General features: G+C 66.1%; 201 protein-coding genes, 3 tRNA genes, 3 pseudogenes and 2 riboswitches (2 of these 209 running past the window's edge). Of the genes and pseudogenes, 156 read left to right on the top strand and 51 right to left on the bottom strand.

The features are described 5' to 3' along the window. From I8N54_RS06125 to I8N54_RS06175, 11 genes are all read left to right on the top strand, one after another. Positions 1 to 636, top strand: the 3' portion of a protein-coding gene (locus I8N54_RS06125; protein ID WP_140193402.1) for an Mrp/NBP35 family ATP-binding protein. Its footprint begins 435 nt before the window's first position; 636 of the gene's 1,071 nt are visible here — the last part of the coding sequence; its start codon lies off the left edge, out of view; the stop codon is at positions 634 to 636. Between the two features lie 784 nt (positions 637 to 1,420). Beyond that, positions 1,421 to 1,918, top strand: a complete 498-nt coding sequence (locus I8N54_RS06130) for a division/cell wall cluster transcriptional repressor MraZ (protein WP_269434059.1) — start codon at positions 1,421 to 1,423, stop codon at positions 1,916 to 1,918. A 3-nt stretch (positions 1,919 to 1,921) separates the two neighbouring features. After that, positions 1,922 to 2,887 carry a 16S rRNA (cytosine(1402)-N(4))-methyltransferase RsmH gene (gene rsmH / locus I8N54_RS06135; RefSeq protein WP_140193400.1) on the top strand — a complete coding sequence of 322 codons (966 nt, stop codon included), beginning with the start codon at positions 1,922 to 1,924 and terminating at the stop codon, positions 2,885 to 2,887. After that, the gene (gene ftsL, locus I8N54_RS06140; RefSeq protein ID WP_140193399.1) at positions 2,884 to 3,240 is read left to right on the top strand and encodes a cell division protein FtsL; all 357 of its coding nucleotides are present in this window, start codon (positions 2,884 to 2,886) and stop codon (positions 3,238 to 3,240) included. Before rsmH ends, ftsL begins: the two co-directional genes overlap by 4 nt. Then, entirely contained in the window at positions 3,237 to 5,018 is a 1,782-nt protein-coding gene (locus I8N54_RS06145; RefSeq protein WP_140193398.1) for a peptidoglycan D,D-transpeptidase FtsI family protein, read from the top strand. The genes ftsL and I8N54_RS06145 overlap by 4 nt, the downstream gene beginning before the upstream one ends. Positions 5,019 to 5,034: 16 nt before the next feature. After that, a complete protein-coding gene (locus tag I8N54_RS06150; protein ID WP_140193397.1) occupies positions 5,035 to 6,531 on the top strand; it encodes a UDP-N-acetylmuramoyl-L-alanyl-D-glutamate--2,6-diaminopimelate ligase in 1,497 nt (498 codons plus the stop codon). Next, a complete protein-coding gene (locus tag I8N54_RS06155) occupies positions 6,531 to 7,973 on the top strand; it encodes a UDP-N-acetylmuramoyl-tripeptide--D-alanyl-D-alanine ligase (protein ID WP_140193396.1) in 1,443 nt (480 codons plus the stop codon). Before I8N54_RS06150 ends, I8N54_RS06155 begins: the two co-directional genes overlap by 1 nt. A 2-nt stretch (positions 7,974 to 7,975) precedes the next feature. Continuing rightward, complete coding sequence (mraY, locus tag I8N54_RS06160) at positions 7,976 to 9,058, top strand: phospho-N-acetylmuramoyl-pentapeptide-transferase (protein WP_140193395.1); 1,083 nt, start codon at positions 7,976 to 7,978, stop codon at positions 9,056 to 9,058. A 102-nt stretch (positions 9,059 to 9,160) separates the two neighbouring features. Continuing rightward, a complete protein-coding gene (locus I8N54_RS06165; protein WP_140193394.1) occupies positions 9,161 to 10,417 on the top strand; it encodes an Nramp family divalent metal transporter in 1,257 nt (418 codons plus the stop codon). A 64-nt stretch (positions 10,418 to 10,481) separates the two neighbouring features. After that, positions 10,482 to 11,879, top strand: a complete 1,398-nt coding sequence (murD, locus tag I8N54_RS06170; protein ID WP_140193393.1) for a UDP-N-acetylmuramoyl-L-alanine--D-glutamate ligase — start codon at positions 10,482 to 10,484, stop codon at positions 11,877 to 11,879. A gap of 8 nt (positions 11,880 to 11,887) precedes the next feature. After that, positions 11,888 to 12,754 carry an aldose 1-epimerase family protein gene (locus I8N54_RS06175; RefSeq protein WP_140193392.1) on the top strand — a complete coding sequence of 289 codons (867 nt, stop codon included), beginning with the start codon at positions 11,888 to 11,890 and terminating at the stop codon, positions 12,752 to 12,754. A gap of 141 nt (positions 12,755 to 12,895) precedes the next feature. Here I8N54_RS06175 and I8N54_RS06180 read toward each other — a convergent pair whose 3' ends face one another. Both I8N54_RS06180 and I8N54_RS06185 read right to left on the bottom strand, forming a co-directional pair. Further along, positions 12,896 to 14,269: an L-serine ammonia-lyase gene (locus tag I8N54_RS06180; protein WP_140193391.1), complete on the bottom strand. Its 1,374-nt coding sequence runs from the start codon at positions 14,267 to 14,269 to the stop codon at positions 12,896 to 12,898. Positions 14,270 to 14,346: 77 nt separating this feature from the next. Then, the gene (locus I8N54_RS06185) at positions 14,347 to 16,554 is read right to left on the bottom strand and encodes a hypothetical protein (RefSeq protein ID WP_140193390.1); all 2,208 of its coding nucleotides are present in this window, start codon (positions 16,552 to 16,554) and stop codon (positions 14,347 to 14,349) included. A 137-nt stretch (positions 16,555 to 16,691) separates the two neighbouring features. Between I8N54_RS06185 and rpiA the strand changes: the two genes are divergently transcribed. The 6 genes and pseudogenes from rpiA (at position 16,692) to I8N54_RS06215 (ending at position 22,654) form a co-directional block, all read left to right on the top strand. Beyond that, positions 16,692 to 17,480, top strand: a complete 789-nt coding sequence (rpiA, locus tag I8N54_RS06190) for a ribose-5-phosphate isomerase RpiA (RefSeq protein ID WP_140193389.1) — start codon at positions 16,692 to 16,694, stop codon at positions 17,478 to 17,480. 3 nt (positions 17,481 to 17,483) lie between these two features. After that, positions 17,484 to 18,170, top strand: coding sequence for a class I SAM-dependent methyltransferase (locus I8N54_RS06195; protein ID WP_140193388.1), 687 nt, complete (start codon positions 17,484 to 17,486; stop codon positions 18,168 to 18,170). Between the two features lie 349 nt (positions 18,171 to 18,519). Continuing rightward, complete coding sequence (gene gor / locus I8N54_RS06200; protein ID WP_140193387.1) at positions 18,520 to 19,878, top strand: glutathione-disulfide reductase; 1,359 nt, start codon at positions 18,520 to 18,522, stop codon at positions 19,876 to 19,878. A gap of 69 nt (positions 19,879 to 19,947) precedes the next feature. Then, entirely contained in the window at positions 19,948 to 21,129 is a 1,182-nt protein-coding gene (gene hflK, locus I8N54_RS06205) for an FtsH protease activity modulator HflK (RefSeq protein WP_140193386.1), read from the top strand. Next, positions 21,129 to 22,043, top strand: a pseudogene (hflC, locus tag I8N54_RS20135) (protease modulator HflC); the annotation flags it as partial. The gene hflK and the pseudogene hflC, both read left to right, overlap by 1 nt. 416 nt (positions 22,044 to 22,459) lie before the next feature. Continuing rightward, positions 22,460 to 22,654: a DUF2065 domain-containing protein gene (locus I8N54_RS06215; RefSeq protein WP_140193384.1), complete on the top strand. Its 195-nt coding sequence runs from the start codon at positions 22,460 to 22,462 to the stop codon at positions 22,652 to 22,654. Between the two features lie 2 nt (positions 22,655 to 22,656). On the opposite strand, the gene I8N54_RS06220 is transcribed toward I8N54_RS06215, so the two are convergent. Then, on the bottom strand, positions 22,657 to 23,013 hold the full coding sequence (locus I8N54_RS06220) for a GFA family protein (RefSeq protein ID WP_140193383.1): 357 nt from the start codon (positions 23,011 to 23,013) through the stop codon (positions 22,657 to 22,659). Positions 23,014 to 23,096: 83 nt separating this feature from the next. Then, the gene (moaA, locus tag I8N54_RS06225) at positions 23,097 to 24,101 is read right to left on the bottom strand and encodes a GTP 3',8-cyclase MoaA (RefSeq protein WP_140193382.1); all 1,005 of its coding nucleotides are present in this window, start codon (positions 24,099 to 24,101) and stop codon (positions 23,097 to 23,099) included. A gap of 86 nt (positions 24,102 to 24,187) precedes the next feature. On the opposite strand from moaA, the gene I8N54_RS06230 reads away from it, so the two are divergent. Next, positions 24,188 to 24,691 carry a D-galactarate dehydratase gene (locus I8N54_RS06230; protein ID WP_197097486.1) on the top strand — a complete coding sequence of 168 codons (504 nt, stop codon included), beginning with the start codon at positions 24,188 to 24,190 and terminating at the stop codon, positions 24,689 to 24,691. Positions 24,692 to 24,758: 67 nt separating this feature from the next. Here the strand turns inward: I8N54_RS06230 and I8N54_RS06235 are convergent, their stop codons facing one another. The 3 genes from I8N54_RS06235 to glmU are packed head-to-tail and all read right to left on the bottom strand — an operon-like array spanning position 24,759 to position 28,608. After that, positions 24,759 to 25,439, bottom strand: coding sequence for a DNA alkylation repair protein (locus I8N54_RS06235; protein ID WP_140193381.1), 681 nt, complete (start codon positions 25,437 to 25,439; stop codon positions 24,759 to 24,761). Further along, positions 25,436 to 27,253 (bottom strand): glutamine--fructose-6-phosphate transaminase (isomerizing), encoded by a 1,818-nt coding sequence (glmS, locus tag I8N54_RS06240; protein WP_140193380.1) that lies wholly within the window; start codon positions 27,251 to 27,253, stop codon positions 25,436 to 25,438. Before glmS ends, I8N54_RS06235 begins: the two co-directional genes overlap by 4 nt. Before the next feature lie 2 nt (positions 27,254 to 27,255). After that, positions 27,256 to 28,608 carry a bifunctional UDP-N-acetylglucosamine diphosphorylase/glucosamine-1-phosphate N-acetyltransferase GlmU gene (gene glmU / locus I8N54_RS06245; RefSeq protein WP_140193379.1) on the bottom strand — a complete coding sequence of 451 codons (1,353 nt, stop codon included), beginning with the start codon at positions 28,606 to 28,608 and terminating at the stop codon, positions 27,256 to 27,258. A 101-nt stretch (positions 28,609 to 28,709) separates the two neighbouring features. On the opposite strand from glmU, the gene I8N54_RS06250 reads away from it, so the two are divergent. From I8N54_RS06250 to I8N54_RS06420, 34 genes are all read left to right on the top strand, one after another. Continuing rightward, a complete protein-coding gene (locus tag I8N54_RS06250; protein ID WP_140193378.1) occupies positions 28,710 to 29,372 on the top strand; it encodes an HAD-IA family hydrolase in 663 nt (220 codons plus the stop codon). Between the two features lie 39 nt (positions 29,373 to 29,411). Beyond that, complete coding sequence (locus tag I8N54_RS06255) at positions 29,412 to 30,617, top strand: DegT/DnrJ/EryC1/StrS family aminotransferase (RefSeq protein ID WP_140193377.1); 1,206 nt, start codon at positions 29,412 to 29,414, stop codon at positions 30,615 to 30,617. Between the two features lie 88 nt (positions 30,618 to 30,705). Next, complete coding sequence (locus tag I8N54_RS06260; protein ID WP_140193376.1) at positions 30,706 to 31,401, top strand: flavodoxin family protein; 696 nt, start codon at positions 30,706 to 30,708, stop codon at positions 31,399 to 31,401. Positions 31,402 to 31,453: 52 nt separating this feature from the next. Beyond that, complete coding sequence (locus I8N54_RS06265; RefSeq protein ID WP_140193375.1) at positions 31,454 to 31,819, top strand: NADH-quinone oxidoreductase subunit A; 366 nt, start codon at positions 31,454 to 31,456, stop codon at positions 31,817 to 31,819. Between the two features lie 252 nt (positions 31,820 to 32,071). Continuing rightward, positions 32,072 to 32,638, top strand: coding sequence for a NuoB/complex I 20 kDa subunit family protein (locus I8N54_RS06270; protein WP_140195585.1), 567 nt, complete (start codon positions 32,072 to 32,074; stop codon positions 32,636 to 32,638). Positions 32,639 to 32,682: 44 nt separating this feature from the next. Continuing rightward, positions 32,683 to 33,306, top strand: coding sequence for an NADH-quinone oxidoreductase subunit C (locus tag I8N54_RS06275; RefSeq protein WP_408635352.1), 624 nt, complete (start codon positions 32,683 to 32,685; stop codon positions 33,304 to 33,306). Continuing rightward, a complete protein-coding gene (locus tag I8N54_RS06280) occupies positions 33,303 to 34,526 on the top strand; it encodes an NADH-quinone oxidoreductase subunit D (RefSeq protein ID WP_140193374.1) in 1,224 nt (407 codons plus the stop codon). The genes I8N54_RS06275 and I8N54_RS06280 overlap by 4 nt, the downstream gene beginning before the upstream one ends. A gap of 204 nt (positions 34,527 to 34,730) precedes the next feature. After that, positions 34,731 to 35,024 carry a hypothetical protein gene (locus I8N54_RS06285; protein WP_140193373.1) on the top strand — a complete coding sequence of 98 codons (294 nt, stop codon included), beginning with the start codon at positions 34,731 to 34,733 and terminating at the stop codon, positions 35,022 to 35,024. A gap of 108 nt (positions 35,025 to 35,132) precedes the next feature. Further along, positions 35,133 to 36,413, top strand: a complete 1,281-nt coding sequence (locus tag I8N54_RS06290; protein WP_140193372.1) for an NADH-quinone oxidoreductase subunit E — start codon at positions 35,133 to 35,135, stop codon at positions 36,411 to 36,413. 417 nt (positions 36,414 to 36,830) lie between these two features. Beyond that, positions 36,831 to 37,802 carry a hypothetical protein gene (locus tag I8N54_RS06295; RefSeq protein WP_197097485.1) on the top strand — a complete coding sequence of 324 codons (972 nt, stop codon included), beginning with the start codon at positions 36,831 to 36,833 and terminating at the stop codon, positions 37,800 to 37,802. Between the two features lie 22 nt (positions 37,803 to 37,824). Beyond that, entirely contained in the window at positions 37,825 to 38,049 is a 225-nt protein-coding gene (locus tag I8N54_RS06300) for a DUF5337 domain-containing protein (protein ID WP_140193371.1), read from the top strand. A gap of 21 nt (positions 38,050 to 38,070) precedes the next feature. After that, entirely contained in the window at positions 38,071 to 39,357 is a 1,287-nt protein-coding gene (gene nuoF, locus I8N54_RS06305; protein WP_140193370.1) for an NADH-quinone oxidoreductase subunit NuoF, read from the top strand. After that, a complete protein-coding gene (locus I8N54_RS06310; protein ID WP_140193369.1) occupies positions 39,354 to 39,632 on the top strand; it encodes a hypothetical protein in 279 nt (92 codons plus the stop codon). The genes nuoF and I8N54_RS06310 overlap by 4 nt, the downstream gene beginning before the upstream one ends. 129 nt (positions 39,633 to 39,761) lie before the next feature. Beyond that, complete coding sequence (locus I8N54_RS06315; RefSeq protein ID WP_140193368.1) at positions 39,762 to 40,184, top strand: hypothetical protein; 423 nt, start codon at positions 39,762 to 39,764, stop codon at positions 40,182 to 40,184. A 54-nt stretch (positions 40,185 to 40,238) separates the two neighbouring features. After that, entirely contained in the window at positions 40,239 to 42,044 is a 1,806-nt protein-coding gene (locus I8N54_RS06320; protein ID WP_140193367.1) for a glycoside hydrolase family 15 protein, read from the top strand. Between the two features lie 53 nt (positions 42,045 to 42,097). Beyond that, a complete protein-coding gene (locus I8N54_RS06325; protein WP_140193366.1) occupies positions 42,098 to 42,436 on the top strand; it encodes a hypothetical protein in 339 nt (112 codons plus the stop codon). 68 nt (positions 42,437 to 42,504) lie between these two features. Continuing rightward, positions 42,505 to 42,927, top strand: coding sequence for an MAPEG family protein (locus tag I8N54_RS06330; protein ID WP_140193365.1), 423 nt, complete (start codon positions 42,505 to 42,507; stop codon positions 42,925 to 42,927). Between the two features lie 15 nt (positions 42,928 to 42,942). After that, positions 42,943 to 43,419 (top strand): DUF3291 domain-containing protein, encoded by a 477-nt coding sequence (locus I8N54_RS06335; protein WP_140193364.1) that lies wholly within the window; start codon positions 42,943 to 42,945, stop codon positions 43,417 to 43,419. 257 nt (positions 43,420 to 43,676) lie between these two features. Next, a complete protein-coding gene (locus tag I8N54_RS06340; RefSeq protein ID WP_140193363.1) occupies positions 43,677 to 44,087 on the top strand; it encodes a DUF5333 domain-containing protein in 411 nt (136 codons plus the stop codon). Between the two features lie 239 nt (positions 44,088 to 44,326). After that, the gene (gene nuoG, locus I8N54_RS06345) at positions 44,327 to 46,351 is read left to right on the top strand and encodes an NADH-quinone oxidoreductase subunit NuoG (protein WP_140193362.1); all 2,025 of its coding nucleotides are present in this window, start codon (positions 44,327 to 44,329) and stop codon (positions 46,349 to 46,351) included. A gap of 4 nt (positions 46,352 to 46,355) precedes the next feature. After that, positions 46,356 to 46,751, top strand: a complete 396-nt coding sequence (locus I8N54_RS06350; RefSeq protein ID WP_140193361.1) for a hypothetical protein — start codon at positions 46,356 to 46,358, stop codon at positions 46,749 to 46,751. 13 nt (positions 46,752 to 46,764) lie between these two features. After that, the gene (nuoH, locus tag I8N54_RS06355) at positions 46,765 to 47,805 is read left to right on the top strand and encodes an NADH-quinone oxidoreductase subunit NuoH (RefSeq protein WP_140193360.1); all 1,041 of its coding nucleotides are present in this window, start codon (positions 46,765 to 46,767) and stop codon (positions 47,803 to 47,805) included. A gap of 37 nt (positions 47,806 to 47,842) precedes the next feature. Further along, on the top strand, positions 47,843 to 48,337 hold the full coding sequence (gene nuoI, locus I8N54_RS06360; protein ID WP_140193359.1) for an NADH-quinone oxidoreductase subunit NuoI: 495 nt from the start codon (positions 47,843 to 47,845) through the stop codon (positions 48,335 to 48,337). A 70-nt stretch (positions 48,338 to 48,407) separates the two neighbouring features. Then, on the top strand, positions 48,408 to 48,815 hold the full coding sequence (locus I8N54_RS06365) for a carboxymuconolactone decarboxylase family protein (RefSeq protein ID WP_140193358.1): 408 nt from the start codon (positions 48,408 to 48,410) through the stop codon (positions 48,813 to 48,815). Further along, complete coding sequence (locus I8N54_RS06370; protein WP_140193357.1) at positions 48,812 to 49,423, top strand: NADH-quinone oxidoreductase subunit J; 612 nt, start codon at positions 48,812 to 48,814, stop codon at positions 49,421 to 49,423. The genes I8N54_RS06365 and I8N54_RS06370 overlap by 4 nt, the downstream gene beginning before the upstream one ends. Next, positions 49,423 to 49,869, top strand: coding sequence for a hypothetical protein (locus tag I8N54_RS06375; protein ID WP_140193356.1), 447 nt, complete (start codon positions 49,423 to 49,425; stop codon positions 49,867 to 49,869). Before I8N54_RS06370 ends, I8N54_RS06375 begins: the two co-directional genes overlap by 1 nt. Next, positions 49,866 to 50,015, top strand: a complete 150-nt coding sequence (locus tag I8N54_RS06380; protein WP_197097484.1) for a hypothetical protein — start codon at positions 49,866 to 49,868, stop codon at positions 50,013 to 50,015. Before I8N54_RS06375 ends, I8N54_RS06380 begins: the two co-directional genes overlap by 4 nt. 71 nt (positions 50,016 to 50,086) lie before the next feature. Then, entirely contained in the window at positions 50,087 to 50,392 is a 306-nt protein-coding gene (gene nuoK / locus I8N54_RS06385) for an NADH-quinone oxidoreductase subunit NuoK (protein WP_140193355.1), read from the top strand. Between the two features lie 4 nt (positions 50,393 to 50,396). After that, positions 50,397 to 52,865, top strand: a complete 2,469-nt coding sequence (gene nuoL, locus I8N54_RS06390) for an NADH-quinone oxidoreductase subunit L (protein ID WP_231592452.1) — start codon at positions 50,397 to 50,399, stop codon at positions 52,863 to 52,865. Beyond that, positions 52,865 to 54,439 (top strand): NADH-quinone oxidoreductase subunit M, encoded by a 1,575-nt coding sequence (locus I8N54_RS06400; RefSeq protein WP_140193354.1) that lies wholly within the window; start codon positions 52,865 to 52,867, stop codon positions 54,437 to 54,439. Before nuoL ends, I8N54_RS06400 begins: the two co-directional genes overlap by 1 nt. 12 nt (positions 54,440 to 54,451) lie before the next feature. Continuing rightward, positions 54,452 to 55,888, top strand: coding sequence for an NADH-quinone oxidoreductase subunit NuoN (gene nuoN / locus I8N54_RS06405; protein ID WP_140193353.1), 1,437 nt, complete (start codon positions 54,452 to 54,454; stop codon positions 55,886 to 55,888). Continuing rightward, positions 55,878 to 56,633, top strand: a complete 756-nt coding sequence (locus I8N54_RS06410) for a biotin--[acetyl-CoA-carboxylase] ligase (RefSeq protein WP_140193352.1) — start codon at positions 55,878 to 55,880, stop codon at positions 56,631 to 56,633. The genes nuoN and I8N54_RS06410 overlap by 11 nt, the downstream gene beginning before the upstream one ends. 15 nt (positions 56,634 to 56,648) lie before the next feature. Further along, a complete protein-coding gene (locus I8N54_RS06415) occupies positions 56,649 to 57,422 on the top strand; it encodes a type III pantothenate kinase (protein ID WP_140193351.1) in 774 nt (257 codons plus the stop codon). Further along, positions 57,419 to 59,092 carry a ribonuclease J gene (locus I8N54_RS06420; RefSeq protein WP_140193350.1) on the top strand — a complete coding sequence of 558 codons (1,674 nt, stop codon included), beginning with the start codon at positions 57,419 to 57,421 and terminating at the stop codon, positions 59,090 to 59,092. The genes I8N54_RS06415 and I8N54_RS06420 overlap by 4 nt, the downstream gene beginning before the upstream one ends. Positions 59,093 to 59,180: 88 nt before the next feature. Here I8N54_RS06420 and I8N54_RS06425 read toward each other — a convergent pair whose 3' ends face one another. Genes I8N54_RS06425 through I8N54_RS06445 form a run of 5 tightly spaced genes read right to left on the bottom strand, consistent with a single transcriptional unit; the run spans position 59,181 to position 64,426 of the window. After that, a complete protein-coding gene (locus I8N54_RS06425) occupies positions 59,181 to 61,031 on the bottom strand; it encodes an adenine deaminase (protein WP_197097483.1) in 1,851 nt (616 codons plus the stop codon). After that, positions 61,031 to 61,777, bottom strand: a complete 747-nt coding sequence (locus tag I8N54_RS06430; RefSeq protein WP_140193348.1) for a glutamine amidotransferase — start codon at positions 61,775 to 61,777, stop codon at positions 61,031 to 61,033. The genes I8N54_RS06425 and I8N54_RS06430 overlap by 1 nt, the downstream gene beginning before the upstream one ends. Positions 61,778 to 61,782: 5 nt before the next feature. Beyond that, positions 61,783 to 62,778 carry a LacI family DNA-binding transcriptional regulator gene (locus tag I8N54_RS06435; protein ID WP_140193347.1) on the bottom strand — a complete coding sequence of 332 codons (996 nt, stop codon included), beginning with the start codon at positions 62,776 to 62,778 and terminating at the stop codon, positions 61,783 to 61,785. After that, the gene (locus I8N54_RS06440) at positions 62,766 to 63,515 is read right to left on the bottom strand and encodes a creatininase family protein (RefSeq protein WP_140193346.1); all 750 of its coding nucleotides are present in this window, start codon (positions 63,513 to 63,515) and stop codon (positions 62,766 to 62,768) included. Before I8N54_RS06440 ends, I8N54_RS06435 begins: the two co-directional genes overlap by 13 nt. Then, complete coding sequence (locus I8N54_RS06445) at positions 63,512 to 64,426, bottom strand: cytidine deaminase (protein ID WP_140193345.1); 915 nt, start codon at positions 64,424 to 64,426, stop codon at positions 63,512 to 63,514. The genes I8N54_RS06440 and I8N54_RS06445 overlap by 4 nt, the downstream gene beginning before the upstream one ends. 166 nt (positions 64,427 to 64,592) lie before the next feature. On the opposite strand from I8N54_RS06445, the gene I8N54_RS06450 reads away from it, so the two are divergent. Genes I8N54_RS06450 through I8N54_RS06480 form a run of 7 tightly spaced genes read left to right on the top strand, consistent with a single transcriptional unit; the run spans position 64,593 to position 72,353 of the window. After that, positions 64,593 to 65,936 (top strand): amidohydrolase family protein, encoded by a 1,344-nt coding sequence (locus I8N54_RS06450; protein ID WP_140193344.1) that lies wholly within the window; start codon positions 64,593 to 64,595, stop codon positions 65,934 to 65,936. Continuing rightward, entirely contained in the window at positions 65,933 to 66,916 is a 984-nt protein-coding gene (locus I8N54_RS06455; RefSeq protein ID WP_140193343.1) for a nucleoside hydrolase, read from the top strand. The genes I8N54_RS06450 and I8N54_RS06455 overlap by 4 nt, the downstream gene beginning before the upstream one ends. A gap of 2 nt (positions 66,917 to 66,918) precedes the next feature. Continuing rightward, a complete protein-coding gene (locus I8N54_RS06460; RefSeq protein WP_140193342.1) occupies positions 66,919 to 67,959 on the top strand; it encodes a BMP family lipoprotein in 1,041 nt (346 codons plus the stop codon). Between the two features lie 59 nt (positions 67,960 to 68,018). After that, positions 68,019 to 69,563 carry an ABC transporter ATP-binding protein gene (locus I8N54_RS06465; protein ID WP_140193341.1) on the top strand — a complete coding sequence of 515 codons (1,545 nt, stop codon included), beginning with the start codon at positions 68,019 to 68,021 and terminating at the stop codon, positions 69,561 to 69,563. Next, positions 69,560 to 70,660, top strand: coding sequence for an ABC transporter permease (locus tag I8N54_RS06470; protein WP_140193340.1), 1,101 nt, complete (start codon positions 69,560 to 69,562; stop codon positions 70,658 to 70,660). The genes I8N54_RS06465 and I8N54_RS06470 overlap by 4 nt, the downstream gene beginning before the upstream one ends. Then, positions 70,657 to 71,592 (top strand): ABC transporter permease, encoded by a 936-nt coding sequence (locus tag I8N54_RS06475; protein ID WP_140193339.1) that lies wholly within the window; start codon positions 70,657 to 70,659, stop codon positions 71,590 to 71,592. The genes I8N54_RS06470 and I8N54_RS06475 overlap by 4 nt, the downstream gene beginning before the upstream one ends. A 41-nt stretch (positions 71,593 to 71,633) precedes the next feature. After that, the gene (locus I8N54_RS06480) at positions 71,634 to 72,353 is read left to right on the top strand and encodes a GntR family transcriptional regulator (protein WP_140193338.1); all 720 of its coding nucleotides are present in this window, start codon (positions 71,634 to 71,636) and stop codon (positions 72,351 to 72,353) included. Here I8N54_RS06480 and hutU read toward each other — a convergent pair. Genes hutU through hutI form a run of 4 tightly spaced genes read right to left on the bottom strand, consistent with a single transcriptional unit; the run spans position 72,350 to position 77,575 of the window. Further along, on the bottom strand, positions 72,350 to 74,044 hold the full coding sequence (gene hutU / locus I8N54_RS06485; protein WP_140193337.1) for a urocanate hydratase: 1,695 nt from the start codon (positions 74,042 to 74,044) through the stop codon (positions 72,350 to 72,352). The two genes, I8N54_RS06480 and hutU, sit on opposite strands and share 4 nt — an antisense overlap. 9 nt (positions 74,045 to 74,053) lie before the next feature. After that, entirely contained in the window at positions 74,054 to 74,860 is an 807-nt protein-coding gene (hutG, locus tag I8N54_RS06490; RefSeq protein WP_140193336.1) for an N-formylglutamate deformylase, read from the bottom strand. Continuing rightward, on the bottom strand, positions 74,860 to 76,389 hold the full coding sequence (hutH, locus tag I8N54_RS06495) for a histidine ammonia-lyase (protein ID WP_140193335.1): 1,530 nt from the start codon (positions 76,387 to 76,389) through the stop codon (positions 74,860 to 74,862). Before hutH ends, hutG begins: the two co-directional genes overlap by 1 nt. Beyond that, the gene (hutI, locus tag I8N54_RS06500; RefSeq protein ID WP_140193334.1) at positions 76,382 to 77,575 is read right to left on the bottom strand and encodes an imidazolonepropionase; all 1,194 of its coding nucleotides are present in this window, start codon (positions 77,573 to 77,575) and stop codon (positions 76,382 to 76,384) included. The genes hutH and hutI overlap by 8 nt, the downstream gene beginning before the upstream one ends. A 103-nt stretch (positions 77,576 to 77,678) precedes the next feature. On the opposite strand from hutI, the gene I8N54_RS06505 reads away from it, so the two are divergent. The 18 genes from I8N54_RS06505 to mmsB all read left to right on the top strand — a co-directional run bounded on the left by I8N54_RS06505 (position 77,679) and on the right by mmsB (position 100,608). Further along, positions 77,679 to 79,010 (top strand): formimidoylglutamate deiminase, encoded by a 1,332-nt coding sequence (locus I8N54_RS06505; protein WP_140193333.1) that lies wholly within the window; start codon positions 77,679 to 77,681, stop codon positions 79,008 to 79,010. A 105-nt stretch (positions 79,011 to 79,115) separates the two neighbouring features. Next, a complete protein-coding gene (locus I8N54_RS06510) occupies positions 79,116 to 80,156 on the top strand; it encodes a homocysteine S-methyltransferase family protein (RefSeq protein ID WP_140193332.1) in 1,041 nt (346 codons plus the stop codon). Further along, positions 80,153 to 82,885, top strand: coding sequence for a methionine synthase (gene metH, locus I8N54_RS06515; protein WP_140193331.1), 2,733 nt, complete (start codon positions 80,153 to 80,155; stop codon positions 82,883 to 82,885). The genes I8N54_RS06510 and metH overlap by 4 nt, the downstream gene beginning before the upstream one ends. 244 nt (positions 82,886 to 83,129) lie before the next feature. Beyond that, positions 83,130 to 83,933 (top strand): ABC transporter ATP-binding protein, encoded by an 804-nt coding sequence (locus I8N54_RS06520; RefSeq protein ID WP_231592450.1) that lies wholly within the window; start codon positions 83,130 to 83,132, stop codon positions 83,931 to 83,933. Next, the gene (locus I8N54_RS06525; RefSeq protein WP_140193329.1) at positions 83,930 to 84,940 is read left to right on the top strand and encodes a FecCD family ABC transporter permease; all 1,011 of its coding nucleotides are present in this window, start codon (positions 83,930 to 83,932) and stop codon (positions 84,938 to 84,940) included. Before I8N54_RS06520 ends, I8N54_RS06525 begins: the two co-directional genes overlap by 4 nt. Further along, positions 84,937 to 85,986 (top strand): FecCD family ABC transporter permease, encoded by a 1,050-nt coding sequence (locus I8N54_RS06530; RefSeq protein ID WP_140193328.1) that lies wholly within the window; start codon positions 84,937 to 84,939, stop codon positions 85,984 to 85,986. The genes I8N54_RS06525 and I8N54_RS06530 overlap by 4 nt, the downstream gene beginning before the upstream one ends. Continuing rightward, a complete protein-coding gene (locus tag I8N54_RS06535; RefSeq protein ID WP_140193327.1) occupies positions 85,983 to 86,846 on the top strand; it encodes a (2Fe-2S)-binding protein in 864 nt (287 codons plus the stop codon). The genes I8N54_RS06530 and I8N54_RS06535 overlap by 4 nt, the downstream gene beginning before the upstream one ends. Further along, entirely contained in the window at positions 86,846 to 87,799 is a 954-nt protein-coding gene (locus I8N54_RS06540) for an iron-siderophore ABC transporter substrate-binding protein (RefSeq protein ID WP_140193326.1), read from the top strand. The genes I8N54_RS06535 and I8N54_RS06540 overlap by 1 nt, the downstream gene beginning before the upstream one ends. A 35-nt stretch (positions 87,800 to 87,834) precedes the next feature. Next, positions 87,835 to 88,791 (top strand): iron-siderophore ABC transporter substrate-binding protein, encoded by a 957-nt coding sequence (locus tag I8N54_RS06545; RefSeq protein ID WP_140193325.1) that lies wholly within the window; start codon positions 87,835 to 87,837, stop codon positions 88,789 to 88,791. A 389-nt stretch (positions 88,792 to 89,180) separates the two neighbouring features. Next, a complete protein-coding gene (locus tag I8N54_RS06550) occupies positions 89,181 to 90,785 on the top strand; it encodes a peptide ABC transporter substrate-binding protein (RefSeq protein WP_197097482.1) in 1,605 nt (534 codons plus the stop codon). Positions 90,786 to 90,847: 62 nt separating this feature from the next. Further along, positions 90,848 to 92,602 (top strand): ABC transporter ATP-binding protein, encoded by a 1,755-nt coding sequence (locus I8N54_RS06555; RefSeq protein WP_140193323.1) that lies wholly within the window; start codon positions 90,848 to 90,850, stop codon positions 92,600 to 92,602. An 11-nt stretch (positions 92,603 to 92,613) separates the two neighbouring features. Continuing rightward, positions 92,614 to 93,543: an ABC transporter permease gene (locus tag I8N54_RS06560; RefSeq protein WP_140193322.1), complete on the top strand. Its 930-nt coding sequence runs from the start codon at positions 92,614 to 92,616 to the stop codon at positions 93,541 to 93,543. After that, positions 93,540 to 94,442, top strand: coding sequence for an ABC transporter permease (locus I8N54_RS06565; RefSeq protein WP_140193321.1), 903 nt, complete (start codon positions 93,540 to 93,542; stop codon positions 94,440 to 94,442). The genes I8N54_RS06560 and I8N54_RS06565 overlap by 4 nt, the downstream gene beginning before the upstream one ends. Positions 94,443 to 94,445: 3 nt before the next feature. Beyond that, positions 94,446 to 95,645 (top strand): aminotransferase class V-fold PLP-dependent enzyme, encoded by a 1,200-nt coding sequence (locus I8N54_RS06570; protein ID WP_140193320.1) that lies wholly within the window; start codon positions 94,446 to 94,448, stop codon positions 95,643 to 95,645. 55 nt (positions 95,646 to 95,700) lie between these two features. Further along, on the top strand, positions 95,701 to 96,426 hold the full coding sequence (locus I8N54_RS06575; protein WP_140193319.1) for a FadR/GntR family transcriptional regulator: 726 nt from the start codon (positions 95,701 to 95,703) through the stop codon (positions 96,424 to 96,426). Positions 96,427 to 96,696: 270 nt separating this feature from the next. Beyond that, entirely contained in the window at positions 96,697 to 97,746 is a 1,050-nt protein-coding gene (chvE, locus tag I8N54_RS06580; RefSeq protein ID WP_140193318.1) for a multiple monosaccharide ABC transporter substrate-binding protein, read from the top strand. Positions 97,747 to 97,828: 82 nt separating this feature from the next. Next, positions 97,829 to 99,349, top strand: a complete 1,521-nt coding sequence (mmsA, locus tag I8N54_RS06585) for a multiple monosaccharide ABC transporter ATP-binding protein (RefSeq protein WP_140193317.1) — start codon at positions 97,829 to 97,831, stop codon at positions 99,347 to 99,349. An 11-nt stretch (positions 99,350 to 99,360) separates the two neighbouring features. After that, on the top strand, positions 99,361 to 100,608 hold the full coding sequence (gene mmsB / locus I8N54_RS06590) for a multiple monosaccharide ABC transporter permease (RefSeq protein ID WP_140193316.1): 1,248 nt from the start codon (positions 99,361 to 99,363) through the stop codon (positions 100,606 to 100,608). Positions 100,609 to 101,029: 421 nt separating this feature from the next. Here the strand turns inward: mmsB and I8N54_RS06595 are convergent. Continuing rightward, positions 101,030 to 101,104 (bottom strand) — tRNA-Asn (locus I8N54_RS06595). A gap of 69 nt (positions 101,105 to 101,173) precedes the next feature. Further along, complete coding sequence (locus I8N54_RS06600; protein WP_140193315.1) at positions 101,174 to 102,070, bottom strand: MBL fold metallo-hydrolase; 897 nt, start codon at positions 102,068 to 102,070, stop codon at positions 101,174 to 101,176. A 42-nt stretch (positions 102,071 to 102,112) separates the two neighbouring features. Between I8N54_RS06600 and I8N54_RS06605 the strand changes: the two genes are divergently transcribed. Further along, positions 102,113 to 103,435 (top strand): ATP-binding protein, encoded by a 1,323-nt coding sequence (locus I8N54_RS06605; RefSeq protein ID WP_140193314.1) that lies wholly within the window; start codon positions 102,113 to 102,115, stop codon positions 103,433 to 103,435. A 9-nt stretch (positions 103,436 to 103,444) separates the two neighbouring features. On the opposite strand, the gene I8N54_RS06610 is transcribed toward I8N54_RS06605, so the two are convergent. From I8N54_RS06610 to I8N54_RS06640, 7 genes are all read right to left on the bottom strand, one after another. After that, a complete protein-coding gene (locus tag I8N54_RS06610) occupies positions 103,445 to 105,226 on the bottom strand; it encodes an SLC13 family permease (RefSeq protein ID WP_140193313.1) in 1,782 nt (593 codons plus the stop codon). A gap of 346 nt (positions 105,227 to 105,572) precedes the next feature. Continuing rightward, entirely contained in the window at positions 105,573 to 106,721 is a 1,149-nt protein-coding gene (locus I8N54_RS06615) for a sensor histidine kinase (RefSeq protein ID WP_140193312.1), read from the bottom strand. 228 nt (positions 106,722 to 106,949) lie between these two features. Beyond that, positions 106,950 to 107,894 (bottom strand): NAD(P)-dependent oxidoreductase, encoded by a 945-nt coding sequence (locus I8N54_RS06620; protein WP_197097481.1) that lies wholly within the window; start codon positions 107,892 to 107,894, stop codon positions 106,950 to 106,952. Continuing rightward, the gene (locus I8N54_RS06625) at positions 107,888 to 109,183 is read right to left on the bottom strand and encodes an alpha-L-fucosidase (protein ID WP_140193310.1); all 1,296 of its coding nucleotides are present in this window, start codon (positions 109,181 to 109,183) and stop codon (positions 107,888 to 107,890) included. The genes I8N54_RS06620 and I8N54_RS06625 overlap by 7 nt, the downstream gene beginning before the upstream one ends. Continuing rightward, positions 109,180 to 110,049, bottom strand: a complete 870-nt coding sequence (locus I8N54_RS06630; protein ID WP_140193309.1) for an ABC transporter permease — start codon at positions 110,047 to 110,049, stop codon at positions 109,180 to 109,182. Before I8N54_RS06630 ends, I8N54_RS06625 begins: the two co-directional genes overlap by 4 nt. Continuing rightward, complete coding sequence (locus I8N54_RS06635) at positions 110,049 to 110,969, bottom strand: ABC transporter permease (RefSeq protein ID WP_140193308.1); 921 nt, start codon at positions 110,967 to 110,969, stop codon at positions 110,049 to 110,051. Before I8N54_RS06635 ends, I8N54_RS06630 begins: the two co-directional genes overlap by 1 nt. Positions 110,970 to 111,071: 102 nt before the next feature. Continuing rightward, a complete protein-coding gene (locus I8N54_RS06640; RefSeq protein ID WP_140193307.1) occupies positions 111,072 to 112,604 on the bottom strand; it encodes an ABC transporter substrate-binding protein in 1,533 nt (510 codons plus the stop codon). Positions 112,605 to 112,728: 124 nt separating this feature from the next. Here I8N54_RS06640 and I8N54_RS06645 point away from each other — a divergent pair, with 124 nt between their 5' ends. The 8 genes from I8N54_RS06645 to I8N54_RS06680 all read left to right on the top strand — a co-directional run bounded on the left by I8N54_RS06645 (position 112,729) and on the right by I8N54_RS06680 (position 121,388). Next, on the top strand, positions 112,729 to 113,898 hold the full coding sequence (locus tag I8N54_RS06645; protein WP_197097480.1) for an ROK family transcriptional regulator: 1,170 nt from the start codon (positions 112,729 to 112,731) through the stop codon (positions 113,896 to 113,898). Between the two features lie 11 nt (positions 113,899 to 113,909). Next, a complete protein-coding gene (locus tag I8N54_RS06650) occupies positions 113,910 to 114,845 on the top strand; it encodes a Gfo/Idh/MocA family protein (protein WP_198571756.1) in 936 nt (311 codons plus the stop codon). After that, a complete protein-coding gene (locus I8N54_RS06655) occupies positions 114,842 to 115,852 on the top strand; it encodes an ABC transporter ATP-binding protein (RefSeq protein WP_140193304.1) in 1,011 nt (336 codons plus the stop codon). The genes I8N54_RS06650 and I8N54_RS06655 overlap by 4 nt, the downstream gene beginning before the upstream one ends. Beyond that, entirely contained in the window at positions 115,849 to 116,832 is a 984-nt protein-coding gene (locus I8N54_RS06660; protein ID WP_140193303.1) for an ABC transporter ATP-binding protein, read from the top strand. The genes I8N54_RS06655 and I8N54_RS06660 overlap by 4 nt, the downstream gene beginning before the upstream one ends. A 170-nt stretch (positions 116,833 to 117,002) precedes the next feature. Continuing rightward, positions 117,003 to 118,115: a zinc-binding dehydrogenase gene (locus I8N54_RS06665; protein WP_140193302.1), complete on the top strand. Its 1,113-nt coding sequence runs from the start codon at positions 117,003 to 117,005 to the stop codon at positions 118,113 to 118,115. A 219-nt stretch (positions 118,116 to 118,334) separates the two neighbouring features. Continuing rightward, on the top strand, positions 118,335 to 119,540 hold the full coding sequence (locus I8N54_RS06670) for a metallochaperone AztD (RefSeq protein ID WP_140193301.1): 1,206 nt from the start codon (positions 118,335 to 118,337) through the stop codon (positions 119,538 to 119,540). 304 nt (positions 119,541 to 119,844) lie between these two features. Next, a complete protein-coding gene (locus I8N54_RS06675; protein ID WP_140193300.1) occupies positions 119,845 to 120,501 on the top strand; it encodes a DUF1007 family protein in 657 nt (218 codons plus the stop codon). After that, a complete protein-coding gene (locus I8N54_RS06680) occupies positions 120,492 to 121,388 on the top strand; it encodes a nickel/cobalt transporter (RefSeq protein ID WP_140193299.1) in 897 nt (298 codons plus the stop codon). Before I8N54_RS06675 ends, I8N54_RS06680 begins: the two co-directional genes overlap by 10 nt. 89 nt (positions 121,389 to 121,477) lie before the next feature. Here the strand turns inward: I8N54_RS06680 and I8N54_RS06685 are convergent, their stop codons facing one another. The 3 genes from I8N54_RS06685 to I8N54_RS06695 form a co-directional block, all read right to left on the bottom strand. Then, on the bottom strand, positions 121,478 to 122,065 hold the full coding sequence (locus tag I8N54_RS06685) for an SCO family protein (protein ID WP_140193298.1): 588 nt from the start codon (positions 122,063 to 122,065) through the stop codon (positions 121,478 to 121,480). A 1-nt stretch (position 122,066) separates the two neighbouring features. Continuing rightward, complete coding sequence (locus tag I8N54_RS06690) at positions 122,067 to 123,080, bottom strand: DUF1775 domain-containing protein (protein ID WP_140193297.1); 1,014 nt, start codon at positions 123,078 to 123,080, stop codon at positions 122,067 to 122,069. A 102-nt stretch (positions 123,081 to 123,182) separates the two neighbouring features. Next, positions 123,183 to 123,605, bottom strand: a complete 423-nt coding sequence (locus I8N54_RS06695) for a DUF2946 family protein (RefSeq protein ID WP_140193296.1) — start codon at positions 123,603 to 123,605, stop codon at positions 123,183 to 123,185. Between the two features lie 192 nt (positions 123,606 to 123,797). Beyond that, a riboswitch (TPP riboswitch) is annotated at positions 123,798 to 123,904 on the top strand. Between I8N54_RS06695 and I8N54_RS06700 the strand changes: the two genes are divergently transcribed. The 5 genes from I8N54_RS06700 to I8N54_RS06720 all read left to right on the top strand — a co-directional run bounded on the left by I8N54_RS06700 (position 123,895) and on the right by I8N54_RS06720 (position 128,242). Beyond that, positions 123,895 to 124,506 carry a YkoF family thiamine/hydroxymethylpyrimidine-binding protein gene (locus I8N54_RS06700; protein WP_140193295.1) on the top strand — a complete coding sequence of 204 codons (612 nt, stop codon included), beginning with the start codon at positions 123,895 to 123,897 and terminating at the stop codon, positions 124,504 to 124,506. It overlaps the preceding riboswitch by 10 nt. 26 nt (positions 124,507 to 124,532) lie before the next feature. Beyond that, the gene (locus I8N54_RS06705) at positions 124,533 to 125,300 is read left to right on the top strand and encodes an ABC transporter permease (RefSeq protein ID WP_140193294.1); all 768 of its coding nucleotides are present in this window, start codon (positions 124,533 to 124,535) and stop codon (positions 125,298 to 125,300) included. Continuing rightward, on the top strand, positions 125,287 to 126,027 hold the full coding sequence (locus tag I8N54_RS06710; RefSeq protein ID WP_140193293.1) for an ABC transporter ATP-binding protein: 741 nt from the start codon (positions 125,287 to 125,289) through the stop codon (positions 126,025 to 126,027). The genes I8N54_RS06705 and I8N54_RS06710 overlap by 14 nt, the downstream gene beginning before the upstream one ends. After that, a complete protein-coding gene (locus tag I8N54_RS06715; RefSeq protein ID WP_140193292.1) occupies positions 126,024 to 127,010 on the top strand; it encodes an ABC transporter substrate-binding protein in 987 nt (328 codons plus the stop codon). Before I8N54_RS06710 ends, I8N54_RS06715 begins: the two co-directional genes overlap by 4 nt. Next, positions 127,007 to 128,242 carry an NtaA/DmoA family FMN-dependent monooxygenase gene (locus I8N54_RS06720; RefSeq protein WP_197097478.1) on the top strand — a complete coding sequence of 412 codons (1,236 nt, stop codon included), beginning with the start codon at positions 127,007 to 127,009 and terminating at the stop codon, positions 128,240 to 128,242. The genes I8N54_RS06715 and I8N54_RS06720 overlap by 4 nt, the downstream gene beginning before the upstream one ends. Positions 128,243 to 128,377: 135 nt before the next feature. Here I8N54_RS06720 and I8N54_RS06725 read toward each other — a convergent pair. Continuing rightward, positions 128,378 to 128,453, bottom strand: a tRNA-Ile gene (locus I8N54_RS06725). Between the two features lie 34 nt (positions 128,454 to 128,487). Beyond that, positions 128,488 to 128,763, bottom strand: coding sequence for a hypothetical protein (locus I8N54_RS06730; protein ID WP_140193290.1), 276 nt, complete (start codon positions 128,761 to 128,763; stop codon positions 128,488 to 128,490). Positions 128,764 to 128,933: 170 nt separating this feature from the next. On the opposite strand from I8N54_RS06730, the gene purM reads away from it, so the two are divergent. The 3 genes from purM to rnd all read left to right on the top strand — a co-directional run bounded on the left by purM (position 128,934) and on the right by rnd (position 131,794). Beyond that, complete coding sequence (purM, locus tag I8N54_RS06735; RefSeq protein ID WP_140193289.1) at positions 128,934 to 129,977, top strand: phosphoribosylformylglycinamidine cyclo-ligase; 1,044 nt, start codon at positions 128,934 to 128,936, stop codon at positions 129,975 to 129,977. Then, entirely contained in the window at positions 129,974 to 130,564 is a 591-nt protein-coding gene (gene purN, locus I8N54_RS06740; protein ID WP_140193288.1) for a phosphoribosylglycinamide formyltransferase, read from the top strand. The genes purM and purN overlap by 4 nt, the downstream gene beginning before the upstream one ends. Positions 130,565 to 130,633: 69 nt before the next feature. Continuing rightward, positions 130,634 to 131,794, top strand: coding sequence for a ribonuclease D (rnd, locus tag I8N54_RS06745; RefSeq protein WP_140193287.1), 1,161 nt, complete (start codon positions 130,634 to 130,636; stop codon positions 131,792 to 131,794). A 3-nt stretch (positions 131,795 to 131,797) separates the two neighbouring features. On the opposite strand, the gene I8N54_RS06750 is transcribed toward rnd, so the two are convergent. Further along, entirely contained in the window at positions 131,798 to 132,280 is a 483-nt protein-coding gene (locus tag I8N54_RS06750) for a lipoprotein (protein WP_140193286.1), read from the bottom strand. A 126-nt stretch (positions 132,281 to 132,406) separates the two neighbouring features. Here I8N54_RS06750 and I8N54_RS06755 point away from each other — a divergent pair, with 126 nt between their 5' ends. After that, positions 132,407 to 132,838, top strand: a complete 432-nt coding sequence (locus I8N54_RS06755) for a SufE family protein (RefSeq protein ID WP_140193285.1) — start codon at positions 132,407 to 132,409, stop codon at positions 132,836 to 132,838. Here the strand turns inward: I8N54_RS06755 and I8N54_RS06760 are convergent. Together I8N54_RS06760 and I8N54_RS06765 are read right to left on the bottom strand one after the other, a co-directional pair. Continuing rightward, a complete protein-coding gene (locus I8N54_RS06760; protein WP_140193284.1) occupies positions 132,835 to 133,467 on the bottom strand; it encodes a DUF1638 domain-containing protein in 633 nt (210 codons plus the stop codon). The two genes, I8N54_RS06755 and I8N54_RS06760, sit on opposite strands and share 4 nt — an antisense overlap. Positions 133,468 to 133,473: 6 nt before the next feature. Beyond that, positions 133,474 to 134,181, bottom strand: coding sequence for a corrinoid protein (locus tag I8N54_RS06765; RefSeq protein WP_140193283.1), 708 nt, complete (start codon positions 134,179 to 134,181; stop codon positions 133,474 to 133,476). Between the two features lie 169 nt (positions 134,182 to 134,350). Here I8N54_RS06765 and I8N54_RS06770 point away from each other — a divergent pair, with 169 nt between their 5' ends. Further along, a complete protein-coding gene (locus I8N54_RS06770; RefSeq protein WP_140193282.1) occupies positions 134,351 to 135,433 on the top strand; it encodes a PA0069 family radical SAM protein in 1,083 nt (360 codons plus the stop codon). Between the two features lie 378 nt (positions 135,434 to 135,811). Here I8N54_RS06770 and bmt read toward each other — a convergent pair whose 3' ends face one another. Next, positions 135,812 to 136,834, bottom strand: a complete 1,023-nt coding sequence (bmt, locus tag I8N54_RS06775; RefSeq protein WP_140193281.1) for a betaine--homocysteine S-methyltransferase — start codon at positions 136,832 to 136,834, stop codon at positions 135,812 to 135,814. Next, positions 136,831 to 138,720 carry a phosphatidylglycerol lysyltransferase domain-containing protein gene (locus I8N54_RS06780; RefSeq protein ID WP_140193280.1) on the bottom strand — a complete coding sequence of 630 codons (1,890 nt, stop codon included), beginning with the start codon at positions 138,718 to 138,720 and terminating at the stop codon, positions 136,831 to 136,833. Before I8N54_RS06780 ends, bmt begins: the two co-directional genes overlap by 4 nt. A 163-nt stretch (positions 138,721 to 138,883) precedes the next feature. Here I8N54_RS06780 and I8N54_RS06785 point away from each other — a divergent pair, with 163 nt between their 5' ends. The 4 genes from I8N54_RS06785 to I8N54_RS06800 are packed head-to-tail and all read left to right on the top strand — an operon-like array spanning position 138,884 to position 142,994. Beyond that, on the top strand, positions 138,884 to 139,663 hold the full coding sequence (locus tag I8N54_RS06785; protein ID WP_140193279.1) for a DeoR/GlpR family DNA-binding transcription regulator: 780 nt from the start codon (positions 138,884 to 138,886) through the stop codon (positions 139,661 to 139,663). Next, on the top strand, positions 139,660 to 140,595 hold the full coding sequence (locus tag I8N54_RS06790; protein WP_197097477.1) for an N-acetylglucosamine kinase: 936 nt from the start codon (positions 139,660 to 139,662) through the stop codon (positions 140,593 to 140,595). Before I8N54_RS06785 ends, I8N54_RS06790 begins: the two co-directional genes overlap by 4 nt. 55 nt (positions 140,596 to 140,650) lie before the next feature. Continuing rightward, the gene (locus I8N54_RS06795) at positions 140,651 to 141,940 is read left to right on the top strand and encodes a D-tagatose-bisphosphate aldolase, class II, non-catalytic subunit (protein ID WP_140193277.1); all 1,290 of its coding nucleotides are present in this window, start codon (positions 140,651 to 140,653) and stop codon (positions 141,938 to 141,940) included. Between the two features lies 1 nt (position 141,941). Beyond that, positions 141,942 to 142,994, top strand: a complete 1,053-nt coding sequence (locus I8N54_RS06800) for an ABC transporter ATP-binding protein (protein ID WP_140193276.1) — start codon at positions 141,942 to 141,944, stop codon at positions 142,992 to 142,994. Between the two features lie 23 nt (positions 142,995 to 143,017). Here the strand turns inward: I8N54_RS06800 and I8N54_RS06805 are convergent, their stop codons facing one another. Both I8N54_RS06805 and I8N54_RS06810 read right to left on the bottom strand, forming a co-directional pair. Beyond that, on the bottom strand, positions 143,018 to 144,058 hold the full coding sequence (locus I8N54_RS06805) for a FliG C-terminal domain-containing protein (protein ID WP_231592441.1): 1,041 nt from the start codon (positions 144,056 to 144,058) through the stop codon (positions 143,018 to 143,020). Positions 144,059 to 144,127: 69 nt separating this feature from the next. Next, positions 144,128 to 144,628, bottom strand: coding sequence for an autoinducer binding domain-containing protein (locus I8N54_RS06810; RefSeq protein WP_198571757.1), 501 nt, complete (start codon positions 144,626 to 144,628; stop codon positions 144,128 to 144,130). A 145-nt stretch (positions 144,629 to 144,773) separates the two neighbouring features. On the opposite strand from I8N54_RS06810, the gene I8N54_RS06815 reads away from it, so the two are divergent. After that, positions 144,774 to 145,385 (top strand): LuxR family transcriptional regulator, encoded by a 612-nt coding sequence (locus tag I8N54_RS06815; protein WP_231592438.1) that lies wholly within the window; start codon positions 144,774 to 144,776, stop codon positions 145,383 to 145,385. A gap of 167 nt (positions 145,386 to 145,552) precedes the next feature. Beyond that, a complete protein-coding gene (locus tag I8N54_RS06820) occupies positions 145,553 to 146,221 on the top strand; it encodes an acyl-homoserine-lactone synthase (RefSeq protein ID WP_140193274.1) in 669 nt (222 codons plus the stop codon). Positions 146,222 to 146,224: 3 nt separating this feature from the next. Here I8N54_RS06820 and purB read toward each other — a convergent pair whose 3' ends face one another. Next, positions 146,225 to 147,532 (bottom strand): adenylosuccinate lyase, encoded by a 1,308-nt coding sequence (purB, locus tag I8N54_RS06825; protein ID WP_140193273.1) that lies wholly within the window; start codon positions 147,530 to 147,532, stop codon positions 146,225 to 146,227. A gap of 124 nt (positions 147,533 to 147,656) precedes the next feature. Between purB and I8N54_RS06830 the strand changes: the two genes are divergently transcribed. The 5 genes from I8N54_RS06830 to I8N54_RS06850 all read left to right on the top strand — a co-directional run bounded on the left by I8N54_RS06830 (position 147,657) and on the right by I8N54_RS06850 (position 151,479). Then, positions 147,657 to 148,685, top strand: a complete 1,029-nt coding sequence (locus tag I8N54_RS06830; protein WP_140193272.1) for a sodium:calcium antiporter — start codon at positions 147,657 to 147,659, stop codon at positions 148,683 to 148,685. Positions 148,686 to 148,695: 10 nt separating this feature from the next. Continuing rightward, positions 148,696 to 149,106 (top strand): DUF6314 family protein, encoded by a 411-nt coding sequence (locus I8N54_RS06835; RefSeq protein ID WP_140193271.1) that lies wholly within the window; start codon positions 148,696 to 148,698, stop codon positions 149,104 to 149,106. Between the two features lie 73 nt (positions 149,107 to 149,179). Continuing rightward, entirely contained in the window at positions 149,180 to 149,779 is a 600-nt protein-coding gene (locus I8N54_RS06840; RefSeq protein WP_231592436.1) for a biotin transporter BioY, read from the top strand. A gap of 75 nt (positions 149,780 to 149,854) precedes the next feature. Beyond that, positions 149,855 to 150,760 carry an endonuclease/exonuclease/phosphatase family protein gene (locus I8N54_RS06845; protein ID WP_140193270.1) on the top strand — a complete coding sequence of 302 codons (906 nt, stop codon included), beginning with the start codon at positions 149,855 to 149,857 and terminating at the stop codon, positions 150,758 to 150,760. Then, positions 150,757 to 151,479 (top strand): heme-dependent oxidative N-demethylase family protein, encoded by a 723-nt coding sequence (locus tag I8N54_RS06850; RefSeq protein WP_140193269.1) that lies wholly within the window; start codon positions 150,757 to 150,759, stop codon positions 151,477 to 151,479. The genes I8N54_RS06845 and I8N54_RS06850 overlap by 4 nt, the downstream gene beginning before the upstream one ends. On the opposite strand, the gene I8N54_RS06855 is transcribed toward I8N54_RS06850, so the two are convergent. The 3 genes from I8N54_RS06855 to I8N54_RS06865 form a co-directional block, all read right to left on the bottom strand. Next, positions 151,476 to 151,781, bottom strand: a complete 306-nt coding sequence (locus I8N54_RS06855; protein WP_140193268.1) for a hypothetical protein — start codon at positions 151,779 to 151,781, stop codon at positions 151,476 to 151,478. The genes I8N54_RS06850 and I8N54_RS06855 overlap by 4 nt on opposite strands. Before the next feature lie 102 nt (positions 151,782 to 151,883). Beyond that, a complete protein-coding gene (gene glnA / locus I8N54_RS06860) occupies positions 151,884 to 153,290 on the bottom strand; it encodes a type I glutamate--ammonia ligase (protein WP_140193267.1) in 1,407 nt (468 codons plus the stop codon). Positions 153,291 to 153,332: 42 nt separating this feature from the next. After that, entirely contained in the window at positions 153,333 to 153,671 is a 339-nt protein-coding gene (locus I8N54_RS06865; RefSeq protein WP_140193266.1) for a P-II family nitrogen regulator, read from the bottom strand. 200 nt (positions 153,672 to 153,871) lie between these two features. Here I8N54_RS06865 and I8N54_RS06870 point away from each other — a divergent pair, with 200 nt between their 5' ends. Next, positions 153,872 to 155,410, top strand: a complete 1,539-nt coding sequence (locus tag I8N54_RS06870; protein ID WP_408635356.1) for an NAD(P)H-hydrate dehydratase — start codon at positions 153,872 to 153,874, stop codon at positions 155,408 to 155,410. Between the two features lie 124 nt (positions 155,411 to 155,534). Here the strand turns inward: I8N54_RS06870 and I8N54_RS06875 are convergent, their stop codons facing one another. Then, complete coding sequence (locus I8N54_RS06875) at positions 155,535 to 156,011, bottom strand: Hint domain-containing protein (RefSeq protein ID WP_140193264.1); 477 nt, start codon at positions 156,009 to 156,011, stop codon at positions 155,535 to 155,537. A gap of 167 nt (positions 156,012 to 156,178) precedes the next feature. On the opposite strand from I8N54_RS06875, the gene I8N54_RS06880 reads away from it, so the two are divergent. From I8N54_RS06880 to I8N54_RS06905, 5 genes are all read left to right on the top strand, one after another. Next, positions 156,179 to 156,262, top strand: a tRNA-Leu gene (locus I8N54_RS06880). A gap of 477 nt (positions 156,263 to 156,739) precedes the next feature. Continuing rightward, entirely contained in the window at positions 156,740 to 158,989 is a 2,250-nt protein-coding gene (locus I8N54_RS06890; RefSeq protein WP_140193262.1) for an acyl-CoA dehydrogenase, read from the top strand. Beyond that, a complete protein-coding gene (locus tag I8N54_RS06895) occupies positions 158,986 to 160,281 on the top strand; it encodes an acetyl-CoA C-acetyltransferase (protein WP_140193261.1) in 1,296 nt (431 codons plus the stop codon). The genes I8N54_RS06890 and I8N54_RS06895 overlap by 4 nt, the downstream gene beginning before the upstream one ends. Then, entirely contained in the window at positions 160,281 to 162,356 is a 2,076-nt protein-coding gene (locus I8N54_RS06900; RefSeq protein ID WP_140193260.1) for a 3-hydroxyacyl-CoA dehydrogenase NAD-binding domain-containing protein, read from the top strand. The genes I8N54_RS06895 and I8N54_RS06900 overlap by 1 nt, the downstream gene beginning before the upstream one ends. Beyond that, positions 162,349 to 164,178, top strand: a complete 1,830-nt coding sequence (locus I8N54_RS06905) for an acetyl-CoA hydrolase/transferase C-terminal domain-containing protein (protein WP_231592434.1) — start codon at positions 162,349 to 162,351, stop codon at positions 164,176 to 164,178. The genes I8N54_RS06900 and I8N54_RS06905 overlap by 8 nt, the downstream gene beginning before the upstream one ends. A 266-nt stretch (positions 164,179 to 164,444) precedes the next feature. On the opposite strand, the gene I8N54_RS06910 is transcribed toward I8N54_RS06905, so the two are convergent. Then, positions 164,445 to 165,308, bottom strand: a complete 864-nt coding sequence (locus tag I8N54_RS06910; protein ID WP_231592432.1) for an AraC family transcriptional regulator — start codon at positions 165,306 to 165,308, stop codon at positions 164,445 to 164,447. 157 nt (positions 165,309 to 165,465) lie between these two features. Here I8N54_RS06910 and I8N54_RS06915 point away from each other — a divergent pair, with 157 nt between their 5' ends. Next, positions 165,466 to 166,125, top strand: coding sequence for a glutathione S-transferase family protein (locus I8N54_RS06915; protein WP_197097476.1), 660 nt, complete (start codon positions 165,466 to 165,468; stop codon positions 166,123 to 166,125). Between the two features lie 127 nt (positions 166,126 to 166,252). On the opposite strand, the pseudogene I8N54_RS06920 reads toward I8N54_RS06915, so the two are convergent. Both I8N54_RS06920 and I8N54_RS06925 read right to left on the bottom strand, forming a co-directional pair. Further along, positions 166,253 to 166,405, bottom strand: a pseudogene (locus I8N54_RS06920) (integrase core domain-containing protein); the annotation flags it as partial. A 383-nt stretch (positions 166,406 to 166,788) separates the two neighbouring features. Continuing rightward, positions 166,789 to 167,955: a pyridoxal-phosphate-dependent aminotransferase family protein gene (locus tag I8N54_RS06925; RefSeq protein WP_140193257.1), complete on the bottom strand. Its 1,167-nt coding sequence runs from the start codon at positions 167,953 to 167,955 to the stop codon at positions 166,789 to 166,791. A 124-nt stretch (positions 167,956 to 168,079) separates the two neighbouring features. Between I8N54_RS06925 and I8N54_RS06930 the strand changes: the two genes are divergently transcribed. The 13 genes from I8N54_RS06930 to I8N54_RS06990 all read left to right on the top strand — a co-directional run bounded on the left by I8N54_RS06930 (position 168,080) and on the right by I8N54_RS06990 (position 184,223). After that, a complete protein-coding gene (locus I8N54_RS06930; RefSeq protein WP_140193256.1) occupies positions 168,080 to 168,808 on the top strand; it encodes a GntR family transcriptional regulator in 729 nt (242 codons plus the stop codon). 209 nt (positions 168,809 to 169,017) lie between these two features. Further along, positions 169,018 to 170,166, top strand: a complete 1,149-nt coding sequence (locus I8N54_RS06935; protein ID WP_197097475.1) for an NAD(P)/FAD-dependent oxidoreductase — start codon at positions 169,018 to 169,020, stop codon at positions 170,164 to 170,166. After that, positions 170,163 to 171,152, top strand: a complete 990-nt coding sequence (locus I8N54_RS06940; protein WP_140193254.1) for an ABC transporter ATP-binding protein — start codon at positions 170,163 to 170,165, stop codon at positions 171,150 to 171,152. The genes I8N54_RS06935 and I8N54_RS06940 overlap by 4 nt, the downstream gene beginning before the upstream one ends. Continuing rightward, positions 171,149 to 172,237: an ABC transporter ATP-binding protein gene (locus tag I8N54_RS06945; RefSeq protein WP_140193253.1), complete on the top strand. Its 1,089-nt coding sequence runs from the start codon at positions 171,149 to 171,151 to the stop codon at positions 172,235 to 172,237. The genes I8N54_RS06940 and I8N54_RS06945 overlap by 4 nt, the downstream gene beginning before the upstream one ends. 51 nt (positions 172,238 to 172,288) lie before the next feature. Continuing rightward, entirely contained in the window at positions 172,289 to 173,800 is a 1,512-nt protein-coding gene (locus I8N54_RS06950; protein ID WP_140193252.1) for an ABC transporter substrate-binding protein, read from the top strand. A gap of 18 nt (positions 173,801 to 173,818) precedes the next feature. Further along, entirely contained in the window at positions 173,819 to 174,808 is a 990-nt protein-coding gene (locus I8N54_RS06955) for an ABC transporter permease (RefSeq protein WP_232790443.1), read from the top strand. Next, the gene (locus I8N54_RS06960) at positions 174,805 to 175,695 is read left to right on the top strand and encodes an ABC transporter permease (RefSeq protein ID WP_140193250.1); all 891 of its coding nucleotides are present in this window, start codon (positions 174,805 to 174,807) and stop codon (positions 175,693 to 175,695) included. The genes I8N54_RS06955 and I8N54_RS06960 overlap by 4 nt, the downstream gene beginning before the upstream one ends. Positions 175,696 to 175,729: 34 nt before the next feature. Next, positions 175,730 to 177,118, top strand: a complete 1,389-nt coding sequence (locus tag I8N54_RS06965) for a M20/M25/M40 family metallo-hydrolase (RefSeq protein WP_140193249.1) — start codon at positions 175,730 to 175,732, stop codon at positions 177,116 to 177,118. A gap of 13 nt (positions 177,119 to 177,131) precedes the next feature. Further along, positions 177,132 to 178,250: an NAD(P)/FAD-dependent oxidoreductase gene (locus tag I8N54_RS06970; RefSeq protein ID WP_140193248.1), complete on the top strand. Its 1,119-nt coding sequence runs from the start codon at positions 177,132 to 177,134 to the stop codon at positions 178,248 to 178,250. Beyond that, positions 178,251 to 179,291 carry an NAD/NADP octopine/nopaline dehydrogenase family protein gene (locus I8N54_RS06975; RefSeq protein WP_140193247.1) on the top strand — a complete coding sequence of 347 codons (1,041 nt, stop codon included), beginning with the start codon at positions 178,251 to 178,253 and terminating at the stop codon, positions 179,289 to 179,291. A gap of 241 nt (positions 179,292 to 179,532) precedes the next feature. Beyond that, positions 179,533 to 180,786, top strand: coding sequence for a cation:proton antiporter (locus tag I8N54_RS06980; protein WP_140193246.1), 1,254 nt, complete (start codon positions 179,533 to 179,535; stop codon positions 180,784 to 180,786). Positions 180,787 to 181,010: 224 nt separating this feature from the next. Next, positions 181,011 to 181,910, top strand: coding sequence for a GIY-YIG nuclease family protein (locus I8N54_RS06985; protein ID WP_140193245.1), 900 nt, complete (start codon positions 181,011 to 181,013; stop codon positions 181,908 to 181,910). Positions 181,911 to 182,249: 339 nt separating this feature from the next. Next, positions 182,250 to 184,223, top strand: coding sequence for a P-loop NTPase fold protein (locus tag I8N54_RS06990; protein WP_197097474.1), 1,974 nt, complete (start codon positions 182,250 to 182,252; stop codon positions 184,221 to 184,223). A gap of 306 nt (positions 184,224 to 184,529) precedes the next feature. On the opposite strand, the gene I8N54_RS06995 is transcribed toward I8N54_RS06990, so the two are convergent. Continuing rightward, on the bottom strand, positions 184,530 to 185,456 hold the full coding sequence (locus I8N54_RS06995; RefSeq protein ID WP_140193243.1) for an isoaspartyl peptidase/L-asparaginase family protein: 927 nt from the start codon (positions 185,454 to 185,456) through the stop codon (positions 184,530 to 184,532). Positions 185,457 to 185,483: 27 nt separating this feature from the next. Here I8N54_RS06995 and I8N54_RS07000 point away from each other — a divergent pair, with 27 nt between their 5' ends. The 6 genes and pseudogenes from I8N54_RS07000 to I8N54_RS07025 all read left to right on the top strand — a co-directional run bounded on the left by I8N54_RS07000 (position 185,484) and on the right by I8N54_RS07025 (position 196,073). Then, positions 185,484 to 186,530 carry a cyanophycinase gene (locus I8N54_RS07000; protein ID WP_232790444.1) on the top strand — a complete coding sequence of 349 codons (1,047 nt, stop codon included), beginning with the start codon at positions 185,484 to 185,486 and terminating at the stop codon, positions 186,528 to 186,530. Next, positions 186,517 to 187,098 (top strand): cyanophycin synthetase family protein, encoded by a 582-nt coding sequence (locus I8N54_RS07005; protein WP_197097473.1) that lies wholly within the window; start codon positions 186,517 to 186,519, stop codon positions 187,096 to 187,098. The genes I8N54_RS07000 and I8N54_RS07005 overlap by 14 nt, the downstream gene beginning before the upstream one ends. Positions 187,099 to 187,110: 12 nt before the next feature. After that, positions 187,111 to 189,165: pseudogene (gene cphA / locus I8N54_RS07010) on the top strand (cyanophycin synthetase); the annotation flags it as partial. Positions 189,166 to 189,283: 118 nt separating this feature from the next. Beyond that, positions 189,284 to 190,582: an ATP-grasp domain-containing protein gene (locus I8N54_RS07015; protein ID WP_140193242.1), complete on the top strand. Its 1,299-nt coding sequence runs from the start codon at positions 189,284 to 189,286 to the stop codon at positions 190,580 to 190,582. A gap of 71 nt (positions 190,583 to 190,653) precedes the next feature. Further along, entirely contained in the window at positions 190,654 to 192,666 is a 2,013-nt protein-coding gene (locus tag I8N54_RS07020) for a CocE/NonD family hydrolase (RefSeq protein WP_140193241.1), read from the top strand. Between the two features lie 902 nt (positions 192,667 to 193,568). Continuing rightward, positions 193,569 to 196,073, top strand: coding sequence for a cation:proton antiporter (locus I8N54_RS07025; protein ID WP_140193240.1), 2,505 nt, complete (start codon positions 193,569 to 193,571; stop codon positions 196,071 to 196,073). Between the two features lie 305 nt (positions 196,074 to 196,378). Here the strand turns inward: I8N54_RS07025 and I8N54_RS07030 are convergent, their stop codons facing one another. Continuing rightward, a complete protein-coding gene (locus I8N54_RS07030) occupies positions 196,379 to 197,431 on the bottom strand; it encodes a LacI family DNA-binding transcriptional regulator (RefSeq protein ID WP_408635371.1) in 1,053 nt (350 codons plus the stop codon). Between the two features lie 241 nt (positions 197,432 to 197,672). On the opposite strand from I8N54_RS07030, the gene I8N54_RS07035 reads away from it, so the two are divergent. The 8 genes from I8N54_RS07035 to I8N54_RS07070 all read left to right on the top strand — a co-directional run bounded on the left by I8N54_RS07035 (position 197,673) and on the right by I8N54_RS07070 (position 209,163). Continuing rightward, positions 197,673 to 199,235: an ABC transporter substrate-binding protein gene (locus I8N54_RS07035; protein ID WP_232790445.1), complete on the top strand. Its 1,563-nt coding sequence runs from the start codon at positions 197,673 to 197,675 to the stop codon at positions 199,233 to 199,235. Between the two features lie 91 nt (positions 199,236 to 199,326). Continuing rightward, complete coding sequence (locus I8N54_RS07040) at positions 199,327 to 201,891, top strand: hypothetical protein (RefSeq protein WP_140193238.1); 2,565 nt, start codon at positions 199,327 to 199,329, stop codon at positions 201,889 to 201,891. Between the two features lie 37 nt (positions 201,892 to 201,928). Next, positions 201,929 to 202,864: an ABC transporter permease gene (locus tag I8N54_RS07045; protein WP_140193237.1), complete on the top strand. Its 936-nt coding sequence runs from the start codon at positions 201,929 to 201,931 to the stop codon at positions 202,862 to 202,864. Further along, positions 202,861 to 203,787, top strand: coding sequence for an ABC transporter permease (locus I8N54_RS07050; protein ID WP_231592429.1), 927 nt, complete (start codon positions 202,861 to 202,863; stop codon positions 203,785 to 203,787). Before I8N54_RS07045 ends, I8N54_RS07050 begins: the two co-directional genes overlap by 4 nt. Further along, the gene (locus tag I8N54_RS07055) at positions 203,784 to 204,791 is read left to right on the top strand and encodes an ABC transporter ATP-binding protein (RefSeq protein WP_140193236.1); all 1,008 of its coding nucleotides are present in this window, start codon (positions 203,784 to 203,786) and stop codon (positions 204,789 to 204,791) included. Before I8N54_RS07050 ends, I8N54_RS07055 begins: the two co-directional genes overlap by 4 nt. Continuing rightward, the gene (locus I8N54_RS07060) at positions 204,788 to 205,804 is read left to right on the top strand and encodes an ABC transporter ATP-binding protein (RefSeq protein WP_140193235.1); all 1,017 of its coding nucleotides are present in this window, start codon (positions 204,788 to 204,790) and stop codon (positions 205,802 to 205,804) included. Before I8N54_RS07055 ends, I8N54_RS07060 begins: the two co-directional genes overlap by 4 nt. 49 nt (positions 205,805 to 205,853) lie before the next feature. Then, on the top strand, positions 205,854 to 208,040 hold the full coding sequence (locus I8N54_RS07065) for a beta-galactosidase trimerization domain-containing protein (RefSeq protein WP_140193234.1): 2,187 nt from the start codon (positions 205,854 to 205,856) through the stop codon (positions 208,038 to 208,040). Positions 208,041 to 208,398: 358 nt separating this feature from the next. Continuing rightward, the gene (locus I8N54_RS07070) at positions 208,399 to 209,163 is read left to right on the top strand and encodes a hypothetical protein (RefSeq protein WP_140193233.1); all 765 of its coding nucleotides are present in this window, start codon (positions 208,399 to 208,401) and stop codon (positions 209,161 to 209,163) included. 247 nt (positions 209,164 to 209,410) lie between these two features. On the opposite strand, the gene I8N54_RS07075 is transcribed toward I8N54_RS07070, so the two are convergent. Next, on the bottom strand, positions 209,411 to 209,920 hold the full coding sequence (locus tag I8N54_RS07075) for a DUF6653 family protein (protein ID WP_140193232.1): 510 nt from the start codon (positions 209,918 to 209,920) through the stop codon (positions 209,411 to 209,413). 428 nt (positions 209,921 to 210,348) lie between these two features. Further along, positions 210,349 to 210,566: riboswitch (cobalamin riboswitch) on the top strand. A gap of 91 nt (positions 210,567 to 210,657) precedes the next feature. On the opposite strand from I8N54_RS07075, the gene I8N54_RS07080 reads away from it, so the two are divergent. Genes I8N54_RS07080 through I8N54_RS07095 form a run of 4 tightly spaced genes read left to right on the top strand, consistent with a single transcriptional unit; the run spans position 210,658 to position 214,073 of the window. Further along, on the top strand, positions 210,658 to 211,365 hold the full coding sequence (locus tag I8N54_RS07080) for a (2Fe-2S) ferredoxin domain-containing protein (protein WP_140193231.1): 708 nt from the start codon (positions 210,658 to 210,660) through the stop codon (positions 211,363 to 211,365). Continuing rightward, complete coding sequence (locus I8N54_RS07085; protein ID WP_140193230.1) at positions 211,362 to 212,294, top strand: ABC transporter substrate-binding protein; 933 nt, start codon at positions 211,362 to 211,364, stop codon at positions 212,292 to 212,294. The genes I8N54_RS07080 and I8N54_RS07085 overlap by 4 nt, the downstream gene beginning before the upstream one ends. Before the next feature lie 29 nt (positions 212,295 to 212,323). Then, positions 212,324 to 213,301, top strand: a complete 978-nt coding sequence (locus tag I8N54_RS07090) for a FecCD family ABC transporter permease (RefSeq protein ID WP_140193229.1) — start codon at positions 212,324 to 212,326, stop codon at positions 213,299 to 213,301. Then, positions 213,291 to 214,073, top strand: coding sequence for an ABC transporter ATP-binding protein (locus I8N54_RS07095; RefSeq protein WP_140193228.1), 783 nt, complete (start codon positions 213,291 to 213,293; stop codon positions 214,071 to 214,073). Before I8N54_RS07090 ends, I8N54_RS07095 begins: the two co-directional genes overlap by 11 nt. Before the next feature lie 124 nt (positions 214,074 to 214,197). Here the strand turns inward: I8N54_RS07095 and I8N54_RS07100 are convergent, their stop codons facing one another. Then, the gene (locus I8N54_RS07100; RefSeq protein ID WP_140193227.1) at positions 214,198 to 215,100 is read right to left on the bottom strand and encodes a GntR family transcriptional regulator; all 903 of its coding nucleotides are present in this window, start codon (positions 215,098 to 215,100) and stop codon (positions 214,198 to 214,200) included. A gap of 113 nt (positions 215,101 to 215,213) precedes the next feature. Here I8N54_RS07100 and I8N54_RS07105 point away from each other — a divergent pair, with 113 nt between their 5' ends. From I8N54_RS07105 to I8N54_RS07140, 8 genes are all read left to right on the top strand, one after another. Then, entirely contained in the window at positions 215,214 to 216,221 is a 1,008-nt protein-coding gene (locus I8N54_RS07105) for a zinc-binding alcohol dehydrogenase family protein (protein ID WP_140193226.1), read from the top strand. Positions 216,222 to 216,434: 213 nt separating this feature from the next. Then, positions 216,435 to 217,724, top strand: a complete 1,290-nt coding sequence (locus tag I8N54_RS07110; protein ID WP_140193225.1) for an ABC transporter substrate-binding protein — start codon at positions 216,435 to 216,437, stop codon at positions 217,722 to 217,724. Beyond that, positions 217,724 to 218,686, top strand: coding sequence for a carbohydrate ABC transporter permease (locus tag I8N54_RS07115; protein WP_197097470.1), 963 nt, complete (start codon positions 217,724 to 217,726; stop codon positions 218,684 to 218,686). The genes I8N54_RS07110 and I8N54_RS07115 overlap by 1 nt, the downstream gene beginning before the upstream one ends. After that, positions 218,686 to 219,507, top strand: coding sequence for a carbohydrate ABC transporter permease (locus I8N54_RS07120; protein ID WP_140193223.1), 822 nt, complete (start codon positions 218,686 to 218,688; stop codon positions 219,505 to 219,507). Before I8N54_RS07115 ends, I8N54_RS07120 begins: the two co-directional genes overlap by 1 nt. Positions 219,508 to 219,511: 4 nt before the next feature. Then, entirely contained in the window at positions 219,512 to 221,545 is a 2,034-nt protein-coding gene (locus tag I8N54_RS07125) for an alpha-amylase family protein (RefSeq protein WP_140193222.1), read from the top strand. A 39-nt stretch (positions 221,546 to 221,584) separates the two neighbouring features. Further along, positions 221,585 to 222,610, top strand: coding sequence for a LacI family DNA-binding transcriptional regulator (locus I8N54_RS07130; RefSeq protein ID WP_140193221.1), 1,026 nt, complete (start codon positions 221,585 to 221,587; stop codon positions 222,608 to 222,610). 25 nt (positions 222,611 to 222,635) lie between these two features. Further along, positions 222,636 to 223,709 carry an ABC transporter ATP-binding protein gene (locus I8N54_RS07135; RefSeq protein WP_140193220.1) on the top strand — a complete coding sequence of 358 codons (1,074 nt, stop codon included), beginning with the start codon at positions 222,636 to 222,638 and terminating at the stop codon, positions 223,707 to 223,709. A 23-nt stretch (positions 223,710 to 223,732) separates the two neighbouring features. Next, entirely contained in the window at positions 223,733 to 225,955 is a 2,223-nt protein-coding gene (locus tag I8N54_RS07140; RefSeq protein ID WP_140193219.1) for a glycoside hydrolase family 95 protein, read from the top strand. Positions 225,956 to 225,982: 27 nt separating this feature from the next. Here I8N54_RS07140 and I8N54_RS07145 read toward each other — a convergent pair whose 3' ends face one another. Next, on the bottom strand, positions 225,983 to 226,120 hold the full coding sequence (locus I8N54_RS07145; protein WP_197097469.1) for a hypothetical protein: 138 nt from the start codon (positions 226,118 to 226,120) through the stop codon (positions 225,983 to 225,985). After that, positions 226,113 to 227,075, bottom strand: a complete 963-nt coding sequence (locus I8N54_RS07150; protein ID WP_140195565.1) for a YihY/virulence factor BrkB family protein — start codon at positions 227,073 to 227,075, stop codon at positions 226,113 to 226,115. The genes I8N54_RS07145 and I8N54_RS07150 overlap by 8 nt, the downstream gene beginning before the upstream one ends. A gap of 255 nt (positions 227,076 to 227,330) precedes the next feature. On the opposite strand from I8N54_RS07150, the gene I8N54_RS07155 reads away from it, so the two are divergent. The 3 genes in view from I8N54_RS07155 to I8N54_RS07165 are tightly spaced (each overlapping or abutting the next) and all read left to right on the top strand, a layout consistent with a single transcriptional unit that may run on beyond the window. Then, on the top strand, positions 227,331 to 227,834 hold the full coding sequence (locus tag I8N54_RS07155) for a (2Fe-2S)-binding protein (protein WP_140193218.1): 504 nt from the start codon (positions 227,331 to 227,333) through the stop codon (positions 227,832 to 227,834). Continuing rightward, complete coding sequence (locus tag I8N54_RS07160; protein ID WP_140193217.1) at positions 227,831 to 228,835, top strand: FAD binding domain-containing protein; 1,005 nt, start codon at positions 227,831 to 227,833, stop codon at positions 228,833 to 228,835. The genes I8N54_RS07155 and I8N54_RS07160 overlap by 4 nt, the downstream gene beginning before the upstream one ends. Beyond that, positions 228,832 to 230,686, top strand: the 5' portion of a protein-coding gene (locus I8N54_RS07165; RefSeq protein ID WP_140193216.1) for a xanthine dehydrogenase family protein molybdopterin-binding subunit. The gene runs 329 nt beyond the window's last position; 1,855 of the gene's 2,184 nt are visible here — the first part of the coding sequence; it begins with the start codon at positions 228,832 to 228,834; its stop codon lies off the right edge, out of view. Before I8N54_RS07160 ends, I8N54_RS07165 begins: the two co-directional genes overlap by 4 nt.

The following is a 230,686-nucleotide window of genomic DNA, read 5'->3' on the forward strand; positions in this document are numbered from 1 at the left end:
CTCGACGCAGATATATACGGACCCTCCGTTCCCCGGATGATGGGGCTCGAGACCCGGCCGGCCTCTCCGGACGGCGAACATATCGAGCCTTTGCGGGCGCACGGTGTCACGTTCATGTCCATCGGGCTGATGCTCGAGGAGGGCAAACCGGTGATCTGGCGCGGTCCGATGCTGATGGGCGCGCTGCAACAGCTGCTCGGCCAGACGAACTGGGGCGAGCTCGACACGCTGATCGTCGACCTGCCTCCGGGGACGGGGGACGTGCAGCTGTCGCTCTGCCAGAAGTTCACCATCTCGGGCGCGGTGGTCGTCTCGACGCCGCAGGACGTCGCACTGTTGGATGCGCGCAAGGCGCTGGCGATGTTCGAAACGCTCAAGACGCCGGTCCTCGGCCTGATCGAGAACATGAGCACATATATATGTCCCAACTGCGGGCACGAGGCGCACCTCTTCGGTCATGGCGGCGTTGCGACGGAGGCGGAGAAGCTGTCGCTGCCGTTCCTGGCGTCGCTGCCGATCGACCTCGACACGCGACTCGGCGGTGACGGCGGCGTGCCGGTCGCGGCGGGCGACGGCCCGATGGCGGAGAACTACCGGCGGCTGGCGCGGCGTTTCATCGACGGCGGCATGGGGTAGGGCGCCCCGACAGTCGGACATCCGGATGCCGGTCCCTCTGCGGGGCCGGCATTTTTTGTCTCTACCTTCCCGAACCGAGCAAATCGGCGGTCGCTGGCCGGTCACATCGCGCGATCACGGCCTGAAATCATCACTTGGGGAGGTCCATGGAACTTCATGGTCCGCGTTGGGTCGGGGCAGTCCGGCAGCCCCGTGAGAGGGCCGTTTCGGGGGTTTGATGGTCCCGAGAGGGGATCAGTGGGGAACCTGCGGGATTTCATGGAACCGCCCGGACGAGCCCAAAAAGTTGTGGATAATGGTGTTCGCGCGCATCTGTTGCCTTGATCGTGATCCTGAAGACACAGCCGCGTTACTCCACAGCTGGTAGAATCGGGGCTGTGAATACCAGATTTAGTATCGTGCGGCCGTCAGGGTGATAAATACACCCTTCCCGAGCTGATCCGACTTTTCTGTGTCGGACCATGAGATTCAGTTAATTCCCGTCTCGATCCATGAATTCCCAGATTCCGATTGCCCGGGCCGGTTGGTCATGGCAAACCTGTTTCCAGAAAGAGGGACTACAAAAAAACGAACCAACGCAGGTTTCATACAGGCAACCCCGCTTTCTTAAAAACAGAATCCGACGCGGAGCGCAGAGCAGCATCCCCCCAGGTGTGCGCAGCGTGATCGGACTTTCCCGCGAGGGACCGGCGGCGGATCGAGCAGTAGGCAGCAGTTCGATCCGCCGTTCGTGTTTTCAGCGGCAACGATAACTCCGGGGGATGCGGGACGGGTCAGCGGCACTGTGACTCAAGTCAAAGGCTTCACAGGCACTCACACCCTAAAGGTGGATACGAAGGGACGGGTTTCTGTCCCTGCCGCCTTCCGTCGCATCCTTGCTGAAGCTGACTCCACCTACACCGACGGCGGCTCTGCCAAGTTCTTCCTGGCCTATGGTGCACACCTTAAGGACCGGCTCGAGATCTATACTGTCGAGGAATTCGCCCGCCGGATCGAGCAGATCAACGGCATGGCGGCTGGCAGGAACAAGACATTCATGCAGGAAGTCCTGCTCTCTTCCAGCGACGAGATGGAAGTCGACAAGGACGGCCGCACGATTCTTCCCAAGGCCCACCGCGAGAAGCTGGGCCTCGACAGCGGTGAGCTGCTGTTCAAGGGGATGGGCGACCACATCGTCGTCTGGGCCAAGGACACCTACGAGGCCACGCGCGGCGCGAAGGTCGCGCAGATGGCGGCCGAGCTCGGCGACGATTTCGACATCATGCAGCTTGTCGGCGGGTAGGCCATGAGTACGGCCGCAGCCCCCCACGTTCCCGTCCTGATCCGGCCGCTCATCGAAGCGGTCGCGCCTGTCTCCGGGACCTGGCTTGACGGGACGTTCGGGGCAGGGGGCTACACGCGTGCGCTACTGGACGCGGGTGCTGAAAACGTTATCGGGATCGACCGCGATCCGCTGGCCGCCGAGATGGCCGGCTGGGTCGCGGATGATCCGCGTATCGCCCTGATTCAAGACACTTTTTCCAACCTTGACGATCATGCGTCCGAGCTCGACGGAATCGTTCTCGACCTCGGTGTCAGCTCGATGCAACTCGACCAGGCGGAGCGTGGATTCTCCTTCAATACGGACGGGCCGCTCGACATGCGGATGAGCCAGGACGGGCCCTCTGCCGCCGATCTGGTCAATGATCTGGACGAGGGTCCGATTGCGGACATCCTTTTTCACTACGGGGAAGAGCGCGCCTCGCGTCGGATCGCCAAGGCCATCGTGCGGGAGCGCCCGCTATCCACAACCGGACAGCTGACCGCCATCGTCGAGAAATGCCTGCCGCGCCCGAAGCCGGGGCAAAGCCACCCCGCGACGCGGACGTTCCAGGCGCTGCGGATCGCGGTGAACAATGAATACGGAGAGCTCGCCGAGGGTCTGATGGCGGCGGAACGTGCGCTGAAGCCGGGGGGCATGCTGGCCGTCGTGACGTTCCATTCCATCGAGGACCGCATGGTGAAGCGATTCTTCCAGCTTCGGTCGGGTCGGACGGGCGGCGGCAGCCGTCACGCGCCCGCCGTGCAGGAGATCACGCCCGCGTTCGAGCTGGTGACGCGCAAGGCCGTCGGACCGGACGACCGCGAACTGGCGGAGAACCCGCGGTCGCGGTCGGCGAAGCTGCGGGTCGGGCGTCGCACCGACGCGCCCGCCGAAGAGATCGACAGAAAGCTTCTCGGGATGCCCGTCGTGAAGGGATTCGTTCAATGAGGATGATGCTTTACCTCGTCACCGCGCTTGGCGTGATCGCGCTGGCCTTCTGGGCCTACGACCAGAACTACCGCACGCAGGCGGCGATCCGCGACGTGCGCGAGCTGCACCGCGAGATCGGCACCGCGCATGAACGGCTGAACGTGCTGAAGGCGGAGTGGGCCTATCTCAACCGCCCCGACCGGCTGCGCGACCTGACCGAGCTGAACTACTCCCGACTGGAGTTGCTGCCGCTGATGCCCGACGGGTTCGGCCGCATCGACGAGGTCAACTTCCCGATTCCGCCGCTGAGCCCGATCCTCGACCCGGTCGAGATCGCCTCGCAGAACGCAGACGGGGAGGAATTCCCATGACCCGCAGACCGCTTCGCCCGCTCGCCCGGATCCTCAAGGCCCGTGCCGAGGGCGGCAACCCGGACGCGATCGAGGCCGAGAACCTGCGCCTGCGCCACGAGGAGATGCGCGACAAGGCCCGCGCGCGGGCCGAGGGGCGGCTCGTCGTGCTCGGCGCGATGTTCTTCCTCGCCTTCGCGACGGTCGGCGGCCGGATGGGCGTGCTCGCCGCGTCCGAAAGCTCCGAACCGCAGGTGAGCGCGGGCGGCAACCCGATCATCGGCACGCGCGCCGACATCGTCGACCGCAACGGCCGGATACTCGCCACCAACCTCGAGACCCATTCGCTCTATGCCCACCCGCAGGACATCCAGAACGCCGAGGCCGCGGCGCGCGGCCTTGTCGAGATCTTCCCGGAGCTGAAGTACGAGGACCTCTACGAGCTGTTCACCGGCGACCGCCGCTTCGACTGGATTCGTCGCGAGATCAGCCCCGAGCAGATGCAGGCGGTGCACGAGATCGGCGATCCCGGCCTGCTGTTCGGCCCGCGCGAGATGCGGCTCTACCCGAACGGGTCGGTGGCCGCGCATATCCTCGGCGGCGCCTCCTACGGCACCGAGGGCGTGAGCTCCGCCGAGGTGATCGGCGTCGCGGGTGTCGAGAAGTACTTCGACAACTACCTGCGCGACCCGGCGAACGAGGGTGCGCCGCTGGAATTGTCGGTTGACCTCACGGTGCAGGCGGCGGTCGAACGGGTGCTTCAGGGCGGCATGACGCTTATGAACGCCAAGGGTGCGGCGGCGACGGTGATGAACGTCCACACCGGCGAAGTCATTGCGCTGGCGAGCCTCCCGGACTTCGATCCCAACAAGCGACCGGTGCCGCCGCCCGGCGACCGCGACGACAGCCCGCTCTTCAACCGCGCGATGCAGGGCGTCTACGAGCTGGGTTCGGTCTTCAAGATCTTCACGGCCGCGCAGGCGATCGAGGCCGGGCTCGTCTCGCCCAGCACGATGATCGACACGAAGGGGCCGTTCTACTGGGGCCGCTTCCCGATCCGCGACAGCCACCGGATGCCCGACGAGATGTCTGTGTTCGAAGTTGTGACGGAAAGCTCGAACGTCGGCACGGCGCGGATCGCGCAGATGATCGGCGTGACGCGCCAGCAGGAATTCCTGCGCACGCTCGGCCTGCTTGATCCGACGACGGTCGAGATGGTCGAGGCGCCGACCGCGCGCCCGCTGCTGCCGCCGAACTGGTCGGAGCTCTCGACAATCACGATCTCCTACGGGCACGGCCTGTCCGTGTCGCAGCTCCATATCGCGCAGGCCTACGCGTCGCTGCTGAACGGCGGCACGCGGGTCACGCCGACGCTGGTGCGCCGGACGGGCGCGCCGGTGGTCGGTGAGCGGGTGGTGTCCGAGCAGACCTCGCGCGTCGCGCGCGAGATGCTGCGCGGTGTCGTCACCGGCGGGACCGCATCGCTGGCCGACGTGCCGGGTTACGAGGTGGGCGGCAAGACCGGCACCGCCGACAAGCCGACCCCGCGCGGCGGCTACTATGACGACCGGGTGATCGCGAGCTTCGCCTCGATCTTCCCGGCGAGCGATCCGGAGTACGTCCTCGTCGTGACGCTCGACGAGCCGATGATCTCGATTCTCGACGAGCCACGCCGCACGGCGGGCTTCACCGCCGCACCGCTTGGGGCGGAACTGATCCGTCGCGTCGCGCCGCTGCTTGGCATGCGGCCGGACGTTGAAACCTCCGTCCCGCTGGGTGTATCACTCACCGCGCAATAAACGCGGGGGGCGCGCCATGAGCAGTGCACGGCCGGAAGAGCAGACGAAGACGCTGTCGGCCCTTGGTCTGACCGCACAGGGCGGGCGAGAGGCGGAGATCACCGGGATCACGGTGGACAGCCGCGAGGTGATGCCGGGCTACCTGTTCGCGGCCCTGCCGGGCGGCAGCGTCCACGGCGCGGATTTCATCGCGACGGCGCTGGAACTTCAGGCGGGCGCGATCCTCACCGATGCCGAGGGTGCGCGGCGGGCCGCCGACGAGATCGCCGAGTCGGACGTCGCGCTGATCGTTGCCGAGGATCCCCGCCAGACGCTCGCGCAGACCGCCGCGCTCTGGTTCGGGCGTCATCCCTCGACGGTCGTCGCGGTGACGGGGACGAACGGCAAGACCTCGGTGTCGACCTTCTGCCGCCAGATCTGGATCGAGATGGGCGAGGAGGCCGTGAACCTCGGCACGACCGGGGTGGAGGGCGCCTGGACGCACGGGCTGCGCCACACGACGCCGGACCCGATCACGCTGCACCGCGTTCTGGCCGAGGCCGCGCGCCAGGGCATCACCCATGTCGCGATGGAAGCGTCGAGCCACGGGCTCGACCAGCGGCGGCTCGACGGGATGATCCTCGCCGCGGCCGGGTTCACCAACTTCACGCAGGACCACCTCGACTATCACAAGACGTTCGACGCCTACTTCGATGCGAAGATGGGGCTGTTCACTCGCGTGCTGGCCGACGACGGGGTCGCCGTGGTCAACCTCGACGATCCGAAGGGGCCGCTCGTGGCCCAGATCGCGGAGGAACGCGGGCAGGAAGTGATCGGCGTAGGCCGTCACCCCGAGGCGCGGTTGCGCATCCTCGGGCAGCGGTTCGACGCGACGGGGCAGGAGCTGCGGTTCGAGTGGCAGGGGCGCAGCAAGCTGAGCCGGCTCGACCTGATCGGCGGCTTCCAGGCGGAGAACGTCCTGATGGCCGCCGCGTTGACGATCGGAGCGGGCGCGGCGCCCGACGAGGTGTTCGACGTGCTTCGGCATCTGCAGACAGTGCGGGGGCGGATGCAGCTCGCAGCGACGCGCGACAACGGCGCGACGGTGTTCGTCGACTACAGCCACACGCCCGACTCGGTCGGGGTGGCGATCCGCGCGCTGCGGCCGCACGTCATCGGGCGGATCATCGCTGTCGTCGGTGCCGGCGGCGACCGGGACAGGGGCAAGCGGCCGCTGATGGGCGCCGCCGCGGCGGAGAACGCCGACAAGGTCATCGTGACCGACGACAACCCGCGTTCGGAGGATCCTGCCGACATCCGCGCCGCTGTACTGGACGGCGCGCCGGGCGCGATCGAGATCGGCGACCGGGCCGAGGCGATCCTGCGCGGTGCCGACATGCTGGAGCCGGGCGACGCGCTGCTGATCTGCGGCAAGGGCCACGAGACGGGCCAGATCGTCGGCGACGCGATCCTGCCGTTCGACGATGTCGAGCAGGCGAGCGTTGCGGTCGCCGCGCTCGACGGGCGGATCTGATGGCTCTCTGGACTGCCGCCGAGGCCGCTCGCGCGACGGGTGGCGAGGCGACGACCGACTGGCAGGCCGACGGCGTGTCGATCGACACGCGCACGTTGCAGCCGGGGGACCTGTTCGTCGCATTGAAGGCGGCGCGGGACGGGCACGAGTTCGTCGCGCAGGCGCTTGAGAAGGGTGCCGCCGCGGCGCTGGTCACGCACCGCCCCGAGGGAGTTGCCGAGGATGCGCCGCTGCTGATCGTGCCGGACGTTCTGGAGGGGCTCGAAGCGCTCGGCCGGGCGGGTCGGGCGCGGACAGGTGCGCGGGTGGCGGCGATCACCGGGTCGGTCGGCAAGACCTCGACCAAGGAGATGCTGCGCGCCGCGCTGGAAAAGCAGGGCCGCACCCACGCCGCAGAGGCCTCCTACAACAACCACTGGGGCGTGCCGCTGACGCTGGCGCGGATGCCGGTCGATACCGACTATGCCGTGATCGAGATCGGGATGAACCATCCCGGAGAGATCGCGCCGCTGGCGAAGATGGCCCGGCCGCACGTTGCGATGATCACCACCATCGCGCCCGCCCACCTCGAGGCGTTCGGCGCGATCGAGGGGATCGCGCGGGAGAAGGCCTCCATCTTCGAGGGGCTGGAGCCGGGCGGCGTCGCCGTGGTGAACGGGGACCTGCCGACCTCGCCGATCCTGATCGAGACGGCAGAGGCCGCCGGCGCGCGCGTGGTCACCTTCGGCACCGCGCGGACCAACCACCACCGGCTTCTGTCGGCGCAGGTCTGCGAGGGTGCGACGGTCGGCACGGCACGGCTCTGGCGGACGCATGTCGACCTCAAGGTTGCGACCGAGGGACGGCACTTCGCGGTCAACGCGCTTGGCTGCCTGGCGGTGGCGAAGGCGCTCGGCGCGGACCGGACGCGGGCGCTGATGGGGCTTGGCCTCTGGGCGCCGCCGGCGGGCCGGGGGATGCGGGAGGAGCTGTTGCTGGATGACGGCGTCGCGTCCGGGACGATCGATCTGATCGACGACGCCTTCAACGCCAACCCGACCTCGCTGATCGCCGCGCTGGACGTGCTCGCCGCCGCCAAACCGCGCGACAACGTCGGCCACATCGGCCGGGGGCGGAGGATCGCGGTGCTCGGCGACATGCTGGAGCTCGGGGCGGACGAGGCGGCGATGCATGCCGATATCGCCCGAGAGCCCGCCATGCAGTCGGTCCATGTCGTCCATTGCGTCGGCAAGCTGATGCGCAATCTTTACGACGCGCTGCCCGAGGACCGTCGCGGTCGCTGGGTGGCCTCCGCCGACGAGCTGGCCCGCCACGCGGCGCGGCTGGTCGACGGTGGCGACGTCGTGCTGGTCAAGGGGTCGAAGGGCAGCCGGGTGTCGCTTGTCGTTGACGCCATCCGAAAACTGGGACATCGCAACGAGATGTCCGAACAAGAGGCCTGAGCATGCTCTACTGGTTGACCGCCATTTCGGACGGCGGCGATTTCTTCAACCTTTTCCGATACATCACCTTTCGGGCGGGCGGTGCCTTCCTGACGGCGCTGCTGTTCGGGTTCATCTTCGGCATCCCGCTGATCAACGTGCTGCGCAAGCGGCAGGGGCGGGGCCAGCCGATCCGCACCGACGGACCGGAGGGGCACCTCGTCAAGGCCGGGACGCCGACGATGGGGGGCCTGCTGATCGTCGGTGCGCTGACGACGTCGACCCTGCTCTGGGCGCGGCTCGACAACCCGTTCGTGCTGATGGTGCTGTTCGTCACACTGGCCTTCGCGGCCATCGGCTTCGCCGACGACTACGCCAAGGTGACCAAGCAATCGAGCGCCGGCCTGTCGAGCCGCGCGCGGCTGCTGCTCGGCTTCGTGATCGCGGGGATGGCGGGCTTCTGGTTCGCGCAGTTCCATCCCGACGAGCTGACCAACCAGCTGGCCTTCCCGGTGTTCAAGAACACGCTGCTGAACCTCGGTATCCTGTTCGTGCCCTTCTCGATGATCGTCATCGTCGGCGCGGCGAACGCGGTGAACCTGACGGACGGGCTCGACGGGCTGGCGATCATGCCGGTCATGATCGCCGCCGGGACCTTCGGGGTGATCGCCTACGCGGTCGGTCGCACCGACTTCACCGAGTATCTCGACGTTCACTACGTCCCCGACACCGGTGAGATCCTGATCTTCTGCATGGGCCTGATCGGCGGCGGCCTCGGCTTCCTGTGGTACAACGCACCGCCCGCCGCCGTCTTCATGGGCGATACGGGGAGCCTCGCGCTCGGCGGGGCGCTCGGCGCGATCGCGGTGGCGACCAAGCACGAGATCGTTCTCGCCATCGTCGGCGGCCTCTTCGTGGTCGAGGCGCTGTCGGTCATCATCCAGGTGCTCTACTTCAAGCGGACGGGCAAACGGGTCTTCCTGATGGCCCCGATCCACCACCATTACGAGAAGAAGGGCTGGGCCGAGCCGCAGATCGTGATCCGCTTCTGGATCATCTCGCTGATCCTCGCGATGATCGGCCTCGCAACCCTGAAGGTGCGCTGAGAAGAGCGTCGCCGGAGGGCCTGGCATGGCCCTCCGCATCCGCTGGAACCGATAAGGTGAACTCGTCGTTCAGCTTTTAACAGGTCCCAGTGAGGTCATGCCATGTCCGATCAAGGTTCTCCCGGCAAACTCCGGACATGGTCCATCGTCGGCCCGGGCATCGTGGCGGCGGCCACCGGCGTCGGCGCGGGTGACCTCGTCGCCACCCTGATCGCCGGCTCGCGCTACGGCTACGCCCTGCTCTGGGCGGCAGTGATCGGTTGTATCGTGAAGATCGCGCTCGCCGAGGGGACGGCGCGCTACCACCTCTCCACCGGCTCGACGATCCTCGACGGCTGGCAGAGCCTCGGGCGCTGGACCAGCTGGTACTTCGGCATCTACATCGTGATCTGGGGCTTCGTCTACGGCGCCACGGCGATGAGCGCGACGGCCCTGCCGCTGTCGGCGCTGATGCCCGGACTGCTGCCGAACTGGGTCTGGGGCGCGGGCGTCGGGATCCTCGGCGCCGCCTTCGTCGCGCTGAACCGCTACGACACGTTCGAGACGGTGATGAAGTGGCTGATCGGACTGATGTTCCTGATCGTCGTCTCCATCGCCATTCTGGTCCTGCCCGATGTGCCCTCCATGATCGCAGGCCTCGTGCCGCGCGTGCCGGATGGGTCGACCTTCTACACGCTCGGACTGATCGGCGGGGTCGGGGGCACCATCACCATGGCCGCCTACGGCTACTGGGTGAACGCCAAGGGCTGGCACGGGCCCGAGAAGATGGGCGTGATGCGGCTCGACAACCGGGTCGGTTACATCGTCACCGGCATCTTCGTGATCGCCATGCTGATCGTCGGGGCGGAGCTGCTCTATGCCGCCGACATCGCGCTGGCTGAGGGCAACGACGGCCTGATCCAGCTGAAGGACGTGCTGGCCGAGCGGTTCGGCAATTTCATCGCGGTGCTGTTCCTGGTCGGCTTCGCGGCGACGTCGCTGACCTCGCTCCTCGGCGTGTGGCACGGGGTGTCCACGCTGTTCGCGGACTTCGTGCAGAACATGCGCGGGCAGGACACGGCGGACCGGGGCGACCTGCACCGCTCGATGCCGTTCCGGGCCTACCTGTTCTGGCTGACGTTCCCGCCGATGATCCTGTTCGCCTTCGACCGGCCGTTCCTGCTTGTCATCATCTACGGCGCGTTCGGGGCGTTCTTCATGCCGTTCCTCGCGATCACGCTGATCTGGCTCCTGAACTCGTCCCGTGTACCGGCGGAGTGGCGGTCCGGCTGGCTGTCGAACGGTCTGCTCGGCATCGCGGCGGCGCTCTTCACGCTGCTCTGCCTGAACGAGGTCTGGGGGCTGGTCGCGGGCGACTGACCGGCCGGCTTGCGCCGCTCCGTCCGCGGCGGTAGCGAAGAAGCCGGACCAGTGGGGAAGTGCCATGATACCTGTCAGCGGAGTCGACGGCGAGCGGATCGCCGTGCTCGGATTGGGCCGTTCCGGTCGGACGACAGCCGCCGCCCTGCGCGCCGGCGGTGCAACGGTCGTCGCATGGGACGACGGGCCGGCTGGCCGCGCCGCGGCAGAGGCCGAGGGCATCGAGCTGCGCGACCTCGCCCGCGACGGCGCGATGTCGGATGTCGCCGCGCTGATCGTCTCGCCCGGCATTCCGCACCTCTACCCCGCGCCGCACCCCGCCATCGCGGCGGCGTGGGAGGCGGGCGTCCCCGTCGACAACGACATCGGCCTGTTCTTCCGCTCCTTCGGCACGGAGGAGTGGATGCGCTTCGACCAGCCGCCGAAGGTGATCGCCGTCACCGGATCGAACGGCAAGTCCACCACGGCGGCGCTGATCCAGCATGTCCTGACCGAGGCGGGCCGCGAGAGCCAGCTGGCCGGCAACATCGGGCGCGGCGTGCTCGACATCGACCCGCCCGGCGACGGCGGTGTCGTGGTGCTGGAGCTGTCCTCCTACCAGACCGACCTCGCGCGGTCGCTGACGCCCGACGTGGCGGTCTTCACAAACCTCAGCCCCGATCACCTCGACCGGCACGGCGGGATGGGGGGCTATTTCGCGGCCAAGCGCCGGCTGTTCGCGGAAGGCGGCCCCGACCGCTGCATCATCGGCGTGGACGAGGCGGAGGGGCAGTACCTTGCCAACCAGCTTTCCGAAAGCCGCGCCGATGACCGGGTGATCCGGGTGTCCGTCACCCGTAAGCTGCCCGAGGGCTGGACCGTGACGGCGCGCAAGGGCTACCTCGCCGAGAACCGCAAGGGCCGACAGGTCGGCGCGATCGACCTGCGCTCCATTCCGGGGCTGCCCGGCGCGCACAACCACCAGAATGCCTGCGCGGCCTACGCGGTCGCCCGGACCCTCGGCCTCGCCCCGCGGGTGATCGAGGGCGCCTTCGCCAGCTACCCGGGCCTGCCGCACCGCTCGCAACTGATCGCCGAACGGCGCGGCGTGCGCTTCGTCAACGACAGCAAGGCGACCAACGTCGACAGCGCGGTGAAGGCGCTGATGGCCTTCGACCGGGTGCGCTGGATCTGCGGCGGTCTGGAGAAGGCGGGCGGCCTCGCCGCGCTGCTGCCCGCGACGGGCTCCGTCGTGAAGGCCTACGTGATCGGCCGCGAGGCCGAGAGCTTCGCCACGCAGCTGAAAGGCGTGGATGCGGAAGTCTGCACGACCATGGCTCAGGCCGTCGCCCGCGCCGCCGAGGAGGCGGAGGAGGGCGAAGTCGTCCTGCTCGCCCCCGCGGCGGCGAGCTTCGACCAGTACGACAGTTTCGAGAAACGCGGCGACGATTTCGCCGCGCAGGTCGCCGCGCTCGGCGTGTGAGAGGGACGATGGGACAGCATACCACCATCGCGAGCGATGCGCTGACGGTCGAGGTCGCCGACCTCGGCGCCGAGATGCAGAAGATCACCCGTGCCGACGGGGCGGAGCTTCTGTGGCATGGCGATGCCGCCTTCTGGACCGGCCGCGCGCCGCTGCTGTTTCCGATCGTCGGGCCACCGGTCGACGGCCACGTGTCGATCAAGGGCACCCGCTACGAGATGGCGCAGCACGGCTTCGCGCGGCGGTCGATCTTCGCCCTGCAGGACACCGGCCCCGACTGGTGCCGCCACCGCCTCGCCGACAGCGAGGATACCCGCGCGGCCTATCCCTTCGCCTTCACGCTCGACGTGACCCACCGGCTCGACGGGGCGACCCTGTCGGTGACGGTCGAGGTCACGAACCGCGATACGATGCCAATGCCCTTCGGCTTCGGCTTTCACCCGGCGTTCGCCTGGCCACTGCCCGGCGCAACCGGCCAGCACGAGATCCGCCTCGCCAACGGCGCGACGCCGCCGGTCCACCGGCTCCACGACAACCGCGTCACCAAGACACCCGACCCGTCGCCGATGACCGACGGCGTGCTGCCGCTCGACCACGCATTGTTTGAAGAAAGCGCCCTGATCTTCCGCGAGGGCACCGGCGACCGGCTCAGCTACAGTGCCGCGACCGGACCGACGCTGGACTTCCACTTCGAGAACCTGCCGTATCTCGGCATCTGGACGAAGCCCGGCGCGCCCTTTCTCTGCATCGAGCCGTGGCACGGCATCGCCCCGGACGAAGGCGCAAGCGACGCGCTCACCGACCGTCCCGGCACCATCACGCTCGCCCCGGGGGCGACCGAACGGTTCTCATGGTCGCTGACGGTGCGCGGCTAGGTCCCACCCGGCTCTCTCATCTGGCCGAAAATACCTCTCGGGGGTGAATTGGGCCGCAGGCCCAAGAGGGGGCAGACAGCCCCCTGATCCGCCCGACCGGCAGGGAGGGCTCACAAGGCGCACCGCAGGTGCTCCGCCGGATCAGCAGTTCGGCACGTTGACCGCGAGCCCGCCGAGCGCCGTTTCCTTGTACTTCTCGCTCATGTCCTCGCCGGTCTGGCGCATGGTCTCGATCGCCGAGTCGAGCGGGACGAGGTGGACGCCGTCGCCGCGCAGCGCCAGCGACGCGGCGGAGACCGCCTTGATCGCGCCGAGGCCGTTGCGCTCGATACAGGGCACCTGAACGAGGCCGCGGATGGGGTCGCAGGTCATCCCCAGATGATGCTCGAGCGCGATCTCGGCCGCGTTCTCGATCTGCTCGACCGTGCCACCGAGCACCGCGCAGAGCCCCGCCGCCGCCATCGCGGAGGCCGAGCCGACCTCGGCCTGGCAGCCGCACTCCGCGCCCGAGATCGAGGCGTTGTACTTGATGAGCCCGCCGATCGCCGCGGCGGTCAGAAGGAACTCCGGCACGCGCGAGGTGGTCGCGCCCGGCACGTGGTCGAGCCAGTAGCGGATGGTTGCGGGCACAACGCCCGCCGCGCCGTTCGTCGGTGCGGTGACGACTTGCCCGCCGGCGGCGTTCTCCTCGTTCACGGCCATCGCGTAGGCCGACATCCAGTCGTTGATCGTGTGCGGCGGGGCGAGGTTCATGCCGCGCTCGGCGACGAGGCTGTCGCGGATCGCCATCGCGCGGCGGCGCACGTTCAGCCCGCCGGGCAGAATGCCGGAGGTCGACAGGCCGCGGTCGATGCAGGCCGCCATGACGTCCCAGATGCGCGTCAGCCCCCGGTCGAGGTCGGCGTGGCTGCGCCGCGCAAGCTCGTTCCTGCGCTTCATCGCGGCGATGTTCAGCCCGCTCTCCTGCGCCATCCGCACCATCTCGGCGGCGGTGGAGAAGGGGTAGGGGACCGCCGGGCCGGTGTCGGTGTCCTTGCCGGCGGCGAGTTCCGCCTCGGTCAGGACGAAGCCGCCGCCGACGGAATAGTAGGTGACCTGCACCAGCTCGTCGCCCTGTGCGTCCGTCGCGCGCAGGATCATCCCGTTGGCATGGCCGGGCAGGCCCGGGCCGTAGTCGAAGTGGAGGTCCGCCTCGGGGTCGAAGCGCAACGGGCCGAGCCCCTCGGGGGTCACCGTCTTCTCGGCCCGGATGCGGGCGAGTTCCGCTTCGGCCTTCTCCGCGTCGTAGCTTTCGGGAACGAACCCGGCGAGGCCGAGGATCGTGGCGCGGTCGGTGGCATGGCCGACCCCGGTGAAGGCGAGCGAGCCATGCAGCGTAGCCCGCAGCCCCGCAACCTGGAAGGGCGAGGCGCGCAGGTGGTCGAGGAAGCGCGCGGCAGCCACCATCGGTCCCATCGTGTGGGACGAGGAGGGGCCGACGCCGACCTTGAACATGTCGAAGACCGAAAGGAACATGGCCGGAGCCTAGCCGCACCGTCCCCGATCAAATCGCTGCCGAAAGACCTGTGCGCGCGCAATTGCGACAGCGGCGGTCACAGGCGCATGAAACCCGCCCGGAAGGTGGCGGTCACGGTCACGGCGGTCGGCTGGTCGACGGTTTCGGTGTCGGACTTCACGCAGGGCGGCGCGGCGGTGCAATCGTTGCTCCAGTGGGCGGTGCGGGTCCATGTGCCATAAGTGCCGGGGCCGCTCAGCTCCAGCCGTCCGGTGACGAAGCCGCCCTCCACCTCCTCGATCGTCACCTCGCCGGACAGCGCCTGACTCTCCAGTCCGATCCCCTCGATCGTGCCCCGGAAGCCGAGCTCGTCGCCGGCATCCTCGCCGCGCACGATCCGGCGGTAGGGCGACCAGTCCGACCCGGTGGCCGACTGCGCGGGGTAGGTGCCGGGTTTCAGATCGCTCGGGTCGAGGAAGATCGTCACGGACATCAGCGCGTCGCTGTCTGGCATCCAGCCGCCGACGCCGCCATGCCTCAGGATTTGAGAGGTGTTCGAGATATGCCCCATCCCGTCGAGGATCAGCGTCACCCGGTCCGCGGGCCAGCCACCGTGCGCCGCGATCATCTCGGCGGCGCGGGCGTCGCGCAGCGACTGCCGCTGCGGCTCGCTCATGTCGTTCCAGCGCGCGCTGCCGTACTCGGTCGAGAGGGCGGTCTCGATCGCGTTCAGCATCGGCGTGCCGGTCCAGATCACCGGCTGGCGCGTCGCGCCGACGAGGACCGAACAGACGGTGCCCTGATCGGTCGTCGTCCCCGAGATCTGCATCGAGGCCGGCCCCTCGGCCAGCATGTAGGGGCCGCCGGAGAAGTAGGTGTCGCCGTAGGTCACCAGCGGGTCCTGCTGCGCGAACGGCAGGTCGCCGTTCATGCGGACGTTCTGGGCCTGCGGATCGCAGGCATCGTCGCGCTGGAGCCGGAAGGTCACGGGGACGGAGGCCTGCGTTTCGGCATCGTAGCGGTCGGGCTCGCCGGCCGACAGCAGGACGATGAACCGCTTCTCCGCGCCGGGCGGGATCAGCCAGTCCTGCTCGTCCTCCAGCGCTTCGCCGGCGGTGACGATGTGGTGGACGTGGCGAGGGTCGTCGGCTTCATCCCATTCGACGTGGAAGCGGCGGTTGATGTCCTGCGCGGCAACGGTTATGTCGAGGCAGCGTGCCTGCAGGTTGCGGGTCGGCTTGGCGTCCTCGTGGGTCCAGTCGGCCCCGCCGTCGAGCGTCGCGGTCAGCGTCTTGCAGTCGAAAAAGGACGGCAGGGCGTCGTGAATCGCCGGGTCGGCGCTGGCGCGGGCGAGGAAGTCGAGCCAGACCTCGGTCAGCCCCTTGTCGGTCTCGCGCCGGAAGAACGTGTCGGCGGGCGTGCCACCGTCAGTGCCGAGCAGGGTTTCGTAGTCGAACAACCGCCCAAGATCGCCGCTATGTCCCTCGAAATGGTCGAGGTAGACATGTGTCCAGAACGCCTCCGTCCCGTAAGCGGGCAGGGTCGAGTCCTGGAACGTCAGCGGATGGCGCGAGAACCGGCCCTCGGCATAGTCGCTTTTCCAGAGCTGGCCGGCGATCTCGGCCCGGTCATAGTCGCCGAGCGACGCGCCGACCGCCATCACCGCCTGCTTGCCGATGGCGTCGGGGATACCCTCGTCGATCCAGCCGGGCAGGGGCGGGTCCTCGGTGTAGAGCGAGGCGCTCGACGCACGGCGCTCCCGGACCATGGCATGGACCATCTCGTGCGCGAGGGTGTGCAGCTTGAGGGTCGGCGTGACCAGCTCGCGCGGGCCAAGGCCATCATGGTCGCCGATGTCGACGGTGCGCTCGCGGTCCGCCGCGATCTCCGCGCGGCGTGCGTCGAGGTCCATGTAGACCGTGATCTCGCGTGGCACCGCGGCATAATCGGCGAGCGCGTCGCCCCCGTTGGAGGGGTCGAGGTAGACCGGCCACGGCAGGCCCTCGTCCGCCGCGATCGAAGGTTCGTCCCAGCCTTCGCCATCATACCAGCCCGAGAAGGCCTTGAGCCCGCGTTCGACCTGCTCGAGGAAGCCGGGTCGGATCGCGACGGGGATCGGCGCGTCCTCTGCGTCGGAGTTGAACCAGCAGTCCGTGCCGCCGGTCCAGCCGTGCCCGTCCTCCCGTGCCTGTGCAGTGTAGACCACCGGGCAACTTGCCTCCCAGTCCCGCTCGGACCAGGCGGAGGCCGGGCCGGGGAGAAGCGATGCGGCGGCCCAGAGGGCGGGGACGGCGATGAAGCGCATGGGCGGCTCCGGTTGACCAAGGGGCAACCGGCAGCTTAGGCGGGGCGGGGCCACCGGGCAAGCCGGGGCCGGTTTTGTCCTCGCTTGCGGGGCCTTGTGCGCGTATAACGCCGCCGGAATCTGACCGGAGCTGCCCCATGTCCGCCGACCTCTCGCCGATCGACAAAGCCAAGTTCGCCGCCGCGAAACGCGCCACCGATTTCGTCGAGGACGGGATGCGCGTCGGGCTCGGCACGGGCTCGACCGCCGCGTGGCTGGTGAAGTGCCTGGGCGAGCTGGTGCGCGAGGAAGGGCTGAAGATCACCGGCGTTCCGACCTCGTCGCGCACTGCCGCGCTGGCGCGCGACGTCGGCATCCCGGTGATCTCGCTCGACGAGGCGAAGTGGCTCGACCTGACCATCGACGGCGCGGACGAGTACGACGGCAACCTCAACCTCATCAAGGGTGGTGGCGGCGCGCTGCTGCAGGAGAAGATCGTCGCGACGGCGTCGGACCAGATGGTCGTCATCGCCGACGTGGGCAAACAGGTCGACACGCTCGGCGCGTTCCCACTGCCGGTCGAGGTGATCCCCTTCGGCTGGCAGACCACCAAGGTGCTGGTCGAGGAGACGCTGATCGGGCTCGACGTGCTGGGGCGCACCGCCTCGATCCGCATGAACGGCGATCACCCCTACGTGACGGACGAGGGCAACTACATCCTCGACCTGCACCTGCGTCGCATCGGTAATCCGCGTCAGCTGAGTCTCGTGCTGAACCAGATTCCCGGCGTGGTGGAGAACGGCCTCTTCATCGACATCTGTGACGCCGTGGTGATCGGCTACGGCGACGGGCGTGTCGAGTTGCGCAACATCAACGACGGCACGATCGAGGAAAGCCAGATCGACTTCCTCGAAGGCGAGAACCTGTTTTCCGACCTGTCTGACTGACCGATGACCGGGGTGGATGTCTCTCATTGGGCGTGCGAAGCGGAGAACTGGACCGCCTGGGCCCGCACGCCCGGTCATGATGCCTTCTGGGGTTACCGCCCGTCGCTGGCGTCCTTTATCGGCGAGGGGCAGGGGCCTGCGGTCGAGATCGGCTGCGGCGAGGGGCGGGTGTCCCGCCTGCTGACCGAACTCGGCTACGAGGTGACCGCGGTCGAACCGGTCCGCGCGCTGCTCGACGCCGCGCGGGAGGCCGGCTCCGCCTCGGCCTATGTCGAGGCGCCCGCCGCTGACTTGCCGTTCGAGGACGGGGCCTTCGGCCTTGTTCTGCTCTACAATGTGCTGATGGATGTCGAGGACCTCGAGGCCGCCGCGACCGAGGCCGCACGCGTGCTGGCGCCGGGCGGCCGGATGGTGGTCGGCATCGTCCACCCGCTCGCCGACATGCCCTTCGCGGGCGAGGACGAGGATTGCCTGTCCGCACGCCGCTTCGACGAGACGGAAGAGCGCGGCGGGCTCGCCATGCGCTTCGGCGGCTGGGCGCGGCCGATGTCGCACTACGTCACTGCGCTGTGCGGGGCGGGGCTGGTGGTGACGGCCATGGACGAGCCCCGGCCCGAGCCGAGTTCGGAGGTGGCGCGGCGCTGGTCGAAGCGGCCGCTGTTCCTCTGGATGAGTTTGACGAAGGGCTAGGCGCGGACTCAAGGCCACGGGCCGCCGCGCATCCGCTGCCCGACAGTCGTGTGCCAAGCAAACGACGAGAGGGGGCGGGCCACTCGAACTTTCGCTCTGGGTATCTGCGCGGAATCGAGGCCGGAGGCCGCCGCGCATCGTCGGGCCGCCCCCACGGCCCGGCGAATTGCAGGACGACGTCCACGGCTTCGAGTGTCGTCCGGGCTTGCCGGGATCAATCAAGGGATTCCCCGGTCAGGATCGCCGAACCGCGGCCCCACGACGCGCGGCTCGACACCGCCGGGGGTCTGGTCCTCGCGCGTGCCATGTGGAATACCCCAAAGCCGATGAACCGCAGGCGGAGGCAGCGATGAGCGACTACGACTACGATCTCTTCGTGATCGGCGGCGGCTCCGGGGGCGTCCGCGCCGCGCGGCAGTCGGCAGCGGCCGGGGCCCGGGTGGGCCTCGCCGAATCGAGCCGCATGGGCGGCACCTGCGTGATCCGGGGCTGCGTGCCCAAGAAGATCATGGTCTTCGCCAGCACCTATCGCGAAAGCCTCGCCGAAGCGCAGCAATATGGCTGGAGCGTCGATGCCGGCGATTTCGACTGGTCGGTCTTCGCGCCGAAGATGCGGGCCGAACTCGACCGCCTCGAAGCGGTCTACCGCAAGCTGCTGCTGAACTCCGACATCACGATCCACGACGCCCGCGCGGTGCTGAAGGATGCCAACACCGTCGAGCTTTCGACCGGCAAGACGGTGACGGCGAAAACCATCCTAATCGCGACCGGCGGCCATCCCGTCCGGCCGCCGCTGCCGAATGCGGAACTCGGCATGGTGAGCGACGACATCTTCCTGATGGAGGAGCTGCCGAAGTCGATTCTGATTATTGGCGGCGGCTATATCGCCTGCGAATTCGCCTTCATCCTCAAGGGGATGGGCGTCGAAGTGACGCAATATTACCGTGGCGAGCAGATCCTGCGCGGCTTCGACGGAGAGGCCCGCGGCCTCATCGCGGAATCGATGCACGAGGCCGGGATCGAGCTGCATGTCGGCACCGACATCGCCGCGATGGAGAAGGACGGTGCGGGCATCCGCGTCTCAGCCACCACCGGCAGCGAGCGGACGTTCGACAAGGTGCTCTTCGCCACGGGGCGCAAGCCCAACACCGACGGGCTCGGCCTGGAGGCGGCGGGCGTGAAGGCCGGCGTCAAGGGCGAGGTGATCGTCGACGAATACAGCGCCACCTCGGCGCCGTCGATCTACGCGATCGGCGATGTGACGGACCGGGTGCAGCTCACTCCGGTCGCGATCCGCGAGGGCATGGCCTTCGCGCAGACCGTCTTCCGCGACAACCCGACGCCGGTGGATCACGAGCTGATCCCTTCGGCGGTCTTCACGCAGCCCGAGCTGGGCACCGTAGGGTTGAGCGAGGAAGACGCCCGGGCGCAGGAGCCGATCGAGGTCTACGCGACCTCCTTCCGGCCGATGCGCACGCAGTTCATCGGAAAGACCGACAAGGTGCTGATGAAGCTCATCGTATCGAAGGCCACGCGCAAGGTCCTGGGCTGTCATATCGTCGCGCCCGAGGCGGGCGAGATGATCCAGCTCGCCGGGATCGCCGTAAAGATGGGCGCAACGAAAGAGGACTTCGACCGCACCGTCGCGGTCCATCCCACGATGTCCGAAGAAATCGTGACCATGCGCGAGCCGACAAGGACTGGTTGAATTGTCGCCCGACGGGCACAATGTGAAACATAGCCCGTTACGGGGACGAGAAGGGAAAGCGTAAGCCATATGGCAGGAAACAACGGAGGCCCCTGGGGGGGTGGCGGAGGAAACCGCGGTTCGGGTGGCAATGACGGTGGAGACGACCGTCGGCCCGCACCAGGACGCCGTCCGGGAGACGGCGGCAACAACATGCCCGACATCGACCAGCTGATGAACAAGGGACGCGACCAGCTTCGTGTCCTCATGGGCGGTCGCGGCGGCAACAACAACGGCAGCGGTGGTGGCGGCGGCGGGGCAGGCCCGGCCTTCACCCGTGGCACGGTCGGTATCGCGGCGCTCGTCGCGGTCGGCCTGTGGCTTGTCGCGTCGTTCTACACGGTTCGTCCGGAAGAACGCTCGGTCGAGCTGTTCCTCGGCGACTTCTACTCGGTCGGCGATCCCGGCCTGAACTTCGCGCCCTGGCCAGTGGTGACGGCGGAAGTCATTCCGGTCACCCGCGAACAGACGATCGACATCGGCACGTCGAGCTCCGGCGAAGATGCCGGCCTGATGCTGACCGGCGACGAGAACATCGTCGACATCGACTTCCAGATTGTCTGGAACATCACCGATCCGGCGCAGTACCTCTTCAACCTCGCCGACCCGCCGATGACGATCGAGGCGGTGGCCGAATCCGCCATGCGTGAGATCATCGCGCAGTCGGACCTGGCGCCGATCCTCAACCGGGACCGTGCACCGATCGCCGAACGTCTTCAGGACCTCGTCCAGAGTACGCTCGACAGCTACGATTCCGGCGTGAACATCGTCCGCGTCAACTTCGACAAGGCCGACCCGCCGGCGGACGTCATCGCCTCCTTCCGCGCCGTTCAGGACGCCGAGCAGGAGCGTGAGCGCCTGCAGAACGTCGCTGACGCCTACGCCAACCGTGTCCTCGCCGAGGCCCGCGGTGAAGCGGCTCAGGTTCTGGAAGAGGCTGAAGGTTACCGCGCCCGCGTGGTCAACGAAGCCCAGGGTGAGGCGAGCCGCTTCGCCGCCGTCCTGACCGAGTACGCCAACGCCCCCGAGGTGACGCGCAAGCGTATCTACCTCGAGACGATGGAACAGGTGCTCGGTGGCACGGACATCATCCTGCTGGACGAGAACGCGTCCGGTGACGGGGGCGTCGTGCCCTACCTGCCGCTCGATGAGGTCCGCCGGTCCTCGGGAGCCGCTGCAACACAGTCACAGGCCGAAGGAGGGTCGAACTGATGCGCAAGACGACCATTCTTCTGCCGATCCTCGTGATCGTGATCCTCGGGCTCATGTCCTCGATCTTCATCGTGGACGAACGCCAGCGGGCGCTTGTGCTGCAATTCGGGCGTGTCGTGTCGGTCAAGCAGGACCCCGGCCTCGCCTTCAAGATCCCGATCATCCAGGAAGTCGTGCGCTACGACGACCGCATCCTGTCGCGTGACATCGACCCGCTCGAGGTCACGCCGCTCGATGACCGTCGCCTCGTGGTCGACGCCTTCGCGCGCTACCGCATCACCGACGTCCGCCGCTTCCGGCAGGCTGTCGGCGTCGGTGGCGAAGCCGCCGCGGCGGGCCGTCTCGACGGTATCCTCCGGGACGAGCTCCGGGCTGTTCTCGGCCAGGTGTCCAGTCAGGACATCCTGTCGGTCGACCGGGCCGAGCTTATGCGCCGCATCCGTGACGGGGCCCGCCCCGATGCGGAGGAGCTGGGTCTGACGCTGCTCGACGTGCGCCTCAAGCGCACCGACCTGCCGCCGTCGAACCTCAACGCCACGTTCGAGCGTATGATCGCCGAACGGGACCGGGAAGCGGCGGACGAGGTCGCCCGTGGTAACGAGGCCGCGCAGCGGACCCGCGCCACGGCGGACCGGACGGTGGTGGAGCTCGTCTCCGACGCCAACCGGCAGGCCGAGATCACGCGTGGTGAAGCCGACGCCCGCCGGAACCGCATCTACGCCGAAGCCTTCGGCGCGGACCCGGAGTTCTTCGAGTTCTATCGCTCGATGGCGGCCTACCAGACCGCGCTCCGTCAGGGGAACACGCGGATGGTCATGTCGCCCGACAGCGAGTTCTTCTCCTACCTGCGCACGGACAATCCGGGCGAAGTGCAGGGGTCGACGCTGTCGCCGGAAGAGGCAACGCGTGTCCAGCAGGACACCGAGGCCAACGCCGGTCCGGACGGCGAGCCGGGCGTCAACATCGAGGAGGCTCTCGAAGGTCTTCCCGAAGAATCCTCGCTACGTCAGGAAGCACCCGAGGCCATCGTCTCCGGTGAATCCGACGAGTCGCCGGAAGATGACGGCGAGGCCGCGCTCGACGCTTCGGAAGGCAGCTCGATCGGTGAGCTTCTGGGCGAAACCGAAGGGGACGAGGCCACGGCCGAGGACGCCGCCACGGAAGAGGCCGACACGGCCACTGACGATGCGGCCACCGACGATGCGGCCACTGATGACGCAGCGGCTGCCGTCGAAGACGACGCCGCTGCGGACGACGCCGACGCTGCCACCGACGCGACTGACGGGGCCGACGCCGACGAGGCGCCCGCCGAGGACGAGTCGGAGGGCTGATGGCGAGCGCACTGCTCGCCATCGGGCTCGTGCTGTTCGTTGAGGGGCTGATCTACGCGCTCGCCCCCGCCGCCGTCGAGGAGATGCTGCGCATGCTCCGCGATCTGACGACAGACCAGCGCCGGGCCTTCGGGCTCGGCGCTGTTGCTGTCGGGGTGGCCCTCGTCTGGCTGGCCAAGGCGCTCGGCGCCTGAACTCAGCTGCTGGCGCCGTCCACGTGGTGCGGCGTCAGGGCACGGGGATCGACCCCCTCGAGGCAATTCACGTTCACCGCCGCCATCTTCGCGCCGTCCGGCATTTCCCCGTAGGCGAAAGGCTCAATCCCGCACACCGGGCAGAACCGGTGCGAGATCCTCCGCTCATTGAACAGGTATTCCGTCGTGTCCGCCTCGGGCGTCAGGAGCGTGAACTTGTCCCGCGACGTGAAGGCCAGCACGGAGCCGAGCCTCTGGCAGCGGGAACAGTTGCAGGTCACGGACTGGTTGATGTCGACATCGACCTCGTAACGGATACCGCCGCACTGGCAGCTTCCGGTGTATGGCGCTTCGGTCATGGATCGCTCTCCGGCTGGGTGACTGACACATGTTCCGTGCGGAACCGTGGGTCGTGTCAACGCAGACGGGTGGGCGAGGGCGGTCAGCCGCCGGTATGGCTCATGTGGCGCGACACGCGACCATCCACCGTCTGCCGGGAATAGTCGAAATCGTGGCCCTTGGGCTTCAGCGCGATCGCGGCGCGGATCGCGTCCTCGAGCGTCGCGTCGGCCTCGGACGACCGGAGCGGTGCGCGCAGGTCGGAATGGCCTTCCTGCCCGAGACACGTGTAGATCTCGCCCGTGCAGGTGACCCGCACGCGGTTGCAGCTCTCGCAGAAATTGTGGCTGAGCGGCGTGATGAAGCCGATCCGCTGGCCGGTCTCTTCCAGTCGGACATAACGCGCCGGGCCGCCAGTATCGTCGGGCAGGTCGGTCAGCGTGTAGTGCCGGGCCAGCTGGCTACGAACATCGTTCAGCGACCAGTATTGACCGAGCCGGTCCTCGTTGCCGATGTCGCCCATCGGCATGACCTCGATCCAGGTCAGGTCCATGCCACGCTCGGCACAGAAGTGCGTCAGCGTCAGCAGCTCGTCGTCGTTGAAATCCTTCAGCGCGACGGCGTTCAGCTTCACCTTCAACCCGGCCTTCTGGGCGGCATCGAGCCCGCGCATCACCTGCGGCAGGCGGCCCCACCGGGTCACGCGGGCGAACTTCTCCCCGTCCAGCGTGTCGAGCGAGACGTTGATCCGCCGCACGCCCGCGGCATAAAGGTCATCGGCGAACCGCTCCAGCTGCGAGCCGTTGGTGGTGATCGTGATTTCCCGCAGGGCGCCGCTTTCGATGTGCCGGGACATCGACCGGAAGAAAGTCATGATATCGCGCCGCACCAGCGGCTCGCCGCCCGTGATCCGAAGCTTCTCGACGCCGAGCCGCACGAAGGCGGAGCAAAGCCGGTCGAGCTCTTCCAGCGTCAGGAGTTCCTTCTTCGGAAGGAAGGTCATTTTCTCCGACATGCAGTAAACACAGCGGAAATCGCAGCGGTCGGTGACCGAGACGCGCAGGTATCTGATGGCTCGCTGGAACGGATCGACAAGTTGGCTTTCCATGACCGGAAGGTATGGAGTGGCGGGCCCATGCGCAAGGCGGCAGGAACCGGTGGACAGGGCCGGACGGGGCTTCTAGCGTCACGATCATGAAAGCCGGACTTCTTATTCCCCCGTTCCTCGCCCTTGCCGCCTGCACCGGAGCCGACATGCCCGGCTCGCTCGGCTCCCTCGCGCCGTCAGGCGCGCAGCCTGCCTCGGCCACCACCGATGCGCCGATAAGCGCGGTCCAGACGCTCGACCCGACGCCACCGCCGCCACCGCCGGCGGAGGCGCGCACCGCCGACCAGTTCGACACCACGACGGACGAGGACCGGGCGGAGGCGACGGCTGAGCCGTCCTCGGCCAGTACCGAGCTGGGTACGACGCTCGCCACGCTCGGCTCGCCCGCCGATCCGGGAATCTGGCTCAAGACACCGTTCGTCAGCGAAGTGACGGCGGGCCGCGTGGAATACGAGGGCAGCTCGATCAACATCGAATTGCGCCCGTCCGGCGGCGCGGCGGGCTCTGGCAGCCAGATCAGCCTGCCTGCGATGCGCCTGCTCGAAGCGCCGCTGACCGACATCGTCGAACTCACCGTCTTCTCTGGGTAGGCTGCTGCACTCTCGAAACAGATCTCATCAAGCGTAGGATGCGCACCGAGGGGCGCGCATCCCCCGCTCATGCCAAATGCCGCGCCGCTTCCTTCCGGGCGAACGGCTTCATCCGCCCGCCATGCGCGTCCAGGAACGCCCGCGTCCGCGCCGGATCGTGCCGTGCCAGGTCGCGCAGCCACCACGCGATGGCCTTCTGGATGAACCAATCCCGGTCGTCGACATAGCCCGCCGCCCAGCCGAGTATCCGGTCGCGCGCGACAAGCTCCTCCGGCTTCGGGTTGTTCTGCTTGGTCCAGGGCAGGGTGTAGGTCAGCGCCGCGCGGCGCACCCACATGTTTTCCGACCGGGTCCAGTCCTCGACCTCGTCGAGCCGGGAGGGATCGGCGACCAGTCGCTTCTGCCCGGCGATGGCGGCGTGATCGGCGATCGCCCAGGCGTCGAACTCGTGACGCCAACCCGAGACGAGCGCCCAGGCCGCCGAATCGTCGGGCCGGATCCGCGCCTGCGTCAGCAGCTTCGCCGCGGCGATCCGCGCTTCGTGGACATCCGTCCGCCAGAGCCCGTCCGCCAGCGCCAGCCGCTCGTCGAGGCTCAGCTCCTGCCGCCAGCTCTTCGTGCTGGCGTCGATCGCGGGGTTGGCGACGCCGAGGTAGGTGCGCTCGACCTTGTGGTAGGCGGCCATCTGCTCCGCCTTGTGCCAGTCGGCCGCGCCTTTCAGCGCCTCGAGCGCCGCCTCCGGTGTCACTCGACCGTCACCGACTTGGCGAGGTTCCTCGGCTGATCGACGTCCGTCCCCTTGTGGACAGCCGTATGATAGGCGAGCAGCTGCGCGGGAAGCGCGTAGAGGATCGGCGTCAGCAGCGGGTCCACCGTCGGCATCGGCAAGGCGCTCCAGACGCCCGATCCCGCCTGCTCGATCCCCGCCTGGTCCGAGATCAGCAAGATGCGTCCGCCGCGCGCCATGACCTCCTGCATGTTGGAAATCGTCTTGTCGAACAGGTTGTCGCGCGGCGCCATGACGATCACCGGCACATGTTCGTCGATCAGCGCGATCGGGCCGTGCTTCAGTTCGCCCGATGCATAAGCTTCGGCGTGGATATAGCTGATTTCCTTGAGTTTCAGCGCACCTTCCAGCGCCAGCGGGTACATGATGCCCCGCCCCAGGAACAGGATGTCGCGCGCCTCGCTCAGCCGGCGGGAGATGTCGGAGGCCGGCTCCTCGATGGCAAGCGCCTGGTTCAGGATGCCGGGGAGCGAGCGCACCAGGCCGAGCTTCTCGGCCATGTCGCTGTCGGACAGATGTCCGCGATCCTGCGCCGCCTTGAGCGCCAGCAACAGCAGCACGGTCAGCTGGCAGGTAAAGGCCTTGGTCGAGGCGACCCCGATCTCCGCCCCGGCGTGGATCGGCAGGACGATGTCGCTCTCCCGCGCGATCGTGCTTTCGGCCACGTTCACCACGGCGCCGATCATCTCTGCCTTGCCCTGTGCGTAGCGCAGAGCGGCCAGCGTGTCCGCCGTCTCGCCCGACTGGCTGACGAAGATGGCGGCGGTGCGTGCCGGGATCGGCGGCTCGCGGTAGCGGAACTCGGACGCGACGTCGATGTCGACGGGCAGGGCGGCGAGCTGTTCGAACCAGTATTTTGCCGTCAGGCAGGCGTAGTGCGCCGTTCCGCAGGCCACCAGCGTCAGCCGGTCCAGGCTTGCGAAGTCGATCCCCGGCTCGGGCAGCCGGATCCGGTCACCGTCGAGATAGGCCTGCAGGGTCTGGGTGATGACAGCGGGCTGCTCTGCGATTTCCTTGGCCATGAAGTGCTTGTAGCCGGCCTTGTCCACCTGGGCGGAATCGAGCTGGATCAGCTTCACGGGGCGGTTCGCGATGCGCCCGTTCGCGTCGCGGATCTCGATCGAGGTACGGCTGATGACGGCCCGGTCCCCCTCGTCGAGATAGGTGATCCGGTCTGTCAGGTTGGCGAGCGCGATCGCGTCGGAGCCGACGTACATCTCTCCGTCGCCGTGGCCGATGGCCAGCGGCGGCCCCTTGCGGGCGGCGATCAGCAGGTCTTCCTCGCCCTCGAACAGGAAGCAGAGCGCATAGGCCCCGTCGAGCCTCGCGATCGTCTGCTCCGCCGCGTCGCGCGGCGACAGGCCCTGCGCGAGGAAATGTTCGGTGAGGAGGGCGACCGTCTCGGTGTCCGTTTCGGTCTCGTGGTGGATGCCGTGGCCGGCGAGAAACTCGCGCAGCTCGCGGAAGTTCTCGATGATGCCGTTATGTACGACTGCGACCCGGCCAGAGCGGTGCGGGTGCGCGTTGCCTACCGTCGGCGCACCGTGGGTGGCCCAGCGGGTATGGCCGATCCCGGCCTTGCCGCGCAGCGGTTCATGCACCAGCAGATCGGAGAGGTTGACCAGCTTGCCGACCGCGCGACGCCGGTCAAGCCGGCCTCCGTCGAGCGTGGCGATCCCGGCGCTGTCATAGCCCCGGTATTCGAGCCGCTTGAGGGCGTCGACGATCAGAGGCGCCGCTTCGTGGTCTCCGAGGACCCCTACGATTCCGCACATTTCTAACCCCTTTTCGGCCCGCTGGCCTTCATGGACTTTAACTTTTCGAACATGCGGGTGGCAAAGCCCGCCTTGTTCTCCTGCCGTCCCCGCCCGATCCCCATCGCGCCGTCCGGCACGTCGCGGGTGATGACCGACCCGCTCGCCGTCATCGCGCCGGCGCCGACGGTGACCGGGGCGACCAGCATCGTGTTGGATCCGATAAAGGCGTCGGCGCCGATTTCGGTGTGGTGCTTGAAGACGCCGTCGTAATTGCAGGTGATGGTGCCCGCGCCGATATTGCTGCGCGCGCCGACATTGGCATCGCCGATGTAGGTGAGGTGATTCACCTTCGCGCCCTCGGCGAGGGTGGCGTTCTTCACTTCGACGAAGTTTCCGACCTTGGCGCGCTCGGACAGCTCGGCGCCGGGCCGGAGGCGGGCGTAGGGCCCGACCTCGGCCCCCTGGCTGACGTGGCAGCCCTCGAGGTGGCTGAACGCGCGGATCCGCGCGCCGGATTCCACCGTCACCCCGGGGCCGAAGACGACGTTCGGCTCGACGATCGTTTCGCGCCCGATCACGGTGTCGTGGGCGAGGAACACGGTTTCCGGCGCCGTCATGGTCACGCCGTCCTCCATCAGTTCGGCCCGGGCGCGGACCTGGAAGGCGGCCTCGGCGGCGGCAAGCTGGGCGCGGGTGTTCACGCCAAGCGTCTCGGCCTCATCGCAGCGCACCACTGTGGCGGTCAGCCCCCGGTCGCGGGCGATCTCGACGATGTCGGTGAGGTAATATTCGCCCGCCGCATTGTCGTTGCCGACGGCCCCGACGAGGTCCATCAGCACCTCGGCATCCGCACAGATCACGCCGGAATTGCAGAGGGTTATGGCGCGTTCCTCGTCAGTCGCTTCCTTGAACTCGACGATGCGCAGCAGGTCGTCCCCCTCGGTCACCAGTCGCCCGTAACGTCCCGGATCGGCCGCTTCGAACCCCAGCACGACAACGGCATGGGACTGGCGAGCCTCGATCATCGCCTCGAGCGTCTCGGGCCGGATGAAGGGTGTGTCGCCGTAGAGCACGATCGCATCGCCCGTATGGCCTGCCAGCGCCTCTTTCGCCTGCAGCACCGCGTGCCCGGTGCCGAGCTGTTCGGTCTGGAGCGCAACGCGCACGTCCTCGTCCCAATCTTTTGCCGCGGCCTCCACCGCGTCGGCGCCGTGACCGGCGACGACGATGGTGCGCTCGGGCGTCAGGGCGGCGGCGCTCTTCATCGCGTGGATCAGCAGCGGCGCGCCGGCGACCTGATGCAGGACCTTCGGCATGTCGGAGTTCATCCGTGTGCCCAGTCCTGCCGCCAACAGGATCAATGCCGTGCCCATGACTGCCTCGCTCTTTGTTGTGCGCCACCTTCTAACGGGTGTGCGGCCTGCTTCAACCCGCCGCGCTTTCACAACAGGTGACCACTGGTTACACCCTTATCATGAAAAGCGTCATCTTCGATCTCGACGGCACACTCGCCGACACATCCGCCGATCTGATCGCGGCGGCCAACCGTTGTTTCCGGGACCTCGGGCACGGCGACCTTCTGAACCCGGAAGAGGACGCGGAAACCGCGTTCCACGGCGGCAAGGCGATGCTCACGCTCGGGTTTTCCCGGATCGGCGAGCACGACAAGGCCCTCGTCGAGGCCGAGCATCCGAAGTTGCTGGCGCATTACGACGCCGACATCTGCCGCCAGACGAAGCTCTATCCCGGCGCGCGGGAGGCCGTCGCCGAGCTGACCGCGCGCGGCTACAAGGTCGGCATCTGCACCAACAAGCCCTCGGGCCTCGCCGAGAAGCTGATGGGCGAGCTCGATTTCCGCGACGCCTTCGGCTCGCTCGTCGGCGCGGACACGCTGCCGGTGCGGAAGCCCGATCCGGCGCCGCTGGTCGAGGCCGTCACGCGGCTCGGTGCCGATCCGGCGCGGACCTGCCTGATCGGCGACACCGAGACGGACCGGCTGACCGCGCAGGCCGCGGAGGTGCCCTGCGTTCTCGTCACCTTCGGCCCGGCGGGGGAGGACGTGCGCCACCTCGGCCCCGACGCGACGATCGCCAGCTTCGCCGAGCTGCCGGACGTCGTCGACGGCCTCGATCTCTGACCATTGACCGGCGGCAGGGGCGGGCGCATCACTTTGACCATGAAAGAACGCTTCACCGGCAGTTTCACCCAGCAGGAACCGATCCCGGACGAGGGGATCGAGGCCGCGCTCTCCGTCCTGCGCCACGGGCGCATCCACCGCTACAACACGGTGCCGGGCGAAGCGGGCGAGGTCGCTCTGCTGGAGGAGGAGTTCGCCGCCTTCACCGGCGCGCGCTACGCGCTGGCGCTGGCTTCGGGCGGTGCGGCGATGACCACGGCGCTGCGGGCGATCGGGGTGGTGCCGGGTGACAGGGTCCTGACCAACGCCTTCACGCTGGCCCCGGTGCCCGGCGCGATCGCGGCTGTCGGGGCGGAGCCGGTCTATGTCGAGACGAACGAGGCCCTCGTGATCGATCTGGACGACCTGGCGTCCAAAGTCGGACAGGCGTCCGTTCTGCTGCTGTCGCACATGCGCGGACATCTGTGCGACATGGAGCGGCTGTCCGATATCTGTCGCGAGGCCGGTATCACTGTGATCGAGGATTGCGCCCACACGATGGGCGCGGCGTGGAACGGCGTGCCCTCGGGCCGGTTCGGGCTGGTCGGCTGCTATTCGACGCAGACCTACAAGCACATGAACTCCGGCGAGGGCGGCTTTCTCATCACCGACGACGACGAGGTTGCCGCGCGGGCGATCATCGGCTCGGGGAGCTACATGCTCTATGGGCGGCACCGGTCGCGTCCCCCGGAAGAGGTGTTCGAGCGGGTGAAATACGACGTGCCCAACGTTTCCTCCCGGATGGACAATCTGCGGGCGGCGATCCTGCGGCCGCAGCTTCGCGCGCTGGAGCGGCAGGTCGACCGCTGGAACGAGCGATACCGCGCCGTCGAGGCTGGCCTGCGGAACACGCCGGGCCTGACCGTCATCGACCGGCCCGCGGAGGAGCGGTTTGTCGGCTCCTCCATTCAGGTGCTGCTGTCGGGCTGGGATGCGGCGTCGGTGCGGGACGTGGTCGCCCGCTGCGCAGCACGGGGGGTGGAGCTGAAGTGGTTCGGCGCGGCGGAGCCGGTCGCCTTCACCTCGCGCTACGACAGCTGGCGCTACGCGCCAGTGCCGGACCTGCCGATGACGGACCGGGTGCTTGCCGGGCTGCTGGACATGCGGTTGCCGCTGACCTTCTCGGTCGAAGATTGCGAGCTGATCGCGCGGATCATCCGGGCGGAGGTCTCGGCCGTCTACCAGGGGCAGGCGGCGGCGGAGTAGCTGGCCGCGACACCGGGGTATGCTAGGTCTCGGACAGATGTCCGGTTGTGTACTTGTGCCGTCCGGACGCGTGTCCGGGAGTAGAGCAATGTCCGACAGCACCCTGAAAGCCCTGTTCTTCAACACCAGCCTCGAGAAGACAGCGTCGGAGAGCCACACCAGGCTGTTGCTGAACGCTTCCGCCAACATCATGGCGCGCGCGGGTGTCGCGACAGAGATCGTGCACATGCTCGACTACCAGGTGCCGCCGGGCGTCTATCCCGACATGACCGAGAAGGGCTGGGACCGGGACGACTGGCCCACGCTTTGGGAGAAGGTCGTGGCGGCGGACATCCTCGTCATCGGCACGCCGCTCTGGCTCGGGGAGGAAAGCTCGGTCTGCCGGGTGCTGATCGAACGGCTCTACGCCATGTCGGGACAGCTGAACGACAAAGGGCAATCGTCCTTCTATGGCAAGGTGGCAGGCTGCGTCGTCACCGGCAACGAGGATGGCATCAAACACGCCGCGATGACGCTGACCTTCGCGCTCAACCACCTCGGCTACACGATTCCGCCGCAGGCCGACTGCGGCTGGATCGGCGAGGCGGGGCCGGGGCCCTCCTACGGCGACGAGACCGAGGGCGGACGGGCCGGGTTCGACAACGCCTTCACGGCGCGCAACACCACGATCATGAGCTGGAACCTCGTCCATCTCGCGCGGATGCTGAAGGGCGGTATCCCGTCAGAGGGAAACGACCGACGGACACTCAAGGACGTGACGCTGGACCACACCCCGCCCGGTTGACCATGCCGGGGCAGGGGGGTAATCGGGATCAGAACTTCTTGCGGAGAGCATCATGGAAGAGTTTCTCAGGGAATACCTGGCCATCGTGGTCTTCCTCGGCCTCGGCATCGCGCTCGGGCTTGTCTTCCTTGGCGCCGCGGCGCTGATCGCCGTCCGCAATCCCGACCCGGAGAAGGTGAGCGCCTACGAGTGCGGCTTCAACGCCTTCGACGACGCGCGGATGAAGTTCGATGTGCGATTCTACCTCGTCTCGATCCTGTTCATCATCTTCGACCTCGAGGTCGCCTTCCTGTTCCCCTGGGCCGTCGCGTTCCAGCACGTCAGCATGGTCGGCTTCTGGTCCATGATGGTCTTCCTCGGGATCCTCACGATCGGCTTCGCCTACGAATGGAAGAAGGGCGCGCTGGAGTGGGAGTGACCGCTTCGGCAGCGCCGCAAGGACTGACGGCCCCGCACCGGACACCGGGCGGGGCCTTTTGCTGTCGGCGACGTAAATAAGCCGTGTCGCGGGGACGCAGGGACGCCGCGCCTTGTTGACCCTCCCGCCGCAGGCGCATAAATCGAAACCGACACGGCAGGTTGCGGCGTGCTGCCGCGACCATTGGCACTAAGGAGGCCGGCAATGGCATCGACCGACGAGAAACTCGTCACCGAGGTCCAGGGCGACGGCATGCAGGATGACCGGGTGAAAACCGGCCCCTCGAGCCTGACGCCCTACGGCGCGAACACCGCCGGCGGCGACAATGAGGCGGCGACGCTCGCGCTCAACCGGCAGCTTCAGGACAAGGGCTTTCTGCTCACCTCGACCGAGGATGTCATCAACTGGGCGCGCACCGGCTCGCTGCACTGGATGACCTTCGGCCTCGCCTGCTGCGCGATCGAGATGATGCACGTCTCCATGCCGCGCTACGACCTCGAACGGTTCGGCACCGCGCCGCGCGCCAGCCCGCGCCAGTCCGACCTGATGATCGTGGCCGGCACGCTGACCAACAAGATGGCCCCCGCGCTGCGCAAGGTCTACGACCAGATGCCCGAGCCGCGCTACGTGATCTCGATGGGATCCTGCGCCAACGGCGGCGGTTACTATCACTACAGCTACAGCGTCGTGCGGGGCTGCGACCGCGTGGTGCCCGTGGACGTCTACGTGCCCGGCTGTCCGCCGACGGCCGAGGCGCTGCTCTACGGTATCCTCCAGCTGCAACGCAAAATCCGGCGCACCGGGACGATCGCCCGCTGACGGACGCCTGTCCGGCACAGACGGGTTGAGGGAAAGGAAGACAGATGCTCGATGACGCACAGCTGACCGACACGCTGAAGGAGCTCGGCGGCTACCTCGACGCCAAGCGCAACGATTGCGTGGCGAGCTGGTCCGTCGATTTCGGCGAGCTGACCGTGAAGGTCGCGCTGCCGAACCTGCCGGGCTTCGTGGAGTTCATCCGCACCGACCCGACCTGCCGCTTCTCGACCCTCACCGACATCACTGCCGTCGACCATCCCGGCCGCGCCAAGCGGTTCGAGATCGTCTACCACCTGCTGTCGATGTACCAGAACCAGCGGATCCGCCTGAAGGTCGACGTCCGGGAAGAGGACATGGTCCCCTCCATCGTCTCCTCGCACCCCTGCGCCAACTGGTACGAGCGCGAGATCTTCGACATGTTCGGCATCCTGTTCTCGGGTCACCCGGACCTGCGGCGGCTGCTGACCGACTACGGCTTCCGGGGCCACCCGCTGCGCAAGGACTTCCCGACGACCGGCTATGTCGAGGTCCGCTACGACGAAGAGAAGAAGCGCGTGGTCTACGAGCCGGTGAACCTCGTTCAGGAATACCGGCAGTTCGATTTCATGTCCCCGTGGGAGGGGGCGAACTACATCCTTCCCGGTGACGAGAAGGGGGAGGCGAAATGATGGACGGCTCCAAAGGTTTCGACGACGCCCAGACGGGCGAGCAGAAGATCCGCAACTTCAACATCAACTTCGGCCCGCAGCACCCTGCGGCGCACGGGGTTCTCCGGCTGGTGCTGGAGCTCGACGGCGAGATCGTCGAGCGCTGCGACCCGCATATCGGGCTGCTTCACCGTGGCACCGAGAAGCTGATGGAAAGCCGGACCTACCTGCAGAACCTGCCGTATTTCGACCGGCTCGACTACGTCGGCACGATGAACCAGGAACATGCCTGGGTTCTGGCGATCGAGAAGCTGACCGGCACCGAGGTGCCGCGCCGCGCCAGCCTGATCCGCGTCCTCTATTGCGAGATCGGCCGCATCCTGAACCACCTGCTGAACGTGACCACGCAGGCCATGGACGTTGGCGCGCTGACGCCGCCGCTCTGGGGCTTCGAGGAACGCGAGAAGCTGATGATCTTCTACGAGCGGGCCAGTGGCGCGCGGCTTCACGCCGCTTACTTCCGCCCCGGCGGTGTCCACCAGGACCTCACGCCGCAGTTGATCGACGACATCGACGCCTGGGCCGAGGTCTTTCCGCAAGTGCTCGACGATATCGACGGGCTGCTGACCGAGAACCGGATCTTCAAGCAGCGTAACGTCGACATCGGCATCGTGTCCGAGCAGGAAATCCTCGACTGGAGCTATTCCGGCGTGATGGTGCGCGGCTCCGGCCTCGCCTGGGACCTGCGGCGCTCGCAGCCGTATGAGTGCTACGACGAGTTCGACTTCCAGGTGCCCGTGGGCAAGAACGGCGACTGTTTCGACCGCTACCTCGTCCGGATGGCCGAGATGCGCGAGTCGACCAAGATCATCCGCCAGGCCTGCGAGAAGCTGAAGATGCCCGAGAACCAGGGCGACGTCCTGACCCGCGGCAAGCTGACCCCGCCGCGCCGGAGCGACATGAAGACCTCGATGGAAGCGCTGATCCATCACTTCAAGCTCTACACCGAGGGCTTCCACGTTCCGGAAGGCGAATGCTACGTCGCCGTCGAGGCGCCCAAGGGCGAGTTCGGGGTCTATCTTGTCGCCGACGGGACCAACAAACCCTACCGCGCCAAGCTGCGGGCGCCGGGCTTCCCGCACCTGCAGTCGATGGATCATATCTGCAAGGGCCACCAGCTGGCGGACGTGTCCGCCATCCTCGGCTCGCTCGACATCGTGTTCGGCGAAGTCGACCGGTAAACAAGTTCGTGCCTTGGTCGTGCGGTTCGTGCCACTGGCGCGGCTGCTGACCGAGGCACCGTTCCGGTCCCGGGCTTAATCGCCACCTCCGTTCCCTGAACCTGTCTGCGAAGAGTTCCGCCGAATCCCCGGCGGGGTATTTCGTGATGGGGGCGGAGCGCGTAGGGTGATCCGAAATCCACGCTCTGGACCGGAGAACCGACCATGAGAGCTGCGCTTGCCGCGATCCCCTTTGTCCTGACACTGGCCGCTTGCGCGACGGAAGTTCCGTTGCCTGCGGGCGTGACGGAAGACGAGGTCGGCATCTTCCGCGCGGCGGTGGTCGAGGCGGGCTGCGACGTCACCAACGACACGCAGGCCGCCGTCGTGGAAGAGCGTACGGGCTTCGACTCGGGCAAGTTGCGACAGATCACCGAATATACCGCGCGGCGGGGCGAACTGTCGGATACCGGGCAGGGCGGCTTCCGCCTGAATGTCGGGACCTGCGCCGCAGCGTGACCTGCGGCCTATCGCTCGGTTGCACCCCGTGATGCAGGCGCTATAGGAGGTGAGCGAGGTTCGCGGGCGACGGCGCCCGTGAACGATGTCGACGAACGAGGATCCGCCATGCTCCGCCGCCTCCACCACGATCAGCCTGAGAGCTTTGCCTTCACGCCCGACAACAAGGCCTGGGCAGAGGCGCAGATCACCAAGTACCCGGAAGGACGGCAGGCTTCGGCGATCATTCCGCTGCTCTGGCGCGCGCAGGAACAGGAAGGCTGGCTGTCCCGCCCGGCAATCGAACATGTCGCGGAGATGCTGGGCCTCGCCTACATCCGCGCGCTCGAGGTCGCGACGTTTTACTTCATGTTCCAGCTGCAGCCGGTCGGCTCCGTCGCGCATGTTCAGGTCTGCGGCACGCTGTCCTGCATGATCTGCGGCGCGGAGGACCTGATGGGCCTCTGCAAGGAGAAGATCTCCAAGAACCCGCACGAGCTGTCGGCCGACGGCAAATTCTCGTGGGAAGAGGTCGAGTGCCTCGGCGCCTGCGCGAACGCGCCGATGGCGCAGATCGGCAAGGATTATTACGAGGACCTCACGGTCGAGAAGCTGGGCGAGATCCTCGACGAGATGGCTGCCGGTCGTGTGCCGACGCCGGGCCCGCAGAACGGCCGCTACGCGTCCGAGCCTCTCGATGGGCTGACCTCGCTGAAGGATCACGAGGAAGGCCGCCCGGACTACAACGCCTCCGTCGCGCTGGCCACGGACATCGGCGACACGATCAAGCGCATCGACGGCACCGAAGTCGCGCTCAGCGCGCCGTGGGGCGATGCCGGCGGACGTCCGGCGAACGGCGACGTGAGCGAGGCTGTCCGCGACGAGCTGATGCCGCCTGCCGGTCCGCAGGGCGCGCAGGGTGGCCGCACGCCAGCGGAAGAGGAAGCGCCCCGCGACGTGGGCGAGGCGAGCGACAAGGTCTCCGAAGCGCCGGGTGAAGCGCCCGAGGCCGAAGCGACCGGCCGTCCGGACGAGGATGTCGGCGGCAACGAGCCGTCCGAGGAAGCCACGGAAGAGGCCCGCAAGGTCGCGCCGTCCGGCGATGCCGGGGGCAGGGATGCGTCCGGGTCCGATACCGGCTCCTCCGACACGCCCTCCGAGAGCGCCGAGGAATCCGAGCCCGAACTGCTGAGCGCTCCGCGCGAGGGCGGGGCGGATGACCTGAAGAAGATCAAGGGCGTGGGGCCGCAGCTCGAAGGACTGCTGAACGAGATGGGCTTCTACCACTTCTCGCAGATTGCCTCGTGGGGGCCGTCGGAGATCGCGTGGGTCGACAACCGGCTGAAGTTCAAGGGCCGGATCGAGCGCGACGACTGGGTGAGCCAGGCGAAAGAGCTCGACGGTAAGTGATCCCGTGCCGCCCGGTCGATTCGGGCGTCTTGTGGTTCACCGGGTCAATTTGATCAATTCGTAAGCAATTGCGAGTGCCGGCCTTCGGGCCGGCCTCTCTTTTTGTGGTCGGGCGTCTGGCGTGGCTTGGCGCGTTCTGCCGACCGGAAATCTTGCTTTGTTGCATGATACCAGAGGCTTGCGTTCTGCTATTGTCGGTTCTCTCAAATGGCGATCGAGCCCTGCCGCACAATGCAGCACGCCACCTGTCCAAGCCCCGATTGCACGATACAAAAACACAACGTTGCCGTGACCATACCCCCAAGCAGAGGTTTTCCTTTGGCGGGCCATGCTGCTTTGACGCTAGGCTTTCGATGAAAAAGGAGGAGCCGGCCCTCCGGCCTCCGCCTGCTGTCAAAAGGAATTGGGGGAACTCTCATGGCTTTGACTTCAGAACAAAGAGAATGCCAGCAGCGCTGCTGGCTGATCGGCGCTGTGGCCGGTGTCGTCGTCGCGCTGGTCTGCTGGATCGCCGGGTGGCTCGGGTTCTTTCCCGGCCTGATCGTCGGGATCTTCGTCGGCGTGCTGGCCGGGCTCCTGATGATGACGCTGGTTTGCGGTTCCTATCCGTGGAGCGCGTCCAGCACCGACACGGATGCTGGTCCTGAGCCGACGACCCTGCCGAGCGACAGCGCCGCGGTCGGGTCCGGCGCGCCGACCAACGATACGTCCGCCGTGCCCGGCACGCCCGCGATGCCGGTCGCCGCGCCCGCCGGGGAAGAGAAAGTGGCCGTCGCGGAGAGCGAGGCCGACAAGGCCGAGCCGGACGATGGCGACACCGCGACGGGCATCGAGGAAGAGCCGCCGACCGTTGCGGACAGCGTCGAGCCGTCAACGGGGACCGACACGGTGGAGCCGCCGCCTGCGGTCGAGGAAGACAGTGCCGTCGGCATGTCGGGCGCGGGAAGCGAGGCGGGGGACGTCGAACCCTCCCCGGACGAGGAGGAGACGCCGGCACCTGCCTCCAAGACGACCGCCGACTCGATCGGTGCGACGGACGGCGGCGGTGCTCCGATCGAGGATACCCCCGTTGCTGCGTCCGAGCCCACCGCACCGGCGGAGGAAGACCGCCCGGAGGCGCTGACCGAGGCGCGCGACGGATCGCCCGACAATCTGAAAGAGATCAAGGGTGTCGGGCCCAAGCTGGAGGCCATGCTGAACGGCCTCGGCATCTATCACTTCGACCAGATCGCGGGCTGGACCGACAAGGAACTCGCCTGGATCGACGACAACATCACCGGCTTCCGGGGCCGCGCCAGCCGCGACAACTGGATCGAACAGGCCAAGACCCTTGCCAGTGGCGGGTCGACCGACTTCTCCGGACGTGTGAAGAAGGGCGACGTCTACTGAAGACGCGCCACCGGGGAAGAGAATGACTGACGACAAGGACAGGGCGGTCGCCCGCCAGGCACGGCAGGCGGGGATCGCGATCGCGGCGGGCGGGGTGCTCGCCATCCTCGCGCCGGTGATCGTGAGCGGCCTCGGGCTTCCGGTTCGCTACGAATTCCTGTTCTATCTGATCGCGATAGCTGCGTTCATTTGGGCACTGGTTGTCACGGCCCGTATCTGGCAGAAGTCCCGCGACAAGCGCGACTAGGCCGGCGCCAAGGAGACAGAGATGCTGAAAGATCAGGACCGTATCTTTACCAACCTCTACGGCATGGACGACCGGACCCTGAAAGGGGCCCAGGATCGTGGCCACTGGGACGGCACCGGCGACATCATCAAGAAGGGCCGGGACTGGATCATCGACGAGATGAAGGCCTCCGGCCTGCGCGGCCGTGGCGGCGCCGGCTTCCCGACGGGTCTGAAGTGGTCCTTCATGCCCAAGGAAAGCGACGGCCGGCCGGCCTACCTCGTCGTCAACGCCGACGAATCCGAGCCCGGTACCTGCAAGGACCGCGAGATCATGCGCCACGACCCGCACACGCTGGTCGAGGGCTGCCTGATCGCCTCCTTCGCGATGAACGCGCACGCCTGTTACATCTACATCCGCGGCGAATACATCCGCGAGAAAGAGGCGCTGCAGCGCGCCATCGACGAGGCCTACGAGGCCGGCCTGATCGGCAAGAACGCCTCCGGCTCCGGCTGGGACTTCGACCTCTACCTGCACCATGGGGCAGGGGCCTATATCTGCGGCGAGGAGACCGCGCTGCTCGAGAGCCTCGAGGGCAAGAAGGGCATGCCGCGCATGAAGCCGCCGTTCCCGGCCGGCGCGGGCCTTTACGGGTGCCCGACCACCGTGAACAACGTGGAATCGATCGCAGTTGTCCCGACCATCCTGCGTCGCGGCGCCGAGTGGTTCTCCTCCTTCGGGCGGCAGAACAACGCGGGCACGAAGGTCTTCGCGATCTCCGGCCACGTGAACCGGCCCTGCGTCGTCGAAGAGGCGATGTCGATCTCCTTCGAGGAACTGATCGAGAAACATTGTGGCGGCATCCGCGGCGGCTGGGACAACCTCAAGGCGGTGATCCCCGGCGGCTCGTCCGTTCCGTGCGTGCGCGGCGAGAACATGAAGGACGCCATCATGGACTTCGACTACCTGCGGGGTGAGCTCGGGTCCGGGCTCGGCACCGCGGCGGTCATCGTGATGGATCAGTCGGTCGACATCATCAAGGCGATCTGGCGGCTGTCGAAGTTCTACAAGCACGAGAGCTGCGGCCAGTGTACGCCGTGCCGCGAGGGCACGGGCTGGATGATGCGGGTCATGGACCGGCTGGTCCGGGGCGAGGCGTCGGTCGAAGAGATCGACATGCTGTTCGACGTGACCAAGCAGGTCGAGGGCCACACGATCTGCGCGCTCGGCGACGCGGCGGCCTGGCCGATCCAGGGCCTGATCCGCAACTTCCGTGACGAGATCGAGGACCGCATCAAGCACAAGCGCATCCCGGTCGCCGCCGAATGAGGATCGCGGCGCTTCTCCCGGTCGTGATGCTCGCTGCCTGCACGGGTGAGACGAGCATGCCATCGGGGGAGCCGCTTGCGGCCGCCGACGTTCAGACGGTCGACGGCGTGCTCGTCGCGCGGGGTGACAGCGTCTCCGACGCGGCGCTCGAGGTGATGAGCTATTGCGGCATCACGCCGGAGACGACTCTTCTCGACATCCTCATCGACATCGCGATGCCGGTCGAGGGCGAGGCGGGCGCCTGGCGCTTCACGCCGCCGCCGGGCTGCGCCTGATATCCCGGAGCGCCGGGACTCTCGAAGGACTATCGGATAGCTCGCAAGACTTTTTCCCGCGTGACGGGAAAAGTTTGGGAAAGACACAGACTTCGGGCTATGACCGGGCGGCATCAAGGAGACCGGGACATGACCAGAGCCGCCATCATCTTCGCCAGCCTCTCGCTCGCGCTCGCCGCCTGTGACCAGATCGAACTTCCGGGCGTGGAGCCGGCCGCGCCGCCGCCGCCGCCCGAACCGCTGCTCGTCTTCGTCGAGGGCGTGACTTACAGCGTGCTCGCGGTGCCCGGTGCGGGCGACACCTACTCGGTCAGCGTCGGCGCGGCGGAGCGCGAGACGGCGATCAAGGCCTACCTCAACTACTGCCAGAACAAGCGCCCTTACATCGAATCGGAATGGGCGGGACGCGAGCTCGACCGCCAGTCGAGCGGCGCGTGGGTGATCGAGGGACCATGCAGCCGTCCCGACCCGGCAACCCCCGCGCTCGTGACCGCGCCCGCCGACTCGGATGATCCCGCGCTTGCCGCCCCGTCGGACGGCGAGACACCCTGACGCTTTTCCTTCGTCGGTGCGGCGCTAACTGGTGCGGGCACCGACGGAGGACAGATGACCGAGAAAGCCCACTTCAACCCCGATATCGAAGACCACGGCCTGATCGGCGATTGCGGCACCGCCGCGCTCGTCGCGCGGGACGGCTGCGTCGATTTCATGTGCTGGCCGAAATTCGACAGCCCGAGCCTGTTCGCATCGGTCCTTGGCGAAGCGGGCGGGTCGTTCGAACTGCGCCCCGAGCACGACGGTCCGGGCCGGCAGATCTACCTTACCGAAACGGCGATCCTGTTCACCCGGTTCCTGTCGCCGCACGCGGTGGCCGAAGTCTCCGACTTCATGCCGATGAGCGACGACGACACGCCCCGGCTGATCCGCCGGGCCAAGGGGATCCGGGGCGAGACGCGGTTCGTGATGAGCTGCCGTCCGGGCTTCGACTACGGGCGCGCGGGGACGGTCATCGAAGAGACCGAGGACGGCGTGATCCTGTCGTCCGACGGCGCCGATGGCACGCGGGTGCGGCTGCGCTCCAACGTACCACTGTCGGTGGAGGGCGACCGCGTGGTGGCGCGGTTCACGCTGGAGCCGGACCAGACGGCTTGGTTCTCGCTCGAGTCGCCGGACGTGGAGGTCGACAATCGCGACCACTGGGTGTCGGAGCAATTCAAGGCAACGGCGGATTTCTGGCGCGGCTGGACGAAGCGGTCGACCTACCGGGGCCGCTGGCGCGACCTCGTGCAACGCTCCGCGATCACGCTGAAGCTGCTGACCTGCCGGCGCACCGGCGCGATGATCGCCGCGCCGACCTTTGGCCTTCCCGAGACGCCGGGGGGCGAGCGGAACTGGGATTACCGCTATGTCTGGCTCCGGGATGCGGCGTTCTCCTGCTATGCCTTTCTGCGGCTTGGCTACACGGAGGAGGCGGACAGCTTCCTGCGGTGGCTTGGCGACCGGGCGCTCGATTCGGACGAGGGGCGGCTCAACGTCATGTTCCGCCTGAGCGGTGAGGACGCGCCGAAGGAAGTGACCCTCGATCACCTGTCGGGCTACGACGACTCGGTCCCGGTCCGGATCGGCAACGACGCGCGGGGGCAGCGGCAGCTCGATGTCTACGGCGGGCTGATGGATGCGATCTACCTTGCCGACAAGCATGGCGACACGCTGTCCCGTGACGCGTGGGTCGGCGTGCGGCGCACGGTGGACTGGGTGTCCGACAACTGGAACGAGCCGGACGAGGGGATCTGGGAGATCCGGGGCGAACCCCGCCACCATCTTCATTCGCGGCTGATGTGCTGGGTCGCGATCGACCGGGCACTGCGGCTGGCGCGCAAGCGCAGCCTCCCCGCGCCGGAGGGGCGCTGGCAGGCCGCGCGCGACGCGATCCACGAGGACATCCACGAGAACTTCTGGAACGAGGAGATGGGTGCCTTCACCCAGTCCCGCCACGGAGACGCGATGGATGCCGCCTGCCTGATGATGCCGCTGGTGCGCTTCATCGGGCCGACCGATCCGCGCTGGCTGTCGACGCTGACCAAGCTGTCGGAGCGGCTGACTTCCGACGTGCTGGTCTATCGCTACTCCGCCGACCGCGCGCCGGACGGGCTCGACGGGATCGAAGGCACGTTCAACATGTGTTCGTTCTGGTTCGTGGAAGCCGTGGGCCGGTCCGGGGACCTCGAGCAGGCGCGATTCCTGTTCGACAAGCTGACGGCCTTCGCCAACCCTCTCGGCCTGTTCGCCGAGGAGACGGGGCCATCGGGCGAGCAGCTCGGGAACTTCCCGCAGGCGCTGACGCACATGTCGCTGATCTCCGCGGCGTTCTGGCTGAACCGGGCGCTGGACCGGCAGGAGTCGCGCGATTGACCGGCGCGGCGGGGGCGGGCACCATCTAGGGAGTTTCTCGAAAGGAATTTCCCATGAAGATCATTCTGCCCGCCCTTGTCGCGGCGATCGTTCCCGTGCTTGCCGGTGCCGAAGGCCTGCCGATGCGCATGTACCGTTCCGACGGGGCGCCCGAGATGATGGAAGAACGCATCTACGGCGTCGACGGCACCCACATCACCGCGCAGCGCATGGCGATTCCCGTCACGGTCGAGTTGCGCCGACCCGGCGGTCCGGTCCCGACGCTCGACGAGTATTACGCGGTCGCCGATCAGGTCGCGACTTGCGATGAGGGCTATGTCGAGGGCGAGTCGCCGCGCATCGAGGGGGACCGCCTCGTCGTGACCTTCACCTGCATGTTGCCGCCCGGCTGACGTAAGGTCTTGCCCAAATCGTCCGACCGGCGCAGCATCCGGCGCGAGGGATCGACGGAGGGGCCGGCATGGTCGAAGAATATTTCGCCGCCTACGGGCTGTCGCTGGTCGGCATCGCGCTCTACGCGCTGATCGGTCAGGTGCTCGGGCCGATGTCGGCCGTCCGCAAGGGCAAGGCCGGGCTCGCGCCCGGTGCGACGCCGGATCCCGATTATGCCAGTGCGGACTACCGGCTCGACCGGAGCTACCTCAGCACGGTCGAGATGCTGGCCTACTTCGCGCCGATCGTCTTCGCCGCGATCCTCGCCGGCGTGTCGCCCGTCATGGTCGGGCTTCTGGTCTGGATCAGCCTCGCCCTGCGGATCGCGGCGGTCTTCGTCTACATCCGGGGGATGGGGCAGGGCTATTCGGGCCTGCGCACCAACCTCATCGTCGGTCACAGTCTCTGCACCTTCCTCCTGCTGATCCTGACCGTCTTCGCTGCACTATAGTAAGGACACCTTTCCATGCATCTCGCCGAACTGAACGTGGGGCGCCTCGTCGCTCCGACCGATGACCCGCGCGTCGCGGATTTCATGAACGCGCTCGACAAGGTCAACACGATCGGCAAGCGGATGCCCGGGTTCGTCTGGATGATGGAAGGGTCGGGCGAGCCCGGCACCGGCAATACCGATGCCAAGATCGGCGGCGATCCGCAGTACGTCTCCAACCTCACCGTATGGGAATCGGTCGAGACCCTGGAGGAGTTCGTCTGGAACACGGTTCACCGCCGCTTCTACGAGCGCCGGACGGAGTGGTTCGAAGTGCTTGGCGAACAGCATTTCGTGATGTGGTGGGTCGAGGAAGGACACCGCCCGACGCTCGACGAGGCGCTGGAGCGGCTGGAGCATCGGCGGCGTCACGGCGACAGCGACGAGGCGTTCGGCTGGTCGTGGCTGGAGCAGGCGAAGCTCTACCAGCAACGGATGTGCGCGGCGGAGTGATCCGCGCCGTTCCCGCCGTGCCGTGCCTTTGGGCGGGGTAAAGCTCACCTTGGGGCAGGTTTGAAACCGACTGAAACGGTCGGCGGGCCAAGCCACTGATTTATCACGGATATGCCATCGGCAAAAAGGCGGTGCGCGTTACCGGCGTGGTGGCGGCCTCTCGCCATTGTCATTGCTCTGCACGGGCCGGCTATTGAATAGCCGCGCCTGTCTGTCCGATGTGTGGGCCAACACGAATGCCCAACGAGGTGACAATAATGACCCGCCGAGCACTCTTCATCCTGACCGTCCCCATGGTGCTTGCAGGCGCACTGGCCGGACAAGGTCGCGCCGACCATCCGATCGGCCAGATCCCCGCGATCCGCGAGGGGCTGATCGCCACCGGCATGGCGCTCGAGATCAGCGACAATTGCGACTCGCTCTCGCCGCGCATGATCCGGGGGCTCGCCTATCTCGAACAATTGCGCGGCACCGCACGCCAGGCCGGCTATTCCAACGACGAGATCGACGCCTTCATCGACGACCGTGGCGAGAAGGCCCGGCTGGAATCCGAAGCGCGCCAGCGACTGTCCTCCCGGGGGGCCGTATCTGGGCAGGCGGACACATACTGCGCCGTCGGGCAGCAGGAAATGCAGAGCGGAAGCGCCGTCGGCCAGCTTCTGCGCTGAGCGGAACGGGAACAGTTCAACGGGGCCGGACACTTGTCCGGCCCTTTTCATGTGGGGCGGGCAAGGGATATACCTTACAGAAATAGTAGGGCATAACCTCTGGATCCGCGTCGATTTTTCCACGTGTCGGGGCGTCCTGTGGTCTGGCATCGTTCGGCAAGCCGGGATAGGTAGCTGGAAAAAGCGGCTGCCCGGGTGGTCCCGGTGAGCCGCGACAGCAAGCACCGAAGGGTGAGCCCATGTCCGACCTGCGCAAAGTCGTCATCGACGGAAACGAGATCGAGGTCCCGGGAGCCATGACCCTGATCCAGGCCTGCGAGCAGGCCGGTATCGAGGTTCCGCGCTTCTGCTATCACGAACGCCTCTCCATCGCCGGCAACTGCCGCATGTGTCTCGTCGAGGTCGTCGGCGGACCGCCGAAGCCCGCTGCCTCCTGCGCGATGCAGGTCAAGGACCTCCGCCCCGGCAAGGACGGTGAGCCGCCGGTCGTGAAGACCAACAGCCCGATGGTGAAGAAGGCCCGCGAGGGGGTGATGGAGTTCCTGCTCATCAACCACCCGCTCGATTGCCCGATCTGCGACCAGGGCGGCGAATGCGATCTGCAGGATCAGGCGATGGCCTACGGCGTCGACTTCTCCCGCTACCGCGAGCCGAAGCGCGCGACCGAGGACCTCAACCTCGGCCCGCTCGTCGAGACGCACATGACGCGCTGCATCTCCTGCACGCGCTGCGTCCGCTTCACGACCGAGGTCGCCGGCATCCACAAGATGGGCCAGACCGGTCGTGGCGAAGACGCCGAGATCACCAGCTACCTCAACGAGACGCTGGATTCGAACATGCAGGGCAACATCATCGACCTCTGCCCGGTCGGTGCGCTTGTCTCCAAGCCCTATGCCTTCACCGCCCGCCCTTGGGAGCTGACCAAGACCGAGACGATCGACGTCATGGACGCGCTCGGCTCCAACATCCGGGTCGACACCAAGGGCCGCGAAGTGATGCGCATCCTGCCGCGCAACCATGACGGCGTGAACGAGGAGTGGATCTCCGACAAGACGCGCTTCGTCTGGGACGGCCTGCGCCGCCAGCGGCTCGACAAGCCCTACATCCGCGAGAACGGCAAGCTACGCCCGGCCACCTGGCCCGAGGCGCTGGCCAAGGCCGCGGACGCCATGAAGGGCGCGAAGAAAGTGGCCGGCCTGGTCGGTGACCTCGCGTCCGTGGAATCCGCCTACGCTCTGAAGGGCCTCGTCACTTCGCTCGGCGGCACGGTCGAATGCCGCACCGACGGCTCCAAGCTGCCCGCGGGCAACCGCTCCGCCTATGTCGGCAACGCGGCGATCGAGGACCTCGACACCGCTGAGATGGTCATGCTGATCGGCACCAACCCGCGTGACGAGGCGCCTGTCCTGAACGCCCGCATCCGCAAGGCGTGGCTGCGTGGGGCGAAGGTCGCCGCGATCGGCCCCGATGCCGACCTGACTTACGACGTCAGCCGCATCGGTGGCGGGCGCAAGGCGCTGGTCGACCTCGCCGGTATGGATCACTCCGACAAGCACGGCACCGCCGGTGTCATGGTGATCGGGCAGGGCGCCCTGATCGGCGCTGACGGCGAAGCGGTGCTGAGCCAGGCGATGAAGGCCGCTGGCGCGGCCGAGTCGAAGTTCCTCGTGCTGCACAGCGCCGCGAGCCGGGTCGGTGCGATGGACATCGGTGCCGTGACAGAGGGTGGCATCGACGCCGCGCTCGACGGGGCCGACGTGGTCTACTCTCTCGGCGCCGACGAGATCGAGATCGGCGAGGGGCCCTTCGTGATCTACCAGGGCAGCCACGGCGACCGGGGCGCGCATCGTGCCGACGTCATCCTGCCGTCCGCCGCCTACACCGAGGAATCGGGCCTGTTCGTGAACACCGAGGGCCGTCCGCAGCTCGCGCTGCGCGCCGGCTTTGCACCGGGCGAGGCGAAAGAGAACTGGGCCGTTCTGCGCGCGCTCTCCGCAGAGGCGGGCCAGCAGCTGCCCTACGACTCGCTGGCGCAGCTCCGGCAGGCGCTGATCGAGGAGGTGCCGCATCTCGGCGCGCTCGACGACGTGGCCGACAACGGCTGGACGCCGCTCGACGTGACCGACCCCGACGGGGACGGCGATTTCGAGATCGCGGTGCGCGACTTCTACCTGTCCAACCCCATCGCCCGTGCCTCCTCGCTGATGGCAGAGCTCTCGGCCAACGCGAAGGCGCGGACCGAGGCGCCGCTGGCGGCGGAGTGAGCGATTGCGACGGCCTTTTTCGGCGCTTCCCGTGCTAGCCCTGACCGCCTGCGCTCCCGCTTCGGACGAGCTCGTCGCGCGCGACGAGTTCGTGCCGAGCTATGACGGGGTCGAGACGTTGCTGCTCGACAACGACCTCGTCAACTTCCGCGTCCGGATGGATCGCGCGGAGGGGGCCGAGGACGTGACCCGCTACGCCGAATGCGCCGCTGCGCAATACACGCTGATCCGGGGTTACGGCTTCGCGCGACATGTCCGCACGAACGTCGCCGAAGAGGGTGGAATCTGGCGCGCGGATGCTGTTTACACCATCTCGCCGGCCCTGCCCGAGGGCCTGCGGACGATTGATGCCGAGGTGACCGTGGCCGATTGCGCCAACACCGGCGTTCCCACGGTCTGAGGAAAGGGACGAGATGATCGAGTTCTTCACGCAAACGAACCTCGGGATCATCCTGCTGACCCTTGGTCAGTGTCTTCTGGTGATCGTGCCCGTCTTCGTGACGCTGGCCTTCCTGATGTATGCCGACCGAAAGGTCTGGGCCGCCGTGCAGATCCGCCGCGGGCCGAACGTCGTCGGTCCCTGGGGCCTGCTGCAGAGCTTCGCCGACCTTTTGAAGTACGTCGTGAAGGAGATCGTCGTTCCCGCCGGGGCCGACAAGGTGGTGTTCTTCCTTGCCCCGATGATCGCCTTCGTACTGCCGGTCATCGCCTGGGCCGTGATCCCGTTCTCCGACGGCTGGGTCCTCGCCGACCTGAACGTCGCGATCCTCTATATCTTCGCGATCTCCTCTCTCGAGGTCTACGGCGTGATCATGGGGGGCTGGGCCTCAAACTCGAAATACCCGTTCCTCGGCTCGCTGCGCTCCGCCGCACAGATGATTTCCTACGAAGTCTCGATCGGCCTCATCATCATCGGCGTGATCATTTCGACCGGGTCGCTGAACCTGTCGGAGATCGTGCGCGCGCAGGACGGCTCCTTCGGGTTGCTGAACTGGTACTGGCTACCGCACCTGCCGATGCTGTTCCTGTTCTTCATCTCGGCTCTGGCCGAGACCAACCGCCCGCCCTTCGACCTGCCCGAGGCCGAGTCCGAACTCGTCGCCGGCTACCAGGTCGAATACAGCTCCACGCCGTTCCTGCTCTTCATGATCGGCGAACTGATGACCGTCTTCCTGATGTGCGGCCTCGTCTCCGTCCTGTTCTTCGGCGGCTGGCTGTCGCCGATCCCGGGCCTGCCCGACGGGTTCCTCTGGATGGCGATCAAGATGCTGCTGGTCTTCTTCATGTTCGCCATGGTGAAGGCCATCACGCCCCGCTACCGCTACGACCAGCTCATGCGTCTCGGCTGGAAGGTCTTCCTGCCGATGTCGCTGGCCTGGGTCGTGCTCGTGTCCTTCCTCGCCAAGTTCGAGATCCTCGGCGGCTTCTGGGCCCGCTACGCGGTGGGAGGGTGATCCGAATGCCTTGCATGTCCCTCACCGGAGGCACCCGATGACACAGATCGATTACACCCGCGCCGCGAAGTACTTCCTGCTCGCGGACTTCCTCAAAGGCTTCAAGCTGGGCTTCAAGTACTTCTTCGCGCCCAAGCCGACCGTGAACTACCCGCACGAGCGCGGGCCGCTGTCGCCCCGCTTCCGGGGGGAGCACGCGCTGCGCCGCTACCCGTCGGGCGAGGAACGCTGCATCGCCTGCAAGCTGTGCGAGGCGATCTGCCCGGCGCAGGCCATCACGATCGACGCCGAGCCGCGCGACGACGGCAGCCGCCGCACGACGCGCTACGACATCGACATGACGAAGTGCATCTATTGCGGCTTCTGCCAGGAAGCCTGCCCGGTGGACGCGATCGTCGAGGGGCCGAATTTCGAGTTCTCGACCGAGTCCCGCGAAGAGCTGATGTACGACAAGGAAAAACTGCTGGCGAACGGCGACCGCTGGGAAGCCGAGATCGCCCGCAACCTCGAGATGGACGCGCCCTACCGATGAACGACACGGTGCAAAGGTCTTCCACGACTTTTGCCGGGACTTCTCGGAAAGTCTCGGCGGGAGGGGCCCGATGACGCAGGGCAGCAACCCGTTCGAGGCGATGATGAAAGCCGGGCAGGACTGGGCGAAGGCGCTCAACCCGGCGATGGAGAACTTCACCCCCCAGGGGTTCGAGAAGATGTGGCCGACGATGCCCAAGGACCTTCTCGAGACCTTCATGGGGCGGACCTACAACCCCGAGGGGCTGGACGCGAAGACGCGGCTGCTCCTCACGCTGACCGGCCTGACCATCACCGGGGCCCAGGCCGACTCGCAGATCAGGCTCACCGTCCGCCACGCGCGGGAAGCGGGGGCCACGAAACAGGAAATCGCCGAGACGATCGCCACGGCGGCGGTCTTCGGCGGCGTTCCGGCCATGACCCGGGCGATGGAACTCGCCACGTCGGTCATGGAGGAAGCAGAGGACGACGAGACATGACGCCAGCCGCATTCGCCTTCTACGTCTTTGCCGTGACGACGATCACCGGCGGTCTCTTCACCGTGGTGAGCCGCAACCCGGTCCACTCGGTGCTCTGGCTGATCCTGGCGTTCCTGTCGTCGGCGGGGCTGTTCGTCCTGCTCGGTGCGGAATTCGTCGCGATGCTGCTCATCATCGTCTATGTCGGCGCGGTCGCGGTGCTGTTCCTCTTCGTGGTGATGATGCTCGACATCGACTTCGCCGCGCTGAAGGCGGAAATGGCGCGCTACATGCCGCTCGCGCTGCTGATCGGCCTCGTCATCCTGATGCAGCTCGCCATGGCGTTCGGCGTCTGGGAGTTCGGCGAAGGTGCCGAGACCCGTCTCGCCGCCCCGGTCGAGGGCGGCATCCAGAACACCACCGGCCTCGGCCTGCTGCTCTACGATCGCTACTTCCTGCTGTTCCAGCTTGCCGGCCTGATCCTGCTGGTCGCGATGATCGGGGCGATCGTCCTGACGCTGCGGCACCGCAAGGACGTCAAGCGGCAGGACATCCTCGCCCAGATCTACCGCGATCCGGCGAAGTCGATGGAGCTGAAGGACGTCAAGTCGGGGCAGGGGCTCTCCTGATGCGTCTGGCCCTCGCCCTCATCCTCGCACCCGGACTCGCGCTCGCCCAGGGGGAGCAATGTCTCCTCACCGAAGGCGAGCAGGCGTTGACGCTCGCGCCGGTCGATCTCGGAGACGGGATGGTTGCGCAGGAATTCCTGCCCGGCGCCATCGACGGGATCCCGGACGGGGTCGTGGACTTCGCCCATTGCGAGAGCGGCGGGCACATCGTCGTCGCCATGCCGGAGAACGACCAGGGCAATCGCCCGTCGGCCGAAATGGTCATCGGCATCATGGAAGATGCGATGGCGAACGAGGAACTGGTGCCCGCGCAGGTGCTGGCGGACGGATACACCCGCGCCGGCGCGCCCGCGCAGGTCCGGCAATCCACGACCGAGACCTGCGGTTGTTCGGTCTTCTATCCCGACGCGGTCGGAGAGAAGACCCCGTGGGAGGAGCTCGGATGATCGCCGACCACGCGATGGCCGTGCTCGGTCACGTGGGGTTGGCGGGATTTGCGGCGCTCTGGGCCGTGAAGGTCGCGGCCGGCTGGGCCGTGCTGAGAATGTGGCGCCTCCGGCGAGCCCGGGCGCTGGCAAAGAAGGTAGTCTGACGCGGCCGGAAAAGCGGTGGCGCACGGACAGCGAAACGGATAATCGGCGGGCAAAAGACCCGGGGGACAGCATGATCGGAATAGAACATTACCTGACGGTCGCCGCGGCGCTTTTCGTGATCGGCATCTTCGGTCTGTTCCTCAACCGGAAGAACATCATCATCCTGCTGATGAGCATCGAGCTCATGCTGCTGGCGGTGAACATCAACCTCGTCGCATTCTCCAGTTTCCTCGGCGATCTCGTGGGACAGGTCTTCACCCTGTTCGTGCTGACGGTCGCCGCGGCGGAGGCCGCCATCGGCCTCGCCATCCTCGTCTGTTTCTTCCGCAATCGCGGCACGATCGACGTCGAAGACGTCAACATGATGAAAGGCTGACGTCATGGAGCAGATCGTCCTTTTCTCGCCGCTGATCGGCAGTCTCATCGCCGGCTTCGGGTGGCGCGTCACCTCGGAGCGCGGTGCCCAGTGGATCACCACTGGCCTGCTGTTCATGTCCTGCTTCTTCAGCTGGATCATCTTCTTCGGCCACGACGGCACGACCCAGCAGATCGAGATCATGCGCTGGATCCAGTCCGGCAGCCTCGACACGAGCTGGTCGATCCGGCTCGACCGGCTGACGGCGATCATGCTGATCGTCATCACGACGGTGTCGGCGCTCGTGCACCTCTACTCGTTCGGCTACATGGCCCATGACGAGAACTTCAAGGAAGGCGAGCACTACAAGGCCCGCTTCTTTGCCTACCTGTCGTTCTTCACCTTCGCGATGCTGATGCTCGTGACGGCGGACAACCTGATCCAGATGTTCTTCGGCTGGGAAGGCGTGGGCCTGGCGTCGTATCTGCTGATCGGCTTCTACTACAAGAAACCGTCGGCGAACGCTGCCGCCATGAAGGCCTTCGTGGTCAACCGGGTCGGCGACTTCGGCTTCGCGCTCGGCATCTTCGGGCTCTTCTTCCTCGTGGATTCGGTGCGCTTCGACGATATCTTCGCCGCCGCGCCCGAGCTTGCGACGACGAACATCACCTTCCTCTGGGAAAGCGTGAACGCGATCGAGCTGATCTGTGTGCTGCTGTTCATTGGCGCGATGGGCAAGTCGGCGCAGCTGTTCCTGCACACGTGGCTGCCGGACGCCATGGAAGGCCCGACTCCGGTGTCGGCGCTGATCCACGCCGCGACCATGGTCACGGCGGGCGTCTTCCTCGTCTGCCGCATGTCGCCGCTGATGGAATTCGCCCCGCACGCCAAGAGCTTCATCGTCTTCATCGGCGCCTCGACCGCCTTCTTCGCGGCGACGGTCGGACTTGTGCAGAACGACATCAAGCGCGTGATCGCCTACTCCACCTGTTCGCAGCTCGGCTACATGTTCGTCGCTGCCGGGGCAGGGGTCTATTCGGTCGCGATGTTCCACCTGTTCACGCACGCCTTCTTCAAGGCGATGCTGTTCCTTGGCGCTGGCTCGGTCATCCACGGGATGCACCACGAGCAGGACATGCGGAACTACGGTGGGCTTCGCAAGAAGCTGCCGATGACCTTCTGGGCGATGCTGATCGGCACGCTGGCCATCACCGGCGTCGGCATTCCGCTGACCCACATCGGTTTCGCCGGCTTCCTGTCGAAGGACGCCGTGATCGAGAGCGCCTGGGCCGGCGGCACGTCCTTCGCCTTCTGGTCGCTGGTGATCGCTGCCGCGTTTACCTCCTTCTACTCGTGGCGGCTGATGTTCCTCACCTTCTGGGGCAAGCCGCGCGGCGACAAGCACACCCACGACCACGCGCATGAAAGCCCGACGGTCATGTTGATCCCGCTCGGCGTGCTGGCCTTCGGGGCCGTCTTCGCCGGCATGATCTGGTACGGCCCGTTCTTCGGCGACCATGATCGCGTGAACCGCTTCTTCGGTATCCCGGCCCACGCCGAGGCTTCCCACGACGAAGAAGGTGGCGAAGACCACGCCGCCGCCGAAGGGGAAGAGACAGAAGAGGCGTCCGCCGAGGGCGAAGCGACCGAGGAAGCTTCCGCCGAGGGCGAAGCGGCTGAGGACACCGCCGGTGAAGGCGACGCCACCGAGGAAGCCGCCGCCGAAGGTGAACCTGCCGCCGAGGGCGACGCGACCGAAGAGGCCGCCGCCGAAGGCGACGCCACCGAGGAGGCTGCGACCGAGGTCGATGAGTCCGAACTGGCGGCTGTCGAGGTCGACGAATCCGAGCTCGCGGCTGTCGAGGTCGAGCCCGGCGAGGCCGCGACCGAGGGCGACGGTGCCGAGGCTGCTGCCGAGGGCGAAGCGACCGCAGAAGCCGCTGCCGAAGGCGAGGGTGCCGAAGAGGGGGCCGAGGCCGCCGCGTCGGAGAGCGCTGAGGAGCATGGCTCCGAAGAGATCCACCTGACGGGCGTCATGCCGGGCGAGGGGGCGATCTACATCGGCGAAGAGAACCACGTCATGGACGAGGCGCACCACGCGCCGGTCTGGGTCAAGGTCTCTCCCTTCGTCGCGATGCTGATCGGCTTCCTGCTGGCCTTCCAGATGTACATCCGTCGCCCCGAGCTTCCGGCGAAACTGGCCGAGCAGCAGCAGCCGCTCTACCAGTTCCTGCTGAACAAGTGGTACTTCGACGAGATCTACAACTTCATCTTCATCCGCCCCGCCATGTGGGTCGGACGGACATTGTGGAAGCGCGGTGACGGGACCGTCATCGACGGCGGCATCAACGGCGTCGCCATGGGGATCGTGCCCTTCTTCACCCGGATCGCCGGGCGGGCACAGTCGGGCTACGTCTTCACCTACGCCTTCTTCATGGTTATCGGCATCGCCATCCTTCTCACCTGGATGACGCTCGGCGGAGGAGCGGAATAATGGGCAACCTCCTTTCCCTCATCACGTTCTTTCCGCTGCTCGGCGCGCTGATCCTCGCGGTCTTCCTGCGCGGCGACGACAAGGCGGCACAGGGCAACGCCAAGTGGGTGGCGCTCGCCACCACGGTCGCGACCTTCGTCATCTCGCTGTTCGTGCTGATCGGGTTCGACCCGTCCAACACCGACTTCCAGTTCGTCGAGGACCGGGAGTGGCTGCTGGGCATGAACTACCGGATGGGCGTCGACGGCATCTCCGTGCTGTTCGTCATGCTCACAACGTTCCTCATGCCGCTCGTCATCGCGGCCTGCTGGGAGGTGACGCACCGGGTCAAGGAATACATGATCGCGTTCCTCGTGCTCGAGACGCTGATGCTCGGCGTGTTCTGCGCGCTCGACCTGATCCTGTTCTACCTGTTCTTCGAAGGCGGCCTGATCCCGATGTTCCTCATCATCGGCATCTGGGGTGGCAAGAACCGCATTTACGCGTCCTTCAAGTTCTTCCTCTACACGTTCCTCGGGTCCGTGCTGATGCTGGTCGCGATGGTCGCGATGTACACCCAGGCCGGCACCACCTGTATCGGGGCTTGCGGCGGCGAGATCGTCGGTCTGCTCGACTATCAGTTCTCGTCGGAGACGGTGTCGCTGTTCGGCTTCCAGATCATCGGCGGCCTGCAGACGCTGATGTGGCTCGCCTTCTTCGCCTCGTTCGCGGTTAAGATGCCGATGTGGCCGGTTCACACCTGGCTGCCGGACGCGCACGTGCAGGCACCGACCGCCGGTTCGGTCGTCCTTGCGGCGATCCTCCTGAAGATGGGGGGTTATGGCTTCCTGCGCTTCAGCCTGCCGATGTTCCCGATCGGGACCGAGGTGATGGCTCCGCTCGTGTTGTGGCTGTCGGCGATCGCGATCGTCTACACCTCGCTCGTCGCGCTGGTGCAGGAGGACATGAAGAAGCTGATCGCCTACTCGTCGGTCGCCCACATGGGCTACGTCACGATGGGCATCTTCGCGGTGAACCAGCAGGGCATCGACGGGGCGATCTTCCAGATGCTGAGCCACGGCTTCGTTTCCGGCGCGCTGTTCCTCTGCGTCGGCGTGATCTACGACCGGATGCACACCCGCGAGATCGACGCCTACGGCGGCCTCGTGAACCGGATGCCGGCCTACGCGCTGATCTTCCTGCTGTTCACCATGGCCAACGTCGGTCTGCCCGGCACTTCCGGCTTCATCGGCGAATTCCTCACCCTGATGGGCGTCTTCCAGGTCAACACCTGGGTCGCACTGATCGCGACCACGGGCGTGATCCTGTCGGCGGGCTACGCGCTGTTCCTCTACCGCCGGGTCGTCATGGGCGACCTGATCAAGGAGAGCCTGAAGTCCATGACCGACATGACCGGCCGCGAGCGTGCGATCTTCGCGCCGCTGGTGGTCATGACCATCCTGCTCGGCGTCTACCCGAGCCTCGTCACCGACATCATCGGGCCGAGCGTCGAGACCCTCGTGTCACAGGTGGAGACCGCACAGGCGGACTTTTCCTCCGAGACACAGGTCGCTGACGCGGCCGAGAGCCACTAGGAGAGAGCGGACATGATCTCTGCCGATCTACAGGTCATCCTCCCCGAGATCCTGCTGTCGATCTACGCGATGATCGGTCTGGTCCTCGCGGTCTACACCAGCAAGGACGAGCTTGCCGGCCCGCTTACCTGGGCAACGGCCGCGGTCTTCGTCGCAATCGCGCTCTGGATCGGCTACGGTCCGGATGAAACGCGCACCGCGTTCCATGACTCCTTCAACGATGACAGTTTCGCGCGCTTCTCGAAGGTCGTGATCCTGCTGTCCGCCGCGTCGGTGCTGGTGATGAGCCAGCATTACATGGCGCGTCGCGGCCTGCTGCGGTTCGAGTATCCGATGCTCGTGACACTGGCGTCGGTGGGCATGATGGTCATGGTCTCCGCCGGCGACCTGATCGTGCTCTACATGGGCCTCGAGCTTCAGTCGCTCGCGCTCTACGTCGTGGCCTCGCTGCGCCGCGACTCGGTGAAGTCGACCGAAGCGGGCCTGAAGTACTTCGTGCTGGGCGCGCTGTCGTCCGGCCTGCTGCTCTACGGGGCATCGCTGACCTACGGCTTCGCCGGGACCACGCTGTTCAGCGGCATCGTCGAATCCGCCGAAGGTGGCGCCTCGCTCGGGCTGCTGTTCGGCCTCGTGTTCCTTGCCTCTGGCTTCGCCTTCAAGGTCTCTGCCGCACCGTTCCATATGTGGACGCCGGACGTCTACGAGGGCTCCCCTACGCCGGTCACCGCCTTCTTTGCCACGGCGCCCAAGATGGCCGCCATGGCGCTGTTCGCCCGGGTCGTCCATGACGCCTTCGGCGGCATCGTCGGCGACTGGCAGCAGATCATCGCTTTCCTGTCGGTCGTGTCGATGTTCGTCGGCGCCGTCGCGGCGATCGGTCAGAAGAACATCAAGCGCCTGATGGCCTATTCCTCGATCACCCACATGGGCTTCGCGCTGATGGGCCTCGCCGCGGGCACGGCCTTCGGTGTGCAGGCGATGCTGGTCTACATGGTGATCTACGTGGCGATGAACGTCGGCACCTTCGCCTTCATCCTTTCCATGGAGAAGGACGGCACGCCGGTCACCGACATCGATGCGCTGCAGATGTATTCGGCCAAGGAACCGCTGAAATCCATCGCGCTGCTGATCCTGATGTTCAGCCTCGCCGGTGTGCCGCCGCTCGTCGGCTTCTTCGGCAAGTTCTACGTGCTGCGCGCTGCCTACGACGGCGGGCTCGCCTGGCTTGCCGTGGCTGGCGTGATCGCCTCGGTCATCGCGGCGTTCTACTACCTGCGGATCGTTTATTACATGTACTTCGGCGAAGAGCGCGAGGCGCTCGACGGTGCGATGAACCCGGTGCTCTGGGTGTTCCTCGTGGCCTCCGCCTTCGTCATGACCTTCGGTGTCATCAACCTCTTCGGGATCGAGCCGCTGGCGGCTGCGGCGGCTGAAACGCTTGTCAACTGACGAGGGCTCCGTCTGGCCCGAGGGCTACGCGCTCGTCACGCTGGACGAGACCGACAGCACCATGGCCGAAGCGCGGCGTCGCGCCACCGGCCTCGAAGGTCCGACCTGGATCCTCGCGCATCGCCAGACCGCCGGCCACGGCCGGCGGGGGCGTGCGTGGAGCGGAGGAGAGGGCAACCTATTCGCGACGCTGCTCTACAATCCCGCCTGCTCCCCGGCCGAGGCCGCGCGACGGTCCTTCATGGCCGCCAATGCCCTGTTCGAAACGCTGGCGATCTACACCAACCGGGATGCGCTGGCGCTCAAGTGGCCGAACGACGTGCTGCTGAACGAGGGCAAGGTCGCCGGGATCCTGCTTGAGTCCTCGGGCGCCGGTCCTTTCGTCGACTGGCTGACTGTCGGCATCGGCGTGAACCTCGCCGAAGCGCCGCCTACCGATCAGGAGATGTCGGCCAAGCCCGTCAGCCTCGTCGGGCAGGGTGGTCAGTCGGTCACGCCGGAAGAGTTCCTGACCGTGCTTGCCACCAACTTCGCCACGCAGGAGAGCATCCTCGAGCGGCTCGGCTTTGCCCGCGTCCGCGAGGAATGGCTTCAGCGGGCGACCCGTGTCGGCGAAGTCATCACCGCCCGCACCGGCACGGCCGAGTATCGGGGCGTGTTCGAGACGGTCGACGAGGAGGGTAACCTCGTGCTCGCCACGACCGAAGGACCGAGGGTCATCCCGGCAGCTGACGTCTATTTCTAGGGAGGTGGCCTGCCCATGCTGCTCTGCATAGATTGTGGCAACACCAACACCGTGTTCTCCGTCTGGGACGGCGAGTCCTTCGTTGTCACGCTGAGAACCTCGACCGAACATCAGCGCACGGCGGACCAGTATTTCGTCTGGTTCTCCACCTTGCTGCGGCACAACGGGCTGGAGACCGACATTACCGATGTCATCATCTCCTCCACCGTGCCTCGCGTCGTCTTCAACCTGCGCGTCTTCGCCGACCGCTATTTCGGAACCCGGCCCATAGTGGTCGGGCGGCCTGATTGCCTGCTGCCGACCCAGCCAAGGGTCGACGGCGGCACGCAGGTCGGGCCCGACCGTCTGGTCAATTCCGCCGGTGCCTACGACCGGCACGGCGGCGATCTGATCGTTGTGGACTTCGGCACCGCCACCACCTTCGACGTGGTGGCCGAGGACGGGGCCTATGTCGGCGGGGTCATCGCGCCCGGCGTGAACACCTCGCTCGAGGCGCTGCACCAGAACGCCGCGGCGCTGCCGCATGTCGACGTGACCCGCCCGCAGGCGGTGATCGGCACCAACACCGTCGCCTGCATGCAATCGGGGATCTTCTGGGGCTACATCGGCCTCGTCCGGGGGATCTGCGAGCGCATCAAGGGCGAATACGACAAATCCATGCGCATCATCGGCACCGGGGGCCTTGCGCCGCTGTTCTCATCCGGCGATGTGCTGTTCGACACGATCGAGGATGACCTGACCATGCACGGTCTGCTCGTCATCCACCGCTACAATAAGGAAAATACATGAGCGGAGACAGACTGATCTACCTCCCCCTCGGAGGCGCGGGGGAGATCGGCATGAACGCCTACGTCTACGGCTACGGGCCGCAGGACAAGGAGCGTCTCATCGTCGTCGACCTCGGCGTGACCTTCCCCGACATGGACGGCACGCCCGGCGTCGATCTCATCATGCCCGACATCACCTGGCTCGAAGAGCGCAAGGACCGGATCGAGGGCATCTTCATCACCCACGCGCACGAGGATCACATCGGAGCGGTCGGCCACCTGCAAAGTCGGCTCGGCGGCATTCCCGTTCACGCGCGGGCCTTCACTGCCAACCTCGCGCGGCGCAAGCTCGAGGAATACGGCGTGGTCGAGCCGCAGGCGGTCACGACCGCCTCTGCCTGGCCCGAGATGATCGAGGCGGGGCCGTTCAAGGTCGGCTTCGCGCCGATCTCGCACTCGATCCCCGAAAGCGCGGGTCTGGTGATCGACACGCCCGCCGGGCGCGTCGTCCATTCCGGCGACTTCAAGACCGACCCGACGCCGGTGATCGGCGAGCCCTTCGACCCCGTCATGTGGGGCGAGATCGCCAAGGGGGGGGTGAAGGCGCTGGTCTGCGACAGCACCAACGTCTTCTCGCCGCACGAGGGCCGGTCGGAGCTGTCCATCGGCCCCGAGATCGAGCAGCTGATGTCGAGCGCGAGCGGCATGGTCGTCGCGACGACCTTCGCCTCCAACGTCGCCCGGCTGAAGACGCTGGCCGAGGCCGCGCAGCGCGCGGGCCGGTCGATCTGCCTGCTCGGCCGCGCCATGCGGCGTATGGTCGAGGCGGCGGTCGAGACGGGGATCCTCACCGACTTCCCCTCGACCATCGCGCCCGAGGATGCGGTGCAGATCCCGCGCGAGAACGTCATGCTGCTGGTCACCGGCAGCCAGGGCGAGCGGCGCGCGGCCTCCGCGCAGCTGGCGCAGGGCAAGTACAACGGAATCGAGCTGAAGGAGGGGGACACGTTCCTGTTCTCCTCCAAGACCATTCCCGGCAATGAGCGGGGCGTGATCCGGATCATGAACCAGCTCTCCGAGAAGGGGGTGGAGGTCATCGACGACAGCTCGGGCCGCTACCACGTCTCGGGCCACGCCAACCGGCCGGACTTGCAGAAGATGCACCAGATCATCCGGCCGCAAATCCTCGTGCCCATGCATGGTGAGCACCGCCACCTGCGCGAACATACCAAGCTTGGCGAAGAGGGCGGATTGCAGAGCATCCTCGCGGTGAACGGCACGATGGTCGACCTCACCGGCAACGCCCCCCGGGTGGCCGAGTTCATCGAGACTGGGCGCACCTACCTCGACGGGTCGGTGCAGGTCGGTGCGCTCGATGGGATCGTCCGCGACCGGATCCGCATGGCGCTGAACGGCCACGTGACCGTGACGCTCATCATCGACGAGGAAGGCGAGCCGCTTGGCGAGCCGTGGTGCGAGATCATGGGGCTGGCCGAGACCGGCGTATCCCGCGCCTCGCTCGTCGAGGTTCTGGAAGAGGACCTGAACCAGTACCTGATGCGGGCCGGCAAGAAGACGCTGGCGGACGACGATGCGCTGGAGAAGGAGCTGCGGACCATCACCCGCCGCACCGCGCAGGGCGAGATCGGCAAGAAGCCGGAAGTCACGGTCGTCATCAGCCGGCTCGCCTGAGCCGGTTCGCCGCGCTGGCGCGCGTCGACCGGGCGGGGGCTCTGCCCCCGCGCCCCCGGAGGTATTTCCGGCCAGATGACCGGGAGCGTCACCAGACGATCGGGTGGGTTTTCCCGTTGGTGACGTTGACGAAGCCTTCCGGAGCCCGGGGGCTCGGCGCGACCAGCACCCACCGCCACGGCGCGCAGGTCAGCGTCGCGAAGGCGAGCCGTTCGGGCATGCCCTTCGGCCAACGCGGCGTCGCGGTCGGCTCCCACATCCAGTCGACCTGTTCGGCGGCCTTGTAGAGCGCCTGCATCTCGGCATCGAGCTCTTCCGCCGAACGGCAGGTCATCAGGCCACCGACCTCGTAGCGCACAGTCGCGGCGAGTTCTCCCTTCACGACGAGCGCCCAGCCGCCCTGCATCTCGCGCAGCGCGTTGACGGCCTGCGCCATCGCAGCGTCCGACGATCCGACACACCAGATGTTATGGCTGTCGTGGCCGACCGAACAGGCGAGCGCCGTGTCGTCGGTCGCCGGGCCCGTCCCCTTCCAGAACATCTTCGCCACGCCACCGGTGCCGGAATAGCGGTCGACGATGGCGAATTTGGTGATGTTCTGGTCCCTGTCGCGCTGCACCGCGCCGTCGATCACCGGCAGCGTGGCCTCGAGGAAATCGTCCCACCAGTGGAAGGGCCGCAGGACGGCGGCCTGCATCTGGATGCGATCTTCGGGCGCGAGGATGGCGAAGTCCGCGGGGCTCAACGGCAAGGGCAGGTTCACCGTCCGGGTCGCCCAGTCGGGGTAGTTGATCTTCGCGACTTCGCCGATGTATCGCGGCCCCTCTGACACCTGAAGCCCGTCCGCCCAGACCTCCGCGATGTCGAGTGTCTCGAGGTCCGACAGCAGCACCACGTCGGCGAAGCGTCCGGGCGCCAGCGAGCCGACCCACGGCGTCAGGCGCATGTGACGGGCGGGGTTGATCGTGACCATCTGGATCGCGACCTCCGGCGGAATGCCGCATTTCATCGCGAGGCGGACATTGTAGTCGGTTGCGCCCATCCGGATCGTGTCCGATGCCGATCGGTCGTCGGTGATCAGCGCGAACTGGCTCCAGTCCTGCTGGCCCTCGGCGATAAGGCCTGCGAAGATCTCTTCCATCGACTGCGGGCGGATCTCGCAGAACAGGCCCCGGCGCAGCTTTTCGCGGACTTCCCGCGCGCCGCGCCCCTCGTGGTCCGAGGCGAGGCCGGCGGCGGCGAAGGCGTTGATCTCCGGCAGTTCGGTCAGGCCGGCGGCGTGACCCTCGACCACGCCACGGCCCGCGAAGGTCGCCCCGATCATTCCCCAGAGCCGCTCGTAGGCCGGGTTCTCCGGGTTCCAGACGGCGGGCCAGTCCATCACCTCGTCGAGGCCGGCGACCATCGGGTGAGCCATGAATGCCGTCTGCTCGGGGCCGCCGAACCAGCCGCCGCTCGATTCGTAGCCCGTCGGGGGAACGGCCGAGCCGGGGAGGGGGAAGATCTTGTTCGGCATTCCCGCGCGACGCGCCATCAGCCAGAAGTCGAGGTTGTGGGGGCCATCGACGTTGCTGAATTCGTGGCTCGCCTCGCAGGTCCAGGTGCAGCCGCGCGGGATCACCATCGCGGCGTCCCATTCGGGCGTCAGGTGAGTGGATTCGATATGCTTGTGCGCTTCACCGAAGCCCGGCACCGCCATCAGGTCGGGGCGGTCGTGCCGCTCCGCCGCCGCGCCGGGCCAAGTGCCGGCGGGGCCGACCCACGCGATGCGTTTGCCGGCAATCACGATCTCCTGGTCGTCGAGCCATTCGCGCCCGTGCACGTCCAGCAGCCGACCCACCCGCAGCACTCGGTCCGCCGGTGCCTTGCCGAGCGCAACGAGCGTCAGCCTCTGGCGGATCGCCACTTCTTCCTTGGGGTCGAGAAACAGGTCGTCCATCAGAGCCTCCCCGCCGCCCAACCAGCCATCCGCGAGAACAGCGGCGCGTAGCCGTCCCATTCCACGAAAGGCATCGGGGCCCAGTGCGGGCCGCAGTCCGAGGCGAAAGCGACCGAGCGCCCCTCGCCGAACTGGCCGAGGGCGAGCAGCGGGTCGTCGCCAACCGTCGCGATGACCTCCGCCTCGGGTTTGGCGGTCAGCCGGTTGTAGCCAAGCAGCGCCGGCCAGTCGCCGAGTCCCTCGGTGATCGCGTGGGCGCGGGCGTCAGGCGTGACGCTGCCGGGCGCCTCGACACGGTCGTCGTGCCGGGACAGGGTGACGGGCAGGATCTGCTCTATCGCCGTTCCGGCATACTGGCCCTTAGCATCGATGCCCTGGAAGGTGAGGTAGCCGCCGATCATGATGAAGCCGCCGCCGCCCGCCACGTAGTCCCGGATCGCGGTGAGCCGGTCGCCGGTGGCCTGACCGCGCACGAATGTATCGGGGTGAAGCAGCAGGGTGTTCGCACCGATGTCGGACAGGATCACGACGTCGAAGGCGGCAAGCCCGTCTGCGGTGAAGGGAAAGTCCCGTGCCGCGACATGGGCCGGCTGATAGGTGACCTCCCACCCGGCACCTTCCAGCGCGGCGATCAGCCAGCCGCCGCCCTCTTGGTAGTCGGTGGTGGTGAAGCTGTCGAAGCCCTTCTGGTGGATCGAATGCGTGGTCCAGCTTTCGCCGGCAAGCAGCGCACGGGGAGGAGGCATGGCAGTCAGCTCCTTGGTTTTGCTGTTGAATTGCGCACCGTCAGCGACACCGGAAGCCGGACGAGCGGTTCGACCTGCTTGCCGTCCATCACAGCGCGCAAATGTGAGAAGGCGAGGCGGCCGAGCTCGGCGACCGGCTGGTGTACCGTCGTCAGCGCCGGTGCGACGAGGGCGGAGTAGCGCATGTCGTCGAACCCGGTGATCGAGATGTCGCCGGGCACGTCGATGCCGGCCTCTCGGAACGTTTCGATCAGGCCGATGGCGATATCGTCGGCGGCCGCCACGATCGCGGTCGGAAGCGGGCCTTCGGCAAGGAGCTGGCGCGCCGCCTCCCGACCGGACGCGCGGCTGTAGTCTCCGGCGATGACGCGACCGCGCGGCAGGCCCGCCGCGTCCAGCGCGTCCGCCCAGCCCTGTTCGCGCTCGACGACGCTCATCACGCCGGCGGGGCCGGTGACCGTGGCGATGTCGCGATGACCGAGCGCGACAAGATGTTCGGTCGCGATCCGCCCCCCGGCGCGGTTCTCGACGAAGATGCGTGACTGCGCGGCGCCGGGAATGTCCTCGTCGATGATGACCAGGTTGCCGAGCCCGTCGAGCGCCCTCGCCAGGGTGCCGTCGTCGGCCCGGTTCGTCATCATGATGAGCCCGTCGACATGCCGGTCGCGCAACCGCTTGGTGGCGGTTACCTCGCGACTGGCATCACCGCGAGTGGAGGAAATATAGACATCATATCCGTGGCTTGCGGCCTCATCTTCGACCACTGCGGCAAGTTCGGCGAAGAACGGGTTGGAGATCTCGGGTGTCACGAGGCCGATCGCCTCGGTCCGGCCGGTCGAGAGGCGCTTGGCCATCAGGTTCGGCCGGTAGTCGAGCGCCTTGATCGCGGCGTCGATCCGCGCCTGGGTCGCCGCGGGCAGCTTGATCCGTCCGTTCAGGTGCCGGGAGACCGCCGCGGGCGAGACATTCGCCATCCGCGCGACATCGCTCAGCGTGGCCATGCCGGGGCTCCGATGCGGTTTTCCTCGCAGAAGGCCGCGATGAGGGGAAGGCAATTCTCCACGATCTCGGCGATCATCGCGGCGCCCTTTTCGGCCGTAGCGGGGCGCGGGTCGCCGAAGGCGCCGCTCTCGTTGAACTCTCTCAGCTGCATCGGGCGGGTGCCGAAATCTTCCGGAAACTCGGGATATTCCGGCGCGGCCTTGTCGAGCCGCACCACGTCGGGCGCGAGCGCGAACATCATCGACGTCTCGACCTCGTCGGCATGGAAGAAGTGGTTTCCGGCCGGGATGCTGTCGCAATGCCTTGCCGCGATGTCCTCAAGCCCCGGATAGTCGAGCGCCAGCACCGGCAAGCCGACATCGGCCAAGCGCACCGCTGCCTCTGCCGCTGGGCCCCGGTTTCCGAAATGACCGTTCAGCGTGATCAGCGCGGGATGACCGATCCGCTCGACGCCTCGTCCGACATCGGTGATGACGGCGGCAAGTGTCTCTGGCGACAGGGAAATCGTGCCGGGGAACGCCTCGTTGTTCCATGCGTCGCCATAGGTGATCGGGGGCAGACATACTGCGCCGATCCGGTCGGCAAGCGCACGGGCGACGCCGGTGGCGAGCACCGTATCGACTGTCAGTGGCAGGTGGGGGCCGTGCTGCTCCGTCGCGCCGAGCGGCAGGATGGCGAGCCGGTCGCTCGCTCCGCCGGCCTCGCCCCATGTCATCTGAGCGTAGTCCAGCTTCATGCCGGCCAGTCCAGAAGGTGGAGTGCCGCGCCGGGCGCGACCTTGCCCAGCAGGTCCGCCGTCGGCGCGGCATAGTCGACGGATCCGCCGCGCTGAAGCAGCCATGCCTGTCTGACATCGGATGGACGTCCGCCATTCGCGATCAGTTGTACGAATGCGGACATGACTGGCTGGATCGTCGGATTGAAGGCGACGCTTTCGATCACGAACCCGCAAACAGACAGTTGCCCGGTATCGAGCACGAGTGCGGAAACGGACCCGGAGTAGGGCGCATGCGCGCGGCCGGCCTCCGCGGTCAGCAGGTCTCTGACCGGTTCCGGACAATGGCCTGTAATCGTTACCGGCAACGTTTTCTCCGGCAGCGCACCCGGCTGCCCGAGGGCTGTCGGGGAGAACGGCCAGGGGTAGAGGTCGGACAGCGAAAGCCGGTGCCCGTGCGGGTCGACGATCATCAGCGTCTCACCGGATGCGTGTTCGGCAAGGCACTGGCGGCAATGGGCGCAGGGGTGCGCCTCGGTGATGGCGAGCGTGGCGAGCCTGAGGCCGAGGTGATGCGCGCGGATCGCGACGAAGCCCTCGCCATGCAACGTAAAGCCGAGGTTGGTCCCCGGCCATTCGAGGTTTCCGCCGAGAATGACGGTCCCGTCGGTCGCCACTCCGACCGCGCCGACATGGAAATCGGAGATCGGTGGCGCCGCGATCTCACGCGCCAGCGGAAGCAGGTGGAGGCCGAGCTCCTCCCGGCTCTCCAGGCCGAATCGCGTGACCAGATCTTCGGTCTTCGCGGGTTCAAGAATCAGTCCCCGACTCATGGCGGACCGGGCGGCGGAGAGCAGTCCGGTCACATCGCGGGAGGCGAGGCGATCCGGGATCCCGGCGTCCCTTGGGAAGGGGGAGTCCTGAAGCGCCATCAGGATTCTCCGTTGCGCCCGCGCAGGCGCTCCGGGCAGTTTGCCGGTTTTTTGGGCGACCGGGGGCGGCGCCTGACCGACGCCGGCATGTGATCGAATTGCATTTGACACCGCCTGCACATTCGCGATTATCCTACTAGTAAATCGCTTTACCGAGCCCCGTCAAATGAGTTCTGCTCTCCTTCACAACGCCATGGTCCTGACGGTCGATGCACAAAATACGTGCTACGATTCCGGCTGGGTAACGGTCGTGGATGGACGAATTTCCGGCTGCGGGAAGGCCGCGGATCGCCCGGACGAAAGCGGCTTCGACGAGGTGCATGACCTTGCCGGTCACTTGCTGATGCCGGGGTTGGTGAACGCCCACACCCATGCTGCCATGGTCCTGTTCCGGGGCCGGTCGGAGGGGCATTCGCTCCTCACGATGGAGGGCTGGTACGACACGATTCGGCTTCCCGAACTCGCGATGGAATCGGGCGACGTCGGGCCGGCGGTCGCGCTGTCCTGCGCGGAGATGGCTCTGTCGGGCACGACGACGTTCTGCGAGCAGTACTTCTTTGCCGAAGAGATCGCCGAAGCGGTCGAACGCGCCGGGCTTCGGGCCGTCATCGCCTACGGAATCGTGGAGTTGGGCGACCGGGAGCGGGGCATCTCCGAACTTGCCGCCGCGTCGGACTTCGTGCGTCGCCAGCGGCGGGCCGAGGGGCGGATCGTGCCGTGGTTCGGCCCCCACGCACCTTACGTCGACAATTCCGAGGCGCTCCTGCAGGACGAGGTGGCCATGGCGGCCGAGCTTGGCTGCGGGTTGCATCTGCACATGGCGGCGGGGCCCGAGGACAACGAGATCACGCTGGCCCGCTATGACAAGAGTGCCAGCCAGGCTCTTGAAGAGGCGGGATTTTTCAAGGGGCGGGTACATGCTGCGCATTGCCTCGACCTTTCGGCTGAGGACATCGCGGTTTTCGCGCGGGCGGAGGCGGCGTCGGTCGTTCAATGTGCGTCTGCCGGGTTCCGGTCGGGGCGGGGGATGATCTGCCCGGTCGTCGACTTGCGCGCGGCCGGCGTGACCGTGGCGCTCGGCACCGACAACGTCGCGGCGAACAACGCCTACGACATGGTGCTGGAGATGCGGATGGCGGGGCACGCGGCGTCGCACCGCCAGGGCAAGGCGCAACCGATCCCGGCGAGAGAGCTCGTGCGGATGGCGACGATCGAGGGGGCGAAGGCGCTCGGCCTCGATCACGAGATCGGCTCCATCGAAGCCGGCAAGTCCGCCGACCTCGCCTGTTTCGACATGCGCGGCGCGGGTTGGTCCGAAGTGCCGGAGGTCGAGGCGGCGCTGGTCTACTCCGGCTCGGGGCGGGACCTGCGGCACAGCTGGATCGCGGGGGAGCAGATCGTGCGCGACCGGGAACTGGTCAGACGTCCGTTTGAGGACATCCGGGCCGAATATTCGAAAACTTATGCGGACTACTGGACACGTGTCTCGCAGATGGCGGAGGTCGCATGAGCCGCAATCCCCTGATCCTCGACACCGATGGCGGGATCGACGACGCGCAGGCGCTGGTTATGCTGCTGGCCCACGGCGTGCGGCCCGTCGCCGTTACGACTGTCTTCGGCAACGTGCCGCTGGAGCTCGCGACGCGCAACATGCAGGCGGTTCTCGCGCTTTGCGAAGCGGCGGAGATCCCGGTCATCTCCGGCCAGTCTGCACCGCTGTCGCAGCCGATGGTGAACGCGACGCATGTCCACGGAGAGGACGGCCTCGGCGGGGCGGATATCCCGGCGGATCTGCCGCCGATCGCGGGAACCGACGCGGTCGGATTCCTGCGCGAGATGATATCGGGCCAGATGGAGCAGGGTGGCAAGACCGACCTGCTGATGATCGGGCCCCTGACCAACCTCGCGGTCGCGCTGACGCTTGATCCCGGACTTGCGTCCGGTATCGGACAACTGACCATTATGGGCGGAACCGTTTACGGACGCGGCAACACCACGCCGGCGGCGGAGTTCAACATCTACGCCGACCCGGAAGCCGCCGACATCGTGCTCCGCGCCGACATCCCGACCCTGATCGTGCCTTGGGAACCCTGCGTGAGCCACTTCGTGGACGGTGCGGCGATGGATCTGCTGTTCGACGGTCATGCCGACACGCCGCTTGGCAAGTTCAACAAGGCGATCGCCGACCGATCGCGCCATGTCGCGGTGAGCTACGGTGGCGACGACGTGTTCCGCTTCGTCGATCCGTTCGCGGCCGCGGTGGTGATTGACCCGGACCTGATCCGCACGACGACCGACGCGAGCAGCGCCGTTGCGCTGGCGCCGGGGCTGACGCGGGGGATGACGCTGGTCGATCCGTCACGACGCCTCGGCACGCCGCCCGTCACCTTCATCGAAACCGGCGACGTCGCGCGCCTGACCGAGATCTACGCCGCCTCCGTCCGGTGGCATCCGTCACGACAAAAAGAAGCTCAGCCAGCAGGAGAGTAAGAATGCCCATGAAGTTCACCCGCCGCCGCGCGGCGCAATTGATGCTCTGCACGGCGCTGTCCGGCGCCGCCATGCCCGCGCTTGCGCAGGAATTCACCGCCGACGATCCGATGGAGGTCGCGCTCGTGCTGCACGGCACGCTCGGCGACAAGAGCTTCTTCGATTCCGCCGCCGCCGGGATGGAGCGGGCCGAAGCGGAGTTGCCGGTCGACGTGACGATCATCGAGGCCGGGCTGGACCGTGGCCGCTGGGAGCCGGCACTCGCCGACGCGGCCGACCAAGGGTTCGACGTCATCATCGCCGGCACCTGGGAGATGAACGGCTTCATGCAGGACCTCGCGCCGGACTATCCGGACCAGAAGTTCATCCTGTTCGATGACACGCCCGATTTCTCCACCGGAGAGTTCGGCAACATCATCGCGATCACCTACAAGACCTCGACCGCCGCTTACCTCGCGGGCTACGCCGCCGCGATGATCTCGGAGACCGGCAAGCTGGGTGAGATCCTCGGCGTCGAGGGCTCGACCGTGGTCGAGTTCGCCGTCGGCTTCGAGCAAGGCGCGATGGCTGCCAACCCGGATGTCGAAGTGACGCGCGCCGTCGCCGGCAGCTTCACCGACCCGGCGAAGGGCAAGGAACTGGCGCTCGCCCAGTTCAGCCAGGGTGTCGACGTGGTGTTCCCGATCGCCGGGGGCACAGGCATCGGCGCGCTGCAGGCCGCGCGGGATGAGGGCATGTGGGCCGTTGGTGTCGACAGCGACCAGGCCGAGATTTTCGAGCCCTCCGATCCGGAGCAGGCCGCCGTGATCTTCACCTCCGTCGAGAAGAAGATCGGCGACAGCCTGTTCGACGTTCTGGAGCAGACGCTGGACGGCACGGCCGCCTACGGCACGACGCTGCTGCTTGGCCTTGCCGACGGGGCCGTCGGGATCTCCAAGAACGATTACTACATGGAGAGCGTGCCCGAAGAGGTCCGGACCCAGGTCGACGAGATCGAACAGCAGATCATCAACGGTGAGATCACGGTCGACTCCGTGATGTGATCCTTCCCCGGTGCCGCGCCTGTCGGGCGCGGCACCACTCCGCCGGGCAGGAGGCGAGTTTGAACCGCATCATCGAGGCGCGCGGGATCACCCGCATCTATCCCGGTGGCACCGTCGCGAACGACGGCGTGTCGCTGACCGTGAACGAAGGCGAGGTTCATGCCGTGGTCGGCGAGAACGGCGCCGGCAAGTCCACCCTGATGAAGATCCTGTTCGGCATCGAGAAGCCCGACGAGGGCACGCTCGTCGTCGATGGACAGGAGGCCCGCTTCGACGGGCCGAAGGACGCCATCGACCGGGGCGTCGGCATGGTATTCCAGCATTTCTCGCTCGTCCCGTCCTTCTCGGTGTACGAAAATGTCGTGCTGGGGTCGGAGCCTGCGGCGGGCGTCCGGTTCGACCGGGCCGCCGCGATCAAGCGGGTGCGGGAGCTGTCCGAACAGTTCCGCCTGCGCGTGGATCCCGAGGCGCAGACCCGCGCGCTGCCGGTGGGGCAGCAGCAGCGGGTCGAGATCCTCAAGGCGCTCTATCGCGAGGCGAAGATCCTGATCCTCGATGAGCCGACGGCCGTGCTGGCCCCGCAGGAAGTGGAGGAGCTGTTCACGGCGATCCGCTCGCTGGTGAAGCAGGGGCGCACGGTGATCTTCATTGCCCACAAGCTGCCGGAGGTTCTTGCGATCTCCGACCGGATCACGGTGATGCGGGCCGGCAAGACGGTGGGCGAAGTCGCCTCGTCCGAGGTGACCGAGCCCGAGCTTGCATCGATGATGGTGGGTCGGGAAGTGGCGCTGCGAGTCGACCGCTCCACCCATGACGGGCCACGCGCCATCACGGTCGAAGGACTGACGCTGAAGGCCGACACGGGTGTGACGCTGGCGGAGGACCTGAGCCTCAACGTCCACGAGGGCGAGATCGTCGGCCTCGTCGGGGTCGAAGGCAACGGGCAGGCGGAATTGCTCGAAGCGGTCGCCGGTCTGCGCTCCGCCGCGAAGGGCGATATCCGGCTGAAGGATCGGTCGCTGCTCGGGCTGTCGGTGCTGGAGCGGCGGGGGATGGGCGTCTCCTCCATCCCCGAGGACCGGCTGGCCGAAGGGCTGGCGGTGAACAGTTCGACCGCCGAGAACCTTGTCGCGACGCGGCTGTCCGATCCGCGCTTCGTGAGGAAAGGGCTGCTCGACCGGGCCGCGATCCGTGAGAACGCGCGGACGCTGATCGAGCGGTTCTCGATCCGGGTCGGGGGACCGGAGTTCAAGATCAACACGCTTTCGGGCGGCAACATGCAGAAGGTGGTCGTCGCGCGCGAGCTGGCGGAACAGCCAGAGCTGCTGCTCGTCAACCAGCCGACGCGGGGCGTCGACCTCGGCGCGACGCAGTTCATCTGGAAGAGCATCACGGATGCGCGCGACGGTGGTGCGGCGGTGCTGCTGTCTTCCGCCGATCTGAGCGAGCTGCTCGCGCTCTCCGACCGGCTGGTTGTGTTCTACAAGGGACGGATCGTGGCGGCCTTCCACAACAGCGAGGACCTGACGGCGGAGACGCTCGGCTCCTTCATGCTGGGGGCGGAAACGCAGGACGAGGCAGTGATGAAGGCAGCGTTGCGATGAGTGCGGACCGCAAACCCAACAAGCTGAACAGTTTCCTCAGGGAAGGCGCGCGGGCGCTGTCGGCGCTGCTGATCGCGCTGGTGGTGGCTTTCGTGATCGTGCTGCTGACCTCGGAAGAGCCGATGGAGGCGTTCCACACGTTCCTCACGGCGCCGGTGGGAAGCGCGCGGACGCGGGGCCTCTGGATCGACGATGTGGCCAAGCTGACGCTGACGGGGCTCTGCTTCAGCCTCGTCTTTCAGGCGCGGCAGTTCTCGCTCGGCGCGCAGGGGCAGGTCTACGTGGGCGGCCTGTTCGCCGCGCTGGTGGCGTTGTCGCCGATCGGGACGACATGGCTCGCCATTCCGCTCGGCATGCTGGCGGCGATGCTGGCCGGCGCGGCCTACGGGTTCCTGCCGGGCTATGCGAAGGCAAGGTTCGGCGCGTCCGAGATCGTCTCCTCGCTGATGCTGAACTACATCGCGATCCGCGTCGTGAACTGGATCGTGCGGGCCCACCTCGCGCCGGAGGGGTCGGGGCAGCTGATGAGCCCGGAATTCCCCGACGCGGCCATCTACCCGGCGCTGATCCCGGGAACGCGCTTCGACCTCGGCATCCTGTTCGCGCTGATCGCGGTCGGTGTCGTCTGGTTCCTGATCTTCCGGACCGCCTGGGGGCTGAAGCTGCGCCTCGTAGGCGACAACGCCCGCTTCGCCGAATATGCCGGCATTCCGTCGAAGGCGATCATGGTCTCGGCGATGACCGTGTCCGGCGCGATCGGCGGGCTGCTCGGCTCGGTCTACGTGCAGGGGCGGGCCTTCGGGCGGATCGCCATCGACTTCGACGCCAACCTCGCGTTCGAGGGGATCCTCGTCGCCATCGTCGCGCGCAACAAGCCGCTGGCGGTGCCCGTCGTGGCCATCGCCTACGGCTACCTGCGTCAGGGGGCGCAGTTCATGGGGCTGCGCTCCGACGTGCCGACCGAGATGCTGGCCGTCGTACAGGCGCTGATCATCCTTCTGGTCGCGTCGCAATTCACCTTCCCCGGCCAGAAGCTCTTCGCCCGCCTGATGCGGCGTGACGGGCAGGCGGCCAAGACGGAGGCTCCGGGCACATGACCGAGCTGATTGCGGCGGTCTTTTCCGTCACCTTCTTCGTCACCGTCATCCGCGCGACGACACCTTTGCTGTTCGCAACGATCGGGGGGCTGATCTCCGACCTGTCGGGCGCGCTGAACGTCGCGCTCGAGGGGATGATGCTGATCGCGGCGCTGACGTCCGTGATCGTATCGGTCTACGCGCCCTGGTGGATCGCGGTGCTGGCAGGCTGCGGAGCGGGGGCGCTGCTCGGCGCGCTCATGGGGTTCTTCCATTTGCGGCTGAAGGCGGACGTGATCCTGGTCGGCTTCGGGGTCAACATCCTCGCCACCGGCGGCACCGTCTTCATCCTCGCGCTCGCCACGGGCGGCGACAAGGGCACCTCGATCAACCTGCCGTCGAAATCGATCCCGCGGGTGGAGCTGCCGTTCCTCGAGAACATCCCCGTCCTGAACCTGCTGTCGGGCCACTCGCTGCTGAGCTGGCTGGCGGGCTTCACCGTCTTCGCGGTCTGGTACTTTCTCTACCGCACGCCGCGCGGTCTCTGGCTGCGGGGCGTGGGGGAATATCCGGCTGCGCCCGAGGCGGCGGGGATCAACGTCACCGGTGTGCGGATGTGGTCGCTGGTCGCGTCGGGCGCCTTCGCGGGGCTCGGCGGCGCACAGCTCGCCATGTTCAACTACATCGGCTTCACGCGGGACATGACGGCGGGGCGGGGTTTCATCGCGCTCGGCGCCGTCCTGCTCGGCGCGCGGCACCCGGTGGGCGCGCTGCTCGCCGCGCTGCTCTTCGGGGTGTTCGAGGCGCTGTCGATCGTGATGCCGAACCTGTTCAACTGGATCCCCGGAGAGCTGATCCAGACGATCCCGTTCCTCGTCACCGTGATCGCGCTGATCCTGTTCTCGATCCGCGCGCAACGGGCGTTGAAGGCGCGGGGCGTCGCCACCCACTAGGGACGCTTGGCCGGGCGGGTCGACATGTCTAGACTAATGGCATGTCGACCGAACCGCTTCACGCCCGCATCTTCGAGGACCTGCGCCGCAGGATCGTCGACGGAGAACTGACCCCCGGCACCCGCCTGCCGAAGGAGACGGAGCTCGCCGAGGCGCACGGCGTGGCGCGGATGACGATGAACCGCGTCCTCTCCGACCTCGCGCGGGATGGCTTCATCGTCCGGCGCAAGCGCAGCGGCACCTTCGTAGCGCAGCCCCGCGGCCAGTCTGCGGTGATGGAGATCACCGACATCGCGCAGGAAGTCGCCGCGCTTGGCCTGCGCCACGAGTGGCGGCTGGAAAGCGCGGAGCGCAAGCGACTGAGCGCGGCCGAACGGACACTGCTGAGCCTGACGCCCGAGGACGCGGCAGACGAGGTGTTATTGCTCCGCGGTCTGCACCTGGCGAGGGGCGAGCCCTTCTGCCTCGAGACGCGGGCCATCGACCTGCGCGTGGCAGCCGGTGCGCTGGACGAGGATTTCGCGCAGACGGTGCCCGGTCAGTGGCTGCTGCGGACGATGCCGTGGAGTGCCGCCCGTCACCGTGTGCGCGCGGTCAACGTCGCGGGGCGGGACGCCAGGACGCTCGCGCTCTCAGCCGGGACCGCCTGCCTCGAGGTGCTACGCGAGACGACGATCGGCGAGGACTGGGTGACCCATGTCCGGCTGCTCTATCCCGGCGAGGCGCACCAGCTCGTCGCGGAGTTCGCGCCGCAGGGTTAACCGAGGATGCGCGGCAGCTTCAGCCCATGCTCGCGTGCGCAGTCGATCGCCTCCTCGTAGCCCGCGTCCGCGTGCCGCCAGACACCCGAGGCCGGGTCGTTCCAGAGCACCCGTTCGAGCTTGCGTGCCGCTTCGGGCGTGCCGTCGGCGCAGATCACGACGCCTGCGTGTTGCGAGAAGCCCATGCCGACGCCGCCGCCGTGGTGCAGCGACACCCAAGTCGCGCCCGACGCCGTGTTCACCAGCGCATTGAGCAGCGGCCAGTCCGACACCGCGTCGGAGCCATCCATCATCGCTTCCGTCTCGCGGTTGGGGGAGGCGACCGAGCCGCTGTCGAGGTGGTCACGGCCGATCACCACCGGAGCCGAGAGTTCGCCCGAGGCGACCATCTCGTTGAACTTCAACCCCGCCCGGTGCCGGTCGCCAAGCCCGATCCAGCAGATCCGTGCCGGCAGGCCCTGGAAGGCGATGCGCTGGGAGGCCATGTCGAGCCAGCGGTGCAGGTGCTCGTTCTCGGGGAAAAGCTCCTTCATGGCGCGGTCGGTCTTGTGGATGTCCTCCGGATCGCCGGACAGCGCGGCCCAGCGGAACGGGCCGATCCCCTTGCAGAACAAGGGCCGGATGTAGGCGGGCACGAAGCCGGGGAAGGCGAAGGCGTTCTCGAACCCTTCCTCCTTGGCGACCTGGCGGATGTTGTTGCCGTAATCCACGGTCGGCGTGCCGGCGTTCCAGAAACCGACCATCGCCTCGACATGCGCTTTCATCGAGGCGCGTGCGGCGGACTCCACCGCTTTCGGGTCGCTCTCCTGTCGTTCGCGCCAGTCCGCCACGGACCAGCCGAGCGGGAGGTAGCCGTGCAGCGGATCGTGCGCGGAGGTCTGGTCGGTGACGATGTCGGGCCCGCCGTTCGGCAACGCCTCGCCCGCCAGCTTGCGGCGGAGCAGTTCGGGAAAGACCTCCGCGGCGTTGCCGATCAGGGCGACGGACTTCGCCTCTCCGGCCTCGGTCCAGCGGGCGATCATGGCGAGCGCCTCGTCGAGGTCGCGGGTCTTGGCGTCGCAGTAGCGGGTGCGGATGCGGAAATCGGCGCGGGTCTCGTCGCACTCGACCGCCAGGCAGCAGGCCCCCGCCATCACCGCGGCGAGCGGCTGCGCCCCGCCCATGCCGCCGAGGCCGGCGGTCAGGATCCATCGGCCCGTCAGGTCGCCGCCATAGTGCTGGCGCCCCGCCTCGGCGAAGGTCTCGTACGTGCCCTGAACGATCCCCTGCGTGCCGATGTAGATCCAGGACCCGGCGGTCATCTGGCCGTACATGGCGAGGCCCTTCTTATCGAGCTCGTTGAAATGCTCCCACGTTGCCCAGTGTGGCACGAGGTTGGAGTTTGCGATCAGCACGCGCGGCGCCTCGGCATGGGTGCGGATCACCGCGATCGGCTTGCCTGACTGCACGATGAGCGTCTCGTCCGCCTCGAGCCCGCGCAGGCTGTCGCAGATCGCGTCGAAGTCGTCCCACGTCCGCGCGGCGCGTCCGATGCCGCCGTACACGACCAGCTCGTGCGGGTTCTCGGCGACGTCGGGGTGCAGGTTGTTCATCAGCATCCTGAGTGGCGCCTCCGTCTGCCAGCTTTTCGCTGTCAGCTCGGGGCCGGTCGGCGGGTAGACGTCGCGGAGGTTGTGGCGCGGGTTGGTCATGTCAGGCTCTCAGCGCTGGGCGGCGAGGCGCAGCGCCTCGTCCGAGATGGCGGTCAGGATGGTGTCGAGGGTGCGTCCGAGATCAGCGGCCTTCGCCTCGTCGTAGGCGAAGGGCGGGGCCTCGGTGGCGAGGTAGCTGGACTGGGCCAGTTCCATCTGGATGGCGTGGATGCCATCGCCGGGACGACCGTAATGGCGCGTTGTCCAGCCGCCCCGGAAGCGGCCGTTCAGGACGCTGGTGCGCCCCGAGGCGGCGCAGATTTCCGCGGTGACGCGCTCGATCTCTGCCGCGCAGGTCGTGCCGTTGTCAGTGCCGATGTTGAAGTCGGGCAGGGTGCCCTCGAACAGCCAGGGGATCACCGACCGGATCGAGTGGCAGTCGAACAGCACCGCAATCCCGTGCCGCGCCTTGACGCGGTCGAGTTCCGCCCGGAGCGCGGCGTGGTAGGGCGCGTGAAACGCCGCGAGGCGCGCGGCGGTAGCGCGCTCGTCGGGTTCGCGCCCGTCTTTCCAGATCGGCAGATTGTCGAAGGTCGTGCGCGGGATCAGTCCGGTCGTGGTCTGGCCCGGATAAAGGCTCTGCCCCGAGGGATCGCGGTTGGCGTCGATCACGTAACGGTGGAAGGTCGCCGCGACCGTGGTGTGGAGGCCCGGAGCGCTCTCGCTATACAAGCGATCGACGTGCCAGTCGGTGTCGCGCAGGCGAAGGCCCTCTTCGTTCAGATCGGCGGCGATTTCCTCCGGCACGTAGGTCCCGGTATGGGGCAGGCCGAGCACGACGGGGCTGTCCCCCTTGGCGACGATCACCGGATCCATCACCACGATCCCGGCAGGTCTTGCCCGGCGGCAGCGGCGAGTGCGCCGCTTTCGACCAGTCGCGCGGCGGCTTCGAGGTCGGGCGCCATGTAGCGGTCCTCCTTCAGTTCGGCGACGTCCTTGCGTAGGCGCGCGATGGCCGACGCAAGCGACGGAGAGGTCGTCAGGGGGCCGCGCAGCGCGACGCCCTGTGCCGCGGTGATCGCTTCTATGCCTATGATCCGGAACAGGTTCTCCGTCATCAGCAACAGCCGCCGCGCGCCGTGGCAGGCCATGCTGACGTGATCCTCCTGATTGGCGGAGGTCGGCGTGCTGTCGACCGAGGCCGGATGCGCCAGCTGCTTGTTCTCGCTCATGAGCGCGGCGGAGGTGACCTCGGCGATCATCAGCCCCGAATTGAGCCCCGGCTTCGGCGTCAGGAAGCCGGGCAAGCCGAAGGACAGTGCCGGGTCGACGAGCAGGGCGATCCGCCGCTGCGCGATGGCCCCGATCTCCGCCACGGCGAGCGCGATCTGGTCGGCGGCAAAGGCGACGGGCTCGGCATGGAAGTTGCCGCCGGAGACGACGCTGCCATCGCTCAGCACAAGCGGGTTGTCGGTCGCGGCATTCGCTTCGATCTCGAGGGTTTGCGCCACTTGCCGCAGCAGGTCGAGGCAGGCACCCGCGACTTGCGGCTGACAACGCAGGCAATAGGGATCCTGCACCCGTTCGTCGTTGTCGACGTGGCTCGACCGGATGTCGGACCCGTCGAGCAGCGCGGTCAGGGCAGCGGCGATGTCGATCTGCCCCCGGTGTCCCCGCAGCGCGTGGATCTCCGGCACGAAGGGTGCGGTGGAGCCCATCGCCGCATCGGTCGACATCGCGCCCGTGACGACGGAGGCCTGCAGCGCCCGCGTCGCGCGGAACAGACCGGCAAGGGCCAGCGCGGTCGAGACTTGCGTGCCGTTGATGAGGGCGAGCCCTTCCTTGGCGGAGAGTTCGACGGGGGACAGCCCGGTCTTTGACAGCGCTCGGGATGCCGGCATCCGCTCACCGTCGAGAATGGCCTCGCCTTCGCCCAGCATCACGGCGGTCATGTGGGCCAGCGGCGCAAGGTCGCCCGACGCGCCGACCGACCCCTGGCCAGGGATGACCGGGAGCAGGTTCGCCGCGATCATCGCTTCGAGCAGCTCCACCACTTCCAGCCGGATGCCCGACGCGCCCCGTCCGAGCGAGATCAGCTTCAGCACCATGATGAGTCGCACGATCCCGGGGCCAAGCGGATCGCCGACGCCGCAGCAGTGCGACAGGATCAGGTTGCGCTGAAGCCGCGCGACGTCGCCCGGTTCGATCCGGATCGAGGCGAGTTTGCCGAAGCCCGTGTTGACCCCGTAGACCGCGTCCGATCCGGCGGCGACCTCCGCGATGCGGGCGGCCGAGGCGGCCATCGCGGGCCGCGCCTCGTCCGACAGGCGCACCGGGCCGGTGCCGGCGAAGATGCGGGAGAGGTCGGCGAGCGTGACCGCACCGGGTGTGAGCGTTTCAGACACCTTGGATCTCTCCCTTGTAGACGCGGATGTGCAACGGGTTCAGGCCGGCCCGCCCGACAAGCTGAGCGACGGTCCCTGCGTTCCAGATGGCGAAATCGGCGGACATGCCGGGAGCGATCTGGCCGGCGTCCGTCAACCCGAGCGCGCGGGCGGCGTTCACCGTCACGCCGGCCAGGCATTCGGCGACGGTCATCCGGAACAGCACCGCGCCCATGTTCATCGTCAGCAGCAGCGAGGAGACGGGCGAAGTGCCCGGATTGCAGTCCGTGGCCAGCGCCATCGGAACCCCGGCGTCGCGCAGCGCCGCGACAGGGGGCAGCCGGGTTTCGCGCAGGAAGTAGAAAGCACCGGGCAGCAGCACGGCAACTGTGCCCGAGGCGGCGATGGCGGCGACCTCGTCCTCTGCCGCATATTCGAAATGGTCGACCGACAGGGCCTTGTGCTTGGCGGCGAGCGCCGTGCCGCCTGAGCGGCTCAGTTGCTCGGTATGCAGCTTCACCGGCAGACCAAGCGCATCGGCCGTGTCAAAGAGCGGCGCGATCTCCTCGGCACTGAAGGCGATGCCTTCGCAGAAGGCGTCGACCGCGTCGACAAGGCCCTCGGCATGGGCAAGCTCGAGGCCGCGGATCGCGACCTCTGCGATGTAGTCGGCCTTGGAGCCGTCGAACTCCGGCGGCATGGCGTGCGCGGCGAGCCACGTCGTGCGGATGCGGACGGGCCGCACCTCCGCCAGACGTCGGGCGGCGCGGAGCATCTTGAGTTCGTCCTCGATCGACAGGCCGTAGCCCGACTTGATTTCGACGGTGGAGACGCCTTCGGACAGCAGCGCGTCGAGGCGGGGGAGGGCTTCGCGCACAAGCGTCTCCACGTCCCGTTGTCTCGTGTTGCGCATCGACGAGGCGATACCACCGCCGGCGCGCGCGATGTCCTCGTAGGAACTGCCTTCGAGGCGCATCTCGAACTCGGTCGTCCTGTCGCCGCCGAAGACGAGGTGGGTGTGGCAGTCGATGAAGGCGGGCGTCAGCAGGCGGCCCTCGCAATTGACGACCTCGGCGCCGCTGCGATCCAGGTCCGGTCCGACCTCGGTGATCCGGCCATCCTCGACTGCGATTTCGAGGGTCTCGGCGTCGGTTCCACTGGCGCCGGTGACGACGCGGGCGTTGGTCCAGATGCATTTCGGTCCCACGGTGCGCTCTCCTGTCGGCCTGTGGTCTCTCTAATAAGTATAGACATAATGAGCGGCGCCGTGGAAGATGAAAAGTGGACCGACGATCCGAAGGAGATGTGCAATGATCTTCGCAAGGCAGGCCCTGTTGCCGGAGGGATGGACAAGGGACGTCCGCGTCTGCGTCACGGACGGTGCCATATCCGACGTGACGCCGGGCGCTGTCGCATCCGCCGGGGACGTGCGGGTCGACGCGCTGGTTCCGGGCATGGCGAACCTGCACAGTCACACGTTCCAGCGTGGCTTCTCCGGCATGACGGAACGGCGCGGGCAGGGGCGGGAGAGTTTCTGGACCTGGCGCGACCTGATGTATCGCTTCGCCCTGTCGCTGGACCCGGACGGGGTCGAGGCGCTGGCGCTGCTGTGCCATGTCGAGATGCTGGAAGCAGGCTTCACCCGCGTGGGAGAGTTTCACTATCTCCACCATGCGCCGGACGGGCGGCCCTACGACGACCCGGCGGAGCTGTCGGCGCGCATCTTCGCGGCGGCCGAGCATAGCGGCATCGCTTTGACGCATCTGCCGGTGTTCTACGCGCACGCGGGGTTTGGCGGGCAGGACCCCGAGGCCGGCCAGCGGCGGTTCCTGCATGATCCTGAGCCATTTCTCGCGCTGGTCGAGGCCTGCGATGCGTTCGCCACACGGTCGGGCGACCGGGTCGGCTGGGCGCCGCATTCGCTGCGCGCCGTGACGGCGGAGGAGCTGTCGCACCTCTGCGGCGCGCTCCAAGGGCGCATCACGCACATCCACGTCGCCGAGCAAGTGAAGGAAGTCGAGGATTGCCTCGCCTTCAGCGGAGCGCGCCCCGTGGACTGGCTGTTCGACCATGTCGACGTCGGAGCGGACTGGTGCCTGATCCACGCAACCCACCTGTCGGACGAGGAGCGCATGAGGCTCGCCCGGTCGGGCGCCGTGGCGGGGCTTTGTCCGGTGACGGAGGCGAACCTCGGCGACGGGCTCTTCCCGGCGGAACGGTTCCTCGCCGAGGGCGGGCGGATCGGGATCGGAACGGATTCCAACGTCCGGATCGACGTGGCGGAGGAACTCCGGACGCTCGAATACGGGCAGCGCCTGTTTCACCGGGCGCGAAACGTGCTGGCGGCCGAAGGCAGTTCCACCGGGCGTCGCCTGTTCGATGCCGCGTGCGCCGGCGGGGCGCAGGCGCTCGACGCGCCGCCGGCCGTCCTTGCGCCCGGCGCTCCGGCGGATGTCGTCGGGTTGTCCGACCCGATGGACAGCACCGGCGACGCGCTGCTCGACCGCTGGGTCTTCGGGCGCGATGTCGCGGTCACCGATGTGTGGGTCGCGGGGCGGCACCTCGTCCGGGAAGGGCGGCACCCGCTGCGGGGGGCTGCGGTAGCGGGCGCCCGGGATGCGATGAAGCGCGTTCTGAGCTGAGTGCCGAGTATGAGCGAACCTCATAATGACAGGTAGGAATTCGCATTTCTGTTCATCTCGGCGATGAGGTAGAAGAAGGGTCTCACAACAGAAGAGATCTCCTTCATGCAGGCGTTCAAACTGCCCGACCACCCGAGCCTCGCGCGGCTGCGCGCCGCGGCAGAGGAGCGGATCCTGATCCTCGACGGTGCGATGGGGACGATGATCCAGACCCTCGGCCTGTCGGAGGAGGACTTCACCGGGAGCTCCGGCGGGCACAGCTGTCACCTGCATTCCGATCATGCGCAGAAGGGCAACAACGACCTTCTCGCCTTGACGCAGCCGGATGCGATCGAGGATTTGCACCTGCAGTTCCTGCGGGCAGGCGCGGACATCATCGAAACGAACACCTTCTCGGGCACCACCATCGCTCAGGCCGATTACGGTCTCGAGGAGAAGGTGCATGACCTGAACGTCGCCGGGGCGCGCTGCGCCCGTGCCGCTGCCGACCGGGCAGAGGCCGAGGATGGCCGCCCCCGCTTCGTTGCCGGGGCCGTCGGTCCGACGAACCGGACCGCTTCGATCAGTCCCGACGTGAACGACCCGGGGTTTCGCGCGGTCACCTTCGACGATCTGCGCGTCGCCTACGGCCAGCAGATCCGGGCCTTGATCGAGGGCGGCTCGGACCTGATCCTGATCGAAACCATCTTCGATACGCTGAACGCCAAGGCCGCGATTTTCGCCGCGTTCGAGGCCTTCGCAGAGGCTGGACAGCGGCTGCCGCTGATGATCTCGGGCACGATCACCGATGCCTCGGGGCGCACGCTGTCGGGTCAGACGCCGACGGCGTTCTGGCACTCTGTCGCGCACGCGCGGCCCTTCACCGTCGGGCTGAACTGCGCGCTGGGCGCGGAGGCGATGCGCCCGCACCTGACGGAGCTGTCCGGCGTTGCGACGAGCCGCATCTGCGCTTATCCCAACGCCGGCCTGCCGAATGCCTTCGGGGAATATGACGAGGGCCCGGACGAGACGGCGGCACAGGTCGCCCGGTTCGCGGCCGAGGGCCTCATCAACGTCACCGGCGGCTGCTGCGGCACGACGCCCGAGCATATCCGCGCCATCGCCGATGTTGTGAAGGACAGTGCCCCGCGGGAGGTCCGCGCATGAGCCGCTACCTGAGACTGTCCGGCCTCGAGCCCTTCACGCTGACGCCCGACATTCCCTTCGTGAATATCGGTGAGCGCACGAATGTCACCGGTTCCGCCAAGTTCAAGAAGCTGATCGTGAACCGCGACTATGCCACCGCGCTCGATGTCGCGCGCGACCAGGTAGAAAACGGCGCGCAGGTCATCGACGTCAACATGGACGAGGGGCTCATCGACTCCGCGCAGGCGATGGTCGAGTTCCTGAACCTCGTCGCGTCCGAGCCCGACATCGCGCGGGTTCCGATCATGATCGACAGCTCCAAGTGGGAGGTGATCGAGGCCGGCCTGCAGTGTGTGCAGGGCAAGTCGGTGGTCAACTCGATCTCGCTGAAGGAGGGTGAGGACGCCTTCCGCCACCATGCCGAACTGTGCCTCGCCTACGGTGCCGCCGTCGTCGTGATGGCCTTCGACGAGCAGGGGCAGGCAGACACCTACGAGCGCAAGACCGAGATATGCGCGCGCGCCTACAAGATCCTCGTCGAAGAGATCGGCTTTCCGCCCGAGGACATAATCTTCGATCCGAATGTCTTCGCCGTCGCGACGGGGATCGAGGAGCACGACAATTACGGCGTCGACTTCATCGAGGCGACCCGATGGATCCGGCAGAACCTGCCGCATGCCCACGTGTCGGGCGGGGTATCGAACCTCTCCTTCAGCTTCCGCGGCAACGACACCGTGCGCGAGGCGATGCACGCCGTGTTCCTCTACCACGCCATCGCGGTTGGCATGGACATGGGCATCGTCAACGCGGGCCAGCTTGCCGTCTACGACCAGATCGACCCCGAGTTGCGCGAGGCCTGCGAGGACGTGGTGCTGAACCGCACGCCCAAGGCCGGTGGTACGGCGACGGAGAACCTCCTCGACCTTGCCGAGCGCTTCAAGGGCGACAAGCGGGAAGAGAAGGTCCGCGACCTCGCCTGGCGCGAATGGCCGGTCGAGAAGCGGCTTGAACATGCGCTGGTCAACGGCATCACCGAGTTCATCGAGGAAGATACCGAGTCCGCACGCGTGGCCGCCGACAAGCCGCTCGAGGTGATCGAGGGGCCGCTGATGGCGGGCATGAACGTGGTCGGGGACCTGTTCGGCGCGGGCAAGATGTTCCTGCCGCAGGTCGTGAAGTCGGCCCGCGTGATGAAACAGGCCGTCGCGGTCCTGCTCCCCTACATGGAAGAGGAAAAGCGCAAATCCGGCGCCACGGGCAGAAGCTCCGCCGGCAAGGTGCTGATGGCGACGGTGAAGGGCGACGTCCATGACATCGGCAAGAACATCGTCGGCGTCGTGCTGGCCTGCAACAATTACGAGATCGTCGACCTTGGCGTGATGGTGCCGCCGCAGAAGATCCTCGAGGTCGCGAAGGAGGAGGACGTCGACATCATCGGCCTGTCCGGCCTCATCACGCCCTCGCTCGACGAGATGGTCCACCTCGCCACCGAGCTCGAGCAGGAAGGCTACGACATCCCGCTTCTGATTGGCGGGGCGACGACGTCGAAGGTGCACACCGCGGTGAAGATCTCGCCCCGCTACACGAAGGGGCAGGCGATCTACGTCACCGATGCCAGCCGGGCGGTCGGCGTGGTCGGCGCGCTGCTCAGCCCCACGCAGAAGGCGGGCTATGTCGACGGCATCCGGACCGAATACGCCGAAGTCGCTGAGCGGCACGAACGCTCCGAACGGGCGAAGCAGCGGCTGCCGCTGGCGGCGGCCCGCTCCAACGCGGCGAAAGTCGACTGGCAGGCCTGGGAGCCGACGGCGCCGTCCTTCACTGGTGCGAAGGTGCTGGAGGACTGGGATCTCGCCGAGATCGCGCGCTACATCGACTGGACGCCGTTCTTCCAGACCTGGGAGATGAAAGGCGTCTATCCGAAGATCCTCGAGGACGAGAAACAGGGCGAAGCCGCGCGGTCTCTGTTCGAAGACGCCAAGGAGATGTTGCAGCAGATCATCGCAGAACGCTGGTTCACGCCGCGCGCAGTCGTCGGCTTCTGGCCCGCCAACGCCAGTGGCGACGACATCCGGCTGTTTACCGATGAGAGCCGCGGCGACGAGCTCGCCACGCTGCACACCTTGCGCCAGCAGCATTCCAAGCGGGCGGGTCGCCCGAACGTGGCGCTCGCCGACTTCGTTGCGCCGGAGGGGCAGGGCGCCGATCACGTCGGGGGCTTCGTCGTCACCGCCGGACCGGAGGAGGCCACGATCGCCGAGAAGTTCGATCGCGCCAACGACAATTACGCGGCGATCATGGTGAAAGCCCTTGCCGACCGGATCGCAGAGGCGATGGCCGAGATGCTCCACGAGCGCGTCCGCAAGGAGTATTGGGGCTATGCGGCGGATGAGAGCTACACGCCGGAAGAGCTCATCAGGGAGCCTTACAACGGTATCCGACCCGCGCCGGGCTATCCCGCGCAACCCGACCACACGGAGAAGGTCACGCTGTTCGAGTTGCTCGACGCGGAGGCCGCGACCGGTGTGAAGCTGACCGAGAGCATGGCCATGTGGCCGGGATCGTCGGTGTCCGGCTTCTACCTGTCGCACCCTGACGCCTACTACTTCGGTGTCGCGAAGGTGGAGCGTGACCAGGTCGAGGATTACGCCCGCCGCAAGGGCATGTCGGTGGAAGAGACCGAGCGCTGGCTCGCGCCGATCCTGAACTACGTGCCCGCACCGCCGGGTGCCCAGAAGGACGCTGCCTGATCCGGTCGCGCGCCTTCGGCTGCGATTGATGCAGCTTCAACCATAGGCCCAATGACCAATGGCCGGTCCCGTCTGCCGTCGCGGCAGACCGGGCCGGCCTTCTCATTTTTCGGCATCTCGCACTTGCAGCACCAGGCGGCTTCTGCAAGTGTGCCGTAACCTGAGTGTTTTTGTAGGAATCAAAGTGCCGCTCTCCACCCCTGTTTCTGCTGGCCGTGATGCTCCCCAAGGTGCGCCTCGTCTCGTGATCGAGAATGTCACGACGGGATATGGCGGCAAGACGGTGGTGGAGGGGCTCAGCCTCGAGATTCCGGATGCGTCGCTGACGATCCTTGTTGGGCCGAACGGCTGCGGGAAGTCGACATTGCTCAAGGCGATGGCCCGGGTGCTGCCCCTCGGCGGCGGCCGGATCACCCTCGACGGGAAGGCCGTGCACGCGACACCCACGCGCGACGTCGCCCGCAAGCTGGCGCTGCTGCCGCAAGGGCCGGTCGCACCCGAAGGGCTGACAGTGCGCGAACTCGTCGCGCAGGGGCGGTTCCCGCACCAGTCGCTGCTGCGGCAATGGTCGCGCGAGGATGCCCGTGCTCTCGACTCGGCGATGGCCGCGGCCGATGTCGCCGACTTCGCGGATCGCCCGGTGTCCGACCTTTCGGGCGGGCAGCGGCAGCGCTGCTGGATCGCGATGGTTCTGGCGCAGGAGACGGACATCATCCTGCTCGACGAGCCGACGACCTTCCTCGACCTCAAGGTGCAGGTGGACTTGCTGTCGCTGCTTCGCCGGATCGCGCACGAAGAGGGTCGAACGCTCGTCGTCGTACTGCACGAGCTGAACGTGGCCGCCGCCTTCGCCGATCTCCTCGTCATGATGAAGGACGGGCGTCTGGTCGCCGGTGGCAGCGTGGGCGAGACCTTCACCTCCGACCGGCTGGAGGAAGTGTTTGGCCTCGACGCCAGCGTGCTCACCGACCCGTCGAGCGGTCGCCCGGTCTGTGTGCCCAATGTCGCGCCGCGTGGCTGGAGCGGGCAGGGGCTCGCCGCGCAATGACCGGGGCGGCGCTTGCGCGGCCGGGAGCCCCCTCGTGGCTGGCGCCGGTTCTCGGCGTCGGTGCGCTGGTGCTGGCCTTCGCATGGCACATCTCGGTCGGCGCGAAGACGGTCCCGCTCGCCACCGTGTTCGAGGCCCTTCTGGCCTACGATGGTGAAAATTTCGATCATGTCGTCGTCGTCGACCTGCGCCTGCCGCGCGCGATCTGCGCCGTGCTGGTCGGCGCGTCGCTGTCGGTCGCGGGCGCACTGATGCAGGGCGTCACGCGCAACCCGCTGGCGGAGCCGGGCATCCTCGGCCTGTTGATCGGGGCGTCCTTCTCCGTCGTGGTGCTCGTCGGGTTCCTCGACCTCGTGCCGCCGGTGTTCATTCCGCTTGCCGCCGCGCTCGGCGCGCTGGGCGCCGCCGTCGCCGTCTGGGGGATCGCGACGCTTGCGCCGGGTGGGGCGACGCCGCTGACGCTGGTTCTGGCGGGGGCGGCGATCACCGCGTTCCTCGGCGCGCTGGTGAGTATCGTTAACCTCCTCGACGAGCAGACCTTTCAGGAAATGCGGGTCTGGCTGACCGGGTCTCTCGCCGGACGACAGACCGAGACGCTGCCCTGGGCCCTGCCGTGGCTGGCGCTCGGGCTCGGCATCGCCATGGCGGTGGCGCGGCAGGTGACGGCGCTGGCGCTGGGCGACGAGGCGGCGGTCGGGCTCGGCATGAAGGTCGGGCGGCTGAAGGCCCTGATCCTGGTCGCGGTGATCGCGCTGACGGCGGGCGCAGTGGCGCTGGCCGGACCGATGGCGTTCGTCGGTCTCGTCGTGCCACACGGGGTTCGCCTGTTCGTCGGTCAGGACTACCGGCGCGTCGTGCCGTGGTCGGCGGTCGGCGGCGCGGCCTACCTGCTGGTCGTCGACATCGCCGCGCGGCTCGCGCTGGCGCCGATCGAGATCTCGACCGGCCTCGTCACCGCATTGCTGGGTGCGCCGATCTTCGTCTGGCTGGTGAGGGCGCGGCTGTGACGACCGGCACCTTCAAGCGGCTCGAAGGGCCGGTCACGTTCCAGCTTCCGAGGCGGGCGCTTGGCGTGCTGGGGCTGCTGGTCTGCGCGATCGTTCTTCTGGTCGTGGTCAGCCTGATGGCGGGAAGCTACCCGCTCGATGTGCCGGGCGTGCTGTCGACGCTGCTCGGCAATCCGCCGACGGAGATCGCGACCACCGTGGTCTGGGAGTTCCGCTTCCCCCGAACGCTCGCCGCGCTCCTCGCGGGCGCGTTGCTGGCCCTGTCGGGCGCGACCCTGCAGAACGTCACGCGAAACCCCCTGGCGGACCCGAGCCTCGTCGGCGTGAGCCAGGGCGCGGGCCTCGCGGTCGTGGCCGCAATGATCCTGTTCCCCGGTCTCGCCCAGATGTGGCGGCCGATCCTCGCCTTCGGCGGCGCGCTCGCCGTTGCCGCGCTGATCCAGTGGATCGCGATGCAACGCTCGGGCGGGGCGACGATGCGGTTCATCCTGACCGGCATCGGCGTGGCGGCCTTCATCTCGGCGGCGACGTCTGCACTGCTGACCTACGGCCAGATCGAGCGGGCGATGTCGGCGCTGAGCTGGCTGGCGGGCTCGGTCCATGCGGCGGGGTGGAGCGATGTGTCCATTCTGTCGCTGACGCTGCTGGTCCTCGCGCCGCTTCTGGTTGCCGCGTCGCGCCCGATGGCGGCGATGCGGATGGGGCCGGACGTGGCGATCGGCCTCGGCGTCCGGGTCGGGCCGACTAGGATCGCGCTGATCACGCTGTCCGTCGCGCTCGCCGCCGCAGCGGTCGCGATGGTTGGGCCGCTCGGCTTCGTCGGACTGGTCGCGCCGCATCTCGCCAGCCGTATGGCGCGATCGGGCGTCGGTGTGCATCTGATCCTGTCGGCCGCCTGCGGGGCGCTGCTGGTCGGGGCGGCGGACCTCGCCGGGCGGACGCTGTTCGCGCCGGTGCAGATCGCGGCAGGCCTCGTCACGTCGGTGATCGGCGTGCCCGTCTTCGTCTGGCTGATCCTGCGCGCCCGGGGCAGCGCCCGGCTATGAACATCGCGACAGGACGCCACTGGCCGACGCCGGACCAGCCCAACCTTCAGGACTGGCGGGCGCTTGCCGACGCGCTGAAGCGCTTGCCGGCCGATCCGACCGGGTTCAGCAGCAGGGTCAGCTTTGAAGCGCCGGAGACCGATAGCCTGTGGCTCGCCCGGCCCGACGAGAGCCGCCTCGAGGCGTGGCTCGACCGGCAGAAACAGGATGCGGCCGGCGCGGATGACAAGCTCGCGGCCGCCTACCTGATGGGACGGATCGGCTGGGCGATTTCGACCGTGTTCTGTCCGCTCGGCCTGTCGGACGAATTGCCGCCACTGGCCGCCGAAGCGGTCACGCTGGTGCCGCGCGAAGAGGCGTGGAGCTACGAGGGCGAGAGCGGCAGCGCCGTGATCTACGACCTGTCGCTCAGGCGCACGCCGCTGCGCTGTCCAACCTCGGGGCCGGCCGCCAGCATCGCGCAACTGCACGTATCGCTGCTGTCGCCGATCGTCGCGGCCATCTCGGCGCGCACGCGCCTCGCGCCGGCCGCGCTGTGGCGCATCGTGGGTGACGGCATGGCGGCGGCGCTGCTGGAGGCAGGCATGCGACACGGGGTGCGGGAGGCGGCGATGCAGATCGCCCTCGATATCCTGCGCGACCGGAGCGGGCCGCTGTACTCCCGCCAGACCGGGTTCGAGGAAGTGACCCTCCCCGACAGACCGGATTGCGCGGAATGGGTGCGCCTCAGGGGCGGCTGTTGCCGCTTCTACACCTCCGACGGGGGCGAATATTGCACCACCTGCGTGCTGCGCGACGACGACAGCCGCCGGATGCGCCTGATCGCAGATCTGAGATCAAGACAGAAAGGAAACGTCTGATGAGAGCTCTCGTGACCGCGCTGATCGCGCTCGCTGCCGGGCCGGCGCTGGCCCAGGATTTTCCGCTGACCATCGAGCACAAGTTCGGCCAGTCCGTCATCGAGGCAGCGCCGGAGCGGGTCGCGACGGTCGATTACAATGGCGCGGACAACCTGCTGGCGCTCGGCCTGCAGCCGGTCGTCGTGCGCGACTGGTTCGGCGATCAGCCCCGCGCGGTCTGGCCGTGGGCGGATGCGCTGCTCGATGAAACACCCGAGATCCTGAGTGGCGAGCTGAACTTCGAACAGATCGCCGCCGCCGAGCCGGACCTGATCACCGCCGTCTGGTCGGGCATCACACCCGAGGATTACGAGCGGCTGTCGCAGATCGCCCCGGTCGTCGCCGTGCCCGAAGGCACTGCCGATTACGCGCTCGGCTGGAAGGATCAGGCGCTGATCGTCGGACGCGCAGTCGGTCGCGCGGACGAGGCGGAGGCGCAGGTCGTCGCCATCGAGGACCGGATCGCTGCGATGCGGGACGCCCACCCAGAGTGGGCGGGCAAGACCACGACGCTCGCGACCTACTGGGACGGGCAGCCCGGCATCTACCTGCGCGACGACTCCCGCGTTCTGCTGCTGTCGGAGCTCGGCTTCGCCAACAACCCGGTCGTGGAGGAGCTGTCGGACGACATGAACTTCTATGCCGACGTGTCGGAAGAGCGGATCGAGGCGTTCGACTCCGACCTGCTGCTCTGGTTCGCGGACGCTTACCTGGACGAAATGCAGGACATCGCGTTCCGGCCCGCGCTGGACGCGGTGCAGGAGGGGCGGGAGTTGTTCCTCGGCCGGCAGATGACGAGCGCCTTCAGCCACACCTCTCTGCTGTCGCTGCCTTATCTCTTCGACACGCTCGAACCCCGGCTCGAGGCGGCCTTCGACGGCGGCATCCCAGAAGCCGACCGGATCACCGAGTGAGCGCCTGCCGTTTCCATCCAGAAGGACCTTTCGCCATGAAACCGATCATTGCCGCCGTTGTCGCGCTCATCGCCTTGCCTGCCTGGGCGCAGGACTTTCCCGTGGAGATCGAGACGAAATTCGGCACCGTCCCCATCGAGACGCAGCCTGAACGCGTGGCGACGGTCGACTACGCGGGCGCCGACAACGTGCTCGCGCTCGGCTTCCAGCCGCTGACCGTACGCGAGTGGTTCGGACCTTATGAGAACGGCCTCTGGCACTGGGCGCAGGAGGTTGCGAGTGACGACCCCGTGCTGCTGTCCGGGCAGCTCGACTTCGAAGCGATCGCCGCCACGGATCCTGACGTGATCCTCGGCCTGCGGTCCGGGATCACGGCGGACGAGTTCGGACAATTGTCCGCCATCGCACCCACGGTCGCTGTGCCGCCCGGTGCCGGGGACTACGACCTCGACTGGCAGGCGCAGGCGCGGCTGGCCGGTCGCGCTCTTGGCCGCGAGGACGAGGCGGAGCGGCAGATCGCCGACATCGAGGAGCTGTTCGCGGAGACCGCCGCCGCCCACCCGGAGTGGGAGGGCAAGACCATGACCGTGCTCACCTATTACGACGGGTCGGTCGGGCTCTATACCGCGACTGACAGTTCGGTGCGGACCTTCGAGGCCTTTGGGCTCGTGCCGCATCCGAAAGTCATCGAGCTGTCGCAGCCGGGGCAGTTCTACGTCGAGATCAGCCAGGAAATCCTGCCCGAGCTCGATGCCGACGTGATCCTGTGGTTCTCCCCGCAGGACGACGAGAACGTGCAGGGTCTGGTCGCCCGCGACTCGATGCGCGCGGTGGAGGAGGGGCGGGAGATCTTCCTGTCGCTCGAAAGCCCGGCGAATGGCGCGCTGTCGCACGGCTCCCTCCTGTCGCTGCCCTACGCGGTGGAGCGGCTGACGCCACTGCTGGACGCCGCGCTCGACGGTGATCCGGAGACGCCGGTCGCGCACGAGTAGGGGCGGGGGCATGGGTAAGGTGTCGCGCTCGCCTTCAGCTGCGGACACCGGGGAATCGGTCCTCGCCAAAGATCGGTCTCAGGGCTTTTGCAGCTCTGAGTCGGCGGGCTTGTTCAGCGCCTTAGATGGAGCGGACCGCGTGGACGCTCAGTAGATAGCCACAGGATCGCGGTCAAAACCCGTGAAATTGCGCGTGATACGCAGGCAATTGATTATTCCATGTGCGGAAACGGCACGAATTTTGCCGATCGGGACATTTTCATTTGTCAGACATTTGTCATCCGGCAAATGCTGGAGGTGCCGGACGCAAAGCCTGTCTGCCTCTCCGGGACGAGAGGGTGCCGGGGCGCACGGCCAGAAAAGCAATGACGACAACGGGGAACGTCCTAATGCTCAAGCGACTACCGAAACTGGCCGGTGCGCTGGCCGTCACCACCGCGATGGCGGCGCCCGCGCTCGCGCAGACGACCATCCTGGCGCCGGGTCAGAACACCGTCGGCACTTACATGGACTACATGAAGACGGTCTACGACCGGGCCACCTTCGCCGAACTGCTGCAGATTCCGATCGCGACCTTCGACAAGAACTTCGAGCTGACGCCGATGGCGGCCGAAAGCTGGGAGCAGTCCGAGGACGGGCTGACCTGGACCTTCAATCTCCGCCAGGACCTCGTCTGGTCCGACGGGGAGCCGCTGACGGCCGAGGATTACGTCTACGCGCTCGAACGCGCGGCGACCGGCGGTTACGACTTCGCGTGGTACTGGGACTTCGCCGGTGGCATCGCGGGCTGGGCCGAGGTCACGGCGGGCGAAGCCGATGTCGACACGCTCGGCCTCGAAGCGGTCGACGACTACACGATCGAAGTCACGACCAATGCGCCCAAGCCCTACCTGCCTTCGGTGATGAGCCTCTGGTATCCGGTGCCCAAGCACGTGGTGGAAGAGCTCGGTGACGACTGGGCGCTGAGCGTCGACACGATCATCAGCTCCGGCCCGTTCGAAATCGAAAGCTGGGAGAAGTCGAACAACTCCGTCGTCTTCACCGCCTCCGACAGCTACGCCGGCCCGTGGCCCGCGCAGATCGACCGTCTTGAAGTCGACCCGACGCTCGGCGCGCCCGAAGTCGGCCTGCCGGCCTTCCTCGCCGGCGACGCGGATTACTCGTTCCTCAACACCGGTCAGCTTCCGGTGGCCGAGGCCCGCTATCCCGACGGGATTCGCCGCAACGCGGTCTTCGCGACGTCTTATCTGTCGTTCGACATGAGCTCGGAGCCGTTCGACGACGTCAACGTCCGCCGCGCCTTCTACTACGCGATCGATCGGGACGAGCTGACCTCCACCGTGCTGCGCGACATCGCGATCCCGGCCGGCTCGATCCTTCCGCCGGGCTATCCCGGGTACAATCCGTCGGTCGTCGAGCAGGCGGTCTTCGATCCCGAGATGGCGCAGCAATACCTGGCCGATGCGGGCTACCCGGATGGCGAAGGCTTCCCGGAGCTCGAGATCTGGATCCGTGAAGAGGGCGGCTACAACAGTGCCATCGTTCCGGCGATGGCCCAGTACCTGCAGGCGGAGTTCGAGGAGAACCTCGGCGTGTCGCTGACGATCCGCTCGCAGCCGTCGGCGGAATGGATGGACGGCCTGCTGAACAAGCGCGGCAAGCTCTTCATCTCGCCTTATGAGTACGACTACCTCGACCCGTCCAACTTCTACGGCATCTTCTACAACGGCGGCCGTCACGACTACCATGTCGACGCCTACGACGAAGTCGTCGCGGAAGCGGACTCCGAGAGCGACTGGGACACCCGGTACGAGCTCTATGCCGAGGCCGAGGGCATCATGATCGAGGAAGGCATGATCGTTCCGCTGGTGCACCCGATCACCACGGCGGTCATTTCCGAAGAACTCGGCGGTGAGGCCTCCACGCCGAACGAGCTCGGCTTCACGCCGCTCGACCGGCTCGGCCACTACTTCTTCACCCACCTGACGAAGTAAGCCCAACCCCTTTGCCCTCCGCCCCGCGCGGGCGGGGGGCATGACAGCGATCGGGACATCTCATGCCACTCGTGGAAATCGAAGACCTCCGGGTCAGCTTCCGGCAATACGGCGGCGCCGTGGATGCGGTGCGCGGCGTGAGCTTCACGCTCGAGGACGGCGAAAGCCTCGGCATCGTCGGCGAGAGCGGCTCGGGCAAGTCGGTAAGTTGCAGCGCGCTGCTGCGCCTGCTGCCGGGCACCGCCGAAGTGACGGCAGCCAAGCTGAAGCTCGACGGGATCGACGTCGCCAAGGCCCGCCGGGACGACCTGACCCGGCTGCGCGGCAAGTCGGCGGCGATGATCTTTCAGGATCCGATGTCGGCTTTCGACCCGGTCTTCACCATCGGCCACCAGATCTGCGAGACGATCATGGCGCACCGCAACGTGTCGCGCCGCGCCGCGCTGAACGAGGCCGAGGAGCTTCTGCTGCGGGTCGAGATCAAGAACGCGCGGGACGTCCTCAACTACTATCCGCACCAATTGTCGGGCGGCATGCTGCAGCGGGCGATGATCGCCATGGCGCTGTCCTGCCGGCCCAAGGTGCTGATCGCGGATGAGCCCACAACGGCGCTCGATGTCACGATCCAGGCGCAGATCCTCCAGCTCATCAAGAAGGTGCAGGCCGAATTCGGCATGGCATTGATCATGATCACCCACGACCTCGGCGTCATCGCCGAGACGGTCGACCGCGTGCTCGTCATGTATCGCGGCGAGGTGATGGAGCAGGGCGAGGTCCAGCAGATCTTCGACGCGCCCAGGCATGAGTACACGAAGCAGCTGCTCGCCAGCCTGCATGCCAGTTTCGAACCCTCGCGTGAGGCGGCGGACGACACGCCCGCGCTCGAGCTGCGGGAACTTGCCAAGACCTACATCGTGCGCCGGCGGAGCGGCCTCCGTGTGAGGCACGTCGATTTCCAGGCGGTGGACGGGGTGAGCCTCGCGCTGCCGAAGAACCGAATCCTGGCCGTCGTCGGCGAAAGCGGGTCGGGCAAGACCACGACCGGCATGATGGCCATGCGCCTGACCGACGTCACACGGGGACAGATCCTGGTCGACGGCACGGATATCTCGACACTCTCGCGCGAGGCGCTGAAGCCATGGCGCAAGAGGATGCAGATCGTCTTCCAGGACAGCTACTCCGCGCTCGACCCGATGATGACGCTGACCCAGATCATCGCGGAGCCGCTGCATATCCACGGCATGGGCACCGCGCGCGAGCAGCAGGAGAAGGCGCTGGAGTGGCTTGAGCGAGTCGGCCTCGACCGGTCCTTCGCCAGCCGCTACCCGCACGAGCTGTCGGGCGGCCAGCGGCAGCGTGTCGCCATCGCCCGCGCGCTGATCCTCGGGCCCGACGTGCTGGTCGCGGACGAGCCGACCTCTGCGCTCGATGTCACGGTCAAGGCGCAGATCATCGGTCTGCTGAAGCGGCTTCAGGCGGAGATGGGCCTGTCGATGCTGTTCATCAGCCACGATCTGTCGACGGTGAAGTCGCTGACCGACTCCGTCGTCGTGATGTATCGCGGCCGCGTGGTGGAGGAGGCGCCGACGGAACGGATCTTCGCCGATCCGCGCCATCCCTACACCCGTGCGCTGCTCGCCGCCGTCCCCGCCACCAACCCGCGCGACAAGCGGGAGCGGACCTTCCTGTCCGCGGACGAGATCCTCGCCGGCATCCCGCGCATGGGGGCTGCCGAGGCCGGAACCGCCGCCAACGACGCCCCGCAACTCGTCACCGTCGCACCCGGCCACCGGGTCGAAACCTACGTGACCGCCTGAGAGGAGACGCAATGCTCGGATATGTCCTGCGGCGGCTGATCTCGGTCGCTTTCACCTTCATAGCTGTGTCGATCATCATCTTCCTGATGATGCACTCCGTCCCCGGCGGGCCGTTCGACGGCAACGATATGCCGGTGTCTGAGGCCGTGCGGGCGCGCATGATGGAGCGGCTGGGCCTCGATCAGCCACTCCACGTCCAGTACTTGAAGTACATGTGGGGGGTGCTCCACTTCGACTTCGGCGTCCCGTTCCAGAGCCCCGGTGAAACCGTTCTCGAGCTGCTGTCGCGGGCCTGGGTGCCGAGCCTGATCCTCGGCGGGCTGGGCGTGGCCATCGGCGCACCGCTCGGCATCCTGCTCGGCATGGCGGCGGCGCTGAACCGGAACAGCTGGATCGACTACCTCGCCTCGGCCTTCGCGACGCTCGGCCTTACTGTGCCGGTGTTCGTCATCTCGATGCTGCTGATCCTCGTCTTCGCGGTGTGGCTGAACTGGTTCCCGGCGAGCGGCTGGCCCTCGCCGGACCGCTGGGTGTTGCCGATCGCGGCCTACGCGGCGATCCCGCTGGCGACCTACGCCCGCTACACGCGCTCGGCGATGCTCGACACGATGAGCCGGCCATTCGTGACGGTGCTGCGCGCCAAGGGGCTGAGCGAGCGGCGGATCGTCTTCCAGCACGTGATGCGAAACTCCGCCATCCCGCTCGTCACCGTGTTTCTGCCGATGTTCATCGGCACAGCGACGGGGTCCATCTTCGTCGAGGCGATGTTCCGGGTGCCGGGGCTTGGCGCCTACTTCGTGTCCTCGATCGAGAACCGGGACTATCCGCTCGAGATGGCGCTGATGCTGATGATCACCTTCATGTACTGCATCGCCTACCTGCTGTCCGACATCGTCTACGCGCTCATCAATCCCCGCATCCGGGTCGGAGGACAGGCATGACCGACGTCACCACTCAGGTCGAAACCCCGGTCGTCGCACCGCACCAGCGGCAGCGCAGCCCGCTGTGGTTCGCGTGGCAGCGCTTCCTGTCGAACAAGGCCGCGGTCGCGGGCGGGGCGGTGCTGTCCGTGCTGATCCTGATGGCGATCTTCGCGCCGCTCATCACGCCGGTCCCGCCGACAGCGCAGAGCTTTCTGACGGAGTCGCTGGCCTTCCCGTCGTCCGAGCACTGGTTCGGCGTCGACAACCTCGGCCGGGATTTCTACACGCGCATCGTCTACGGCGCACGGGTGTCGCTTTCGATCGGGTTCATCGCCGCGGCCTTCTCGGTGCTCATCGGTATCCCGCTCGGCGCGCTCGCCGGGTTCTTCGGCGGCACCGTGGACTGGGTCATCATGCGCATCATCGAGCTGTTCTCGGTCGTGCCGCCGCTGCTGGCGGCGATGCTGCTCGGCGCGCTGTCGGGCGGAGGCTATCCCACCATCGTCGCCATCGCCGCGCTGTTCGGCTGGGTGCAGGTCTGCCTGCTGGTCCGCGCCCAGGTGAAGGCGCTGCGCGAGAAGGAATTCGTGCGCGCGGCGCAGGCGCTCGGCGCGTCGCCCGGCTACATCATCCGCCGCCACCTCATCATGAACTCGGTGAGCCCGATCATCGTCGGCTTCGTGCTGGCCATTCCGCTCGCCATGATGCTGGAGGCGTCGCTCAGCTTTCTCGGCATCGGTGTTCCCCCGCCGACCCCGACATGGGGCCAGATGATCAGCGAGGGCATCGACTACATGTTCTTCTACTGGCATCTCGCCGTCTTCCCAACGGCCGCGCTGGCCATAACGGTGCTCGCCACGTCGCTCTTCGGAGACGGTCTGCGCGATGCTCTCGACCCCACCCTGAAAGGCCGCTGACCCTTGTCCGACAATCTTGCCCGACACTTCAATCTTCGTGAGGATGTCACCTTTCTGAACCACGGCTCCTTCGGAGCCTGCCCGCGCCCGGTGTTCGAGGCCTACCAGGCCTGGCAGCTGGAGCTCGAGCGCGAGCCGGTCGACTTCCTCGCCCGGCACCTGACCGAGAACATGCGCGTGCCCCGCGAGGTTCTGGCGGCCGAACTCGGCTGCGGGTCGGAGGACATCGTCGGCGTGGTGAACGCCACGACGGGGCTGAACATCGCGATCCAGTCGCTCGACCTGAAACCGGGCGACCAGATCCTGACGACCGACCACGAATACGGCGCGCTCGAGAAAACCTGGGCCTTCGTCTGCCGCCGCACCGGGGCGGAGGTCGTGACCGTGAACGTGCCCCTGCCGCTGACGTCGGCGGAGGGCTTCGCGGACGCGATCCGTGCCGGTATCACCGACCGGACGCGGGTTCTGTTCCTGAGCCACATCACTTCACCCACGGCGCTCTTGTTCCCGGTGGAAACCCTGATCGCCGAAGCGCGGGAGCGCGGCATCTGGTCGGTCATCGACGGCGCCCACACACCGGGACACATCCCGCTCGACCTCACCGCGATCGGTGCCGACATCTATTCCGGCAACTGCCACAAGTGGATGATGTCGCCGAAGGGCTCCGCCTTTCTTTACGTGCGGCCCGACGTTCAGGGGATGATCGACCCGCTGGTGGTGAGCCACGGCTGGACCGCAACCTCGAAGGAGCCCGGCGCGAAGGGGGCTTTCGGCAACTCGCCCTATATCGACGAGATCGAAATGCAGGGGACCCGTGATCCGTCCGCTTGGCTGACGGTGCCGAAGGCGCTCGAGTTCCGGGCCGAGCACGACTGGTGGGCCGTCGCCGCGCAATGCCGCGACCTCGCGCAGGAAACCCGCGCCCGCATGGAAGAGCTGACGGGCCTTCCGCCGCTCTGCTCGCCGGAGTTCTGCGCGCCGCAGATGGTCGCCATGCCGATACCCGAGTGCGACCCGCAGGACATCCACGACACGCTTTATGCGCGCTACAAGATCGACATTCCCGTCTTCCGGTGGCAGGACCGCTGCATCGCGAGGCTGTCGGTTCAGGGATACAACTCCCGCCCACAGATGGATGCGCTGCTCGACGCGCTCGGTGAACTGCTGGATCTTGGCGTGACACCGGGGCTCAGACTGGCCTGAGGCGGCCTTCGTATCGGACAGCCGCCGCTCGGTCGCTGCAACAGGAGACCGGACGGTGAAACGACAGGCGCTGGACTTCCTCGAACCGCTGGAACAGCGGTCCCGCAACGTCGAGGTGCTCGACGCGCTCGCCACCATGGTGGAACGCTCGGGCCTCAGGATCGGTGACCGCCTGCCGCCCGAGGTCTCGCTCGCCGCGACGCTCGGCGTCGGGCGCTCGACCATCCGCGAGGCACTGAACCGGTGGGAAGGGCTCGGCATCATCCGACGCCGCCGCGGCGACGGCACTTACCTCGTCGCGCGGGTCCAGACCTCGCGCGGGCTGGTCCCGACCATGATCCGCCTCGAGGGCGAGGCGCTTCTGCGCCTGCTGGAAATCCGCCGCACGCTCGAGAATGACGTTGTCCGAAAGGCGACTGTGCGGGCCACGCCGGCCGAGCGCGAAGAGATCTCGCGCCTCTGCGATCTGCTGCTGGTCGAGGTCGACGCCGGCCGCGCCTGGCGCAAGGCCGACCACGCGTTTCACCAGGCGATCTACGACGCGTCCGGCAACCCGATGTACGGCCAGATCCTCGAGAACCTCGATCATGCCCTCGAACGTGGCGCCGGCTCTCCGTTCGAGACCGATGGCTTCGGCCTGGATTCCTTTCCGATCCACCGCGACCTCGCCGATGCCATCGCCGCAGAGGACGTCGCGGGCGCGGTCGAGTCGGTCAACCTGCTGATCGACAGCGTCGAAGGCGCTGTCCGCGTGATCATCGCGGGGAAGAAGGCGGAGTAGGGGCCCGGTCTCCGCGATTGCCTCGGGGCAGCACCTCGCGTCGGCCTTCCCCGGCCGCCTGCCGCAACGTCGCGCAGTCCTGCAAAGTACGTTTTTCTGCGAATTCCGGACGATCTTCGGACCATTTCCGTCATCCAGTCCGATGTGAAATGGAATTTACAGGCACGATTCCGCCGACTAGGTTGCGCGGCGGTCCCAGCAAGGGTCCGAGCAACACCGACGGCACGCCGCCCGACAGGGCAGAACGGTGCCGTTCATGGGAGGATAAACATGAAGACCAAACTTCTGTTCGCTTCGGCGGCAGCCACCCTGATCGCGGGCAGTGCCATCGCCCAGACCGTCGGCATCGCCATGCCGACGCAATCCTCGTCGCGCTGGATCTCCGACGGCGAGTCCATGGTCGCCCAGTTCGAGGAAGCTGGCTACGACACGATCCTGCAGTACGCCGAGGACGACATCCCCAACCAGCTCGCCCAGGTCGAGAACATGATTACCAACGGCGTCGACGCCCTGGTGATCGCCGCCATCGACGGCACGACCCTGTCGAACGCGCTGGAGAACGCCTATTACGCCGACATCCCGGTCATCGCCTATGACCGTCTGATCCGTGACAGCGAGCATGTCAGCTATTACGCCACCTTCGACAACTTCAAGGTCGGCGTGCAACAGGCCGAGAGCCTGGTGTCCGGCCTCGAGGAGCGCTTCCCCGATGCCGAGACCTGGAATGTCGAGCTGTTTGGCGGGTCGCCGGACGACAACAACGCCTACTTCTTCTACGACGGCGCGATGTCGGTCCTGCAGCCGCTGATCGACGACGGCTCGATCGAGATCGTCTCCGGCCAGATGGGCATGGACACGGTCGGCACCCTGCGCTGGGACGGCGCCGTCGCCCAGGCGCGCATGGATAACTTGCTCTCCACCCACTACACCGACGCCCAGCTGCACGGTGTGCTGTCGCCCTATGACGGGCTGTCGATCGGCATCATCTCCTCGCTGAAAGGGATTGGCTACGGTTCGGAAGATCAGCCTATGCCGATTGTGACCGGCCAGGACGCCGAGATCCGCTCGATCAAGTCCATGCTCCAGGGCGAGCAGTACTCCACCGTGTTCAAGGACACCCGGGAACTGGCCCGCGTGACCGTGGGCATGGTCAACGCCCTGCTGGAAGGCGGCGAGCCCGAGATCAACGACACCGAGACCTACGACAACGGCGTCAAGGTCATTCCGTCCTACCTGCTCGAGCCCGTCTCCGTCGACCTGTCCAACTGGGAAGAGGTCATCATCGGCTCCGGCTACTACACCATGGACGAGCTCGAGTAACGAGCCCGCGTTCCGGGCCCGCCCTGCCGGGCGGGCCCATCTCCATGCCGACCACCACTCACTAGATACGGAGCCAAGGGCCATGACGGCGCTGCTGGAAATGCGCGAGATCACCAAGACCTTTCCGGGGGTCAAGGCGCTCGACTCTGTGAACCTGTCCGTCAAGTCGGGCGAGATCCACGCTCTGGTCGGTGAGAACGGCGCCGGCAAGTCGACCCTGATGAAGGTGCTGAGCGGGGTCTATCCGGCCGGCAGCTACGAGGGCGAGATCCACTATGACGGCAAGCTCGCCGAGTTCACCGACATCGCCGACAGCGAGTCCCGCGGTGTCATTATCATCCACCAGGAACTTGCACTGGTACCCACACTGTCGATCGCCGAGAACCTGTTCCTCGGCAACGAAAGGGCCCGGGGCGGCATCATCAACTGGCGCGAGACCAACCAGCGCACCGAGGCGCTGCTCAGGAAGGTCGGCCTGACCGATCCGCCCTCGACGATGGTCGACAAGCTTGGCGTGGGCAAGCAGCAGCTGGTGGAGATCGCCAAGGCGCTGTCCAAGGAAGTGCGCCTGCTGATCCTCGACGAGCCCACCGCCGCCCTATCCGAAAGCGACAGCCAGGCGCTGCTCGAGCTCATGCTGGAGCTCAAGGCCCAGGGCGTCACCCAGATCATCATCTCCCACAAGCTGAATGAGGTCCGCCGCGTGGCGGACTCCGTCACAGTAATCCGCGACGGCAGCACGGTCAGCACCATGGATGCCCGGGCGAACCCGATCACCGAGGATGCGATCGTGCGCGACATGGTCGGCCGCGACATGGCCGACCGCTATCCCGAGCGCACCCGGCGGGCCGGCGACATGCTGATGCAGGTGAAGAACTGGAACGTCTTCCACCCCCTGCATGCCGACCGGCAGGTGATCCACGATGTGAACCTCTCCGTGAAGGCGGGCGAGGTGGTGGGCATCGCCGGTCTCATGGGATCCGGCCGGACCGAGCTTGCCATGTCCGTCTTTGGCCGGTCCTGGGGGCAGAAGATCTCGGGCAGCGTCGAGATGAACGGGCGCCCGGTCGACGTCTCCAGCGTCGATCGCGCCATCGCCTCGGGCCTCGCCTACGTGACGGAAGACCGCAAGTCGCTCGGCCTCGTGCTCGACGAGACGATCCAGACCAATATCACCCTGGCGAACCTGCCGGGCGTGTCGAAATCCGGTATCCTCAACGAGAAATCCGAAACACGGGTTGCCGAGGACTATCGCAAGACGCTGAACATCCGCACGCCGAGCGTGTTCCAGCAAGTCGTCAACCTCTCGGGTGGGAACCAGCAGAAGGTGGTCCTGTCCAAGTGGCTCTTCGCGGGGCCGGAGGTGCTGATCCTCGACGAGCCCACCCGCGGGATCGACGTGGGCGCGAAATTCGAGATCTACGGGATCATCAACGAGCTCAGTGCCGCGGGCAAGGGCGTCGTCATGATCTCCTCGGAGATGCCCGAACTCTTGGGCATGTGCGACCGGATCTACGTGATGAACGAGGGTGAGTTCGTAGGCGAACTCACCGCAGAAGAGGCCAGCCAGGAGCGCATCATGTCGCTCATCGTGACCGAATAGGAGACCGGCAGATGTCCGTTGCCGACCAGAGCACTGACCAGGGGGCCGAGGCCCCCAAAAAGATCGGGATCGGGGAATACCTCGTCCGCCACCTGCGCGAATACGGGCTGCTCTTTGCCCTGATCCTCGTCATGGTGTTCTTCCAGATCGTCACCGAGGGCACGCTGCTCAGGCCGGTGAACGTGACGAACCTGCTGCTGCAGAACTCCTACATCGTCATCATGGCGCTTGGGATGCTGATCGTCATCGTCAGCGGCAATATCGACCTCTCCGTGGGGTCGGTCATGGGCTTCATCGGGGCCCTCGCAGCGGTGATGATCGTTGAGTGGGACCAGTCCACAGCGGTGACGATGATCACCTGCCTCATCGCCGGCGGCCTGATCGGCGCCGCGCAGGGCTACTGGATCGCCTACTGGAAGATCCCGTCCTTCATCGTCACCCTGGCGGGCATGCTGGTGTTCCGGGGCGCCTCGCTCTGGCTGCTCGAGGGCCAGTCCCTCGGCCCGTTCCCACGTGAATTCCAGCTGATCGCCAACGGTTTTGTGCCCGATCTCTTCCCGGCCGGACTCGGCGAGTCCCTTGCCGGCCTGTTCGGGGCGCGCAACGTGAACGTGCTGGCGCTCGCCACCGGCATCATTGCCGCCGCGCTCGTTCTCTGGATCGAGATGAAGGCCCGAGCGCAGAACCGCGCCTACGGCATGGAGCTCGAACCGACGCCCTTCTTCGCGGCGCGGATCGGCATCACCTCGATCGCGCTGATCTTCATCCTGTTCAAGCTGTCGACCTTCCGCGGCCTTCCGAACGTGCTGATCACCATGGGCGTGCTGACGATCATCTACGCCTTCTTCACCGCGCGGACGACGACGGGGCGGCGGATCTACGCGCTCGGCGGCAATGAGAAGGCGGCAAAGCTGTCGGGGATCAAGACCGAGCGGCTGACCTTCCTCGCCTTCGTGAACATGGGCGTGCTGGCTGCGGCCGCCGGCATGGTCTTTGCCGCGCGACTGAACTCCGCCACGCCCAAGGCCGGCTTCGCGCTCGAACTCGACGTGATCGCGGCCGTCTTCATCGGCGGGGCCTCGATGTCGGGTGGCGTGGGCAAGATCGTCGGCGCGGTGGTCGGCGCCTTCCTGATGGGCGTGCTGAACAACGGCATGTCTATCATGGGCATCGGCATCGACTACCAGCAGATGATCAAGGGCCTCGTGCTGCTCGCCGCCGTCATCTTCGACGTCTACAACAAGTCGAAGCAGGCCTGACAAGACTCGGCGGGCGGGGGGGGGGGGCGGGGCAAGTCCTCCCCTCCCGGCCCGCCCGTCCGCCGCTGGCCAACAGGGGCCGTGGGGGGCGATCCGGCTCATCTTGTCCAAAAGATCTCTGGAGAGACGCCGCAGGCGACAGGTCGGAATTCGCCATTACCACAGACCTTGTCGATTACCCCGGTGAGGTAATTGTGCAGTCCGTTGATGTCGCGGGGGTAATACCCAAGTCAGGCCCGCTGGTCTGGCTACGCTCGGTGCCCCCGGCGAGATTCCCATAGGATTCTCAAACGCCCGAATTGCCGAACATGAAATGGATTGCGCCAGCTTGAGCCGTGCTCACGGCGGCGTCTCAGATCAAAAGGCGAAGGGCCGCCCGAAGCGACCTGTTGCCTGTAGCTCTAACTCTATCGAGAGATTTTGGCTCCGGCGGTAGGGATCGAACCTACGACCAATTGATTAACAGTCAACTGCTCTACCGCTGAGCTACGCCGGAACACCGGGGCGCATATAGCAACGGTGTTCGGGGGCGTCCAGCAGGAAATTTGATTGATTTGCGAAGTCTTCACGCCTTCCGTCGCGCAAAGCGGGCGGTCACGGCGAGAGCCGGCTCTGCGGTGACGAGGTCGCGGGTATGGAGATCGACGAGATGCGCCAGAACGACACGTTCGGCAGCAGGCAGGACCTGTGGAAGCTGATCGGAATAGAGACTGGCGGCGAGCTCGGGAACAGTCAGCGGGGACGCGGCGAGCGCGTCGAGAATCTGTGCGCTGCGGCCGGCGCGGTGGTCGAGGAGCCAGCGAATCCGGGCGTCGGGCTCGTCGACAGGATCGCCGTGACCGGGCAGCAGCAGGGCAGGGGCGTTGGCCAGCAGGCGGCGGCATGAGTCGTTGAACTGTGTCAGGTCACCGTCAGGGGGTGAAATCAGGGTGCTCGACCAGCTCATGACCAGATCGCCCGAAAAGCAGAGACCGTCGCCGAGCAGGCAGAGGTGATTGCCCATGTGCCCCGGCGTGTGAAGGGCAGTCAGCGGCAGATCCCCGGCGGGAACGGACTCGCCATCCGCCAACAGGCGGTGCGGGCGGAAGTTGCGATCCACGCCTTCGCCACCGCCGAGGTCGCCGGAGGCCGCGAGCGCCTGCATCACCGCGCTGCGTCCCGCCTCGGGGCCACCGAAGGCGAAGATCGGCGCGTCGACCCCCGCAGTCAGCCGTGGGGCGAGGGCGGAGTGGTCGGCGTGCGCATGGGTGACGACGATGGCCTCGACCGGGCGCCCGGCGATCACCGCGAGCAGGGCGTCGAGATGGGCATCGTCATCCGGGCCGGGGTCGATGACCAGGAGCCGGGCGTCTCCGACCACGTAGCTGTTCGTGCCGCGGTACGTGAACGGCCCCGGGTTCGGGGCCAGCACGCGCACCACGCCCGGTGCCGGACTTTCGGCGGGATCGGGCAGGGCGGTCATCGGGCGCTTCCCTCTCTCGAGGCCGGGGAGTAGCGTGCGGCCATGACCTTCGCATGGCTCAAACGCTTTACGCCGCAGGGACTTCTGGGACGGGCCGCGCTGATCCTGGTGCTGCCGTTCGTGCTGTTGCAGGTCATCGTGCTCGCCTCCTTCATCACGCGCTACTTCGACGATGTCACCGAACAGATGGTCGGGTCGATGGCCTATGACATCGGGCTCGTCACCGGGCTGGCAAGGGCGGCCCCGGAGCTCGAGACCGCGCAGGAGGCGATCGGCGGCGTCGGAGATGCGCTTGGCTTCGGCGTTACCCTGCCGGCGGATGACCGCCCGGCGGAGAACCTGCGCCGCCCGCTCGACTTCTCGGGCCTGTCGGTGATCGCGTGGATGAACGAATTTCTGGACGGGATCGGGGCCATCGCGCTGCCCGACATCCGCGAGGCGATCGTATGGATGGAGACGCCGCACGGGGATCTGAAGCTGTCCTTCGACCGACGGCGCGTGTCGGCGTCGAATCCGCACCAGCTCGTGGTCATCATGCTGTTCTTCGGAATCATCCTGACCGCCATCGCCTATGTCTACATGCGCAACCAGTTGCGGCCGATCACGCGGCTCGCCGATGCCGCGCAGGATTTCGGCAAGGGGCGGATCGTGCGCTACCATCCCTCGGGCGCGACCGAGGTCCGGGCGGCTGGTCGGGCGTTCCTCGAGATGCGCGCGCGGATCGAACGGCAGACGCAGACGCGGACGATGATGCTGTCGGGCGTCAGTCATGACCTGCGCACTCCGCTCACCCGACTCAAGCTCGGCCTGTCGATGCTGGAGGAAGAGGACGCCGCGCCGCTGCGGCAGGACCTCGACGAGATGCAGCATCTGCTCGACGCATTTCTCGACTTCGCACGCTCCGACTCTGAGGACGTCATCGAGGAGATCGACCCGGCCGACGTCGTTCAGCGCATGGTGGAGGCGCGCCGGGCCGCCGGCCAGGCCGTCGAGATCGGGCGGATCGAGGGACCGGAGGGAGAGCTGACGCTGCTCCGTCCGCTGGCGCTCAGGCGGTCGGTGGACAACCTCGTCGGCAACGCGCTGCGGTACGCAGAGCGTGTCAGGGTCTCGGTCATCACGACACCGCGCAGCCTGCGCATCCTTGTCGAGGACGACGGCCCCGGCATTCCACCCGACCGGCGCGAGGAAGCAACGCGCCCCTTCACGCGGCTCGACCCGGCCCGCAACCAGGACAGGGGCAGCGGAGTCGGCCTCGGGCTCGCCATCGTCGCGGACGTGGCCCGCACGCACGGCGGAGAGCTCCGGCTCGGTGACAGCGCGGCGCTTGGCGGATTGCAGGCGGAAGTGTCCTTCGCCCGGTAGATGGCTGCGTCAGCCGTAGATCCAGAGGATGCCGCAGCAGGCGGCGAGCGCGGCGACGATGTTCATGATGAGGCCGACCTTCACGAAGTCCATGAACTGGTAGTTCCCGGCGCCATAGACCAGTGTGTTGGTCTGGTAGCCGATCGGCGTCGCGAAGCTCGCCGAAGCCCCGAACATGACCGCGACCGTCAACGCCCTCGGGTCGAGGCCGGTGCTCTCCGCCAGCCCGATGGCGATCGGGGTGAAGACCACCGCAACCGCGTTGTTGGTCACCGTCTCCGTCAGCGCCGAGGCGAGCAGATAGACCGCCAGGAGTGCGAAGAAGGGCGGCAGGCTGGAGATCGGAGGTGACAGCCACTGCACGATAAGGTCGACCGCCCCGGTGTTCTGAAGGCCCAGCCCGACGATCAGCATCGTGAAGATGAGCACGAGGATCGAGCCGTCGACGGCGGCCCAGGCCTCGTCGGCATCGATACAACGCAGGATCAGGATTCCGGCGACCGCCAGCATCGACAGCGTGGCGATGTCGAACCAGCCGAACCCGGCGAGCAGCACAACGGCCGCCAGCGCCGTCAGCACGAGAGGGGCGCGCCCGCGCCGGAAGGCACGGCCCGTGGGGCGGCTGACGGACACGAGCTGCGCCTCGTCTTCGAGCTTCTGGAAGGCGTTCGCCGGCCCCTCCAGCAGCAGCTTGTCGGCGGGTCGCAGGCGCACTGCGCCCAGGTTCGGTCCCGCGTTGTGCCCGTGCCGGTGCGCGCCGAGCACCCGAACCCCGAAGCGCCGGCCAAGCGACATGTTCAGCAACGTCCGTCCCTGGCTCGACTTGAGGGGGGAGACGACGACCTCGACCCGGATCAGTTCGTCCGTCACCGGCTCGCCCCGGCGAAGACCGACCTTCAGCCCCGGATCGTCGTGCAGCGTCAGCAGTTCCGATGTCGGCCCGCGAAAGATCACGGTGTCGCCCTGTTCCAGCACTTGCTCGGTCAGCGGCGCGGGCAGCGACTTCCCCTTGCGCAGGACGGAGACGACCTTGATCCCGCCCCGGCTGAACGCCGGCGTTTCGGACAGGGGTTTGCCGGCGTAGGTCTCGTCGGCCAGCACCGCTTCGGACAGGAACACCGTCTCGCCGAGCATCTGGTCGGGATCGCTCGCGTCGCGGTCCGGCAGGAGCAGCGGGCCGAGCAGCGCCAGCGTCGCACCGCCGGCGGCGGCGACCATCAGTCCGATCGGCGTGATCTCGAAGATGGTGAAACGCTCGAGGCCCTGGCCCTGCGCGACGCCATCGACCAGCAGGTTGGTCGAGGTGCCGATCAGCGTGCAGGTCCCGCCGAGGATCGCGACGTAGGACAGCGGAATCAGCAGCCGCGTCGGCGCCATCTTCAGCTCCGCCGCGAGCCGGATGACCACCGGAATCAGCACCAGAACGACCGGCGTGTTGTTCACGAACCCCGACGCCAGAAGCGTCACGCCGAGGATCACCCCGAGCGCGAGGGTCGGGTTCGCACGCGCCTGCGCGATCACGAGGTTGGAGATCGCCTCCAGCACACCGGTCCGCACCAGGGCGCCCGACAGCACGAACATCGCGGCGATGGTCAGCGGGGCGGGGTTGGAGAAGACCGACAGCAGCTCGTCCGGGCCGACATAGCCGAGCACGACGAACAGTGCGGCGATTCCCGCTGCCGGTACTTCGGGCGGGTAGAGTTCGAGGATGAACAGCACGAACAACGCGAAGATCGCGGCGAGGGCGATCATCGCGTCGTAGTCACTCGCCAGTTGGATGATCGCGTCCATGCTCGTCAGACAATCGTTTCGGGGCAGCGGGCCAGTCGTCGATTGGCACAGGCACCGGTACCGGATCCATCGCCCGTCGGACTGGGGATCGCGAAACGATGAGGCGCCTGTATCGAGCTCATGGCAAGCCCGGATGAACCTTCCCTGTCGCGCGAACAATGCTGAAACGCAACGAGATAATCGCGGCGTCTGGCCGGTGCCCCTGTGCGGCCGCCGGGACGTCGCCAGGCGGCCAGACCACCGAACGCTGAATCAAAGTCATCGGACCACCGCAAACACCGAAATGTCCGCAGCGGTCCGATTGGTCGACTGATCCGATTGCCCCGGTAGGCTTGGGTGTGGTCCCTCAGGCCGCGAGCGGCATTTCGGTCGTCAGCACTTCGGGAATTGCCGTCTTGAGCGTGACGCCATCGGCCCTCGACTGCTGCATTGTGAAGCGCGCGCCGATCACGCGGCTCAGCGTGTCGATCAGGGACAGGCGCAGGGTGACGGGCGTGGCCGTCTCCGCATTGGCCGATCGCGCGCCAGTTCCACTCTCCAGCTGGTCGAAGTGATGGGCAAGCCGTGGCGGCACGTCCTCCAGCGACAGCACACCTTCGGAGCTGGTTGCGGATATGCTGATTCCGTCCGCGTCGCGGGTGAGCCTGAAGGCGACATGCCCACCCTGCGGTGTGACGGAGATCGCGGCATGAAGCGTTGTCGCCAGGAGCGTCTTGGCGGCGGAGCGGACAGTATGCGCGGTCAGGGCCTCGGGGCCGTGCAGCGTGACCGTCACGCCGGTCTTCTCAGCATGGAGGTGTTCGAGGTTCACGGCATCGCTGGCGAGCGCGACGAGGTCGAGGTCCTCGCTGTCTTCGGCGATCTGCGCGGCGCTTTGCGTGTCCGACAGGTCGATCAGCGAGTTGAGGGTCTGCAGGAGCTGCTCCCCCGAAGTGCCGATCTTGCTGACGAAGGTTTGGTACTTCTGGTTGCCGAGCGGCCCGATGGACTCGCTCTTCATCAGCGACGCAAAGCCGAGGATATGGGTCAGGGGCGTGCGGAAGTCATGCTTCATCCCCGACACCATCCGGAATTTCTCGGCATGGTCCTGCTCGAGCTGCTGGATCTGGTACTCGGTGCTCGCCAGCGAACTGTCGAGCCGGGTGATGCATTCCTGAACGCTCGCCATCAGCACACCTGCTTCGTCGGTGTAGTTCGTCGGCAAGCGTGGCGTCTCGCGGCGCTTGAGGTAGGCGTCCGCCGCGCGGGAGGCGGCGCGGACCGGGGCGAGAAGGGTGTGCATCACGAACATGGTCGCCGCCGTGCCGATGAGCGTCGCGACCAGCATCGCTCCCAGAACGTCGAGTTGCTCCATCAGCGGCGTCGTATCCGCAAGGAGCACGTAACTCACCGCACCGAACATCGGCACGTGCACCCCAAGGAAACTCACCAGAAGAATCTTGCCGTTGTAGCTGCGCGGCCAGCTTTTGCCGGCCATGTATTCGTAGAGTTTCATAGCACCCGCTCAGATCGTTTTCTCTTCAGTTGAGTTGTCAACCTGCCAAGTCATTGGGACTGAAGTGGGGCGGAAACTAGGTTACAGGTTAATGGGTTAGGCTTTGTGAGGGTGAGAAGAAGGCGCGGCAACCGCCGGTTGCCGGGCGACCCGTGGCCAGTCGCGTCAAACGATAGGAGTCCAACTTCGATAACCCGATGCGCCGCGCAAGGTCACGCCCGCGCAGCTTCAGTACCCCGAGCGATGATCGACGGCGCCCGACAGATCGTCCCCGGCGAGGTAGCGGTCGATATTGCCTGCAAGCCGGCTGGCGAGGCGGCGGTCCGCGTCGGGTGTGACGCCACAGACATGCGGCGTCAGCGTGACCTTCGGATGGGTGTAGTAGGGATGACCGTCCGGCGGTGGCTCGGGCCATGTCGCGTCCAGCGTCGCACCGCCGACCGTCCCGGTGTCGAGTGCCTCGAGCAGCGCCGCATCGTCTATCAGCGCCCCGCGCGCGACGTTGATGACGTGCAGGCCCGGTCGCGCGCCGGACAGAACGTCTGCGTTGAGGATGCCCCGCGTCGCAGTGGTGAGCGGCAGCGACAGGACGAGGTGGTCGCACTCCCCGGCAAGAGTCGCGAGGCTGGCTGCCATCTCGATCCCCTCCGGCATGGGGCGCGGTCGCCGAACGAGCGCCTTGACCCGCATCCCGACAGCAAGGCCGAGCCGCGCCGTTGCCAGTCCGATGTCGCCAAGCCCGGCGATCCCCAGAACCTTGCCGGACACGTCCCCAAGCTTGCGCGGTTGCCAGTCCTCGCGCTTGGTGACCGGCGGGGCGAGGAAGGATTTCTCCCGCGCGAAGACCGCGGCGATGACGTATTCCGCGATGGCCTTGTCCTGTATGCCGCAGCCTCGCGTGACCAGCGGCACCTCGAAGACCCAGTCCGGCAGGATCTCGACCCCCGCCGACGTCGTGTGAAGCCACTTCAGATCGAAGGGCCAACCCGGTGGACGGGTCGCATCGCCCCATTGCGACTGATGCGTGAAGAGCGCTTCGACCCCTGGGCCGACCTCCCACGGAGCCTCGGAGACATCGCGCGCGACGATGACATCCGCGTGGCCCGCGATGGCGTCGGTCGGGCCGGCGGGCAGGGAGCTCGCGGCGACGAGGGGTGCGGTCCGGGTCAGCACAGCGCCAGCTCGATTACGGGGACCACGGCGTCCGGTTTCTTCACGGGAAGTTCGAGGACGAGGTCGCCGGGCCGCGATCTGATCTGCATGTTCTCATGCGGATCGTCGGGGGCAGGGGCGACGATACCGACTTCGCCGCCGTCCGTCATCAGCCGGGCCTGACTGACCTTCCCCTGAAGCCCCGGCAAATGCAGGTGCCGGAACGGCCAGGCGAAGACATGAACGTACAGGCGGTCGCCCTTGCGGGTCAGGCGGCAATCCTGTGCCGGCGGCAGGTCGGCGGCGGTGCAGCCCCGGATTGCCGGCGCGTGATGGTGCATCCACGTGGCGTAGGTCTCGAGCGCCTCGGTCGCCTGCGGATCGAATTCGCCGCGGGCGGTCGGCCCGACGTTCATCAGCAGGTTGCCCCCCTTGGACACGGTATCGGCGAGCAGACGGATCAGCTGTCCCGGGCTCTTGGCGGACCCCATGTCGCGGGCGTAGCCCCAGGGGCCCGACAGGGTATGGCAGGCCTCCCACGTCACCCGCGCGCCGTCACGCTCTGGCCATTCGGGGGGCGAGAGCTGTTCAGGCGTCACGACGTCGGGGGCCTCCTCGGGCAGCCCGAGGCGGTTGTTGACAATGATCCCGGGCGCCAGTCGCCGGACGAGGGCGAGCAGCGCCTCGCTGTTCCAGTCGTCCCGGCCCTTTCCAGTCAGGCCGTTCTCCGCCCGGTCGGGATAGGAGAAGTCGAACCAGATGATGTCGAGCGGACCGTATCCGGTGAGCAGTTCCTCGACCTGCGCGAACATGTAGCTGCGGTAGCGCTCCATGTCGCGCTCGGCGTTCAGCGCGATGGCGTCGGGATGGTTTCGCAGCGGGTGCACCGGGTCGATGGTGAAGTCGGGATGGTGCCAGTCGATTAGCGAGTAGTAGATGCCGACCCGCAGCCCCTCGGCCCGGAAGGCGTCGAGGATGTCGCGCAGGGCATCGCGCCCGAACGGAGTATTGGTTGCCTTGAAATCGGTGAAGGCGCTGTCCCAGAGGCAGAAGCCTTCGTGGTGCTTTGCGGTCACGACGACGTAGCGCATCCCCGCTGCCTTCGCCTTGCGGGCCCAGTCCGCCGGATCGAAGAGGTCGGGATCGAACTGGTCGAGGTAGGCGGCATAGTCCTCCGGCGGCGTCTGCTCGCGGGTCTGGACCCATTCGTGCCGGGCCGGGATCGCGTACAGCCCCCAATGAATGAAGAGGCCGAACCGTGCATCGGTGAACCACGCGGTGCGGGCCATCGCAGGTTGATCCGCGCTCATGGCCGCGGATCCAACAGGTCGCGGAGGCCGTCCCCGAGCAGGTTGAAGCCGAGCACCATGACCATCACGGCGAGGCCGGGAAAGAGGGATAGATACACGTTCACTCCTATGAAGTTGCGTCCCTCGCTCATCATCGCGCCCCATTCGGGCAGCGGTGGCTGCGCGCCAAGGCCGAGGAACGACAGGCTGGCCGCCGACAGCAGGACGGTGCCCGCCGTGAGCGTCGCCTGGACGATGATCGGCGCCAGCGCGTTGCGCAGCATCTGGTCGAACATGATGCGGAGGCGACCGGCGCCGAGCGCGCGGGCGGCCTCGACATATTCCATCTCTCGCAGGCCGAGCGCGATGTTGCGCGTCAGGCGGGCGTAGACGGGGATCGAGAAGACGGCGTTTGCGATCAGCAGGTTGATGAGGCTCGGGCCCAGGATCGACACGATCAGGATCGCGAGGACAACGGCGGGAAAGGCGAAGATCACGTCCATCGTCCACATGATGGCCGCGTCGACACGCCGGCCGGCGGTGCCGGAGATCAGCCCCAGCGGCACACCGATCAGGACGGCGAGCCCGGCGCAGACCACCGCCTCGAGCAGCGAGATACGCGCGCCGTAGATGACGCGGGTGAAGATGTCGCGCCCGAACTGGTCGGTGCCGAAGGGATGCGCCAGCGACGGGGGCTGAAGGCTCTGCATCAAGTCCTGCTGATAGGGCTCACCCGTGGTGATGAACGGCGCGAAGATCGCGGCGAAGACGATCAGTCCGATCAGCAGGGCGCCGATCAGCAGGTTCGGGCGACGCACCCACCAGCGCAACGTCAGGGCGGGGCGCGCAGGACGGGGACGGCTGGGCCGGGAAGAGGTCACGGTCATCAGCTGACCCTCACACGCGGGTTGATGAGCATGATGAGCAGGTCGGCGGCGAGGTTCACGATCACCACGCTTGCCACGGTCAGCAGCGTCACGCCCTGGATGACCGGGTAGTCCCGGTAGCGGACCGCGTCGACCAGCAGGCGCCCGATGCCGGGCCAGCTGAAGACCGTCTCCGCGACGACCGCGCCGGAGACCACGGCGCCGAAGTTCAGCCCGACGATCGTGACGATCGGGATCAGCGCGTTGCGCAGCGCGTGCTTCCTGTAGACCTTGCCCTCGTCGATGCCCTTGGCGCGGGCGGTGCGGATGTAGTCCTGCCCCAGAACCTCGATCATCGACGATCGCGTCATTCGCGCGATGATCGCTGCCGGCAGAAGGGCAAGCGTGACCGACGGCAGGATGTAATGCTGCCATGTCCCCATGCCCATCAGCGGCAGCCAGCCCAGCTTTACCGCGAACAGGTTCATCCCCATCAGTGCCAGCCAGAAGTTGGCGAGCGATGCCGCGAGGATGGCGAAAATCATCACGAGCTGGTCTGGCCATCGCCCTCGCGCGGCGGCCGACAGGATGCCCGCCGGGATCCCGACGAGAACGGCGATCATGTAGCTGACGAACGCCAGCTTGAGCGTGTTCGGGAAGCGGTCCGCGATCTCCTGCGTCACCGGCACCTTGGATCGCAGCGACATACCAAGGTCGCCCTGCAGGGCATTCACCAGGAAATAACCGTACTGGACGATCACCGGCTGGTTCAGGCCGAGACGCTCCCGGACCAGCACGAGCGCCGCCTCGGGTGCATCGGGGCCCGCCATGAGCCGCGCCGGATCACCGGGCAGGGCGCGCACCGCCATGAAGACGATGAACGACACGCCGAGCAGGATGAGCGGCAGCGCGAGGATCTTGCGGAAGAAATAGGCCTTCAACGGACATGCTCCAGTGTCCGGCCCGGCCGCGTCGCCTCAAGCGTGCGGCCGGGTGGAGTTGGGGAGGAGAGGATGCCGGCGCGGGCCGGCATCCGCTTTGGCTCACTCGGCGACGGACACGCCCTTGGCGACCAGAAGGCCGCCGGGACGGACCCAGACACCCTCGATGCCCGAACGCGTCGCGTAGAGGTCGACGGGCTTGTAGAGCAGCACGTGCGGGGCCTCTTCGTTGATGATGTTCTGCGCCTCGAGGTACAGTTCCATCCGCCGGTCGGTGTCGCTGATGCTCGCCGCCTCGTCGAGAACCTCGTCGAGCCGCTCGCTGTGATAGAAGCCGATATTGGCGTCGGTCGGCGTGAAGCTGTCGCTGTGGTAGAGCGCGCGCAGCTGCGTGTCCGCGTCCAGCGTCGCCGACGAGAAGGAGGCGATCACCATGTCGACGTCCTGCTCGGCCTTCTCTTCGGGCCCGGCGAACATCACGTCCGACATCACCCCGCTTTCAAGCCGCGTGATGTTGAGCTGGATACCCGCCGGTTCCCACATGCCCTGAAGGGCCTGCGCGATCTGGGTCTCCTGCTCCTGCACGAAGAGGTTCACCTCGACACCGTCGGGGTAGCCGGCCTCTTCCAGGAGCTGCCGGGCCATGTCGATGTCGTAAGTGTAGGGCTCGAGCGTGTCGTCGTAGCCGAACACCGCCTCGCCGAGCGGCGAGTTCGCGGGCGAGCCGTAGCCGAAGAGCAGCGCCTGAACGAGGGCTTCCCGGTCGGTGGCGTAGTTCACGGCCTGCCGGACTTCCATCGAATCGAACGGCTCGATCTGGGTGTTGAGCGCGGCCCAGAAGACCCGGCTCGACGCGTCGGAGTTCAGCTCGAACCCGTCGGCGGCCTCGATCTGCTGCGCGAAGGTCGGGGCAGGGGCGTTCACCACGTCCACTTCACCGGCCATCAGCGCCATGCTGGCGACCGAGGCTTCCGGCGTCCAGACCCAGCGAAGCTCGTCGACCTCGGGCGCGTCGCCCCAATAGCCGTCATAGGCCTGTTGAAGCACGAATTCGCCGCTTGACCATTCGACGAGTTCGAACGGACCGGTGCCACCGCCGCCGGTCTCGAGCGTGCCGGCTTCACCGGCTTCCGGGCTCACGATGGCGGCGTGCATCATTGCCATGAGCGCGGGGAACGCCGGGTACACGGTCTTCAGCGAGAATTCGGCTGTCATCGGATCGACAGCCGTGACGGAGTCGATGATCGGGCGGAAACGGCCACCGCTGGGCAGGCCGAGCGACTCGTCCAGAAGCCTCTCGAACGTGTAGACCACCGCGTCGGCGTCGAAGGGTGTGCCGTCGTGGAACGTGACACCCTCGCGCAGCGTGAAGGTCCAGGTCATGCCGTCTTCGCTGACGCTCCACTCGGTGGCGAGACCGGGCTGCTGCGTCAGGTCCTCGTCGAGCGCGACGAGGTTTTCGTACATCGCGTCGAGCACGCTCATGTTGTAGGTGCCGCCCATCGTTCCGGGCTCCATGCTCTGGGGCGCTTCCCCCTGCATGATTGTCACGGTCTGCGCCGCAGCCGGCACCGCCAAAGCGGTAGATGCCAGAAGCGCCGTAATCATTGCGACCGAGTTTCGGGTCTTGGTCATGGTGTGTCTCCCTGTCCGGAGTTGCTGTCGTAACGGCAAACTTATTACATTGTTTGTCTTAAGTACCCTTGTTTTACTTCAGAACCAAAAATATAAGTCAAGCCATTATGCTGTTGGACGGCCAATGTTGACCCTAACTGATCCACATCGTGCACTTCTCGGGGCAGTTCGTGCCTCCGGACCGCTCAGCCGGACCGAACTTGCGATCGCGACCGGCTACAGTCGGGCGGCCGTCACGACGATGACTCGCGAGATGCTGGAGAACGGCATCCTGAGAGAGGGTGAGACGGTCTATGGGCAGGGGCGCCCCTCCGTCCGGCTGGACCTCGATGCCGATGGCGCCTGCTTCGTGGGGCTTGCCCTGTTCGAGGATCCCATCCCGGCCGTGCTGATCGACCTTCAGGGCGCCGTGCGGGCCCGGGCCTCGATCCCGTGGACCAACGATACCGAACAGTTGGCCGACTCGATCGCCGGAATGTTGCCGCAGCTGGTCGCGGATGCCGGCGTTCCCGAGGACCGGGTGATCGGGATCGGCGCCGCCGTGCCGGGCTTCGTCGACGAATGCCAGGAGGTCTGCCTGCAGTCGAGCTTCATGGGCTGGCGCGACATCAACGTCGCCCGCCCCATCGCGGAGCGCACCGGCCTCGCCACTTTCATCGAGAACGACGCCAACGCCGTCGCCATCGGCGAGCGCCTGTTCGGCGCCGCGCGGGAACAGGACGATTTCGCGCTGGTCTCGCTCGGTGCGGGGATCGGTTGCGCGCTCGTCGTCGGCGGTCACCTGAGGCGCGGGCACTCGGGCGGAGCGGGCGAGATTTCGCACGCCACTTACGTGCTGGACGGGCCGCCCTGCCGGTGTGGCAAGCGCGGGTGCCTGACCACCATTTCCTCGGGACGCGCGGTGCTGAACGCGGCGCGCGAGCGGGGCCTCGACTGCTCCACCGCCGAAGAGGTGGAGGCGCTGGCCGAACGCGGCGACCATGCCGCGGTCGAGATCATCCACCGGGCGGGCAGCATCCTCGGCCTCGCCATTTCCAATCTGATCCAGACGACCGATCCCGCCGTCGTCATCGTCATCCTGCATTTCAGCGCGCTCGACGGGTTGATGCACCGGGTGACGCAGCACGCGGTCGAAACGAACCTCATGCCGCGCGTCGCCCCGCACGCGAAGCTGATCTTCGAAAAGGTCTCGCCCGAAATCTGGTGTCGCGGTGCGGCATCGGTGGCGACGGGGCGCGTCATGTTCCCCCGGGACCAGCGGTCCGGACAGCCTCGGGCAACCGTGGACGCATGAGCGGGCCGAGCTTGACCTGGGGTCTGATCGGAGCGTCGCGGATCGCCGCGCGGGCGATCGTCCCCGCCCTTCGCGCGGAGGGGCAGGTCATTACGTCCGTCGCCGCCGGCGACGCCACGCGGGCCACCGCCTTCGCTGAAGAGCACGCCATCGCCGGGACACATTCGGACTACGCGTCGCTCCTGGCCGGTCCGGGCATCGACGCCGTCTACATATCGCTCACCAACGAGCTGCATGCCGACTGGACCATCCGCGCCCTCCGGTCGGGCAAGCACGTCCTGTGCGAAAAGCCACTGGCCCTCGCCGAGCGCGACGCCGCCGCGATCGTCTCGGCCGAGTCCGCCTGTGGCCGGCGCGTGATGGAGGCGTTCTGCCATCTCTACCACCCGGCCGTCGTTGATCTTGCCGCCGCGATGGAGAGCGGTGCGCTGGGCGAGGTGCTCACGCTTCAGGGCGACCTGTCTTTCCCTCTCGAGGACGACGAAGACTTCCGCTGGTCGGCGGCGCGGGGTGGTGGCGCGGCGGCCGATCTCGGCTGCTACTTGCTCTGCCTGGCCAGCCTGCTGACCGGACATCCCGCGACGGAGATCAGCGTTGTGCGCCGGCCCCGGGGCGAGGTCGACGGTAGCGTGACGGCCCTGTTCCGGTCCGGTGACATCCATTGCACCATCACCGCAGGGCTGCTGTCGGGACCGCATCAGGGCCTGCGGGTTACCGGCACCGGCGCCATCGCCGAGCTGAACCAGCCGGTGACCACGCGCGGTCGGTCGGTCGAACTGAAGATCGGCGACGATGTGCGAACCTACCCCCCGCACGAGCCCTATCGGCACATGGTGCGCCACTTCGTCGACGCGATCACGCACGGCGCGCCGATCCTCTTCGACAGCGCGGCATCCCTTGCGCAGGCAAACGCCCTCGAACAGCTTCGCGGAAAGGCCATGACATGACCTCCGACCCGGTTCTCGCGGTCCGCAACCTGACAACCCGCTTCGATACGGAGCGCGGAGCGTTCCGGGCGGTCAGCGACGTCAGCCTCGAGATTCACCGGGGCGAGACACTGGCCGTGGTCGGCGAGTCCGGCTCCGGCAAGAGCGTGACCAGCCTCTCGGTGATGGGCCTGCTGCCGACGCCGCCGGCCACCATCGAAAGCGGCGCGATTACCTTCACCGGAGGCGACGGGCGGACACGCGACCTGCTGACCATCCCGAAGGAAGAGCTTCGCGCCCTGCGCGGCAACGATATCGCGATGATCTTCCAGGAGCCGATGACCTCCCTCAACCCGGTGTTCCGGGTGGGCGACCAGATCGCCGAGGCGATCATGCTGCATCAGAAGAAGTCGCGCCGCGACGCGATGCGCGCCGCCGTCGAGATGCTGCGCATCGTCGGCATCTCCGGTCCCGAGTCCCGCGTGAAGAACTTCCCGCACCAGATGTCGGGCGGCATGCGGCAGCGCGTAATGATCGCGCTGGCCCTCTCCTGCCGGCCGTCGCTGCTGATCGCGGACGAGCCGACGACCGCGCTCGACGTGACGATCCAGTCCCAGATCCTGCGGCTGATCGCGGACCTCAGGACCGAGATGGACACGGCGGTGATGTTCATTACCCACGACCTCGCCGTCGTGGCCGAGATCGCCGACCGGGTCTGCATCATGTATTGCGGTCGCGTGGTGGAGGAGGGCCCGGTGCGCGAGGTCTTCACGACGCCCCGCCATCCCTACACCAGGGCGCTCCTGGCAAGCCGGCCCGGCGCCATCGCCCGCAAGCGCGGCGAGCCGAAGCAACGGCTCTACGCGATCCCCGGCAAGGTGCCGAGCCCGCTGGACCCGCCGCCCGGCTGCGCCTTCGCGCCGCGCTGCCCGCATGCGACGGCAGCTTGCGACAGCGCGATGCCGCCGCTCGAGGCTGCCGGCACGGGGCGCGCCGTCCGCTGCATCCGCTGGAAGGAGGTCTCATGATCAATCCCCCGCTTCTCGACGTCAGGGACCTGACCGTCCGCTTTCCCGTTCATGGCGGCGTGCTCGGCCGCCAGACCGGGGCCGTGCACGCGGTCGAAAAGGTCAGCTTCAGTATCGGAGAGGGCGAGATCTTCGGCCTCGTCGGCGAGTCCGGCTCGGGCAAGACCACGGTTGCCCGGTCGATCCTGCGGCTGAACGAGCCGACCGACGGCCGGGTCGAGTTCCGTGGGCAGAACCTTCTCGACCTGCCGGACCAGGAGTTCCTGCGGTACCGTCGGCGCATCCAGATGATCTTCCAGGACCCGTTCGCCAGCCTGAACCCGCGCAAGACCGTCTCGGGCATCATCGGCGAGGCACTATCGATCCACAAGCTGGCCAAGGGCGAGGCGAAGCGGCAGCGGATTGCGGAGCTGCTCGACCTCGTCGGCCTGCCGTCGGACGCCGCATCGCGCTATCCGCACGAGTTCTCCGGCGGGCAGCGGCAGCGGATCGGCATCGCGCGGGCGCTGGCGGTCGATCCGACGCTGCTGGTGGCGGACGAGCCGATCTCCGCACTCGACGTGTCGATCCAGGCCCAGATCCTGAACCTGTTGCAGGACCTGCAGGAAAAGCTCGGCCTGACGATCCTGATCGTGGCGCATGACCTCTCGGTGGTTGAGCATTTCTGCGACCGCGTCGGCGTGATGTACCTCGGACGGATGATGGAAGTCGGTCGCGCCGACGACGTGTTCGAAGCGCCCGCCCATCCCTACACCCGCCAGCTGTCCGCCGCCGCGCCCCGCATCGATTTCACCCGCGACCGTGAGCAGGTCGTCGTCGAAGGCGAGATCCCGAGCGCGCTCTCTCCGCCGTCGGGCTGCGTGTTCAGGACGCGCTGCCAGCATGCCGTCGCGTCCTGCGCATCCCAGGTGCCGGAAATGTCGGCGGTCGACGCCGACGCAGGGCACGCCGCGGCCTGCCTGCGCCTGTCGGAGCTGTAGCGTCCCTTTCGGGTCCGGGAGGAATCGCGAGACTATTCGCACGCAATCTCCGTTCGTCTTGCGCCGCAGCGGTCCTACCTGAGACCGCGAGAGTGACCGGGATCGACGATTCGCCATCACGCGGCGGGTCGGGTCCCGGCATCACCAAGCAGACAAATGGAGAATTCGCAGTGGCAACCACCGGCAAGCAACTGTTCACGACGCTGGACGCAGACGGAACCCTGACCGTGGCGATCGAAGACGTCACCGTGCCCGATCCGTCCGGCAGTCAGGTGCTCGTGAAAATGGAGGCGGCGCCGATCAACCCCTCCGATCTCGCCATTCTGGCCGGCGCGGCCGATCTGGAAAATGCCAGCTATTCCCCGGGCAAATTCGTCGCGACGGTGCCGGAGCCCTACAACTCCGGCTCCAAAGCGCGTCACGGGCTGAAACTGCCTGCCGGCAACGAGGGCGCCGGCACTGTCGTCGCCACCGGTGACGATGATGCGGCGAAGGCTCTGATGGGCCAGCGGGTCGCCTGTGTCCCGGGCTATGCCTACAGCCAGTATTGCATCGTCGATGCCTCGACCTGCCTGCCGCTCGGCGATCACTCGGCCGAAGAGGGCGCCAGCGCCTTCGTCAACCCGATGACGGCGCTCGGGTTTGTCGAAAGTGCCCGGCGCGACGGTCAGGATGCGATCGTGCACACCGTCGGCGCGTCGAACCTCGGCCAGATGCTGACCCGCATCTGCAAGGAGGACGGCATCGCGCTCGTCAATATCGTCCGCAAGGACAGCCAGGCGGACCTGCTGGCCGAACTCGGCTCCACCCACGTCGTCAACTCTTCGGACGATGACTTCATGGACCAGCTTCGCACCGCGATCGATGAAACCGGCGCGTTCTACGGCTTCGATCCGATCGGCGGTGGCAGGATGGTCGATCAGGTGTTCCAGGCGATGGAGCAGGTCGCGGCAAGCCGGATGTCGGAATATTCCCGCTACGGCTCGAACGAGATGAAGCGGATGTTCATCTACGGGCGCCTCGACACCGGCATGACGATGCTTTCGCCGAGCTATGGCTTCGGCTGGTCCCTGTCGGGCTGGCTGCTGTTCCCGTTCCTCCAGTCGGCGGATCGCGAGACGGTCGAGCGGATGCGCAAGCGCGTGCTCGACAATCTCACGACGACCTTCGCCAGCCACTACAAGACGCGCGTCACTCTCGACGAGATGCTGACCAAGGATGCCATCACCGACTACCGCACGATGAAGACGGGCGAGAAATACCTCGTAACTCCGTGGTCCTGACGGGCTGAACGCGGGGCAGGGGGCGGGTTCGGGGCAGGTGTCCCGACCTTGCCCACTCCGCGAGCTTTCGCGCGCGATCCCTTGGACGGCAGCTGCTTCGCGCTCAAGCGAAAAATCGGGCAGCGCCCCGTTGTAATGTTATAACATAACAATTACTGATCTCCCGGTCGGTAGCGATGACGCGCGTCGCGCCGAGGAATTCGACTGAGGAGACAGAGAATGACACGCGAAATCAGCGCCTTGTTCGCGGGGGCCATGGTGTTGGCCGGACCGGCGCAGGCACAGGACGAGGCAGAGCTCTGGCGGCTGTTCGTGGCGGATCACGACAGCGGAAAGATCACTGCCCTGGACCTGACCGCGCCCGACAACCGGTGGGAGTTCGAGGTGGAAGGCGCCGCGCGTCTCTATCCGACGGCGACCGGGCGGGGCGTCGTCGCCGTTCAGTCGGACGACGATGCCGTCTCCTTCCTCGCCAGCGGGTTCAGCCTCGAGGCGCATGGCGATCACGCCGACATCGACGTCGGCGCGCCGTCTTTGATCGAGGGTGAGCTCACCGGACCGCGACCGTTCCACGTCGTCACGCACGGCGACAATACGGCGATCAACTTCGACCGGGGCGGCTATGCGACCTTCCATGAAGAGCACGACCTTCTCGAAGGGTCGCTCGAGGGCGAGACCTTCGAGCAGGCAACGGCGCATCACGGGTTCTCGGTTCCCTGGCAGGGGCGAGTGGTCAGCTCCGTGGCGTCCACCGACCCGGTAGAGGGGGACAACCTGCCCCCGCGCGTGGGGCTCCAGGTGTTCAGCGCCGATGGCGAACCGGTCGGTGAGATGCAGTCCTGCACGGATCTCCACGGCGAAGCCTTCTCGGGCGCCGTCATGCTGGCCGGCTGTGCCGAGGGGGTCGCGATGGTCTCGGCCGAGGGTGACGAGCTCGTCACCGGCATGTTGCCCTATCCCGGTGATCTGCCTGACGGCAGCACCGGCACGCTGCTCGGCTCGCGCTCGATGCAGGTCTTCCTTGGCAACTACGGCGACAGCGGCGTCGTGGTCATCGATCCAACGGCGGAGCCCTACTTCTCCTATGTCGAACTGCCGTACCGGCGTGTCGACTTCATCCTCGACCCGGCCCGGCCGCAGCACGGCTACATCCTGACCGAGGACGGGACCCTGCACCGGCTGAACATGCTCGACGCCACGATCGAGGACAGTGCGACCGTGAGCGCGCCCTACTCGATGGACGGCCACTGGCGTGATCCGCGCCCGCGGCTCGCGATGGCCGGCGACCGGATCGTGCTGACCGACCCGAACGAGGGGCTCGTCCGTGTGCTCGACGTCGAAACGCTCGAAGAGACGGCGACGATCCCCGTGGAGGGCGTGCCCTACAACGTGATCTCGGTCGGCGGCAGCGGCCTCGTCCACTGATCCGACCGAGCTGATCTCCTCCCGCGCCGCCACTCGGCGCGGGAGGTCCCGGATACATGTGCACGAGGTTCGGAGATGAGAGCGACCGACTGGGCTGCTCGAGGACATGATCGGACCCTGCGACCGGTGTCCGGCCAGTTCCCCCGGCGCATTGTCCCCGCCCGAGGGGCCGGCACCCACCGACGGCGCGATGATGCGCCATAACGCGCGGACGCTCGAAGAAGCTCTGGCCGACTGAGGCCTGTCGCGATACCGAGCAACGGGTTCCGGCACACCGCCGGGGGCCCGAAGCACGGGGGCGACGATGCGGACAACATTCCTGGCGTTCATCTCGATGACACTGGCCGGCAACATCTGGGCCCCGTCGCCCGCCGCTGCGCACCCCCATGTCTTCGTCGACGGCGGCATCGACCTGCAATTTGACGGCGAGGGGCGGTTGGCTGCGCTCGAGGTGACATGGCTCTACGACGAGTTCGAAACGCTCTACATGCTGTCCTCCTACGCGCTCGACCTGAATGACGCCGGCGAACTGGACGAGGCGGACCGCCTCGCGCTGGTGCGCGAACTCAGCATCTGGCCCGACGATTTCGACGGCTCCGCGCACCTGACGGTTGATGGCGAGGCGGTGCCGCTCGACTGGCCGGAGGGCGTCGATGCGACGCTCGAAGATGGCCGGTTGCAGAAGACCTTCACGCGCCAGCTGACCGAACCGCTGGACCTTCAGGGCGGATTGGCGGAAGTGGCCTTCTACGAATCCACCTATTTCTTCGCCTTCTCCATCACCATGCCGCCGCGCATGCTGGGCAATGCGCCGGATTGCAGGGCCGAGGTCGCCGCCTTCGATCCCGACGCGCACTCCGACCTGCAGGATACCCTGAGCACCCTCGGGCGGGAGGAGACGCCGACCATCCCCAACGTCGGCAAACTGTTCGCCGACCGGGTGCTGCTGACATGCGGGTGAGGCTGCTTCTGCTCATCGTGGTGGCCATCGTGCTGGCGGTGGCCCTGCGCGGCACGTTGCAGGATGTCGCGGAGTGGGCCGTGCTGATGCAGCGCGGCTTCCAGAACGAGATCGCGGGCGCCATCCGCGAATTGCGCGCCGGAGAGGCCGGCGCCTGGCTGGCGTTGCTCGCCGGGGCAGGGGCCTACGGGTTCGTCCACGCGGTCGGTCCGGGACACGGCAAGTATCTTGTGGGCGGTGTCGGGCTTGGCTCGGACGTCGGCGCGGCACGGCTGCTGGCGATCGCGCTGGTCTCCTCGCTGGCGCAGGCGCTATGGGCGATCCTGCTGGTCTACGGGGGCTTCGCGCTCCTGCAGGTGTCGGCGCAGCGGCTCACGTCACTGACCGAGGACTATCTCGCGCCGGCGAGCTACCTCGCCATTGCCGCGATCGGCCTGGTGCTCGTCGGTCGTGGCCTGCTGGCGCTTCGCTCCGGCGCTGTGGCGACCAGGCACGGTCACCACCATCACGACCACGACCACGACGCCCACTGCGGCCATTCCCACGGCCCGAGCCCGGAGGACGTGGCCGGGCTGCGTTCCCTCCGGGACATGCTGATCCTCGTTGTCAGCATCGCGATCCGGCCCTGCACGGGTGCGATCTTCCTTCTCGTCATCGCATGGCAGATGGACATCCGCCTCGCCGGTGCCATCGCCGTGCTGGTCATGGGGTTGGGCACCAGCCTGTTGACCAGCCTCGTCGCGGTCTCCAGCGTGGTGGCCCGGGGCCTGGCTTTCGCGAGCCAGGGCGCGGAACGTCTCGGGGCGCTCTCCTCGTCCCTGCAGGTATTCGGCGGCATCCTGATCGTCTGGCTGAGCGCAACCATGCTGTTCTATTCGCTCGCCTGACCGGCTGCCTCGCCAAGCGTGGGCGCGTCTGGCCCGGCATTCCGAACATCGGTGACCCGGGCGAGGTCGTCGCCCGGGCCGAGGCGCGATCACATCACGCTGCGAATGGTCTCGACGGCAGAGTCGGTCGGTTCCTGGTAGGCGATGGGCTCAACCAGCCGACCGTTCTCATCGAACAGCAGGACCATCGCCGAATGATCCATCGTGTAGCCGCCGTCATCGAGCGGGATCTTCGCGGCGTAGATCCGGAAGGCGCGGATGGCTTCCGCGATCTGCTCTTCGCTGCCGGTCACGCCGGAGACACCGGGCACCCAGGACACGTAGTTGCCGAGAACCTCGGCCGTGTCCCGCTCCGGGTCGACGGTGACGAAGAAGACCCGGATCTGGTCGCCGGTCTCCGCCAGTTCCTGCTGCCAGAGGTCGATGTCGGACAGAGTTGTCGGGCAGACTTCCGGACAGTGGGTGAAGCCGAAGAAGATCGCGGTCGGCTCACCAAGCAGAGACTCTTCGGTGAAAGGTTGACCATCCGTCGTCACCAGCTCGTAGTCCCCATGGCCGAGAGTATCGCTGACGCTCTCGTCGAGCCGGGGCAGCACGAAGGCGAACATCCCGACCCCGACGAGCGCGATGACCACGAGCCCCCACAGGACCATCTGTATCGATGTAAGGCGCGGCATCTCAGTTCTCGCCGCCCGAGTGGTCCATCGCGCCGTGGTCCATCGCGCCGTGATCCATGCCCTCCGCATTGCGGGCGGCGACCGGGAAGGTGAGCGTGACCTCTCCGGCGTTCTCGAATTCCAGCGTGACCTCGTGGTTCTCGCCTTCGACGAGCGGTGCGCCGAGTTCCATGAACATCACGTGGTAGCCACCCGGCTCCAGAACGACGGTCTCACCGGCAGGGATCGGAAGACCGTCGGCAAGCTCGCGCATCCGCATCACGTCACCCTCCATCGCCATCTCGTGGATCTCGACGCGACCAGCGAAGGGAGCGGAGCCGGCAATCAGCGTATCGTCCGTGTCGCCAGGGTTGGTGATCGTGACATAACCGCCGCCGACCGGCTGGTTCGGCAGGGACGCACGCGTGAAGGCGCCCGACAGCGTCAGCTCGCCGATGGTAACGTCGGCGGATGCGACATCCCCGTGCGCACCGTGGTTGTGGCTGTGGCCGTGGTCGTCTCCGCCGCCCGCGGCCACCACCGTCAGCGACGGTGCCGGGTTGGGCACGCCGCTTTCACCTGAGGTATCGGTCCAGTCGGCAGTGCCGTCGGCGCAGATTTGCGTGGTCGGGAAGTAGAGTACCGTGCCGGGCTCGATGTCCGCACCGATCGAGCCGCGAAAGACGAACTCGTCGTACCAGCCATCCTCGAGATTGCCGTCTGACCACGTGATGGTCCGGACCCCCTCCGTCATCTCGGTGCCGTGGTTCATGTAGGGCGTCTCATAAGTGCCGGTCTCGGTCTCGAGCATCCAGTCAGCCTTCGGCATGGGCTTGGCGTTGTAGAAGCCTTCGGGGAGATCGACGCTGACAGTATGCGTGGCTTGGCCGTCGCAGCCATGAGGCACACGCAGGACGGCGCGGTACGTCGATCCCGCCGGGGCTTCGCCGACTTCGAGCGTCGAATGGGCCGAGGCCGGGGCGGCCATGGTGAACGCGGCCGCTGCCATGCAGGCCGAAAGTGTAAGGTTTTTCATAAGATTATCCTGATAGTTCGCAGCGACTCGCACACACCTTCCGTGCGTCCTGTGAGGCTGCCGACAAGAGAGTGTCCCGCGCCGGTTCCGGCACAGGTCGGATCAGGAAAAGTCTGGAGGGCCCCGGGCCTGGGGGCCAAGGACGTCGGCAAGCAACACCGCCGCAGCGGGAAGCTGCAGGGGGTCGAGGCGACCGTCGATGGCGACGAAAGTCAGCGAAGCATTCTCACCCGCGATCGCCAGCGGCCCGCTGTGAACCGCCCAGTCGCACGGTCCGGAGCTGCCGCTGTCGTGGCCGGGCTCCACCTCATCGACGGGTTGGATCTCACCGTCGGCCTTGCGGACGGCGAGGATCGGACCGTCACCGGTACAGATCGTGATGTAGACCGAACCGTCCGCGGCGACCGCGGGCATCGTGCCCGGCGGCAGAAGCGCGATGAGCAGCAACGGCAGACAGACGAGCAGACGCAGCAGACCCCGGGCAAAACCGGGCCGCTTCCGCGCTGATGTCTCGTGTTTGTGCACGTGTCCGAACTCCTCGCGTCAAGCTGTAGCCGCGTGAATCGGGAAGACCAAGCGCCGCGTGATGCGGCGCATCGCCTCGTGCCGAGTTCCGGAGTTACCTCAACCAAGCCACGGAATTCATTCGGAATCCTCGGACAATTCCCGGCAATCCCGATCGGCCATTGACACTGGGCGCAATCGCTTCATGCTCTGCGGTGCAACCAGGGGTGCTCCGATCGGGGCTGAGATGCGCGGGACCGCGCGAACCCTCCATAGCTGATCCGGGTAATACCGGCGGAGCGAGGTCATCATGTTCATCGGCGCGCAGGTGTCGCTATATCCCATGACGTCCGGATTCGTGGATGTCATCACGTCGAGCCTCGGGGCGCTCGATCCCTACAGGTCGGATCTCAGGATCGAGACGGATGACGTCTCGACCCTGATGGTCGGTGCGCCGGCACCACTGATCGACGGCATGCGCGATCTCTTTGCCGCGGCCGCGCGGCAGCCGGAGCACGTGACGATGCACGTCACGCTGTCGCGCGGCTGTCCGGGCGAGCCCGATGATCCCTCCTGCCGCTGCGACGTCCTGACGGAGGCCCAGAGCCTCCCGCTGGACGAGCGGATCGCCCGCGCAAGGCAGGCCGTCGCCGACGCGCCGGTCCTCGGCGTCGGGATCGACCTGCAGTTTTCGCTCTACGTGCTCGGGCAGGATCGGCACATGGACGAGATCTACGGCTGTATCGAGTTCCTGAAGGACTCCGGCACGTTCTTCCGATCGAAGAACTTCTGCACACGACTTCGCGGCGACGCCGGCGCGACGTTCGAGGCGGTGCGGCAGGCGTTCCTCCGCTTCGGCCCCGCCGAAGGGCACGTGACGATCGACCTGACCGCGTCGGCCAACAGCCCGAGCCTGTCCTGAGGCGCTCCCCGAGCTGCCCCGAGCCAATGCGCATCCTGAGCTATTCATACCCCACGGCGCTCCTCGCGCTTGCCCTGCTCCTTGGATGGGAGGGGTACTGCCGCCTTGCCGGGGTCGAGCCGATGATCCTGCCATCGCCTAGCGGTATCGCCCACGTGCTCTGGCTGGAGCGCGCGGCGATCGCGCCCCACGTTCTTGCGACGCTCGGTGTCGCGACCCTCGGCTTCACCCTCTCGGTCGGGTTCGCCTTTGCGACGTCGGTCGTGCTGCACTTCGTCCCGTGGGTGCGGAGAGGGCTCATGCCCCTCTTCGTTGCCAGCCAGACGATTCCGATCGTCGCCCTCGCGCCGCTGATGATCCTCTGGTTCGGCTTCGGCCTGCTGCCCAAGGTGCTGCTGGTGATACTCGTCACGTTCTTCCCGATGCTGGTCAGCCTGCTGTCGGGCTACGCCGCGGTGCCGCAGGCCTATCTCGACCTGCTCCGGTCGATGGATGCAGGCCGCGTCGCGATCTTCCGCCGGGCCACGCTGCCCGCCGCACGGGGCGCGTTCCTCGCTGGGCTCCGGATTTCGGCGACCTATGCCATCGTGGCGACGATCTTCGCCGAATACGCCGGCGCGCGACGTGGGCTGGGGATCTACATCCTCGCCGCGAAGAACAACTTCCGCGCCGACCTCGTGCTGGCCGCCGTGGTCGTATCGGCCGCGCTGACCCTTCTCCTGCTCGGCCTGCTGCAACTGGCCGACCGGGTGACGGGGCGACGATTCAGGGGACCCGCCGATGCTGCGGGTTGACGGTCTGACCATACGGTCCGGCGACCAGTCGGTCGTCAGCGACGTCTCCTTCGAGGTGGCGGAGGAGCGGCTCACCTGCCTGATCGGACCGTCGGGATGCGGCAAGACATCGGTCGTCAAATGGTTGGCGGGGGTTCTGGCGCCCACGCTCGCCGCCGAGGGGCAGGCGACGCTCGACGGCGCGCCGGTGAGGCCGCCCGACCGGGCCATCGCCTACCAGCCGCAGCAGGATGCGTTGCTGCCCTGGCTCACCATCGCCGAGAACGCCGCGCTGGGCCTTTCGGTCAGGGGCATGCCCCGCACCGAGGCACGCAGGACGATCATGCCGCTGCTCGCGTCATTCGGGCTCGACGGGACCGAGGACGCCTTTCCGGCTGCCCTGTCCGGCGGGATGCGGCAGCGCGCGGCCTTCCTGCGCACCATCGTTCAGGAAAGCCGCTTCGTCCTGCTCGACGAGCCGTTCTCTGCGCTCGATGCCGTCACGCGCCTGACCATGCAGGACTGGCTCGCCGCCCGTCTCGTCGAGCGGCCGAGGGGGATCCTCATGGTGACCCACGACCTGCACGAGGCGACGCAGATGGCCGACCGGATCCTCGTCATGGGCGCAAGGCCCGGCCGGATCACCGCCGACATCCCGATCGACACCCCTCGCGGGAAACGGACCGAAGCCGCGCTGGCCGAGATCCGGACCTCGCTCAGAACCAGACTGCTGGAGGAGACCACATGAGATACGCGACCCTTTTCGCCACCTGCCTGACCCTGCCGACGGCGATCGCCGCGCAGGACCTTCATGACGTGTCCATCGCGCTCGACTGGACGCTGAACTCGAACCACGTCGGCCTGATCGTCGCCGAAGAGCGCGGCCTCTACGACGACGCGGGCCTCGACGTGGAAATCCTGCCCTATTCCGACACCGCGTCGAGCGCGCTGCTCGCCTCGGGCGCGGCGGACTTCGCCTACATGACCTCACTCGGCTTCATGACCGCCCGTGCCACCGGGGCCGACATCACCGCGCTCTGGGTGACGATGCAGCACGAGACCGGGCGGCTCGTCTACCAGAGCGACAACGCGGAGATCGCACGCCCCGCCGACCTCGAAGGAAAGACCTACGCAGGGTTCGGCAGCGCGTGGGAGGATGCGCTGATCTCCACGATGATCGAGACCGACGGCGGCACGCCCGACTATGACACCGTCACGCTCGGCACCGGCGCCTACGAGGCGCTCGCCACGGGGCGCGTCGACTTCACGCTCGAAGTGGCCACGTGGGAGGGCGTGAACAGCGAACTGCTCGGGCGCGAGCAATCGTCCTTCGCCTACGCCGACTACGGCATCCCGGACCAGCAGAACGGCTACATCGGCTCGCGCACCGATTACCTCGCCGAAAACCCGGACGTCGTGGCGCGGTTCCTGTCCGCGACGCAGGACGGTTACGAATGGGCGGCAGATCATCCCGAAGAGGCCGCGGATATCCTGATCGGCGCGGGTGACTTCCCGAACGCGGAGCTCGTCCGCGGCTCGATGCAGGCGATCGTCGAGGGCGGCTACCTCGATGCCGCAGACCAACCGGTCGGAGGGATCGATGGCGACCGCCTCGCGGCGATGGCGCGGTTCCTGTTCGACAGCGGCGTGCTGACGGGACCGGGCGGCGAGACGCTCGAATGGCCCGGCGATGTGTCGGACTGGTACGACCAGGGCTGGATGGACGAATGATCCTGAATGCCGTCGTCTTCGGTTTCGGCAGCCACGAGGCGGCATGGCGCCTTCCGGGCATGAGCCCGACGGCGCCACTCGAGCTGTCGCACTGGATCGATTGTGCACGGCAGGCCGAGGACGCCGGCTTCGACGGCCTGTTCCTCGGTGACATCCTCTGCCTGCAGGACCGGCCCCAGGACCACCCATCGGAGGCGCTCGATCCGTTCATGGTGTTGGCGGCGGTGTCGGGTGTGACCCGCCGGCTGAAGTTGATCGGCACGGCGTCGACCAGCTTCAACCACCCCTGGCACCTCGCGCGGCGCATCCTGTCGTTGCAGCACCTGACGGAAGGCCGGGCGGGCTGGAATATCGTGACGTCCTCCTATCCGCAGGAGGCCGCGAACTTCGGCTGGCCGGACATGCCGGGCACGGAAGACCGCTACGCTCTAGCCGAAGAGGTCGTGCAGGCGGTGCGCGCGCTGTGGTCCGGATGGGACGGTGTCGCGCGGATCGCGAACCAGACAAGTGGACATTGGCTGGATACACCGCCGCCGCTCGTCGAGGCCGAAGGGCGGTTCGGCACCATTCGGGGCAACGTCAACCTGTCGCCCGAGCCTTGGGGCCTGCCGCTGCTTGCCCAGGCCGGATCCTCGGCCCGGGGGCTCGAATTCGCCGCGCGCCATGCCGACCAGATCTTCACCGTGCAATCCGACATGGATGAAGCTGTCGCCTTCCGGACCCGTGCGAGATCGCTGGTGGCGCAGGCCGGGCGCGATCCCGACAGCGTCGCAATCCTGCCGGGCGTCGTCCCGTTCGTCGCCGACACCGAGGAGGAGGCCGAGGCCGCACTCGCATCGCTCACGCGCCACGTAAGCCTCGCCCACGCCATCCCGAAGCTCGAACGGTTTCTCGGGTTGTCGCTGTCGGATCTCGACCTCGACGCGGCAGTGCCATTTACCCCTGCAGATCTGTCGGACAACCGCTTCAGCAACTCGCGCGCTGGCATCCTGCTCATGGAGGCGAACCGCAACGACCTCACACTCCGCCAGATGCTGGCGCGGTTCGCCGCCGGGCGCGGTCATCTGTTGCTGGTCGGCACCGGGGATCACATCGCCCGCACCATGCGGCAGTGGATCGCCGCCGGTGCGGCGGACGGGTTCAACGTAATGCCACCCGTTTTGCCGTCCGGCATAGGGGCTGTGGGGGAAGTTCTTGAACTGGTCCGGGCACCTGACCGCACTCGACGGTGAACGCCCGGAGAAAGCGTCCGGGCGGGGCGGCTGGTGGCGGATGTCAGTGTTTTGGAGGTCCGAATTGGTCCCGATGACCGCGTGCGCCTTTGCGTAGAGCAGGGGCTCGACCAATGAGATCAGACGCCGGAATTTTGGTAGGCCCGGAGGGACTCGAACCCCCAACCTAAGCGTTATGAGCGCTCTGCTCTAACCATTGAGCTACAGGCCCGACCACGTATTCCGTAGCAGAGCCGCGATCACGGTCAAGGCTGCGGCGTCTCGATGGGGGAGGTCATCATCACCTGTTCGAGAAAGGCCAGCATCTCGGCCTCTTCGTCGGTGAGCGTGTCGGGATTGCCATCCATCTCGACCAGCGCGCGGATATCGACCGGTTCGTTCGGGTCGTAGTCCGTCGGCGGATCGACCCAGAGGCCGTCCATCGCAACCGGCGCTGCTCCGACCGGCGTCAGCACTTCATCCGCCGCGAGGGCAGGGGCAGCGATGGCGGTCAGGAAGAGAATCGATGCGATGCGTTTCATGGTGTCCCCACTTTCGCACACCCAACACCATGAATTCGGCAGAAGTTCCTCAGGGCTCGTCAATTCCGCGTGCTGTCATGTCCGTGTCACACCTCCCGGGGTGGTCGGGGCGCGTTGCCAGCGGCGCGGTGATCGGGTATCGCGCGCGCAGCGATTGCGGGGAGTGCGCCATGACCGAACGGAACGGCCTGAGCTATGCCGAGGCTGGCGTCGACATCGATGCCGGGAACGCGCTTGTCGAGCGGATCAAGCCGGCGGCGAAAGCCACCGAACGGCCTGGAACGATGGCCGGGCTCGGCGGTTTCGGCGCGCTGTTCGACCTCAAGGCGGCAGGCTATTCCGACCCGATCCTCGTCGCGGCAACCGACGGAGTGGGCACCAAGCTCCGGATCGCCATCGACACCGGGATCACCGGTGGCGTGGGCATCGACCTCGTCGCGATGTGCGTCAACGATCTCGTCTGTCAGGGCGCTGAGCCTCTGTTCTTCCTTGATTATTTCGCCACTGGCAAACTCTCGGTCGACGATGCGGCCAAGGTCGTCGAGGGAATCGCCGCCGGTTGCCGCACGGCCGGTGCCGCGCTGATCGGGGGAGAGACCGCGGAGATGCCGGGCATGTATCCGGCCGGCGACTTCGACCTGGCCGGCTTCGCGGTCGGCGCGATGGAGCGTGGCTCCGACCTTCCCGCCGGCGTGGCGGAGGGCGACGTCCTGCTCGGCCTCGCCTCGGACGGCGTGCATTCCAACGGCTATTCACTGGTGCGGCGCGTGGCGGAGATGGCCGGCCTCGGCTGGACCGACGCGGCGCCCTTTGCGGATGATACGCTGGGCGAGGCGCTGCTTGCGCCGACGCGCATCTATGTCCGCCCCGTGCTCGATGCCGTGCGCGCGGGCGGAGTTCATGCGCTCGCCCACATCACGGGCGGCGGCCTGACGGAGAACCTGCCGCGCGTGCTGCCCGAGGGGCTCGGCGCGTCTATCGACCTGAACAGCTGGAGCCTGCCGCCGGTCTTCCGCTGGCTGGCCGAAACGGGCGGCCTGGCCGAGAGCGAACTGCTCAAGACCTTCAACGCCGGGATCGGCATGGTCGCCGTGGTCTCCGCCGACCGGGCAGAGGACATCGCCGCGCAGCTCACCGCGTCGGGCGAGACGGTCTTCACCATCGGCCGCATCGCCGCCGGCGAGGGCGTCACCTACGAGGGCAGCCTGCTGTGAAGAGGCGCGTCGCGATCCTCGTCTCGGGCGGGGGGTCGAACATGGAGGCGCTGCTCGCCTCGATGGAGGGGGACCACCCGGGCGAGGCGGCGCTGGTTCTGTCGAACAACCCGGACGCTGGCGGCCTGCGTCGCGCGGCGGCGCGCGGTGTCCCGACAATAGCAATCGACCACCGGCCTTTCGGCAAGGATCGCAAGGCGTTCGAGGATGTTCTTCACGCAACGCTCGAAGATCATCGCATCGACATCGTCTGTCTCGCCGGCTTCATGCGAGTGCTCGGCAGCTCCTTCGTGGAGCGCTGGCGCGACCGGATGCTGAACATCCACCCCTCGTTGCTGCCGAAATACACCGGCCTCCATACGCACGAGCGGGCGATCGCGGCAGGGGACGAGGTACACGGTTGTTCGGTACATGTCGTCATTCCGGAACTGGACGCGGGCCCGGTCCTCGGACAGGCGTCGCTTTCCATACAGTCGACCGATACGCCGGACAGTCTCGCCGCGCGGGTGCTGGTCCTGGAACACAAGCTCTATCCGCTCGTGTTGCGCCGCTTCCTCGATGGCAAGACGGACCGCGTCGACCTGTAACCGGGGCGGCCCTTTCAATCCGCCCGAGCCTGTCATAAGAGCAAAGTCTGACATTCGCCGCAGGTGAACATGAAGACGATCACGACGACCGACGACCTCGCCGCCTTCTGCACGGAGGCTGCCAAGCACCCTTACGTGACCGTCGACACGGAATTCCTGCGTGAGCGGACCTATTATCCCCACCTCTGCCTGATCCAGCTCGCCTATCCGGGCGAGGGGGATGAGAACGCGGTGCTCGTCGATCCGATCGCGGGCGACAGCATGGACCTGGCGCCGCTCTACGCGCTCTTTGCCGATCATGGCGTGGTCAAGGTCTTCCACGCCGCGCGGCAGGACCTCGAAATCTTCTTCAACGACGGTAAGATGATCCCGGACCCGCTGTTCGACACGCAAGTCGCGGCGATGGTCTGCGGCTTCGGCGAGCAGGTCGGTTACGAGACACTCGTCCGAAAGATCGCGCGTGAGTCGCTCGATAAATCGTCGCGCTTCACCGACTGGTCGCGCCGCCCGTTGTCGGACGCGCAGAAACGCTATGCGCTGGCCGACGTGACGCACCTGCGGGTGATCTACGAGCACCTGAAGGCACAACTCGACAAGTCCGGCCGCAACAAGTGGCTGACCGAGGAGATGGCCGTCCTGAAGGACCCGGCCACCTACCACGTCGTGCCGGAGGAAGCGTGGCAGCGGGTGAAGACCCGCACCCAGTCCGCCCGGTTCCTGTCGATCGTCAAGGAACTCGCCCGCTTCCGCGAGGCGCACGCCCAGTCCCGCAACATCCCCCGCAGCAGGGTGTTCAAGGACGACGCGCTGGTCGAGCTCGCCTCGACCAAGCCGCAGTCGATCGCCGACCTCGGCCGTTCACGCCTGCTGCTGCGCGAAGCCCGCAAGGGCGAGATCGCCGACGGGATCCTCGCCGCCATCAAGGCTGGTCAGGAGGCCGACCCCGAGGACATGCCGCGCCCCGACAAGTCGCGCGACCGGCTCGTGGTGAACCCCGCGCTCGCCGACCTGCTGCGCGTCCTGCTCAAGGCCAAGGCCGAGCAGGAGGGCGTCGCCCAGAAGCTGATCGCGACGTCGTCCGAACTGGACGAGATCGCGGGCGGGATGCGCGACGTGCAAGCGCTGCGCGGGTGGCGCAAGCAGGTGTTCGGCGATGATGCGCTGCGGCTCTGCGAGGGGACGATCGGCCTCGCCGCCCGCAAGAACGACGTGGTGATCGTCGAACTCTGACCTTTAGCGGCTGGTGACGCGGGCATTTCCGGCAGCGACGACGCGGATCGCGCTGACCCCGGCGAGGTCCCGCGCGCTGAGATCCCGCGCGACCGTCACCCGTCGCGTCTGCGGCGTACCCGGCTGTTGCGGGGCAGGGGCCGGGGACGCCCGGAACGCGTAAACCAGCGTGCCACCCTCGTAGCCTTCCTCGGTCAGCTGGACGTTGTAGTAGCCGTCCGCCCGGGTCATCCCCGTCGCCCGGACAAGCGCGCCATAGGCCGTCCGCTCGACCTCAAGCTCCGTCACTTCCAGCACCAGAGGGCGGGGATCGGCGTAGGCCACCGGAGCCTGCGCGATCAGCGGCTGGCGCTGCCGCACGATCGGGTCGCTTCGCACCACCGTCGAGCTACCGAACCAGTTCATCGGGTTCAGGTTGCTCTGCGCGATGCGGGCACATCCGGTCACGGTCAGGGCGAGGCAGATCAACAGAAAGATACGGCGCATTGGGGCTTTGCCTGGTCGTTTCACGTGGGACCATCGGTAGCCGAGAACCGTCCTCGGGGGAAGCATCCACTGGACGACGCCGCCTGCCTTGCATAAGTGGCGCAACACCGGCAGCGGGAGCATCACATGGCACAGGCGGCATTCGAAGAGATTGCGGAGACGTTCGAGTTCCTCGACGACTGGGAAGAGCGCTATCGCCATGTGATCGAGCTCGGCAAGGACATGGACCCGCTCGAAGACGCGCTGAAGGTCCCGGCCACCAAGGTCGAGGGCTGCGCAAGCCAGGTCTGGCTCGTCCCGATGATCGACGGCACCGGGCCCGACGCGACCTTCCACTTCCGCGGCGAGAGCGACGCGATGATCGTGCGCGGCCTGATCGCCGTGCTGCACGCGCTCTATGACGGACTGTCGGTATCCGAGGTTGGCGAGGTCGACGCCCGCGCCGAATTCGAACGGCTGGGGCTTAACGATCACCTGTCCGCGCAGCGCTCCAACGGATTGCGCGCGATGGTGGAGCGGATCGGCAAGCTCGCCCACGCCGCGAAGTCCGCCGGCTAGACCGCCACGCGCTCCAGCGCCTCGGCCAGCTCTCCGTAGCCCGTGCGGCGCCGCTCGAAGGCGAGGCCCAGCCTTTGCGCCGCTTCTTCCGCCTTCGCCGTCAGCGCAGCATCGTCGGACTGGGCGAGGTAGACCAGCCGGTCGTAATTGCCGAAATACATGTCCCGCAGCTCAGGATGCCGGTCGAGGCCGAGCGGCCGCCAGACGAAGGCGTCGAACTGCCGGGCGAGGAAGTCGGTGAGGTAGAAGGCCGTGATCTCGTCCCGCGCCACGAACGCGTCGGTTCCTTCGAAGAAGGCATAGCAATGGGGGGAGGCGATCATCTCCGCCCCGGTCCGGTCGCAGACGGCCTGCAACGCGCCGCCCGTCCCGCAATCTCCATAGGCCACGAGGATGCGGTCATAGCTGCCGTCGGCCTTCGTGATTTCGGCCTCCACCGCCGGCGCGATCCGGTCGGGTGAATTGTGCAGGATCGCAGGCAGGCATTGCAGGACGAGGTGATCCCAGCCGTTCAGCCGCTTCAGCTCCAGAATCTCGCGGGCCAGCGCCCCGCAGGCGAGCACAAGGACACGGCCCGCGCCCTCTGCGGGCAGGCCGTGTCGTGTCAGCGTGTCATCGCTCGGCAGCATGGCCACTCAGGCCCGCGCCACACCCTGGTTGTGCTTGCGCGCGACGAAATCCTTCGCCGTCTGCACCGCCACGGCCGCGTCACGACAATAGGCGTCGGCGCCGATGGCCTTGCCGAATTCCTCGTTCAGGGGGGCGCCGCCGACCAGCACGATATAGTCGTCGCGGATGCCCTGTTCCTTCATCGTGTCGATCACGACCTTCATGTAGGGCATCGTGGTCGTCAGCAGGGCCGACATGCCGAGGATATCGGGCTGCTCGGTCTCCAGCGCTTCGAGGTATTTCTCGACCGCGTTGTTGATGCCGAGGTCGACGACTTCGAACCCGGCGCCTTCCATCATCATCGAGACGAGGTTCTTGCCGATGTCGTGGATGTCGCCCTTCACGGTGCCGATCACCATCTTGCCGACGCGGGGCGCGCCCGTTTCCGCCAGCAGCGGCTTCAGGATGAACATGCCCCCCTTCATCGCGTTCGCGGCGAGCAGGACCTCGGGCACGAAGAGGATACCGTCCCGGAAGTCGTTTCCGACGATCGTCATGCCGCCGACCAGCGCTTCGGTCAGGACCCGATAGGGCGCCCATCCGCGCTCGAGCAGGATGTTCACGCCTTCCTCGATCTCTTCCCTGAGACCGTCGTAGAGATCGTCGAACATCTGCGCGACAAGCTCTTCGTCATCAAGTTCAGAGAGAATGATCTCGTCGTCTTCATCGGCCATGTCTGGACCTCCCGAGGGGCTTTATCCCGGCTTCGCATGACGTCGGGAAAGTCACTATGCGGTTTCCGACATGCGCTGCGTTGGTAGCGACCTGTCGATCATCTGTCCGGTTCGGGCGTGCGGCAATCGCCAATTGACTTGTTCATGTTTCGTTCTCATCTTCTGTCTTATGTCCGCCAACGATCCCATCCCCGAGTCGCGCCGCCGCGGCCGTGCGTCCGTCAGCAACGCCACCAACCGGTTCGAGCGGTTCGTGGCCGAAGCGGTCGATGACGGCTGGGGCCGGGACGAAGAATTGCCGCCGCTGCGCACCGAGGTGTCGGTCGAGCGGCCACGGCGTGCGATCACGCGGAACACCTCACCCGATGTCCACTTCGACCGCTCACTCAACCCCTACCGGGGGTGCGAGCATGGCTGCATCTATTGCTTCGCCCGGCCGAGCCATGCGTACCTCGGCCTGTCGCCGGGCCTCGACTTCGAAACGCGCCTCGTCGCGCGCCCGGGCATCGCGGAGGTGCTGGCCCGAGAGCTGTCGAAGCCCGGCTACACGCCCGCGCCGCTCGCCATCGGGACCAACACCGACGCCTACCAGCCGGTCGAGAAGCAGCGCGGCGTGATGCGCAAGGTGCTCGAGGTACTGCTGGAGTTCCGCCACCCGGTGACGATCGTCACCAAGGGCACGCTTATCGAGCGGGACATCGACCTGCTGCGTGAAATGGCGGCGGAGGGGCTCGCCAGCGTCGGCATTTCGGTGACGACCCTCGACCCGGCGATCGCCCGCGCGATGGAGCCACGAGTCCCGTCGCCAGCCCGTCGGTTGGCGTCGATCGAGCGGCTCTCTACGGCGGGTGTTCCGGTGCGCGTGATGGCCTCTCCAGTGGTGCCGGCGCTCACCGACCACGAGTTGGAGAAGATCATCGAAGCCGGGGCCGCGGCCGGCGCCGTCGCGGCCTCCGCCATCGTCCTGCGCCTGCCGCGCGAGGTCGCCGGCCTGTTCCGCGAGTGGGTGGAAGAGGCGTTTCCCGACCGCGCGACCCGGATCATGGGCCGGGTGAGAGAGCTGCATGGCGGTCGCGACTACGATCCCGAGTTCGGCAAGCGGATGCGGGGGCAGGGGCCATGGGCGGACCTTCTGCGCGCGCGGTTCCTGACCGCAATCCGCCGCCACGGATTGTCCGAGACCCTGCCGAACCTGCGTAACGACCTGTTTCGGGTGCCACCCCGTCCGGGGGATCAGTTGTCGCTGTTCTGACCCTCAGGGCCGGCCCGGCGTGTTGAGGTAGGGGCTGCGCCTCAGGCGATGACACCTGAGGCATGGATCAGGATCAGTTGATTGCGCAAGATCTGCTGCGGCGGTCGCGGCCAAGGCGCCGTTCACGGCATGGGGATCGCGTCAGAAGTCCGGCATTTGGTTCGGGCGCTGACGGGAAAGACTTGGCGCGTCGGCGTCGCCCAGCACCAGACATGCTTCGGCTCACACGGGGTCGCGGGCGACTCGCAGGGAACGCCGGCATTTTCCTTAGTCACTGACCTTTGCGAGCATCGTCCCGCACACTGACCTTTACCGGAATCTTACCCGCGTCGCTGACATAGCCTGATGACGACATAGCCTGACGACGCGGGTTCGTCTTCAGGAGGCGCGTCCGCGGCGGCGGCCCCGCCGCTCGGGCGCGACCGGCGCGTTGCCGTCCATACCGTCCGAGGCCGAAGAGAACTCCCCGAGTGCTCCCGTGATTTCGTCCAGAGTCGGGGCGGCGTTCTTCTCGGACGCTTCGAGTGCCGCGCGCATCGAAACAAGGTGCTCGGGCGTCGTGCCGCAACATCCACCGATGATCGTCGCACCTGCGTTCCGCGCCATCACCGCGTACTGGCCCATGAGTTCGGGGGTGCCGTTGTAGTGGATGTGACCGTCCACGTACTTCGGGATGCCGGCATTGCCCTTGGCGATCAGCGGCTGATCTGCACCTGCCGCGGCGAGGCCGAGCACCGTGCGCAGCAGGTCGGACGCCCCGACACCGCAGTTCGCCCCGAAGGCGAGCGGCGGGTTCGCCAGCTTGCCGACCATCTTGGCGAAGGCCCCGGACGTCAGGCCCATCATGGTGCGCCCGGCCGTGTCGAAGCTCATCGTTCCGACCCAGGGCATGTCCGCCAATGCAAAGGCTTCGGCGGCGGCCTTGTATTCCTCGGGCGCCGAGATCGTCTCGAGCCAGAGGACATCGACGCCGCCCTCCTTCAGCGCCTCGGCCTGTTCGTGGAACATCTCGACCGCGAGCTCATGGGTTAGGCTGCCCATCGGCATCATGATCTCACCCGTCGGCCCGACTGAGCCCGCGACGACGACCTTGCGACCCGATGCGTCGGCGATTTCGCGGCCCAGCTCCGCACCCGCACGGTTCAGTTCGCCGACGCGGCCCTGCGCCTCGTGCAGCTTGAGGCGCGACGCGTTGCCGCCGAACGTGTTGGTCAGGAACAGGTCGGAGCCGGCATCGACCGGACCCTTGTAGAGCGTGCGGATGCGGTCCGGATGCTCGACGTTCCACAGCTCGGGCGCGTCGCCGGACATCAGTCCCATGTTGAAGAGGTTCGTTCCGGTCGCACCGTCGGCAAGCAGCCAGTCGCGGTCGGCAAGGAGTTCGGAGAGAGCGTTCGTCATCTGGAAGGACTCCACGGAGAGATCGCCGTCTGCTGCCACGCCGCGCCGGGCAGATCAAACTCTAAATCGCGCGTCTCCGCCCCGGCCGCGTCGGCCAGGCTGTCCCTGCCGCTGCCGACATGCACCTGCCACGCGACTGAGCAGAGTGCGAAGGGCAAGTCCCACGGGCGTCTCACGGCGATGTAGCGTGCAGTCCACGACGGGGCGAAGGTCGCCTTGAAGCGGGTCAGGCCGGCGGCCTTCAGGACTTTCCAGCCGCGGAGGTTTTCCGGCAGGTCCGGAACCGCGGCGAGCGACAGCCGGGTGCATCCTGCCGCTTTCGCCGCGAGGATCGCCGTGTGGACGAGTGCGGTCATGGTGCCCGGCGGAATGTCGGCGCGGTGCCGCATGAGATCGAGCGTCCAGCCACAGGGCGCCGCGTGGAAGGTCACGAACCCGAGCAGTTGTCCGGTTTCGTCGCGGGCGATCACGACCTCCTGTCTCGCGACGTATCCGGGTTCAAAGCGCCCCATTGAAAAGCCGCGCTCTCCGCCGTGTTGCGCGGCCCACTCCGCCGCGACATCGGCCATCTCGGCCAGCGGCAGCGTGACAGGTGTCCTGCAGACGACACCCGCCGCGTCGGCCTGCCGCAGCTTGCGACGCAGTTGCCGGCAGGCGCTGCCGACGGTCGAGTGTCGCGACGGATCGAGCCTTCCTTCCTTCGCGAGGCGCATAACGGTCCAGCCGGCACGGCGGGCATCGGCGGCAGTTCGTGCGTCGCATTTGTAGAGGACCGGTCGCCGGCCGTCCTGCAGCGCGAGGTCGGCCAGGGCCCGCAGTGGCATCTTGCCGAGCGACCGTCCGATAACCGCGAGGATGCCCGGCGCGGTCTGCGTACAGATCGCGCTGCCGGGGTGGAGTTCGTACAGGAGAGCCCCCTGGCGGGCGAGCCCCCACTCGGCGCAGGGCGCGGCCGAGATCAACTGCTCGGTTCGCAGCGCCCCGGCGGAGCGCACGGCAGGTCGGCCGCCGCGCATGACGGCGCGCATTGCGAACATGGCAGGCAGGGCATGGTAAAGGGCGCGGAAGAGCAGGATCCCGGCCAAAAGGTCCGCCTGCGGAATATCGGGCAGGAGCGCCAGAAGCGCCAATTCGAAGGCGCCGAGTCCGCCCGGCATGTTCGTCAGCAGCCCCGCGCCGAGCGCGACGAGATACGCGGCGAAGACCGGGCCGAGAGGGATGCCGTCGGCGGTGATAACGAACCACAACGCCAGAGCCGCCGCGCCGACGTCGAGCGCCGTCCAGAGTTGCAGCCGCGCGAACCGTGGCCCGTCGAGTCGTCCGAGAAACTTGCGGGCCCGTGGGTGATCGCGCAACTTGCGCAGTCCCGCAGGCACAGCGGCGAGGATCGACAGTGCAGCCGTCAGCAGGGCAAGGGGCGGGGCAATGCCGGGCAGCCAGAGCAGGCAGGCGATCAGCGCGAGCGGCAAGAGCGCGACCATGAAGCTGAGGCTGACGAGGGTCGAGACATGCAGAGTCCGCGCCGGACTCGTGTCCGGTAACAGACGCCAGCGCACCATCGCGCCGACCAATGTTCCGAAACCGGTCACCTGTCCGATCGCGACCGCGCGCCAGCCTGCGCGCCGCGCGCGGCCGCGTCCGACGTCGCTGCCGAGCGTCGCGTGGATTTCGACATCATAGGCCCCGAGTGCAACGAGGCTGACGGCTGTCGCGAGCAGGGCGCCGCACAATTGTCCGATACCGGTCTGCTGTAGCGCCGCCAGCAGGTCTGCCAGGTCGACGCCCTGCAACTGTCGCAACAGAACAGCGCCGAGCGCCAGGCCGATCAAGGGCCCGGCCAGCTGTCGTGCGCCCGGTCGAAGACCGGCGCTTCGGTTTATCGTCATTCACCCATCCAACGTCACCCGCCCCGAGCGGAGCGGGCTCTTGCTAGACCAGGCGCGATGAACCGGCGGTTAAGGCACCCCGGGTTTCGAGGGCCAAGGTAAATGCGCTCTTGATTTCGATCATATTCGATCGCAGGATTGATCGAAACGCGAGCGAGTCTTCATGTCGAATGATCGTATCAAGGCCATCCGGGACTATCTGTTCCGTAACGGGACGGCGCGGGTTCAGGACCTCGCCGCGGCCTTCAACGTCTCGATGCCGACCATTCGCCGGGACCTGACAGAGATGGAGGCCGCCGGCACCATCGCGCGCGAACATGGCTTCGCCCGGATCGCACAGACCGCCCTTCAGGAAGTCGCCTTCGGTCAGCGCGAAGGGTCGCAGATCGACGCGAAGCGGGCGATCGCGGCCGAGTGCCTGCGGGACCTCACGCCGGGGTCTTCGGTGTTCCTTGATGCCGGGACGACAGTTCTGCAACTGGCCCGTGCGCTGCGGCTCAGCCCGCGGCCGCTGATCGTGTTCACCAACGGGATCGTCGTCGCATCGGAGCTGTCGCAGGTCGCCGGGGTGGAGCTTAACCTTCTTGGCGGGCGCGTCCGGGCAGAGAACATGTCGATGGTCGGCGCGCTGGCAGAATCGATGATCGCCGGGCTGTGGTTCGATCACGTCGTGCTTGGCGCGAGCGCCGTGTCGGACGACGGTTGGATCACCAGCTACGATGCGGACGAGGCTCAGCTGAACGCCCGGATGGCGGAGCGATCAGGGCAGGTGACGGTTCTCGCGGATTCCAGCAAGTTCGGCTGTCGGCAGACCTATTCGGTCATGAAACTCAATGGAAAACAGCGGCTTCTGACCGACGACGGGCTGTCGGCGTCGCAGCGGGAGCGGCTCTCGGCGCAGGGCTGCCGGGTCACGGCGGTGCCGCTGGGAGTTCAGGTGTGAGCTGGTGCGGTGTGCTCGACGGCGGGGGGACCAAGACGCAAGTGGCGCTTGCCGCGCGCGATGGCAAAGTGCGGATCGGACCCGTGCGGGCGGGATGCAACGCGCAGGACAACCCGGCATGGGAAGGGACGTTGCGGGCGGCCCTGGCTGATCTCGCCGGCGCAGAGTCGGCGGTTCTCGGCCTGCCGGGTTACGGGGAAGTCGCCACGCTCGATACCGCCGCAGATACGGTCGTGGCTCAGTGCCGGCCAGGCGACCTCGTGGTGAACGACGTGGCCCTCGCGCTGCGCGCAGCCTATCCCGTAGGCGGCGGCGTGCTGTTGCTGGCCGGGACCGGCTCCATGGCGATGGCCGAGGGCAACGCGGGCATCGTGCGGACCGGCGGCTGGGGCAACACGTTCGGCGATGAGGGCAGCGCCTTCGACATCGGCCGCCGCGCCCTGTCGCTGGCAAGCCGCGAGATCGACGGATGGGCCAGCTCGACCGGGTTCGCGGGTCGGCTGTCGGAGGCGATCGGCGTTGGTGAGGGGCACTTCGCACTGCTCGCCTGGACCGTCGAGGCGGCGCATCCGCGCTCTGCCGTGGCGGGTGTCGCACGGGTGGTGGACGGGCTGGCGCAGGCGGGTGAACACGTCGCGATCGGATTGCTGCGCGACGCCGCGGAAGACCTGGCCACGCTGGCCGAAACAGCGGCGCGGCGCGCGGGGCTCAGCGACTGGGGCTGGACCGCCGGCGGCTCGGTCTTCGCCAGCGAGACGGTGCTGGGCGCGGTGACGGAGCGGATCGGACCGCCCGAGGCACGGCGCACCTCGCCACTGGCAGGCGGGCTCGCCTGGGCGGCGGAGCGCGCGGGCTGGGACATCGACGACGCCTGGCGTGCGACGGTCGCGCGGGATCTGGACGAACGACTCAAGGAAACCGGGCCGGCATGAGCGGTGCCTCGCACGATGCGACGGCGCCTGCGAGCGGGCCAGAAGGGAACGGAATATGAGCGCACTAGAAACCCTTGCCGCACTGGTGCCGGCGCAGGATGCGGGGCAGGCTGCCGGGCTGACGTCCGTCTGTTCGGCCCATCCGGAGGTCATTGCCGCCACGCTCGAGCTGGGGCTCGAGACCGGTGAGGTCGTCTGTATCGAAGCGACCTGCAACCAGGTGAACCAGGACGGCGGCTATACCGGAATGACGCCTGCGGATTTCCGGAACTTTGTGCTCGGCATCGCGGGGCAGGTCGGTTTCGCGGAGTCGAACATCCTGTTCGGGGGCGATCACCTCGGCCCGAACCCGTGGAAATCAAGGCCCGCGGCGGAAGCGATGGACAAGGCCGAGGTGCTGGCAGCCGCCTACGCGGCCGCGGGGTTCGGCAAGATCCACCTCGACGCGTCAATGGCCTGCGCCGACGATCCGGTTCCATTGCCCGACGAGGTTATGGCAGAGCGCGCTGCAAGGCTCGCCCGCGCGGCTGAAGCCGGCGCGGCGGAGGGCGGGCATCCGCCGCCCCTTTACATCGTCGGGACCGAGGTGCCGGTGCCCGGTGGCGCGCTGGAAGAGATCGACACGCTCGAAGTAACCAGCCCTGACGATGCCGCAAGGACGCTGGAGCTGCACGAGGCGGCGTTCCGGGCGGCGGGGCTCGACGATGCGGTCGGGCGGATCGTGGCGATCGTGGTCCAGCCGGGGGTCGAATTTGGCCATGCCAACGTGGTGCCCTTCGTGCCTGCCGAGGCCCGGGCGCTGGTCGACTGGCGGCGCGGGCAGGGCGGGGTCCTATTCGAGGCCCATTCGACCGACTACCAGACTCCCGAAGCGCTGGCCGCGCTGGTCGACGGAGGCTTCGCGATCCTGAAGGTGGGGCCGGGCCTGACCTTCGCGCTGCGCGAGGCGCTCTACGGGCTCGACGCGATTGCCGGGCACCTGTCCGAGGACTACCGCCCCGGGACGCTGCCCGACGCGATGGAAACGCTGATGCTGAGCGTGCCGGATCACTGGCTGGCCTACTATCACGGCGGGCTGACGGAGCTGCGGCTGCAGCGCCATTTCAGCTATTCCGACCGTATCCGCTACTACTGGACCCGGCCCGAGGCGACTGCGGCGGTCGAGGCTCTGATGGCAGCGCTGGAGGGGGTCGAAATTCCCGAAACGCTGATCAGCCAGTACCTGCCGCGGCTCTATGACGACGTGGCGGCCGACCGGCTTGACGCGCGGGCGCGGCCCCTGCTTCGGGCGTCGGTCAAGGTGGCGCTGGCGGGGTATGCCGCCGCCTGCGAACGGGAGAGCTGACATGGGAACGCTGGTTCTGGACAACGTGCAGAAGCGCTTCGGCGAGATCGAGGTGCTGCACGGTGTCTCGCTCGACGTGAAGGACGGGGAGTTCATCGCGCTGGTCGGGCCGTCGGGCTGCGGGAAGTCGACGCTGCTGCGGCTGATCGCGGGGCTCGATTCCGTGTCCGGCGGACGGATCGAGGTCGACGGCAAGGTGATGAACGAAGTCGCGCCGAAGGATCGGGACGTGGCGATGGTGTTCCAGAGCTATGCGCTCTACCCGCATATGACGGTGCGCGACAACATGGCCTTCTCACTCCAGATGGCGCGTGCTCCGAAGGCGGAGATCGAGAAATCGGTCCGGCTGGCGGCGGATATCCTGGGACTGGAGCCCTATCTCGACCGCAAGCCGCGCGAGCTGTCGGGCGGTCAGATGCAGCGGGTCGCGATGGGGCGGGCGATCGTGCGGAACCCGGAGATCTTCCTGTTCGACGAGCCCTTGTCGAACCTGGACGCCAAGCTGCGCGGCAAGGTGCGCAAGGAAATCCAGGCGCTGCACCGGCGGCTGGGCACGACGACGATCTACGTCACGCACGACCAGGTGGAGGCGATGACGCTGGCCAACCGGCTGGTGGTGATGAACGGCGGTCACGTGGAGCAGATCGGTACGCCGCTGGAGCTGTTCGACAAGCCCGCGACGGAGTTTGTCGCGGGTTTCATCGGTGCGCCACCCATGAACCTGATCCGTGGAACCGGGCGGGGCGGGCGGTTCGTCTCGGAGGACGGGACCGACCTTGCGGTCGAGGGGCCGGTCCCGGAGGGGGCGATCACGCTCGGCGTGCGGCCCGGTCATCTGCGCCGGGCCGACGACGGGTGGCCGGCGACGGTCGAGGTCTGCGAGACGATGGGGCACGAAACCCACGTCAGCTGCGACATCTGCGGCTGCAACTCAATCTTCCTGATGGAGGACCGCGATTTCCCGAGGCCGGGTGAGACGGTGAAGGTCAGGCCCGCGGCCTCCTCCCTGCATTGGTTCCGCGACGGTCAGCGGCTCGAGCCGGTTCCGGCGTGACCTTTTGGGCGCGATACGCGCCCCTAGTCCTCGTCGTCGCTGACGAGGATCACCTCGCCATTGTCCGCCGCGTCGCGAATGACCGAGACGACGCGACCCTGCGCGGCTTCGGCCTCCGACTTCTTGACGCGGCCACGATCGTTCACCTCTTCCCGGACTTGGTCGGCCATCCTCTGCGAGATGTTGGTCAGCAGGTAGTCTGCGGCAAGCGCGGCCTCTCCGCCGTCGGCTTTCGCGGCGGCGACGGCGGTGACGAGGTCGAGCGAGTCGATCAGGCGGATGACCTTCGCGACGTCCTCTTTCCTCAGGCGGCGGGGCAGGTCGTTGAAGGTGAAGATCGCCTTCCTCACTTCCTCGGCGAAGTCGGGGTCCTGTTCGCGCAGGGATTGCATCACCTCGTCCCGCGTGGCGGGCTGGCTGGAATTCAGGATCGCGCCGAGGCGGCGGCCGGCCTTCTCCGCGAAGGCGGGCGCCGGGGCGCGGCCGTAGGTTTCGGCCAGTGCTTCGCCGATGCGGACGACGGCGGCAGGGCTGACGCCGTGCGTGCGAGACACGGCATAGGTGATGCGGCGCGCCCGTTCGCCGGGCAACATCCCGAGGAGTTCGGCGGCCTTGGAGACCGGCAATTTGGAGAGCACGACCGCGCATACCTCCACGCTTTCGGATTCCATGATCGGCTTGAGCTCGTCACAGGGGAGGACAAGCACGCGCGGCCACGGGTCGGCGCCGGTCTGGCGGGCGTTCTCCTCTCTCAGCAGGTCGATCGCTTCGGCGCTGATCTTGCCATCGAGAAGTTGCAGCGCCTCGTCCAGAGAGCGGGGCGCGCTCAGCGCGGTGCCCTGAAGCTGCGTGGTGAATTCATCCGCCACCCCTTCGAACGTCGCCCGGTCGACGAGGCGAAGGTGCGACAGCTCCCTCGCCAACGCGATCTGAAGGCGCTGAGGCAGCCGGTCGAGCGGAAGCTGCTGCCCCTCGCTCAACGCGAATTGCACGATCATCGCCGCCTTGCGGCGCCGGTCGGACGCAGGTCCGTCCGCTGTGATGTCCGACAGGTCCGTCTGCATCCCGCCCTTCGCATTCAACCCACGCCATCATGGCGCGCGGGAATGAACATTCCGTTAGCCGGAGCGGGGTCAGTCGGGCGGCGGGATCAGGTCGGGATGGGTGAACTTCAGCGACATGGAGCGAAGCTCCGCGTGGGCCTCGGGCGAGAGCGCGCCGCCCGTCAGGGTGATGCGGTGCAGCTCCTCCAGCAGTTCCATCAGGCGCTCCACCTCGTCGACCGAGAACTCCCGGTCGCTGCGCGAGAAACCTGCGATCGACCGGCTGCCGTCGATCTCGACCCCGGCGGCGACACCGAAGTTCAACTCGAAGGCGCGGCCCTGGTCGAGCACCCCGCCGGGCGGATCCTGCAGTTCCGACCAGCGGGTCCAGCCATTGTTGGCAAAACCCCAGGAGACGATCGGGTCACTCATCACGAGGCCGCCCGTCGAATAGATTTTCTGCCAGTCGCGGGGATAGGTCTGGAAGAGAAACTCCGGCCGGGAGAAGCGAATGTGGAAGGCGATCGCGAAGCCGGAGGGGCTCAGCTCTTCCAATTCGGCGATGCATTGCCGAATCTGTCTCTCCAGCATCTGGTTGCCCTCGATTTCAGACACCAAGCGGTTGCAAATCTGACGTCCCCGTCAATACATTGTATAGAGGAGCCACCTTCATAACATATTCATTCTACAACTTCAGGGTTAGTAGGTAAACTAACGCCGGACGGAGGCAAGGGCATTGAAACTCAATCCCATCACGGCTGAGGATATCACGGTGCTTGCACCCGTAGGTAGTTACCTCGCCCTGCGGGTTGGGTTCGCGTTCCCGATGACGGAGGTGAACAACCTGCCGCCGGACTGGGTCGATCACTACACGCGGCAGCGCTACATGCTGCAGGACCCGGTGATGCGATGGATCTATGCCAACACCGGCGCGATCCGCTGGTCGGCGATCGACCTCGACGATCCCTATCGCATCCTTGCGCAGGCGCGGACCTTCGGGCTCGCCTACGGGCTGGCGGTCAGCGTTTTCGATGGAAATTCAGAGGGTCAGCGCTCTTTCGGAACATTCGTCCGCTCCGACCGAGAGTTCGACGACGGCGAGATCTCAATGCTGTCCTCCTATGTTTCGCGGCGGCATGACCAGAAGGCACCGCCGACCAACCTCACCGCGGCGGAGCTCGAGGCGCTTCGCATGGTGAAGGAAGGGATGCGCGCAAAACAGATCGCTTTCCGCCTCGGCGTGACGGAAGGCGCAGTGAAGCAGCGCCTGACGAACGCCAAGAAGAAGCTCGGCGCGTCGACCGGCACGCAGGCCGCCACGATGGCCACGGAATTCGGCCTTATCTGACAGACACCTGTAGGGTTATCCCAAGGTTTCATTTGAAACCGGGGGGCTGACTTAACGCATCATTAAGTATTGACGTTAAGGTTGCGTAAACAATCTTAAGAACAACCTCTGATTGTACGCCACCTATAACATCAAGAAAAAACGGCTTTGGCCTAAGGAGGACACTCATGCGTAAGCTCACCCTCGATTTCCGCGACCTGCATCGCTCCGGCCCCGCATTCTTCGACTATCTGAAGCTGAGAAAGCGCTTCTTCGTCGACGCGCTCGGCTGGGACATTCCCCACGACCACGAGGTCGAGATGGACCAGTACGACAACCCGACCGCGCGCTATGCGCTCGTGCTCGGCGACGGTGGCACGGTCCTCGCCGGCGCGCGGGCGCTGCCGCTCGACGCGCGATGGGGCAGCACGACCAGCATGTTGCGCGATGCGAGGTCCGGCCAGATGAAGGGCATCCCGGCCGCACTCATGTCGGAAGAGGAGATGACCGCGAGGAGCTGGGAATGCACGCGGCTGGTGATTTCCCCCGACGTGCGGGGCGCGGCGGCGCGGCGCGAGTGCCTCGGGCTGATCTGCGAGGGCCTCGTCGACATGGCGCTGGCGCAGGGGGCGGAGCGGCTGGTGTCGTTGTCGAACCTCTGGCTGCTGCGCTCGCTGAAGCAGCTCGGCTACGATGCGGAGCTCGTCTCCGCCCCGTACGTCAACGCCGAGGACGGACATCGCTACGCGGTGATGGGCATGACGGCGATGCGGCTGGCGCCGCGCGACCTGCCGCGGATCATCCCGGGTGTCGGTGCGCCGGCTCCGACGATCACGCGGGAGCCGGTTCTTCACTGACGGTCAGTCGGTCCCGAAGACGCGGGCGAAGATCGTGTCGACATGCTTGGTATGGTAGCCGAGGTCGAACTTCTCGTTGATCTCGTCCTCCGAGAGGGCGGCCCGCACTTCTTCGTCGGCGAGTAGCTCCTCGCGGAAATCCTTGCCTTCTTCCCAGACCTTCATCGCGTTGCGCTGGACGAGCCGGTAGGCGTCCTCGCGGCTGGTGCCGGCTTGGGTGAGGGCGAGGAGGACCCGCTGGCTCATCACGAGGCCGCGGAACTTGTGAAGGTTGGCCAGCATCGTCTCTGGATAGATCACGAGCTTGTCGACCACGCCGGTCAGGCGGGCGAGCGCGAAGTCGAGGTGGATGGTCGCGTCCGGAGCGATGCCGCGCTCGACGGAGGAGTGAGAGATGTCCCGCTCGTGCCAGAGCGCGACGTTCTCGAGCGCGGGCGTCACGGAGGAGCGCACGAGGCGGGCGAGGCCCGTCAGGTTCTCGGTCAGCACCGGGTTGCGCTTGTGGGGCATCGCGGAGGAGCCCTTCTGCCCGGCGGAGAAGAATTCCTCCGCTTCCAGCACTTCGGTGCGCTGCATGTGGCGGATTTCGGTGGCGATGTTCTCGATACTGGAGGCGATGACCCCGAGCGTGGCGAAGAACATGGCGTGCCGGTCACGCGGGATCACCTGGGTCGAGATCGGTTCGGGCCGGAGGCCGAGTTTCTCGCAGACATGCTCTTCGACACGGGGGTCGATGTTGGCGAAGGTGCCGACCGCGCCGGAGATCGCGCCGGTGGCGATCTCGTAGCGCGCCGTCTCGAGCCGGTTCCGGTTGCGGTCCATCTCGGCGTAGAAGCGCGCGAAGGTCAGGCCCATCGTCGTCGGCTCGGCATGGATGCCGTGGCTGCGGCCGATGCGGACGGTGTCCTTGTGCTCCATCGCGCGGCGCTTCAGCGCGGCGAGCAGGCCGTCGAGGTCGGCGAGCAGGATGTCGGCGGCGCGGACGAGCTGGATGTTGAGCGTCGTGTCGAGTACGTCCGAGCTGGTCATGCCCTGGTGGACGAAGCGGGCGTCCTCGGAGCCGATATGTTCGGCGAGATGCGTCAGGAACGCGATCACGTCATGCTTCGTCACCGCCTCGATCTCGTCGATGCGGGCGACGTCGAACTCGACATCCTTGGCCTTCCAGACGGCGTCCGCGTTGGCGCGGGGAATGACGCCGAGGTCCGCCATCGCGTCGCAGGCGTGCGCCTCGATCTCGTACCAGATGCGGAACTTGGTCGCGGGCTCCCAGATGGCAACCATGTCTGGGCGGGCATAGCGGGGGATCATCGGCGCACCTTTCCTGTCTCGGGCAGCTGCGTCCTAGCGCCGCGATGCGGGCTTCACAAGCGGGTGGGCGGACCTTACGGCAGCCCGGCGGCGTTGGCTGAAGACTGAAGAGGAGACGGATCTTTTGCTGGAAGGCCTACCACTCGTGGCCGTTTTCGGGCTTTTTGCCCTGAGCGGCGTCATCATCCTTTTGCTCGGTGTGCGGATGACGGGCATCGCCGATCGCATCGCAGACCTGACCGGATGGGGGGAGGCCGTCGTCGGTGGCGTCCTCCTTGGCGCGGCCACGTCCCTGTCTGGCACCGTCGTTTCTATCAGTGCGGCGCTCGACGGGCGGGCGTCTCTCGCCTTTTCCAACGGGGTCGGCGGCATCGCCGCGCAGACCGCGTTCCTCGCCATCGCGGACATGACGCACCGCCGTGCCAATCTCGAACATACAGCGGCGGAGATCACCAACCTCTTCCAGGCCGCGCTGCTTATGGTGCTGCTGGCGATCCCGATGTTGGCGTGGTCGGCGCCGGAGTTCACGGTCTTCGCCATTCACCCGGCCTCCGTCCTGCTCATCATCGTTTACGCGGTCGGGGTCCACGCGACGAGCCGGGCGCGGCACGCACCGATGTGGAAGCCGGTCAAGACGCGCGAGACGCGCGAGGACGACCCCGACGAGGAGCCGCACCGCGAGAACGCCACGCGCATCGTGCTGGTCTTCCTCGGCCTGATGGTAATCATGGGGCTGGCCGGCTACGTCATCGCGCAGTCCGCGGTCGAGATCGTCACCCGGCTCGGCGCGTCGGAGACGATCGTCGGGGCGTTGATGACGGCGGTCGTGACCTCGCTGCCGGAACTCGTCACCACGCTGGCCGCTGTGCGGCGCGGCGCCATGCAGCTGGCGCTCGGCGGGATCATCGGTGGCAACACCTTCGACACGCTGTTCCTGTCGCTGTCCGACTTCGCCTACCGGGACGGGTCGCTCTACCACGCCATCGGGCGGCCGGATTTCCTGTGGCTCACCGTGGGCATGTTGATGACCGGCGTGCTGCTGATGGGGCTGATCCTGCGGGAGAAGGATGGACCGTTCCGCATCGGTACGGAGAGCGTCCTGATGCTGCTGATCTACGCCGGGGCGATTGCGGTGCAGATCAGCGTCGGGTAGCCGTTCGCCGATGGATCTGTCGGCATTCCAAGGTGACTGGAGCCTCGACCGCGAGGTCGAGGATTACCGGAGCGGGGAGACGTCCGCCTTTGGCGGAACGGCCCGGTTCCGGGCCGTCGCCGATGGTCTGGACCTGATCGAGGAAGGGCGCTGGACGCGCGCCTCCTGGGGGGCTCTGGCGGCATCGCGCCGGTATATCTGGCGACGGGACGGCGAAGGTATCGAGGTGCTCTACGCCGATGGCCGGCCGTTTCATCGCTTCATCCCGGCCGGGCATGCGCCGGTCGAGGCGCTGCATCACTGCGAGCCGGACATTTACGAGGTGACTTACCGGTTCGACCTCCCCGACAGCTGGTCGGCGGAGTGGCGCGTGCGCGGGCCGGCCAAGGATTACCTGTCCCGCACGATCTATCGGCGCTGAGCCTCGACGCACCTTGCGGGCGGCAGTCGCATCGGGCAAAACGTCAATGACTTCATTCAGGAAAGGGTGGCACATGGCTCTTGCAATGACGGACAAGGTTCTCGCCGACGCGGTGTGGCCTTCTGAGGCCGAGGGACGCTCCAAGCTCCTGCGGCAGGCGGCCCTTGTGGCGGGCGGCATCCTCTTCATGATCCTCGCCTCGAAGATCCGTGTCCCGATGTGGCCGGTGCCGGTGACGATGCAGACCTTCGGGGCACTGACCGTCGGTGCCGTGCTCGGCGCGCGGCTCGGCCTCGTGTCGATGTTCGGCTACCTCGCGCTCGGCGCGCTCGGCATGCAGGTCTTCACCGGTGAGACGGCGGGCCTTGGCTACATGGTCGGGCCGACCGGTGGTTACCTCGTCGGCTTCGCCTTCGCCGCGTGGGCCATGGGCGCGCTGTCGCGCCGTGGCTGGGACCGCTCCGTCGGCGGCATGGTCGGCGCGCTGCTTATCGGCAACGCCATCATCTACGCCGTCGGCGTTCCGTGGATGGCCTACCTGTTCGCCGCAGAGCGCGGCATGGGCTGGGTGATCGAGTGGGGCTTCACCAAGTTCCTCATCGGCGACGCGCTGAAGCTGGCGCTGGCCGCGATGATTTTGCCGGCAGCCTGGCGCTTCGCGGCACGTCGCTGACATCTTCGGCGTGACGGTTTTTTCGGAAAGGCGCGGAGCATCGGCTCCGCGCCTTTTCTCTTTCGGGGACAGCTGATGATCCGGGCGATCCGCAGCCTCGTGCTGCTTGCGACCTGCCTTTGTGCGCTGGCGATCGGCGCATCCTACCTAGGGCGGTGGCACGGGGCAGGAGACTCGGTTGCCGTCTTCCGGTTCGAGCTGTCGCTTCTGCTGCTCGTGGGCTCCGCAGTGCTGGCTGGTCTCGGGCCGCGCGGGGGCGCGGTGACCGGCCTGGTGCTGGCGCTCGTCGCGGGTGGTCCGATCGCGCTTGGCATGGCGCGGACTGGTGTAGCGCCTGATGGGCCAGCCGTGACGCTCTACCAGAAGAACCTGCTCTATCTCGGGCTCGAGCAGCAGGCGATCATCGGCGACATCCTCGCCGCCGCACCGGATGTCGTGACGCTGGAGGAAGTCTCTCCGGCCAACCGGCCCGTGGTCGAGGCGCTGCGCGGGGAGTATCCATCCGTGACGCTCTGCCCGTTTTCCGGCGCCGGCGCCGGCGACGTCGCCGTGCTGAGCCGCTATCCCATGGTCGACGGATCGTCCGTTTGCGCGCCGGGTCTTGCGGCGATGACGGTGCGGCGTGACGACGGCACGGAACTGACCGTTGCCGGACTTCACCTGTTCTGGCCGTGGCCCTACGAGCAGAGGGCGCAGGTTGCAGAAATCCTCGGTACTCTTCGCGATCTCGATGCACCGGTACTGTTGGCAGGGGACTTCAACATGGTGCCGTGGTCATGGTCGCTGCGCAGCATCGGTCGGGCGTCGGGTTCGCACCGCGTGGGGCCGGTGGAGAAAACCATCGACCGGGGCAGTCGCCTTCTGCGGCTGAGGATCGACCACGTGCTTGCGCCCGATGGCTGGACCGGCACGGTGGAGCGGCGGCCGCGGTTCGGCTCGGACCACTACGGGCTGCTGGCCACGGTGGGAGACGAGGAATGATCCTGCAGGACCACATGCCTGAGGAGCTGCGCCTCGCGGCGGCGAACCGGTTGCCCAAGATGGCGCCGGTCCGCGGGGCGTGGGTTCAGGTCGACGGCACCTATGCGGCCCAGATCGCCGAGCGGCAGCGGCTTGCCGCGTTGCACGGCGAGGCGGTCCAGAGGATCGAGCCGGGGGCGGAAGACGCCGTCGCGGAGCTGTTCGATCTCGTGCTCGACACGCTTGCCGATGACGCCCGGTTCGGCCGCGCAGGAACAGCGATCGTCACGCCCGACGGCAGACAGGTCGAGCCCGACCGAGGCAAGCCGTTCGAGACGTTGAACGCGCTTCTGAGTGAAGACCTCTGCCTGCTCGACAAGCGGGGCGAGGAGCATGTGCTCATCGCCGCCTCGCTCTGTTTTCCGGCGGGCTGGACGCTGGCGCAGAAGATCGGCCGGCCCCTGATGCGGATTCACCAGCCCGTGCCGCCTTATGACGATGACATCGGCCGTCGGGTGCAGCGGTTCTTCGACGGCGTCCGGCCGGGGCAGCCGCTCTGGCGGGCGAACCTGCACGGCTATTCCAGACCGGACCTCTACTTGCCGCTTCGCGAGGATGAGCCGAAGGCGAAGATCTCCGCCACCCCGGCCTATTGGCGCAGCGAGCGGCAAACCGTACTGCGCCTGCCGCGAACTGGCGCGGTGCTGTTTGCGATCCACACGGTCGTGGTCGCGGCTTAGGCGAGCTGCAAGGCCACGTAGACCACGGTCACCACGATCACGAGACGCCAGAGAAAACGGAGGACGCGGATCGCCCGCTCGCGACTGCTGCGCCGCGCCGTCGTCGGGGCAGGCTGGGGGATCGGAGCGGGCCGGGGTCCGGTTTCGGGCCGGCCCCACGGGCTCTGTTTCGGAGACACGGCGGCGGTTTCTCTGGACCGAGAGCCCGGCAGCGCGCGCGGGTTGCCAATTCTGATCCGCTGGTCGCCGCCGGGGCGGGCCTTCGGGCGGTAGCGGACGTCGAGGGGATGGTATTCGCGCATGGCCCGCAGCCTAGCGTCAGGCCGGCCTCGCGCAAGGCGTCCCGGCACAAGAAAAAGGGGCGCCCGCAGGGGCGCCCCTTCTCGTGCAACTGCTGCTCGGGATTAGCAGGAGTAGTAGAGCTTGAACTCGATCGGGTGCGGCGTGTGCTCGTAGGCGTAGACTTCTTCCCACTTGAGATCGCAGTAACCGTCGATCTGGTCCTTGGTGAAGACGTTGCCCTTCAGCAGGAACTCGTGGTCGGCCTGCAGCTCGTCGAGCGCCTCGCGCAGGGATGCGCAGACGGTCGGGATTTCCGCCAGTTCTTCCGGCGGCAGGTCGTAGAGGTCCTTGTCCGAGGACGGGCCCGGATCGATCTTGTTCTCGATGCCGTCAAGGCCGGCCATCAGCAGGGCCGCGAAGCACAGGTAGGGGTTCGCCGACGGGTCGGGGAAACGGGCTTCGACGCGCTTGGCCTTCGGGGATTCCGCCCACGGAATACGCACGCAGCCGGAGCGGTTGCGGGCGGAGTAAGCGCGCAGAACCGGGGCTTCGAAGCCGGGGATCAGGCGCTTGTAGGAGTTGGTGGACGGGTTCGTGAAGGCGTTGAGCGCCTTGGCGTGCTTCAGGATGCCGCCGATGAACCACAGGGCCTCGTCGGAGAGGTCGGCGTACTTGTCACCCGCGAAGAGCGGCTTGCCGTCCTTCCAGATGGACATGTTCACGTGCATGCCGGTGCCGTTGTCGCCAGCGACCGGCTTGGGCATGAAAGTCGCCGACTTGCCGTAGGCCTGCGCGACGTTGTGGATGACGTACTTGTACTTCTGAAGTTCGTCGGCCTGCTTGGTCAGCGAGTCGAAGACGAGGCCGAGTTCGTGCTGACAGGACGCCACCTCGTGGTGGTGCTTGTCGGTCTTCATGCCGATCTTCTTCATCGTCGACAGCATCTCGGAACGGATGTCCTGGCCGTCGTCGATCGGGTTCACCGGGAAGTAGCCGCCCTTGACGCCGGGACGGTGGCCGGTGTTGCCCATCTCGTATTCGGTGTCGGTGTTCCAGGCAGCGTCGAGCGCGTCGACCTGGTAGCTGACCTTGTTCATCGAGACGGAGTAGCGAACATCGTCGAACAGGAAGAACTCGGCTTCCGGGCCCATGAACGCGGTGTCGCCGATGCCGGAGGACTTGAGGTAAGCCTCGGCCAGCAGGGCGGTGCCGCGCGGGTCACGGTTGTAGGGTTCCATCGTGTCGGGCTCGACGACCGTGCAGTGCAGGCAGATCGTCTTCTCGGCGTAGAACGGGTCGATGTAGACGCTCTCGGTGTCGGGCATGAGTTTCATGTCCGATTGGTCGATCGACTTCCAGCCAGCGATCGAGGAGCCGTCGAACATGAAGCCCTCTTCGAGGAAATCCTCGTCGACTTCATGCGACATGACCGTCACGTGCTGCAGTTTGCCGCGCGGATCGGTGAAGCGGATGTCGACATACTCGACTTCCTCGTCCTTGATCAGCTTGAGAACGTCTTTGATACTCATCTGAGCCTTTCCCCTTATTGGATTGTCTTACCGGTCGTCGGATCAGAGGGCGTCTTCGCCCATCTCTCCGGTCCGGATGCGAATCGCCTGGGCGATGTCGGATACGAAGATCTTGCCGTCGCCGATCTTGTCGGTCTTGGCGGCGTCGATGATGGCCGTGACGGCAGCGTCCACGAGCGTGTCCGAGAGCACGACTTCGATCTTCACCTTCGGCAGAAAGTCGACCACGTATTCGGCTCCGCGATAGAGCTCGGTGTGGCCCTTCTGACGACCGAAACCCTTTACCTCGACGACTGAAAGGCCTTGAACCCCAACTTCCTGCAGGGCTTCCTTAACTTCGTCGAGTTTGAACGGCTTGATGATCGCCTCGATCTTCTTCATCGACCGACTCTCCCTTGTCTCCGGCGTTAGGCGCGTGAGACCATCATTCACAAGGTGCCACAATTGACCAGCCCCACCGGTCTTGGCCGCCGAGGGGGTTTCCGGGCGGTGAGCCGTGGAAACGGGCATGTTGCACACCAAATAAGCAGTTTTGAATCGGAGTCTTCGGACACATGCCCGAGTTACTGACAGCCGCGCAAATGCGTGCACGCGAAGAAACCGCAATGAAAAACGGTGCCGTCACGGGCGCCGCCCTGATGGAACGTGCGGGGCGGGGCGCGGTCGAGGCGACGGTCCGGACATGGCCCGATCTGGCGGGCGGCGGGCACCATGCCGTGGTCCTCTGCGGGCCCGGCAACAACGGCGGCGACGGCTACGTCGTGGCGCGCCGGCTGGCCGACCTCGGCTGGACTGTCGAGGTCTTCGGCATGGGCGACCCGCAGAAGGCATCGCCCGATGCGCGGCTCATGCGTCAGCTTTGGGAGGCGTGCGGCCCTGTCGGACAGCTGTCTGACGCCGGGCACGGCACGCGGCCCGATCTGCTGGTCGATGCGTTGTTCGGCACGGGGCTCGGCCGGGCGATCCCGGCGGAAACTGTGACCGCCGTCGCGGCGGTGAAGGCGCGGTCGGGCGCGCGCGCCTGTCGGGTCGTCGCGCTCGATTGCGTCTCCGGCCTCGATTGCGACAGCGGCCGGATGCTGTTGCCGGACGGTGCCGCGCCCGACGCGATGGCCGCCGACCTTACGGTGACCTTCCACGCGGCCAAGCGCGGACATTACCTCGGGCAGCCGCAGTCCCGGTCGCTCGAGGTGGTGGATATCGGCCTCGACCATGCGGAGGACGATCCCCGGCAGCGCCCGGCGCCGGGGCTGCTGCGGCGTATCGAACCGGGGAGGCTGGCGCCCGCGGCGTGGCTCGGATCGGTGCTGCCGGTGGCGCCGGGTGCGCATAAGTATGACCGGGGCCATGTGCTTGTGCTCGGCGGGGGCTGCGGCAAGGGCGGGGCCGGGCGGCTGGCCGCACGGGCGGCGCTGCGGATCGGCGCGGGGCTGGTGACGCTCGCCGTACCGCCGTCTGCTTTGCAGGAGAATGCGGCGCGGCTCGACGCAATCATGCTGACCTCGATGAAGGGCCCGGAGGGGCTTGCGGACATCCTGTCGGACAGTCGTCTGAGTTGTGTCGCGCTCGGCCCCGGCCTCGGCGTCGGAGAGGCGACGCGCGAGATGGTCCGGCAGGTGGCGGGGGCAGACCGCGCGACCGTGCTCGACGCCGACGCGCTGTCGAGCTTTTCCGACGATCCGGACGCCTTGTTCGGCCTGCTCCATGCGCGGTGCGTGCTGACCCCCCACGAAGGCGAATTCGCGCGCCTATTCCCCGATCTGGCCGAAAAGGATCGGTCCGTCTCGAAAGTCGACGCGGCCGCGGAGGCCGCCCGTCGGAGCGGGGCGACCGTGCTGCTCAAGGGGCCGGACACGGTGATCGCCAGTCCGGACGGCGCAGTCTCGGTCAATGCCGCGTTCTACGGGCGCGAGGCGCCGTGGCTCGGCACGGCCGGCGCAGGAGACGTGCTGACTGGCATGATCGCGGGGCTGATGGGCAATGGGCGGGCTGATCCCCACCTCGCGGCGAGTGCGGGGGCCTGGCTGCATGTGGAGGCCGCGCGCTACGTAGGTCCGGGGCTGATCTCGGAGGATCTTCCGGACGCGCTGCCGGGGCTGTTCCGGTCGCTGGGTCTATAGAGCGGCGGACGCCGCTCGCCTTTGGCGTCGCCCCGCCCGCCGTCCCGCGAACTCGGTCGGGTGTCCGGAAACGAGAAACGCCGCCCGATAAGGGCGGCGCTGTCTGCTGTGGAGAGGCGGGGGCTCAGCCGGCCGAGGCGACCTCGAGACCGTTGGCGTAGAGAATATGTTGCTGGTCGAAGACGAGGTCGTAGACGCGGACCATCTTCTTCTCGCCCTCGGCGATGAATTCACCGTCGATCAGGCGACGGACCGGCACGAGGGCCGACTTGGAGCCGAACATCGCTTCGGCGCGCCAGTCGCGGATATGGACCATTGCGCCAGGGGGAAGGATCATGTCCTCGTCCGGGCGGGAGTGGCCGAGCGAGCCGGCCTTCACGCGGACCGCCATCACCTCGACCTCGGTCACGCGGACGTCGCGGAGAACGGCCACGCCGGTATCGCGGGTGATGATCCGGTCGCCGACCGTGAGGTGGTCGACAGGCATCTCGCCGTCCATGGTCATCACGGTCGTTCCGGCGAACAGGCCGGAAATATCCGCACTGGAGAATTGGTCGATGAGACCGGCGCCGAGGGCGCGCGACTGCGTATCCAGGTCCATGGCGAGTTTCCCGCTCTTGGTATGTGTCTGCCTCTTATTGACGCCACAATATGTCAAAAAAGAGTTCACGTCATGCCATTTGCGGGGCCTGTTCGGGGCTCGATTCGTCAGAACTTCGCCACATTTGACTTGAACGATGCCGCAACACGCGCGAGAGGGTGCGTGATGCGGGTGTGGCGGAACTGGTAGACGCACCAGATTTAGGTTCTGGCGCCTTTGGCGTGGAGGTTCGAGTCCTCTCACCCGCACCACTTTGAAATGATTTGAGAATTTTCGGATTTCGGGATTTTTCCGCGAACGGCCTAGTGCGGGTTTCCCAATTCGATTCCCAGGTTCATGCTCCGCTCCCGTTCTGTTCTCGACGATTCTGCCCGGCTCGGCTGAGGCGCTTCTGGTTCGCAGCGGCTCTATTTTTCTGCACCATCGCGAGCGTCTTCTGTCCCGTGACCGCCTGGACCTCGCTGTCCCTGCATCCCGCCTCGGCGGGCGCGACGGCGGCGTTGTAGCGCCAACCATGGATCACGTAGTCGGTCGCCCAAGGTCGCGTCATGTCAGCCACGTTTATTTTCCACATCGTTCAACGGCAAACGTGAACCTGCGCTGTCTCGTGGATGCCGCCCCCGAACTTCCTCGCTGAGAATGGGGCTAAAAAACCGCCCCGAGGCGGCTGTTGAACGACGCGGAACTCCGCAATCGTGGAAGCGTTTGTTCCCAAAGGGGAGACCGACGTGACTGACTTCCACACCCGCTTGCTCACCAAGCCAATCTGGAATTGGGCCAAGCAATCGCTCCCGACATTGTCCGAAACGGAACGCGAGGCGCTCAACGCGGGTGAGGTCTGGTGGGAAGCAGAATTGTTCTCGGGAAATCCCGACTGGTCCAAACTGCACGACGTGGTGGACCCGAAGATGTCGGACGAAGAACAGGCGTTCTTCGATGGACCCGTCACCGATCTCTGCCAGATGATCGACGATTGGAAGATCAATCACGAGGACGGCGACCTGCCTCCGGAAGTCTGGGATTTCCTTCGCGAGAACAAGTTCTTCGGAATGATTATCGCCAAGGACCACGGCGGCCTCGGGTTCTCGGCCTTCGCCCATTCCGAGATCGTACGCTTCATCTCCACACGCTCCGTCGCCGCCGCGGTGACAGTCATGGTCCCCAATTCGCTTGGCCCCGGCGAATTGCTACACCAGTTCGGCACCGAGGATCAGAAGCATCACTGGCTCCCCCGCCTCGCTGACGGGCGCGAGTTGCCGGCCTTCGGACTGACCAGCGACGAGGCGGGCTCTGATGCCGGTGCTATGGTCGATGACGGGGTGGTCTGCCGGGGTGACTGGCATGGCGAAGAGGTGCTGGGCATCCGCCTCAACTGGGCCAAGCGCTATATCACCCTTTCGCCGGTCTGCACCGTCCTCGGGATTGCCTTCAAACTGAGGGATCCGGACGGGCTGATCGGCGACACGCCCGATATTGGCATAACCTGCGCCCTTGTCCCCACGGACTTGCCCGGAGTTGAAACCGGGCGGCGGCATATCCCGTCATCCACCATGTTCATGAACGGGCCGACGACCGGCACAGATGTCTTCATTCCCCTCGATCACATCATCGGCGGGCAGGACTATGCCGGCAAGGGCTGGATGATGTTGATGAGTGCGCTGGCCGCCGGGCGTGGCATCTCGCTGCCCTCGATGGGCTGTGCGGCCATCGCCCTGTCCGCCCACACGACCGGCGCCTATGCCCGCATTCGTGAGCAGTTCGGCCTGCCCATCGGCAAGTTCGGCGGCGTGCAGGAACGGCTTGGCCGGCTCGCGGCGGATGCCTACTCGATGGATGCCGCGCGACGGTTGACCTGCGCGGGGCTGGACGAGGGCAGGGCGCTTTCGGTCGTTTCGGCCATCATGAAGGCGCACGCTACCTTCCGGATGCGGGAGGCCATCGACGACGCGATGGATGTCCATTCGGGCAAGGCGGTGATCGACGGGCCCAAGAACTACTTGTTGCCACTCTACCGCGCGGTGCCCATCGGGATCACCGTCGAGGGGGCCAACATCGTCACCCGCAGCCTTATCATCTTTGGCCAGGGCGGAATCCGGGCGCATCCCTACATGCTGGACCACATGCTGGCCCTGCAGGAAGGGGACCCCCACAAATCGCTGGCGATGTTCGACAAGTCTTTCTGGGCCCATGTCGGGCACAGCACGCGGACGCTGTTCCGCAGCTGGGGCCGCGGCCTGACTGGCGGGAGGTTCGCTCCGGCGCCCGACGCGGGCGCGGCAACGCCGATCTACCGCAAGCTGTCGCGCTGGTCCGCGGCCTACGCGCTCACGGCCGATTTGCTGTTCCTGAGCCTCGGCGGCGCGCTTAAGCGCAAGGAGATGATCTCCGGACGGATGGGCGACATCCTGTCCGAGATGTACATCCTTTCGGCGGCACTCAAGCGGTGGGAAGACGAGGGTAGGCAGGAGGCGGACCTGCCTGTGCTCCGGTACGTCGCCGCCGATGCGTTTCACAATATCCAGACCGCGCTCGACGAGGTCGTGACAAATATGCCCGCACGTTGGGCGGCCTGGATCCTGCGGCTGTTCGCCATGCCCGGACGGACCGAGCGCAAGCCGGACGACCGCACTGTCGAGGGCTGCAGCGACATCCTCTACGATGCCGGCGAAGCCCGGACCCGCGTGACCGGGCGCATTGCCGGCGGCTGCAACCGTGACGGGGTCGAACTTCTGGACGCCTGCTTCGCCAAGGTGACCGAGATGGCCCCCGTCATGAAACGCCTGCGCGAGGCGGACAAGGCCCCGGAGGAGGCGCTGGAACTTGGTCTGCTCTCCGAGGCGGAGATGGACGGGATCGAGGTGATGCAGCGCCTGCGCGACGCGGTCATCGCGGTCGACGACTACTCGCCCGAGGCCTTTGCAGCGCTCTTTCGCTCCAAAACGATGCCCGCCCATTCTGGTCAGGAGGCCGCCGAATGACGCACCCAAACGGTCAGCGCGTGTTCCTCGTCGACGGCGCGCGTACCCCCTTCCTCAAGGCGAAGTCCGGCCCCGGTCCGTTCACGCCGGTCGACCTGGCCGTTCAGTGCGGGCGGCCATTGCTGGCGCGGCAACCATTCGACAAGGCGGCGATCGACCTTGTCATTCTTGGCTGCGTCAACGTCATCGCGGAGGAGATGAACCCCGCCCGGGTCGCCGGACTGCGGCTCGGCCTGCCGGAGTCGACGGTGGGGTTCTCTGTCCAGATCAACTGCGGTTCGGGCATGCAGAGCATCGACACGGCTTATCGCTATATCCGTGACGGCAGTCACCAGATGATCCTCGCCGGCGGGGCGGAGGCGTTGAGCCATGCGCCCCTGACCTTGCGCCAGTCGGCCGTCGAATGGTTCGGCCGGATGAGCGCGGCGAAGGGACCGATGGAACAGGCCAGACTGATGGCCGGGATCAAGCCGGATTTCTTCAAGCCCGTCGTCGGACTCGAGCGCGGCCTGACCGACCCGATCACCACGCTCAGCATGGGCCAGACCGCCGAAGTGCTGGCCCACCGCTTTGGCATCGACCGCAAGTCAGCGGATGCCTACGCCATGGAGAGCCATCACCGCTTGGCCGCTGCCCAGTCCGAGGGGCGCTTGGCCGATGAGCTCATGCCCGCCTTCGACTTGGACGGCACCGTCTACGACCACGATGACGGCCTGAGGCCCGACAGCGACATGGCGGGGCTAGCCAAGCCCAAACCAGTGTTCGAGCGCCCCTATGGCAAGGTCACCGCCGGCAACTCCAGCCAGATCACCGACGGCGCCAGCTGGTGCATCCTCGCTTCCGAGCGCGCGATCGAGGCGCATGGGCTGCAGCCGATCGCCGAGATCACCGACAGCGAGTGGGCGGGCCTCGACCCGTCGATCATGGGTCTGGGGCCAGTGCTGGCCTCCACCCCCATCGCACAGCGGCACGGGCTCTCGGTCGAGGACATCGACCTGTGGGAGCTGAACGAGGCCTTCGCCGCACAGGTCCTGTCCTGTCTTGCCGCTTGGAACGATGAGGATTTCTGCCGCGAGGTCCTTGGCATGGACGGTGCCTTCGGCCGTATCGACCGGGACCGACTGAACGTCGATGGCGGGGCGATCTCGCTTGGCCATCCTGTCGGCACCAGTGGCAATCGGATCGTTCTGCATCTCGCCAACGCGATGAAGTCCCGCGGTGCCAAGCGAGGCATCGCGACAGAATGCATCGGCGGTGGGCTTGGCGGCGCGATGCTGCTGGAGGCTGTGTGATGACCGGACATGTTCTTGAATTCCTGGGTGAAACCAAGCTCGAGCTGGGGCCCGTCGGCGACGTGCAAGGGAACTGGCGCACGGGCAGGGACGACGCGAATATCCTCTGGCTGGTCCTCGACAAGGCGGACAGCAGCGTCAACACGATTTCCGAAGAGGTGATCCGCGAACTTCGCGACCACGTCGCCGCAGCGGAGGCGGACAAGCCCGCCGCCGTCGTCATCCGTTCGGCCAAGAAGGCTGGCTTCGCCGCCGGGGCCGACATCACCTCGTTCGACAGGATGTCCGACGATGGCGCTGCGGACCTGCTGCGGCAGGGGCACGATGTGCTCGACCGGATCGAGGCGCTGACCTGTCCGACCATCTGCGTCGTGCACGGCTCGGCGCTCGGCGCGGGGTTCGAACTCGCGCTGGCCTGCGACTACCGGATTGCCGTTTCGGGTGCGTCTTTCGGATTTCCGGAGGTTCAGCTTGGCCTGCACCCGGGCCTAGGAGGCACCTTCCGACTGCCGGCGCTTATCGGTCCGACCGACGCGATGACGATGATGCTGACCGGCAAGACCGCGCATACCAAGCGGGCGAAGTCCCAAGGCATCGTCGATGCAGTCGTCGAAGAGCGGCACGTGGGTGCGGCAGTGGCCGCCGCGGCAAAGGGCGAGATCGAGCGCCAGTCTCCCGGCCTGTCGTCCCGTGCCTTCGGACTTGGACAGGCGCGCAGCCTCGCCGCACGTCAGATGCGCAGCAGGACCGAGGAAAAGGCCCCGAAGGACCATTATCCCGCGCCCTACGCCCTGATTGACCTTTGGGAAGACCATGGCGACGACCGGGCTGCGATGCAGTCGGGCGAGATCGACAGCTTCGCCGCCCTTCTGAAGACCGAGACTTCGAAGAACCTCCGGCGCGTGTTCTTCCTGCGCCAGGCGCTCAAGGACGCGGGGCGGGGCGATGACGGCATCGACCATGTCCACGTCATCGGCGCTGGCGAGATGGGAGCCGAGATCGCTGCGATGGCCGCGATCAAAGGCAAATGGGTGACACTGGGCGACGTCGAGACATCGCCGCTCGGCAAGGCGATGAAGACCGCCGCCGGGATTTGCAGAGACAAGCACCTGACCGGGCCCGAGACGCGCGATGCCCTCGACCGGCTGATGCCGGACCCGAACGGCTATGGCCTTGCCCGCGCCGATCTGGTGATCGAGGCCGCGAGCGAAGCGCAGGAGGTGAAGGAAAAGATCTTCACCGGCCTCAAGGACAAGCTGAAAGAGGGCGCTATCCTCGCGACCAATACCTCGAGCCTGTCCATCGAGCTCCTCTCCAAGGCCGCGCCGGATGCGACGCGCTTTGCCGGCCTGCATTTCTTCAACCCGGTATCGAAGATCGACCTTGTCGAGGTCGTGCGTGGGCCGGAGACAAGCGACGATACTGCCGGACGGCTGGCTGCCTATTGCGGCGCGACAGGCAAGCTGTCCGCGCCGATCGGCGATTATCCGGGCTTCGTGGTGAACCGGGCTCTGGTGCCCTACATGCTGGAAGCGATGGTGCTGATGGACGAAGGGGTCTCCAAGGAGCTCATCGACACGGCCGCCCTGCGCTTCGGAATGCCGATGGGACCAGTGACGCTGGCCGATCAGGTCGGGCTCGACATCGGGCTGCACGTCGCCGAAAGCCTGCAGCGAAGCCTCGACAAGCCCATGCCGCCGATCAGCGACGACCTGCGCCGGCGGGTCGAAGCGGGCAACCTCGGCAAGAAGACGGGGCAGGGGTTCTACGACTGGTCGGACGGCATGCCGCACCCCGACGCGGATCTCGACGATGCACCGGACGACCTGACCGACCGGCTGATCCTGCCGATGCTGAACGCCTGTGCCGAGGTGCTGCGCGAGGGTGTGGCGAGGGATGCCGATCAGCTGGACGGCGCGATGATCTTCGCGACCGGCTGGGCGCCGTTCCGTGGTGGGCCGATGCACTATGCCAAGACCCGCGGTGTCGAGGCTATCACCGCCGCGCTGAAGAAGCTGGAAGAGGCCCACGGGCCGCGGTTCGCGCCCGACCCGGGATGGTCCGACATTGGCTGACGGGCCGGTCGTCTACACCGATGCCGACACTATGGCGCGGGATATATTCAAGGCGACGGACGGCGAAGTGCGGCTGGCTCTGCCACTTGGCCTGGGCAAGCCGATCACGCTCGTAAACGCGCTGGTGCGCTTGGCGGCATCCGACCGCGCGTTGTCACTCAGTATCTTCACGGCCCTCACGCTGCGTCGCCCCGAGCCATCGAGCGACATGGAACAGAGGTTCCTCGGTCCCGCGCTCGATCGGCTCTTCGGGTCGTCGCCGCCGCTCCTTTATGCGCAGATGATCTCCGAAGGCAGGCTGCCGGACAATATCGAGGTCTCGGAGTTCTTCTTTCAGGGCGGAAGCTGGCTCGGCAACGACTACGCGCAGCGGCACTACATTTCCGCCAATTACACTCACGCCCGTGACGTGCTGATCGCGCAGCGTCCGAATTTGCTGGCGCAGTTGATGCCCCGTCAGGGTGAGCGGTTCAGCATGTCCTGCAACACCGACATTTCCGCCGACCTGTTCGCCATGAGGGCCGCCGGCACGCTCGACTTCATCGCGGTGGCCGAGCTGAATGACGCGCTTCCCTTCATGGAGGGACCGGCGACCATTGGGGAAGATGAGCTGGCAATGGTGCTGGAGCCGGTCGAACAGGTCGACCTCTTCTCCGTGCCCAAGCGCCCGGTGACGCGGGCTCAGCATGCCATCGCGGCGCACGTCTCTCGCCTCGTTCCCGACGGCGGGACTCTGCAGATCGGTATAGGCGGGATCGGCGACGCCGTGGCACACGCGCTCATCCGCCGCGACAAGGGCGAGATGGATCCGATCTGGGGCGATGCCCCGATGCCCCTGCAGGGCCATGAGACCGGCTCCTTCGAAACCGGCCTGTATGCCGTATCCGAGATGCTCGTAAGCGGTTTGGTTGCCCTGTTCGATGCCGGCGTGGTGCGGCGCGAAGTGGACGGAGCCTGCATCCACGCCGGCTTCTTTGTCGATGCTCGGGACATGTATCGCCGTCTGCGGGACATGCCAGCCGAGCGGCGGGCGAAGATCGAGATGATGCCGGTCAGTTTTACCAATGCGCTCTACGGGGACGAGTCTGCAAAACGTGCCGCCCGGCGTGACGCAAGGTTTGTGAACGGTGCCATGCAGGTCAGCCTGCTCGGGGACGCGATGTCGGACTCGGCCTCTCCGGGTCATGTGGTCAGCGGGGTGGGCGGGCAGCTCAATTTCTTCGAACAGGCCTTGGCGCTGGACGGGGCACACTCCGTCCTGACCCTTCCGGCAACGCGTGAGAGCAATGGCAAGCTGAACTCTAATATCGTCTGGCAACTGACTGCGACGACGGTGCCGCGTCACATGCGGGACATCGTGGTGACGGAATACGGCGTCGCATTTCTGCGCGGCCAGTCGGATGAGGAGGTCATTAAGCGGCTCGTGTGCATTGCCGACAGCAGGTTCCAGCCGGACCTCCTGAAGCGGGCGAAGTCCGAAGGAAAGCTCTCCCGCAATTGGCAGGTTCCGGAAAGGCACTCATCCAACACACCCGACATGCTGGTGCGCTGGCTTGAACCGCACAAGCAGACCCTTCCGGATTTTCCATTCGGAACGGACTTCACTCAGCTTGAGCAGGACCTATTGCCGGCTCTTGCGCGGCTCAGATCGGCGGCTGCGGACAAAAAGAAGCTGGCCGCGCTGATATGGGTCTCCTTCACCGGGCGCCCCCATCCGAACGAAGCCCGCTTAATAAAGAGGATGGGTTTTCCTGGCACGCAGCGTGTTCTCGAATCCCCGGTCACCCGGGCCCTTCGCGGGGCCCTGCGATCGACTGTCTAGGGCCAGACTGCCAACGTACTGGACGATGATGTGACGGATGGCAAACTTCCAAACCCAATCTGGAGTAACCGTCACACAGCCACAGGTAATTCGTCGCTGTTCTAGTCGCCTGCTGGGAGCCGGTGCGTCGCTGCGGTTCAAAGACCACTGAAAGTAGTCTCCCGGCTTCGGGAGACACTCGCTAGATGGTACCATGGCCGAACATCAAATTTGGGCGGGGAGCGGTCGTCCGCTGCGTCGGCGACTAGCGGGTAGAGTATGGGAGATCATTTGGCTGGGTCGGCAATTTGCCGGAGCGCTTCGGCATCCCGCCGGGGTGGCGCGCCGAATAGGCGTTTGTACTCCCGTGAGAACTGCGAGCTACTTTCGTAGCCGACGGCGTAAGCAACAGCTGCCGCCTCGGCCTGCTCGGAAACGAGCCTGCGGCGCGCTTCGTGCAGACGTAATTGTTTCTGGTACTGCAGGGGGCTCACACCTGTGACTGTCTTGAAGCGCCGGTGGAACACTGAAACACTCATTCCCGCCACGGCAGCCATGGCACTGACGCTCAGCTTTTCAGAATGGAACTGCCGAATCCATGCCATGGCGCGCCGAATATGCGACAGCCGGGAGTCGACCGAAGCAATCTGGCGCAGTAGGCTGCCCTGCCGTCCCATCAGCAAGCGCAGCATCAGTTCACGCTCCAGATGGGGCGCCATGACAGGGGCCTCTTCGGTGCGATCGAGCAGATCGGCGAGGCGGCGCCACGCTTCGAGCATGGAGGGGGCGGCGGTCGAGACATTGTATCCCGACTCGAGCGGATTGTTCGGCAACTCGTTCACATCGAGGAGGAGCGCTGAGATGATGGCGGGATCGAGCAAAAGGTTCAGAGACAGGAAGGGTTCTTCCGGCGTTGCCTCGCAGACCTGGCCCATTGCGGTGACTTCGGCGACGACTACCATGCATTCGCCCGGACCGTACGAGAAGACAGAATCTCCAATGAAAGTGCGTTTGCGCCCCTGGAGCACCAAGCAGACGACTGGCTCATAGATAAGGCCTGCGGCGTCAGTAGGATTGTCGATGCGGTAAAGATGGAGCCTGGGAAGCAAAGGATTCTGCAGGCCGGCGTGGCGCAAAACTATGGGTTTCATGGCGCATATCTCTGACATTCCGCCATCACAGAATACATGCGTGGAAATATCAAGCTTACAGCAGGATCAGGCAATCATCCGAGGGCAACAGGCATCCGGAAACGCCCTGCGCCAGCATAGGTGGGAGCTATACAAAAAGAAGACGAAGGAACCTGTCATGATTTTCTACGACGCTGACAACCCAACACCCAATGTGATGCCGGTGCGCATGTTCCTGCATGAGCGAGGCGGATTGGACGTTGAGACTCGGGTTGTCCGGTTGGCCGCACTGGAGAACCGTATGCGGGAATACCGCAAGACCGTGAATGCGAGAGGCGAGGTTCCGGCTCTACGCAGCAAGGACGGTCATGTCGTCACCGAATCCATTGCGATTTGCGAGTACCTTGATGAGGTGGCATCGGGCGGAAGATCGCTTGTCGGGGAAACGGCAGGTGAGCGTGCTACAGTTCGCATGTGGACCCGGCGAGTCGATCTGGAGATTGCCCAACCGGTAGTCGCCTGGTGGCGTGGAAGTGCCGATGCAGAGGATCTCTACATGGGCTTCCGCACGCTGGCTCCTGAGGGCCAGCGCTATCACCGGCTGCTTGCCGACCAAGGGATGAACAGGCTGAACGAGGAGATCGAGGGCCGGGACTATATCTGCGGCGATAGGATGATGCTCGCCGACATCATCCTGTTTAGCTGCATGTTCACGATGTCCTTTACGGGATCATGGATAAACAATCCGAACCGGATCCATCTTGCCGCCTGGTTCGCCCGGATGCATTCGTCGGCGTCAGCCCGGGCCGCCTTGGAATCGGTTGCTGACAGCACGTGAGCCGGAACGTCCGCGCCGCTTTCGGAGCAACTTTTTCGGACCGCCTCACGCGGTCCGAGTTCCGGTACCATCTACAATCCGCGCACCGGCGCTCTGGAGTGCCCCATCAGGTGGTCCAGTTTGAATGTTAATGCATGGTCGGCCTTTGGTCTAACGGGGCGATGCTCTTCGGCGCTGGCGGCCGGTATCCCAAAGCGCTGTGCGGTCTGACTGTTTTGTAGTGGCGCCGCCAACGTTCGGTAAGGATCGGGGCTTCGCGCAGCTTCAGCAGGACCAGACCGAGCGCCGATTGCCTGAGCGATGTTTTCAAGAACAGTGCGTCATCGGCTGGATGCCGTCTAGCGACGTCCTGCTCCGCCAGAAGGCCGGCCGATCAGATGGGCTGGAACGGCTGGAAGTTGAGGCCGCTCCTCATGGCCTCGAAACCGGCTCCGGCTTATGTTCGCCGCCAGTACCGTGATTGCCCTCTTCTGACAGATCGCAAGGATGTCTGAGTCGACCTTGCTTGGCTACCTTGAGTGCGGCCGCCTTCGGCCGTACTGGTATCGTTTTCCGTTGCCCGGCCGCGGGACGTCGGCGACGCCTTGGCTGCCCCGGCCCGGCGTGAGGCGCCAGCCGAGGGCGGCGCGCGCCTCGGGGCAAAGCCAGCGGCGGAGCCTGTGGTCAGCTCTTTCGCAGTGTCTCCATGGCTGCCTGGACGCCGCCGGGCCGAAAATGCACACCCGCATCGGCTAGGCCCATCTCCACCCCCGACAATGCCCCCAGAAGCGTCAGCTCGTTGCACTGGCCTAGGTGGCCGATGCGGAAGATGCGCCCCTTGACCCGTGACAGGCCTTGGCCGAGCGACAGGTTGTAGCGGTCGAGGATCAGCGTGCGCACCGCGTCGGAATCCACGCCCTCGGGCATCACCACCCCGGTCAGCACAGAGGAGTGGGCGGCTTCGTTCCCGCACTGGATTTCGAGCCCCCAGGCGGTGACGGCGGCGCGCGTCGCGGCGGCGAGCCGGTCGTGGCGGGCGAAGACTTGGTCGAAGCCTTCTTCGCGCAGCAGGTCGAGCGATTCAGCCAGCCCGTAGAGCAGGTTGGTCGCCGGGGTATAGGGGAAGAAACCGCCCGGGTTGGTTGCCAGCATCGCCCCCCAGTCCCAGTAGGAGCGGCGGGTCTTGCTGGTTTCGGCGGCCTCCACCGCACGAGGGGAGAGCGCGACCAGTCCTAGGCCCGGCGGCAGCATCAGCCCCTTCTGGGAGCAGCTCACCGTGACATCCACGCCCCAGTCGTCATGGTGGTAGGGCAGGGAGCCGAGTGACGAGATCGCGTCAACCATGAGCATCGCGGGGTGGGATTCGGCGTCGATCGCCTTCCGGATCGCGGCCACGGGGCTGACCACGCCGGTCGAGGTTTCGTTGTGGACCACCATGACCGCTTTGATCTCGTGGCCCGTGTCGGCGGCTAGGCGTTCCCGGATCTCGTCGGGCTCGGCCCAGTCGCGCCAGTCGCCGGGAATCATTTCGACTTCGACGCCCCAAGATTCGGCGAGCGCGCGCCAGAGATTCGCGAAGTGGCCGGTCTCGGCCATCAGCACCCTGTCGCCCGAAGAGAGCGTGTTGGCGACGGCCGACTCCCATGCGCCGGTGCCAGAGGAGGGGAAGATGAGCACCGGGTGGCGGGTGCCGAAGACCTCGCGTGCGCCGTCGAGTACCTTGCGGCCCAGCTCGGCGAATTCGACGCTGCGGTGGTCGATCACCTGGGCGCCGATGGCCGCGCGGACCCGGTCGGGAACGGGGCTGGGGCCAGGAATATGGAGGAAGTGTTGTCCGACTCGGTGGGTCATTGGGCCCCTGAATGTCTACTTTTCTGATTGTGCTCAGGACATTTTGCATTCATTTTTGGGAAGCACAACGTTTTTCGGGCGTTGATAATGGTGTAAGCAGGGTCAGCCGGAAAGGGAGAGGCGGATGGAAGACGGGATTCCTGGCGCAGGGGCAGAGGCGGAGCCGCAAGCTGCGGGCCTTAAGCCGCTTTCGGGCAGTGCTGCCTCGCTGCACGAGGAAATCCTGACGAGCGTCCGCGGCTACCTGCTCGAGGGCAGTCTGCCCGAAGGGGCCCGCATCCCCGAACGGCTGCTCTGCGAGCAGATGGGCGTGTCGCGCACCCCCTTGCGTGAGGCACTCAAGGTGCTGGCGTCGGAAGGATTGGTCGAACTACTGCCGAACCGAGGGGCACGCGTAAGGTCTTATGATAAGGATGATATTCGCGAGTTGTTCGAGGTCATGGGTGGGCTCGAGGCGCTCGCGGGGCGCTTGGCCTGCGCCGGGATCACCGATGCCGAGGTCGGCGAGATCGAGCGGCTGCATTATGACATGTACTCCTGCTACATGCGGCGCGACCTGCCGGCCTATTTTGATCTGAACCAGAAGATCCACGGCGCGATCGTGGCGGCCGCCCGCAACGAGCTGCTGGCCGCGACTCACGCCAATTTCGCCAGCCGCATCCAGCGTGTGCGCTACAACGCTAACCGCGAAAACCACCGGGATCGCTGGGGCGAAGCCATGCGCGAGCACGAACAAATGCTGGATGCGCTTCAGCGTCGGTCTGGATCGGAGCTTGCCGATATCATGTATGCCCATCTGCAGAACAAGCGGGCGGCGGCGATGCGCTATCTGGATGAAGGGTCAGAGGCCTGAAATTCGGCCGTTCTTGAGAATTTACGTGTGGGGCCAATGAAGATGGGCGTGCCCGGTGGGCGCGCCTTTTCGCGTTGCGCCCAAAATGCGTGCGACTGCTGCGTGTTGGGCAGCAAAAGCGGCTGACCTTGTCGATCGCATGAAAAACGCACTTGAACTGAATGCAAAATTTGGCATCCTGAATTCCGAGTTGAATGCTGAGGTGCGGGATGACGACATCGGCGATCGTGATCGGAGCAGGGGTGATTGGCGCCTCCGTGGCGTTTCGCCTGGCTCAGGCCGGTGTGCGTGTCACCCTCGTCGAAGCTGGCCGGATCGGCGCGGGCACCTCGCTCTGCAGCTTCGCCTGGGTCAGTGCCTGCGAGCGGGTCGCCTCGGACGACTACTACCGCCTGAGCCTTGCCGCCGTGCGCGCCCACCGTGCCACGGTCGAGGAATTCGGCGACCGCGGCACCTGGCATGTCCGCCCTGGCGTCATCCAGTGGCGCGCGGCCGAGTGGGAAGACCCCGCCCTTGCCGACAAGCCCGTCGATCGCAAGCTCGAGCGGCTGCAGGAGCTCGGCTACCCGGCCGAGGCGTTGACGCCCGAGGAGCTGCGCAAGCTCGAGCCCGAGCTGGCCGAGGATGCGATCACCGAAAGCGACTTCGCGATTCATTACCCCGACGACGGCTATGTGGAGGCGTCGGTCTACATCGGCGAACTGTTCGACCGGGCCGTGCGGCGCCATGGGCTGGTCATCCGCACCGGCACGCCGGTGGCCGAGGTTCTGCTAGAAGGCGGTCAGGTGCGCGGCGTGCGCACCGCCGCGGGTGAGCGGATCGAGGCGGATGTCGTAGTGAACTGCGCCGGTCGCTGGTCGTCCGATATCGTTGGCCACGAAGAGCTTCAGGTGCCACTGGCGCCGACCGTCGGCCTGATCGCCTACACCCCCTCGCTGCCCACGACGATCCGCAAGGTGCTGCGCACCCCGGGCCTGAACGTGCGGACCGACGGGGCGGGGCGGCTCCTACTCCGCGCCAACGACCTCGACGCCCATGTGGGTGAGCATGACGCGCCGACCCCCGATCATCCGGTCGCGCAAAAGTTGGTCGAACGACTCTGGGCGCTGGCCCCCGCGCTCCAAGGCGTGCCGGTCGAGGCCGTACGGATCGCCGTGCGCCCGATCCCGAAAGGTGGGCTGCCCTGCGTCGGGCCGATCCCGGGTGTGGCGAACTATTGGGTCGCCGTGACCCACGGCGGCATTAACACCGCTGCATTCATCGGCACCGCTCTGCGCGACGAAATCCTCGATGGCCGCCCGGTAGAAGAATACGCGCCATTTCGCCCGGCGCGGTTTTTTGAGGGGGCGGCTCCATGAATGATCCGCTGCTTCAGGTTGAAGACCTACGCCTGACCTTCACCAAGGGCGAGGTGCCTCACATCATCGACGGCGTCTCCTTCGAGGTCCAGGCGGGCGAGACACTCTGCATCGTCGGCGAGTCCGGCTGTGGCAAGAGCGTAACGTCCATGGCGCTCATGGGCCTGTTGCCGACACCACCCGCGCGCATCGTCTCGGGCCGCGCGACCTTTGAAGGCGAAGACCTTTTCGCCATGACCGAGGCGCGGCGCACGAACCTGCGCGGCAACCGGCTGGCGATGATCTTCCAAGAGCCGATGTCCTCGCTCAACCCGTCCTTTACTATCGGTCACCAAATCATCGAGGGCATCCGCCGGCATCGTAACTTCTCCAAACCCGAGGCAAAGGCCCGCGCTATCGAGGTGCTGCGAATGGTGCGTATCCCCGCGCCTGAAAGAAGGATGGCAGCCTATCCGAGCCAGCTCTCGGGCGGCATGCGCCAGCGAGTGATGATCGCCATGGCGCTGGCCAACGAACCGCGCCTACTGATCGCGGACGAGCCGACCACTGCGCTCGACGTGACTATCCAGGCGCAGATCCTGAACCTCGTGAAGACGCTTCAGGTTGAGACCGGGACGGCGATGATCCTGATCACCCACGATCTTTCGGTGGTGGCCGAGGTCGCCGACCGGGTGGCCGTCATGTACGCCGGCAAGATTGTGGAAAGCGGCACGGTCGACCAGATCTTTGCCGATCCTCAGCATCCCTACACAATTGGCCTGTTCGGCTCGGTCCCCTCTTTGGGCCGGCGGGCCGGGAGGCTGGCGACGATCGAGGGCTCCGTGCCCCCCCTCGACCACATGCCCAAAGGCTGCCGCTTCGCCACCCGCTGCCCCTTTGCCGACGCGCGCTGCCACAGGGAGGCGCCGCCCGTGATCATACCTGAGCCTGGCCACATGGCGGCGTGCTGGTACGCCCCCTTGGAAGACAAGGTGGCCGCGGCATGAGTGGGATTACGGAAGAGAAGGATGCCCCGATCCTAGAGGCGCGCGACTTGGTGAAGGTCTTCGGCAAGCCGCAGGGGCTGCTGAACCGCAACCCGCAGGTCCAAGCGGTCTCCGGCGTGTCCTTGTCGATCCGCCGGGGCGAGACCTTCGCCATCGTCGGCGAGAGCGGCTGCGGCAAGTCCACTTTGGGCCGGCTGCTGCTGCGCCTCCTCGAGCCGACCTCGGGCGAGGTGCATTTCGAGGGGCGCAACATCTCTGAGGTTCCGTCGGACAAGCTGCGAAGTCTGCGACGCGACCTGCAGATCGTTTTCCAGGACCCCTTCGCCTCGCTCAACCCGCGCATGACCGTGGGCCAGATCGTGGCCGAGCCGATCCGCCTGCACGGCCTGGCCAAGGGCAGGGCGGTGCGCGACAAGGTGGACGAGTTGCTGCGCACCGTGGGTCTGCGCCCCGACTTCGCCGACCGCTACCCGCACGAGTTCTCGGGCGGCCAGCGCCAGCGGATCGGGATCGCCCGTGCGCTCGCCTCTGGCCCGAAGCTGATCGTGGGCGATGAGCCGGTCTCGGCGCTGGATGTGTCGATTCAGGCGCAGGTGGTCAACCTGCTGGAGGAACTGAAGGAAAAGCTGGGGCTCACACTGGTGATCGTGGCTCACGACCTGGCCGTAATTCGCCACATGAGCGACCGGGTGGCGGTGATGTATTTAGGCCAGACTGTCGAGGTGGCCGAGGTCGACGCGCTCTACGAGGCGCCGCTGCACCCCTACACCCGCGCGCTACTCGGCGCGATCCCGGTTTCCTCGCCCACTGCGCGGCGCGTGCGCGAGCCCCTGGGCGGCGACGTGCCAAGCCCCACCGCGCCGCCGCCGGGTTGCCGATTCCACACCCGCTGCCCCCACGCGCGGACTCCCTGCCGGGAAACCGCGCCCGAGCTCGAGACGGTTCAGGGCGACCGACAGGTGGCCTGCCACTTCTGGCGCGAGATCGCCGCGGAACAGGGCGGCGCACTGGCAGCCGCCACGCCCCACAGCCCCGCGCTCGCCCGCCGGCTCGAGCTTTTCCGCAGCCGCCAAGCAGGCCCTTAGACACGAATAACAACCAGAAAACACACAGCAAAACCAACCGGGAGTGTTCACATGACACACAGACTTCTTTCCACCACGGGCCTCGGCTTGCTGGCGTCCACGCTGCTGGCGTCGGCAGTCGCGGCACAGGACATCACCATCGCGCTTCAGGATGACCCGGACGTGCTCGACCCCCACCGCGGCAACAGCTACGTCGGCCGCCTCGTGTTCAATTCGCTTTGCGACAAGCTCGTGGACACGGACGAAAACCTGAACATCGTACCGCGCATAGCGACGGAGTGGTCCTGGAACGACGACAACACCGTGCTCACCATGCAGCTGCGCGAGGACGCGGTGTTCCATGATGGCGAGCCCATCAACGCCGACGCGGTAGTCGCTAACCTCGACCGCGCGATCAATCTGCCCGAAAGCCAGCGCTCGGGCGAGCTTGCCTCGGTCACCGGTTACGAGGCCACGGGCGAGTTCACGGTCGAGATCACCCTCGAAGGCCCCGACGCCACTTTCCTCAGCCAGATTTCCGACCGGGCCGGCATGCTCGTGTCGCCCGCAAGCTTTGACACCGAAGCCTCGGGGGCCGCGGTCTGCTCGGGTCCCTACAGCTTCGTCGAGCGGATCCAGAATGACCGCATCGTGCTAGAGAAGTTCGAGGACCACTGGGACGCCGACAACTATCACTTCGACACGGTGACCTATCAGCCAATCCCCGACACAACAGTGCGGCTCGCCAACCTGCAGGCTGGTGACATCGACTTCATGGAGCGGCCAGCTCCGTCGGACAAGGAAACCATCGACGCCGACGAGGACCTGGTGTTCGAGATGATCCCGGGCCTTGGCTACTACGGCATCGTGTTCAACTCGGCCAACGGCGAGCGGTCAGAAAGCCCAATCAACTCGGACCCGCGGCTGCGCCGCGCCTTCGAGCTGACGCTCGACCGCGAGGTCATCAACCAGGTCGTGGGGCTCGGCATCTATTCGCCCGCTTACCAGCCCTTCGCCCCGGCGAGCTTCGCCTACAACCCCGAGTTTGACGGCGGTGGTCGTGACGTCGAGGCCGCGCGCGAGCTGATGGCGGAAGCCGGCCACGAGACCGTGTCCTTCGAGATCACCTACGCCAACAACTCGCTCATGCAGCAGCTGTTCGAGCTGGTGCAGGCGATGTCGGCCGAGGCGGGCTTCGAGGTGACCTTGCGTCCGGTCGAATTCGCCGCCTACCTGTCCGAGCGCGAGGCCGGCAACTTCGACGCCGCCCAAACCGGCGCGTCGGGCCGGGTCGACCCGGACGGTAACTTCTACCGCTATCTGGGCTGCGAAGCCGCCGCCAACCCGGGCCGGTTCTGCCACCCGGAGATGGAAGAGGCGATGCTTGCCGCCCGCACCGTCACCAACGACGAAGAGCGCAAGGCCTACTACGATCAGGCGCAAGAGGTGCTGCACGCGGAAATCCCGACGATCTACCTCTACTACACGCCGAACTACTACGCTTACACCGCCGACCTTGAAGGCTTTGTGCCTTACCCGGACGGTGTGATCCGGCTGGCCGGCGTGACGCTGAACGAAGAGTGATGAAACCCCGGGACGGCGGTGCCCTACCGCCGTCCCGCACCTGACCTGAAGATCGCCAAAGTGCTGACCCTCATACTCCGCCGAACGCTCGAAGCGATCCCGACGCTGATCCTGGTGTCGATCATCGTGTTCGGCCTGCAACGTATGTTGCCCGGCGACCCGATCCTGACGCTTGCCGCCGAGAACCCCGACCCGGAGGTGATCGCCTACCTGCGCGAGAAGTACCGGCTCGACCAGCCGATCCCGATCCAGTACTTCGCCTGGGTTAGCCAGGTGCTTCAGGGCGATTTTGGCATCTCGATCCGCACCGAGCTGCCGGTGGCTGAGATGATCCTCCAGAAGCTGCCGATCACCATCCAGCTGGCCACCATGGCGATCGCCATGGCCATGCTGATCGGCATCCCCACGGGCATCATCGCCGCGGTGCGCAAGAATTCTCCGCTCGACTACGCCGCCAACGTCGTGGCGCTGTCGGGCATGTCCATTCCGAACTTCTGGTTCGGGATCCTGTTGATCATGACCTTCTCGGTCTGGCTCGGCTGGCTCCCGGCCTCGGGCTACGTGCCCATAGACGAAAGCTTCTGGCTATCCGTGCGGGCGATGCTCATGCCCGCCTTCGTGCTCGCCACCGCCGTCTCCGCCTACCTGATGCGTCACACGCGCTCCGCCATGCTGGGCGTGCTCAGCTCGGACTACGTGCGTACGGCGCGCGCCAAGGGCCTGCTAAGCCGCTCCGTCGTTTTGAAGCACGCGCTGCGCAACGCGCTGATGCCGATCGTCACGATCTCGACCCTCCTGTTTGGGGAGTTGCTGGCCGGCGCCGTCCTGACTGAGCAGATCTTCACCATCCCCGGCTTCGGCAAGCTGATCGTCGACGCCGTCTTCACCCGCGACTACGCGGTGGTGCAGGGGGTCGTGCTGGTTACGGCGGCCGGCTTCATCTTGGTCAACCTGCTGGCCGACGTCCTCTACATCCTGATCAACCCGCGCCTGAGGCATTCGCGATGACCGACGCGATCCAAACTGCTCCCGCACGTCCCGGCGAAGAGGTGATCTCGCCGCGCCGCCGGTTCCGCGCGTTCTCCAAGATCACCCGCAGCGGGCCGGCCTTGGCTGGGCTGGCTCTGGTGAGCTTCTTCGTCCTGATCGCGCTCTTCGCGCCATGGCTCGCTCCGCAGGACCCGTTCGCCTCGTCCTTCACGGCGATCCGCAACCCGCCTTCGGCCGAGCATTGGCTCGGCACCGACGAGGTCGGGCGCGACATTCTCAGCCGCCTGATTTTGGGCGCCCGCGCTTCGCTGCTTGCGGGCGTCGTCTCGGTCGGCATTGCGGTGGCCATCGGAGTACCGCTGGGGCTGCTGGCGGGCTATTTCGGCGGCTGGACCGACGGCATCATCTCGCGCCTGACCGAGGCGCTCCTGTCGATCCCCTCGCTGATCCTGGCCATCGCGCTCGCCGCGACGCTCGGACCTAGCCTGACCAACGCCATGCTCGCCATCGGCATCGCAGCCACGCCGATCTTCATCCGCCTCACACGGGGCCAGGTGATGGCCGTGAAGACCGAGGATTACGTGGACGGCGCCCGCGCCATCGGCCTGCCGCATAGCCTGATCTTGTGGCGCTACATCCTGCCCAACGTCGCCCCGCCACTGGTGGTGCAGGCGACGATCACCGTGGCGACCGCGATCATCGCCGAGGCCAGCCTGTCGTTTCTCGGCCTCGGCCAGCAGCCGCCGAACCCCTCATGGGGCTCGATGCTTAACAGCGCCAAGAACTACATGATGCACGCCCCCTTCATGTCGATCTTCCCGGGCACCGCGATCTTCTTGGTGGTGCTGGGCTTCAACATGCTGGGCGATGGCCTGCGCGACGCGCTTGACCCGCGCGAAACCTGATCCGGACGACCCAAAGAATGCAAAGGACCATCTCATGAGCGACCGCGTCACTGACCTGCTGTCGACCCGAATGGACGCCATAGTCTCGCGCCTCAGCGATTACGTCGCCTGTCAGAGCGTCAGCGCTGACCCCGCCTTCGAACCGGGAATGGAGTCCGCGCGGCAGTTCCTGGAAACGCGCCTTGCCGAAATCGGGCTCGACAATGTCCAGCGTCTCGACGGCGGCGGCCACCCGGCCGTCTACGCCGACTGGCTGCACGCGCCGGGCAAGCCGACACTCATCGTCTACGGACATTACGATGTGCAGCCTCCCGATCCGCTGGACGAGTGGCAGACCGAGCCCTTCACTCTTACCGAAAAGGACGGTCGCCTTTACGGACGCGGAGCTTCGGACAACAAGGGCTCCTCCACCATCGCGTTGGAATCCCTCGCCGGATATCTCGAGGTCGAGGGTGGCTTTCCGTTCAACCTCCGCTGCCTGTTCGAGGGTGAGGAAGAGGTCGGGGCTGCCACTTTGCCAGTGATCTTCGAGCGCTACCGCGACCTGCTGCGGGGCGACCTCGTGCTCTCGGCGGACGGCGGGCGCAACGGCTTCTGGCCGGCGATCAACGTGGGCTGCCGGGGGGTGACGGCGCTCGAGGTCACTCTAAAAACCTCCGCCGTGCGTGACCTGCACTCGGGCCGCTACGGCGGTGTGACGCGCAACGCGCTGCACGACATGACCGCACTGCTCGCCTCGCTCCACGACGACGAGGGGCGGGTTAGTGTCGGCGGCTTCTTGCCCGACGCCGCGCTGCCGACCGAGGAGGCCCGCCGCCACGTGGCCGAGCTGGGTCTGGACGAGGACGAGCTATTCGCCAGCTTCGGCGGTACGCCCCATGGCTGGCCCGGATACAGCGCGATCGAGCGGCTGATGCTGCTGCCCACGCTGGAAATCAACGGCATGTGGGGCGGCTACATCGGGCCCGGCGGCAAGACCGTGATCCCCAACGCCGCCCATGCGAAGGTCACTCTGCGCCTCGTCCCCGGCCTCAGCCCCGCCGATGCCCGCAAGGCCGTGGTCGACCACCTCCAAGCCCATGCGCCCGAAGGTACGACGGTTAGCGTGTCCGCTGAGAGCGGCGGTGCCCCGGCCTACAACCTGGGCGAGGACAGCCCCCTGGTGATCGCCGCCGACCGGGTCCTGCGCGAGGTGACGGGTGAGACCCCAGTGCGGGTGCGTAGCGGCGGCACCTCTCCGATCACAGCGACGATCCGCGAGAAGCTTGGTATCGACACGCTGATGTTCGGCTTCAGCCTGCCCGCCGACGGTGTCCACGCCCCCAACGAATCCTACGCGATCCAGAGTATCCGCGAAGGCATCGTCTGTTGGCCGAAGATGCTGACCGAGCTGGGTCGGATTTGGGACGCAAAGACCAATTGAAGAAAGATCAGCCATGAAAGTCATCGTCATCGGCGCCGGGATCATCGGCGCCTCCATCGCGTTTCGTATGGCCGAGGCGGGGGCCCAGGTGACCCTGGTCGAGGCCCACCGGGTCGGCAGCGGCACCTCCTCCACCAGCTACGCTTGGGTCAATGCTTGCGAGAAGCTCACCTCGCGCGCCTATTTCGATCTCAACTTCGCCGGGGTGAAGGCGCACCGCCGACTCGCCGGCGAGATCGAGGGCGCCAACTGGCTCCACCGCCCTGGCGTCGTCCAGTGGAAGGACGCGGGCGCCGAGGCCGCAGGCTTCGACGAGGGCAATTTCGACAAGCTCGAACGGCTTAAGAGCTGGGGTTACCCCGCCGATGCGATCACCGCCGAGACGCTGGCGCGGCTCGAGCCGGACGTGGACCTGTCCACCTTCACCGAGACCGGCGCGATCCACTACCCCGAGGACGGCTGGCTCGACTCGCCGGTCTACGCCGGGGCCATCGTCGCCCGCGCCCAGCGGCGCCATGAGTTGAGGCTGCTCACCGGCACCAAGGTGGCGCGCCTGCTGGTGCGGAACGGCAAGGCGGCGGGTGTCGTGCTGAACGACGGCACCGAGATAGAGGCCGACCGTGTGGTCAACAGCGCCGGCCGCTGGTCGAACGAGGCGGTGGGCGCGGCCGAGCACGAGCTTCCGCTGGCGCCGACCGTCGGGCTGATCGCCTACACCGCCAGCAGCGACACCAGCCTGCGCCACGCCCTGCGTACGCCGCTTGTCAACTGCCGCCCCGACGGGGCGGGCCGCATCCTGCTGCGCGCCAACGACATCGACAAGACGCTGGCCTTCGACACCCCCGCAACCCCTGACAACCCCGCCGCGCAGGAGCTGTTGTCGCGGATGATCCGCCTTATGCCCTCGCTGACGGGGCTGCATGTAGAGGCCGTGCGAACTGCGATCCGCCCGATCCCCAAGGACGGGCTCTCGGCCATCGGGCCCCATCCGGCGCTCGATAATTATTACGTAACCGTTACCCACAGCGGCGTGACGCTCGGCGCCTTCATCGGCGAGGCTGTGCGCGACGAACTGCTGCACGGCCGCTCGGTCCCCGAGCTGGCTGAGTTCCGCCCGGCGAGGTTCTTCTAGATGCGTATCGCGATCCTGGGTGCCGGCGCCGCCGGCTATGCCAACGCCGCCTACCTCATGGACCGCGGCCATGAGGTCGTCCTCTGGTCGCCATCGGGCGCCAGTACCGCGGCCCTGCGCGACGGCGCGATCCTCTGCGAAGGCGAGGTCGAGGGCAGCTTCCGGCCCCACATCGCCGACACCTGCGCCGAGGCCGTAGCGGGCGCGGCCATCGTCATGATCACGCTTCCCGCCAACGGCCACCGCGCGGTCTACGACGCGCTTGTCCCGGCCCTGAGCGACGGCCAGCTGGTGATCATCAGCGCTCAGCCGATCCTCGCCGGCTACCGGCTGAGCGACGCCGTGGTGGCGCGGGGCCTCGACGTGCCGGTAATGGTCTGGGGCACGACGCTGCTGCGTTCGCGCCGCCACGAGGGCACCAAGGTGCGCATCAACACCATCCGCCGCCGCATCGATGCGGCGGTCACGCCCGCCGACGCGCCGGTGCAGTCGCTCTGCACGGAGGTCTTCGGCGACCACTTTCAGATGCGCGACGGCCTGATGGCGGTCTCGCTTGCCAACATCAATCCCCAGTGTCACCTGGCGCTCGCCCTCACCAACATCACTCGGATGGAGCGGCGTGAGGCCTGGGGGCAGGGTGAGAACCTCACCTCCTCGGTCTCCCGACTGATGGCGGACCTCGACGCGGAGCGGGTGGCGATCGGTGCGGCCATGGGCATCGAGGTGCGCTCTCTCGCCGAGCACTACCACCTGACCTACGACATTCCCCGGGCCGCGTTCGAAATCATGGCCGAGGCGGTGCGTGACATGGGCCCCGGCCAGCTTGGCCCAACCACTCCGAACAGCCGCTACGTGCTTGAAGATGCGCCCTTCGGCCTCGTCGCGCTCGTGGCACTTGGGCGCGCGACAGGGCGCGAGGCGGTGCTGCACTCCGCCGGACTTAGGCTGCTGTCTTCGCTCTACGGGCGGGACTTCGAGGCTGAAAACGACTTGCTTGAGGGTGTCGACGTCAGCGCGCTGGTGAGGAAGGCGACCGTCTAGATAAAACTAAAGGGGCCTCTCACGGGCCCGGCTGTCCCCCCCCGAAGACGTCTGCGGTGCCTGGGGCTACGAGCAACACGAGGACATGGCTTAATAATCAGGCGGGAGTTTCGATTCTGAAGATTCCCGGATCGACAGGATCATCGAACGCTGCGATCGGGTTGCGAAGAAATAGACCCCGCGCCCAAGCAAACACGTGTCGTGCTACGACTTGAGCCTCCTAAGGACGTTTTCCAAGACCATGCATGACGACCCGTTCTTCGGCTTCGATTCCTACCATCTGACGTTGGCCGTGTTGGGGCTGGTCGTGATCCTCGCCCGCTGGGTGCCGCGCCTCGTATCGCAGCGGGAACCAGCGGCTGCTCCTCTGATGCTGCTCTTCGGGGCAACTGCGAGCCTGCTGCTGCCGGAAGTCACGTTACTGCCCGACCCGCGCTCCGCCCCTCTGGCTTGGGAGCTGGCGAGTGAACTGACGGTGATCGTAGCACTCTTCGGTGCCGGTTTGCGGATCGACGCCCTCGGACCTTGGCCGCGCTGGATGCCGACGGCGCGGCTCCTCGTTCTCGCAATGCCGCTGACAATCGCAGCAGTGGCGTTCCTCGGCGCAAGCCTCGCTGGCATGACCCTGGCCGCCGCAATTCTGCTTGGCGCGGTGCTCGCGCCGACGGACCCGGTCCTCGCCGGGGACGTGCAGGTCGGCCCGCCGCACGAGGGAGAGGAGCACCCGGTTCGCTTCACGCTGACGACCGAGGCGGCGCTGAACGACGGGCTGGCCTTCCCTTTCGTCTATCTTGGCCTGCTCGTCGCCGCCGAAGGAACGGGTTTCGTGGACTTCCTGACCGACTGGCTCCTGCTCGATGTGATCTGGCGCATCGCGGTCGGCGCGCTGCTTGGCTGGCTGGGCGGGCGGGCACTTGGCTGGGTCCTGTTCCGTCTGCCGTCCGAGGCGCCGCTCGCCGAAACGGCATCGGGTATCATCGCGCTGGCCGGCATTCTTCTCTGCTATGGCTCGACCGAACTGGCAGAAGGCTACGGCTTCATTTCGGTCGCGGTCATGGGCCTGACCTTGCGCCGGATCGAGGAACACCACCAATACCATCGGCGCCTCCATGACTTCTCCGAGACCATCGAGCACGCGCTGACCGCGGTCCTGCTGGTCGCGCTCGGCACGATGCTGCCATTGCTTCTGGGTGCCCTTACTTGGCCGCTGGTGGCCATCGCGGTCTTGGTATTGGCGATCGTCCGGCCGCTGGCTGCCTGGATTTCGCTGTGGGGCGCGGGGCTGGGACGGAATGACCGCGCCATTGTCTCTGTCTACGGCGTCCGCGGCGTAGGTTCGATCTATTGCCTTTGCTACGCCGCAAGCCATATCGAATTCCGCGACGAGGCGGCACTCTGGTCGCTGGTGGCCTTGGTGATCCTGATCTCGGCCGTCCTCCACGGCTTCACGGTCGGCAGGGCGCTGGAGCATGCGAGCAAGGGGGGCAATGGGTGAAGACGGGCGGAGAGCGGACCTTCGCTGCGGTGACAGCTAACGTCCGAAAGGGGCGGAAAGCGGTCGTTCGCTGCGCTTGTCACCAACCGCAGCAGTGCGCAGTAAGCTACCGGTCGGGATGCCGCTTCTGGTCGACGGGAAAGCGCAGCTTACGTGATATCTATGTGGAAGTGGTTCTTTCCAATGATTACGGTCTCCATCAGTGGAATTGAGGGACTGGTTGCATGAACCGCCGGTATTATTGGACCAAGACTTGGGGTGCCCCCGACATCCCAGAGTATGATGCGTTGGCACTAAGCCACGAAGGTACCCGCCAACGGATACTGGGCTACATCCAGCCTGGAGATATCATTGTTTACCTGACTAGTGACGCCAAAGAATCTGATCCGATGCTGCGCGGGCGGCTCGCTGGAGCCGTCGAGATTGCCGATCCCGTCTTAGAAGTGGATGTCGAATTTCTGCGACCAAACGAGAAACGACCGCCCGAGCATTATCGGGATGGAGACGGGCGGTTCCGTTGGCCTTATGGCATCGCCGTTTCACGGACTTGGGTCTTCATTGAGCAGGAAAGCAACGATACATTAATTCCAGATCACGCGGACAAGCGCATGCAGGGCGCGGCAAGCATTCACGAGATGCGACCGGAAGAGATCGGTCGTCTTATGTCGCTTGATGTTCGAGAACAGGTGAAGGGCGGGGCGACCGCAAAGTTGCCATTTCAGGGCTCACTCCATCGTCCCTGGCGCCAACAGGCCGGGATGCGCAAGGCGGCAAACGTGAACCCCGGCACGCATCTCTACATCGCACAGATCTATGATGCTCATGGTTTGACGTTTAAAGTCGGCTCCGGGAAGGTCGCAGACAGAGTTGATGAACTAAACCGCTACCGCCGTCTGACCCAAGGAGAGGCAAAATGGTCCGAAAGGTCATCGAGCCAATTCGCCACAGTCGCTGGCGCCCGAGCAGCTGAAGACTTTATCCTTTTTGAAGCAAAAAAGGCTGGGTATGGGTCTGACGATCACTCAGAGTTTCTTGTTGGGATTTCGAGCCGCGACCTGAATGCGCTCTATGCGAAGTCCATCGAAATCGGCCTGGCCGTGGATGCAGAAGAGACGATCGTTTGACGTCAGCTGACGGTCCACCCTCTGCGTGCTGCCGTATCTTGGGTCACGCTCCCCAAGGGCTAGAAGTGGCCACTCTCTGCACTTGCTCGCGGCAGCAACAACGGGCTGGGTGCGACTTCTGTCCCACAGTCACGGGGCGGATTCCGGACCTTCGTTGCGCTGGGCACGAACGACGGCGAAGCGCAGGAAGCGGACTTCGCAAATTTCACAATCTGTCACCTTTCGGGACGTTCCCGGCCTAAAGACAGCGTCCACAAATGGTGGTAGGGGATGGAATGCCAGGGACGGCACCAACCCACGACTATGGTCCCAAGTAACAGCATTTTGGCGGACCAATTCATGTATGAAACAGCCAGAAACCAGATTAGACACTTCCTCTCAAATTGGACAAATTCCACCGACAACCCCAAATTCGCCGTTTTGATCGAAGGGAAGTGGGGCTGCGGCAAGACGCATTTCATTCAAAGCCTGGTCTATCAGCCTGACTTCACCAAGCGCAAAATAATCTACCTCTCGCTATTCGGCGTTGGCAGTATGCAAGATTTTGAGCGGCAGTTGTTCTATGCAGCGTCTTCCAAAGCTACGAAGTTCATACATCAAGGGGTCGGCTTTGCTTCCTCCTTGTTCTCTGGCGCTATTTCTGTCGGCTCCGGTGGCATATTTTCGGGGTCAGCAGACATCGGCAAGGCTGTTGAAAGCACACTTGGTCAGGTGACCAAAGCTGTTGATGCGATCAATGACGCACTGGTCATAATAGATGACCTCGAACGTTGTGGGTTTGAACAATCAAAATTGCTTGGCGTCCTCAATCGCTACATCGAACATGGCAACGCACGGGTCATTCTGGTCGCAAATACAAGCCGGGTCAAAGACGTAAAGTTTAACGAGTTCAGGGAAAAGGTTGTCGGTCAATCCTTCGAAATCCCACCTGACCCAGAAACTGCGGTAGCGTCCTTCATCAGCGAGATGTCAGAGACGAAAGCCAAGCAAGTGATCGTCGCTCGAACGGATCTAATTGAAGAACTCTACCGTCTCTCGCAATTCAATAACCTTCGGGCAATTCGTCAGTTCTTGTGGTTTCTTATCGGCATGATTGATGCTGCCGACGAACAATATCTACACAATACTGAATTGATGGATAGCTTGACAACGCAAGCATTCATATTCTTCATGGAGTTCAAATTGAACTTGGGAGGCTCAGAATATGCGCTCACCCCTATTGATCTTCTCTCCGAGTATGGTGGCCACGATCCCGAAGACCGAAGCTTCTATACGTTCAAGATCAAAGATGATGAGCCCGACACCCCCAAGCGTAAAGTGATCCTCAAATACAACCTCGTGACTGGTATCCGAACATCCGTGACAATCCGTCAGTGGATCGACATTCTGAATAGCGGAACGGTCGATCCCGAACGGTTCAATAGCGAACTGGCAGGCGCATCCGAAGTTAACGGTCCGGACAGTTGGCCCTCTTGGAAACGGCTTTGGCATATTTGGAGTTGGGACTTTTCGGACGGGTCGGTCAAAGAATTCGACGCCGACATCACCGACATCCTAAAGGGTATTGAACAAGGTAGGTATCAGAACCCAGTTGTCGTAATGCATGTCGTAGGCGTTATCTTAATGTTGCTGAACGAGGGATTGATTAAAGATGCCACGGATGGCTGGGTTCAAAGACTCAAGCGATATATTGATGAAGTAGTCACTCCTGGCCTTGACCTTGAAAGCTTTAGTTCAACCCGTTGGAATTTTGACTCTGGATATGATGGTTTGGGCTATGTTCGTCGCGACGAGCAGGACTTCAAGGAAGTGCTGTCTCATTTGCAGGAGGCCGCAAAGAACTGGTACGCTAACTGGAAAGCCCAACCGGTTGCAGATCATTTAATCGAGACACTGAAAACAGACTACTTTGAGTTTCTAGGGGACCTAACCTACATCAACGGCAAGGGCACCCAAAGATTCTTTCGCGAGCCTATATTGCAGAGCATCGATCCTGGGAACTTCGTCGCCGCTTGGTTATCCCTTGGTAGGGAAAAAGAACGGATGCTGACTGGGTATTTTAAAGATCGCTATGACAGCGTGCCACAACTAATCCTGACCGAAGGCCCCTGGTGGCAGAGCGTAGCAGACTGCCTTTCCGTCAAGATCGACAAAGAGGAAATAATGCCGCGTAAAGCCCAGATGCGCGGTTTGGTGAAGGGGATCGCCAACTTGGTGGATGAAAGACTATGTAAACAGCGACTGCGTGGTCTGTTGACCGGCCAAGAGTGCCAAAGTGAAATCGACCTCAGTTGGACACTCAAACAAACGTAAGCCTATCTAACCAATCCGGCGCGGTACCAATGATCGCTGCGTGCTGGGAGCGGTCATTCGCTGCGCGATCCATGAACGGCAGCAAAGGGCCGGGAGCTGACCTTGGCTGCGAGGGTGGCCATAAGCGACCCTTCCCAAACATTTGCTGCGCGCATATCGTAGCCTATGGAATGAAAGTGCCGATTGGCAGGCAGAGATGATGCTCACGGCGCGCGTCATATTCGACGCGCTAATCACTCGTAGGGCAGGAGAAATGACGGCAAGCGCCATTGCCGACCTATCCTGCGTCGATCTCGTTTTCAGGCATCAATAGATATGGGTCTCGCGCGCGCCGTGCTCGACGCTCCAGCCGCGGTACATGCCTTCGCAGTTGAACGGCGCGGTAAAGCTGCCGTCCGCAGCCACCGCGATCAGCCCGCCGGAGCTTCCGATCGACGTAAGATCGTCGCGGACCACGCCGCCGGCCGCATCGTAGAGCGAGGCCGAGGTCAACCGTATCCGGGCTTCGATCTCGTGCGCGACGGCCAGCCTCAGGAAAGCTTCGCCGTCGCCGGTGGCAGAGACGGCGCAGCTGCGGTTGTCGGCGAAGGTGCCCGCGCCGATGACCGGGGTGTCGCCCACGCGGCCCGTCCGCTTTGCGGTCATGCCCCCGGTCGAAGTGGCGGCCGCCAGCGCGCCGTGCCGGTCGCGAGCGACAGCGCCCACCGTGCCGTGTCGCCGACTCGGATCATCGTCCAGCCGTCCGGCGCGCTCCATCTCGAGCGTCTCCTGCAGGCTGTACCAGCGCGCCTGGGTGAAGAAATAGGTGTCCTCCTCGAAAGGTAGCCCAGCCTCCGTGGCGACGGCATGCGCGCCTGCACCTATCATCAGTACGTGGTCGGTCCGCTGCATCACCGCACGGGCAGCGCGGATCGGATTGCGGGGGCCGCAGATTCCGGCGACCGCGCCCGCCATCCGGTCGCGCCCATCCATGATCGCGGCGTCCATCTCGTGCCGCCCGTCGCGGGTGAAAACCGCGCCACGGCCGGCGTTGAACAGCGGTTCGTCCTCAAGCGCGCAGACAGCCGCCTCGACCGCGTCGACCGCGCTGCCATCGGCGGCCAGCACGGCCTCGCCGGCGGCCAGGGCGTGGTTCAGAGCCACATGATACCGCCCCTCGGCCTCGGGCGTCATCGCCTCTCGGGGCAATACGCCGGCTCCTCCATGGATCACGAGAGTGTAGCTGCCAGTCATGTTGCACCTCGTGCCGATTTCCGGACAATGGCCAATCCCTCTGCCCGGGCAGTGCCGAAACAAGTGGCAGTTCGTGACGCGAAGATCAATTCATGCGACATGGGGCTGTCGCGTGAACGATTTCTTGGTAACCTAACCACAACATATGGGGCATCGCCCGCCAATCAGGACAGATTGATGAACATGTCGGCAAAGGTTACCGAGGGTGCTCCGGAAACCGTCGCGGCGCCGAGGCGCGCCCGCGGCGCGCTGGTCGCCATCGGCGGTGCCGAGGACAAGACCAACGAGATCGGCATTCTGCGCACCGTCCTCGCGCTGACGGAAAAACCCGATCCGGTGGTGGGCGTGGTTACCACCGCCAGCAGCATCCCCGACGACGTCTTCGCCGCCTACGACGCAGCGTTCCGCATCATCGGTGCGGCCGATGTCCTGGACGTGCGCGTGCGCGACCGGCGTGGCGCCAATGCCCCGCAGGTGATCGAGATGATCAAGCGCGTGGACGTGCTTTTCATCTCGGGCGGGGACCAGATGCGCCTGACACATGTCTTCGGCGGCTCGGCCGCGCTCGACGCGATCCGCCGGCGGCACGAGACAGGGATGGTCATCGCTGGCACCAGCGCGGGCGCGGCCTGCCAGTCATCGACCATGGTCTATGGCGGCCCGGCCGACGACTCGCTGCGCAAGGGCGCCGTCAAGATGTCGGCCGGCTTCGGGTTCATCGACGGCGTGATCATAGACACGCACTTTCTCGAACGGGGGCGGTTCTCGCGCCTGATGGAGGTCGGCGCGACCAACCCGGAATACCTTGGCGTGGGGCTCGGAGAGGACGCGGCGGCGCAATTCGACGGCGGACTCATCCGGGTGTTCGGCCCCGGACACGTCATCGTGGTTGACAGTTCGGAGATCAGCGGTTCGAATGTGTATGACCTCGCCGAAGGAGAAGCTGTCGCGGTTTCCGGCGTGAAAATGCACGCGCTGGTCGATGGGTATGGATATAGCCTGACAGACCGGCGAGTCCTCGAGCCCGACGAGCTTGAGGCACACGGTCTGGAGCCAAGGATTGCAAATACTTGAAAACCGCGCACTGCGCGGCCCCAACTATTTCAGCCGCTACCAATCTATCTACATGCGCCTCGACATCGATGATCTCGAGGACCGCCCAAGCGATAAGGTCCCCGGGATCGTGGACGCGCTCAGGGCGCTGATTCCGACCATCTACGACCATCGCTGCTCGGTCGGTGAGCCGGGCGGCTTCCTCCAGCGGGTGGAAAACGGCACTTATGCCGGGCACATGGTCGAGCACGTCGCCATCGAACTGCAGAACCTCGTGGGCTTCTCCGTGGGGTACGGCAAGACGGTCGACAGCTACGATCGCGGCATCTACGACGTCGTCTATCGCTACCGCGACGAGGCGACGGGCCTTGCCGCAGGAGAGGCGGCCGTCGATATCGTGCGCAGGCTGTACGATGGCCAGCCGGTCGATCTGCAGCCGCATATCGACCACCTCAAGGAAGTGCGTGACGCCAACGCGCTGGGGCCGTCGACGGGTTCGATCGTGAACGCCGCCAAGGCGCGCAACATCCCGTGGAACAACCTGACCGCGGGCACCAGCTATACCCAGCTGGGCCACGGCAAAAATTAGCGCCGGTTCCAGGCCACGGTCACCGACGCGTCGGGCATCATCGGCCACTCGATCGCCGACGATAAAGACTGGACCAAGCAGATCCTGGCAGATGCGGGGGTGCCGGTGCCGCGGGGCCAGACCTGCTATTCCTTCGACGAGGCGCAGGCTGCCGCCGAGTGGATCGGCTGGCCGGTGGTGACCAAGCCGCTGTCGGGCAACCACGGCCGCGGCGTGACCACCGACATCGCCTCGGTCGAGGACCTGCGCGCGGGCTATGACGCGGCTGTGTCGCGAGCCCGCGACGATTATGCCGGCGTGATCGTCGAAAGCTACATCAAGGGCGAGGATCACCGCATGCTGGTGATCGGCGGCAAGCTGGTCGCCGCCGCGCGACGGCGGCCCGCCCACGTGAAGGGCGACGGCACGCACACGATCCAGCAGTTGATCGACACTGAGAACGCCGATCCCCGGCGCGGAGTTGGGCATGAGAACCTGCTGACCCAGATCGATGTCGATGACCAGACCCGGCGCATGCTGGACCAGGCCGGGCTGGCGCTGGACACCGTGCTGCCCGAGGGCGAAATCGCCTTCCTGAAATCGACCGCAAACATTTCGACCGGGGGCACCGCCGCCGACCTGACGGACGAGGTCCACCCCGAGGTCAAGTTCGCGATGGAACGGATCGGCCGGCTGGTCGGGCTCGACGTTATTGGCATCGACCTGCTGTGCCAGAACGTGTCGATCCCGCTGGACCAGCAGCCCGCCGGCGTCGTCGAGGTCAATGCCGGCCCGGGGTTCCGAATGCATATGGCGCCCACGCACGGCACGCCCCGCCCGGTGGGCGAACACATCGTCGACATGTTGTTCCCCGACCCGACCGACAACGGTCGCATTCCGATCACGGCGATCACCGGCACGAACGGCAAGACCACGACTACGCGCTTGATCACGCACATCCTGCGACAGGCGGGCTGGTCGGTGGGCATGGGCTGCACCGGCACGGTAGAGATCGACAATAATGTCATTCTGCGCGGCGATTATTCGGGTCCCGCTGCTGCGCAAGCCGTACTGCGCGAACCCACCGTGGAGCACGCGGTGCTTGAGGTGGCGCGCGGCGGCATCATGCGCCGCGGCCTCGGCTTCGACGAGGCGGACGTGGGCGTTCTGCTCAACATCGCGTCGGATCACCTGGGCGAGCGCGGCATCCATACGCTGGACGAGCTTGCGCGTTGCAAGACCGTCGTGGTCGACGCCGTCAAGCGCAAGGACGAGGGCGGCTATTGCGTTCTCAACGCCGACGACCCGTTGGTTATGGACCAGGGCACTTACTGGGCCCGAGGCGAGATCATCTACTTCACGATGGATCCGGACAACCCCGAGCTGTTCGATCATCTGGCGGGGCTGGGCATGGTCCTGACCGTGAAGCAGGGCAAGATCGTGCTGCTGCGAGGCAAGGTCACGGTCGACATCGTCGAGGTCAACGACGTTCCCATCGCCTTCGAGGGGCACGCGCCCTTCAACGTGCAGAATGCGATGGCCGCGGCGGGCGCAGCTCTGGCCCACGGGATCGAGCTTGACGATATCCGCGCCGGGCTGCTGACCTTCCATCCGACGCCCGCGCAGATGCCCGGGCGAACGAACTACTTCGAGGCCGACGGCGTGCGCTGCCTGATCGATTACGGTCACAACGTCCCTGCGCTGATTGCGCTGGAACCGCTGGTTCGGGGCCTGGGCACGCGGCGAAAGATCGCTGTTTCGACCGCGCCGGGCAACCGCCGTGACGAGGATCTGATCGCTCTGGGTGCCCAGCTCGCACGGATGTGCGACAGAGTCATCGTCTATGAGACCGACGCGCGCGGCCGCGACGAGGGCGAGGTCGCCCGCCTGATCCACGATGGCGCGGCCTCCGAGGGCGGCGCCGAGATTGTTGAGATCATCCTGGACGAGGCCGAGGCTGTCGATCGCGCGATGGAATCCGCCGAGCCCGGCGATTTTCTGCTGCTTCTGGTCGATGATATCGCCGGTACGACCGATCGTCTCAAGGGCCGTAGCTTCGCCACGCAGGCCAAGCTGGCGCAAACCTGACTCGGGTCCCGGTCATGGGCCGCACGGGCCCAGACCGCCCTCACCCTCGCCGGGCGGCCCGCCATAAGAGACGCCCGCCCGGCCCATTCACGCATCGTCGTCGCAGGAGGGCGCAAACATGACCAAGCACGTATTCGTCATAGGACTGAACGATCTGAACGCCGAACGACTGAAACGCCTACGCGGCGTCGAGGACGTGAGGTTTCACCCGCTGCTGAGCCCGAGCCAGGTCTCGGAGACGCAGGATTTCGACATTCCCGCCATGCTGGCCGAGGCCGAGGCGACGCTTGACGGGCATGACGGATCAATCGACGCGATCGTCGGCTATATCGACTTTCCCGTTTCGACCATGCTGCCAATCCTCTGCAAGAAATACGGGACGCCGCAGGCGTCGCTGGAAAGCCTGCTGAAATGCGAGCACAAATATTGGTCGCGCAGCGTGATGCGGGAGGCGATCCCGGACCACATCCCGAAATTCACCGCCTTCGACCCGTTCGACGACTCCGCGCTGTCCAAGATCGGCGAGGCCGACCTGCGTTTTCCTTTCTTCGTCAAACCGATCAAGTCGTCCGGCTCGCGGCTGGGTTTTCGCATCGACAGCCCCGAGGATTTCGATTTCGCCACGGAAAAGCTGCGCGCCGAGATCCGCTCGATCGGCGAACCGTTCGACCATGTCCTGAGCCAAGCCGACCTGCCCGACGACATCCGCGCCGTCGAGGGGCATTACTGCATGGCCGAACAGGTGATCGGCGGGCGGCAATGCACGGTCGAGGGCTACGTGCACAACGGCGAGGTCGTGCCCTACGGCACGGTGGATTCGATCCGCTACCCGCAGGTGCTGAGTTTCTTCTACTACCTCTACCCGTCGCAGCTTCCGCCCAAGGTGCAGGAGAAGATGTGGGAGATCACGCGGTCGATCATGGCGCATATCGGCTACGACAACGCGGGCTTTAACATCGAGTATTACTGGGACGAAGTGCAGGACAAGATCTGGCTGCTCGAGATCAACACGCGCATCGCGCAGTCGCATTGTGACCTGTTCGAGATGGTCGACGGCGCCAGCCATCAGCAGGTCACCGTCGACCTGGGGCTGGGGCGCAAGCCTGACCTGCCGCACCGCGAAGGGCAGCAGAACGTGGCGGCGGAGTTCTTCTACCGGGTGTTCTTCCGCGACGCGACGATCGCGCGCGCACCGTCGCGCGCCGAAATAGAGGTCGCCGCTGAGCAGGTCGACGGTACGCGCGTCACCTCGTACGTGTCGAAGGGCATGCTACTGTCCGACCTGCCCGAGCAGGACGCCTACAGCTTTGCCATCGCCTCGGTGTGGATGGGGGCGACCAAGCAGTCTAAGCTGCTATGGAACTACGAGCAGGTGATGAAACGCCTGAACTACGAATTCACGGACATCGTGGAATAGCGCCCGGTGGACTTCGCGTTGGCGAAGGACGACAAGCCACTCTGGCCCAGCGATATCAGGCGAGCGAGCAGATGAAGATTGATACCGACCTTCCGCGCCCGGTACGCGAGATCGAGCATTTCGAAATCCCGATGCCGGACGGCACCCGGCTGGCCGCCCGTATCTGGCTGCCCGAAGACGCGGACGACACTCCTGTTCCGGCGATTCTGGAATACATACCCTACCGCAAGAACGACAAGACGCTGGAGCGTGACCACGCGCGCGCGCCTTGGATCGCGGCGCAGGGGTATGCCTACGTCCGGCTCGACATTCGCGGCAGCGGCGAATCCGAGGGCCTGATGACCGATGAATACTCGCCGGTCGAGTTGCAAGACGGTTGCGATGCCATCGCATGGATCGCGGACCAGACATGGTGCGACGGTGGCGTCGGAATCGTCGGGATCTCCTGGGGCGGCTTCAACGGGCTGCAGCTCGCCGCCCTGCAGCCGCCGGCACTGAAGGCAGTGGTGACGATCTGTTCGACAGACGACCGCTATGCCGACGACATCCACTACATGGGCGGCGCGCTGCTGTGCGATCATCTGTCCTGGGCGTCCGTGATGTTCGGCATAAACACGCTGCCGCCTGACCCGGTCCATGTGGGTGATCGCTGGCGCGACATGTGGCACCAGCGGTTGGACGAATCCGGCCTGTGGCTGGACGAATGGCTGCGCCACCAGACGCGTGACGACTTCTGGAAGCACGGCTCGGTCTGCGAGGATATCGACGCGATCAAGATTCCGGTCTACGCAGTTTCGGGATGGGCCGACGGCTATTGCCGAGCGGTGTTCCGGCTGGTTGAGACGCTGCAGGCGCCGGCCAAGGGCATCGTCGGGCCTTGGTCGCACAAGTATCCGCACTTGGGCGAACCCGGCCCCGCAATCGACTGGCTGACCGAGGAAACCCGCTGGTGGGATCACTGGCTGAAGGGCCGCGATACCGGGATCATGGACGAGGATCCGCTACGGCTGTTCCTGCAGGATCACGCCGAGCCGCGCGGTCACTACAAGCAGCGCGCCGGGCACTGGATCACTGAACCGGCATGGCCTTCGCCCAATGTCGATCGCCGGACCTTTGGGCTGGGAACTGACGGCCGCCTCGGCGGCGACGCTCATCCTGACGACCGGCGAGACATAGCCTCGCCGCTATGGGTCGGCGCGCATGCGGGCAAGTGGTGTTCCTACGCCAAGCGCGGCGACCAACCGGGGGACCAGCGGCGTGAAGATGCCGGCAGCCTGGTCTTCGAGACAGCGCCGCTGACCGAGGATACGCACATCGCCGGCGACGCGACCGTCACCCTGACCTTTCAAGTGGACCGCCCCGTGGCGCAGGTCGCCGCTCGCCTGATGGACGTGGCCCCCGACGGTGCCGCCACGCGCGTCAGCTATGGTATTCTGAACCTGACCCACCGCGACAGTCACGAGACGCCCGAAGCGCTGGTCCCTGGCCAAACCTACACCGCCGAGGTCGAGATGAAGCATGTTGCGCAGACCTTTCGCGCCGGGCATCGTATCCGCCTTGGCCTGTCCAGCTGCTATTTCCCGATCATCTGGCCGGCACCGGAACCGGTGACGCTGACCCTGTTCCCGGCACGCTGCGCCCTGACGCTGCCGGTGCGCACCGGGGACCTGACGGTGGCCGACCGGTTCGACCCGCCCCGTGCGGCGGAACCGCTGGAGGTCGACTACCATGTCGAGCCCCATTCCGGGTGGAGCGTCACCGAGGATCGCGACACCGGCCGCGTGGTCGTCGAATCCTTCGACCATGAGGGCGCTGCGCACATCACGCCGCACGACCTGCTCCACTCGGCCGACGTGCGCGAGCGCTATTCCACTTTGCCGTACGACCCGCTATCGGCCGAGGCGCAGGTGGTCTGGGTGCACGAGATGTCGCGCGGCGACTGGTCGATAAAGTCGGTGACGGACACGACCCTGACTTGCGATCGCGACGCTTTCCACATCGCCGCGCGGCTACGTGCTTGGGAGGGGGATACGCTGGTTCGTGACCTGGAGTGGACGCGGTCGATCCCCCGCCACCTCGTCTGAACGGCCGCCAAGCCAGACAGCGGCGGCCGGTGTTTCAATCGCAACGACCCGATTTCTTGTTCCGGTGCGAGCTCTCGCACTTCAACAGCGATCAGGAGGGCCTGTCGGCTGAGAGGCAGCTGGAAGGGCCCTTAATCATACGCCAGACGTCACGTATACACGTCGGCTATCTTCGTCCGATCCGATTGGCTTCGACCCGCAACCAGGGTCCCTAAGCAAAGCGGTCGTGGCCACACGTGATTAAGGCCCGGCTGACGTGTTTCCCCGGCCTGCTTTCTCGCAACCAGTGATAGAAGCGGTTTGGTCTGCACCTGATGAGTGGTCCTCTCTCAAGTAACACCCTTGGGAGCCCTAATTGCTGCCGCCAGAACGCTTGCGATGTTGCGCTGGGTCGTCAATGGCCGCCCTGTTGATGCGAGTGCTGGCGACCAGACGCGCTGGGAGAGCCAGCTAGGGCCGGTAGCGGCGACGACCGGGCAGGGGGCAAAGGTCGGCAAAGGGTTGGAAATGGCTACGGGCCTGTAGGGGGAGGATGACCGCGTGGGGCCGGTCGCCACCGACTGCCCGTTTAGCCCATATCTCGTTCGCAGAGGCGATTGGGAGAGTATCTTCGAGTTTGGCGCCTAGGTGACGGGCAAAACTGGACATCTTCGTGTGACCAAGCAAGAACTGCGCCGCGCGAACGTTGCTGGTCTTACTGTAGGATTGTGCCACCTTGTTTTGGCGTATGGATCGAGCGCCAAGGCGCTTGGGTCCGGTCCGGTGGAGGAGGTTATCCCTTTTCGGACGAGCCGAGCTTAATGGCGCGCGGCGAACTGTCCTCGCTCATGCAGGCATGAAGAGTACGGCTGGCCTGCTGGCCAATCGTTCCCTCTTTCATTGAAACAAACTAACCAGCCTTCATGAGCATCGTCTTCATCGTAACTCTCGTCGCCGCGCTGTTTCTGGTGATCGGCCTGGCAGAGCCAATAGCGGGCCGGCTGAGACTGCCCTACAGTGTGATCCTGGCAGTGCTGGGCACGCTCATCGGTATCGGGGCAAGCTTCTTCCTGGCAACCGAACTGACCGACGCCTTGAACCCCTTGGCGGCTGCTGTCCTCAACCTTCCGATCCGGGCCAACGTCTTTCTTTATGTCTTCCTGCCGACGCTGCTGTTCCAGGCTACGCTCGGCGTGAATATTCGAAGGATGCTCGACGACTGGGTGCCGATCCTCGTCCTTGCGGTCATTGCGGTGCTCTTCTCGACCGTTGCTATCGGCGTCACACTCGGCTGGGCGAGTGGGCTGCCTATCGCTGCATGCCTGCTTCTCGGGGCGATTGTCTCCACGACCGATCCTTCGGCGGTCGTGAGCATATTCCGGTCGATCTCCGCCCCGCGCCGGCTGGCCCGGATCATCGAAGGCGAAAGTCTTCTGAACGACGCGGCCGCCATCGCTCTCTTCGGGCTGTTCATCGGGTATGTCTCGCAAGGGTCGCCGGATCCACGACTGCTGGATGCGGTCCTCCGTTTTCCGGGGCTTGTCGCCGGTGGCTTGGTCACCGGTTGGCTGTTAAGCCGTGCCGCGCTCGCCCTCATGGTGCTCTGCCGACGTTTCGAGCTGGCGCAGATCTCGATCTCTGTTTCCTTGCCTTACCTCACCTATATCGCGGCTGAACAACTGGTAGGCGCCTCCGGCGTCATCGCGGTGGTGGCGGCAGGCCTGACGCTCAACCTCGCGGGGCCGGGCAGGCTCACGCCCTCCAGCTGGAGCAATCTGCGCGAGGTCTGGGAATTGCTCGCACATTGGGCTGGGGCGCTGATCTTTATCCTTGCCGCTCTTCTCATCCCTCGCATGCTCGAGGCGGTAAGACCCTCCGACCTGATGCTGATCAGTCTGGTGACGCTTACCGCCATCGCCGCACGAGCCGTTATCCTGTTCGGCCTTCTGCCCTTGCTGACGCGAGTGCGCCTCTCGCCCGCCGTGGACCGACCTTATCGCACGGCGATCCTCTGGGGCGGCCTTCGTGGCGCAGTGACGCTCGCGCTGGCACTGGCTGTGACCGAGAGCACGTTTGTGCCGCTGGAAGTGAAACGGCTGATCGGTATTCTTGCGACCGGCTTCACGCTCTTCACGCTCTTGATCCAGGGAACGACCCTTCGCTGGGTGATCCAGCGGCTCGGGTTGGCAAAGCTGTCCGCCATAGACGAGGCACTGTCCCGGCAGGTCGTTGCGGTCTCCCTTCAGGCGGTTCGAGAGGATGTGTCCAAGGCAACCGCCACCTACGATCTCAATCGTGAAGTTGTGCGTGCGGAAGCCAAGAGCTTTGGCCGGCGGCTGGACGAGGCTGTCAAGGCGGCAGAGGAATCGACCGAGATCCTCGACCGTGACCGAGTCACTCTCGGCCTGCTGGCGCTGGCAGGTGCTGAACGGGACCTGATCCTCGAACGTCTGCGGGAGCGGATCATTTCTTCCCGGCAGTCGGAGCGCGCACTGGCTGATGCCGGGCGTTTGATTGAAGCGACACGTTCCGGCGGTCGACATGGCTATCAACATGCGGCCCGCAACAGTGTGGCCTTCAGGCTCCCCTTCAAAGTCGCCGTCGTACTGCACCGGAGGCTTCGCATCTCTTTGCCGCTGGCACGTCTGACGGCCGACCGTTTCGAGCGGCTGCTGTCGCAGCGGCTTATTCTTCGGGATCTCGAAGGGTTCGTGGATGGCCGTATCCGACGCATTCACGGGCGACGGGTCGCCGAACTTCTGTCTGAACTTCTGGCGCGGCGCCAAGATGCGGTGGAGGCGGCGCTGGAAGGCCTGCGTCTGCAGTATCCCGGTTACGCAGACGAGCTCGAACGCCGTTTTATCCGCCGAACCACACTGCGCATGGAGGAACGGGAATATGGTGCGATGCTCGAGGACGGCCTGATCGGCGCCGAACTACACAATAGTCTGATGCAGGGCCTCACGCGTCGACGGGCCCGGGCCGAACGACGGCCGCGGCTCGACCTTGCGCTGCAGCGTTCTGAAGTGGTCCGGCAGTTTCCGCTTTTCGAAGAGCTCGACAGCACCGTTGTGAAGCAATTGGCTCGGGTATTGGAAACGCGTTACGTAAATGCGGGCCAGACGATCATTGCAGAAGATGGTGTGAGCGCCGGGGTCTACTTCGTCGCCTCCGGCGCCGTGGAGCTCAAGACGGCGGCGCAGACCTGGAGGCTCGGTCGCGGGGAAATGTTCGGTCAGATGGCGCCCCTTCTGCGCAAGCCGCGCCGAGGGAAGGTCGTCGCGCTCGCTCCATCAACGCTGCTGCTTCTCGACGAACGCGCCTATCTTCGGCTCCTCGAGCGAAGTCCGAAAATGCGCGCCGCAGTTCGTCAGAGTGCCCTCAAGCGTGGTATCAAGCCAGAGCGGTTGAACTTGCAAGACGAGTAGGTCCGAGACTGTCCGACCGTCGTTTGCCATTTTCGCCTTTTATTCTGGCGCCACTTGCGTGGGGGGCGTGTCCTCTCACCCGCACCATTCTGAAGACGATGGATAGCTCGCGCTTGGCTTGCCCGGAGTAAGAAGACCAATGGGCCGCTCGAAGGCTCCGTAGCCGCGCGACCACTCTTACTTTGCCTTCGAATATTGGTCAGTTTCTCTCAACGAGTGGGGAACGGGGCGTCGATCCTGCATCCCGTGCTCATTGATCTACAGGTCGAGGCGGGCTTCGGGGGCCGTTACTCCGTGCGCCAGCATCAGGCCTGACTGCGGTTTGTGCTTTGGCGTTTCATCACTTCAAACCCGACATCGACCACGCGGGGAATATCGGTGGCGCCGTCGACGAGCTTTAGGACCGTGTCCACGGCTTTCCGCCCGATTTCGTAGCGATGGGTTCTCAAGCTTGAAATCGGCGGATGCACCGATTGCATCTGGTCGAGATCGTTAAATCCGGCCACGCCCATCTCTTCGGGGATCCTGATGTTGCGCGCTTGGCACTCGTACGCCACACCCAACGCCAGGACGTCATTGTTGCAGAAGATGGCATCTGGCCTGGCGTGGCGAGACAGCAGTTCCGACGCCAGCCGGCGTCCCAATTCCACTGTGGTGGACTCTCCCGGACGTTCGACGCTGTCGACATCAGGGTTGCTGACAATCAGGGACTCGTCCAGCAAGCCCGCTTCTTCGAGGGCCTCTTTGAATCCGAGAAGCCGGCCGGTTGAGCGTCTGATCAGCCAGCCGCCGACAAAGGCAATCCGGTTGTAGCCTTCTTCGACGAGGTGCCTGGTGATCGCCTTGCCGGCTGCCTTGTGATCGAAGCCGATCACGTGGTCGATCGGGTCATCGGTTATGTCCATGATTTGCACGACGGGGCAGTTGGCCTGCTCGAGCAACTCCCGGGCCTGGTCGGACTGGTCGACACCTGACACGATCAAAGCGGTAGGTTTCTGCCTCAGGAGCTGGGCGATCAGGCGGGTTTCCTCATCGTCGTCGTAGAAACTGTTCCCGAGCTGAACTTGCAGGGCAGTGCCCTGAACGCCGTCATAGATCCCTCGAAGCACATCCGTGAAAATATGCTGAGTGAGCGAAGGGACGATCACCCCGAGAACCTCGGTTCGCACGGCAGCGAGCGCCCGGGCATTCAGGTTCGGTACGTAGTTCAGCAGGCGAATCGCTTCCTGAACACGTTGGCGAAGTTTCGGCGATACGGCTTCCGGCGTCTTGATCGCTCGCGAAGCGGTCATCGGGCTGCAGTTGGCCTCCCTGGCGACGTCGAGCAGCGTCGGCCCCCTCGAAGATCTTAGATTTATGGCTCTACCTCCTCAATCGGGCTGCCCATGCCGGTATGGGGCAGCATGCCGGAAACATCATTGACAGGGAAAGTATGGTAGCGCTACCTTTCCTTTGGTAGCGTTACCAACGGCCGGGGAGGAGGCGCTTTGGCGTCCCGGCTCTTCGCTGCCAAGTGCCGCGCAGCGGCGATCCAGGGAGGAAATTATGAACATTACCAGAAGACGTCTGCTCGGCTCTACGGGTGCAATGGTTTCAGGTTTGGCGATTTCGAGCGCCATCGGCGGCCCCGCCAGCGCGCAAACCAGCGACACGCTGGTCATCGCGCTGTCGGCCCGTGGGCTGCGGACAATCGACTCCGCGAAGTCGATCCAGGGGGCTGATGAGTGGGCGATTATCCATATCTTTGAAACGCTGGTCATGGGGCCTGAAGGCCGCTTTCCGACGACCGTCGATGAGGTTCAGCCGGCGCTGGCAACGAGCTGGTCGATGTCCGACGATGCGACCGAATGGACCTTCGAAATCCGCGAGGGCGTTCAGTTCCACAAGGATTACGGTGAACTCACCGCGGAGGACGTGGCATTCTCGCTCGGCCGTCTCATCGACCCGGACATCCTTGGTGTGCGTGCCGCACTGTTCCAGAACGCCAGCAGCGTGACCGTCGAAGGTCCGATGACCGTGAAGATCACCCTCTCGCAACCGGACCCGCTCTTCATCATCGGGCCTATGCTTCACCACTCGGCTTCGGTCATCTCCAAGGCGGCGTATGAAGAGAAGGGCCCCGAGGCGTTCGAAACGGACCCGATCGGGACCGGTCCCTACCAGCTCGAGGAGGTCGCGCAGGACCCGTCGATGGGCGTGCTGCTGACCGCGTTCGAGGGCTATTGGGGCGATCAGCCTGCCACGCCGAACCTGCGGGTGCGTTACATCTCGGACACCACGGCCCGCACGCTCGCGCTGCTGTCGGGCGATGTCCACATGATCGAAGGGGTGCGCGCGCCCGGCTGGGTTCCGTCGATCCAGCAGCGTGCCGGCGATCTTCACTTTGACACCGCGTCGCCCGGCAGCTTCTTCACCGTTTCGATGAACATGACGGTGCCGCCCTTCGACGATCAGCGGGTTCGGCAAGCCGTGGCCTATCTCATCGACCGTGACACGATCGCCGAAGCGATGGCGCCGATCAGCCAGCGGACGTGGGGCCTCAACCCGCCTTCGTTCCCCGGCGGTTTCAATGGCGAGACGATCCCGGAAGAGGTCCGTTACGACTACAATGTCGAACGTGCCAAGGAGCTTCTCACCGAGGCCGGCTATCCGGACGGGTTGAGCTTCGACGCGTATACATCCCAGCGGGAGGACTACTCGTCGATCAGCCTGATGATCCAGGAGATGCTCCGCGCCGGCGGGATCGACATGAACCTCGAGCTCAAGGACCACACGGCATTCCATGCCGACCAGGGGACCGGCACGAACACGCTGTTCCAGCGCTCTTCGGCCTATCCGCCGGTACCGACGCTCGCGATCACCGACCAGCTTTCGGTGGAGAACGAGGTGCAGTCGGACGGTTCGGGTGGTCCCAACTTCTCGCACTACGGTGCGGACGGCAACGGCATCGACGACCTGCTTGCAGAAGCCATGGCCGAGCCGAACCTCGAACGCCGGATTGAGAAGGTGCAGGAGATCGAGGTCAAATTCCTGACCGACATGCCCATGCTGCCGGTATCGACCAACGCCTACCTGATCGTGCGCGCCGCGAACGTCGACCTCGGCTATGAGCAGGAGTCGGGCTTCGCGCACTGGCGCCTCGACAAGGCCACGATCAACTGATCGCCACCTCGGGGAGCGGCACCGTCCGCTCCCCGGCTTCTCCCTGAGACCTAACAGCGGTCGCGTGGCGCGGCTCGCAGACGGATGCCCCATGACCGAATTCAGAAACCTCGACCTCAGTGACCCGCAGGACCTGTCTGCGTCCCCCTCGATTGAGTGGGCCCTCAAGGAGCTGGACCTTGCGATCGACAGCGGCAAAGGACGCGTTGCACTGGAGATCGCCGGACCGGGTACTGAGCTTTCGGCACCCGTAGAACTACCCGATGCCGCAGAGGCCCTCGCGCTCTGGCAGCGGGACGGTGCGACGGTTGCCTGGGGGTCTGACGAACGCGGCCTGGTCTATGCGTTGACGGAGCTGGCGGACCGGGCCCGTCATGCCGAAGACCACGCAGCCCCCTTCGCCGGAGAACTGCCGCTCAGTGAAAGGCCGTCAGCACCGATCCGATCGATTGCCAGGCTCTATTGCAACGAGTCCGAGGACAGCGGCTGGTACCATGATCGCGACGGCTGGCGGGACTATCTGTCGATGTTGGTCACGAACCGCTTCAACCGGTTCTCGCTGACCCTCGGAATGGCGTACAATTATCCCTACCACAATCCGTGGATCCGGGACGTCTACTTCTATTTCCCCTATCCGTTTCTCTTCGATCTGCCCGGTCACAACGTGTCGGTCAGGAACGTGACCGAAGAAGAGCGGGACCGGAATTTCGAGACGCTCAAGTTCATCGCGCGTGAAGCCGCGCGGCGCGGACTGGACTTCCAGCTGGCGCTGTGGACACAGCGTTACGATTTCGACGACACGCCGAACGCCTACCACCAGATCAGTGGCCTCGATGAGAAGAACCTCGCGCCCTACTGCCGCTCAGCGCTGACGCACCTGCTGACGGACGTGCCCGAGATCACCGGCCTGACGTTCCGCGTTCACGTCGAAGGCGGGATCGCCGAGGGCGATTACGACTTCTGGCGCGAGGCCTTCGCGGGCGTCGCCGACGCCGGTCGCCCGGTCGAGATCGACATGCACGGCAAGGGCCTCGACCACGAGACGCTGGAGCTCGCCCGCGCGAGTGGAATGCCGCTCGCGGTCTCGCCGAAATACATGGCCGAGCACATGGGCCTGCCGTACCACCAGTCCGCGATCCGGGACAAGGAACAGCCGCCGGAGGTGGCGCGCAGCCAGCGTGAACAACTCTCCGAAGGCTCGCGCAAGTTCCTCCGCTACAGCTACGGCGACCTGCTGACCAAGGACAAGGATTACAGCGTCCTCTACCGGATCTGGCCGGGCACCCAACGGGTGTTGCTGTGGGGCGACCCGGCGATGGCGTCGGGCTATGGCCGGTTGTCGACCTTCGCCGGTTCCGACGGCGTCGAATGGTGCGAACCGCAAAGCTTCAAGGGCCGGATGGGCACCGGCGTGCCCGGCGGGCGCTTCTGCTATAAGCAGCCCGACCTGGTGCCCCGCCGGGACTGGGAAAAATACCTCTATACCTACCGGGTCTGGGGTAGGGGGCTCTATACGCCCGACGGTCCGAGGGACGGATGGGCGCGCTACCTGCGCAAGCACTGCGGCGTGCTGGCGGACGCCTGCGAGGCGGGCCTTTCGGCGGCAAGCCGGGTGCTGCCTCTCGTATCACTGGCGCACGGGCCGTCTGCCTCGAACAACTTCTACTGGCCCGAAGTGTACACCGATCTCGGACTCATCGACGGGTCCGGGAAGCGCGCCTACGCGTTCGACATGCCCGAGCCGACCCGTTTCGGAAATGCTCCGACCTTCGACAAGGAACTGTTCGCCACCCCGCGCGAGTTCGCTCTCAAGCTGCTTAATGGCGAGGAAGAGCATCGCTACTCACCGCTCGACGTCGCCGATTGGCTGATCGATCTCGCCGAACGCTGTGAGGCCGCCGTAACCGACGCCCGCCGGGCCGAGACGCTCGACGGTCGCGAGGCTGCCGACCCGGTCGAGGCGCAGCGCATGCTGCTCGACATCGGCATCTCCGGAGGGCTCGCCCGCTTCTTCGCCGGGAAGTTCAGGGCGGCGATCTGGGCCGAGCTCTTCATCGAGACGGGCGCTACGGAGCTGATCGAGCCGATGATCGCCCAGGCACGCAGGGCCGTGGCCGCGTGGGACGCAATTGCCGAACTGAGCCGGGACACCTACCAGGACGACCTCGGCTTCGGGCCGCAAAGCTGGCTTCGCGGCTCCTGGCATGCTCGGCAAGCCGAGATGCGCGCCGAGCTTCTCGACCTCGAGGCGCTGCGCGGACGTGCCGGCACTGAAAGCGTTCCCACCGAACCGCAGGTCGCGGCGGCAATCGCCACGCTGCTGGCGAAAGAGCCGACCCGCGCTGAACTGACTTCGCTCAGCGCGCCCGAGACATTCGAGCGCGGCAAGCCGTTCACCGTGCAACTGTCCGGTGCACCAAGCGGGACGGAACCGTTGCTTCACTTCCGGCCGGTGGATCAGTCGCAACATTGGCAGACCCTCGCCATGGACGGCGCCGGGAACGGCCATTCCGCGACAATCCCGGCCGAGGCGCTCGACACGCCGTTCCACCTCCAGTTCTTCGCGAGCTGGACGGCGGAGGGCGCCGCGCATCTCGCGCCGGGTCTCGCCCCAGATCTCTCCAACCAGCCTTACGGGCTGGCGATGCAGGCGTGATGGGATCGGTGGCGCGGCCGCGTAGAGGAGGAGGCAAATGCTGAGATACATCCTGTCCAGGCTGATCGACACGGTGCCGACCGTGCTGATGGTGCTGACAATGGTCTTCATCGCGATGCGCGTGCTGCCGGGCGACCCGGCCATCGCCGCCCTTGGCGATCTCGCCACGGCCGACCAGCTGGCTGAGTTCCGCGAACGGATGGGCCTGAACGAGCCGATGCTGACCCAGTACTTGACCTTCGTGTGGAACATGCTGACGCTCGACTTCGGTCAATCCCTGATGAACGGGCGCGATGTCAGCGGGCTAATCGCCTACAATCTGCCCTACACGATCGAGCTCACGCTCAGTTCGGTGTTCCTGGGCGTGATCGTCGGTGTGCCCTTCGGTGTCTGGGCGGCAACCAACCCCAACAAGGCGCCGGACAGCGCGATGCGCGGCTACTCCTTGATCGGCTACGCCGTGCCGGACTTCTACCTCGGTGCACTGCTGCTCATCACCTTCTCGCTCAACCTGGGCTGGTTTCCGATCAACGGCGGCGGCGACGGCTTCGCCGATCGGCTCTATCACCTCGTCCTTCCGGCGATCACGCTCGCCTTCATCAAATCGGCATTCCTCGGGCGCCTGACCCGAACCGCGGTGCTCGAGGTCATGGGGCGCGATTACGTGAGGACCGCTCGCGCCAAGGGTGCCCGGGAGAAGCGGGTGATCTATCGCCATGGACTGCGCAACGCACTGCTGCCGCTGACGACCGGACTTGGGCTTTCAACTCTCTCGGCCCTCTCCGGGTCGGTTGCCGTCGAACTCGTCTTCAACCGTCCCGGCCTCGGCCAGCTGCTGATCAGCGCAATCGCCGAACGTGACTACGCGGTGATCCAGGCCGGTATCACCGTCTTCGCCCTCTTCGTCGTGGCGATCAACCTGCTGATGGACCTCGCCTATGTCCTGATCGATCCGAGGATCCGCGTGAAATGACTGACCCGACCACACAGATCTCCGACCCAGACGGCGGCCTGCACGGCGGCAAGATACCCGCAGCCGAGGCTCTGCCGCCCGAACCGTCCACATGGAAGATGGTCTACGAGGCGCTGACGGCGCGACCGGCCACCATCGTCGCCTGCATCTTCGTGCTCTTCTTCATCGTCGTGGCCGTGTTCGCACCGCTGATCGCGCCCTACGACCCGCTTCAGCAGAGCATCCTGTCGGTGAACCAGTCCCCGTCGTCCGAGCACCTCGTCGGCACCGACCAGTTCGGTCGGGACGTGCTGTCTCGACTGATCTTCGGTTCTCGAAACTCGCTGATCTTCGGGTTCGTATCGCCGGTGTCGGCCGCCATCATCGGCACGATCCTCGGCGTCACCGCCGGGTATTTCGGCGGCCTCACGGACCGCATCATCAGCCGCGTCATCGACATGTTGCTGGCCTTTCCCGAGCTGCTGCTCGCCATCCTCATCGCCGCGGTCCTTGGCGGCGGGTTCTGGAACGTCGTTGCCGTTCTCACCGTCGCATTCACACCCGGCTTCGCCCGCGTGGCGCGGGCCTCAACACTGGCTGTCCGCCAGGAGCCTTACATCGAGGCCGCCGTCGCCGTCGGCCTGCGCACGCCGAAGCTGATCATACGGCACGTGGTGCCCAACATTGCGGCGCCCGTCGTGGTGCTGACGACGCTCTGGATCAGCTCGGCCATCCGGCTCGAGGCAAGCCTCAGCTTCCTCGGGATCGGGACACAGCCGCCGCAACCGTCGTGGGGCAACATCATCCGCGACGGGCTCAACAACCTGTTTGGGTCACCCTGGCCAATCATCGGCGCAGGCTTCCTCATCACCATCGTCGTGTTGTCCTTCAACCTGATCGGCGATGCCCTTCGTGACGCGCTGGACCCGGAGGTAGGCCGATGACCGACGCACCGCTGCTCAGGATTTCGAATCTGGCTGTCGAGTTCGGACCGAAGAAGAACCCCCTGCGGGTCATCGAGGGTGTGAGCTTCGAGGTCCCGGTGGGCGGTTCCATCGGACTGGTCGGGGAGAGCGGATCGGGCAAATCCGTCAGTTCTCTCGCGGCCATGCGCCTGATCCCGGAACAGTCCGGCCGCATAGCGGAGGGTGACATCGAGCTGATGGGCCGGGATCTCCTCGCCGTTCCGGCATCGGAAATGCCGAAGATACGCGGCAGCGAGATCGCAATGATCTTCCAGGAGCCGATGTCGTCCCTGAATCCGGTCATGACGATCGGCGATCAGATCGGCGAGGCTCTGATGTTGCACGGCGAAAAGGACAAGAAGCGCCGGCGCGAACGTACGATCGAGATGCTCCGCCTTGTCGGCATCCCGAACGCCGAAGGACGGATCGGGGCCTATCCTCACCAGTTCTCCGGCGGGATGCGTCAGCGGGTGATGATCGCGATGGCGCTATCCTGCAATCCGCGGCTGCTGATCGCGGACGAACCGACGACCGCGCTCGACGTGACAATCCAGGCGCAGGTGCTCGAGCTGATGAAACGCATCCGCCGGGAACTCGGAACGGCAATTCTGATGATCAGTCACGACCTCGGCGTGATCGCGGACATCTGCGACAGGGTCGTGGTCATGTACGCGGGCAGGGTGGTCGAGGATGCCGACATCCGCAGTATCCTGACCCGGCCGGCCCACCCCTATACCCGCGGTCTCCTTCGGAGCGTGCCGCGACGCAACGATACGTCCGACCGCCTCTTCCAGATTCCGGGGACGGTGCCGGTCGCCGGCACGATCAAGAGAGGTTGCCCCTTCCGGTCACGCTGCGAGCTGGCTGAGGCGCAGTGTGAGCGCGAGATGCCCCCAATGTTCAAGTTCGAAGGCGACCAGCGCGCAGCTTGCTGGGTCACGGCAAGAGAGGCCAGCGCGGCGGAGCCGGAGGTGAAGGTATGAGCGATCCCATTCTGACGGCGGAAGGCCTCGGCAAGACGTTCGGCGGCGACACCGGCCTGTTCGGCAAGAGCGGCGAGGCCGTACGCGCGGTTGACGACGTCGGCTTCTCCGTGGCGCGTGCCGAGACACTCGCCCTCGTCGGCGAGTCCGGGTGCGGGAAGTCGACACTCGGTCGGCTCCTGTTGCGACTGATCGATCCGACGGACGGCGTCATCCGGTTCGACGGCAAGGAAATCACGAAGCTGTCGCCCTCCCAGATGCGCGACATGCGGAGGCACCTGCAGATCATTTTCCAGGACCCGTTCGGCTCCCTTTCGCCCCGGCGTTCGATCGCGGACATCATCGCAGAGCCACTGGAGGTCTTTGGACTTGAGCGGTCTCGGCGCAAGAGGCGCGACCGCGTTGCGGAACTGCTCGACCGCGTCGGGCTTCCGTCGGCCTATATGGACCGATTGCCGCGCAGCTTCTCGGGCGGCCAGCGACAGCGCGTCGGGATCGCCCGTGCCATCGCGACCAGCCCGGCCTTCATCGTGGCGGACGAGCCGGTATCGGCGCTCGACGTCTCGATCCAGGCGCAGATCGTGAACCTGCTCCAGGACCTGCAACGGGACGAGGGGTTCTCCTACCTGTTCATCGCGCACGACCTTGCCGTCGTGCGCCACATCGCAGACCGCGTCGCGGTGATGTACCTCGGCCGGCTGGTGGAGATCGGACCGAAGGACGCCGTCTACAATCTACCGCAGCATCCCTACACGCAGGCCCTCATCTCGGCCGCTCCGGAACCCGAGCTCGATGGCCCGAACACGCGGATCGTGCTGGAGGGCGACGTGCCGAGCCCATCCAACGTCCCCAAGGGCTGCGCCTTCAATACGCGCTGTCCGCTGGCGCAGGAGGTCTGTCGCCGCGAACGCCCGCTGCTGCGGGAGGTGGCGCCCGGCCAGATGGCCGCCTGCCACTTCGCCGAGCCGAACCCGGTGAAGCTTCAGCCCCGGGGCGACCCGCCCGCGACCTGATCGACCGACTTTCTGCCGACCGCCCCACATTCTCGAGAGGACACACCCCATGGAACAAGTTCCCTGGTACGAACGGACCATGCGCTGGGCCCAGACGAACCTGACCGAAATCGACCCCGCCAGATACGACAACGAGTGGTGGCGTGAGCAATGGAAGCGGACGAAGACGCAAGGTGTCATCATCAACGCCGGTGGGATCGTCGCGTACTATCCCACCGAAATGCCGCTCCATCATCGGGCGGAGCATCTCGGGGACCGGGACCTCTACGGCGAGATCGTTAAGGAGGCGCGGGCCGAAGGTCTGACTGTCATTGCGCGGATGGATTCCAACCGCGTGGCGCCCGACTTCCTCGACGCGCACCCGGAATGGATCTGCCGCCACGAGGACGGGTCACCCATCCAAATCGCGGACAAGTATGTCACCTGCATCCACTCCGCCTATTACTCCGAATACCTGCCTGACGTGATGCGGGAGATCATCGCCCGGAGCAGCCCGGACGGCTTCGCCGACAACAGCTGGGCGGGCCTGCCGCGCCGCTACATCTGCCATTGTGAAACCTGCCGCGAGAGCTTCGCGGGGCAGGGGCACGGCGCGCTTCCCACGAAAGCCGACTGGGACGATCCGACGTACCGGGCGTGGATCGACTGGAACTACCGCCGCCGGACCGAGCTCTGGATCGAGAACAACAAGGTGACGCAGGAGGCCGGTGGTGAGCATTGTCGCTGGATGGGCATGATCAGCGGCGAGGTCCTCTACAACTCCGTCCGGTTCATCGACCTGCGGTCAATCCTCGAACACACGCCGATCATCATGCTCGATCACCAGCGTCGCTCGAAAGAAGACGGGTTCGAACAGAACACCGAGGCGGGCAAGCGACTGCATGAACTCGTCGGCTGGGATCGCTTTATCCCCGAAAGCATGCCGCAGTACCAGCTCGGCTCGCCCGCATTCCGCCATGCCTCGATGCCGGCCGCCGAGGTCCGGCTCTGGTCCACGGCGGGGTTCGCCGGGGGGATCCAGCCCTGGTGGCACCACATCGGTGCGAACCATGACGACCGCCGCCAGTACCAGACGGCCAAGCCGATCTTCACCTGGCATGAAGCAAACGAGGATGTGCTCAAGGATCGCAAGCCTGCGGCGCGGATCGGGATCGTCTGGAGCCAGGCCAACAACGACCTGCACGGCCGTGACATGGCGGCGGAGCGGACGCAGATGTCCTACCGCGGCACCGTCAAGGCGCTGACGCGCGCCTGCCTCGACTGGATCCCGGTCGAAGTGCGGGACATTCCGACCGACACCAGCCGCTTCGATGCGCTGGTGCTGCCCGAGATCGGGGTCCTGTCCGATGAGGCCGCCGCCGCGCTCACCTCCTTCGTCGAGGCCGGTGGCGGGATCGTCGCCACGGGCGAGACGGGCGTCCGGGACACCGACGGCAGCCTGCGGGAGATACCGGCCCTCGTCGATCTTCTCGGCGTGACGCCGGACGGGGCGAACGTGTACGGCGACGTCACGAGCCCCGATCCCAACATCGAGGTCTACAGCCGGCACACCTACCTTCGCCTATCGCCGGAGTTCCGCTCGACCGTGGACGGTCCGAAGGACGACACTGCTCCCGAGCGCAATGGCGAACGCCACCCGATCCTCGCCGGACTGGATCAGACCGACAGCGTGCCGTTCGGTGGCCGGTTGGTGACCTGTTCCGCCGGACCCGATGTCGAGGTCGTGGCGACCTTCGTGCCCGAGTTTCCGATCTTTCCGCCCGAAACCTCGTGGATGCGCGAGCCGAAAACCGACATCCCGGCGATTACCGTTCGCCGGCATGGCTCGGGCCGTGCAGTCGCGATGCTGGCCGATCTCGACCGGTGCTACGGACGGGAGGGCTCCTTCGAACACGCAGATATCCTAGCCAACGCGGTGCGTTGGGCCACGGGGAAGCGGCAGCGCATCGGGATCGCTGGTGGCTACGGACTCGTCGCTCTGACCAGCTACGTTCAGGGCGACGACCTGATCGTGCATCTGACCAATCGGATCATCGCCCAGCCCGTACCGGGGCGTCAGGAGGTCATCGTGCCGATCGGGCCGCTTGAAGTGTCCGTGTCGGATTGCGGAGCTGCTTCGGCGGAACTCCGTGTCGCCGGAACCCACGTGAACACGGTTGCGACGGATGGTGGGGTCAAGTTCGTAGTCGACCAACTTCAGGAACACGAAGTCATCGTGATCCGCGGCGGCGCCTGACTGGGCCTGCATCGAATGACATTGGACCCGATCTTCACCTAACTGGCGGTCGCCGCGGGCCGAGTGCTTGCGGCGCCGTCGTAAGCTCGCGGATCGCGGTCACCTTAGCTCGGCCCCCGTGGCTGCCGCCGGCTGGACAGCCTCGGCGCAGATCGTCTGTCAGCGCGGGTGGCTCGCGCCGTTCTCTAGCCCCGCTGCGAGCGACTTGAGGACGTCTTGGCTTTCGTGCAACACCAAAACGTCCCTCACGAGCGCTAGGCGTGGGTGAGTATTCCGGTCTTGTCGAAGGCAGAGCCTTGGAATCTGCGAATATGGTCCTGACCTGAGTAGATACAGCACGAAAACAAGGTGACTAATATTGGGTTTTTTCACGGGCTTGGACGCAAACGACCATGAGGGTCACTTCAATGCGCTAAGCAAAATGGTGGAGGCAGTCCACGGTGTCGAGATACCACCTACGCACAAGCGCGCTGAGTCTTGGCACGAGGCAGAGACCTTTTTCAACGCTCCGATCGGGCAGGAGGTTCGATCGTTTCTGGGTTTCATCACAGACGTCGTCGCCAGTGGACATTTCGAGACACTGGTCGGTGACAAAGGTAAGATGAAGCCAACGGACCCCTGCCAGTATCACCTCGAATTAAAGAACCTGAACGAGATCGATCCCTTTTTCGAGGGGATCAGCTACATGGAAAATTATCAGTCTCGATCATATTATTCAATTCTTACATCCCATCAGGCGCAATCCCCCTGTCCGACGGCAAGTTACACTTTACGGAAGTACAAGGGCAAACATGAGCTCGCGCGCGGTCCATATGGCGATGTCAGTCTTATTTCCTTCGCGCTTCGGTTCTATGGTCAAAGATCGGCAAAGGAAGGCCGTTCGTTGAGTTCGACCTCTCTAGATGCTGAAGCATTTCATGCGGAAGCATGCCGGTGTTTCGGTAAGCCGGCTGACTTGGGTGAGGGTGTGTACTTTTTTGAAGCTGATAATGCTGAGATACTGATAAGGCCACTTGCCGATATTGGGGTGCATTTGTCTGTCTTCGACTTGCACAAGCCGTCGCCCGTTTCTGATGAGCTTTTGAGGCTGTTGGATGGCGGCATGGCGACGTTCAAAGCCTGAGCTGGTACGTCCAATGTCCGACTTGAGCTGCTACCGGACATCCGCTGCGTTCCACCCGGAGGTCGGCTTTGGTCCGGGGAACGACGGTCGTTGCTGGCCTCTAGCCAACTGGCTCGCTGCGTCGCCGCTGTCCGAACTAAGCCCGTTTTTCCTGATGCGGCGGTTTGCCTGAGTGTCCGCTATTGCCTGTCCGTTTGGCCGGCTGAAGCTGATCAAGCGGCCATCAAACATGTTGAGGGGCCTGACCTTAGTAGTCCCATTTCCGATACTCTTCGTTCTCGGACTTCATCATCTCATATAGCCAAACCATACGATCAAGATACCAACTCTTACCAAGGTATGCCAGCGAGACGCCGAGAACGGCGCCCCAGATCGAATAATAGACAATCGCCCAGATCGCTATCAGCATGCCAGCCGACGAAATAATATTCAGGATTGAGTACAGCGGTGTCTTGTGGACATGGGGAATCTCGATTTTGTCCCTGTTAAGGTAAACCCTCTCCCCCAGCACAGATTTCGAAGCCCAATTTCTCGTCGACTTGGGCTTCGCGAAGAAAACCGGATTAAAAAACATCCAAAGCAGGGAGACAATTCCTGGGATCATGGACCACCAGCCAATCCAGACGCGGCTCCAGAACGCGAGCACGATAAGGGGCAGGACGGAATACCTTGTCCAAACGCTCCATGGATTGGCGTGCTTCATCCAATTATCATCGGTCAGCCGGAACGCCTGCGCGACTTTTCTTTCGAGTGTCATCGTACCCCGCTTTAACGTGCCATTGGATACTGCAGCAAATGTTCGGGATCCAACCAACGTGATGCACAGGCCGAGCTTTGAAAGCGGCGGTTCAGAGAACCGGTCGATCCGTACTGCGCGACGGAGCGTTGGCGGCCCTTGGAGGTCATCTATTCTCTGCAGAACTCGTTAATAGTCCTTCAGAGAGTAAGAAAAGCGCCTGTTCGTGCAACTTGCAAGCCAATCCAGATCAGGCGAGCTAAGCCAAAAAACTGCTCAGGAACGTCGTACTAGGTCCTGGAAAACTCTGGGACCAAGGCGCTGACCACCTACAAGCTTTGCTTGATCTAGGTTCTGGCGCGTTAAGCGCCGGCCGTGGTTCACGTCGGCGATCGCGGAGGTCCCGGCACGGCCTCGGTGACGACGGCTTGACCCCGCGCACGTCTCACGGCACCTTCCGTCCCGATGGTTCTCGCACGCCAGACCGGCACGCGGGATGAAAAGGGAACACGGTGCGGTGTAGCCATAAGGCGCCAAATCCGTGACTGCCCCCGCAACTGTAAGCGGTGAGCTCCCCCGGCATGACCACTGGACCGACGCGGTCCGGGAAGGGTCGGGGCAGCATGGACCCGCGAGTCAGGAGACCTGCCATCGCTCAATTGTAACCCATCGGGCGGGGTGTCCCGGGGAGGAATAGCGATGACGACTTCGGCCATCCGGCCGCGCATTCGACCCGGTGCCCCGACAGGGCAGTGGCCATGCGCATCACGATCTACCTGATTTCGGCAAGTTACCTGAGCCGCTCCCGCTTCCGGCAGATCGCCGATGGCCTGGTCGCCGCGTCGGACGGGCCCGCCCGGGCCCTGCGGCTGGAGGAGGACGGCCAGAGCCTGTGGCACGCGCTGGACGCCGCCCGTGACGAGGGCGCGAAAGAGATCCTGCTTCGACCGACGGGCATTCCCTTCTCGCAGAGCCTCGCGGCCTGGCTGCCGGGGGCGGCTGCGGACTGGCTTGCCCGGCAGGGTGACGAGGCGCCCTTGGTGCTCTGGACCGATCCTGTCGACCTCGACCCTGCGATCCATGCCGTCCTTGCGAACGCCCCTTGTGAGCCACGGCCGATCGCCGCGTCGCGGGGTGCTGCAAACGGAAGAGGGTGGGACACTCTGGGGCCGGTCGGACGCCACGTCCTCGTCTGCACCGGGCCGCGCTGCCACATGCGCGATGGGACCGATCTCGCGCGCGAAATCTCCCGGCAGACGTCGCTCGCCGGCCTCAGGGACGTGGAGGTGATCCGCACCTCCTGCCTCGTGCCCTGCAATCGCGGCCCGGTCGTCATCCTCTATCCGCAGGGCCAGTGGTTCCGCCTGACCAGCCGCGCCGATGTTGCCCGTTTCGTCGAGAAGGCGCTCGTTCAGCGCGTCGCTTGCCCCGATCTCGAGACCTTCATCACAGGAGAACCCGCATGAAGTCCCTTGTCCTTTCGCTTCCCGTTGCGCTCATCGCCATGGGCGCACTTGCGCAGGAGACCACGGTCGAAACCTGCTACGGCCAGCAGACCTTCGACGCGGCGCCGACCCGCGCCGTCACGCTGAACCAGCAGGCGACCGAAGTGATGCTGGCGCTCGGGCTGGAGGGCAGCATGGTGGGGACCGCCTACATGGACGACGAGATTCCGGCGCAGTGGGCGGAGGCCTACGAGAGCGTGCCGGTGCTGGCGGAGCAATATCCTGCGCGGGAGATCGTGCTGGCCGAAGAACCCGACTTTCTCTTTGCCGGCTTCGGCTCGGCCTTCAACGAGGACAACCTCGGTGCGGCGGAGGACTGGCACGAGCTCGGGATCGGCACCTACCTTGCCAACGCCTCGTGCAGTGATCTGCACCCGGAGGGCGAGCCGCTCACGACCCAGCCCATCTTCACCGACATCGAGATCATCGGCGACATCTTCGGCATCGAGGACCGGGCCGCCGAGGTCGCCGCCGAGATCCGGGCGCGGTTCGATGCGGTCTCCGACGCCGCGCCGGGCGCAGGCATGACGGCCTTCCTTTTCGACAGCGGCGATACCGCGCCCTACACCGCCGGCTGCTGCGGTTCGGCTGCGACGCTGATGCGGCAAGTCGGCCTCGAGAGCATCACGGCCGATGTCCAGGGCCGCTGGGCAGAGGTGAGCTGGGAGTTGGTCGTCGCCGCCGATCCGGACGTGATCGTCCTGAACGATGCAGACTGGTCGACGGCCGACGAGAAGCGCGCCTACATGGAAAATGACCCGGTTCTCGGCGAACTCCGCGCTGTGCAGGCGGGCAGGTTCGTCACCGTGCCATTCTCGCAGACCGTCCTCGGCATGCAGTTTGTCGACGGCGTCGAAAACCTCTCCGACCAGCTCGGCGCACTGGAGTGACCTCAGGGCGACGGACATTTCTCTGGCCGATGTCGCTCGCGCTGCTTGGTGCGGCGATGCTGGCCGGGGTCTTCTGGGGCACCGCGCAGATTGGCTGGAGCGACCGCTGGGCAATCCTCACCGGCGATCCGGAGGCGCCGAGGTCGCTGAGCCTGATCGTATGGCAATGGCGGATGCCCCGTGTCCTCGCGGTGGCGCTGATCGGGGCGGGCCTGTCGCTGGCGGGCGCGCTGATGCAGACTGCCCTGCGCAACCCGCTGGCCGACCCCTACCTCATGGGGTTGTCATCCGGCGCCTCCGCCGCGGCGGTCGCCATGATCATCTGGGCACCCGCCTGGATCGCCGATGTGCTCGGCGTGCCGCTCGCCGCCTTCCTCGGGGCCTCTGCAGCCTTCGGGATCACGCTCGGCCTCGCGTTCCGACCGGGCCGGATGCTCTCGCCGCTGGTCGTCATCCTCGCCGGCGTCGCAGTGTCGCTGATGTTTCAGTCGCTGACCGCGTTCTTCCTCTATATCGGTGACCCGCAGGCCACGCGGGCGGCGCTCGGCTGGCTGATGGGCACTGCGGCGGGCACGGACTGGAGCGACCTTCCAGTGCTGGCGCTCGCGACGACGACCGTGGCAGGGGCCGCGTTCTGGCGCGCGGGTGACCTCGACACGCTGTTGCTGGGCGACGAGCGGGCGGCGGCGCTCGGAATGCGGGTGGGGCTGCTCCGTCTGTTGATCTTCGTCGGAACTGCGCTGCTCACGGGGCTTTCGGTCGCGGTGGCGGGGATCGTCGGCTTCGTCGGCCTGATCGTGCCGCACATGGCGCGGCTCCTGATCGGCGCGCGGCACCGGAGGCTGCTGCCGCTGGCGATGGTGCTGGGCGCAATCGTGCTGGTCTGCGTCGATCTGCTCTGCCGCGTGCTGCTTGCGCCGGAGGAGCTTCCCCTCGGCGTGCTCCTCGCCCTGTTCGCCGCACCGCCCTTCATCTTCATCCTGCGCAGGGTCCGCGATGTCGCCTGAGCCCTTTCTGTCCATCGAGGATCTGCACGTCGAAGCCGGGGGGCTGCCCCGCGTTCGCGGTGTGTCCCTGGCCGTGAAGGAGGGGCGCTTTCATGGTCTTCTTGGCCCGAACGGTGCCGGCAAAACGACGGTCCTCCGAGTCCTCTACAGGGCGGCACGCGCCCAATCCGGCGAGGTGCGCCTGGGTGGTCGGCGCATGGCGGACTGGAGGCCGCAGGAGTGGGCGGCCATGACCGGAGCACTGGTGCAGGAAAGCGGGCTGCTGTCGGGCTTGACCGTGCGCGATGTCGTCGAAATCGGGATGGCACGATCCAGTCTTTCGCTCCGGCAATCCGGCGCCCGGATCGACGATGCCCTGGCGCTCGTCGGATTGGGGGATCGGCAGGATCAGGAAGCTGCGACCCTGTCGGGTGGCGAGCAGCAGCGTGCGCACATGGCTCAGCTCCTCGCCCGTGATCCGCTGCTCTATATCCTCGACGAGCCGACCAATCACCTCGACCTGCACTACCAGCTCGTCCTGCTGGACGAGGTCAAGCGGCGCGGTCGAACGGTCATCGCGACGTTCCATGACCTCGCAATGGCGGCCCGTTATTGCGATACGGTCAGCGTCATGTCCGCAGGACGGTCGGTGGCGACCGGCTCTCCGTCGGACACGATCACGCAAAGCCTGCTGCACGAGGTCTACGGCGTGCGGGGGAGTCTCGACGGCGCGCAGCTTCGACTCGATGGGCCGGTTTCTCGTGGATCGGACGACCTGGCGCGCCGGTCGTGACGACGCTGCGGGAGAGCCTCAAGGACACCAGCATTGCCGATTGTGTCGACCTCATCACCGGGGGAGCGGCTGTTGGGGATCGAAGCGGCTAAAAGCGCGCGTCCCATCTGCTGAGGCGTGAGCTTCAGCCGAGATCGTGGTGGCGCAGCGAGGAGAGCAGCGTCGTCCGCGAAGTCGCGAGATGAGCCTTCGCGGCCTCGACCGCTGCTTCCTCATCCCGTGCCTCCAGCGCGTCGATGATGGCGAGGTGCTCCTCGATCGCGGCGGCGTTGCGGGTCTTCTCCTCGGTCTTGTCCCAAAGGTAGTGGTAATAGAAGATCAGCGAGATCACCTTCTGGAACTCGCTGATGAAGCGGTTCCGCACGATCGAGTTGATCGCGCCGTGAAAGGCGCCGTCGAGTTGCGAGAAGTCGTGGTAGTCCGTCTCGATCCGGTCCCGAAGCGACAGGTGCGCCGCGCGCAACTCGCTCAGCCTGGGCCAGATCGGGTGGTCGTCGGGCAGGCGGGCCACTTGGGACACGGCATTGACTTCGAGCACGGCCCGGAATTCCGACAGCTCGATCGCGTAATTCCGGGTGAAGCCGAGCAGCTTCCAGCCGCCACGGGGGCGGCGTGCCACGAGACCGAAGCGGCTGAGGCTGGCGAGGAACTCCTTGAACTCGTGCTGTGAGACACCGAACGTCCGCGACAACTCTGCCACCGATAGGTTCGTCTCCGCCGGAACGTCGAAACGGAGCACCCATTCGAGAAAGCGCTGTTCCAGGTCCTCCGACTGGCCTTCGGTGGCAGTGGCCTCCAGCCGATCAGCTTCGGTCGGCGCGCGCAGAACGTGCTTCGCGCGGCCGTCCCAGCTGATGACGCCATGTTCGTCGAGCCGACCGAGACAGCGCCGCACGACGGTCCGACTGACCTCGGCAATCTCGCAAAGCGCCGATTCCGCGGGCAGGTCCGCCCCCGGGGAAAGCGTCGCGCAATGGTCGAGAAGGCAGTTGTACGCGGCGCGGTATCTGGTGTCGGTGCGGGCCAAGATACTGTCACCTTTGCCAAATTTCAGTATTTGTTTAAAATTATTAAAAACATTTGACCGAAGGCAAGTCAAGGTGAACGGTATGTAATCATTAAATGCCAAACGGAGGGGCAATGGGACTTGTGACTGAAACGATGGCCAGCGGTGTCTGCGAGGCACCTGGTCGGTTTACCGTTTCGGAACGCCCGGTTCCTGGCCCCGCACCGGACGGATGGGTCACGGTCGACATCGGGGCCGTCGGCCTCTGCGGGACCGACTACCACATCTACGAGGGCAAGCATCCCTACCTCGACTACCCCCGCGTGATCGGTCACGAGCTGTCGGGCACCATCACGAGCGGCGCGGATGCAGGGCAGCTTGTCGTGGTCAATCCATATATCTCCTGTGGCCATTGCCGGGCCTGCAACAAGGGGCGGCCGAACTGCTGCGCCTCGCTCGAGGTGCTCGGCGTGCACCGAGACGGTGGCATGTGCCGGACGATCACCGTGCCGCGCGGAAATCTATACGCGGCCGACGGGCTGGATGCGCACCAGGCGGCGATGGTGGAATTCCTGTCGATCGGGGCGCACGGCGTCTCTCGTGCACCGATCGGGCCGGGCGACCGCGTCCTCGTCACCGGGGCCGGGCCGATCGGACTGGGCGTTGCGCTGTTCGCGCGGATGACCGGAGCGGAAGTTCACCTGACGGACACGAGCGACCGGCGCCTTCAGTTCGCGGGGACGCGGCTCGGCTTTTCGAACCTTCACCGCGCAGAGGACAAGATCGTCACCGGCGCGCTGTCGGATGGTTTCGATGTGGTGTTCGACGCGACCGGTTCCGTCCGGGCGATCGAGCGCGGGTTTTCCATGGTCGCGCAGGGGGGCGCGACGGTGCTGCTGAGCGTCGTGAAGGACGAGATCCGGTTCTCCGACGCGGAGTTTCATCGGCGGGAGACCCAGATCATTGGATCCCGCAACGCGCTGAAGCGCGATTTCGATGCGGTCATGGAGGCGATGCGGACGGGCGAGATCTCGACCGACACGCTGCTGTCTGAAGTCATTCCGCTTGGCGATCTGCCAAAGCGTTTGCCTGAATTGGTTCAGTCCAGGGAGGATATCGTGAAAGTGCTTGTCACACCCTGACGCGGGAACGTCCTGACTGGGAGCAGTCGCTCCCGGGGCATGTGTCGCTCGGACCAAATGGTCACGGGAGCGAGCGAACGTGTCGTAATATAATGATATAAAATGAAAAAAGTTAAGAAAGGTGGAAGCACTTCAGTTGATCTGCGGACCTTAATTGATAACGTTTGCAACTAGGGTGGTCGGAGGAGGCCGCCTCTTGAAGGGAGGAAAGAAATGATACACTCGATAAGCTCACGACAGGGGCCTCGCAGCCTCATCGCCGCGCTTGGCCTGACCACTGCGCTGACGGGGGCGGCCTTTGCCCAGGACCTCAGCGGCGACCTCGTGATCCTGAACTGGCAGGGTGGCGTCGATGGTGAGATGTGGGACGAGCTTGAAGCCGCTTTCATGGAGCAGCATCCCGACGTCACCATCAGCGAACTTGAGATCATCGCACAGGGTGACGCGCGCGGTGGCATCCGCTCCGCGCTGCTCGGCGGGGAAGTCGTCGACCTCATCATCAACACCTGGCCGGCGTTCCGCGAGGAGTTGGCGGTGTCGGGCATCATACGGCCGATGGACGAGGAATGGGAGGCCAACGGCTGGGACGACATGCTAGGCCAGTCCTGGAAAGACCTCGGCATGATCGACGGCGAGGTCTACGGCCTTACCTACACCTATGGCGACCGCTCCGCGATCTGGTACGACACCGAACATCTCGAGAAAGCCGGGATCGAGCCGCCGGAGACATGGGAGGAGTTCCTCGCCAGCTTCGACGCGCTGTCGGAGGCCGGCTATGCCGTTCCGGTCGGCATCCCCGGCAAGTACTGGGCCCACGCGGAGTGGTTCGAGTCGCTGCTCCTGCGGACTGGCGGGGTAGAGGCGGCCGCGCAGCTCGCCGCGCACGAGATCCCCTGGACCGACCCCGTCGTCCGAGAGGCGATGATGAAGTTCAAGGAGATGATCGACGCCGGCTGCTGCGGGGATGCGTCGCAGATGCTTGCCAATGACTGGGACGGCGTTGCGGACCAGGTCTTCCAGGCCGATGCCATGAACTACCTGCTGATCGGCATGTGGATGAACGCCCGGGCCAAGAACGAGTACGGTCTGACCGAAGGCGAGGATTACTCGATCTTCCAGTTCCCGGCGCTCGGCATGGGGCACGACAACACCTCCACAGTCGACGCCAAGGAGCTCAACATCACGACCAACGGCGAGAACCCCGAGGCGGCGCAGGCCTTCCTCGACTTCATGCTGACGGAAGAGGCGACGACGATCCTTGCCGAATACGGCTACGCGTCGCCGAGCACCGCGGCGGATACCTCGCTGCTCGGCCCGGTCCAGCAGCAGGCCACGGCGGCTGTCAGCGAGTCCGAAGTGCAGTTCGTCCTTGGGGACCTTCTGCCGGGTGATCTCGTCGACGAGTACCGGGTGCAGCTGCAGCGCTTCCTGCAGGACCCGAGCGAGGAGAACATCGATCAGGTCCTCGCCGCGATCGAGGCCAAGGCCGCGAGCGCCTACTGATGGGACAGTCTGCCGCAAAATATGCGGCAGGCGCCGCTCTTTCCGGTCGCGACCGGGGGGAGCGCGGCATCGATCTCGCCGCGCACTCCCGGCCGCGCCTGAGAGACGCTCCGGCCGCCTGGCTGCTCATCATTCCGGTTCTGCTGCTGTTCTCCGTTTCGGTGGTTTATCCGCTGTTCGAGACGTTGCGGTTGAGCCTGTTCGACATCCGCGGTCTCGCGCCGCCGGAATACGTCGGCTTCGGCAACTACGTTCAGCTTTTTGCCGACCCGGCGTTCCGCAACACGATCTCCACCACCCTCATCTTCACGCTGGCGACAACCGCGATTTCGGTAGTCATCGGGTGGACACTCGCAATGCTGTGCTCGTTCGCCCCCCGCCAGACCCTGCCATTCCGCCTGATGGTCTTCGCGGCCTTCGGCGTCTCCGAGACGGTCAGCGGCTTCATGTGGATCGGCATCCTGCGTCCTGACGAGGCCGGCTTGCTCAACTCCGTCATCGGGATCTTCTCGCCTGGCTTCTCTTACGCGTGGCTCGGAGACGAGACGACGGCGCTTGGCGCCCTGATCGTCGCCGCGACCTGGAGCGCGGTGGGCCTGCCGATGCTGCTGTGCTTCGCGTCGGTTCAGGCGATCCCGCGCAGCGTGCTCGAGGCGGCCTACATGGACGGTGCGAAACCCGTGTCGATCATGCGCCACATCATGATGCCGCTGTCCCTGCCGGGCGTGCGCGTCGCGATCTTCATCAACCTGCTCGGGGCGCTGCGCGCCTTCGACATCATCTACATCCTGACGGGCGGCGGGCCGGTGCGCGCGACGGAGACGATCGGCTACTTCATGTACCGCGAGTCCATGACGCAGTTCAAACTGGGCTACGGCGCCGCCGCGACGGTGGTTCTGCTGATCGCCGTGCTCGTCATCTCTATTCCTGCCATCGCGCAGAGAACGGCAGGTGCGAAATGATGATCGGTCGTTCCCCACGCTGGGCCGTCTACATCATGGCTGTCGTCGGCTTCATCTGGATCATTCCCATCATCGGGATCGTCGTGATGTCCATCCGCCCGATGAGCGAGACGATGCTCGGCTGGTGGCGGCTCGACGAGGTGTCCTTCACCCTGAGCGCGTGGAAACGGGTCTGGGGAGAGTACGAACTCGGCAACGCCTTCTGGTCGACCGCGCGGCTCGCCGGCATCTCGACGGTGCTGACGATGCTCATGACACCGGCCGCCGCCTACGCGTTCCACTTCCTCAAGTTCCGCTTCCGGCGTCTGCTGCTGATCATCATCATCAACGCCTTCGTGCTGCCCCAGCAGGTCGTCATCATTCCGCTGTTCCGCCTGTGGCGCGATCTCGGAATGATCGACAACATCGCGGCGGTCGTCATTCCCTATGTCGGGATGAGTTTCGCTTGGTCCATCTTCTTGGTGAAGAACTTCCTCGAAGACTTTCCGAAGGAGCTTATCGAAGCCTCGCGTATCGACGGCTGCGGTCCGATCTCGACCTTCCGTCACGTGGTGCTGCCGAACGCGCTCAGCCCGATCTTCGCCGTCGGCATCCTGCAGTTCCTGTGGACCTGGAACGCGTTGCTGCTGCCGATGCTCTACCTGCGCAACGATCTGCCGCTGCCGGTCGTGCTGGCATCGGTCTCGGGCAGCTATGATCCGAACTGGGATCTCAAGGCCGTCGCCGCCATCATCACGACAAGCGTTCCGCTCGTCATCTTCATGATCTTCCAACGACAATTCGCCGCCGGCTCACAAGTGAACAGCGGCGGGAAGGAATAAAACGATGCTCAAGAAAAATCGCAATCCGCTGCGCTATCGGCAGATTCACCTCGATTTTCACACCTCCGAACACATCCCCGGAATCGGCGCGGCCTTCGACCCTGAGGAGTTCGTTTCGACCCTGCAGGCGGCGCATGTCGACTCGATCACGTTGTTCGCCAAGTGCCACCACGGCTGGTCCTATTACCCGACCGAGGTTGGTGCACCCCACCCGCATCTCGAGCGCGAGGACCTGCTGGGCGACATGGTGACGGCGCTGAAGGCGGCGGACATCGAGTGTCCGATCTACATCACCGTCCAGTGGGACGAGCGCAATTCGCGGTTGCATCCAGAATGGCGGGTCTGCAGTGCAGGAGAGGACAATCCCTTCGCCCCCGGTCCGCTGGATGCGGCGTGGCACACGCTCTGCTTGAACCATGAGGCCTACCGCGCGGAGCTGCTCGAACATGCCCGCGAAGTGGTGCGTCGCTACGATCCGCCGGGCCTGTTCTTCGACATCATCCTCACGCCGAGCTGCGCCTGCGCGGCCTGCATGGAGCGGATGACCTCGATGGGCCGCGATCCGTCGAGCGCCGCTGACAGGCTCAGCAACGACGAAGAGGTCAACGAGATCTTCCGCAGCGATATGACCAAGGCCCTGCGCGAGGAGTTTCCCGACCTGCGGATTTTCTACAACTGCGGCCACATCCACAAACAGGGTGCCAAGCGCTTCGAGCCCTACAGCCACCTCGAACTCGAAAGTCTGCCGACAGGCGGCTGGGGCTACGACCACTTCCCCTCGAGCGCGCGCTACGCGGCGACGCTGGGGCTCGATTTCGTCGCCCACACGGGCAAGTTTCACACGACCTGGGGCGAATTCGGCGGCTTCAAGCATCCTGATGCGCTCGAGTTCGAATGTGCGCAGATGGTCGCGCTCGGCTCCAAGTGCCTTGTCGGGGACCAGCTCCACCCCAATGGCCGGATCAACGCCGATACATACCGCTCGATCGCGCCGGCCTACGCGCGCGTCGAGAAGCTGGAGCCCTATCTCGACGGCGCCCGCCAGATTTCGGAGATCGCGGTGCTCTCGGCGGAGCATTTCAGCCACGAGGACCGCCGCAATCATCCGAGCGACGACGGGGCGACGCAGATGCTGCAAGAGCTGAAGTACCCGTTCGACGTGGTGGATTCCGGCTCCGACCTGTCGCGCTACAAGCTGATCATCCTGCCTGACGACATCTCGCTCGACGAGGCGATGACGGGCAAGCTGCGCGACTTCCACAAGGCGGGGGGCAAGCTGCTCGCCTCGGACCGCTCCGGCCTTTCGGCTGACGGGACGCCGGTGCTGCCGCTCGGTCTGAAGACCGGCCCCGAACGTCATCCGTTCGACCCGAGCTACATCGTTCCCGCGAGCGGCGCTTTGCCGTCGTTGCCAGCCGGGGCGTCGGTGGTCTACGGCAGTGCCCGCAAGGTCGAGGCGGACGGGGCGGAGGTGCTCGCGACCGTGCACCGGCCCTATTTCAACCGCTCTTACGCGCACTTCTGCTCTCACCAGCATGCGCCGGACGACCCGGACGCCGCGCCGCTGGGGCCGGCGGCGACGATCCACGACGGGATCGGTTACGTGGCCTATCCGATCTTCGATATCTACCGGCAGGTCGGGCAGCCGATCTACAAGTATCTCGTCGGTGAGATGATCTCGCGGCTGCTGCCGGACCCCGTGCTGACAACCGACCTGCCGTCGTCGGGCCGCGCTTCGATCTCGGTGCAGGAGGACCAGAACCGACATGTCCTGCACCTGCTCTACGGTCCGCCGCAGATCCGCGGCAAGTCCGTCGCGGGCCAGCGCGGGGAAACCCGCGTGATGGAGATGATCGAGGACATTCCCGCCATCGGTCCGGTCCGGGCCGAGGTCCGCCTGCCGAAAGCGCCGAAGCGCGCGTTCGATGCGATGACGGGCGAGGAGCTGGAGGTCACCTCCGCGGGCGAGGGGTGCTACGCCGTCACGATACCGCGCCTGCACATCCACAGTGCCATCGTTTTCGAGGAAAGCGTCTGAGGCGATGTGGACCGGTCATTCGGCAGAAAGGGCAGGGGCATGAGCTCCGTTCGGCGCGAGCGTCAGCCCACGGTGATCGACGTCGCCGCCGAGGCCGGTGTCGCCGTCGGGACGGTGTCGCGCTTCCTGCGCGGCCAGCCGGTCCGCGATGGCAACCGGGAGCAGATCGAGCGCGCCATCGACCTGCTCGGCTACCGGCACAATGCGCTCGCCGCCTCGATGAAGACGGGCGAGCAGCGCATGATCGGTTTCCTGCTGCCGGGGCTGTCGGAATTCCACGCCGGGCTGCTCGGCGAGGTGAGCCAGCGGCTTCGCAGGTCGGACCGGGCCGTGCTGTCCTACCTGCATGATTTCGACCGGGGGTCGATCCTCGAGGGGATCGACTTCTTCCGGAGCCACCGGGTCAACTCGATCGTGCTGGCCGGCGTGGAGCACGTCGCCGAGGACCTGCATCGCGCCCTGCGGTCGGGCGTCGACTTCGTGCTCTACGACAACGACGTGCCCGGGCTGCCGGCGGACCGGGCCTTCGTCGAGCATCGGAAAGCCAGCCGGGAGGCGGTCGAGTACCTGCTGCGCCTCGGGCACCGTCGCATCGCCACCATACACGGGATGGAGCGTGACAGCGCGGGCCGGGAGCGGCTCGGTGGATACCGCGATGCCATGGCGGCGGCCGGGATATCTCCGGATCCCGAACTGATAGTGGACGGCGGCTGGAACGAGGTCGGTGGACGCGCAGCCATCGCCCGGCTCATGGCGCTGGAGACGCCGCCGACGGCGGTCTACTCGGCGAACTACAGCATGAGCTTTGGGGCGCTCGAATGGTGCCGCGACAACGGTGTGCGGCTCCCCGACGACCTGTCGTGGGTCAGCTTCGACGATGTGCCGGCCTTCTGCCTGCATTCGCCGAAGATCACGGCAGTCGACCAGCGGCGCGACAATATCGCGGTCGCCATCGACCGGCTTCTTGAAGGCCAGAGACTGAAGCCGGGCCCCGAGCACCGGCAGGAGGTGGCCGTGTCCTGCGATCTGGTGATCCGGGACTCGGTGAGGGCGATCACGCCCTGAGAAGACACAGAGGAGGAGATGGACCATGGCTTCGGTAGAAATCGACCAGGTCGGCAAAAGCTACGGCGCGTTGGAGGTCATCAAGGACCTCAACCTGCACCTCGAGGACGGCAAGCTGACGGTCTTCGTCGGCCCGTCCGGCTGCGGGAAGTCGACGCTGCTGCGCATGATCGCGGGGCTGGAGCGGATCACTGCGGGCGAGATCCGCATCGACGGCAAGCGCGCGAACGACGCCGACCCGATCGAGCGGGGCGTCGCGATGGTATTCCAGAACTATGCGCTTTATCCGCACATGACGGTCGAGCAGAACATCGGCTTCTCGCTGCGGATGGCCGGTCTGACCCGGCCCGATATCGCCGCGCGCGTGCGCGCCGCGGCGCAGACGCTCCAGATCGAGGAGCTCCTGTCGCGCAAGCCGGCGCAGCTTTCCGGGGGGCAGCGCCAGCGGGTTGCCATCGGCCGTGCCATCGTGCGCGATCCCAAGGTGTTCCTGTTCGATGAGCCGCTGTCGAACCTCGATGCCGAGCTCCGCGTCTCGATGCGGGTCGAGATCGCCAAGCTGCACCAGAAGTTGCAGAACACCATGATCTACGTGACCCACGACCAGACGGAAGCGATGACGCTGGCCGACCGGATCGTCGTGATGCGGGCCGGCAAGATCGAACAGGTCGGAACGCCCGAAGAGCTCTACGAGGAGCCCGCGAACCTCTTCGTCGCCGGGTTCATCGGCTCGCCCCGGATGAATATCATTGACGCGACGGGGCAGGGCGAGGCCGTCCGCTTCGGCGACAACCAGTCACTGCCGTTTGCCGGGCCGGCCGGCCCGCTCAAGCTCGGCATCCGCCCCGAGCACATGCACCCCGGCGGCGACGGCGATCAGAGCCTTCAGGTCCGGGTGGATGTCGTCGAGAACCTCGGCGGGACCCGGTACATCTACGGCAGCCTTCCGTCCGGAGAGCCGGTGATCGTCGAGGACCGCGACAAACGCGCCCCCGGCGCGGGTGAGGTCATGAAGGTCGGGTTCCGTTCCGCCGATGTGCGGCTTTTCACGCCGGACGGTCAGCGCCTCGACACGACCAGGGCCAAGGCTACGGCCTGAGAGCACTAAGAGGAAAGATCGTCATGACCAGCAACCTGCTCCGCTTCGACCGGCCCGCCACCGAATGGACCGCCGCGATACCGCTCGGCAACGGGCGGCTCGGGGCGATGCACTTTGGGGGTCCGGCGCGGGACGAATACCAGCTCAACGAGGACACGCTCTGGTCGGGCGGCCCCTACATGCCGACCAATCCGAAGGCGCTCGACGCACTGCCGGAGGTTCGCAGGCTGATCTTCGACGGCGAGTACCGCGCGGCCGACGACCTGATCGCCGAGACGATGATGGCGATCCCGCTGAAACAGATGAGCTTCCAGCCCGCCGGCAACCTGTGGCTCGATTTCGGCGAGGCGGGGACGGAGGGCTACGAGCGGACGCTCGACATGGGGGATGCCGTATCGGTCGTCACCTGCTCGGGCGCGGGGACCACCTACCGGCGGGAGAGCTTCATCTCGCCCGTGGACCAGTGTCTCGCGATCCGGGTCTCGTCCGAGGGGCCTGCGCCCGTGTCCCTGCGCCTGTCCTTGACGAGCGATCAGCCCGGCACGGCGCGCGCGAAGGATGACGGCTCGATCCTGTTCGAGGGCACGAACACCGGCGCCGAAGGGATCGATGGACAGCTGCGCTTCGCGATGCGGGCGGAGGTGGCGTCCGGTTCCATCAGCGTCGATGGCACGACGCTGGTCGTCACCGATCCCGTTGCGGTGGTGATCCTGCTCGACATCGCCACCAGCTTCGTCCGGTATGACGATGTCTCCGCAGACCCGCTCACGCGTCTCGACGACCGGCGCACGGCGCGCGAGGGCAGGGACTGGGCTGCGATGCGCGCCGACCATGTCGCCGCGCATCGGGAGCTGTTCGACCGGTTCGAGATCGACTTCGGCGACAGCGCCCAATCGAACCTGCCCGTGCCGCAGCGGGTGGCCGACTACGCTTCGAAGCACGATCCCGCCCTCGCCGCGCAGTACGTCCAGTTCGGACGCTACCTCATGATCTGCTCCTCCCGGCCCGGCACGCAGCCTGCGACGCTCCAAGGCATCTGGAACAAGGAGACGGATCCGCCGTGGGGCAGCAAGTACACGACGAATATCAACCTCGAGATGAACTACTGGCTTCCCGACCTCGTCGGCCTGCCAGAGTCCGTCGACCCGGTGATCGCACTGGTCGAGGACCTGGCCGAGACCGGCGCCACGATGGCGAAAGCCCACTACGGAGCATCGGGCTGGGTACTGCACCACAACACCGACATCTGGCGGGCCACCGGTCCGGTCGACGGTCCCCGGTGGGGGCAGTGGCCGATCGGGGGGGCGTGGCTCTGCGCGCAACTCTGGGATCACGCCTGCTTCGCCGGCTACCCTGACGCGCTCGTGTCCCGGCTGTACCCGCTGATGAAGGGCTGCGCGGAGTTCATGCTCGATTTCCTCGTCGAAGATCCGGTCAGCGGCGAGCTCGTCACGTCCCCCTCGAACTCGCCCGAGAACGAGCATGCTCACGACACGACCATCTGTGCCGGTCCCGCGATGGACAACCAGGTGCTGCGCGACCTGTTCGACGGTGTGGCAGACGCCGCCGTCCGTCTCGGGCAGGATGCGGCGTTCGCCGCGCGGGTCCGCGCCGCGCGCACACGTCTGCCCGGAGACCGGATCGGATCGGCCGGTCAACTGATGGAATGGCGCGAGGACTGGGACATGCAGGCGCCCGAGCGGCACCACCGCCATGTCAGTCACCTCTACGGGCTCTACCCGAGCCGCCAGATCAATGTCGACGGGACACCCGACCTCGCGGCGGCAGCGCGGCGCTCGCTCGAGATCCGGGGCGACGACGCGACCGGTTGGGGCATCGGCTGGCGCATCAATCTCTGGGCCCGGCTGCGGGACGGAAAACACGCGCACGACGTGCTGACGCTGCTGCTGTCGCCGGAGCGAACCTACGACAACCTTTTCGACGCCCATCCGCCCTTCCAGATCGACGGCAACTTCGGCGGTGCAGCCGGCATCATCGAGATGCTGGTGCAATCCCGCCCCGGCCACCTTGTCCTGCTGCCCGCGTTGCCCGCGCAATGGCCCGAGGGCCGTGTCCGTGGCCTCGGCGCGCGCGGTGGCCTGACGATCGACATGGACTGGTCGCAAGGCCGCGTCACCAAGTGCCGGATCGCCGGACCCGAGGGCGCACGGCTCGTGGTCGAGGAACGCAACGACCGGCGCGAGCTGGTCCTCAGCCCGCAAGGCGTAGAACTGGAGATGGTCTGAGCCGGTCTGGATGCGGCGTTGACGGCGTCAGCCACGCCAGAGCTGCGCCTCTGCTTCGGGCAACTCGGAACCGTTGTTGCATTTCACCCGGGTTACGGCTTTGCCGTCTTCGAGCAGAGTGACCGCAAGGACCTCGCCATCCGGGATCGGCCCGGTCTCATCCACGTACCGATCGTTTTTCCTTCTTCGGTCGTAGCGACTGTGCGAGCCGGCGGATCCTGATGGCGCGGTTCAGCTCGCCGCCGAAGATGAGAAGCAGCGCACCGAGATACATGAAGTACAGCGCCGCGATGATCCCGGCGAGGCCGGCGTAGTAGCTGGCGTAGGCGGCGAAGCTCGACAGGTAGACGGAGAAGGCCGCCGTCAGGGCGATCCAGGTCACCACGGTGAAGACGACGCCGGGCCAGATGCTGGAGAAGCGCGTGCGGCGGGCGGGCAGGGCGACATGCGCCGCGAACAGGGATGCCAGCAGGATAAGCGCGGCGGCCGGATAGCGGATCAGGCTCATCGTGACCGAGGCGGGATCGAACCCCGGCATCAGCTGGTGCAGCCACGATCCGGCCCTCGGTGCCAAGACGAGGAGGTAGCCGACCACGACGAACACGAGGCCCGCCATCACGACCACGCCCGCCTGCAGCGCGTAGATCAGGAGGCCCGACCGTTTCTCCTGAATACCGTAGGCCCGGTTCAGGCTGACCCGGACGCCGTCGACTCCGCCCACCGCGAACCAGATCGTCAGCAGGATACCGGCGCTCAGGACGCCGCCGCGCTGCACTGTCATCACCATTTCGACTTCCGAGACCATGGGCTCGACGATCGCCGAGGGGACGATGGCGATCAGGAAGTCGGTCAGGTCATCCGCCATCGAGCGGTCGCCGATGAAGGCGGTCAGCGAACTGGTGAAGATCAGGAACGGGAAGATCGCCAGAAGCATCCGAAAGGCGACGTTGCCGGCCAAGCCGAAGGCGTCGTCGCTCCAGAGGCGCAGCACCGCTTCATGCACGACCGCCACTGGCACGCGCCAGCCGGTGCCCGTCAGCAGGACTTCGGGGCGCGCGCTGACGACGCCGTGGGTCAGGACGGCATCTCGGACGGTCTGTTGATCGCGTTTGGCACTCATCGACGGGCTCTCGGGATATTCAACGGAGCGACAGGTAGAGGAGTTCTCGCACATTCCCAACGGTTCGGCCCGATTGCCGGACATCGCGGCCCTCTGGCCACGACCGGCGCTCGCCTCGATCATGATTGCAAGCGCCGGTGCGGGAATTTCGACCATTCCCACGGGCCGCACGGAACGCCGGGCAGGGACAGGGGTTAGCTCTGACAGACAGCGGCGACCCTGCTGCAGAAATGCCCTTCCCGACCGGAGACGCCAATGAAAACGACACTTACCGTGAACGCGCAGTCACACAGCGTGGACCACGACCCGCGCCGCACATTGCTCGATACGCTGCGCGATGACCTCGGACTCACCGGAACGAAGAAGGGCTGCGATCACGGGCAATGCGGTGCCTGCACGGTTCTTCTGAACGGCGAGCGGGTGAATTCCTGTTTATGCCTCACGGCCATGCACGACGGCGACGAGGTCACGACGATCGAAGGCATCGGGTCACCGGAGAAGCTGTCGGCCCTGCAGAAGGCCTTCGTCGAGAAGGACGGCTACCAGTGCGGCTACTGCACGCCCGGCCAGATCATGTCGGCCACGGCCATGCTGAGGGAGATCAGCGAGGGCGCACCGTCGTACGTCAGTGACGACCTCGGTGAGTCCGAACTGACCGACGCGGAGATGGCCGAGCGCATGTCGGGCAACCTTTGCCGTTGCTCCGCCTATCCGCTGATCCGCGAAGCGATCGCCATGGCGTCGGAGGTCAAGGAATGAGGCCGTTCGACTTTCAACGCGCAACCACGCCCGGCGACGTCGCGGCGGGCCAGATCATCGCCGGCGGGACCAACCTGCTCGACCTGATGAAGATCGAGGTGATGACCCCCGACGTGGTGGTCGACATCACGAAACTCGACGGGATGTCTGAGATCTCGGTTGACGGCGATGGTCTTCGGATTGGCGCGCTCGTGACCAATACCGCGCTTGCCAACGACCGTCGCGTCCGGGCGGGCTGGCCGCTGCTGTCGCGGGCGATCCTTGCCGGGGCCTCCGCCCAGATCAGGAACAAGGCGACGACGGGCGGCAACCTGCTCCAGCGCACCCGGTGTCCGTACTTCTACGACACGTCTCAGGCCTGCAACAAACGCAACCCGGGCGAGGGCTGCGCGGCTCAGGGTGGCGCGGGTCGCATGCTGGCCCTGTTCGGGACGTCGGAACACTGCCTTGCCGCTCATCCCTCCGACATGGCCGTCGCACTCAGCGCACTGCAGGCGGATGTCGAGATCCGCACTGCTGGAGGCGAGACGCGCCGCGTTCCGATGCACGATTTCTACCGCGGCCCGGGTGACAGGCCCGATATCGAGACCGCGCTCGAACCGGGCGACCTCGTCACGGCGGTCATCCTGCCGGCCCCGCAGACCGGCAGCCGCCAGACCTACCGCAAGGTGCGCGACCGGGCGTCCTACGCATTCGCGCTGGTCTCGGTCGCGGGGGCGGTCACGATGGATGGCGACACGATCAGCGACCTCAGCCTCGCCTATGGCAGCGTCGCGCCGCATCCGTGGATGAACCACGACGTGATCGAGATGCTCAAGGGGCAGACCGCGTCGATCGAGCTGTTCGAGCGCGCGGCGGACGTCCTGATCCCGGACAGCGCGCCGCATCCCGACACGGACTACAAACGCACTCTCCTGCGCCGCACCTTCATCGCGACAATGCGCCAGCTCACCGGGCTCGCGGAGACCGCAGGCACAGACATCGCGAGGAGCGAGGCATGACATCCAAGTTCACGATGGACGAACCGCAACCGCGGCTTCTGGACGAAACCGGACAGGGTGTGATCGGCACGCCGATGGACCGTACAGACGGGCCGAAGAAGGTCTCGGGCACGGCGGAGTATTCCGGTGATCATAGTGTCGAGGGCATGGCGCACGGGGTGCTGGTGCGGGCCACCATTTCGCGCGGCAAGGTCCGGAGCATGGACACCGACGCCGTGAAGTCGATCGAGGGCGTGATCGACGTCATCACCGATCCGCGCCTGATCCGGAACCCCGCGCAGGGCATGGCGGGGGAGGCACCCGTCCAGCCGGGCGACGAGGTTCATTACCACGGCCAGCCGATCGCACTCGTCGTCGCCGAAAGCTTCGAGGCGGCCCGCGATGGGGCGCAGCGGCTTGTCGTCGACTACGAGGTCGAAGAGGCCGCGTCCGCGCCCGACGAGACCCCGGACACCGAAGTCTCCGATCCCGTGACGGCAGGCGACTTCGACGCCGTCTGGTCGTCAGCCGAGGTCAAGGTCGACCGCAACTACACGACACCGTCGCAGGTCGCCGCCGCGATGGAACCACATGCCGCGCTTGCCGAATGGTCTGGTGACACCGTGACCCTGCGGAGCTCGCTCCAGATGATCCGGTTCAACAAGGCGGAACTGGCGGATTCGCTTGGCATCGACCCGAGCAAGGTGCGCATCCTCGCGCCCTTCGTCGGCGGTGGCTTCGGCTCCAAGCTTGGTCTTGGACCGGAAGCTGTGGCGGCGGCGGTCGCTGCGCAGAAACTCGGTCGTCCGGTGCGGGTCGTCATGCCCCGTCAGACCGTGTTCGATGCGATCCTGCGTCGGTCGGAGACCGCGCAGCGTGTCAGGTTCGGCGCGGGCAAGGACGGTCGTATCACGGCGATTTCTCACGACGACCGCGTCTCGAACGTCGACGGAGAGGGCTTTGCCGAACCCGTCAGCCAGGCGTCGCAGTTCATCTACGGCGCCGACGGGCTGAGCTTCACGCAGACGCTTGCGCGGATCGCGGCGACGCCGACCGGCTCGGTGCGTGCGCCGGGTGAAGCGGTGGGCATGCTGGCCTTCGAGGCGGGCGTCGACGAACTTGCCGATACACTCGGCGTCGATCCGTTGCAGTTGCGGCTCGAGAACCTGCCCGACAAGCACCCGATGGATGGCCGCGACTATAGCACCCGCCGGCTGGCCGACTGCCTCAGGGACGGGGCCGAACGGTTCGGCTGGTCCGACCGTGGCCCGGCCGGATCGAAGCGGGACGGCGACTGGCTGATCGGTATGGGCATGGCCTCTGCCGCGCGCGCCAACATGCTGATCCAGTCGGCGGCTCGCGTCCGGCTGACCGGGGACAAGGCCATCGTCGAGACCGACATGACCGACATCGGCACCGGGACCTACACCATCCTCGCGCAGATCACGGCGGAGATGCTGGGTCTGCGGCCGGACCAGGTGGAGGTGCGGCTCGGCGATTCCGACCTGCCCGGCGCGTCCGGCTCCGGCGGATCGTTCGGCGCCAGCTCCGCCGGCTCGGCCACCTTCCTCGCAGCCAGGAAACTGCGGGAGCAGATCGCGGAGAAGCTCGGCTGCTCCGAGGACGATCTGACCCTGCAGGGCGGGCGTGCCCGTGGCGACAACCACGAATCGGCGCTGTCCGAACTCATCACGGAGGAAATCGTCGGCGAGGCGAGCATCGAGGCCGGCAAGACGGCCGAAAGCCACTTCTCCGCCGGGTTCGGCGCGCATTTCGCCGAAGTCGCGGTCAACGAGTGGACCGGGGAAGTCCGCGTCCGCCGGATGCTCGGCGTTATGTCGATCGGTCGTATCCTGAACGAGAAGACGGCCC

Source organism: Pelagovum pacificum, assembly GCF_016134045.1.
GTDB classification, from domain to species: domain Bacteria; phylum Pseudomonadota; class Alphaproteobacteria; order Rhodobacterales; family Rhodobacteraceae; genus Oceanicola; species Oceanicola pacificus_A.

Coding starts and splice junctions, on each gene's coding strand:
- I8N54_RS06505 (WP_140193333.1), top strand. CDS start 77,679: ATGATCTTCGCAAGGCAGGCCCTGTTGCCGGAGGGATGGACAAGGGAC.
- I8N54_RS06265 (WP_140193375.1), top strand. CDS start 31,454: ATGGAAGAGTTTCTCAGGGAATACCTGGCCATCGTGGTCTTCCTCGGC.
- nuoH (WP_140193360.1), top strand. CDS start 46,765: ATGATCGAGTTCTTCACGCAAACGAACCTCGGGATCATCCTGCTGACC.
- I8N54_RS06415 (WP_140193351.1), top strand. CDS start 56,649: ATGCTGCTCTGCATAGATTGTGGCAACACCAACACCGTGTTCTCCGTC.
- I8N54_RS06335 (WP_140193364.1), top strand. CDS start 42,943: ATGCATCTCGCCGAACTGAACGTGGGGCGCCTCGTCGCTCCGACCGAT.
- I8N54_RS06840 (WP_231592436.1), top strand. CDS start 149,180: ATGGCTCTTGCAATGACGGACAAGGTTCTCGCCGACGCGGTGTGGCCT.
- I8N54_RS06690 (WP_140193297.1), bottom strand. CDS start 123,080: ATGAAAAACCTTACACTTTCGGCCTGCATGGCAGCGGCCGCGTTCACC.
- I8N54_RS06540 (WP_140193326.1), top strand. CDS start 86,846: ATGAGAGCTCTCGTGACCGCGCTGATCGCGCTCGCTGCCGGGCCGGCG.
- I8N54_RS06565 (WP_140193321.1), top strand. CDS start 93,540: ATGACCGACGTCACCACTCAGGTCGAAACCCCGGTCGTCGCACCGCAC.
- I8N54_RS06425 (WP_197097483.1), bottom strand. CDS start 61,031: ATGGACGACCTGTTTCTCGACCCCAAGGAAGAAGTGGCGATCCGCCAG.
- I8N54_RS06165 (WP_140193394.1), top strand. CDS start 9,161: ATGTCCGATCAAGGTTCTCCCGGCAAACTCCGGACATGGTCCATCGTC.
- I8N54_RS06260 (WP_140193376.1), top strand. CDS start 30,706: ATGTCCGACAGCACCCTGAAAGCCCTGTTCTTCAACACCAGCCTCGAG.
- I8N54_RS06630 (WP_140193309.1), bottom strand. CDS start 110,049: ATGACCGTGACCTCTTCCCGGCCCAGCCGTCCCCGTCCTGCGCGCCCC.
- I8N54_RS06510 (WP_140193332.1), top strand. CDS start 79,116: ATGCAGGCGTTCAAACTGCCCGACCACCCGAGCCTCGCGCGGCTGCGC.
- I8N54_RS06285 (WP_140193373.1), top strand. CDS start 34,731: ATGAGAGCTGCGCTTGCCGCGATCCCCTTTGTCCTGACACTGGCCGCT.
- nuoN (WP_140193353.1), top strand. CDS start 54,452: ATGATCTCTGCCGATCTACAGGTCATCCTCCCCGAGATCCTGCTGTCG.
- I8N54_RS06290 (WP_140193372.1), top strand. CDS start 35,133: ATGCTCCGCCGCCTCCACCACGATCAGCCTGAGAGCTTTGCCTTCACG.
- I8N54_RS06990 (WP_197097474.1), top strand. CDS start 182,250: ATGTATGAAACAGCCAGAAACCAGATTAGACACTTCCTCTCAAATTGG.
- I8N54_RS06945 (WP_140193253.1), top strand. CDS start 171,149: ATGAGTGGGATTACGGAAGAGAAGGATGCCCCGATCCTAGAGGCGCGC.
- I8N54_RS06810 (WP_198571757.1), bottom strand. CDS start 144,628: ATGCTGGAGAGACAGATTCGGCAATGCATCGCCGAATTGGAAGAGCTG.
- I8N54_RS06820 (WP_140193274.1), top strand. CDS start 145,553: ATGCGTAAGCTCACCCTCGATTTCCGCGACCTGCATCGCTCCGGCCCC.
- I8N54_RS06535 (WP_140193327.1), top strand. CDS start 85,983: ATGAACATCGCGACAGGACGCCACTGGCCGACGCCGGACCAGCCCAAC.
- I8N54_RS06760 (WP_140193284.1), bottom strand. CDS start 133,467: ATGCTGCCGAGCGATGACACGCTGACACGACACGGCCTGCCCGCAGAG.
- bmt (WP_140193281.1), bottom strand. CDS start 136,834: ATGACGAACGCTCTCTCCGAACTCCTTGCCGACCGCGACTGGCTGCTT.
- I8N54_RS06895 (WP_140193261.1), top strand. CDS start 158,986: ATGACGCACCCAAACGGTCAGCGCGTGTTCCTCGTCGACGGCGCGCGT.
- I8N54_RS06195 (WP_140193388.1), top strand. CDS start 17,484: ATGACCGGGGTGGATGTCTCTCATTGGGCGTGCGAAGCGGAGAACTGG.
- I8N54_RS07015 (WP_140193242.1), top strand. CDS start 189,284: ATGACCAAGCACGTATTCGTCATAGGACTGAACGATCTGAACGCCGAA.
- I8N54_RS06835 (WP_140193271.1), top strand. CDS start 148,696: ATGGATCTGTCGGCATTCCAAGGTGACTGGAGCCTCGACCGCGAGGTC.
- I8N54_RS06730 (WP_140193290.1), bottom strand. CDS start 128,763: ATGAAACGCATCGCATCGATTCTCTTCCTGACCGCCATCGCTGCCCCT.
- I8N54_RS06545 (WP_140193325.1), top strand. CDS start 87,835: ATGAAACCGATCATTGCCGCCGTTGTCGCGCTCATCGCCTTGCCTGCC.
- I8N54_RS06370 (WP_140193357.1), top strand. CDS start 48,812: ATGACGCCAGCCGCATTCGCCTTCTACGTCTTTGCCGTGACGACGATC.
- I8N54_RS06930 (WP_140193256.1), top strand. CDS start 168,080: ATGGAAGACGGGATTCCTGGCGCAGGGGCAGAGGCGGAGCCGCAAGCT.
- I8N54_RS07115 (WP_197097470.1), top strand. CDS start 217,724: ATGGGACAGTCTGCCGCAAAATATGCGGCAGGCGCCGCTCTTTCCGGT.
- I8N54_RS06680 (WP_140193299.1), top strand. CDS start 120,492: ATGCGGGTGAGGCTGCTTCTGCTCATCGTGGTGGCCATCGTGCTGGCG.
- I8N54_RS06675 (WP_140193300.1), top strand. CDS start 119,845: ATGCGGACAACATTCCTGGCGTTCATCTCGATGACACTGGCCGGCAAC.
- I8N54_RS06250 (WP_140193378.1), top strand. CDS start 28,710: ATGAAAAGCGTCATCTTCGATCTCGACGGCACACTCGCCGACACATCC.
- I8N54_RS06805 (WP_231592441.1), bottom strand. CDS start 144,058: ATGCAGACGGACCTGTCGGACATCACAGCGGACGGACCTGCGTCCGAC.
- I8N54_RS06145 (WP_140193398.1), top strand. CDS start 3,237: ATGACCCGCAGACCGCTTCGCCCGCTCGCCCGGATCCTCAAGGCCCGT.
- I8N54_RS07085 (WP_140193230.1), top strand. CDS start 211,362: ATGAAGTCCCTTGTCCTTTCGCTTCCCGTTGCGCTCATCGCCATGGGC.
- I8N54_RS06460 (WP_140193342.1), top strand. CDS start 66,919: ATGCCCATGAAGTTCACCCGCCGCCGCGCGGCGCAATTGATGCTCTGC.
- murD (WP_140193393.1), top strand. CDS start 10,482: ATGATACCTGTCAGCGGAGTCGACGGCGAGCGGATCGCCGTGCTCGGA.
- nuoI (WP_140193359.1), top strand. CDS start 47,843: ATGACACAGATCGATTACACCCGCGCCGCGAAGTACTTCCTGCTCGCG.
- I8N54_RS07110 (WP_140193225.1), top strand. CDS start 216,435: ATGATACACTCGATAAGCTCACGACAGGGGCCTCGCAGCCTCATCGCC.
- I8N54_RS07040 (WP_140193238.1), top strand. CDS start 199,327: ATGACCGAATTCAGAAACCTCGACCTCAGTGACCCGCAGGACCTGTCT.
- I8N54_RS06175 (WP_140193392.1), top strand. CDS start 11,888: ATGGGACAGCATACCACCATCGCGAGCGATGCGCTGACGGTCGAGGTC.
- metH (WP_140193331.1), top strand. CDS start 80,153: ATGAGCCGCTACCTGAGACTGTCCGGCCTCGAGCCCTTCACGCTGACG.
- I8N54_RS07125 (WP_140193222.1), top strand. CDS start 219,512: ATGCTCAAGAAAAATCGCAATCCGCTGCGCTATCGGCAGATTCACCTC.
- I8N54_RS07080 (WP_140193231.1), top strand. CDS start 210,658: ATGCGCATCACGATCTACCTGATTTCGGCAAGTTACCTGAGCCGCTCC.
- I8N54_RS06850 (WP_140193269.1), top strand. CDS start 150,757: ATGATCCTGCAGGACCACATGCCTGAGGAGCTGCGCCTCGCGGCGGCG.
- I8N54_RS06770 (WP_140193282.1), top strand. CDS start 134,351: ATGTCCGCCAACGATCCCATCCCCGAGTCGCGCCGCCGCGGCCGTGCG.
- I8N54_RS06660 (WP_140193303.1), top strand. CDS start 115,849: ATGATCAATCCCCCGCTTCTCGACGTCAGGGACCTGACCGTCCGCTTT.
- I8N54_RS07060 (WP_140193235.1), top strand. CDS start 204,788: ATGAGCGATCCCATTCTGACGGCGGAAGGCCTCGGCAAGACGTTCGGC.
- I8N54_RS06615 (WP_140193312.1), bottom strand. CDS start 106,721: ATGAAACTCTACGAATACATGGCCGGCAAAAGCTGGCCGCGCAGCTAC.
- I8N54_RS06315 (WP_140193368.1), top strand. CDS start 39,762: ATGACCAGAGCCGCCATCATCTTCGCCAGCCTCTCGCTCGCGCTCGCC.
- I8N54_RS06330 (WP_140193365.1), top strand. CDS start 42,505: ATGGTCGAAGAATATTTCGCCGCCTACGGGCTGTCGCTGGTCGGCATC.
- I8N54_RS06180 (WP_140193391.1), bottom strand. CDS start 14,269: ATGTTCCTTTCGGTCTTCGACATGTTCAAGGTCGGCGTCGGCCCCTCC.
- I8N54_RS06800 (WP_140193276.1), top strand. CDS start 141,942: ATGGGAACGCTGGTTCTGGACAACGTGCAGAAGCGCTTCGGCGAGATC.
- I8N54_RS06440 (WP_140193346.1), bottom strand. CDS start 63,515: ATGAAGCTGGACTACGCTCAGATGACATGGGGCGAGGCCGGCGGAGCG.
- I8N54_RS06295 (WP_197097485.1), top strand. CDS start 36,831: ATGGCTTTGACTTCAGAACAAAGAGAATGCCAGCAGCGCTGCTGGCTG.
- I8N54_RS06625 (WP_140193310.1), bottom strand. CDS start 109,183: ATGAGCGCGGATCAACCTGCGATGGCCCGCACCGCGTGGTTCACCGAT.
- I8N54_RS06320 (WP_140193367.1), top strand. CDS start 40,239: ATGACCGAGAAAGCCCACTTCAACCCCGATATCGAAGACCACGGCCTG.
- I8N54_RS07120 (WP_140193223.1), top strand. CDS start 218,686: ATGATCGGTCGTTCCCCACGCTGGGCCGTCTACATCATGGCTGTCGTC.
- I8N54_RS07050 (WP_231592429.1), top strand. CDS start 202,861: ATGACTGACCCGACCACACAGATCTCCGACCCAGACGGCGGCCTGCAC.
- I8N54_RS06960 (WP_140193250.1), top strand. CDS start 174,805: ATGACCGACGCGATCCAAACTGCTCCCGCACGTCCCGGCGAAGAGGTG.
- glnA (WP_140193267.1), bottom strand. CDS start 153,290: ATGAGTATCAAAGACGTTCTCAAGCTGATCAAGGACGAGGAAGTCGAG.
- I8N54_RS07075 (WP_140193232.1), bottom strand. CDS start 209,920: ATGACACTCGAAAGAAAAGTCGCGCAGGCGTTCCGGCTGACCGATGAT.
- mmsA (WP_140193317.1), top strand. CDS start 97,829: ATGACGGCGCTGCTGGAAATGCGCGAGATCACCAAGACCTTTCCGGGG.
- I8N54_RS06275 (WP_408635352.1), top strand. CDS start 32,683: ATGCTCGATGACGCACAGCTGACCGACACGCTGAAGGAGCTCGGCGGC.
- I8N54_RS06340 (WP_140193363.1), top strand. CDS start 43,677: ATGACCCGCCGAGCACTCTTCATCCTGACCGTCCCCATGGTGCTTGCA.
- I8N54_RS07135 (WP_140193220.1), top strand. CDS start 222,636: ATGGCTTCGGTAGAAATCGACCAGGTCGGCAAAAGCTACGGCGCGTTG.
- ftsL (WP_140193399.1), top strand. CDS start 2,884: ATGAGGATGATGCTTTACCTCGTCACCGCGCTTGGCGTGATCGCGCTG.
- I8N54_RS06910 (WP_231592432.1), bottom strand. CDS start 165,308: ATGAAACCCATAGTTTTGCGCCACGCCGGCCTGCAGAATCCTTTGCTT.
- I8N54_RS06785 (WP_140193279.1), top strand. CDS start 138,884: ATGTCGAATGATCGTATCAAGGCCATCCGGGACTATCTGTTCCGTAAC.
- nuoL (WP_231592452.1), top strand. CDS start 50,397: ATGGAGCAGATCGTCCTTTTCTCGCCGCTGATCGGCAGTCTCATCGCC.
- mraY (WP_140193395.1), top strand. CDS start 7,976: ATGCTCTACTGGTTGACCGCCATTTCGGACGGCGGCGATTTCTTCAAC.
- I8N54_RS06855 (WP_140193268.1), bottom strand. CDS start 151,781: ATGCGCGAATACCATCCCCTCGACGTCCGCTACCGCCCGAAGGCCCGC.
- I8N54_RS06255 (WP_140193377.1), top strand. CDS start 29,412: ATGAAAGAACGCTTCACCGGCAGTTTCACCCAGCAGGAACCGATCCCG.
- nuoK (WP_140193355.1), top strand. CDS start 50,087: ATGATCGGAATAGAACATTACCTGACGGTCGCCGCGGCGCTTTTCGTG.
- I8N54_RS06555 (WP_140193323.1), top strand. CDS start 90,848: ATGCCACTCGTGGAAATCGAAGACCTCCGGGTCAGCTTCCGGCAATAC.
- I8N54_RS06455 (WP_140193343.1), top strand. CDS start 65,933: ATGAGCCGCAATCCCCTGATCCTCGACACCGATGGCGGGATCGACGAC.
- I8N54_RS06685 (WP_140193298.1), bottom strand. CDS start 122,065: ATGCCGCGCCTTACATCGATACAGATGGTCCTGTGGGGGCTCGTGGTC.
- I8N54_RS06900 (WP_140193260.1), top strand. CDS start 160,281: ATGACCGGACATGTTCTTGAATTCCTGGGTGAAACCAAGCTCGAGCTG.
- I8N54_RS06450 (WP_140193344.1), top strand. CDS start 64,593: ATGAGTTCTGCTCTCCTTCACAACGCCATGGTCCTGACGGTCGATGCA.
- chvE (WP_140193318.1), top strand. CDS start 96,697: ATGAAGACCAAACTTCTGTTCGCTTCGGCGGCAGCCACCCTGATCGCG.
- I8N54_RS07155 (WP_140193218.1), top strand. CDS start 227,331: ATGAAAACGACACTTACCGTGAACGCGCAGTCACACAGCGTGGACCAC.
- I8N54_RS06215 (WP_140193384.1), top strand. CDS start 22,460: ATGGCGAGCGCACTGCTCGCCATCGGGCTCGTGCTGTTCGTTGAGGGG.
- I8N54_RS06965 (WP_140193249.1), top strand. CDS start 175,730: ATGAGCGACCGCGTCACTGACCTGCTGTCGACCCGAATGGACGCCATA.
- I8N54_RS06700 (WP_140193295.1), top strand. CDS start 123,895: ATGTTCATCGGCGCGCAGGTGTCGCTATATCCCATGACGTCCGGATTC.
- I8N54_RS06870 (WP_408635356.1), top strand. CDS start 153,872: ATGCGTGCACGCGAAGAAACCGCAATGAAAAACGGTGCCGTCACGGGC.
- I8N54_RS06420 (WP_140193350.1), top strand. CDS start 57,419: ATGAGCGGAGACAGACTGATCTACCTCCCCCTCGGAGGCGCGGGGGAG.
- I8N54_RS06975 (WP_140193247.1), top strand. CDS start 178,251: ATGCGTATCGCGATCCTGGGTGCCGGCGCCGCCGGCTATGCCAACGCC.
- I8N54_RS06310 (WP_140193369.1), top strand. CDS start 39,354: ATGAGGATCGCGGCGCTTCTCCCGGTCGTGATGCTCGCTGCCTGCACG.
- hflK (WP_140193386.1), top strand. CDS start 19,948: ATGGCAGGAAACAACGGAGGCCCCTGGGGGGGTGGCGGAGGAAACCGC.
- hutG (WP_140193336.1), bottom strand. CDS start 74,860: ATGGATCCGGTGATCGTCGCCAAGGGGGACAGCCCCGTCGTGCTCGGC.
- I8N54_RS06560 (WP_140193322.1), top strand. CDS start 92,614: ATGCTCGGATATGTCCTGCGGCGGCTGATCTCGGTCGCTTTCACCTTC.
- I8N54_RS07020 (WP_140193241.1), top strand. CDS start 190,654: ATGAAGATTGATACCGACCTTCCGCGCCCGGTACGCGAGATCGAGCAT.
- purM (WP_140193289.1), top strand. CDS start 128,934: ATGACCGAACGGAACGGCCTGAGCTATGCCGAGGCTGGCGTCGACATC.
- I8N54_RS06710 (WP_140193293.1), top strand. CDS start 125,287: ATGCTGCGGGTTGACGGTCTGACCATACGGTCCGGCGACCAGTCGGTC.
- I8N54_RS06765 (WP_140193283.1), bottom strand. CDS start 134,181: ATGGCCGATGAAGACGACGAGATCATTCTCTCTGAACTTGATGACGAA.
- I8N54_RS06640 (WP_140193307.1), bottom strand. CDS start 112,604: ATGACCAAGACCCGAAACTCGGTCGCAATGATTACGGCGCTTCTGGCA.
- glmS (WP_140193380.1), bottom strand. CDS start 27,253: ATGTGCGGAATCGTAGGGGTCCTCGGAGACCACGAAGCGGCGCCTCTG.
- I8N54_RS06755 (WP_140193285.1), top strand. CDS start 132,407: ATGGCACAGGCGGCATTCGAAGAGATTGCGGAGACGTTCGAGTTCCTC.
- I8N54_RS06380 (WP_197097484.1), top strand. CDS start 49,866: ATGATCGCCGACCACGCGATGGCCGTGCTCGGTCACGTGGGGTTGGCG.
- I8N54_RS06655 (WP_140193304.1), top strand. CDS start 114,842: ATGACCTCCGACCCGGTTCTCGCGGTCCGCAACCTGACAACCCGCTTC.
- I8N54_RS07090 (WP_140193229.1), top strand. CDS start 212,324: ATGTCGCTCGCGCTGCTTGGTGCGGCGATGCTGGCCGGGGTCTTCTGG.
- I8N54_RS06435 (WP_140193347.1), bottom strand. CDS start 62,778: ATGGCCACGCTGAGCGATGTCGCGCGGATGGCGAATGTCTCGCCCGCG.
- I8N54_RS06185 (WP_140193390.1), bottom strand. CDS start 16,554: ATGCGCTTCATCGCCGTCCCCGCCCTCTGGGCCGCCGCATCGCTTCTC.
- I8N54_RS07045 (WP_140193237.1), top strand. CDS start 201,929: ATGCTGAGATACATCCTGTCCAGGCTGATCGACACGGTGCCGACCGTG.
- I8N54_RS07130 (WP_140193221.1), top strand. CDS start 221,585: ATGAGCTCCGTTCGGCGCGAGCGTCAGCCCACGGTGATCGACGTCGCC.
- I8N54_RS06325 (WP_140193366.1), top strand. CDS start 42,098: ATGAAGATCATTCTGCCCGCCCTTGTCGCGGCGATCGTTCCCGTGCTT.
- hutU (WP_140193337.1), bottom strand. CDS start 74,044: ATGACCAACCCGCGCCACAACCTCCGCGACGTCTACCCGCCGACCGGC.
- rsmH (WP_140193400.1), top strand. CDS start 1,922: ATGAGTACGGCCGCAGCCCCCCACGTTCCCGTCCTGATCCGGCCGCTC.
- purB (WP_140193273.1), bottom strand. CDS start 147,532: ATGATCCCCCGCTATGCCCGCCCAGACATGGTTGCCATCTGGGAGCCC.
- I8N54_RS06750 (WP_140193286.1), bottom strand. CDS start 132,280: ATGCGCCGTATCTTTCTGTTGATCTGCCTCGCCCTGACCGTGACCGGA.
- I8N54_RS06845 (WP_140193270.1), top strand. CDS start 149,855: ATGATCCGGGCGATCCGCAGCCTCGTGCTGCTTGCGACCTGCCTTTGT.
- I8N54_RS07160 (WP_140193217.1), top strand. CDS start 227,831: ATGAGGCCGTTCGACTTTCAACGCGCAACCACGCCCGGCGACGTCGCG.
- I8N54_RS06720 (WP_197097478.1), top strand. CDS start 127,007: ATGATCCTGAATGCCGTCGTCTTCGGTTTCGGCAGCCACGAGGCGGCA.
- I8N54_RS06605 (WP_140193314.1), top strand. CDS start 102,113: ATGACCTTCGCATGGCTCAAACGCTTTACGCCGCAGGGACTTCTGGGA.
- I8N54_RS07065 (WP_140193234.1), top strand. CDS start 205,854: ATGGAACAAGTTCCCTGGTACGAACGGACCATGCGCTGGGCCCAGACG.
- I8N54_RS06935 (WP_197097475.1), top strand. CDS start 169,018: ATGACGACATCGGCGATCGTGATCGGAGCAGGGGTGATTGGCGCCTCC.
- I8N54_RS06950 (WP_140193252.1), top strand. CDS start 172,289: ATGACACACAGACTTCTTTCCACCACGGGCCTCGGCTTGCTGGCGTCC.
- I8N54_RS06865 (WP_140193266.1), bottom strand. CDS start 153,671: ATGAAGAAGATCGAGGCGATCATCAAGCCGTTCAAACTCGACGAAGTT.
- glmU (WP_140193379.1), bottom strand. CDS start 28,608: ATGGGCACGGCATTGATCCTGTTGGCGGCAGGACTGGGCACACGGATG.
- I8N54_RS07055 (WP_140193236.1), top strand. CDS start 203,784: ATGACCGACGCACCGCTGCTCAGGATTTCGAATCTGGCTGTCGAGTTC.
- I8N54_RS06645 (WP_197097480.1), top strand. CDS start 112,729: ATGTTGACCCTAACTGATCCACATCGTGCACTTCTCGGGGCAGTTCGT.
- I8N54_RS06610 (WP_140193313.1), bottom strand. CDS start 105,226: ATGGACGCGATCATCCAACTGGCGAGTGACTACGACGCGATGATCGCC.
- I8N54_RS06155 (WP_140193396.1), top strand. CDS start 6,531: ATGGCTCTCTGGACTGCCGCCGAGGCCGCTCGCGCGACGGGTGGCGAG.
- I8N54_RS06715 (WP_140193292.1), top strand. CDS start 126,024: ATGAGATACGCGACCCTTTTCGCCACCTGCCTGACCCTGCCGACGGCG.
- I8N54_RS06940 (WP_140193254.1), top strand. CDS start 170,163: ATGAATGATCCGCTGCTTCAGGTTGAAGACCTACGCCTGACCTTCACC.
- I8N54_RS06220 (WP_140193383.1), bottom strand. CDS start 23,013: ATGACCGAAGCGCCATACACCGGAAGCTGCCAGTGCGGCGGTATCCGT.
- I8N54_RS07025 (WP_140193240.1), top strand. CDS start 193,569: ATGAGCATCGTCTTCATCGTAACTCTCGTCGCCGCGCTGTTTCTGGTG.
- I8N54_RS06280 (WP_140193374.1), top strand. CDS start 33,303: ATGATGGACGGCTCCAAAGGTTTCGACGACGCCCAGACGGGCGAGCAG.
- gor (WP_140193387.1), top strand. CDS start 18,520: ATGAGCGACTACGACTACGATCTCTTCGTGATCGGCGGCGGCTCCGGG.
- I8N54_RS07105 (WP_140193226.1), top strand. CDS start 215,214: ATGGGACTTGTGACTGAAACGATGGCCAGCGGTGTCTGCGAGGCACCT.
- I8N54_RS07095 (WP_140193228.1), top strand. CDS start 213,291: ATGTCGCCTGAGCCCTTTCTGTCCATCGAGGATCTGCACGTCGAAGCC.
- I8N54_RS06970 (WP_140193248.1), top strand. CDS start 177,132: ATGAAAGTCATCGTCATCGGCGCCGGGATCATCGGCGCCTCCATCGCG.
- I8N54_RS06925 (WP_140193257.1), bottom strand. CDS start 167,955: ATGACCCACCGAGTCGGACAACACTTCCTCCATATTCCTGGCCCCAGC.
- I8N54_RS07000 (WP_232790444.1), top strand. CDS start 185,484: ATGGCCAATCCCTCTGCCCGGGCAGTGCCGAAACAAGTGGCAGTTCGT.
- I8N54_RS06525 (WP_140193329.1), top strand. CDS start 83,930: ATGACCGGGGCGGCGCTTGCGCGGCCGGGAGCCCCCTCGTGGCTGGCG.
- I8N54_RS06475 (WP_140193339.1), top strand. CDS start 70,657: ATGACCGAGCTGATTGCGGCGGTCTTTTCCGTCACCTTCTTCGTCACC.
- I8N54_RS06300 (WP_140193371.1), top strand. CDS start 37,825: ATGACTGACGACAAGGACAGGGCGGTCGCCCGCCAGGCACGGCAGGCG.
- I8N54_RS06705 (WP_140193294.1), top strand. CDS start 124,533: ATGCGCATCCTGAGCTATTCATACCCCACGGCGCTCCTCGCGCTTGCC.
- I8N54_RS06365 (WP_140193358.1), top strand. CDS start 48,408: ATGACGCAGGGCAGCAACCCGTTCGAGGCGATGATGAAAGCCGGGCAG.
- I8N54_RS06400 (WP_140193354.1), top strand. CDS start 52,865: ATGGGCAACCTCCTTTCCCTCATCACGTTCTTTCCGCTGCTCGGCGCG.
- I8N54_RS06270 (WP_140195585.1), top strand. CDS start 32,072: ATGCAGGATGACCGGGTGAAAACCGGCCCCTCGAGCCTGACGCCCTAC.
- I8N54_RS06230 (WP_197097486.1), top strand. CDS start 24,188: ATGAAAGCCGGACTTCTTATTCCCCCGTTCCTCGCCCTTGCCGCCTGC.
- nuoG (WP_140193362.1), top strand. CDS start 44,327: ATGTCCGACCTGCGCAAAGTCGTCATCGACGGAAACGAGATCGAGGTC.
- I8N54_RS06780 (WP_140193280.1), bottom strand. CDS start 138,720: ATGACGATAAACCGAAGCGCCGGTCTTCGACCGGGCGCACGACAGCTG.
- I8N54_RS07140 (WP_140193219.1), top strand. CDS start 223,733: ATGACCAGCAACCTGCTCCGCTTCGACCGGCCCGCCACCGAATGGACC.
- I8N54_RS06480 (WP_140193338.1), top strand. CDS start 71,634: ATGTCGACCGAACCGCTTCACGCCCGCATCTTCGAGGACCTGCGCCGC.
- rnd (WP_140193287.1), top strand. CDS start 130,634: ATGAAGACGATCACGACGACCGACGACCTCGCCGCCTTCTGCACGGAG.
- I8N54_RS06600 (WP_140193315.1), bottom strand. CDS start 102,070: ATGACCGCCCTGCCCGATCCCGCCGAAAGTCCGGCACCGGGCGTGGTG.
- moaA (WP_140193382.1), bottom strand. CDS start 24,101: ATGGAAAGCCAACTTGTCGATCCGTTCCAGCGAGCCATCAGATACCTG.
- I8N54_RS06150 (WP_140193397.1), top strand. CDS start 5,035: ATGAGCAGTGCACGGCCGGAAGAGCAGACGAAGACGCTGTCGGCCCTT.
- I8N54_RS06795 (WP_140193277.1), top strand. CDS start 140,651: ATGAGCGCACTAGAAACCCTTGCCGCACTGGTGCCGGCGCAGGATGCG.
- I8N54_RS07150 (WP_140195565.1), bottom strand. CDS start 227,075: ATGAGTGCCAAACGCGATCAACAGACCGTCCGAGATGCCGTCCTGACC.
- I8N54_RS06875 (WP_140193264.1), bottom strand. CDS start 156,011: ATGGACCTGGATACGCAGTCGCGCGCCCTCGGCGCCGGTCTCATCGAC.
- I8N54_RS06985 (WP_140193245.1), top strand. CDS start 181,011: ATGAACCGCCGGTATTATTGGACCAAGACTTGGGGTGCCCCCGACATC.
- I8N54_RS06670 (WP_140193301.1), top strand. CDS start 118,335: ATGACACGCGAAATCAGCGCCTTGTTCGCGGGGGCCATGGTGTTGGCC.
- rpiA (WP_140193389.1), top strand. CDS start 16,692: ATGTCCGCCGACCTCTCGCCGATCGACAAAGCCAAGTTCGCCGCCGCG.
- nuoF (WP_140193370.1), top strand. CDS start 38,071: ATGCTGAAAGATCAGGACCGTATCTTTACCAACCTCTACGGCATGGAC.
- I8N54_RS06995 (WP_140193243.1), bottom strand. CDS start 185,456: ATGACTGGCAGCTACACTCTCGTGATCCATGGAGGAGCCGGCGTATTG.
- mmsB (WP_140193316.1), top strand. CDS start 99,361: ATGTCCGTTGCCGACCAGAGCACTGACCAGGGGGCCGAGGCCCCCAAA.
- I8N54_RS06430 (WP_140193348.1), bottom strand. CDS start 61,777: ATGCCTCCTCCCCGTGCGCTGCTTGCCGGCGAAAGCTGGACCACGCAT.
- I8N54_RS06470 (WP_140193340.1), top strand. CDS start 69,560: ATGAGTGCGGACCGCAAACCCAACAAGCTGAACAGTTTCCTCAGGGAA.
- I8N54_RS06445 (WP_140193345.1), bottom strand. CDS start 64,426: ATGGCGCTTCAGGACTCCCCCTTCCCAAGGGACGCCGGGATCCCGGAT.
- I8N54_RS06550 (WP_197097482.1), top strand. CDS start 89,181: ATGCTCAAGCGACTACCGAAACTGGCCGGTGCGCTGGCCGTCACCACC.
- I8N54_RS06375 (WP_140193356.1), top strand. CDS start 49,423: ATGCGTCTGGCCCTCGCCCTCATCCTCGCACCCGGACTCGCGCTCGCC.
- I8N54_RS06980 (WP_140193246.1), top strand. CDS start 179,533: ATGCATGACGACCCGTTCTTCGGCTTCGATTCCTACCATCTGACGTTG.
- I8N54_RS06915 (WP_197097476.1), top strand. CDS start 165,466: ATGATTTTCTACGACGCTGACAACCCAACACCCAATGTGATGCCGGTG.